This is a genomic window from Kitasatospora sp. NBC_01246, from assembly GCF_036226505.1.
In the GTDB taxonomy this organism is placed as follows: domain Bacteria; phylum Actinomycetota; class Actinomycetes; order Streptomycetales; family Streptomycetaceae; genus Kitasatospora.
The window spans coordinates 2,286,860-2,511,321 of the sequence record NZ_CP108484.1; the positions used below are offsets into that span (position 1 = coordinate 2,286,860).

The 224,462-nt window shown below is 74.2% G+C and carries 210 protein-coding genes, 1 tRNA gene and 3 pseudogenes (2 of these 214 running past the window's edge); 124 read left to right on the forward strand and 90 right to left on the reverse strand.

Annotated features, from left to right (window positions below):
• Positions 1-257 carry the end of a cysteine hydrolase family protein gene (locus tag OG618_RS09905; RefSeq protein ID WP_329486958.1) on the forward strand. It extends 304 nt beyond the left edge of the window, so 257 of the gene's 561 nt are visible here — the last part of the coding sequence; its start codon lies off the left edge, out of view; the stop codon is at positions 255-257.
• Positions 258-456: 199 nt separating this feature from the next.
• Here OG618_RS09905 and OG618_RS09910 read toward each other — a convergent pair whose 3' ends face one another.
• On the reverse strand, positions 457-1,062 hold the full coding sequence (locus OG618_RS09910) for a hypothetical protein (protein ID WP_329486959.1): 606 nt from the start codon (positions 1,060-1,062) through the stop codon (positions 457-459).
• 330 nt (positions 1,063-1,392) lie between these two features.
• Here OG618_RS09910 and OG618_RS09915 point away from each other — a divergent pair, with 330 nt between their 5' ends.
• Positions 1,393-1,602, forward strand: coding sequence for a DUF5703 family protein (locus tag OG618_RS09915; RefSeq protein WP_329486960.1), 210 nt, complete (start codon positions 1,393-1,395; stop codon positions 1,600-1,602).
• 382 nt (positions 1,603-1,984) lie between these two features.
• Here the strand turns inward: OG618_RS09915 and OG618_RS09920 are convergent, their stop codons facing one another.
• The 3 genes from OG618_RS09920 to OG618_RS09930 form a co-directional block, all read right to left on the reverse strand.
• Entirely contained in the window at positions 1,985-2,812 is an 828-nt protein-coding gene (locus OG618_RS09920; protein WP_329486961.1) for a chaplin, read from the reverse strand.
• A 346-nt stretch (positions 2,813-3,158) separates the two neighbouring features.
• Entirely contained in the window at positions 3,159-3,401 is a 243-nt protein-coding gene (locus tag OG618_RS09925; protein ID WP_396489491.1) for a chaplin, read from the reverse strand.
• Between the two features lie 259 nt (positions 3,402-3,660).
• On the reverse strand, positions 3,661-5,007 hold the full coding sequence (locus OG618_RS09930) for a M20/M25/M40 family metallo-hydrolase (RefSeq protein WP_329486963.1): 1,347 nt from the start codon (positions 5,005-5,007) through the stop codon (positions 3,661-3,663).
• Positions 5,008-5,298: 291 nt separating this feature from the next.
• Between OG618_RS09930 and OG618_RS09935 the strand changes: the two genes are divergently transcribed.
• A tRNA-Leu gene (locus tag OG618_RS09935) sits at positions 5,299-5,386 on the forward strand.
• 178 nt (positions 5,387-5,564) lie between these two features.
• Here the strand turns inward: OG618_RS09935 and OG618_RS09940 are convergent.
• The 5 genes from OG618_RS09940 to OG618_RS09960 all read right to left on the reverse strand — a co-directional run bounded on the left by OG618_RS09940 (position 5,565) and on the right by OG618_RS09960 (position 10,819).
• Complete coding sequence (locus tag OG618_RS09940) at positions 5,565-6,815, reverse strand: SWIM zinc finger family protein (protein ID WP_329486964.1); 1,251 nt, start codon at positions 6,813-6,815, stop codon at positions 5,565-5,567.
• Positions 6,816-6,864: 49 nt separating this feature from the next.
• Complete coding sequence (locus OG618_RS09945; protein ID WP_329486965.1) at positions 6,865-7,134, reverse strand: hypothetical protein; 270 nt, start codon at positions 7,132-7,134, stop codon at positions 6,865-6,867.
• Positions 7,135-7,218: 84 nt separating this feature from the next.
• Positions 7,219-8,613: a chloride channel protein gene (locus tag OG618_RS09950; RefSeq protein ID WP_329486966.1), complete on the reverse strand. Its 1,395-nt coding sequence runs from the start codon at positions 8,611-8,613 to the stop codon at positions 7,219-7,221.
• A gap of 230 nt (positions 8,614-8,843) precedes the next feature.
• Positions 8,844-9,590, reverse strand: coding sequence for a TetR family transcriptional regulator (locus tag OG618_RS09955; RefSeq protein ID WP_329486967.1), 747 nt, complete (start codon positions 9,588-9,590; stop codon positions 8,844-8,846).
• Between the two features lie 77 nt (positions 9,591-9,667).
• Positions 9,668-10,819 carry an acyl-CoA dehydrogenase family protein gene (locus OG618_RS09960; protein ID WP_329486968.1) on the reverse strand — a complete coding sequence of 384 codons (1,152 nt, stop codon included), beginning with the start codon at positions 10,817-10,819 and terminating at the stop codon, positions 9,668-9,670.
• 231 nt (positions 10,820-11,050) lie between these two features.
• Here OG618_RS09960 and OG618_RS09965 point away from each other — a divergent pair, with 231 nt between their 5' ends.
• Entirely contained in the window at positions 11,051-11,485 is a 435-nt protein-coding gene (locus OG618_RS09965) for a hypothetical protein (protein ID WP_329486969.1), read from the forward strand.
• Between the two features lie 145 nt (positions 11,486-11,630).
• Here OG618_RS09965 and OG618_RS09970 read toward each other — a convergent pair whose 3' ends face one another.
• The gene (locus OG618_RS09970; protein WP_329486970.1) at positions 11,631-12,593 is read right to left on the reverse strand and encodes an electron transfer flavoprotein subunit alpha/FixB family protein; all 963 of its coding nucleotides are present in this window, start codon (positions 12,591-12,593) and stop codon (positions 11,631-11,633) included.
• Positions 12,594-12,642: 49 nt separating this feature from the next.
• Positions 12,643-13,428, reverse strand: a complete 786-nt coding sequence (locus tag OG618_RS09975) for an electron transfer flavoprotein subunit beta/FixA family protein (protein WP_329486971.1) — start codon at positions 13,426-13,428, stop codon at positions 12,643-12,645.
• A 390-nt stretch (positions 13,429-13,818) separates the two neighbouring features.
• Here OG618_RS09975 and OG618_RS09980 point away from each other — a divergent pair, with 390 nt between their 5' ends.
• Both OG618_RS09980 and OG618_RS09985 read left to right on the forward strand, forming a co-directional pair.
• Positions 13,819-14,187 (forward strand): PadR family transcriptional regulator, encoded by a 369-nt coding sequence (locus OG618_RS09980; RefSeq protein WP_329486972.1) that lies wholly within the window; start codon positions 13,819-13,821, stop codon positions 14,185-14,187.
• Positions 14,184-14,771, forward strand: a complete 588-nt coding sequence (locus tag OG618_RS09985; RefSeq protein WP_329486973.1) for an HAAS signaling domain-containing protein — start codon at positions 14,184-14,186, stop codon at positions 14,769-14,771. The genes OG618_RS09980 and OG618_RS09985 overlap by 4 nt, the downstream gene beginning before the upstream one ends.
• Here the strand turns inward: OG618_RS09985 and OG618_RS09990 are convergent.
• The 4 genes from OG618_RS09990 to OG618_RS10005 all read right to left on the reverse strand — a co-directional run bounded on the left by OG618_RS09990 (position 14,768) and on the right by OG618_RS10005 (position 18,710).
• Positions 14,768-15,586 (reverse strand): family 1 encapsulin nanocompartment shell protein, encoded by an 819-nt coding sequence (locus OG618_RS09990; RefSeq protein WP_329486974.1) that lies wholly within the window; start codon positions 15,584-15,586, stop codon positions 14,768-14,770. The genes OG618_RS09985 and OG618_RS09990 overlap by 4 nt on opposite strands.
• Entirely contained in the window at positions 15,583-16,686 is a 1,104-nt protein-coding gene (locus OG618_RS09995; protein WP_329486975.1) for a Dyp-type peroxidase, read from the reverse strand. The genes OG618_RS09990 and OG618_RS09995 overlap by 4 nt, the downstream gene beginning before the upstream one ends.
• A 288-nt stretch (positions 16,687-16,974) precedes the next feature.
• Complete coding sequence (locus OG618_RS10000) at positions 16,975-17,607, reverse strand: FMN reductase (RefSeq protein WP_329486976.1); 633 nt, start codon at positions 17,605-17,607, stop codon at positions 16,975-16,977.
• The gene (locus OG618_RS10005) at positions 17,604-18,710 is read right to left on the reverse strand and encodes an LLM class flavin-dependent oxidoreductase (protein ID WP_329486977.1); all 1,107 of its coding nucleotides are present in this window, start codon (positions 18,708-18,710) and stop codon (positions 17,604-17,606) included. The genes OG618_RS10000 and OG618_RS10005 overlap by 4 nt, the downstream gene beginning before the upstream one ends.
• Before the next feature lie 259 nt (positions 18,711-18,969).
• Between OG618_RS10005 and OG618_RS10010 the strand changes: the two genes are divergently transcribed.
• Positions 18,970-19,731, forward strand: a complete 762-nt coding sequence (locus OG618_RS10010) for a PP2C family protein-serine/threonine phosphatase (protein WP_329486978.1) — start codon at positions 18,970-18,972, stop codon at positions 19,729-19,731.
• Between the two features lie 90 nt (positions 19,732-19,821).
• Here the strand turns inward: OG618_RS10010 and OG618_RS10015 are convergent, their stop codons facing one another.
• Positions 19,822-22,323 carry a collagenase gene (locus OG618_RS10015; RefSeq protein WP_329492056.1) on the reverse strand — a complete coding sequence of 834 codons (2,502 nt, stop codon included), beginning with the start codon at positions 22,321-22,323 and terminating at the stop codon, positions 19,822-19,824.
• Between the two features lie 456 nt (positions 22,324-22,779).
• Positions 22,780-23,352 carry a DoxX family membrane protein gene (locus OG618_RS10020; protein ID WP_329486979.1) on the reverse strand — a complete coding sequence of 191 codons (573 nt, stop codon included), beginning with the start codon at positions 23,350-23,352 and terminating at the stop codon, positions 22,780-22,782.
• A 222-nt stretch (positions 23,353-23,574) separates the two neighbouring features.
• Between OG618_RS10020 and OG618_RS10025 the strand changes: the two genes are divergently transcribed.
• Positions 23,575-24,168, forward strand: coding sequence for a TIGR03086 family metal-binding protein (locus tag OG618_RS10025; protein WP_329486980.1), 594 nt, complete (start codon positions 23,575-23,577; stop codon positions 24,166-24,168).
• A gap of 118 nt (positions 24,169-24,286) precedes the next feature.
• Positions 24,287-24,748 carry a hemerythrin domain-containing protein gene (locus tag OG618_RS10030; RefSeq protein ID WP_329486981.1) on the forward strand — a complete coding sequence of 154 codons (462 nt, stop codon included), beginning with the start codon at positions 24,287-24,289 and terminating at the stop codon, positions 24,746-24,748.
• Between the two features lie 66 nt (positions 24,749-24,814).
• On the opposite strand, the gene OG618_RS10035 is transcribed toward OG618_RS10030, so the two are convergent.
• The 6 genes from OG618_RS10035 to OG618_RS10060 form a co-directional block, all read right to left on the reverse strand.
• A complete protein-coding gene (locus OG618_RS10035; protein WP_329486982.1) occupies positions 24,815-25,603 on the reverse strand; it encodes a VOC family protein in 789 nt (262 codons plus the stop codon).
• Between the two features lie 235 nt (positions 25,604-25,838).
• Positions 25,839-26,654 (reverse strand): class I SAM-dependent methyltransferase, encoded by an 816-nt coding sequence (locus tag OG618_RS10040; RefSeq protein WP_329486983.1) that lies wholly within the window; start codon positions 26,652-26,654, stop codon positions 25,839-25,841.
• Positions 26,655-26,708: 54 nt separating this feature from the next.
• On the reverse strand, positions 26,709-27,761 hold the full coding sequence (locus tag OG618_RS10045; protein WP_329486984.1) for a dipeptide epimerase: 1,053 nt from the start codon (positions 27,759-27,761) through the stop codon (positions 26,709-26,711).
• Positions 27,758-28,870 carry a pyridoxal-phosphate dependent enzyme gene (locus OG618_RS10050; protein ID WP_329486985.1) on the reverse strand — a complete coding sequence of 371 codons (1,113 nt, stop codon included), beginning with the start codon at positions 28,868-28,870 and terminating at the stop codon, positions 27,758-27,760. Before OG618_RS10050 ends, OG618_RS10045 begins: the two co-directional genes overlap by 4 nt.
• Positions 28,867-29,718: a Rossmann-like domain-containing protein gene (locus tag OG618_RS10055; protein WP_329486986.1), complete on the reverse strand. Its 852-nt coding sequence runs from the start codon at positions 29,716-29,718 to the stop codon at positions 28,867-28,869. The genes OG618_RS10050 and OG618_RS10055 overlap by 4 nt, the downstream gene beginning before the upstream one ends.
• A complete protein-coding gene (locus OG618_RS10060) occupies positions 29,715-31,061 on the reverse strand; it encodes an ATP-grasp domain-containing protein (RefSeq protein WP_329486987.1) in 1,347 nt (448 codons plus the stop codon). Before OG618_RS10060 ends, OG618_RS10055 begins: the two co-directional genes overlap by 4 nt.
• A 179-nt stretch (positions 31,062-31,240) precedes the next feature.
• Here OG618_RS10060 and OG618_RS10065 point away from each other — a divergent pair, with 179 nt between their 5' ends.
• The 5 genes from OG618_RS10065 to OG618_RS10085 all read left to right on the forward strand — a co-directional run bounded on the left by OG618_RS10065 (position 31,241) and on the right by OG618_RS10085 (position 36,673).
• Positions 31,241-31,798 (forward strand): GNAT family N-acetyltransferase, encoded by a 558-nt coding sequence (locus tag OG618_RS10065; RefSeq protein WP_329486988.1) that lies wholly within the window; start codon positions 31,241-31,243, stop codon positions 31,796-31,798.
• Between the two features lie 135 nt (positions 31,799-31,933).
• Positions 31,934-32,599 carry a TetR/AcrR family transcriptional regulator gene (locus tag OG618_RS10070; RefSeq protein ID WP_329486989.1) on the forward strand — a complete coding sequence of 222 codons (666 nt, stop codon included), beginning with the start codon at positions 31,934-31,936 and terminating at the stop codon, positions 32,597-32,599.
• A 131-nt stretch (positions 32,600-32,730) separates the two neighbouring features.
• Complete coding sequence (locus tag OG618_RS10075) at positions 32,731-34,251, forward strand: MFS transporter (protein WP_329486990.1); 1,521 nt, start codon at positions 32,731-32,733, stop codon at positions 34,249-34,251.
• 291 nt (positions 34,252-34,542) lie between these two features.
• Positions 34,543-36,153, forward strand: a complete 1,611-nt coding sequence (gene qcrB, locus OG618_RS10080; RefSeq protein WP_329486991.1) for a cytochrome bc1 complex cytochrome b subunit — start codon at positions 34,543-34,545, stop codon at positions 36,151-36,153.
• Positions 36,154-36,232: 79 nt separating this feature from the next.
• Complete coding sequence (locus OG618_RS10085) at positions 36,233-36,673, forward strand: PPOX class F420-dependent oxidoreductase (protein ID WP_329486992.1); 441 nt, start codon at positions 36,233-36,235, stop codon at positions 36,671-36,673.
• Positions 36,674-37,050: 377 nt separating this feature from the next.
• Here OG618_RS10085 and OG618_RS10090 read toward each other — a convergent pair whose 3' ends face one another.
• Entirely contained in the window at positions 37,051-37,320 is a 270-nt protein-coding gene (locus OG618_RS10090) for a DUF1876 domain-containing protein (RefSeq protein WP_329486993.1), read from the reverse strand.
• 157 nt (positions 37,321-37,477) lie between these two features.
• Between OG618_RS10090 and OG618_RS10095 the strand changes: the two genes are divergently transcribed.
• From OG618_RS10095 to OG618_RS10105, 3 genes are all read left to right on the forward strand, one after another.
• The gene (locus OG618_RS10095; protein ID WP_329486994.1) at positions 37,478-38,350 is read left to right on the forward strand and encodes a YndJ family protein; all 873 of its coding nucleotides are present in this window, start codon (positions 37,478-37,480) and stop codon (positions 38,348-38,350) included.
• Positions 38,347-38,901 (forward strand): DUF1990 family protein, encoded by a 555-nt coding sequence (locus OG618_RS10100; RefSeq protein ID WP_329486995.1) that lies wholly within the window; start codon positions 38,347-38,349, stop codon positions 38,899-38,901. The genes OG618_RS10095 and OG618_RS10100 overlap by 4 nt, the downstream gene beginning before the upstream one ends.
• A 274-nt stretch (positions 38,902-39,175) precedes the next feature.
• On the forward strand, positions 39,176-39,802 hold the full coding sequence (locus OG618_RS10105; protein ID WP_329492057.1) for a hypothetical protein: 627 nt from the start codon (positions 39,176-39,178) through the stop codon (positions 39,800-39,802).
• Positions 39,803-39,925: 123 nt separating this feature from the next.
• Here the strand turns inward: OG618_RS10105 and OG618_RS10110 are convergent, their stop codons facing one another.
• The 3 genes from OG618_RS10110 to OG618_RS10120 form a co-directional block, all read right to left on the reverse strand.
• Positions 39,926-40,696, reverse strand: a complete 771-nt coding sequence (locus OG618_RS10110; protein ID WP_329486996.1) for an anti-sigma factor family protein — start codon at positions 40,694-40,696, stop codon at positions 39,926-39,928.
• Entirely contained in the window at positions 40,693-41,247 is a 555-nt protein-coding gene (locus OG618_RS10115) for a sigma-70 family RNA polymerase sigma factor (protein ID WP_329486997.1), read from the reverse strand. Before OG618_RS10115 ends, OG618_RS10110 begins: the two co-directional genes overlap by 4 nt.
• Positions 41,248-41,319: 72 nt before the next feature.
• On the reverse strand, positions 41,320-41,910 hold the full coding sequence (locus OG618_RS10120) for a hypothetical protein (RefSeq protein WP_329486998.1): 591 nt from the start codon (positions 41,908-41,910) through the stop codon (positions 41,320-41,322).
• Between the two features lie 223 nt (positions 41,911-42,133).
• Between OG618_RS10120 and trxA the strand changes: the two genes are divergently transcribed.
• Complete coding sequence (gene trxA / locus OG618_RS10125; RefSeq protein WP_329486999.1) at positions 42,134-42,523, forward strand: thioredoxin; 390 nt, start codon at positions 42,134-42,136, stop codon at positions 42,521-42,523.
• Between the two features lie 225 nt (positions 42,524-42,748).
• On the opposite strand, the gene OG618_RS10130 is transcribed toward trxA, so the two are convergent.
• Positions 42,749-43,405, reverse strand: a complete 657-nt coding sequence (locus tag OG618_RS10130) for a TetR/AcrR family transcriptional regulator (protein WP_329487000.1) — start codon at positions 43,403-43,405, stop codon at positions 42,749-42,751.
• A 169-nt stretch (positions 43,406-43,574) separates the two neighbouring features.
• Between OG618_RS10130 and OG618_RS10135 the strand changes: the two genes are divergently transcribed.
• Positions 43,575-45,158, forward strand: coding sequence for an APC family permease (locus tag OG618_RS10135; RefSeq protein ID WP_329487001.1), 1,584 nt, complete (start codon positions 43,575-43,577; stop codon positions 45,156-45,158).
• Between the two features lie 18 nt (positions 45,159-45,176).
• On the opposite strand, the gene OG618_RS10140 is transcribed toward OG618_RS10135, so the two are convergent.
• Positions 45,177-46,136 carry a helix-turn-helix transcriptional regulator gene (locus OG618_RS10140; protein ID WP_329487002.1) on the reverse strand — a complete coding sequence of 320 codons (960 nt, stop codon included), beginning with the start codon at positions 46,134-46,136 and terminating at the stop codon, positions 45,177-45,179.
• Positions 46,137-46,267: 131 nt separating this feature from the next.
• On the opposite strand from OG618_RS10140, the gene OG618_RS10145 reads away from it, so the two are divergent.
• The 5 genes from OG618_RS10145 (at position 46,268) to OG618_RS10165 (ending at position 51,365) form a co-directional block, all read left to right on the forward strand.
• Positions 46,268-47,029 carry an alpha/beta fold hydrolase gene (locus OG618_RS10145; RefSeq protein ID WP_329487003.1) on the forward strand — a complete coding sequence of 254 codons (762 nt, stop codon included), beginning with the start codon at positions 46,268-46,270 and terminating at the stop codon, positions 47,027-47,029.
• Between the two features lie 288 nt (positions 47,030-47,317).
• Positions 47,318-47,782 carry an OsmC family protein gene (locus tag OG618_RS10150; protein WP_329487004.1) on the forward strand — a complete coding sequence of 155 codons (465 nt, stop codon included), beginning with the start codon at positions 47,318-47,320 and terminating at the stop codon, positions 47,780-47,782.
• Positions 47,779-49,218 carry a dihydrolipoyl dehydrogenase family protein gene (locus OG618_RS10155; RefSeq protein ID WP_329487005.1) on the forward strand — a complete coding sequence of 480 codons (1,440 nt, stop codon included), beginning with the start codon at positions 47,779-47,781 and terminating at the stop codon, positions 49,216-49,218. The genes OG618_RS10150 and OG618_RS10155 overlap by 4 nt, the downstream gene beginning before the upstream one ends.
• A gap of 166 nt (positions 49,219-49,384) precedes the next feature.
• Positions 49,385-50,479, forward strand: coding sequence for a WD40/YVTN/BNR-like repeat-containing protein (locus tag OG618_RS10160; protein ID WP_329487006.1), 1,095 nt, complete (start codon positions 49,385-49,387; stop codon positions 50,477-50,479).
• Positions 50,480-50,585: 106 nt separating this feature from the next.
• Entirely contained in the window at positions 50,586-51,365 is a 780-nt protein-coding gene (locus tag OG618_RS10165; RefSeq protein WP_329492058.1) for a GNAT family N-acetyltransferase, read from the forward strand.
• Between the two features lie 23 nt (positions 51,366-51,388).
• On the opposite strand, the gene OG618_RS10170 is transcribed toward OG618_RS10165, so the two are convergent.
• Positions 51,389-52,273 carry a DMT family transporter gene (locus tag OG618_RS10170; protein WP_329487007.1) on the reverse strand — a complete coding sequence of 295 codons (885 nt, stop codon included), beginning with the start codon at positions 52,271-52,273 and terminating at the stop codon, positions 51,389-51,391.
• A gap of 53 nt (positions 52,274-52,326) precedes the next feature.
• On the opposite strand from OG618_RS10170, the gene OG618_RS10175 reads away from it, so the two are divergent.
• Positions 52,327-53,190 (forward strand): MurR/RpiR family transcriptional regulator, encoded by an 864-nt coding sequence (locus OG618_RS10175; RefSeq protein ID WP_329487008.1) that lies wholly within the window; start codon positions 52,327-52,329, stop codon positions 53,188-53,190.
• Positions 53,191-53,416: 226 nt separating this feature from the next.
• Positions 53,417-54,451, forward strand: coding sequence for a LacI family DNA-binding transcriptional regulator (locus tag OG618_RS10180; protein ID WP_329487010.1), 1,035 nt, complete (start codon positions 53,417-53,419; stop codon positions 54,449-54,451).
• Between the two features lie 27 nt (positions 54,452-54,478).
• Here OG618_RS10180 and OG618_RS10185 read toward each other — a convergent pair whose 3' ends face one another.
• On the reverse strand, positions 54,479-55,267 hold the full coding sequence (locus OG618_RS10185; protein ID WP_329487012.1) for an alpha/beta fold hydrolase: 789 nt from the start codon (positions 55,265-55,267) through the stop codon (positions 54,479-54,481).
• 121 nt (positions 55,268-55,388) lie between these two features.
• Between OG618_RS10185 and OG618_RS10190 the strand changes: the two genes are divergently transcribed.
• The 3 genes from OG618_RS10190 to OG618_RS10200 all read left to right on the forward strand — a co-directional run bounded on the left by OG618_RS10190 (position 55,389) and on the right by OG618_RS10200 (position 56,848).
• A complete protein-coding gene (locus tag OG618_RS10190; protein ID WP_329487014.1) occupies positions 55,389-55,844 on the forward strand; it encodes a hypothetical protein in 456 nt (151 codons plus the stop codon).
• Between the two features lie 138 nt (positions 55,845-55,982).
• The gene (locus tag OG618_RS10195; RefSeq protein ID WP_329487015.1) at positions 55,983-56,429 is read left to right on the forward strand and encodes an SRPBCC domain-containing protein; all 447 of its coding nucleotides are present in this window, start codon (positions 55,983-55,985) and stop codon (positions 56,427-56,429) included.
• Positions 56,430-56,458: 29 nt separating this feature from the next.
• A complete protein-coding gene (locus OG618_RS10200) occupies positions 56,459-56,848 on the forward strand; it encodes an ArsR/SmtB family transcription factor (RefSeq protein WP_329492059.1) in 390 nt (129 codons plus the stop codon).
• Between the two features lie 44 nt (positions 56,849-56,892).
• Here OG618_RS10200 and OG618_RS10205 read toward each other — a convergent pair whose 3' ends face one another.
• Complete coding sequence (locus OG618_RS10205; RefSeq protein ID WP_329487016.1) at positions 56,893-57,405, reverse strand: GNAT family N-acetyltransferase; 513 nt, start codon at positions 57,403-57,405, stop codon at positions 56,893-56,895.
• Between the two features lie 87 nt (positions 57,406-57,492).
• Between OG618_RS10205 and OG618_RS10210 the strand changes: the two genes are divergently transcribed.
• A complete protein-coding gene (locus tag OG618_RS10210) occupies positions 57,493-58,620 on the forward strand; it encodes a hypothetical protein (RefSeq protein ID WP_329487017.1) in 1,128 nt (375 codons plus the stop codon).
• A 153-nt stretch (positions 58,621-58,773) separates the two neighbouring features.
• Positions 58,774-59,751 carry a hypothetical protein gene (locus OG618_RS10215; protein WP_329487018.1) on the forward strand — a complete coding sequence of 326 codons (978 nt, stop codon included), beginning with the start codon at positions 58,774-58,776 and terminating at the stop codon, positions 59,749-59,751.
• 48 nt (positions 59,752-59,799) lie between these two features.
• On the opposite strand, the gene OG618_RS10220 is transcribed toward OG618_RS10215, so the two are convergent.
• A complete protein-coding gene (locus tag OG618_RS10220; RefSeq protein WP_329487019.1) occupies positions 59,800-61,020 on the reverse strand; it encodes a glycosyltransferase in 1,221 nt (406 codons plus the stop codon).
• A gap of 248 nt (positions 61,021-61,268) precedes the next feature.
• Between OG618_RS10220 and OG618_RS10225 the strand changes: the two genes are divergently transcribed.
• Positions 61,269-61,454: a hypothetical protein gene (locus tag OG618_RS10225; RefSeq protein ID WP_329487020.1), complete on the forward strand. Its 186-nt coding sequence runs from the start codon at positions 61,269-61,271 to the stop codon at positions 61,452-61,454.
• Between the two features lie 32 nt (positions 61,455-61,486).
• Here OG618_RS10225 and OG618_RS10230 read toward each other — a convergent pair whose 3' ends face one another.
• Positions 61,487-61,645 (reverse strand): hypothetical protein, encoded by a 159-nt coding sequence (locus OG618_RS10230; protein WP_329487021.1) that lies wholly within the window; start codon positions 61,643-61,645, stop codon positions 61,487-61,489.
• A 21-nt stretch (positions 61,646-61,666) separates the two neighbouring features.
• On the opposite strand from OG618_RS10230, the gene OG618_RS10235 reads away from it, so the two are divergent.
• The 3 genes from OG618_RS10235 (at position 61,667) to OG618_RS10245 (ending at position 63,633) form a co-directional block, all read left to right on the forward strand.
• Entirely contained in the window at positions 61,667-61,867 is a 201-nt protein-coding gene (locus OG618_RS10235; protein ID WP_329487022.1) for a hypothetical protein, read from the forward strand.
• A 41-nt stretch (positions 61,868-61,908) separates the two neighbouring features.
• Entirely contained in the window at positions 61,909-62,286 is a 378-nt protein-coding gene (locus OG618_RS10240; protein ID WP_329487023.1) for a YciI family protein, read from the forward strand.
• Positions 62,287-62,358: 72 nt separating this feature from the next.
• Positions 62,359-63,633, forward strand: coding sequence for an RNA polymerase sigma factor (locus tag OG618_RS10245; protein WP_329487024.1), 1,275 nt, complete (start codon positions 62,359-62,361; stop codon positions 63,631-63,633).
• On the opposite strand, the gene OG618_RS10250 is transcribed toward OG618_RS10245, so the two are convergent.
• Positions 63,599-64,066, reverse strand: a complete 468-nt coding sequence (locus OG618_RS10250; RefSeq protein WP_329492060.1) for a MarR family winged helix-turn-helix transcriptional regulator — start codon at positions 64,064-64,066, stop codon at positions 63,599-63,601. The genes OG618_RS10245 and OG618_RS10250 overlap by 35 nt on opposite strands.
• Positions 64,067-64,173: 107 nt before the next feature.
• Between OG618_RS10250 and OG618_RS10255 the strand changes: the two genes are divergently transcribed.
• Together OG618_RS10255 and OG618_RS10260 are read left to right on the forward strand one after the other, a co-directional pair.
• Complete coding sequence (locus OG618_RS10255) at positions 64,174-64,956, forward strand: dioxygenase family protein (protein WP_329487025.1); 783 nt, start codon at positions 64,174-64,176, stop codon at positions 64,954-64,956.
• 140 nt (positions 64,957-65,096) lie between these two features.
• Positions 65,097-65,675, forward strand: coding sequence for a maleylpyruvate isomerase N-terminal domain-containing protein (locus tag OG618_RS10260; RefSeq protein ID WP_329487026.1), 579 nt, complete (start codon positions 65,097-65,099; stop codon positions 65,673-65,675).
• Positions 65,676-65,733: 58 nt separating this feature from the next.
• On the opposite strand, the gene OG618_RS10265 is transcribed toward OG618_RS10260, so the two are convergent.
• From OG618_RS10265 to OG618_RS10275, 3 genes are all read right to left on the reverse strand, one after another.
• Positions 65,734-66,114 carry a VOC family protein gene (locus tag OG618_RS10265; protein ID WP_329487027.1) on the reverse strand — a complete coding sequence of 127 codons (381 nt, stop codon included), beginning with the start codon at positions 66,112-66,114 and terminating at the stop codon, positions 65,734-65,736.
• Positions 66,115-66,203: 89 nt separating this feature from the next.
• Positions 66,204-66,758 carry a GNAT family N-acetyltransferase gene (locus OG618_RS10270; RefSeq protein ID WP_329487028.1) on the reverse strand — a complete coding sequence of 185 codons (555 nt, stop codon included), beginning with the start codon at positions 66,756-66,758 and terminating at the stop codon, positions 66,204-66,206.
• Positions 66,755-67,213, reverse strand: coding sequence for a group II truncated hemoglobin (locus tag OG618_RS10275; RefSeq protein ID WP_329487029.1), 459 nt, complete (start codon positions 67,211-67,213; stop codon positions 66,755-66,757). Before OG618_RS10275 ends, OG618_RS10270 begins: the two co-directional genes overlap by 4 nt.
• Before the next feature lie 238 nt (positions 67,214-67,451).
• Between OG618_RS10275 and OG618_RS10280 the strand changes: the two genes are divergently transcribed.
• From OG618_RS10280 to OG618_RS10305, 6 genes are all read left to right on the forward strand, one after another.
• Positions 67,452-68,225: an SDR family NAD(P)-dependent oxidoreductase gene (locus tag OG618_RS10280; protein WP_329487030.1), complete on the forward strand. Its 774-nt coding sequence runs from the start codon at positions 67,452-67,454 to the stop codon at positions 68,223-68,225.
• Positions 68,226-68,283: 58 nt separating this feature from the next.
• On the forward strand, positions 68,284-68,706 hold the full coding sequence (locus OG618_RS10285) for a MerR family transcriptional regulator (protein ID WP_329487031.1): 423 nt from the start codon (positions 68,284-68,286) through the stop codon (positions 68,704-68,706).
• Positions 68,707-68,802: 96 nt separating this feature from the next.
• Complete coding sequence (locus tag OG618_RS10290) at positions 68,803-70,335, forward strand: AMP-binding protein (protein ID WP_329487032.1); 1,533 nt, start codon at positions 68,803-68,805, stop codon at positions 70,333-70,335.
• A gap of 183 nt (positions 70,336-70,518) precedes the next feature.
• On the forward strand, positions 70,519-71,346 hold the full coding sequence (locus OG618_RS10295; RefSeq protein ID WP_329487033.1) for a TIGR03084 family metal-binding protein: 828 nt from the start codon (positions 70,519-70,521) through the stop codon (positions 71,344-71,346).
• 64 nt (positions 71,347-71,410) lie between these two features.
• Complete coding sequence (locus OG618_RS10300) at positions 71,411-71,851, forward strand: VOC family protein (protein WP_329487034.1); 441 nt, start codon at positions 71,411-71,413, stop codon at positions 71,849-71,851.
• Positions 71,852-71,970: 119 nt separating this feature from the next.
• The gene (locus OG618_RS10305; RefSeq protein WP_329487035.1) at positions 71,971-72,459 is read left to right on the forward strand and encodes a hypothetical protein; all 489 of its coding nucleotides are present in this window, start codon (positions 71,971-71,973) and stop codon (positions 72,457-72,459) included.
• A 119-nt stretch (positions 72,460-72,578) separates the two neighbouring features.
• On the opposite strand, the gene OG618_RS10310 is transcribed toward OG618_RS10305, so the two are convergent.
• The 4 genes from OG618_RS10310 to OG618_RS10325 all read right to left on the reverse strand — a co-directional run bounded on the left by OG618_RS10310 (position 72,579) and on the right by OG618_RS10325 (position 75,957).
• A complete protein-coding gene (locus OG618_RS10310; RefSeq protein ID WP_329487036.1) occupies positions 72,579-73,301 on the reverse strand; it encodes a DUF4232 domain-containing protein in 723 nt (240 codons plus the stop codon).
• 151 nt (positions 73,302-73,452) lie between these two features.
• Complete coding sequence (locus tag OG618_RS10315; RefSeq protein WP_329487037.1) at positions 73,453-74,238, reverse strand: ABC transporter permease; 786 nt, start codon at positions 74,236-74,238, stop codon at positions 73,453-73,455.
• On the reverse strand, positions 74,235-75,197 hold the full coding sequence (locus tag OG618_RS10320; protein ID WP_329487038.1) for an ATP-binding cassette domain-containing protein: 963 nt from the start codon (positions 75,195-75,197) through the stop codon (positions 74,235-74,237). The genes OG618_RS10315 and OG618_RS10320 overlap by 4 nt, the downstream gene beginning before the upstream one ends.
• Before the next feature lie 88 nt (positions 75,198-75,285).
• The gene (locus tag OG618_RS10325) at positions 75,286-75,957 is read right to left on the reverse strand and encodes a DUF4097 family beta strand repeat-containing protein (protein WP_329487039.1); all 672 of its coding nucleotides are present in this window, start codon (positions 75,955-75,957) and stop codon (positions 75,286-75,288) included.
• A gap of 244 nt (positions 75,958-76,201) precedes the next feature.
• Between OG618_RS10325 and OG618_RS10330 the strand changes: the two genes are divergently transcribed.
• Positions 76,202-76,951, forward strand: coding sequence for a helix-turn-helix domain-containing protein (locus OG618_RS10330; RefSeq protein ID WP_329487041.1), 750 nt, complete (start codon positions 76,202-76,204; stop codon positions 76,949-76,951).
• A gap of 23 nt (positions 76,952-76,974) precedes the next feature.
• On the opposite strand, the gene OG618_RS10335 is transcribed toward OG618_RS10330, so the two are convergent.
• The 3 genes from OG618_RS10335 to OG618_RS10345 all read right to left on the reverse strand — a co-directional run bounded on the left by OG618_RS10335 (position 76,975) and on the right by OG618_RS10345 (position 83,089).
• Positions 76,975-80,244 carry an error-prone DNA polymerase gene (locus OG618_RS10335; protein ID WP_329487042.1) on the reverse strand — a complete coding sequence of 1,090 codons (3,270 nt, stop codon included), beginning with the start codon at positions 80,242-80,244 and terminating at the stop codon, positions 76,975-76,977.
• 174 nt (positions 80,245-80,418) lie between these two features.
• Positions 80,419-82,272, reverse strand: coding sequence for a DNA polymerase Y family protein (locus tag OG618_RS10340; protein ID WP_329487043.1), 1,854 nt, complete (start codon positions 82,270-82,272; stop codon positions 80,419-80,421).
• A 61-nt stretch (positions 82,273-82,333) separates the two neighbouring features.
• Complete coding sequence (locus tag OG618_RS10345) at positions 82,334-83,089, reverse strand: hypothetical protein (RefSeq protein WP_329487044.1); 756 nt, start codon at positions 83,087-83,089, stop codon at positions 82,334-82,336.
• Positions 83,090-83,354: 265 nt separating this feature from the next.
• Between OG618_RS10345 and OG618_RS10350 the strand changes: the two genes are divergently transcribed.
• The 3 genes from OG618_RS10350 to OG618_RS10360 all read left to right on the forward strand — a co-directional run bounded on the left by OG618_RS10350 (position 83,355) and on the right by OG618_RS10360 (position 85,168).
• Positions 83,355-83,828 (forward strand): carboxymuconolactone decarboxylase family protein, encoded by a 474-nt coding sequence (locus tag OG618_RS10350; RefSeq protein ID WP_329487045.1) that lies wholly within the window; start codon positions 83,355-83,357, stop codon positions 83,826-83,828.
• 243 nt (positions 83,829-84,071) lie between these two features.
• Positions 84,072-84,542 carry an SRPBCC family protein gene (locus OG618_RS10355; RefSeq protein WP_329487046.1) on the forward strand — a complete coding sequence of 157 codons (471 nt, stop codon included), beginning with the start codon at positions 84,072-84,074 and terminating at the stop codon, positions 84,540-84,542.
• A 38-nt stretch (positions 84,543-84,580) separates the two neighbouring features.
• Complete coding sequence (locus OG618_RS10360) at positions 84,581-85,168, forward strand: DinB family protein (RefSeq protein WP_329487047.1); 588 nt, start codon at positions 84,581-84,583, stop codon at positions 85,166-85,168.
• 23 nt (positions 85,169-85,191) lie between these two features.
• Here OG618_RS10360 and OG618_RS10365 read toward each other — a convergent pair whose 3' ends face one another.
• The gene (locus OG618_RS10365; protein WP_329487048.1) at positions 85,192-85,347 is read right to left on the reverse strand and encodes a hypothetical protein; all 156 of its coding nucleotides are present in this window, start codon (positions 85,345-85,347) and stop codon (positions 85,192-85,194) included.
• Between the two features lie 172 nt (positions 85,348-85,519).
• Between OG618_RS10365 and OG618_RS10370 the strand changes: the two genes are divergently transcribed.
• Positions 85,520-86,422, forward strand: a complete 903-nt coding sequence (locus tag OG618_RS10370; protein WP_329487049.1) for an oxygenase MpaB family protein — start codon at positions 85,520-85,522, stop codon at positions 86,420-86,422.
• Positions 86,423-86,459: 37 nt separating this feature from the next.
• Here OG618_RS10370 and OG618_RS10375 read toward each other — a convergent pair whose 3' ends face one another.
• Both OG618_RS10375 and OG618_RS10380 read right to left on the reverse strand, forming a co-directional pair.
• Positions 86,460-86,912: an SgcJ/EcaC family oxidoreductase gene (locus OG618_RS10375; protein WP_329487050.1), complete on the reverse strand. Its 453-nt coding sequence runs from the start codon at positions 86,910-86,912 to the stop codon at positions 86,460-86,462.
• A gap of 108 nt (positions 86,913-87,020) precedes the next feature.
• On the reverse strand, positions 87,021-88,121 hold the full coding sequence (locus OG618_RS10380; protein WP_329492061.1) for a DMT family transporter: 1,101 nt from the start codon (positions 88,119-88,121) through the stop codon (positions 87,021-87,023).
• Between the two features lie 202 nt (positions 88,122-88,323).
• Here OG618_RS10380 and OG618_RS10385 point away from each other — a divergent pair, with 202 nt between their 5' ends.
• The 3 genes from OG618_RS10385 (at position 88,324) to OG618_RS10395 (ending at position 91,574) form a co-directional block, all read left to right on the forward strand.
• Positions 88,324-89,223 (forward strand): LysR family transcriptional regulator, encoded by a 900-nt coding sequence (locus OG618_RS10385; RefSeq protein ID WP_329487051.1) that lies wholly within the window; start codon positions 88,324-88,326, stop codon positions 89,221-89,223.
• A 319-nt stretch (positions 89,224-89,542) separates the two neighbouring features.
• Positions 89,543-90,592, forward strand: a complete 1,050-nt coding sequence (locus OG618_RS10390; protein WP_329487052.1) for an isopenicillin N synthase family dioxygenase — start codon at positions 89,543-89,545, stop codon at positions 90,590-90,592.
• A gap of 229 nt (positions 90,593-90,821) precedes the next feature.
• Entirely contained in the window at positions 90,822-91,574 is a 753-nt protein-coding gene (locus OG618_RS10395) for a MerR family transcriptional regulator (RefSeq protein ID WP_329487053.1), read from the forward strand.
• A gap of 11 nt (positions 91,575-91,585) precedes the next feature.
• Here OG618_RS10395 and OG618_RS10400 read toward each other — a convergent pair whose 3' ends face one another.
• The 4 genes from OG618_RS10400 to OG618_RS10415 all read right to left on the reverse strand — a co-directional run bounded on the left by OG618_RS10400 (position 91,586) and on the right by OG618_RS10415 (position 97,651).
• Positions 91,586-93,769 carry a 3-hydroxyacyl-CoA dehydrogenase NAD-binding domain-containing protein gene (locus OG618_RS10400; protein WP_329487054.1) on the reverse strand — a complete coding sequence of 728 codons (2,184 nt, stop codon included), beginning with the start codon at positions 93,767-93,769 and terminating at the stop codon, positions 91,586-91,588.
• A gap of 88 nt (positions 93,770-93,857) precedes the next feature.
• The gene (locus OG618_RS10405; RefSeq protein ID WP_329487055.1) at positions 93,858-95,072 is read right to left on the reverse strand and encodes an acetyl-CoA C-acetyltransferase; all 1,215 of its coding nucleotides are present in this window, start codon (positions 95,070-95,072) and stop codon (positions 93,858-93,860) included.
• Between the two features lie 121 nt (positions 95,073-95,193).
• Positions 95,194-96,336 (reverse strand): acyl-CoA dehydrogenase family protein, encoded by a 1,143-nt coding sequence (locus OG618_RS10410; RefSeq protein ID WP_329487056.1) that lies wholly within the window; start codon positions 96,334-96,336, stop codon positions 95,194-95,196.
• Between the two features lie 10 nt (positions 96,337-96,346).
• Positions 96,347-97,651 carry a CaiB/BaiF CoA transferase family protein gene (locus OG618_RS10415; protein ID WP_329487057.1) on the reverse strand — a complete coding sequence of 435 codons (1,305 nt, stop codon included), beginning with the start codon at positions 97,649-97,651 and terminating at the stop codon, positions 96,347-96,349.
• Between the two features lie 235 nt (positions 97,652-97,886).
• On the opposite strand from OG618_RS10415, the gene OG618_RS10420 reads away from it, so the two are divergent.
• The 7 genes from OG618_RS10420 to OG618_RS10450 all read left to right on the forward strand — a co-directional run bounded on the left by OG618_RS10420 (position 97,887) and on the right by OG618_RS10450 (position 103,137).
• Entirely contained in the window at positions 97,887-98,357 is a 471-nt protein-coding gene (locus OG618_RS10420) for a hypothetical protein (RefSeq protein WP_329487058.1), read from the forward strand.
• Between the two features lie 47 nt (positions 98,358-98,404).
• Positions 98,405-98,878, forward strand: coding sequence for a hypothetical protein (locus OG618_RS10425; RefSeq protein WP_329487059.1), 474 nt, complete (start codon positions 98,405-98,407; stop codon positions 98,876-98,878).
• On the forward strand, positions 98,875-99,024 hold the full coding sequence (locus OG618_RS10430) for a hypothetical protein (RefSeq protein ID WP_329487060.1): 150 nt from the start codon (positions 98,875-98,877) through the stop codon (positions 99,022-99,024). Before OG618_RS10425 ends, OG618_RS10430 begins: the two co-directional genes overlap by 4 nt.
• 7 nt (positions 99,025-99,031) lie before the next feature.
• Positions 99,032-100,120: a hypothetical protein gene (locus OG618_RS10435; protein WP_329487061.1), complete on the forward strand. Its 1,089-nt coding sequence runs from the start codon at positions 99,032-99,034 to the stop codon at positions 100,118-100,120.
• Between the two features lie 224 nt (positions 100,121-100,344).
• Complete coding sequence (locus OG618_RS10440; RefSeq protein WP_329487062.1) at positions 100,345-101,628, forward strand: sensor histidine kinase; 1,284 nt, start codon at positions 100,345-100,347, stop codon at positions 101,626-101,628.
• On the forward strand, positions 101,625-102,302 hold the full coding sequence (locus tag OG618_RS10445; protein ID WP_329487063.1) for a response regulator transcription factor: 678 nt from the start codon (positions 101,625-101,627) through the stop codon (positions 102,300-102,302). Before OG618_RS10440 ends, OG618_RS10445 begins: the two co-directional genes overlap by 4 nt.
• 175 nt (positions 102,303-102,477) lie before the next feature.
• Positions 102,478-103,137 (forward strand): Pr6Pr family membrane protein, encoded by a 660-nt coding sequence (locus OG618_RS10450; protein ID WP_329487064.1) that lies wholly within the window; start codon positions 102,478-102,480, stop codon positions 103,135-103,137.
• A 111-nt stretch (positions 103,138-103,248) separates the two neighbouring features.
• Here the strand turns inward: OG618_RS10450 and OG618_RS10455 are convergent, their stop codons facing one another.
• Complete coding sequence (locus OG618_RS10455) at positions 103,249-104,856, reverse strand: ABC-F family ATP-binding cassette domain-containing protein (RefSeq protein WP_329487065.1); 1,608 nt, start codon at positions 104,854-104,856, stop codon at positions 103,249-103,251.
• A gap of 459 nt (positions 104,857-105,315) precedes the next feature.
• Between OG618_RS10455 and OG618_RS10460 the strand changes: the two genes are divergently transcribed.
• From OG618_RS10460 to OG618_RS10475, 4 genes are all read left to right on the forward strand, one after another.
• Positions 105,316-106,539: a trypsin-like serine peptidase gene (locus OG618_RS10460; RefSeq protein ID WP_329487066.1), complete on the forward strand. Its 1,224-nt coding sequence runs from the start codon at positions 105,316-105,318 to the stop codon at positions 106,537-106,539.
• Positions 106,540-106,638: 99 nt separating this feature from the next.
• The gene (locus tag OG618_RS10465) at positions 106,639-108,276 is read left to right on the forward strand and encodes an ABC-F family ATP-binding cassette domain-containing protein (RefSeq protein WP_329487067.1); all 1,638 of its coding nucleotides are present in this window, start codon (positions 106,639-106,641) and stop codon (positions 108,274-108,276) included.
• 76 nt (positions 108,277-108,352) lie between these two features.
• Positions 108,353-109,030, forward strand: a complete 678-nt coding sequence (locus tag OG618_RS10470; RefSeq protein WP_329487068.1) for a nitroreductase family protein — start codon at positions 108,353-108,355, stop codon at positions 109,028-109,030.
• A gap of 76 nt (positions 109,031-109,106) precedes the next feature.
• Positions 109,107-109,760: a GNAT family N-acetyltransferase gene (locus OG618_RS10475; protein WP_329487069.1), complete on the forward strand. Its 654-nt coding sequence runs from the start codon at positions 109,107-109,109 to the stop codon at positions 109,758-109,760.
• Positions 109,761-109,867: 107 nt separating this feature from the next.
• Here the strand turns inward: OG618_RS10475 and OG618_RS10480 are convergent, their stop codons facing one another.
• Positions 109,868-110,824: an aldo/keto reductase gene (locus OG618_RS10480; protein ID WP_329487070.1), complete on the reverse strand. Its 957-nt coding sequence runs from the start codon at positions 110,822-110,824 to the stop codon at positions 109,868-109,870.
• A 64-nt stretch (positions 110,825-110,888) separates the two neighbouring features.
• Positions 110,889-111,509, reverse strand: a complete 621-nt coding sequence (locus OG618_RS10485; RefSeq protein ID WP_329487071.1) for a GDSL-type esterase/lipase family protein — start codon at positions 111,507-111,509, stop codon at positions 110,889-110,891.
• A gap of 394 nt (positions 111,510-111,903) precedes the next feature.
• Between OG618_RS10485 and OG618_RS10490 the strand changes: the two genes are divergently transcribed.
• Positions 111,904-112,533 (forward strand): choice-of-anchor C family protein, encoded by a 630-nt coding sequence (locus OG618_RS10490; protein WP_329487072.1) that lies wholly within the window; start codon positions 111,904-111,906, stop codon positions 112,531-112,533.
• A gap of 249 nt (positions 112,534-112,782) precedes the next feature.
• Entirely contained in the window at positions 112,783-114,312 is a 1,530-nt protein-coding gene (locus tag OG618_RS10495) for a carbohydrate binding domain-containing protein (protein WP_329487073.1), read from the forward strand.
• Positions 114,313-114,372: 60 nt separating this feature from the next.
• Here the strand turns inward: OG618_RS10495 and OG618_RS10500 are convergent, their stop codons facing one another.
• The gene (locus tag OG618_RS10500; protein ID WP_329487074.1) at positions 114,373-115,023 is read right to left on the reverse strand and encodes a LysE family translocator; all 651 of its coding nucleotides are present in this window, start codon (positions 115,021-115,023) and stop codon (positions 114,373-114,375) included.
• 503 nt (positions 115,024-115,526) lie between these two features.
• On the opposite strand from OG618_RS10500, the gene OG618_RS10505 reads away from it, so the two are divergent.
• From OG618_RS10505 to OG618_RS10530, 6 genes are all read left to right on the forward strand, one after another.
• Entirely contained in the window at positions 115,527-116,933 is a 1,407-nt protein-coding gene (locus OG618_RS10505) for an SDR family NAD(P)-dependent oxidoreductase (protein ID WP_329487076.1), read from the forward strand.
• Between the two features lie 219 nt (positions 116,934-117,152).
• Positions 117,153-118,061: a phosphatidylinositol-specific phospholipase C gene (locus tag OG618_RS10510; protein ID WP_329487077.1), complete on the forward strand. Its 909-nt coding sequence runs from the start codon at positions 117,153-117,155 to the stop codon at positions 118,059-118,061.
• A 220-nt stretch (positions 118,062-118,281) separates the two neighbouring features.
• Positions 118,282-119,487 (forward strand): cytochrome P450, encoded by a 1,206-nt coding sequence (locus OG618_RS10515; protein WP_329487078.1) that lies wholly within the window; start codon positions 118,282-118,284, stop codon positions 119,485-119,487.
• Positions 119,488-119,558: 71 nt separating this feature from the next.
• Positions 119,559-120,719: a type III polyketide synthase gene (locus tag OG618_RS10520; protein ID WP_329487079.1), complete on the forward strand. Its 1,161-nt coding sequence runs from the start codon at positions 119,559-119,561 to the stop codon at positions 120,717-120,719.
• A complete protein-coding gene (locus OG618_RS10525) occupies positions 120,716-121,300 on the forward strand; it encodes an NUDIX hydrolase (protein WP_329487080.1) in 585 nt (194 codons plus the stop codon). The genes OG618_RS10520 and OG618_RS10525 overlap by 4 nt, the downstream gene beginning before the upstream one ends.
• Positions 121,301-121,494: 194 nt before the next feature.
• Positions 121,495-121,968 (forward strand): SHOCT domain-containing protein, encoded by a 474-nt coding sequence (locus OG618_RS10530; RefSeq protein ID WP_329492062.1) that lies wholly within the window; start codon positions 121,495-121,497, stop codon positions 121,966-121,968.
• A 145-nt stretch (positions 121,969-122,113) separates the two neighbouring features.
• Here the strand turns inward: OG618_RS10530 and OG618_RS10535 are convergent, their stop codons facing one another.
• Positions 122,114-124,570, reverse strand: coding sequence for a Tex family protein (locus OG618_RS10535; protein WP_329487081.1), 2,457 nt, complete (start codon positions 124,568-124,570; stop codon positions 122,114-122,116).
• A 316-nt stretch (positions 124,571-124,886) separates the two neighbouring features.
• On the opposite strand from OG618_RS10535, the gene OG618_RS10540 reads away from it, so the two are divergent.
• Positions 124,887-125,783 (forward strand): aminoglycoside phosphotransferase family protein, encoded by an 897-nt coding sequence (locus OG618_RS10540; protein ID WP_329487082.1) that lies wholly within the window; start codon positions 124,887-124,889, stop codon positions 125,781-125,783.
• Positions 125,784-125,808: 25 nt separating this feature from the next.
• On the opposite strand, the gene OG618_RS10545 is transcribed toward OG618_RS10540, so the two are convergent.
• Positions 125,809-126,264, reverse strand: coding sequence for a tetratricopeptide repeat protein (locus OG618_RS10545; RefSeq protein ID WP_329487083.1), 456 nt, complete (start codon positions 126,262-126,264; stop codon positions 125,809-125,811).
• A 485-nt stretch (positions 126,265-126,749) separates the two neighbouring features.
• On the opposite strand from OG618_RS10545, the gene OG618_RS10550 reads away from it, so the two are divergent.
• The 7 genes from OG618_RS10550 (at position 126,750) to OG618_RS10580 (ending at position 133,543) form a co-directional block, all read left to right on the forward strand.
• Complete coding sequence (locus OG618_RS10550) at positions 126,750-127,802, forward strand: Scr1 family TA system antitoxin-like transcriptional regulator (RefSeq protein WP_329487084.1); 1,053 nt, start codon at positions 126,750-126,752, stop codon at positions 127,800-127,802.
• A 191-nt stretch (positions 127,803-127,993) separates the two neighbouring features.
• Positions 127,994-129,220: a hypothetical protein gene (locus OG618_RS10555; RefSeq protein WP_329487085.1), complete on the forward strand. Its 1,227-nt coding sequence runs from the start codon at positions 127,994-127,996 to the stop codon at positions 129,218-129,220.
• A 48-nt stretch (positions 129,221-129,268) separates the two neighbouring features.
• On the forward strand, positions 129,269-130,000 hold the full coding sequence (locus OG618_RS10560) for a tyrosine-protein phosphatase (RefSeq protein ID WP_329487086.1): 732 nt from the start codon (positions 129,269-129,271) through the stop codon (positions 129,998-130,000).
• A 356-nt stretch (positions 130,001-130,356) separates the two neighbouring features.
• A complete protein-coding gene (locus tag OG618_RS10565; protein ID WP_329487087.1) occupies positions 130,357-130,758 on the forward strand; it encodes a hypothetical protein in 402 nt (133 codons plus the stop codon).
• Positions 130,759-130,930: 172 nt separating this feature from the next.
• Positions 130,931-131,665, forward strand: coding sequence for an ATP-binding cassette domain-containing protein (locus OG618_RS10570; RefSeq protein ID WP_329487088.1), 735 nt, complete (start codon positions 130,931-130,933; stop codon positions 131,663-131,665).
• Position 131,666: 1 nt separating this feature from the next.
• Complete coding sequence (locus OG618_RS10575; RefSeq protein WP_329487089.1) at positions 131,667-132,944, forward strand: DUF7224 domain-containing protein; 1,278 nt, start codon at positions 131,667-131,669, stop codon at positions 132,942-132,944.
• Positions 132,941-133,543, forward strand: a complete 603-nt coding sequence (locus OG618_RS10580) for a hypothetical protein (RefSeq protein WP_329487090.1) — start codon at positions 132,941-132,943, stop codon at positions 133,541-133,543. Before OG618_RS10575 ends, OG618_RS10580 begins: the two co-directional genes overlap by 4 nt.
• Positions 133,544-133,827: 284 nt before the next feature.
• Here the strand turns inward: OG618_RS10580 and OG618_RS10585 are convergent, their stop codons facing one another.
• Complete coding sequence (locus tag OG618_RS10585) at positions 133,828-134,730, reverse strand: pentapeptide repeat-containing protein (protein ID WP_329487091.1); 903 nt, start codon at positions 134,728-134,730, stop codon at positions 133,828-133,830.
• A 285-nt stretch (positions 134,731-135,015) separates the two neighbouring features.
• Here OG618_RS10585 and OG618_RS10590 point away from each other — a divergent pair, with 285 nt between their 5' ends.
• Together OG618_RS10590 and OG618_RS10595 are read left to right on the forward strand one after the other, a co-directional pair.
• On the forward strand, positions 135,016-136,650 hold the full coding sequence (locus OG618_RS10590; protein ID WP_329487092.1) for a DUF2079 domain-containing protein: 1,635 nt from the start codon (positions 135,016-135,018) through the stop codon (positions 136,648-136,650).
• 64 nt (positions 136,651-136,714) lie between these two features.
• Complete coding sequence (locus OG618_RS10595; RefSeq protein ID WP_329487093.1) at positions 136,715-137,170, forward strand: contact-dependent growth inhibition system immunity protein; 456 nt, start codon at positions 136,715-136,717, stop codon at positions 137,168-137,170.
• 105 nt (positions 137,171-137,275) lie between these two features.
• On the opposite strand, the gene OG618_RS10600 is transcribed toward OG618_RS10595, so the two are convergent.
• Both OG618_RS10600 and OG618_RS10605 read right to left on the reverse strand, forming a co-directional pair.
• The gene (locus OG618_RS10600; RefSeq protein WP_329487095.1) at positions 137,276-138,097 is read right to left on the reverse strand and encodes an SGNH/GDSL hydrolase family protein; all 822 of its coding nucleotides are present in this window, start codon (positions 138,095-138,097) and stop codon (positions 137,276-137,278) included.
• A gap of 696 nt (positions 138,098-138,793) precedes the next feature.
• A pseudogene (locus tag OG618_RS10605) lies at positions 138,794-139,144 on the reverse strand (winged helix-turn-helix transcriptional regulator); the annotation flags it as partial.
• 96 nt (positions 139,145-139,240) lie between these two features.
• Between OG618_RS10605 and OG618_RS10610 the strand changes: the two are divergent.
• Both OG618_RS10610 and OG618_RS10615 read left to right on the forward strand, forming a co-directional pair.
• Positions 139,241-140,455, forward strand: a complete 1,215-nt coding sequence (locus OG618_RS10610) for a pyridoxal phosphate-dependent aminotransferase (RefSeq protein WP_329487096.1) — start codon at positions 139,241-139,243, stop codon at positions 140,453-140,455.
• Between the two features lie 89 nt (positions 140,456-140,544).
• On the forward strand, positions 140,545-140,877 hold the full coding sequence (locus OG618_RS10615; RefSeq protein WP_329487097.1) for a YnfA family protein: 333 nt from the start codon (positions 140,545-140,547) through the stop codon (positions 140,875-140,877).
• A 51-nt stretch (positions 140,878-140,928) separates the two neighbouring features.
• On the opposite strand, the gene OG618_RS10620 is transcribed toward OG618_RS10615, so the two are convergent.
• A complete protein-coding gene (locus OG618_RS10620; RefSeq protein WP_329487098.1) occupies positions 140,929-142,020 on the reverse strand; it encodes a sugar ABC transporter substrate-binding protein in 1,092 nt (363 codons plus the stop codon).
• Positions 142,021-142,285: 265 nt separating this feature from the next.
• Here OG618_RS10620 and OG618_RS10625 point away from each other — a divergent pair, with 265 nt between their 5' ends.
• Complete coding sequence (locus tag OG618_RS10625) at positions 142,286-142,771, forward strand: peroxiredoxin (protein WP_329487099.1); 486 nt, start codon at positions 142,286-142,288, stop codon at positions 142,769-142,771.
• 152 nt (positions 142,772-142,923) lie between these two features.
• Here OG618_RS10625 and OG618_RS10630 read toward each other — a convergent pair whose 3' ends face one another.
• The 4 genes from OG618_RS10630 to OG618_RS10645 form a co-directional block, all read right to left on the reverse strand.
• A complete protein-coding gene (locus tag OG618_RS10630) occupies positions 142,924-144,591 on the reverse strand; it encodes a purple acid phosphatase family protein (RefSeq protein ID WP_329487100.1) in 1,668 nt (555 codons plus the stop codon).
• Positions 144,592-144,874: 283 nt separating this feature from the next.
• The gene (locus OG618_RS10635) at positions 144,875-145,138 is read right to left on the reverse strand and encodes a hypothetical protein (RefSeq protein WP_329487101.1); all 264 of its coding nucleotides are present in this window, start codon (positions 145,136-145,138) and stop codon (positions 144,875-144,877) included.
• Positions 145,139-145,265: 127 nt separating this feature from the next.
• Complete coding sequence (locus tag OG618_RS10640) at positions 145,266-145,676, reverse strand: (2Fe-2S) ferredoxin domain-containing protein (protein ID WP_329487102.1); 411 nt, start codon at positions 145,674-145,676, stop codon at positions 145,266-145,268.
• Positions 145,677-145,680: 4 nt separating this feature from the next.
• Positions 145,681-147,654, reverse strand: coding sequence for a heavy metal translocating P-type ATPase (locus tag OG618_RS10645; protein WP_329487103.1), 1,974 nt, complete (start codon positions 147,652-147,654; stop codon positions 145,681-145,683).
• Between the two features lie 89 nt (positions 147,655-147,743).
• Here OG618_RS10645 and OG618_RS10650 point away from each other — a divergent pair, with 89 nt between their 5' ends.
• Positions 147,744-148,094, forward strand: a complete 351-nt coding sequence (locus OG618_RS10650) for an ArsR/SmtB family transcription factor (RefSeq protein WP_329487104.1) — start codon at positions 147,744-147,746, stop codon at positions 148,092-148,094.
• Positions 148,095-148,117: 23 nt separating this feature from the next.
• Here OG618_RS10650 and OG618_RS10655 read toward each other — a convergent pair whose 3' ends face one another.
• Together OG618_RS10655 and OG618_RS10660 are read right to left on the reverse strand one after the other, a co-directional pair.
• Positions 148,118-150,103: a serine/threonine-protein kinase gene (locus tag OG618_RS10655; RefSeq protein ID WP_329487105.1), complete on the reverse strand. Its 1,986-nt coding sequence runs from the start codon at positions 150,101-150,103 to the stop codon at positions 148,118-148,120.
• Positions 150,104-150,423: 320 nt separating this feature from the next.
• Positions 150,424-152,079: an FAD-binding dehydrogenase gene (locus OG618_RS10660; RefSeq protein WP_329487106.1), complete on the reverse strand. Its 1,656-nt coding sequence runs from the start codon at positions 152,077-152,079 to the stop codon at positions 150,424-150,426.
• A gap of 331 nt (positions 152,080-152,410) precedes the next feature.
• Here OG618_RS10660 and OG618_RS10665 point away from each other — a divergent pair, with 331 nt between their 5' ends.
• Positions 152,411-153,355, forward strand: coding sequence for an SGNH/GDSL hydrolase family protein (locus OG618_RS10665; protein ID WP_329487107.1), 945 nt, complete (start codon positions 152,411-152,413; stop codon positions 153,353-153,355).
• Positions 153,356-153,432: 77 nt separating this feature from the next.
• Here the strand turns inward: OG618_RS10665 and OG618_RS10670 are convergent, their stop codons facing one another.
• Together OG618_RS10670 and OG618_RS10675 are read right to left on the reverse strand one after the other, a co-directional pair.
• Positions 153,433-155,862, reverse strand: a complete 2,430-nt coding sequence (locus tag OG618_RS10670; protein WP_442906777.1) for a lamin tail domain-containing protein — start codon at positions 155,860-155,862, stop codon at positions 153,433-153,435.
• Between the two features lie 422 nt (positions 155,863-156,284).
• Positions 156,285-157,271 (reverse strand): helix-turn-helix transcriptional regulator, encoded by a 987-nt coding sequence (locus OG618_RS10675; RefSeq protein ID WP_329487108.1) that lies wholly within the window; start codon positions 157,269-157,271, stop codon positions 156,285-156,287.
• Between the two features lie 474 nt (positions 157,272-157,745).
• On the opposite strand from OG618_RS10675, the gene OG618_RS10680 reads away from it, so the two are divergent.
• Positions 157,746-157,949: a hypothetical protein gene (locus OG618_RS10680; protein WP_329487109.1), complete on the forward strand. Its 204-nt coding sequence runs from the start codon at positions 157,746-157,748 to the stop codon at positions 157,947-157,949.
• A gap of 7 nt (positions 157,950-157,956) precedes the next feature.
• Positions 157,957-158,226 carry a hypothetical protein gene (locus tag OG618_RS10685; protein WP_329487110.1) on the forward strand — a complete coding sequence of 90 codons (270 nt, stop codon included), beginning with the start codon at positions 157,957-157,959 and terminating at the stop codon, positions 158,224-158,226.
• A gap of 339 nt (positions 158,227-158,565) precedes the next feature.
• Here the strand turns inward: OG618_RS10685 and OG618_RS10690 are convergent, their stop codons facing one another.
• Entirely contained in the window at positions 158,566-159,687 is a 1,122-nt protein-coding gene (locus tag OG618_RS10690; RefSeq protein WP_329492064.1) for a HoxN/HupN/NixA family nickel/cobalt transporter, read from the reverse strand.
• A 280-nt stretch (positions 159,688-159,967) separates the two neighbouring features.
• Between OG618_RS10690 and OG618_RS10695 the strand changes: the two genes are divergently transcribed.
• The 3 genes from OG618_RS10695 to OG618_RS10705 all read left to right on the forward strand — a co-directional run bounded on the left by OG618_RS10695 (position 159,968) and on the right by OG618_RS10705 (position 163,935).
• On the forward strand, positions 159,968-160,942 hold the full coding sequence (locus OG618_RS10695; protein WP_329487111.1) for a hydrolase: 975 nt from the start codon (positions 159,968-159,970) through the stop codon (positions 160,940-160,942).
• Between the two features lie 177 nt (positions 160,943-161,119).
• Positions 161,120-162,994 carry a CocE/NonD family hydrolase gene (locus OG618_RS10700; RefSeq protein ID WP_329487112.1) on the forward strand — a complete coding sequence of 625 codons (1,875 nt, stop codon included), beginning with the start codon at positions 161,120-161,122 and terminating at the stop codon, positions 162,992-162,994.
• 437 nt (positions 162,995-163,431) lie between these two features.
• Positions 163,432-163,935 (forward strand): hypothetical protein, encoded by a 504-nt coding sequence (locus tag OG618_RS10705; RefSeq protein WP_329487113.1) that lies wholly within the window; start codon positions 163,432-163,434, stop codon positions 163,933-163,935.
• Between the two features lie 57 nt (positions 163,936-163,992).
• Here the strand turns inward: OG618_RS10705 and OG618_RS38015 are convergent, their stop codons facing one another.
• Both OG618_RS38015 and OG618_RS10720 read right to left on the reverse strand, forming a co-directional pair.
• Positions 163,993-165,537, reverse strand: a complete 1,545-nt coding sequence (locus OG618_RS38015; protein ID WP_442906778.1) for a putative Ig domain-containing protein — start codon at positions 165,535-165,537, stop codon at positions 163,993-163,995.
• Between the two features lie 490 nt (positions 165,538-166,027).
• Positions 166,028-166,993 carry a hypothetical protein gene (locus tag OG618_RS10720; RefSeq protein WP_329487114.1) on the reverse strand — a complete coding sequence of 322 codons (966 nt, stop codon included), beginning with the start codon at positions 166,991-166,993 and terminating at the stop codon, positions 166,028-166,030.
• Positions 166,994-167,161: 168 nt separating this feature from the next.
• On the opposite strand from OG618_RS10720, the gene OG618_RS10725 reads away from it, so the two are divergent.
• A complete protein-coding gene (locus OG618_RS10725; RefSeq protein ID WP_329487115.1) occupies positions 167,162-168,280 on the forward strand; it encodes an alpha/beta hydrolase in 1,119 nt (372 codons plus the stop codon).
• Between the two features lie 174 nt (positions 168,281-168,454).
• Positions 168,455-170,905, forward strand: coding sequence for a glycosyltransferase family 39 protein (locus OG618_RS10730; RefSeq protein ID WP_329487116.1), 2,451 nt, complete (start codon positions 168,455-168,457; stop codon positions 170,903-170,905).
• Between the two features lie 93 nt (positions 170,906-170,998).
• Here OG618_RS10730 and OG618_RS10735 read toward each other — a convergent pair whose 3' ends face one another.
• The 3 genes from OG618_RS10735 to moaA all read right to left on the reverse strand — a co-directional run bounded on the left by OG618_RS10735 (position 170,999) and on the right by moaA (position 174,615).
• Entirely contained in the window at positions 170,999-172,615 is a 1,617-nt protein-coding gene (locus OG618_RS10735; RefSeq protein WP_329487117.1) for an alpha/beta hydrolase, read from the reverse strand.
• Between the two features lie 99 nt (positions 172,616-172,714).
• Positions 172,715-173,467, reverse strand: a complete 753-nt coding sequence (locus OG618_RS10740) for an HNH endonuclease family protein (protein WP_442906779.1) — start codon at positions 173,465-173,467, stop codon at positions 172,715-172,717.
• Positions 173,468-173,619: 152 nt separating this feature from the next.
• Complete coding sequence (gene moaA, locus OG618_RS10745) at positions 173,620-174,615, reverse strand: GTP 3',8-cyclase MoaA (protein WP_329487118.1); 996 nt, start codon at positions 174,613-174,615, stop codon at positions 173,620-173,622.
• Between the two features lie 146 nt (positions 174,616-174,761).
• Here moaA and OG618_RS10750 point away from each other — a divergent pair, with 146 nt between their 5' ends.
• The 5 genes from OG618_RS10750 (at position 174,762) to OG618_RS10770 (ending at position 179,868) form a co-directional block, all read left to right on the forward strand.
• Positions 174,762-175,391 (forward strand): nucleotidyltransferase family protein, encoded by a 630-nt coding sequence (locus OG618_RS10750; protein WP_329487119.1) that lies wholly within the window; start codon positions 174,762-174,764, stop codon positions 175,389-175,391.
• Positions 175,392-175,578: 187 nt separating this feature from the next.
• The gene (locus tag OG618_RS10755) at positions 175,579-176,433 is read left to right on the forward strand and encodes a hypothetical protein (protein WP_329487120.1); all 855 of its coding nucleotides are present in this window, start codon (positions 175,579-175,581) and stop codon (positions 176,431-176,433) included.
• 258 nt (positions 176,434-176,691) lie between these two features.
• Positions 176,692-177,543 (forward strand): hypothetical protein, encoded by an 852-nt coding sequence (locus OG618_RS10760; RefSeq protein WP_329487121.1) that lies wholly within the window; start codon positions 176,692-176,694, stop codon positions 177,541-177,543.
• A 165-nt stretch (positions 177,544-177,708) separates the two neighbouring features.
• Positions 177,709-178,617 carry a (2Fe-2S)-binding protein gene (locus OG618_RS10765; protein ID WP_329487122.1) on the forward strand — a complete coding sequence of 303 codons (909 nt, stop codon included), beginning with the start codon at positions 177,709-177,711 and terminating at the stop codon, positions 178,615-178,617.
• A gap of 201 nt (positions 178,618-178,818) precedes the next feature.
• Positions 178,819-179,868 (forward strand): DUF2637 domain-containing protein, encoded by a 1,050-nt coding sequence (locus OG618_RS10770; RefSeq protein ID WP_329487123.1) that lies wholly within the window; start codon positions 178,819-178,821, stop codon positions 179,866-179,868.
• A 182-nt stretch (positions 179,869-180,050) separates the two neighbouring features.
• Here the strand turns inward: OG618_RS10770 and OG618_RS10775 are convergent, their stop codons facing one another.
• Together OG618_RS10775 and OG618_RS10780 are read right to left on the reverse strand one after the other, a co-directional pair.
• Positions 180,051-182,303 (reverse strand): ATP-binding SpoIIE family protein phosphatase, encoded by a 2,253-nt coding sequence (locus OG618_RS10775; RefSeq protein ID WP_329487124.1) that lies wholly within the window; start codon positions 182,301-182,303, stop codon positions 180,051-180,053.
• Positions 182,304-182,733: 430 nt separating this feature from the next.
• Positions 182,734-183,102 (reverse strand): ATP-binding protein, encoded by a 369-nt coding sequence (locus OG618_RS10780; protein ID WP_329487125.1) that lies wholly within the window; start codon positions 183,100-183,102, stop codon positions 182,734-182,736.
• Positions 183,103-183,630: 528 nt separating this feature from the next.
• Between OG618_RS10780 and OG618_RS10785 the strand changes: the two genes are divergently transcribed.
• From OG618_RS10785 to OG618_RS10805, 5 genes are all read left to right on the forward strand, one after another.
• Positions 183,631-184,341, forward strand: coding sequence for an urease subunit gamma (locus OG618_RS10785; protein WP_329487126.1), 711 nt, complete (start codon positions 183,631-183,633; stop codon positions 184,339-184,341).
• The gene (locus tag OG618_RS10790) at positions 184,338-186,059 is read left to right on the forward strand and encodes an urease subunit alpha (protein WP_396486802.1); all 1,722 of its coding nucleotides are present in this window, start codon (positions 184,338-184,340) and stop codon (positions 186,057-186,059) included. Before OG618_RS10785 ends, OG618_RS10790 begins: the two co-directional genes overlap by 4 nt.
• Before the next feature lie 32 nt (positions 186,060-186,091).
• Positions 186,092-187,132: an agmatine deiminase family protein gene (locus tag OG618_RS10795; protein ID WP_329487127.1), complete on the forward strand. Its 1,041-nt coding sequence runs from the start codon at positions 186,092-186,094 to the stop codon at positions 187,130-187,132.
• Between the two features lie 850 nt (positions 187,133-187,982).
• A complete protein-coding gene (locus OG618_RS10800) occupies positions 187,983-188,540 on the forward strand; it encodes an NUDIX hydrolase (protein WP_329487128.1) in 558 nt (185 codons plus the stop codon).
• A gap of 147 nt (positions 188,541-188,687) precedes the next feature.
• Positions 188,688-189,296 carry a TetR/AcrR family transcriptional regulator gene (locus OG618_RS10805; protein ID WP_329487129.1) on the forward strand — a complete coding sequence of 203 codons (609 nt, stop codon included), beginning with the start codon at positions 188,688-188,690 and terminating at the stop codon, positions 189,294-189,296.
• Positions 189,297-189,315: 19 nt separating this feature from the next.
• Here the strand turns inward: OG618_RS10805 and OG618_RS10810 are convergent, their stop codons facing one another.
• A complete protein-coding gene (locus tag OG618_RS10810) occupies positions 189,316-190,938 on the reverse strand; it encodes a protein phosphatase 2C domain-containing protein (protein ID WP_329487130.1) in 1,623 nt (540 codons plus the stop codon).
• Positions 190,939-191,220: 282 nt separating this feature from the next.
• On the opposite strand from OG618_RS10810, the gene OG618_RS10815 reads away from it, so the two are divergent.
• From OG618_RS10815 to OG618_RS10825, 3 genes are all read left to right on the forward strand, one after another.
• On the forward strand, positions 191,221-191,805 hold the full coding sequence (locus OG618_RS10815) for a hypothetical protein (RefSeq protein ID WP_329487131.1): 585 nt from the start codon (positions 191,221-191,223) through the stop codon (positions 191,803-191,805).
• 132 nt (positions 191,806-191,937) lie between these two features.
• The gene (locus tag OG618_RS10820) at positions 191,938-192,603 is read left to right on the forward strand and encodes a DUF3105 domain-containing protein (protein ID WP_329487132.1); all 666 of its coding nucleotides are present in this window, start codon (positions 191,938-191,940) and stop codon (positions 192,601-192,603) included.
• Positions 192,600-193,337, forward strand: a complete 738-nt coding sequence (locus OG618_RS10825; protein WP_442906780.1) for a DUF305 domain-containing protein — start codon at positions 192,600-192,602, stop codon at positions 193,335-193,337. The genes OG618_RS10820 and OG618_RS10825 overlap by 4 nt, the downstream gene beginning before the upstream one ends.
• 110 nt (positions 193,338-193,447) lie before the next feature.
• On the opposite strand, the gene OG618_RS10830 is transcribed toward OG618_RS10825, so the two are convergent.
• Complete coding sequence (locus OG618_RS10830; RefSeq protein ID WP_329487133.1) at positions 193,448-194,116, reverse strand: TetR/AcrR family transcriptional regulator; 669 nt, start codon at positions 194,114-194,116, stop codon at positions 193,448-193,450.
• Positions 194,117-194,375: 259 nt separating this feature from the next.
• Here OG618_RS10830 and OG618_RS10835 point away from each other — a divergent pair, with 259 nt between their 5' ends.
• Both OG618_RS10835 and OG618_RS10840 read left to right on the forward strand, forming a co-directional pair.
• The gene (locus OG618_RS10835) at positions 194,376-195,410 is read left to right on the forward strand and encodes a medium chain dehydrogenase/reductase family protein (protein ID WP_329487134.1); all 1,035 of its coding nucleotides are present in this window, start codon (positions 194,376-194,378) and stop codon (positions 195,408-195,410) included.
• A 76-nt stretch (positions 195,411-195,486) separates the two neighbouring features.
• Positions 195,487-196,014, forward strand: a complete 528-nt coding sequence (locus OG618_RS10840; RefSeq protein ID WP_329487135.1) for an SRPBCC family protein — start codon at positions 195,487-195,489, stop codon at positions 196,012-196,014.
• Between the two features lie 46 nt (positions 196,015-196,060).
• Here the strand turns inward: OG618_RS10840 and OG618_RS10845 are convergent, their stop codons facing one another.
• Positions 196,061-197,536: an MFS transporter gene (locus OG618_RS10845; protein ID WP_329487136.1), complete on the reverse strand. Its 1,476-nt coding sequence runs from the start codon at positions 197,534-197,536 to the stop codon at positions 196,061-196,063.
• A 296-nt stretch (positions 197,537-197,832) separates the two neighbouring features.
• Between OG618_RS10845 and OG618_RS10850 the strand changes: the two genes are divergently transcribed.
• Together OG618_RS10850 and OG618_RS10855 are read left to right on the forward strand one after the other, a co-directional pair.
• Positions 197,833-198,387, forward strand: a complete 555-nt coding sequence (locus tag OG618_RS10850; protein WP_329487137.1) for a MarR family winged helix-turn-helix transcriptional regulator — start codon at positions 197,833-197,835, stop codon at positions 198,385-198,387.
• A 40-nt stretch (positions 198,388-198,427) separates the two neighbouring features.
• Entirely contained in the window at positions 198,428-198,961 is a 534-nt protein-coding gene (locus tag OG618_RS10855) for a GNAT family N-acetyltransferase (RefSeq protein WP_329487138.1), read from the forward strand.
• On the opposite strand, the gene OG618_RS10860 is transcribed toward OG618_RS10855, so the two are convergent.
• Positions 198,958-199,734: an AraC family transcriptional regulator gene (locus tag OG618_RS10860; RefSeq protein WP_329487139.1), complete on the reverse strand. Its 777-nt coding sequence runs from the start codon at positions 199,732-199,734 to the stop codon at positions 198,958-198,960. The genes OG618_RS10855 and OG618_RS10860 overlap by 4 nt on opposite strands.
• Positions 199,735-199,837: 103 nt before the next feature.
• Between OG618_RS10860 and OG618_RS10865 the strand changes: the two genes are divergently transcribed.
• Positions 199,838-201,106 (forward strand): CynX/NimT family MFS transporter, encoded by a 1,269-nt coding sequence (locus OG618_RS10865; protein WP_329487140.1) that lies wholly within the window; start codon positions 199,838-199,840, stop codon positions 201,104-201,106.
• A 93-nt stretch (positions 201,107-201,199) separates the two neighbouring features.
• Here OG618_RS10865 and OG618_RS10870 read toward each other — a convergent pair whose 3' ends face one another.
• Positions 201,200-201,709, reverse strand: coding sequence for a methylated-DNA--[protein]-cysteine S-methyltransferase (locus OG618_RS10870; protein WP_329487141.1), 510 nt, complete (start codon positions 201,707-201,709; stop codon positions 201,200-201,202).
• Positions 201,706-203,226 (reverse strand): DNA-3-methyladenine glycosylase 2 family protein, encoded by a 1,521-nt coding sequence (locus OG618_RS10875; RefSeq protein WP_396486817.1) that lies wholly within the window; start codon positions 203,224-203,226, stop codon positions 201,706-201,708. Before OG618_RS10875 ends, OG618_RS10870 begins: the two co-directional genes overlap by 4 nt.
• Before the next feature lie 258 nt (positions 203,227-203,484).
• Here OG618_RS10875 and OG618_RS10880 point away from each other — a divergent pair, with 258 nt between their 5' ends.
• Positions 203,485-203,889 carry an ASCH domain-containing protein gene (locus tag OG618_RS10880; protein WP_329492068.1) on the forward strand — a complete coding sequence of 135 codons (405 nt, stop codon included), beginning with the start codon at positions 203,485-203,487 and terminating at the stop codon, positions 203,887-203,889.
• Between the two features lie 72 nt (positions 203,890-203,961).
• Here the strand turns inward: OG618_RS10880 and OG618_RS10885 are convergent, their stop codons facing one another.
• The 3 genes from OG618_RS10885 to OG618_RS10895 all read right to left on the reverse strand — a co-directional run bounded on the left by OG618_RS10885 (position 203,962) and on the right by OG618_RS10895 (position 207,347).
• Positions 203,962-204,543: a YdeI/OmpD-associated family protein gene (locus tag OG618_RS10885; protein ID WP_329487143.1), complete on the reverse strand. Its 582-nt coding sequence runs from the start codon at positions 204,541-204,543 to the stop codon at positions 203,962-203,964.
• A gap of 76 nt (positions 204,544-204,619) precedes the next feature.
• Positions 204,620-205,741, reverse strand: a complete 1,122-nt coding sequence (gene rsgA / locus OG618_RS10890) for a ribosome small subunit-dependent GTPase A (RefSeq protein ID WP_442906781.1) — start codon at positions 205,739-205,741, stop codon at positions 204,620-204,622.
• 319 nt (positions 205,742-206,060) lie between these two features.
• Complete coding sequence (locus OG618_RS10895; protein ID WP_329487144.1) at positions 206,061-207,347, reverse strand: YihY/virulence factor BrkB family protein; 1,287 nt, start codon at positions 207,345-207,347, stop codon at positions 206,061-206,063.
• A 177-nt stretch (positions 207,348-207,524) separates the two neighbouring features.
• On the opposite strand from OG618_RS10895, the gene OG618_RS10900 reads away from it, so the two are divergent.
• The 11 genes and pseudogenes from OG618_RS10900 (at position 207,525) to OG618_RS10950 (ending at position 217,601) form a co-directional block, all read left to right on the forward strand.
• Positions 207,525-207,608, forward strand: a complete 84-nt coding sequence (locus OG618_RS10900) for a putative leader peptide (protein ID WP_329492070.1) — start codon at positions 207,525-207,527, stop codon at positions 207,606-207,608.
• 198 nt (positions 207,609-207,806) lie between these two features.
• Positions 207,807-209,531, forward strand: a complete 1,725-nt coding sequence (locus OG618_RS10905; RefSeq protein ID WP_329487145.1) for a nitrite/sulfite reductase — start codon at positions 207,807-207,809, stop codon at positions 209,529-209,531.
• Positions 209,532-209,604: 73 nt separating this feature from the next.
• Positions 209,605-209,802: a hypothetical protein gene (locus OG618_RS10910; protein WP_329487146.1), complete on the forward strand. Its 198-nt coding sequence runs from the start codon at positions 209,605-209,607 to the stop codon at positions 209,800-209,802.
• On the forward strand, positions 209,783-210,484 hold the full coding sequence (locus OG618_RS10915) for a phosphoadenylyl-sulfate reductase (protein ID WP_329487147.1): 702 nt from the start codon (positions 209,783-209,785) through the stop codon (positions 210,482-210,484). Before OG618_RS10910 ends, OG618_RS10915 begins: the two co-directional genes overlap by 20 nt.
• 73 nt (positions 210,485-210,557) lie before the next feature.
• Positions 210,558-211,139 carry an adenylyl-sulfate kinase gene (gene cysC / locus OG618_RS10920; protein ID WP_329492071.1) on the forward strand — a complete coding sequence of 194 codons (582 nt, stop codon included), beginning with the start codon at positions 210,558-210,560 and terminating at the stop codon, positions 211,137-211,139.
• Positions 211,136-212,074, forward strand: coding sequence for a sulfate adenylyltransferase subunit CysD (cysD, locus tag OG618_RS10925; RefSeq protein ID WP_329487148.1), 939 nt, complete (start codon positions 211,136-211,138; stop codon positions 212,072-212,074). The genes cysC and cysD overlap by 4 nt, the downstream gene beginning before the upstream one ends.
• Complete coding sequence (locus OG618_RS10930) at positions 212,075-213,400, forward strand: sulfate adenylyltransferase subunit 1 (protein ID WP_329487149.1); 1,326 nt, start codon at positions 212,075-212,077, stop codon at positions 213,398-213,400. It begins immediately after the preceding gene.
• Positions 213,401-213,668: 268 nt separating this feature from the next.
• A complete protein-coding gene (locus OG618_RS10935) occupies positions 213,669-214,841 on the forward strand; it encodes an aliphatic sulfonate ABC transporter substrate-binding protein (RefSeq protein ID WP_329487150.1) in 1,173 nt (390 codons plus the stop codon).
• A gap of 238 nt (positions 214,842-215,079) precedes the next feature.
• Positions 215,080-215,883 (forward strand): ABC transporter ATP-binding protein, encoded by an 804-nt coding sequence (locus tag OG618_RS10940; RefSeq protein WP_329487151.1) that lies wholly within the window; start codon positions 215,080-215,082, stop codon positions 215,881-215,883.
• The gene (locus OG618_RS10945; RefSeq protein ID WP_329487152.1) at positions 215,870-216,772 is read left to right on the forward strand and encodes an ABC transporter permease; all 903 of its coding nucleotides are present in this window, start codon (positions 215,870-215,872) and stop codon (positions 216,770-216,772) included. Before OG618_RS10940 ends, OG618_RS10945 begins: the two co-directional genes overlap by 14 nt.
• A gap of 20 nt (positions 216,773-216,792) precedes the next feature.
• A pseudogene (locus OG618_RS10950) lies at positions 216,793-217,601 on the forward strand (sirohydrochlorin chelatase).
• A gap of 121 nt (positions 217,602-217,722) precedes the next feature.
• Here OG618_RS10950 and OG618_RS10955 read toward each other — a convergent pair.
• From OG618_RS10955 to OG618_RS10965, 3 genes are all read right to left on the reverse strand, one after another.
• Entirely contained in the window at positions 217,723-219,387 is a 1,665-nt protein-coding gene (locus tag OG618_RS10955; protein ID WP_329487153.1) for a DEAD/DEAH box helicase, read from the reverse strand.
• Positions 219,388-219,544: 157 nt separating this feature from the next.
• On the reverse strand, positions 219,545-219,748 hold the full coding sequence (locus OG618_RS10960) for a cold-shock protein (protein ID WP_329487154.1): 204 nt from the start codon (positions 219,746-219,748) through the stop codon (positions 219,545-219,547).
• 297 nt (positions 219,749-220,045) lie between these two features.
• Complete coding sequence (locus OG618_RS10965) at positions 220,046-222,220, reverse strand: MMPL family transporter (protein ID WP_329487155.1); 2,175 nt, start codon at positions 222,218-222,220, stop codon at positions 220,046-220,048.
• Positions 222,221-222,772: 552 nt separating this feature from the next.
• Between OG618_RS10965 and OG618_RS10970 the strand changes: the two are divergent.
• Both OG618_RS10970 and OG618_RS10975 read left to right on the forward strand, forming a co-directional pair.
• Positions 222,773-224,159, forward strand: a pseudogene (locus OG618_RS10970) (MMPL family transporter); the annotation flags it as partial.
• A gap of 153 nt (positions 224,160-224,312) precedes the next feature.
• On the forward strand, positions 224,313-224,462 hold the start of the coding sequence (locus OG618_RS10975) for a phosphotransferase enzyme family protein (protein WP_329487156.1). Its footprint extends 744 nt past the window's final position; only the first 150 of its 894 coding nucleotides appear in the window; its start codon is at positions 224,313-224,315; the stop codon falls past the right edge of the window.

The following is a 224,462-nucleotide window of genomic DNA, read 5'->3' on the forward strand; positions in this document are numbered from 1 at the left end:
GCGTCGGCCGGCTCGTCGTCGCCGGCGCGCAGACCGACCAGTGCATCCGCTCGACGCTGCACGGCGCCCTCGTCCGGGGCTACGACGCGGTCCTGGTCGCGGATGCCCACACCACCGAGGACCAGACCGCCTGGGGCGCGCCGCCGCCGGCCCAGGTCATCGCCCACACCAACCTGTACTGGACGTACCAGACGGCACCCGGCCGGACGGGCGGCACGGTGGGCACCGAGGACGTCGATTTCGGCGCCACGTCCTGACGGCCGCGCCACGCGGCCGGGAGGGCCCCCGCGGTGCCGACTCCGGGGGCCGACGGGAATGTCCGAAACCATGCGCTCGCAGAAGCGTTCGAGCAGCCGGCCGGGAGCTGCGGGGCCCGGGCCGTCCTCCCCGCCCCGGCGTCCCGCTCCGCCGCCCCGGGCAGGCGGGGCGGCGGAGCGGGCGGTGGCGGAGCTCAGGTCACTCGTCCGGGTCCTCGTCGTCGTAGACCTCGCTGACGTCGAACCGGCAGATCAGCAGCTGCGGGTCCGCGTGCTCGAAGGGCTCCGGCAGCCACTCCCCCGGCTCGGTCGGCTCGGCGGCGGCGACCCAGAGCGTGGAGTCGCCCTCCTCCAGGCCGAACTCCTCGCTCCGGGCGGCGATCTCGTCCGGCTCGTACTCGCCGAACAGCACACCGATCGCGGCGTTCACCTCGCCCGACCCGCCCCCGCCCGGGGTCAGCGAGTCGTCCAGCCGCTCGGCCTGGGCGCGCAGCCGCTTCGGATCGACCACGTGGTAGTCGCGGCGGATCAGGACGCTGATCGCCTCGGGCTGCTCGGGGCCGTTGTACCCGCCCGGCCCCTCGTCCCCGGGGACCTCGAACGGGGTGACCTCGTCGTAGACCTCGTAGAGGAGTTGGTCGTAGGCGATGGCCGCCGTCGCGAGCTGCTCGTAGGCGGTGAACACAGCGGGATCGTCCGCTGCGCTGGGGCTTGACACCGCTTCCAGATGACGGTCGATGGCGGCCTTGACCGCCTCGGCGGCGGCGCGTACCTCGGCAATGGTGGGCTGCGCGGCATCAGACATGGTGCAGACGCTATCTCCCCTCGGTGTCGGTACGCACAGCGGTTGTCACCTACACCCGCGATTTCACCGCAACTTCCCCCCTGATGTCCGATCCGCGTGGTTCTGTACCCGCGCACGCCCGCGCGGAGCGCGTGGATCCGGCACGGCGGGGCCGCCCGCGTGCCGCTTCCACGGGCCCTGATCGGGGTATCCCGTCCACAGCGGAAAAGGAACTGATGAGCTGTCAGGCGTACGGCCGGGGTCCCGCCGGGAGGGCGGCCGAAAATACCCGGGCCCGTTGTCGGAGGCAGGCCGTAGGCTTGCTCGCAGGTGTCCCTCAGGAGGAGCGTTTTGACTTCACCGAAGCCGGTCCGGCAGCCGGAGTACGAGTACCAGTCGTTGCGCATGCCGCGCGGTACCTCCCGCAACGCGGCGCGCCAGCTGCTCACCGACCATGCCGAATACGGGCATTGGGAGCTGGACAGGCTGCGGCTGTTCCCGGACGGTAGCCGGACGGTGCTGCTGCGGCGGCGAATCATCCGGCAGGTGCGGAGCTGGTGACGGGCCCCTCCCGCTGACCGGTACGAGCTACCGCCTCCGCACGCCCCCTCGGGCCGGGGCGTCGCGCACGACCCGGCCCGTACCTCCGTTCACACTGCGTGATCGAGCGGGTCGTCGGCGTATGCGCTCCCGCCGGTCCGGAGCTGTCCGTCTGTGGTGCCTGCGGCCGTCCGTGGTTCGGACGGCCGCAGGCACCACGCGTCCACACCCGGGCTCGCGCGGCGCTCACCGCCGTGCCGCCGCCGCACCGGGGGGTCGACCCGGGGTGCCGCGGCGGCACGGCCGCTCACTCAGGCCGGAGCCCGCTCCGGCGTCCGCCCCGCCGCCCCGGGCGGGAGCGACCGGCCGGGCACGTGGTCGACGCCGGGCACGTGGTCGACGCTCAGCGCGCGCCGGCGCGGGCGCGGCGGTAGAGCACTCCGCCGCCGAGCAGCAGGGCGAGGCCGGCCGCGCCGAGCAGCTCGGTGCCGCCCGCACCGGTCGAGGCCAGCTGGCTGTCGGCCGCCTCGGGAGCGGCGGTGCGCACCGATGCCGGCACGGCCTGACCGCTCTGGCCGCCGCCGGCCGCGGTGGTCATCGCGGGAGTGGTCGCACCGGGCGCCGCCGGGGTGGTGGCGGACGGGCTGCCCGTCCGGGGGTTGCCGGGCGTGGTCTCACCGCCGCCCGGGTGCGACGGCGGTGTGGACGGCTGACCGGTGGGCGGCGGAGGGTTGTGCGAGCCGTGCTCCTCGGGGCAGTCCTCGTCCGGCTTGGCGGGCGGGGTGGTGGCCACCGACGAGCCCTCGTTCCCACAGGCGTTCCCGAAGGCCGGGTTGCCGACGCCGACCACGTCGACCGAGTTGCCGCAGGCGTTGACCGGGACGTGCACGGGCGCCTGGACGCTGTTGCCGGAGACCACGCCGGGCGAGCCCGCCGCCGCACCGGAGGCGGACGACCCCGAGGCGCTGTGGCCGCCGCCGGAGTGCCCGCTGACGTTGGCGCAGTGGTTGCCGTACGCCGGGTTCAGCACGCCGATCACATCGACGGTGTTGCCGCAGGCGTTGATCGGCACCTCGACCGGTACCTGCACCGAGTTGCCGGAGGCCACGCCCGGCGAACCGGCGGCGCCCCCCTGCGCCTCGGCGCCCGCGTAGGCGTAGCCGGCGGTCGAGGCCAGGACACTGCCGGTGGCCACGGCCGTGAGGAGCCCCTTCTTGGCTACATTCCTCATATTTTCCCCTGACGTATCGAGACGACGTGATGACCTATCCGAAAGTCGGAATTTCCGACGAACGGGAAAGGTCTTCGAGTGCACAGGAGACAACGAGGCGCAAGCGGCGAGGTTGAGCCGAAAGAACCCTATTCACCCGATCGAGTGAGGCACGACAACAGGCTGACGGCCCGCCGATTCCCGGCCGTGTCCGGACGCACAAGCGCCCCCGGGTGGCGCGTCCGCCACCCGGGGGCCAAGTGAGTCGTTCCGGTGATCGGCCCGTCGACCTGTCGGCCGGTGCCCCACCGGCCGGTCGACCCGTCGACCGGTCATCCGGTCATCGTGCGCTCAGCGCGCGGGCGCCTTAGAAGTTGGCGCAGTGGTTGCCGAACGCCGGGTTCAGCACGCCGATCACGCTGACGGTGTTGCCGCAGAGGTTCACCGGGATGTGCACGGGAATCTGAACCTGGTTGCCCGCGACCACGCCCGGGGAGCCGGCGGCCACACCGTTGGCGGCGGCGCCGCCGTGGGCGGACGCGACACCGGCGGCGGCCAGCACCAGGCCACCGGTGGCGGCGGCAACGGCGGCGATCTTCTTGACCTTCATCATTCCTCCTGTATGAGCAGCGCAACCCGTTCGGCGGGCTGCATAGGAATGAACGACGGTGTGGCAAACGGGGTACGGAACCTTTTCCCCATTCACCCGCAACGGTGATGACCCGCACGGATGATCGATCCGTGGATACCGGCAGAATCGTTTCTCTCGATCTCCATTTCCCGGTCCCAAATCATTAGCTCGGACAATGCGGACGGCCCGCCCCCGGAACCCCGGGAGCGGGCCGTCGTCCCGCGGGCGGGAGGGTCGTTCAGCAGGCGTCGATGAAGCGGTCCAGCACCCGCACGCCGAACTTGAGCCCGTCCACCGGCACCCGCTCGTCCACGCCGTGGAACATCCCGGCGAAGTCCAGCTCCGGCGGCAGTTGCAGCGGCGCGAAGCCGAAGCAGCGGATGCCGAGGTCCTGGAACGACTTGGCGTCCGTCCCGCCGGACAGGCAGTACGGCACGGCCCGCGCGATCGGGTCCTCCGCCTGCAGGGCGCTCTGCATCGCCTCGACCAGCGCACCGTCGAAGCTGGTCTCGATCGCCTTGTCCGAGTGCAGGCTCTCGCGCTTCACGCGCGGGCCGAGCACGCTGTCCAGCTCGGCCAGGAACTCCTCCTCGTAGCCGGGCAGGAAGCGCCCGTCCACGTGGGCGGTGGCCTGCCCGGGGATCACGTTGACCTTGTAGCCGGCGCCGAGCATCGTCGGCTGGGCGGTGTTGCGCAGCGTGGTGCCGATCATCTTGGCGATGCCGCCCAGCACCCGCAGCGTCTCGTCCATGTTCTCCGGGTCGAGCCGCACGCCGAGCGCGTCGGACAGCTCGTCCAGGAAGGCGCGGACGGTCTTGGTGATCCGCAGCGGGAAGGTGTGCCGCCCGAGCCGGGCCACCGCCTCGCACAACTCGGTGATGGCGTTGTCGTCGTTCTCCATCGACCCGTGCCCGGCCCGGCCCTCGACCGTGAGCCGCATCCAGTGCATGCCCTTCTCGGCCGTCTCCACCAGGTAGAGCCGGACCTGGTCGTTGACGGTGAACGAGAAGCCGCCGACCTCGCCGATGCCCTCGGTCACCCCTTCGAAGAGGTCCGGGTGCTTGTCGACCAGGTACCGGGCGCCGTAGGTGCCGCCCGCCTCCTCGTCCGCCACGAAGGCCAGCACCAGGTCCCGCGGGGGCTTGCGCCCGGTCCGCAGCCGGTCGCGCACGACGGCCAGCGTCATCGCGTCCATGTCCTTCATGTCGACCGCGCCGCGCCCCCAGACGCAGCCGTCCGCGATCTCGCCGGAGAACGGGTCGTACGTCCAGTCCGCCGCGTTGGCGGGCACGACGTCGGTGTGCCCGTGGATCAGCAGGCCCGGACGCGAACGGTCCTCGCCCTCGATCCGGACGACCGTCGAGGCCCGCCCCTTGGCGGACTCGAAGATCTGCGGCTCGATGCCGAACTCCGCGAGCTGCTCCGCGACGTACTCGGCGGCCTTGCGCTCCCCCGGGCCCGAGCCGTCGCCGTAGTTGCTGGTGTCGATCCGGATCAGGTCGCGACAGATCCCGGCGACCTCCGACTCGGCCGTCACCTTCGGCGCCGCCGCCCGCCCCGCCGTCGACTCGCTCCGCTCGCTCACGGTCACTCCTCGTCTCTGGCCCGCACCGACGCACCGGCGCCTTACCCCCGGGACCTGCACCCGGGCGTACGAGCACGTCCGCCCATCCTCCCCCAGGCCCCCAGCCGTATCCACCCCGCGGGCCCCCGGGAACCGAGGCGAAATCCGCTGGTCACACCCCCGCCACAGAGCGCCCCTTGCCCAGGTCACCGCCCCTGCCCGGCGATCCGGGGCCGTTTTGGGAGCGCAAGCCGATCTTTGCTACAGTTACATCTGTCAGCGCGGCCGACGAGGCCGCGGAGACAACACCCGGTCCGGGTGGCGGAATGGCAGACGCGCTAGCTTGAGGTGCTAGTGCCCTTTATCGGGCGTGGGGGTTCAAGTCCCCCCTCGGACACCAACGAAGACCCCTGTTGATCAGGGGTCTTCTGCGTTTCCCGGGCACGGTGGGACCGACCACCCGGCCCGCGGGGCGGTCACCGCGTGAGATTCCGCGACCGCCGCCGGGGAGGTCGCCCCCGTGCGTCCGCCGCCGGTCCCCGCCCGCGCCGCCGGACCGGAGCGGCCGCCATGGCTGGTCAGAGGCCGTGCTCGTCCAGGATCCGCAGGAGGTTGCGCTTGCGCCGGTGGTCGGCCCGCAGGGCCGCGAGTTCGGCCGCGAACGCCGGCTCCGTCCCCAGTGCCCGGTGGCAGGAGCGGACCTCCAGCAGCAGCCGGGCCAGCTCGCGGTAGCGGGCGTCGCCGGTGAGCGGACCGAGCCGCTCGATCGCGCGGCGGTACCCCTCCAGGGCGTCCCCGGGCCGGCCGGGGTCGCCGGGGCCCGGTCCGGCCGGCGGCCTCGGGCCCGGGACGCCCTTGCCGGCCGCCCGTGCGAGGGCCCGTTCGGCCTTGGCCAGCTGCTTCATCAGGTCCTGCTCGGCCCGGCCGGCGGGACTGCGCCGGGCGGCCTCCTCCGCCCGCTCCCGGACCCGGCGCAGACCGGGCCCGCCCAGCAGGTCGCGGTAGTCCGCCAGCTCCGCCTCCACCAGGTGGTCGTGGTCGCCCAGCAGCCGGTCGACCAGCCAGTCGGCCAGCTCGGCGCGGTCCGGCGGCGCCGACCGGCAGGCCTCCAGGTGGGCCTCGTCGAGATCGGCGGCGACCCCGCCGACGCACCCGGCGGAGTCGTCGATCCGGTCGTACGCCCGGCCGAGCAGCCGGATCGCCTCCCGCGCCAGGGCGATCGCCTGCCCGGCCTGCCCCTCCGCCGTCAGCGCGCGGACGGCGGTCACCGCCTCGCCGGCCTGGAGCGCGTACGCCTGGGCGTCCGCGTACTCGACGTACCCGTAGCGGCTGAAGCGGCCCACCGCGAGCAGATCGGTGATCCGGGAGCGCAGTTGGGCGGGATCGGCCTGCGCGGTCGCGGCCCGGAGCTCCAGACGACGCCGCAGGGTCCGGTCGCCGTCCATCAACTCGCGTACCAGGAGCAGCAGGTCCTCGCGCGAGCGCGAGCCCAGCCAGGACTCCAGGCTGCCGGCCCGCGCCGTCGCCTCGGCCTTGAGCCGGGGCAGCTCGTGCCACTTCTCCAGCACCACCAGGCCCACCGCGACGCAGTGCTTGCAGAAGTTGCCGTCGAGCCCGTAGGGGCAGTCGCACTCGCCCGACAGCCCGTACTCCGCGTCGAGTTCGAGCACCACCTCGTAGGCCTCGGTGCCGCTCACGACCGCGGTGAACCGCTCCGCCCCGACGTCGAGTTCGGCGACCGCGTCCCGGTAGCCCCGGCCCCGTTCGAAGGAGCGCGGCCCGGCCAGGCCGCTCAGGTCGTCCTCGGTGAATCCGGCGCTGCTCGTCACCCTGTCATTCAAGCAAACGGCACCGGCCGGCCGACCGGATTCGGTCGCCTCAACGGGCCGCCCAGACCGGGCAGGCCGGGTGGTGGCGGTGGGTGCGGATGATGGTCCCGCCGAGGGAGCGGTGCTCGGTGGTGGAGACCGCGCAGCAGCGCGGTGCCGCGGTGGCGGTCGCGGGCCCGCGCGGGGAGGCCGGCGCGCTCGGGCCCGGCACGGTGGCCGGGGCGGAGGTGTGCTTCGGGGCGAAGGTGTGCGCCGGAGCGGGCGTCCGGTGCGGGGCGGCCGAGCGGCGGCGTCGGCGGCGGGGAGCAGAAGTGGTCACGGAGCGAGAGTGCCCAGGTGTCGGCCGGTGAATCCGGGGCTCACCCGGATGGACCACGGGCGCCGGGGCGCGGGCGGGCGCCCGTCAGCCTTCGGCCGGCCGCTCCGGCGGGGCCCCGCCGGCGGGTGCGGCCCCGGCCCGGCGGCGGCCGAGCCGGTGGATCGTCTCGGCGACCACGAAGGCCGTCACCGCGGCGACGATCAGCAGCGGCATCGAGTTCGCCGAGTCGGCCCCGAGCAGTGCCGACGCGAGCACGGTGCTGGTGACCGGCAGTCGGGTGACCGCGGCGGCGGAGGCGGCGAGGCCGGCCGCCAGCCCCGGGGCGAAGCCGAAACCGGGCAGCGGCCCGCAGGCGATCCCGAGGGTCGCGCCGATCAGGAGCGCCGGGAAGATCGGACCACCGCGCAGGCCGCCCAGCGCGATGCCCCAGCCGAGCGCCTTGCAGACCAGCAACGCCAGCAGCGCGCCGACCGGCCAGGACGCCGGATCGGCGGCCAGCTCGCCGAGGGTGGCCTGTCCGGAGAGCGCGGCCTCCTCCGGCGAGCGCCCGGTGAGCAGCGCGTACGCGGTGATGCAGGCGCCGACGGCGACGGCGCAGAGCACCGTCCGGACGGCCGTCGCCCGCCGGGTCGGCGCGGGCCGGTCCGGGAGGCCGGTGACGTACCCCTTGACCCGGGTGCCGAGGAGCCGGCCGGTCACGCAGATCGCCGCCACCACGACCGCGAGCGGGACCCCCCAGAGGAAGTCACCCGGGTCCGGGACGCCGGACGGCGGCTCCGAGGGCAGCGAGAGGGCCCCGATCGACAGCCCCGTCCAGTGGCCGAAGCCGGTGAACACCAGCGCGCCGATGCCGCTCGCCAGCAGGCACGGCAGGATCAGCGCCGTCAGCTGCGGCCCGCCGAGGCCGGCGCCCTCGATGATCATCACGGCGGCGACCAGCGGACTGCCGAAGATGGTGGAGATCGCCGCCGCCGAGCCGGCCGCGCCGAGCACGGGCCCCAGTTGGGGCTTGGCGGTCAGCCAGGCGGGCCGGACGGCGAGCAGGGCGAGGCCGCTGCCCAGGGCCATCAGCGGCGCCTCGGGACCGAGCACGACGCCGAGCGGCAGACAGGCCAGGGCCGCCAGCACCACGCCGGGTACGGCGACCGGGAGGGTGGGCGGACCGCCGAGTCCGTCCACCGGGACGTGGCCGCCGCGGCCGGGCAGCCGGGTGACGATCGGGGCGAGCAGCAGGCCGGCGAGCAGCAGCGCGGGCAGCGGCCACCACCAGGGCGCCCGGTCCAGGCCGAGGCTGTCCGGAAGGCTCTCCCAGACCCAGTGCTGGAGTTCGTGCTCCAGGCTGACGAAGCCGAACGCGGCGAGCGAGACGGGGATGCCGACGACGGCCGAGATCAGCAGGAGGACCAGGTAGCCCTTCTTCAGCAGTACCGCGCGCACGGCCTCGGGTCCGCCGACGGGCCGACCGGTCTGCTCGGGCATGCCCGCTCCTTCGCGCTCACCGGAGCCGGCCGCTGCCCGGTCCCGTCCTGGGACCGAGTCTCGCCCGCGGTACCGGCGCCCGCGCGGTGGTCGGCGTTCCGGCGCGGCGCGCCCCGAGCGGGTTGCGCCGTACGGACGAGCGGGTGCCCGGGGTCGGCGCCGTGGGGACGAGCGGGTGCCCGGGTCGGTCCGTGGTCGGCGCCGCGCGCCGCGGCCGCGGCCGCGGCCCGTCAGGCCTGCGGGACCTGCCGGGACTCCTCCAGCGCGCTCTCGATGCCCTGCACCATCCGCCAGAGCGGCGCCCGCCGACTGGCGACCAGCACCACGACGTCGTCCGCCTCGCCGTCCGGCACCGCCTCGGCCGGCCGGTCGCTCCAGGTGCCGGTGACGAAGGCCATCGCCGCGTCCACCTCGGTGGTCCAGTCGCTCTCGCCGCCGGAGCGCAGCCAGGTGCGCAGCGCGTGGTTGTGTGCGGAGACCACCGCGGCCGCGATCACGTCGGCGCGCAGGGCCCCGTCGGCCCGTGCGGCGAAGCGCCCGCGCAGGTAGTGGGCGAGCATGTGCTCGTAGCGCCAGACCACCGACAGCTCGTACGCCCGCAGGCCGGGCACCTTGCGGGTGAGCCGGTAGCGCTGGACGGAGAAGGACGGCTGCTCGGCGTACATCCGCAGGACGAGGCGGGCGGCGTCGCAGGCGTGCCGGACCGGGTCCTCCTCGCCGGTGCCCGACTCCAGGAACTCCGTCATCTCGGCGAGGCTGCGTTCGTGGTCGGGGAAGACCACGTCCTCCTTGGCCGGGAAGTAGCGGAAGAAGGAGCGCCGGCCGACTCCGGCGAGCGAGACGATGTCGTCGATCGTGGTCTGTTCGAAGCCCCGCTCCAGGAAGAGTTCGAAGGCGGCGGCGACGAGCGCTTCACGCATCGCCGGCTTCGGCGGACCGTCGTTCATGGGCTGGTCCTGCTCTTCCTTCTCGCTCATTCCCGGAACATAGCACCGGCTTCGAACAGCCGGGCCAGGTGTGCGGCGGGGTGCCCGCGGCACCCCGCCCGCGGCCGTTACGGCAGGTTGCGGGCCATGACGATCCGCTGGACCTGGTTGGTGCCCTCGTAGATCTGCGTGATCTTCGCGTCTCGCATCATCCGCTCCACCGGGTAGTCCCGCGTGTACCCGTACCCACCCAGCAACTGCACCGCGTCCGTCGTGATCTCCATCGCCGCGTCCGACGCGAAACACTTCGCCGACGCCCCGAAGAACGTCAGATCCGCGTCCCCCCGCTGCGACTTCGCCGCCGCCGCGTACGTCAACTGCCGCGCCGCCTCCAGCTTCATCGCCATGTCCGCCAACATGAACTGCACACCCTGGAAATCACCGATCGGCTTCCCGAACTGCCGACGCTCCCGCACATACCCCTTCGCGTAGTCCAACGCCCCCTGCGCGATCCCCACCGCCTGCGCCGCGATCGTCACCCGCGTGTGGTCCAGCGTCCGCATCGCCGTCGCGAACCCCGACCCCTCCGCACCGATCATCCGATCCGCCGGAATCCGCACATCGTCGAAGTACACCTCACGCGTCGGCGACCCCTTGATCCCCAACTTCCGCTCCGGCGCCCCGAACGACACCCCCTCGTCACCCTTCTCCACCACGAACGCCGAGATCCCCTTCGACCGAAGCTCCGGATCCGTCACCGCCATCACCGTGTAGAACTCCGACACCCCCGCGTTCGTGATCCAGCGCTTCACCCCGTTCAGCACCCAGAAATCACCGTCCCGCACCGCACGCGTACGCATCCCCGCCGCGTCCGAACCCGCCTCCGGCTCCGACAGGCAGTACGAGAACATCCCCTCACCCCGCGCCAGCGCCCCCAGGTACTTCGCCTTCAACTCCTCCGACCCCGCCAACTGCACCGGCAACGACCCCAGCTTGTTCACCGCCGGGATCAACGACGACGAGGCACACACCCGCGCCACCTCCTCGATCACGATCACCGTCGCCAGCGCGTCCGCCCCCGCACCACCGAACTCCTCCGGCACGTGCACCGCGTGCAGGTCGTTGCCCCGCAACGCGTCCAACGCCTCCTGCGGGAACCGACCCTCCTCGTCCACCTCCGCCGCGAACGGAGCGATCTTCGCCTCGGCCAGCGAACGCACCGCCTCACGCAGCATCTCGTGCTCCTCGGAGATCCGGAAGAGATCGAAGTCCTGGCTCATGATCGGCACTCCTGTTTCGCGACGGTACTCAGTACCCTTCATTATGCATGCGCGTAGCAAAAAGGGAACTCAGTGCCTTCCCAGGGCGGTACTGAGTTCCCTATCCTTTTGCTGGCGTACGGAGGCCGTATCGCGGACGTACGCCGAGGACACACCCCGGCCGCCCGCCGGCCGTACGCCGGCGACGCACAGCGAGCCGGCAGCCCAGTCCGAGTGCAGGGAGATGACACCGTGGTCCACTCAGCCATCGACGCCGACATCGACAGCACCCCGCTGTACTTCCAGCGCTGTACGTGGTGCAGCAACCCGACCTTCCAGCGGCTGCTCTGCCCCACCTGCGGCTCCACCGACCTGCGCCTGGAGCGCAGCCAGGGCACCGGCGTGGTGCGCCGGTGCGCCGTCGAGCAGGCCAGGACGCCCCTGGCCCGGCAGAAGTCGCTGATCCGGATGGCCGAGGGCTTCGACGTCTGGTGCATCGTCAGCGGTCTGCGCAGCACCGTCCCGGTGGGCACCCGGGTCCGACTGACCCCGGCCCCCGACTCCGACCAGCCGGAGCTCACGCTGCTGCCGCAGGAGGAGCCGGAGCGGGTCCAGCCCGTCGAGCCGCGCCCGCTGCCGCCGAACCAGGGCGGCTTCACCCAGCACCTGGCGGCCTGCGCCGAGTAGTCCGCACACGTGCCGCGGGCGTCGCGGAGCAGGCCTGGACCACCTGCGGGACGCACGCCGCGCGGGGCAGCAGCGCATACGCCGGAGGGCGTGGCACCGGGTACTCGGTGCCACGCCCTCCGGCGTGTCGTGCTCGGTCGTGCGGTCAGCCCTTGCGGGCCTGGACCTCGCCGGTGAGCTGCGGCAGCACGGCGAAGAGGTCGCCGACCACGCCGTAGTCCGCCAGCTCGAAGATCGGGGCCTCCGGGTCCTTGTTGACGGCCACGATGGTCTTCGAGGTCTGCATGCCGGCCCGGTGCTGGATGGCACCCGAGATGCCGTTGGCCACGTACAGCTGCGGGGAGACCTGCTTGCCGGTCTGGCCGACCTGGTTGCTGTGCGGGTACCAGCCGGCGTCGACGGCGGCGCGCGAGGCACCGACCGCCGCGCCCAGCGCGTCGGCCAGCTCCTCGACCACACCGAAGCCGGCCGCCTCGCCGACGCCGCGGCCGCCGGAGACCACGATCGCGGCCTCGGTCAGCTCCGGGCGGCCGGAGGAGACCCGCGGGGTGCGCGAGGTGACCTTGGCGGCGTTGCCGGTGAACTCGACGGTGACGTTCTCCACCGCACCCGCGGCCGGAGCGGCCTCGGGGGCCACCGCGTTCGGCTTCACCGTGATGACCGGGGCGCCGTTGCTGACGCGCGAGTCGACGGTGTACGAGGCGGCGAAGACGGCCTGGGTGGCGACCGGGCCGTCGGCGCCGGCCCGGAGGTCGACGGCGTCGGTGATGATGCCGGAGCCGATCCGCAGCGCGACCCGCGCGGCGACCTCCTTGCCCTCACCGGAGGAGGTGACCAGCACCGCCGCGGCACCGGTCGCCTTGGCGATCTGGGCCAGCGCGTCCACCTTCGGGACGACCAGCTGGTCGGCGAACTCCGCGCCGTCCGCGACGTACACCTTCGCCGCACCGAACTCGCCGGCCTTGGCGGCGAGTTCAGCTGCGGCCGCACCGGCGCCCAGCACGACCGCCGACGGCTCGCCGATCCGGCGGGCCAGGGTCAGCAGTTCGAGGGCCGGCTTGCGGACCGCACCGTCGGCGTGGTCCACCAGGACGAGAATCTCAGCCATTGCTCAATGTCTCCGTACTTCGCTGTGGGCTCGTGATGGGGGGCGGAGGCTAGATGAACTTCTGCTCGGCGAGGAACACGGCGAGCTGCTTGCCGCCCTCACCCTCGTCCTTGACGACCGTGCCGGCCGTCCGCGCCGGACGCGCCGTCACCGACTCCACCGCCGTCCACGCACCCGCCAGACCGACCTCACCGGCCTCGATGCCCAGATCGTCCAGGTCGAACGACTGCACCGGCTTCTTCTTCGCCGCCATGATGCCCTTGAACGACGGGTACCGCGCCTCACCCGACTGGTCCGTCACCGACACCACCGCCGGCAGCGCCGCCTCCACCAGCTCCGTCGCCGCGTCACCGTCACGACGGCCCTTCACCACACCGCCCTCGACCGACACCTCCGACAGCAGCGTCAGCTGCGGCACACCCAGCCGCTCCGCCAGCAGCGCCGGCAGCACACCCATCGTGCCGTCCGTCGACGCCATGCCGCCGATCACCAGGTCGAACCCGGTCTTCTCCAGCGCCTTCGCCACCACCGCCGACGTCCCGATCACATCCGTACCGTGGATGTCGTCGTCGTTCACGTGCACGGCCTTGTCCGCACCCATCGACAGCGCCTTGCGCAGCGCGTCCTTGGCGTCGTCCGGCCCCACCGTCAGCACCGTCACCTCGGCATCGCCGTGCGCCTCGGAGATCCGCAGCGCCTGCTCCACGCCGTACTCGTCCAGCTCCGACAGAAGGCCGTCCACACCCTCCCGGTCGGTGGTGTGGTCGTCCGCGAAACGACGGTCACCCGTCGCGTCCGGCACGTACTTCACACAGACAACGATCCTCAAGCTCATGAGCGGTTCTCCTGATACGGGTGCACTGGTCCATGGCCTCAGGTCATGCCCAGGGTACTGAGTGCCAAGTCCGGCCCGGCCGCGCCGCACGCGGAGCGGGCGCCACCTGGACCGGCATGCCGTGTCGGCTCTCTTCGACTGGCGTCAGAGGCTCGCCTCAGAGAATACGGCACTCAGTACCCCGCGTAAAGGAACTCAGTACCCTTCGCCCGTCGCCGGGGAGCCCCGGGGCACCCCGGGCGCCCGCGAGCATCGTCCAGGACCCCGCGCGGAATCCACCGGACCCTCCGGGCGGGCCTCCGCCGGGGCCACCCGTCCGGCGGCCCCCGACCGGGCCGGGCGCTCGCGGCGCGCTGCGGCCATCATGCCCTGCGTGCTACCTTGCTTTGCATGGTAGCTGGCAATGCAAGCATCCCTGCGGCGGACGGGCCCGTGGCGAGCCAACTCCGCAAGGGGGTGCTGGAGTACTGCGTCCTGGCCCTCCTCCGGGACGGACCCCGCTACGGCGTGGAGCTGCTGGCGGAGCTCGCCCGGGTCGAGGTGATGGCCACCAGCCAGGGCACGATCTACCCCCTGCTGTCCCGCCTCCGGCGGACCGGGCTCGCCGACACCCACCTGCGGGACTCCGAGAGCGGGCCGCCGCGCAGGTACTACACGCTGACCGACGCCGGCCGGAGCGCGCTGGAGGAGTTCACCACGAGCTGGCCCTCCTTCCGCGCCGCCGTCGACCACTTCCTCACCCCTGGAGAGACGCCGTGACGGACACCCTCGCCCACCCCCTCGTACGGGACTACCTCTCCTCGGTCGAGGCGCTGACGGCCGCGCTTCCCGAACTCCACCGCCGGGAGCTGCTGGCGGACCTGCGCGAGCACATCGAGGTGGCACTGGCGGACGCCGACCACCTCGACGGGGACGGCGTGCGCGGCGTCCTGGACCAGCTGGGGGCGCCCGGCGAGATCGCGGCGGCCGCGCTGGCGGAGGAACCGGGCGACGACCGGCCGGTGCCGGAGAGCGGCGGGCGGACCGCGGTCACCGTCGCCCTGATCGCCGTACCGCTGCCGGCCGCGCTCGTCCCGGTGATCGGGGCGCCGCTGGGACTGGCCGCCGCGGTCGTCGGGCTCGTCCGGCTGTGGAAGTCCCCGCAGTGGTCCCGGCGGGAGAAGCGGGAGGCGACGCTGCTCGCGCTCTCGCCCGTCCTGGTCCTCCCGGTGGTCGCGGCAGTGCTCTCGGTGGTGCTCGGCGGCCTGAGCGCGCGCACGGTGACGATCGCGCTCCTGGTGACCCTGGCCCTCCCGGTGGTGGCGGCCGCCCGGCTGGTCCGCTCGGCCGCCCGGCTCCGCTAGGGCAGGTCGGACAGGCTCCGGCCGACCAGGGCGACGGCGGCCTCGGCCGTGTAGAGACGGAAGGTCAGCGACTCCTGGAGGTAGAGGTCGACCGAGTCGGCGGTGTGGGAGAGGTAGCCGACCGAGATGTCCTGGCCTAGGACGAGTTCGAAGTCGCCGCCGCGGGCCGACAGCAGGAAGGCGCCCTCGATGGCCGGGGCCCAGATGATCTCGCCGTCGAGGAGCCGGGCGATGTGCGCCGCCACCGGGTAGCCGTGGTCGCTGGTCTCGCTGACCGCGGTGAAGGCGTCGGCGCCGAGCAGCAGCGCGTAGGGCCCGCCGACTCCGGCGAGGCGCAGCGCGGAGAGCGCCCTCGCCACCGCGTTCGGGTATTCGCGGACGTCCGCCGGGAGCTGGATCGCCGGGTTGCTCGCACCGGCGCGGATGCCCTCGATGGCGGCGGCCCGGTACCCCTCGAAGACGGCGCGGTCCTCGGCGAGGGCGATGGTGCGGGCCGCGTCCTTGACCGGCTGCCAGTCGGAGTCCCGGGAGCCGCGCTCGACGTCGTCGACGGCGGCGCGGCTGACGGTGAAGGGCACCCGGAGCTCGACGACGGGCTGGGAGTCGCGGGCGTGGGCGAGCACCCCGTCGGCGGGCGGGGTGATGCCGGTCAGGTGGCCGGTGCCGACGGCGGCGAGGGTGGTGCCCTCGGGGCCGCTCAGGTCCACCACCCGGCGGCCGGCGATGTGGAGCTTGAAGGTCTGCCGGGCCTCCTCCTCGATCTCCTCCCAGGCCGCGGCGGAGACGGGGGCCAGGTCGCGGTGCAGATTGCTCATGACGAAGGGGTCCCTTTCAGGCTGCCGATGCCGAGCGAGCCGTCGGCGGCGGAGGGGGCGGTGGCGGTACTGGCGGTGTCGGTGGCGGTACTGGCGGTGGCGGCACTGGCGGCGGCGACCTCGGCCGGGGCGCCGGCGGGAGCGGGCGCGGCCGGCGGCCCGTCGAGGAACTCGGCGGTCGGGACGTAGAAGAGCGAGCCGGTCACCGCCGTGGAGAAGTCGAGCAGCCGGTCGTGACTGCCCGGCGGGCGGCCGACGAACATGTTGCGCAGCATCTCCTCCGTCACCTCGGGCGTGCGCGCGTAACCGATGAAGTACGTCCCGAACTCGCCGCCGCCGTCGAAGGATCCGAACGCCATGTTGAAGCGCATGATCTGCCGCTCCTCACCGTCGGGGCCGGTGATCGCGGTGAGGGCGACGTGCGAGTCGGCGGGCTTGGTCGCGTCGTCCAGCTCGATGTCGGTGAGCTTGGTGCGGCCGACGGCCCGTTCCTGCTGCTCCACCGGGAGCGTGTTCCAGGCGGTGAGGTCGTGCAGGTACTTCTGGACGACGACGTAGCTGCCGCCGGCGAACCCCGGGTCCTCCGCGCCGACCACCACGGCCGCCGCGGCCGCCCGCCCCTCGGGGTTCTCGGTACCGTCGACGAAGCCCAGCAGGTCGCGGTCGTCGAAGTAGCGGAAGCCGTGGACGGAGTCGACGACGGTGGCGGCACCGGCCAGCCGGCGGGTGAGCTGGCCGGCCAGTTCGAAGCAGAGGTCCAACCGGGTGGCCCGCAGGTGGAGCAGCAGGTCGCCGGGGGTGGCGGGGGCCCGGTGACGGGCGCCCGCCACCTCCCGGAACGGGTGGAGCCCGGCGGGTCTGGGGCCGGCGAAGAGGCGGTCCCAGGCGTCGGAGCCGATGCCGGTGACGCAGGTCAGCCCGGCGTCGGGGGCCCGGAAGCCGACCGAGCGCCGCAGGCCGGCGAGGTCGGGCAGCAGGTCGCGGACGGCCTGCTCCCCGCCGGGGTCGATGGTGAGCACCAGGAAGATCGCGACGTTGGTCAGCGGCGTGAGGACGGCCTGCGGCTCCCCGGCCGGCGCGCTCGGGCTCTCGGGCGGCATGGCGGTCTCCACCTCAGGGTTCCCGCGTGCTTCCCCGCCCGGCCCGGCGGTCCGCGACCGGACGGCCGGCGGGGCGGAGCGGCTCCGCGCTCGGAGCATGACGGACCGGCAGTGATCTGATCATGTGTACGATTACACCGCATAGTGGACATTCGGGCGCGATCAACACGCACCCGTCCGGCCCAGCGCCACGGCCCGGCGGACGCCCCCGTGAGGGGCGGGCCACCCGGCCCGCCCCTCGTCCCGCTCCGGCTCTCGTCCCGCTCCGGCCGTCGCCCGTTCGTGCCGTCAGGCCCGGAGGGCGGCCAGTTGCTCGGCGAACGGCACCACGGCCGGTGTGTCGGCCGGTGACGGCGCCGCCGTCGGCGGGCGGCCGGCCAGCAGGGTGGCCAGCTCGCCGGCCGCCCGGTCGATCCGGCCCGGCAGGCCGTCGGTGTGCCGGTCCCCCGTCGCGCCCCAGTCGTCCGTCGCCGCGTACACCGCGGTGGGGACGACCACCGAGCGCAGGTAGGCGAAGAGCGGCCGGACGGCGTGCTCCAGGGCGAGCGAGTGCCGGGGAGTGCCGCCGGTGGCGGCGATCAGCACCGGCTTCCCGGCGAGGACGTCGTGGTCGATCACGTCGAAGAAGGACTTGAACAGGCCGCTGTAGGAGGCGGTGAAGATCGGCGTCACGGCGATCAGGCCGTCGGCGCGCGTCACCGCCTCGACCGCCTCGCGCAGGGCCGCGCCCGGGAACCCGGTCACGAAGTTGTGCGCGATGTCGGTCGCGAGGTCCCGCAGTTCGATCACCGTGACGTCCACCGCGCCGCCTGCCGCGCCGAGCTGACGGGCCGTCGCCTCGGTCAGCCGGTCGGCCAGCAGGCGCGTCGAGGACGGCTTGCTCAGCCCGGCGGTCACCACCGCCAGTCGGTACGTGCTCACTCGGCCACCTCCGTCGTCTCCTCCTGCGCGGCGAGTGCGGCCGCGACCCGGGCCGCGTGCGTCGGCCCGTCCGGGACGCCCGCCGGGCGGCCCTTGGCGAACTCCTCGCGCAGCACCGGCACGACCTCCTCTCCCAGCAGGTCCAGCTGCTCCAGCACGGTCTTCAGCGGCAGGCCGGCGTGGTCCATCAGGAACAGCTGGCGCTGGTAGTCGCCGAACGACTCGCGGAAGGTCAGCGTCTTCTCGATGACCTCCTGCGGACTGCCCACGGTGAGCGGGGTCTGCTCGGTGAACTCCTCCAGCGAGGGGCCGTGGCCGTACACCGGCGCGTTGTCGAAGTACGGGCGGAACTCGCGCACCGCGTCCTGCGAGTTCTTCCGCATGAACAGCTGGCCGCCGAGCCCGACGTAGGCCTGCTCCGCCGTGCCGTGCCCGTAGTGGGCGTAGCGCTCGCGGTAGAGGTCGACCAGCTTCTGGAAGTGCTCCTTGGGCCAGAAGATGTTGTTCGCGAAGAAGCCGTCACCGTAGTAGGCGGCCTGCTCGGCGATCTCCGGGCTGCGGATCGAGCCGTGCCAGACGAACGGCGCGACGCCGTCCAGCGGGCGCGGGGTGGAGGTGAAGGACTGCAGCGGGGTGCGGAAGCGGCCCGACCAGTCCACCACGTCCTCGCGCCACAGCTGGTGCAGCAGCGCGTAGTTCTCGACCGCCAGCGGGATGCCCTGGCGGATGTCCTTGCCGAACCACGGGTACACCGGGCCAGTGTTGCCGCGGCCCATCATGAGGTCGACCCGGCCGTCCGCGAGGTGCTGGAGCATCGCGAAGTCCTCGGCGATCTTCACCGGGTCGTTCGTGGTGATCAGCGTGGTCGAGGTGGAGAGGATGATGCGTTCGGTCCGCGCGGCTATGTAGCCGAGCATGGTCGTCGGCGAGGACGGCACGAACGGCGGGTTGTGGTGCTCGCCGGTCGCGAAGACGTCCAGGCCGACCTCCTCGGCCTTGCGGGCGATGGCCACCATCGCCTTGATCCGCTCGTGCTCGGTCGGGGTGCGGCCGGTGGTCGGGTCGGGGGTGACGTCGCCGACGGTGAAGATTCCGAACTGCATGCTGCTCACCACACTCCTGGTGAATCCCGGGCGCGGGATCCGATCGTCAAAGTTTCAACCACCTTAGCACCGGCCGATCCGCCGGTATTCCCCTGCGCGCCCCGCGGGCGCCCAGGACCGCACGGGTGCGGGGCCGTACCGGCACACGGGCCGGGCAGGCCTTGAGGGCCCCGGGGCGGACCGGGCGGTTTCCCGGGCCGGCGGGACAATGGGAGGAGCAAGGACGGCCGACCCGGAGTCCCGGAAGGGCGGCGAGCCGATGGCGGCCTACATCGCGGTGAGTGCGCTGAGCCACGAGGGCCTGGTGCGCGAACACAACGAGGACAGCCTGACGGTCGGGCCGTGGACGCTCTGCGCGACCGTGACCGGCAACCCGCAGACCCTGCTCTTCCCGACCGGACCGCCCTGCGTGGTCGCGGTGGCGGACGGGCTCGGCGGGCACCCGGGGGGCGAGGTGGCGAGCGCGCTGGTGGCCCGGCGGCTGGCCGCCGCCGGGCCGGGCCTGGAGGGCGAGGAGACCGTCCGGGAGGCCCTGCAGTCCTGCAACCAGGCGGTGTACGCCGCGGCGGCCGAGGATCCGGAACTCGCCGCGATGGGCACGACGGTGGCGGGCGTGGTGCTGCTCCCCGAGCGGATCGTCGCCTTCAACGTCGGCGACAGCCGGGTCTACCGGGTGGAGCGGGACGGCCTGCGCCGGATCAGCGTGGACGACAGTCCGCCGCCGGCCCCCGGACGGCGGACCACCTCGCTGATCACCCAGTCGCTCGGCGGCTCGTTCGGCCTGACCTTCGTCGAACCGCATGTGCGCGGCATGCCGCTGGCGGTCGGTGACCGGTACCTGGTGTGCAGCGACGGCCTGACCGATCCGGTGCCGGAGGAGGAGCTGTCGGCGCTGCTGACGGGCTCCGCCGAAGGATCGGAACGGGCCGACGGGCGCGCGGTCTACGACCTCTGGAGGGCGGCGATCGAGGCCGGCGGGCCGGACAACATCACGATGGCCCTGGTCCGGGTCGCCGGGTAGCCCCGGCGCGAGCCGCCGCCGGGCCCACGCGGGAGGCCCCGGCGGAGCGCCGCACGCGCTCCCCCGGGGCCTCCGGTCATCCGGGGCCGATCAGAACTCGGCCTTGATGTTCGCGCCGCCGAAGCCCTGCTGGGCGTAGAGGCTGGCGTAGACGTAACCCGCGGGCGGGTTGTCGATGGTGAGGGTCTCGGTGTTGTTGGAGGCGTTGACCGACCGGGCCGTGTAGGCGTTGGTGTACGCCCACGAGGCGGTGTTGAAGTAGAGGTCGGCGTTGCCGGTGCCGCCGGTGCTGGTCAGCTTCAGCTGCTTCGTCCCGGCCGGGATGTAGAGGTAGAAGTGGGCGTAGTTGCCGGTGGTCGCCGCCAGGTTGCTCCGCCGGCAGTTCCGGTCGAGCAGTCGGGTGTCGGCGGCGGAGCACTCGGGCATCCGCGAGACGGTGACCGCCCGGCTGGTGCTCGCGGTGGCGCCCTTGTCGTCGGTCACGGTCAGGGTGACGGTGTAGGTGCCGTCCGCGCCGTAGGTCTTGGTCGGGTTGGCGGCGGTGGAGGTGGTGCCGTCACCGAAGTTCCACGCGCGGGAGGCGATCGTGCCGTCCTTGTCGGTGGAGCGGTCGACGAAGGTGACGCTCAGCTCGCCGGTCGCGGTCGTGAAGGCCGCCGTGGGCGCCTGGTTGCCGCCCGGGTCGGTGCCGGTGCCGCAGGAGCCGGCCGCGCAGGCGGTCAGCCAGGCGTCGAAGTCGGCGTTGTAGCGGGAGCCGATGGTGGAGGTCAGGTAGCCGCGGGCGCCGTTCCAGTCCCCGGCGCGGTACTTGGCGAGCACCGCGTCCATGTCCGCGCGGTGCTTCTCCAGCATGTAACGGACGGCCAGGTAGCCCCAGTTGTAGACGCGGGTCTGGTCGGCGTTGTCGTACGTGGTGTCGAAGAGCGTGCTCAGGCTGTAGGTGTGCAGGCCGGCGGCGGACATCGCCGCGTCGTACGACACCTTGCGGTACGAGTAGGAGACGTACTCGGCGAAGCCCTCGACCCACCAGACGGTCGGCGTGGTCATCCCGGCGTTGAAGTCGCCGGCCATGTCGAACCGGCCGTCCAGGTAGTGGGTGTACTCGTGGTTGAGGTTCCAGATCTGGAAGTCCGGACGCACCCACTCGGCCTCGTAGGCGAGGAAGCGCGGCTGGTTGCCGACCGCGGCCGGGTCGCCCTCCAGGTACATGCCGCCGTTGTTGGTGTTGATGCCGTAGATGATCGCGGCGAACACGCCGTAGTCGAAGCGGCCGTGGAAGACCACGACCTCGATGGTGGTGTTCCGGTCGTTGGCCACCGGGCCGCCGTCGCGGACCACGGAGTGGAAGAAGGCGTCCTGGCCGGTCAGGCTGGTGCAGGCGGTGGACAGCTGGGTGGAGTCCAGGGCCTGGGCGAGGATCTTGATGCTCGGGCTGCAGGTGTAGCTGACCGTCAGATTGGCCGCCTTGAGGCGGTTGGCGGCGTCGCAGGTGCCGTAGTACGAGCAGTTGGCGGCGTCGTAGGCGGCCGTCATCTCGGCGGCGGCGGCCCACTGGTAGGCGGTGCGGCCGCCGACCGAGGCCTGGTCGACCAGGCCCTTGACCAGCGGGCGGTCCTTGGCCTGCAGCGGGGCGTACTGGAGGAAGCGGCCCATCTCGCGGGTGGCGTTGTAGACCAGGAAGCCGTAGTCACCGCCGAGCAGGGCGTTGTTGGCGCCGGCGAAGCCGTACAGCGAGTCCAGCACGCTCGGGTCGGCCTGGACGGCCGAGACGAACGCGGGGATCTGGTGGCCGCGCCACAGCACGGTGAAGACGCCGTTGAGGGCGTTCCCCATCCCGGCCGGGTTGTGGGTGGCGGCGTTGTAGTCGGCCAGCATGCGCTTGACGACGTACAGGTAGCGGACGTTCTCCTGCGCGCTGTCGATCAGTACGACGGCCTCGCCCAGCGTGCCCGAGTTGTCGGAACTCACGTCACGCGAGTGGGAGTTGGCGAAGAAGGTGTCCAGCGCGCCACGGATCGCGGTCTGCAGGGCGGTGCCGTAGGTGCCGACGTCGGCGGGGTGGTACCACTGCACGAAGTAGCCCGCGCGCAGGAAGAGCACCAACTGGCCGGCGGAGGTGGTGTTGTTGCCTGGGTAGGCGGCGGCGGTGTCGCGCAGGGCGTTGGCCACGGTGACCATCTGCGCCTCGCGGAAGGCCTTGTTGGCGTCGGTGCCGGTGAGCGTGAACAGCTGGTTGACGCAGCCGAGTTCGGCGGACTTGATCTGCTGGACCAGGGCGCTGCCGGTGCGGCTGGTGAAGTCGCCGACGTTGCAGGCCGCGGCGGTCGCGGCGGCGGACTGCTGCCCGGCGGACTTGGCCGACGTGGCGGCCGCCCCCGTCGAGGCGGCGTCCGCGGGCGCGGTGGCCGAGAGCGGGGCGCGGTCACTGGCGGGGACGGACCGGTTCTGGCCGTCGCCCTGCGCGGCGGCGCCGATGCCGGGCTGCGGGGCCGGACCGGCCGCCGTGGCGGACGGGGCGCCGCCGGGCTGCGGCGGGACCGGGGCAGGGGCGGCCTGGCCGCGCGGGGCGAACAGGCCGAGCGCCAGGAGCATCGCCAGGGCGATCGTCACCAGCCTGGCCAACTGAGGCAGTGGTGAAAAAGGTCGTGCGGTTCTCACGTGGGGGCCTCCGGGCCTTCTTCAACCGCGCTGGGGAGACGCGGCCTTGACGGGAGTGAGGACCGTTGCGACGGCGCCGTGGGGCGGCTCCGTCGTGCACACGGTGGGGAGTGTGACATGTACAATGGCATACATCACATGACGTGTGAAGCCCCTGGACACCGGCCTTCGGGCCGGACCCCGGGGCAGGCTCCCCGGACCGGTGACGACGAACGGCCGTTGGGCCGAGGAATCGACTTCCTCGGCCCAACGGCCGTTCTCCTACCGGGAGCTGAGCGGCCGGCAGCCGCGCACGTCACCGTGCGGACCGGACGGCCCCTCGGGTCCGGGCAGGTCAGGCAGGTCGGACGGATCGGGCGGTCCGCCCCCCGGACCCCGGACCCGGGCGGATCACTTGCGCAGCAGCAGGATGACGCCGGCGGTGACCAGGCCGACCACCACCGCGGCCGCGCCGTACGCGAGCCGGTGCGCGCGCAGGACGGGCAGGAAGCGGTCCACGGCGTACCGGCCGGGCCCGGTCAGGGCGAGCGCGGCGGCGCCGGCGGTGAGCAGCAGCTCGTACTCGCTGCCCTTGGGCGCGAAGAAGCCGCCGCCCCAGGTGACGGCGAGCGCGTTGACCATGGTGCCCAGGATGGCGGCCGCGGCCAGCGGGGTCAGCAGGCCGGCGGCGAGCGCGAGGCCGCCGAAGGTCTCGGTGAGACCGGCGACCACGGCCATGGCGTCGCCGGCCGGGTAGCCGCTCATGGTGAAGAACTGACCGGTGCCGTCGAGGCCACCGCCGCCGAACCAGCCGAACAGCTTCTGACTGCCGTGCGCGGCCATGGTCAGGCCGAGCGCGAGGCGCAGCAGGAGCAGGCCCGCGTCATAGGCGTGCGGCGAGGTCAGCGCGGGCTCGGGGGCTGCCCGGCCCGGGAGGACGGTGGCGGTGGTGGGGGCGGTCGTGCTCGGGCTGGTGCTCGGCATGCGCGTCTCCATCGATCGGGGTCGGTCGAAGCAAAAGGGGTCACGGACGGTTACGGACGAACCGGTCGTTCAAATTCGAACCGCCGCCGTTCGACCGTACCTGGGAGTTCGAATTTGAACAACCGGCGCGAGTGCGGGGAGTGAGCGAACGGGCACGCGGACCGGCCGACCGGTACGTGGCAACCGGTCGCGCCCGGCCGGGCACCGGGGCAGGGTGGAGGCATGGCTCACACGGAATTCCAGCGACCGGCCCGGCCCGGCACCCCGTACGCCGAGGCGCTGGCGGCCTTCGGCGAGCGCGTCCGGCTGGTCGGGCCCGACCGGTGGGACGCGCCCACTCCGTGCACCGACTGGACGGTGCGGGACCTCGTCAACCACCTCACCGGCGAGCAGCTCTGGGTGCCCGAGCTGCTGATGGGCTCGACCGTCTCCGAGGTCGGCGGCCGGTTCGACGGCGATGTCCTCGGCGCCGACCCGGCCGCCGCCTGGACGGCCGCCGCCGAGGCCGCCCGCACCGCGTTCGAGGTGCCCGGCGCCACCGAGCTGACCGTCCACCTCTCGTTCGGCGACGCCTCCGGCCAGTACTACCTGGACCAGCTCACCGCCGACACCGTCGTCCACACCTGGGACCTCGCCGAGGCGATCGGCCACCGCACCCGGCTGCCGGACGGCCTGGTGGAGTTCGCGCTCGGCGAGCTGGCCGGGTACGGGGGCCTCTCCGGCAGCGGAGTGTTCGACCCGCCGTTGCCGGTGCCGGACGGCGCGAGCCCGCAGACCCGGCTGCTCGCCCTCGCCGGCCGCCGCGACCGCCCCTGACCCGGGACACCCAGGGTCCCCGGCCGGTCACCCGGGGTGGTACGACCGGCCCGACCGGTGCCGGACGCCGGATACTGGAGGTGTTCGGGGGGATCACCGGACGAGAGGCGGGCGCGCCATGAGCCGCAGGCCTGACATCCTCGGCGAGTTCACCGCCGACCACCGGGCGGTGACGGAGCTGCTCGCCCGGATCGAGGCCGCGCCGGACGGCGCGCCCGAGCGCGGCGAGCTGGTCGGGCAGCTGACCGACCTGCTGTTCGCCCACTGCGCCGCCGAGGAGGAGTACCTGTTCCCGGTCGTCCAGCACGATGTGCCGGACGGCGGGGCGGTGGTGTTCACGAGCATCCACGAGCACCTCGCGATCGGCCAGTACCTCTCCGACCTGCAAGGGGTCGGACCGGGCGAGCCGGCCTTCGCCACGCTGTACCAGGGCCTCGCCGACGCCGTCCGCCGGCACCTGGCGGTGGAGGAGGAGCAGGTCTTCCCGCTCGCCCGGAAGGCGCTGCCGGCCGCCGCCCGGGCCGAACTCGGCGAGCGGCTGCGGGCCGGGCGGCGGGAGGCCGCCGAGCCGGGGCCGTAGCCGCGCCGGCCGGTCAGGGCCGCCGCGGGCCCGAGGGCGGCCGGCGGCCCTACGGCGGCGCGGGCCTCAGGCCTTCGGACTGATCACCGCGAAGCGGCCGCCCTCCGGGTCCCGGAGGCGGGCCACCCGCCCGTACGGCGAGTCGAAGGCCGCCCCGAGGGCCGAGCCGCCGAGTTCCTCCGCCCGGGCGAGCGCCGCGTCGGTGTCCGGCACCGAGAACGACACCTCCCAGTGCGGTGACAGCCCGGTCGGGCCGCCCGCCTGCTCCCTGGCGAGGGCCGCCACGCTGTGGCCCTCGGCCCGCAGCACCACCCGGTCGTGCTCCCAGCGCACCTCGAAGTGCTCCGGATCGCGGCCGTCCCAGCGGAACACCTCGCCGTAGAAGAGCGCGGCCGCGAACGGGTCCGGCGTGCGCAGCTCGATCCAGACCGGCGCGCCCGGCAGGTCCAGGCGCCGGGCCCGGCCCAGCGGGCCCTCCCAGATCCCGAACACCGCGCCCGCCGGGTCCGCGGCGAACGCGACCCGCCCGGCGTCGAAGGCCAGCGGGCCCACCGCCAGGGTCGCGCCGCGCTCACGGACGGCGTCGGCGGCGGCATCGGCGCTCTCCGTCCCGAAGTAGCTGGTCCACGCCACGGGCATCTGCCAGGCATCGCCGGCGACCCCCAGACCGGCCACCGCCTCGCCGCCGGCCACCGCGTGCACGTACGGGCCGAAGCGGTCCGGTCCGGGCTCGAACTCCCAGCCCAGCAGCGGCCCGTAGAACGCCTTCGCCGCGTCGAGATCACGCGCCATCAGGCTCACCCAGCACGGAACGGCCGCCACGCAGCGCACCTTGGCGGTCTCACCGCTGCCCATCGCGCACCTCCTCGGCGCCCGGCCGCCGGGCCCCTCCCGACTCCCACGGCCTACCGGCCGCCCGGGCGGGTTCAGCCTAGGCCGACATGCCGACCCGGGCACGCCGCGGCGCGCAGGGGCGACGGCGCTCGCGCGGCCCGCCGGGCGTGCGGCTACCGCCCGGGCGCGGGCGGCTACCCGGCGTAGCGGCGCCGCTCGGGTCCTGCGGGCCGGGTCGGCCGGAGGGCGGGTGCGGTCACCGCCGCCTCCCCCGCCGGTCGCCGACCGGGCCCTGGAGCCGGGCGACCAGGTGGAGGCGGTCGCCCGCCGCGGTGTCGGCGGGCCGGGCCCCCTCGGTCCAGGGCGGTTCGGTGCGCGGACCGGGCCGGTCGTAGAGGTCGAGGACGGTGAAGCCGTGGCCGGCGAGCAGACCGCGCAGCTCCTGCGGGAAGAGCAGCCGCCAGGCCGAGTGCTGCACGACGGCCGGGGCGCCGTCGTCGCTCGTCCAGGTCCGGGTGCGGCGCAGCAGCTGGGCGGCGTGGTCGATCCGGAGCACGGTGTGCGAGGTGTGGGTGACGCCGTCGTGCGTGACGCGGTCGGTGCGCGGGGCGTCGAGGAGGTCGGTGCGGCCGAGGAAGAAGGCACCGTTGCGCAGCTCGGCGACCAGCAGGCCGCCCGGGCGCAGGTGGCGGCGGAGCCGGCCGAACAGCGCGTCGAGGTCCTCGTTGGTGTGGCAGTAGAGGAGGGCGCTGTCCAGGCAGAGGACGGCGTCGAAGCGGTCGGGCAGGCGGAAGGTCCGCATGTCGCCGACGTGGTAGGCGGGCCCGGGGTGGTGGGTGCGGGCGTGCCGGATCATCGCCTCCGAGCTGTCGACGCCGGTCACCGCCCGCCCGGCGGCGCGGTGCAGCCAGCCGGCGTCCCGGCCGGTGCCGCAGCCGAGGTCGAGCACCTCGGGCCCGGCGCGGTGCTCACGGAGCACCGACTCGGCCCACCGGGCGGCGACGAACCCCGGGTCGGGGAAGCGGAGTTCGTAGAGCTCCGGGGTGTCGGTGAGCAGGTTGTGGCCGGTCATCGGGCCTCGCTGGGGAGTGGGCGGGCGGGGGGGCGGGCGGCGTCCGGTGGCGCGTCATCGGCCGGCGGCCGGGGCCGGGCGGACGCCGAGCCCGGCCCGGGCCGGGGTGCGGACGATGCCGTCGCTGCCGCCGATGCCCTGCCAGGGGTCGTGGGCGAGCAGCAGGTGCCCGTCCAGGTCGATCCAGCGGGCCCGGTCGGCGAGGTGGACAGCCGGGGCGATGCCGAGCGAGCTGGCGACGAGGCAGCCGAGCATCAGCTCGGTGCCGCTGCCCCGCAGGGCCGCCCGGATGCGCAGCACCTGGTGCACGCCGCCGCATTTGGCGAGCTTGAGGTTGACCCCGTGGACGCGCCCGGCGAGCCGGCAGGCGTCCTCGTAGCCGACGGCGTCCTCGTCGGCGATCACCGGGACCGGTGAGCGTTCGGCGACGGCGGCCAGCGCGTCCGGACGGCCTGGGGCGATCGGCTGCTCGACGGCCTCGACGCCGGCGGCGGCGAAGGCCGGGAGGAGCCGGTGGGCCTGTTCCTCCGTCCAGGCGCCGTTGGGGTCGAGCAGCAGCCCGGCCCCGGGGGCCGCCTCGCGGACGGCGCGGACCCGGGCGATGTCGTCCGCGGGATCGGCGGAGCCGGCCTTGACCTTGAGCACGGTGAACCCGGCGGCGGCCAGCCGGGCGGCCCGGTCCGCGGCCCGGTCGGGCGGCTCGATGCCGATGGTGCGGGCGGTGGCGACGGCCACCGGCTCCGGCCGGCCGAGCAGCCGGTGGACGGGCTCACCGGCCCGCCGGCCGGCCAGATCGAGCAGGGCGGCCTCGACGGCGGCCAGCACCCCGGCCGACAGCTCCTTGAACGGGGCGGCGCCGCGGCGGAGTTCGGCGAGCGCCTGGTCCGGATCCGGCAGGCGCTCCAACGCCGGTCGCAGCTCGTCGAGTTCACGCCGGATGAGCTCGGTGGGCTGGCGCAGGTAGCCGCTGGCGACGGCCTCGCCGCGGCCCGTGAGGCCGTCGTACCGCAGGGCGACCAGGACGGCGTCGCGCTCGGCGGTCACCGAGCGGGAGATCCGCAGCGGTTCGGCGAGCCGGAGCCGTACGGTGCGTACGTCGAGCCTCATCGGCCCTCTCCGGGGCGGTCCGCGGGGTCGGGGCGGACGGCCGGGCCGGCCGGGCCGCCGTGCCCGGTGCGCCAGCGCGCCCAGCCGGTGACCTCGACGGCGGCGGGGTGCGGGATCTCGATCGGGCGCGGCGCGGCGTGCTCCGCCCCCAGCCCGTGCCGCCGGCAGAACGCGTCGTCGTAGACGGTGCCCAGGTAGCGGTGCGGACCGTCGGGGAAGACGGTGGCGACGGCGGCGCCCGGCTGCACCCGGGCGGCCCAGGCGGCGACCAGGGCGACGGCGCCGGTGCTCCAGCCCCCGCTGACGAAGGCCCCGCGGGCCAGCCTGCGGCAGGCGTCCACGGCCTCGGCCGGGCCGACCCAGTGGATCTCGTCGAAGGCCTGGTGGGCGACGTTGCGCGGGTGGATCGAGCTGCCGAGTCCGCGCATCAGCCGGGGCCGGGCGGGCTGGCCGAAGATGGTCGAGCCGACCGAGTCGACGCCGATGATCCGCAGGGCCGGCCAGCGGCGGCGGAGCGGTTCGGCCAGCCCGGCGCTGTGGCCGCCGGTGCCGACGCTGCACACCAGCACGTCCAGGTGGTCGAGCTCGGCGGTGATCTCCCGGGCCATCGCCCGGTAGCCGGCCGCGTTGTCGGGGTTGTTGTACTGGTCGGGCCAGTAGGCGCCGGGGAGTTGGTCGAGCAGGGTGCGCAGCCGGGCCAGCCGGGCGGCCTGCCAGCCGCCGTGCCGGGCCGGCCGGTCGACGAGCTCCAGCCGGGCGCCGTAGGAGTGGAGCAACTGGCGCATGGACGGTTCGAGTTCGGCGTCGCCGACCAGGACGACGGGGTGGCCGAGGGCCTGACCGGCGAAGGCGAGGCCAATGCCGAGGGTGCCCGAGGTGGACTCCACCACCGTGGCGCCGGGCCGGAGTTCACCGCGTTCGTGGGCGCCGCGGAGTATGGCGACGGCGGACCGGGCCTTCATCCCGCCGGCGCCGAGGCCCTCCAGCTTGGCCCAGAAGCCGGGGTGGGGGTGCGGCAGCGGGGTGCCGATCCGGGCGAGCGGGGTGCGGCCGAGCAGCGGCAGCAGGTCGGGGTTGCCGAGGGCCGCGGGGGCGAGCAGCGTGGTCACCGGCCACCGCCGTCCGCCCGGCCGGCCGGCGGGTGCCCGCCGTACAGGTGGAGCGGGCTGGGGCCGCCGTCGAGCCAGAAGAAGGGGTAGGGCTCGGCGCTGACGGCGCTCACGCCGTCGCCGAGCAGCCGGGGCAGCACGGCGCTGCCGGTCTGGGCGAAGAGCACCAGCGGCTTGCCGGTGGCGCGGGCGTGCGCGAGCAGCGGGTCGAGCGTGCCGTTGCCGAGGGTCATGCCGGAGGCGAGGATCGCGTCGCACTCGTCGAGCCGGGCGGACGCGTCGGGGTGGACGGTCTCGCCCCACTCGGTGGTGCCGCCGACGAGGTCGCAGGCCAGGTACCCGAGGCCGCGCGAACGAAGCTGCTCCAGCAGGGAGTTGACCACGCCGACGACCAGCACCCGGCCGGTCGTCGCGGCCGGGAGCAGGCCGACGACGGCGCGCGCCCGGGCCCGGGACTTCGCCAGCGAGTCACCGGCCGGAACGGTCACCGGCCAGGCGCCGTGGGCCGGGCCGTGCGGGCGGCAACGCATCAGGTAGGCGTCGAGCGCGGCGACCCGGACCGGTACGAGCGGGTGGTCGAGCAGTTCGGCGACGGACGCGCCGACGCAGTCGGTGAGCGCCTCGGCGGGCAGCTCGCCGGGTTCGACAGCGCAGGAGCCCACGGCCGCGCCGAGGCGCAGGCTGAGCACCTCGTTGCGGTAGCCGCGGGCGCGTCCGGCGTGCCGCACGGCCTGCGCGGTGGTGAAGGCGAGGGCGATCCGCTGCCCGGCCGGGTCGGGCCCGTACGCTCCGGCGCGGGCCCGCCCGGCGATCCGGTCCAGGGCCGTACCGGGGAGGGTGGTGGTCATCCGGACACCGCCGCCCCGGCGGCGCGGTCGGACCGGAGGGGTGCGGGCGGGCCCTTCGACCCGGCGGGCCCCGCGTCCGGGCCGTCGGCGGTGTAGCGGGGGATCAGCCCGGCGATCAGCCGCTCGGCCTCCCGGCGGGCGCCGGCGCCGGCGGTGTCGGTGGTCATCACATGGCCGAGGTACTCGTTGTTGCTGGTGGCGGGCCGGACGTCGCGCCCGGGGGCGGCGAGGGCCAGCTCGACCACGGCGCCGTCACGCCGGACGGCCGGTTCGCCCTCGAAGCCCTCCAGCAGGCCGGCCTGCCCCTCCCCCGGGACGAGGAAGGCGATCGCGGCGCTGCTGACCCCGGTGCGGTGGACGGTCAGGTCGGGACGGCGGCCGAGCGCGAGGTCCACGCAGGCGGCGGCGAGGTCGACGCCGGTGACCCGGCGGACCAGCTCGGTGATCCGGTTGCCGGCCGGGCGGGGGTTGACCTCCACCACCCGGGGCCCGGTCGGGGTCAGTTTGATCTCGGTGTGCGCGACGACCCGGTCCAGGCCGAGGGCGGCCAGCGCGGCGACGGCCGTCCCGGCCGCGGCGGCCGTGTCTTCGGCGCTCAGCACGGCGGGGAACATGTGGCCGGTCTCGACGAAGGCGGGCGCGCCGCCGACGCTCTTGTCGGTGACCCCGACCACCACGGTGTCGCCGTCGGCGCAGACGGTCTCGACACTGACCTCCGGGCCGGTCAGCAGCTCCTCCAGCAGGACGAGGGGGGCCCGGCGCTGGCCGCGGGCGTTGACCGGGAAGGCCTCCAGGGCCCGGAGCGCGGAGGCCAGTTCGCGTTCGTCCGCGACCGCGCGGACGAGCATCCCGGCGCAGAGGTCCACCGGCTTGACCACCAGCGGGAAGCCGAGCTCCCGGGCGGCGGCCAGGGCCTGCTCCCGGTCGGCGCAGAGCGCGTACGCGGGCCCGGGGACGCCGGCCGCGGCGAGCGCGCGGCGGGTGAGGTCCTTGCGGCAGGCTGCGGCGACGGCCTCGGGCGCCGGCCCGGGCAGCCCGAGCCGGCGGGCGACCCGGGCGACCATCGGCAGGTAGTAGTCGCAGGAGGAGATCACCCCGTCGAAGCCGAGCACCCCGTGCAGCCGCTCGACGTACGGGAGCAGGGCGGCGGGATCGTTGGTGTCGGCGGTGAGCACGTTCTCCGCGGCGAGCAGCGGGTGCGGGCCGTCGGCGGGCGCCTCCCGCAGGTAGTGGTGCAGGTCGCGGGTGAGGAAGGTGAAGCGGTGGCCGCTCTCCCCCAGGGCCCTGGGCAGCAGTCTGCTCATGGAGCCGACCCAGCTTTCGATCACCAGCAGATGCGCCACGGATCTCCCTCTCGACGACGCGCGCGGCAAGCCGGTCCGACGTGCCGAAGGCGACCGTAACGGCATTCGTTTTCATTTTCAACACGCTCGCGCAGCTCTTCCGACAGGGCGTCAGATGACATTCGTTTTCAGGTACGGTGGCGGGGACCCAGCCCCGACCCGACCCGTGGAGCCCTCCGATGGACCGTCCGGATGCCTATGTGATCAGGCACGCCCTGCCCGAGGACGTGCCCGGCGCCCGCCGGCTGATCCTGGACACCTTCTACCGCGAGTTCGGCTACGGCTACGTCCCCGACTGGCACGCCGACGTGGTCGACCTCCAGGCGCACTACCTCGACCACCCCCGGCACGCCCTGCTGGTCGCCACCCGGGACGGCGAGGTGGTCGCCACCACCGCACTGCACTCCCGCGGGCCGGTCCACCCGCCGCACCCGCGCGAGCTGGCCGAGCGCTACCCCGACGGCAGCACCGCCCAGCTGGTCCGGGTCTACGTCCGGACCGAGCACCGCCGGCACGGACTGGCCCGGGAACTGGTGCGCCGGGCATGCGAGTTCGCCGTGGACGAGGGCGGCTACCGGCACCTCTACCTGCACACCAACGCCGCCGTCCCGGGCGCCGAGGCGTTCTGGCGCAGCCTCGCCGAGGAGGTCCACGACGCCCGCCCGAGCGGCGAGCACGGCCCCGGGGTGGCCACCGTCCACTTCGAGATCCCGCTGCGCCGGCCGGCGCGGGTCTGACGCCGCGCTTCCACCCTGCGGGTGGATGCGACGCAGGTCACACCCAGCGGGGAATTTCCGGGGACCGAATCCCCGTTTGCTCCTTCGTAGGCCTAAACGGGGAAAGTTTCCCCGCTATGCTGGGAGGAGCGAGAGGTGAGCAGCACCGTCACCGCGGCGACCCGCACCACGGAGCCCGTCCGCACGCCGAAGCTGCGCGCGGACGCGACTCGCAACCGTGAGCGGATCCTGCTGGCGGCGCGGGACGCCCTCGTCGAGCACGGCGCGGACGCGCCGCTGGACGAGATCGCCAAGCGGGCCGGCGTGGGCAACGCCACGCTGTACCGGAACTTTCCGGACCGCTCGGCGCTGATCCGCGAGGTGGCGCTGCTCATCAAGGGCCGTATCCTGGCCATCGCCGAATCGGCGACGGCGGAGGCTTCCGGCCCGTTCGACGCCCTCCAGCGGTTCGCGCACGCCACGGTCGAGGAGAAGATGGGCGCCCTGTGCCCGATCCTCACCAACCGGGTCGACCCCTTCGATCCGGACCTGACGGACGCGCGCGAGCGACTGGTGACCGCCGTCGACGACCTCATGGCACGCGCCAAGGAGGCCGGCGAACTGCGGCCGGACGTCGACCCCGGTGACCTGTTCATCGCGATGAGCCAGCTCACCCGCCCCCTGCCGGGCACCTCCTGCCAGTTCCTGGACGGCTTCGTCCACCGGCACCTGCAGCTGTTCCTGGACGGCCTGCGGGCGCCCGCCCGCTCGACCCTGCCCGGCCGGGCCGCGACCTTCGAGGACTTCCACCCCGAGCACTGACCCGCAGCGCCGAGCGCTGACCGACGGCCCGCCGGTCCACTGCCGCACCGGCGGCCGGGGCCGACCGTGCCCGCCCGCACGCCCGACTTTCCCCTGATCCGTACGCACCGCACCCCGAAGTGAGTACTCCCATGCCAAAAACCGACGCCCTGCCGGCCACCCAGCCCGATCCGCGGCGCTGGAAGGCCCTGATATTCATCGGCCTCGCCCAGCTGATGGTCGTCCTCGACGCCACCATCGTGAACATCGCCCTGCCGTCGGCCCAGAAGGACCTCGGCATCACCGACGGCAACCGCCAGTGGGTGATCACCGCCTACGCGCTGGCCTTCGGTGGCCTGCTGCTGTTCGGCGGCCGGATCGCCGACCTGTGGGGCCGTAAGCGGACCTTCGTGGTCGGCCTGACCGGCTTCGCCCTCGCCTCCGCGCTGGGCGGCGCCGCCGCCAACACCGCCATGCTGCTCGGCGCCCGCGCCCTGCAGGGCGTGTTCGGGGCCCTGCTCGCGCCGGCCGCGCTCTCGCTGCTGGCCGTGATGTTCACCGAGGCCAAGGAGCGCGCCAAGGCGTTCGGCATCTACGGCGCCATCGCCGGCGGTGGCGGCGCGATCGGCCTGATCCTCGGCGGCCTGCTGACCGAGTACATGAACTGGCGCTGGACCTTCTTCGTCAACATCCCGTTCGCCGTGGTCGCCGCCGTCGGCGCCGTCATGGTGATCCGCGAGCCCGCCCAGGGCCGCAACCGCAACCGCCTGGACATCCCCGGCGTGCTGCTGGTCACCACCGGCCTGGTCTCCCTGGTCTACGCCTTCACCCGCGCCGAGTCGGACGGCTGGAGCTCCGGCATCACGCTGGGCCTGTTCGCCGCCGCCGCCGTGCTGCTGGCCGCGTTCGCCGTGGTCGAGATGAAGGTCAAGGCGCCGCTGCTGCCGCTGCGGGTCGTCCTGGACCGCAACCGCGGCGGGGTCTACCTGTCGCTCGGCCTCGCCGTGATCGGCATGTTCGGCCTCTTCCTCTTCCTGACCTACTACCTGCAGATCGTGCTCGGCTACAGCCCGGTGCTCACCGGCGTCGCCTTCCTGCCGATGGTGGCGGGCATGATCACCGGCTCGACCCAGATCGGCGCCCGGCTGATGACCCGCGTGCCGGCCCGCTACCTGATGGCGCCCGGCTTCCTGGTCGCCTCGGTCGGCATGCTGATCCTGACCCAGATCGGCCTGGACACCTCCTACCCGGCGCTGATCCTGCCCGGTCTGATCCTGATGGGCCTCGGCATGGGCACCGCGTTCATGCCCGCGATGAGCCTGGCCACGCACGGTGTCGAGCCCCGCGACGCGGGTGTCGCCTCCGCCATGGTCAACACCTCGCAGCAGGTCGGCGGCGCCATCGGCACCGCGCTGCTGAACACCATCGCGGCCAGCGCCACGGCGACCTGGCTGGCCTCCCACGCCACCGCCGTGACCAGCCCGGCCGCGGCCCAGGCGGCGCAGTTCCAGGGCATGGTGCACGGCTTCTCGACCGCGATCTGGTGGTCCTTCGGCATCCTGGTCGCCGCCGCGGCGATCGCCTTCACCCTGATCAACGCCGGTCGCCCCGACCAGGCGGCGACGGGTTCGGGTGCGGTGGAGAGCAACGAGGTGCCGGTGCTGGTGCACTGACCCCCGCGAGGTACACACGAAGGGTGCGTAGCGGCCCGTCCGGTGTTTCGACACCGGGCGGGCCGCTCGCCGTTTCCGGGGCACTCGCCGCTTCCGGCGCGCTCGCCGTGTCCGGGGCGTCGCTTCCGGGCGGCCGTTTCCGGGGCGTCGCTTCCGCGCCGCTCGCCGATTCCGGGTCGCCGTGGAGACGACAGCGGCACCCCGGGTAGAAACGGGGAGCTTGCCCCGTTTACTCTGGTCCCAGCTCGAAGCGGGGAACGATCCCCGCTTCATGGACCGAGGTGCGTGGAAATGACCCGGAATCAGAACCCCGGACGCGGCCGGCGGGCCGCCGACTGGGCGGACGGCCGGCTGGGGGTCTACACCCTGGCCAGGGCGAACGTGCGCAAGATCTTCCCGGACCACTGGTCCTTCATGCTGGGCGAGATCTGCCTCTACACCTTCGTCATCATCATCCTGACCGGCGTCTGGCTCACGCTGTTCTTCAAGCCCGGCATGGGCGAGGTGATCTACGACGGCTCGTACGTCCCGCTCAAGGGCGTGCCGATGTCGGAGGCCTACGCCTCGACGATGGACATCAGCTTCGAGGTCCGCGGCGGGCTGCTGATCCGGCAGATCCACCACTGGGCGGCCGTGGTGTTCGTCGCGGCGATGTTCGTGCACATGATGCGGGTGTTCTTCACCGGGGCGTTCCGCAAGCCCCGCGAGATCAACTGGCTGTTCGGCTTCCTGCTGCTCTTCCTCGGCCTGCTGGACGGCTTCTTCGGCTACTCACTGCCCGACGACCTGCTCTCGGGCACCGGCATCCGCTTCGTCGAGGGCGTGGTCCTGGCCCTCCCGCTGGTGGGCAGCTACGTCCAGATGTTCCTGTTCGGCGGCGAGTTCCCCGGTCACGACATCGTGCCGCGGTTCTTCACCGTCCACGTGCTGCTGATCCCCGGCATCATGCTCGGCCTGCTGGTCGCGCACCTGATCCTGGTCTTCTACCACAAGCACACCCAGTGGGCGGGCCCCGGCCGGACCGAGCGAAACGTCGTCGGCATGCCGCTGATGCCGGTCTACCTAGCCAAGGCCGGCGGGTTCTTCTTCCTGGTCTTCGGGATCATCGCGCTGATGGCGGCCGTCGCCTCGATCAACCCGATCTGGGCCTACGGCCCGTACCGCCCCGACCAGGTGTCCACCGACGCGCAGCCGGACTGGTACATGGGCTTCGCCGAGGGGCTGATCCGGGTGATGCCCGGCTGGGAGGTCGGCCTGTGGGGGCACACCCTCAACCTGGGCGTGCTGATCCCGTTCACGCTCTTCCCGGTGATCCTCGGCGCGATCGCGGTCTACCCCTTCGTCGAGTCCTGGCTGACCGAGGACGCGCGCGAGCACCACCTCCTGGACCGCCCGCGCAACGCCCCCGTGCGCACCGCACTCGGCGCGGCCTGGATCGCGCTCTACCTGGTGATGCTGATCGGCGGCGGCAACGACCTGGTCGCCACCCGTCTGCACCTGTCGCTGAACTCGATCACCTACGCCGTCCGGGTGGGGTTCTTCGTGGTGCCGGTGGGGGTCTTCGTGATCACCAAGCGGTGGTGCCTGGGCCTCCAGCGGCGCGACCGGGACAAGGTGCTGCACGGCCGGGAGACGGGCCTCATCAGGCGGCTGCCGCACGGCGAGTTCACCGAGGCGCACGCCCCGCTCGCGCCGGCGGAACTGCACCGGCTGACCGCCCACGAGCAGCCCCGCCCCCTCGAACTACCGGCCCCGGTGGACGAGAATGGGGTGGCCCACCCGGTCGGCGCGCTCACCCGCGTCCGCGCGAGGCTCTCCCGCGGACTGCACGGCGAGGGCGCCAGGATCCCCCGGCCGACCGCCGAGGAGTACCACGAGATCACCGGCGGCCACGGTCACTGAGCCGCCCGCTCCGGCGCCGCGGCACCGGCCCGCGACCGCGGCGACGGACCGCGCCCGGCCCCTGGACAGGGAGGACATCGTGCACGACCGTACCGACCGGCTGGCCGACACCAGATACCTCCTGCTCACCACCTTCGACGAGGACGGCAGCCGGCTGCGCTCGGCGATCTGGGTGGTGGCGGACGGCACGGCGCTCGGCATCTGGACCCCCGCCCACTCCGGCGAGGCCGAGCGGATCCGCCGCCACCCCCGGGTGCTCGTCGGCCCCTGCGACGCCCACGGGCGCCCGACCGGGCGCCAGTTGCCCGCCCGGGCGACGGTCTGCGACCCGGACGACACCGCGCGCTACCGCACCTCGCTGATCAACAAGTACGGCATGACCGCCCTGATCGCACTGGCCCGCAGCCGGTTCCGGCTCGGCCTGTCCGGGACGGTCGGCATCCGGATCACGCTCAGCCGGGTGGAGCAGCGGCTGGTCGGGCCGGAGTGGCAGCTGCCGGCGTCGTACTGCCCGAACTGAGAGGCCGCGAGCGGGCGCGGCGGTGCCGGGACCGGTCACAGGACCGGTCCCGGCACCGCCGTCGCCCGTGGTTTCGACTACGCCCGTGGGTTCGCCCACGCCCGTGGGTTCGCCTGCGCCCGTGGGTTCGCCTACGCCTGTCGGGTCGCCTACGTCCTCGGGCCGGACGGGCCCGGCTCAGCCCACGTCGTCCGGAGCCGTGGCGAGGTCGCCCGGCTCGCAGGCCTCCCGGCCGGTCCCGGCGTGCACGACACGCACGGCCCGGTCGGGACCACCTGGGACGACCTGCTGCTCCCGCCCGCAGCGCGGACAGATCAGCGGGATGCGGGCCCTTCTGGGCTCCTCAGCCCCGGAGCCGGCACCGACCTGCGGCGCCGTCACGACAGCGGGTGGGACGGGACGGGACTGGCGTCCTGGATCTCGCCGTGGGCCTTGGTGAGAAGCTGCGAGGCGAGATCGTTGAGCGCCCGGGCGGCGGCGACCTCCTCGCCGACCCGCAGCTGCTCCGGGTCCGACGGGTGGCGGCTGGTGTAGCCGTGGGCGCGGATTTCGGTTCCGTCACCGAGTCTCAGCAGGGCGGCGGCGGCCGTCCGCGCCCCCTCCTCACGGAACTCCATCTCGATGTGCCAACCAACGAGTGTCTGCATGGCGGATCACCTCCAGAGATTCCTTCTCCAGAGTGCGCCGCCTGCGGCGCGAGCACCAGGGGAGGCGGCTCCAGCTCGACTTGAACACGTTCAAGTGCGCCGCGTACAGTCACTGGCGCAAGGCTTTGAACGTGTTCAAGGAAGGGGTGCGGCCACCATGGGCAGAGGCACCGCGGAGCTGGTCGACCTGCTGGTCCTGCTCGGCATGGGCGCCGTGATCCCGCTCGGCCTGACCCTGATCGACGAGCCCGGGCTGGCCCGCGTCCGCCGGCTCTGGCCCCTGGCCGCCGTCCCCGGCGCACTGTCGCTCTGGCTGCCGCGCGGCGGCCTCGCCACCGGCTGCGCCGCACTCTACGCGCTCGGCACCCTCGCCCTGGCCGCCCACGCACCGGCCCGGCTCGCCCGCACCCGCTCGCTCGCGCCGCGCGAGATCGCCGTGCTCACCGCCCTCGCCACCCCCTCGGTGGCCGGGCTCGCGCTGGTCGCCGAGCGCTCGGGCCACGAACTCCTCGGCTTCGACCTCGACATCCTGGCGCTGACCGTGCCGCACTTCCACTACGCCGGGTTCACCGCCGCCCTGGTCGCCGGGCTGGTCTGCCGGGCCGCGCCGGAGAGCGCCGCCGCCCGCTGGGCCGCGCTCAGCGTGCCGCTCGGCACCCTGCTCGTCCTGGCCGGCTACTTCGTCGACGACTGGGCCGAACTCGCCGGAGCCGTCGTGCTCACCACCGGGATGTGGCTGGTCGGCCTGCTCACCTGGCGGGACCTGCGCACCCGCACCGCCGACCGGCCCGCCGCCGTCCTGCTCGGGACCGCCTCCGCCGTCCTCGCCGCGACCATGCTGCTCGCGCTCTGGTGGGCGCTGGGCGAGGCCTCCGGCGTCCCGCACCCCACCCTCACCTGGATGGCCGCCACCCACGGCGTCGGCAACGCCCTCGGCTTCGCGCTCTGCTCACTGCTCGCCTGGCGCCGCCTCGCCCGACCCCAGGCGCCGACCGCGCGCCTCCCCCACCCGAAGGAAGCCCTGCGATGAACCGCCCCCGGGCCACCGACCTCAACTACCCCGAGACCGGCGCCAGCACCACCCCCGACCGCCCGCTGCCCGGCGGCTACCACCACCTCCGCCACCGCGCCCTGATCGGCCACGGCCGCGCCGCCCTGGAAGCCGCCGGAGCCGCCGTGCTCGACTGGCGGATGCACCGCGCCGCCGGCGTCCGCATCGCCGCCGAAGCCACCCGGGCCATCCCCGGCACCGCCGTCACCTGCGCGATCGGCCTCGGACCGGTGCGCGCCGCCGCCCCCTGCCGGGTGATCTGGAGCGCGGACGGCCCCGACCGCTTCGGCTTCGCGTACGGCACCCGGCGCGGGCACCTCGCGGTCGGCGAGGAGACCTTCCTGGTCGAGATGGGCCCCGACAAGGCCGTCCGGTTCACCGTGAACGCCTTCAGCCGCCCCGACCGCTGGTTCGCCCACCTCGCCGGCCCGCTGCTCCCGCTGGGCCAGCGGCTCTTCGCCCGACGCTGCGCCCGCGCCCTGACCCGGATCGCCGCAGCGGCGGAACAGCGGGCGTCGGCGGTGCGGTAGCCGGGGCGGTAGCCGGGGGCGCGGGCGCGGGTTCGGCGCACGGTCGGCGTTCCGGCTCCGCCCGGGTATCCGCAGCCGGCGGGGTCAGGCGAGGCGGTAACCGCAGGTGCCGGCCGCGACGCATGACCGGACCGGAGCGGCAGTACCCGCCGGGAGCGGCGGACACCGGCCGGCGTTCGGGATCGGCCCGGGGCCGTTACAGCCCCGGGGGAACGACTCCCGACAATGGGGCGCCGTCCCGAGCGGGGTCCGTCAGACTCGCCCGGTGATCGAGATGCAGCCCGTCCTGGAGACGCCCGGCCGCGACGGCTTCGACCTCTGGCCCGTCGGCCCGTACGAGCCGTACGGCTTCCTCCCACTGGGCGCCGCGATGAGCCCGGCCGACGTCGGTACGGCGGTGATGCAGATCGCCGACCACAACGAGGCCGAGCCCGGCCCCGGTGAGGAACCGGCCGGATCCGGCGACCCGGCCGGCCGGTTCCTGCACGGCCTGCTGACCTCGGAGTACCCGGTCGCCCCCGGCGGCCTCCGGGTCTTCGCCCCGGCCACCGGCACCGTCCTTCGTCCGGGCTGCTGCAACGGGCTGGAGGAGTGGCGGGACTGGTACGAAGTCCTGGACGGCGACGGGTTCGCCCTCTTCGGCCACGACCCCACTCCGCAGGCCCGGCGCGAGGGCACGCTCGTGCGGCTGACCCCGGACGGCGCCGTCCGGGACGGTCCCGTCATCGAGCTGCCGCTCGACGGACTGCGCCGCCTCGTCACCGGAGCGGCGGACGAGCTCGCCGCCTTCCTGCGGCTGGCCGACGCCTGGGCCGCGGAGCACCATCCCGACCGCCGCGCGCCGCTGGCGGCCGCCCTCGCCCGCGCGGTGGGCCTGGGCGCGGACACCGAGGAGGCGTAGCACCGGCCCCCCGACCCCGCCGCCCGCCCGCCGGGCGGACCGACGAGGTCCGTACGGCAGACGGCGGCCGCCCCCGCCCGCCCGGGGGGCCTGGGCGCGGGCACCGGGGAGGCCGCGCCCGGGTCAGGCCGGGTGTACCGGGACGGTGACCAGGACGGTGACCAGGACGGTGGCGCCGTCCAGGGTGCGGACCTCGAAGTGGTCGATGTCGGCGGGCTGGAGGCCCGTGCCGCCGGTGGTCCGCAGGGCGGCCGGGGCCGCGCCGGTGGTGCCGTAGCCGGCCGCGGGGACGCTCCAGCTGGTCACCGTCCAGCGCTCCCCGGTGTGCGAGACGGCGACCAGGTCGCAGCTCAACGGGCCCTGGACGTTGGAGAGTTCGAGGCTCACCTGACTGCCCCACCCCTTGCCGTCGACGCCGACGACGGCGTGCGCGCCGGTGGTCGGGTCGGTGGCGGTGAACTGCTGGGCCGCGACGGCGACCACGCCGGGCGTGGAGTCCGCGGTGACCACGACGGCGGTGACGGCCGGACCGGCGACCACCAGGACCGCGGCCGCGGCGACCAGGACCAGCCGCCGCGCCCTCCCCCGGCGTCGGCCTGCCGAGACCTCGGCGACCAGCCGGTCCAGCAGTCGCCCGTCCGGCCGGGGCGCCGGCCCTGCCGGATCGATCCCGGCGGCCTCGGCGGAGGCCGCGTACTCGGCCAGCAGCGGCTCCACGAAGCCGAGTTCGGCCACCTCCCGGGTGCACTGCGGGCAGCCGGCCAGGTGCGCCGCGAACGCGTCGCGCTCGGCCGGTTCGAGCAGGCCGAGGAGGTAGGCGCCGACGTCCAGGTGCTCGCCGCCGGCGGTGTGGCCCTGCTCGGAGCCGGTCGGTCCGGGCTCGGACGATGTCACGATGTCACTCCCCGTTCCTCCAGCGCGAGCTTCAGCGAGCGCAGCGCGTAGAACACCCGCGACCGTACGGTACCGGCCGGGATGCCGAGTTCGGCGGCCGCCTCGTTCACCGAGCGGCCCTTGAAGTAGGTCTCGACGACGACCTGCCGGTGCGCCTCCGAGAGGTCCCCGAGCGCCTCCGAGATGGTCATCAGCCGCAGTGCGCGGTCCAGTTCGTCCTCCGCGGGCAGCAGCTCCAGCGGTGCCGGGTCGACCTCGCGCGGGCGGGCCAGGCTGCTGCGGTGGCCGTCGATGACGATCCGCCGGGCGACCGTGACCAGCCAGGGCCGCAGCGAGCCGCCGCCCGGGTCGAGCCGGTCGATGTTGCGCCAGGCCCGGACCAGCGTCTCCTGCACCACGTCCTCGGCCCGCTGGCGGTCCCCCGCGACCAGGTGGAGGACGAAGCCGAAGAGCGGCCCCGCGTGCTCGTGGTACAGGGCTCGCATCAGTTCTTCGTCCGGGGCGGCGGCGCCGCGTGCGGGCGCACCGCCACCGCGGTGCTCGTCGGTCACGACGCCATTTTCGCGCACCCGTACCTCCGGGTCGAGGGTTCCACGTCCGGTCCGGACCGTCGTCGGGGCGGGTCAGTAGCCACCGCCGGGGGCGGCCGGCGTGCTCGGGGCGGAACTCGCGACGCCCGCCTTGCCACCCGCCGGGGTCAGCGCCCACCAGGTGCCGCCGACGCCCTGGCCCTTGGTGTCACCGGGCTGCTTGTCGGGCGCGTAGCGGTAGGCCGGCCAGCCGTTCAGGGTGATCTGCTTGCTGCCGTCGGCCCGGGTGACGGTGCCGACCAGCTTGCTGTCGATGCCCTTGACGGTGACCGAGCCGTCGGCCGGCGCGGGTGGCCAGATCGAGGCGCAGTTGCCGTTGCAGTTGGACATCGGGGGCTGCGCGGTGTCCTGGTCGAAGCGGTAGAGGGTGAAGCCGGCGCTGTCGGTCACGATGGTGCCGAGCCTGGGGTCGGTGGCCGTCTTCAGGGTGGCGTCGGCGGGGGCGGCGGGGCTGCTCGGCGTCGCGGGCGCGGTCGGGGCGGCGCCGGAGCCGGCGGGCGTGGCGGACCCGCCGCTGCCGGAGCCGGACGACCCGCACCCGGCCACCAGGGCGCCCACGGCGATCCCGGACGCGGCGAGCACGGCGATCCGACTGGTACGGGTGGTGCGACTGTTGCTGCGCATGGGTGCTTCTCCCCCGGCTGGACGCGCACGGCCGCTCGGACACGGGCCGCGCTGTTCGTACCGCGCTGACGCGGACACCCACCAGTACGGGCGCCGACGGCGGAGCACTCAACGCCCGGCCGGGAAATCCGCGGGAGGGGGCTCCGGAATAGTGCGCGGACGGTCGCGGTTGTGCCGGGCAGATGGCCTGAACCGCCACCCCCGGAAGGGCAGGAACCGCGAGATGAGCAACACGGTCGAGCTGACCAAGGAGAACTTCGACGACATCGTCCCTGGCCAGGACGGTAAGGACTTCGTCTTCATCGACTTCTGGGCGGCCTGGTGCGGCCCGTGCCGCCAGTTCGCCCCGGTCTACGAGAAGGCGGCCGAGCGCCACTCGGACCTGGTCTTCGCGAAGGTCGATACCGAGGCGCAGCAGGAGCTGGCCGCCGCGTTCGGCATCCAGTCGATCCCGACGCTGGCGATCATCCGCGAGGGCGTGCTGGTGTTCTCGCAGGCGGGCGCGCTGCCGGAGGCCGTGTTCGAGGATCTGATCGGTCAGGCCCGCAAGCTGGACATGGCCGAGGTGAAGCGCAAGGTCGCGGCGGAGCAGGACGGCGGCCCGGAGGCCTGAGCGCGGCCGTCGGGGCGACCGGTCGGGCGGGCGGAGCCGCCCGGGGCCGGTCGTACGGCGGCGCGGGTGACTCCGCGACGGTAGGCCCGGGTGGCGAGTGCCCCCGGGCCCGTCGCTGTTGCGGGCCCGCCGCCCTTCCAGCCCCGTCGCCGCTGCGGGCCCATCGCCATTGCGGGCCCATCGCCGTTGCGGGCCGTCGTCACGCTGTCCGCCGGGACGCCCCGGTCAGGGCGTGGGCAGCCGGGCCGCGAGGCCGTCCAGGAACAGGCGCAGCGCGAGTTCGAAGCCGCGCTCGTCCAGCCCGGGTGCCCCGGAGCCGGGCCCGCCGCCGCGTTCGGCGGCGGCCTCCAGCGCACCGGCGAGGGCCGGGTAGCGGGGCCGGTACTCGGCCGGCGGGCGGGTGAAGCCCGCGGTGAAGGTCTCCAGCGCGGACCCGAGCACCAGGTAGTCGACCGCGGCGGCGACCTCGGCGGCGTCGGCGGGCGCCAGGCCGGCCCGGCCGAGCGCCCCGAGCAGGGCCTCGTAGCCGAGCAGTTGGAGGTCGGCCCCGACCCGGCGGCGGGCCAGCAGCGCGATGGTGTGGGGATGGCGCAGGAAGGCAGCGCGGTAGCCGCGGACGTAGGCGGTGAGGCCGGTCCGCCACTCCCGGTGATCGGTGCCGTCGAGCGGCCCCAGGTCGATCTCGGCGTTGACGAGCTCGGCCAGCCCGTCGATCAGGTCGTCCTTGCCGCTCACGTGGTTGTAGAGCGAGGCCGCCTTCACGCCCAGCCGGTCGGCCACCGCGCGCATGGTGAGACCGTCGGAGCCCTGCTCGTCGACCACGGCGAGGGCGGCCCTGGCGATGATCTCCCTGCTCAGCAACGCCCTGGTCGGTCGTCCCACGCTCGTCGTCCCTCCCTGCCGGCTGCGTCGGCCCCACGGTATTACAGCCCGGTCTCGACTCTTCCCCTGCCCCGGGTGAGGGGGTTACCGTCCCTGACTAACAAAGTTAGTTTTCTGTGGCGGGCCCGTCCGAGGGGCTCACCACGGGTGACGGCAAGGTGGACGCCCCATGACCGACAACCTCCCGAGAGCCCGCGGCGGCGTGACGCCCGGCGGCCCGGGCACCGCCCCCTCCGGCGGCAGCCCGACCGGCGACAGCGGTGCGGCCCGGTCCGACGCCGAGCGGCTCGCCGCCCTCGGCTACCGCCAGGAGCTGCGCCGCAGCCTGGGCGTGCTCGGCAACATCTCGATGGGCTTCGCCGTCGTCTCCCCGGTGGTCGGCCTCTACGCCGTCGGCCAGGTCGGCCTCGGGGTGGCCGGCGGCGCCTGGGTCTGGGCGCTGCCGGTCTGCCTGCTCGGCCAGATGCTGGTGGTGGCGGTCTACTCCGAACTCGCCTCGCAGTGGCCGCTGGCCGGCGGTGCCTACCAGTGGAGCCGGCGCCTCACCGGGCCGACCTTCGCCTGGCTGACCGGCTGGATGTGGCAGTTCGCGGTGATGTTCGCCAACACCACCGTCGCCTACCTCGCCTCGCCCTGGTTCTTCGCGCTCTTCGGAGTGACCCCGACACCCGCGCAACTGGTGCTGGTGTCGGCCGCGTTCCTGCTCGCCTGCACGCTGGTCAACGCCTACGGCGTCAACGTGCTGCGCCGGTTCGTCTCGCTGGGCATCGCCGCCGAGACGGTCGCCTCCGTGCTGGTGGGGCTCGCGCTGCTGCTGCTCTTCCGGGCGCACGGCTTCGGCCTGGTGACCGACCTCCTGGACGCCCCCGCCACCGCCGGGGTCTCCACCGGAGCGGCCTTCCTGGCCGTGATCGCGGTCGGCGGATGGGCGTTCATCGGCTTCGACGCGTGCGTCTCCACCGCCGAGGAGACCAAGGACGCGAGCCGGCAGGTCCCGCGGGCGATGTGGTGGGCGCTGATGAGCGTCGGCGTCGTGGTGATCCTGAACGCCGTCGCCGTGGAACTCGCCCACCCCGACCCGGCCGCCGTGGTGCGCGGGGAGGACCTCGACCCGGTCACCACCGCCGTCACCTCGGCCTTCGGCGACTGGTCCGCCAAGCCGTTCGTGGTCGTCGTGCTGATCTCGTTCACCGCCTGCCTGCTGGCCTCGCAGGGCGGCGCCGCCCGCGGCCTCTACTCGCTGGCCCGGGACGGCGTCTTCCCCTTCGCCGACCAGGTCCGCAGGGTCAACCGGCACCGGGCGCCGATCGGCGGGCTGGTCGCGGCGACCGTGGTCAGCTCCGCCGCGCTGCCGCTGGGGCTGGAGTCCACCGCGATGGGCAGCCTGATCACCTTCGGCACGGCCGCGACCTTCCTGCCGTTCTTCCTGCTCAGCGTGGCCGCGCTGGTGGCCAGGCTGCGCGGCGTGTGGCGGCCGTCCGGCCAGGTCTCGTACGGGCGCGCCGGCACGGTGATCAATGCCCTGGCGGTGCTGTGGACCGGGCTGGAGGTGGTCAACATCTGCTGGCCGCGCAGCATCCTGGCGCCGCCCGGCGCGCCCTGGTACCAGGTGTGGGCCGCGCTCCTGGGCGTCGGCCTGGTGACCCTGGCGGGCGTCGGCTACCTGCTGGTCCGGCGGCCGCAGCGGCTGATGCGCGGCGGGGCCTCCGAGGACCGGCCGGTCACGGACGAGCTCGCGCCCGCCGTGCACTGATCCGGTGCCCGGGCCCGCTCACCCCTGCTCGGCCCACCCGGCGAGGCGGGCGGCGAGCGCCCGGACCTCCGTGCGCAGCGCGTCCGGGCGCAGGACGGTGAACGGCCGGCCCAGCCCGGCCAGCATCACCGCGAACCCGTCGAGGTTCTGGGCCCGGGCGCGCAGCAGGACGCGGCCGTCGTCCGCCGCGCTGAGCGTCCCGACCACGGGCGGGATCCGCTGCCGGGCCTCGTCGAGGGTGGTCGTGAGGAGCACCTCCACCTCGTGCGTCCACGGCACCGAGGCCAGCGACTCCACCACCCGCTGGACCGGGTCGAAGTCCTCCGGCGGCTCGAAGGGCGTCCCGCTCGGCTCCGCCGTCCCGATCCGGTCCAGCCGGAAGGTCCGCAGCTCGCCGCTGCGGTGGTCCAGCCCGGTGGTGTACCAGCGGCCCGAGTGGAAGACCAGCCCGTACGGGTCGAACTCGCGCTCGCTCGGGACGCCCAGGCGGTCGCGGTAGGCGAGCCGGACGCGGCGCCGGCGGCGGGCCGCCTCGGCGAGCGCGAACAGCGCGGCTCCGGCCGGACTCGGGCCGGCGGCGGGCGCCGAGGTCAGCCCCAGGGTCTGCTCCACCGCCTCGACCCGCTCGCGCAGCTCCGTCGGGAGCACCCGCTGGATCTTGGCCAGCGCCGACTCGGCGGCCTGCTCCCCCACCGACAGCCCCGACCGGCGACCGGCCAGCAGTCCGAGCACCACCGAGGCCGCCTCGTCCGCGGTGAGCATCAGCGGCGGCAGCCGGAATCCGGGGCGCAGCCGGTAACCGCCGTAGCGGCCGCGGTCGGCCTGCACCGGGATGCCGAGGTCGGCCAGCCTGGCGGCGTACCGGCGCACCGTGCGCTCGTCCACCTCCAGGCGGGCGGCCAGCTCCGGGCCGGTGAGGCCGGGCCTGGCCTGGAGCAGCTCCAGCAGGGCCAGGACCCGGCTGACCGGGTGGTTCATCGGCTCCCCCTTCGTCGGCCGGCCGGTCCGTGCCGACCCGGCCGGGATCCGGAATCAATCCGGGCGAGATCTGTCCGGCTCCGATCCTAGAGTCGGTCCTGACGGATTCCCCCCGGACAAGGAGTGGTCCCATGAGTACCTTCGTTCTCGTTCCCGGTTTCTGGCTGGGCGCCTGGGCGTGGGACGACGTCGCCCGCCCGCTGCGCGAGGCCGGGCACACCGTCCACGCGGTGACCCCGGCCGGGATGGCCGAGCGTGCCGCCGAGCCGGGGCCCGAGGTCGGCGTGGAGACCCACATCGCCGACCTCACCGACCTGCTGACCCGCGAGGACCTGTGGGACGTCGTCCTCGTCGGCCACAGCGGCGGCAGCACCGCGGTCACCGGTGCGGCCGACCGGATGCCCGAGCGGATCCGGCGGGTGGTCTACCTCGACAGCGGTCCCGTCCCCGACGGCGCCGCGCTGGGCGACCTCTGGGAGCCCGAGCACCGGGCCCACGTGCTGGCCACCCTGGTCGACGGCCGCCACCCGTTGCCGTCCTGGGAGGAACTCGCCGCCGGCAGCAGCGCCGACGGCCTGGACGACGCCGCCCGCGCCGCCGTCCGCGAGCGCGCCACCGACCAGCCGGCCGCCACCTTCACCGAGCCGCTGCGGCTGACCGGCGCCGGGGCGGACCTGCCGAAGGCGCTGATCTCCTGCTCGTTCCCGCTGGAGCAGGTCCGCGCCATGATCGCCTCGGGCCATCCGTACTTCGCGCAGCTCGGCGGCCCGGAGTGGGAGCTGCGGGAGCTGCCGACCGGGCACTGGCCGATGTTCTCCCGGCCGGCGGAGACGGCGGCGGTGCTGGCGGAACTCGCGGAGCGGGTGGGCCCGGAAGGCTCCGCGGCCCGGTGATCGTGGGGGCCCGGTGATCGTGGGGGCCCGGTGGTCGTAGGGGCCGGTGATCGTGGGGGCCCGATGATCGTGGGGGCCTGGTGATCCGCCGGCCCGGGCGGGGTCGGCGCGCCGCTGTGCGCGGCGGCCCGGCCCGGTGATCCACCCTCTGCGCGCCCGGGTGCTTGCCCCTCAGCGCACTCGCCCGCGTGTTCGGCTGCGCGCGGCGGGCCGGGCGGCGCAGGATGGGCACGGCGCCCGTGTCCCTCCGGGCGCCCGTGCCACCGAACGAGAGCGAGGCCGCCCGCCATGAGCCAGACCCCGACCAGCACGACCGGCGCCGAGGCGGCCGCGGCGCCGCCGAGGTTCCGGCGGGTCACCACCGCCGAGGTGACCGGCAGCGGCGCCGACGTGCCGTTCCACGTCGACGTGCTGGCCGGCACCCACCCGCTGACCGCCGACGAGCCGGTGCGCCGCGGCGGTTCGGACACCGGGCCGGAGCCGTTCGCGCTGCTGCTCTCCGCACTCGGCTCCTGCACCGCGATCACCCTGCGGATGTACGCGGCGCGCAAGGAGTGGCCGTTGGAGGCCGTCCGGGTCAGGCTCGACTACGAGACGGACGGGCAGCACGGACGGGTCTCGCGCCTCGTCTCGCTCACCGGCGCCCTGGACGACGACCAGCGCGCCCGGCTGCTCGACGTCTGCGAACGCACGCCCGTCACCCTGGCCCTGCGCGCCGGGGTGACCATCGACACGACGGAGGACCGCACGTGACGACCACCCCCGAGGAGTACGACGTCATCGTGGTGGGCGCCGGCCCGACCGGCGAGAACGTCGCCGACCGGACCGCCGCCGCCGGGCTCCGCACGGTGATCGTGGAGGCCGAACTGGTCGGCGGTGAATGCTCCTACTGGGCCTGCATGCCGAGCAAGGCGCTGCTGCGCCCGGTGGCCGCGCTGGCCGGCGCCCGCGCGGTGGCCGGTTCGCGGGAGGCCGTCGGCGACCGGGCGCTGGACGCGGCCGCCGTCCTGGCCCGGCGCGACTCGTTCACCTCGCACTGGCAGGACGACGGCCAGGTCCAGTGGCTCCGTGACACCGGCATCGAGCTGGTCCGCGGGCACGGCCGGCTGGCCGGCGAACGGGCGGTCACGGTCGAGGCGGAGGACGGCACCGAGCGGCTGCTCACCGCCCGGCACGCCGTCGCGGTCTGCACCGGCAGCCGGCCGGTGCTGCCGGAGGGCGTCCCCGGCCTGGCCGAGTCCCGGCCGTGGACCAACCGGGAGGCGACCGGCTCGGCCACCGTGCCCGGGCGGCTGGCGGTGGTCGGCGGCGGCGTGGTCGGCGTAGAGCTGGCCACCGCGTGGCGCGCGCTCGGTTCGGAGGTCGTCCTGCTGGTGCGCGGCGACGCGCTGCTGCCCCGGATGGAGCCGTTCGCGGGCGAGCTGGTCGCGGAGGGCCTGCGGGCCGCCGGGGTGGACCTGCGCTTCGGCGCGGCGGTGGCCTCGCTGGAGCGCGTCGACGGCGCCGGGGTGACGCTGGTGCTGGACGGCGGCGAGCGGCTGACCGCCGACGAGGTGCTCTACGCCACCGGCCGGGCCCCGCGCACGGCGGACGTCGGCCTGGAGCAGGTCGGCCTGAAGCCGGGCACCTGGATGGAGGTGGACGACAGCTGCACCGTGCTCGGCGTCGACGGCGACTGGCTGTACGCGGCCGGGGACGTGAACCACCGGGCGCTGCTCACCCACCAGGGCAAGTACCAGGCCCGGATCGCGGGTGCGGCGATCGTCGCGCGCGCCGAGGGGCGGGCACTGGACACCGCGCGCTGGGGCGCGCACGCCGCGTCGGCCGACAGCGCTGGAGCGCCGCAGGTCGTCTTCACCGAGCCGGAGGTGGCAGCCGTCGGTCTGACGCTGGAGGCGGCCGAGCGGGCCGGGCTGCGGGTCAGGTCGATCGACCACGACCTCGGTGCCGTCGCCGGCGCCTCGCTGTACGGCGACGACTACCGGGGGCGGGCCCGGGTGGTCTTCGACCAGGACCGTCAGGTACTGGTGGGTGCCTCCTTCGTCGGCCCCGGGGTGGCCGAGCTGCTGCACTCGGCCACCGTCGCGGTGGTCGGCGAGGTGCCGATCGACCGGCTCTGGCACGCCGTGCCCGCGTACCCCACGATCAGCGAGGTGTGGCTGCGCCTGCTGGAGGGCTGCCGGGGCTGAGCTCCGGTGCGGCGGCCGGCGCCACCCGGGTGGCGCCGGCCGCCGCACCGCTCCCGGCACCTCGCCGCGTCGGCGTGGCAAGGTGTGGCCCCGGGCGGGTGGCGGGACACTGGCCCGTGGAGGGGTGTCCGGTGGGGGCCGTTGCGCCGAACAGGTGGTGGCCGGTATGACCGAGGTGTTGTTGGCCGTCGGGACGGAGAAGGGCCTCTTTCTCGGCCGCAGCCGATCCCGGGCGGACTGGGAGTTCAGCGGGCCGCACTTCCCGATGAACGCGATCTACGCCGTCTCGATCGATCGCCGGGGCGGCCGGACCAGGCTGCTGGTCGGTGCGGACAGCAGCCACTGGGGCCCGTCGGTCTGGCGCTCCGACGACCTCGGCGCGAGCTGGTTCGAACCGGCGAAGCCGGCCGTCCGCTTCCCCGAGCACACCGGAGCGTCGCTCACCCGGGTCTGGCAGCTCCAGCCGGCCGGTGAGGAGGCGCCCGGCGTGGTCTACGCGGGCACCGAACCGGCGGCGCTGTTCCGCTCCGAGGACGGCGGCGAGACCTTCGCCCTGGTCGAGCCGCTCTGGAACCATCCGCAGCGGTCCGAATGGGGCGCCGGGTACGGCGGCCAGGGGCTGCACACGATCCTCACCGATCCGCGCGACCCCGGACGCCTGCTCGTCGCCGTCTCCAGCGGCGGCGTCTACCGGAGCAAGGACGGCGGCGCGAGCTGGGAGCCCTCCAACACCGGGCTGCGCGCGGAGTTCTTCCCGGAGGAGAGCCAGTACCCCGAGTTCGGCCAGTGCGTGCACAAGATCGCACCGGACGCCGTCCGGCGGGACCGCCTCTACCTGCAGAACCACGGCGGCGTGTACCGCAGTGACGACGCGGGCGCGAGCTGGCGCTCCGTCACCGACGGCCTGCCCGCCGACTTCGGCTTCACCGTCGCCGCCCACCCGCGCCGGGCCGACACCGCCTACCTCTTCCCGCTCGGCGGCGCCGGCGACCGGATCCCCCCGGGCCGCCGCTGCCGGGTCTACCGCACCGAGGACGGCGGGGACAGCTGGCAGCCGCTCGCCAACGGCCTGCCGGGCGAGGACCACTACGGCGTCGTCCTGCGCGACGCCCTGCGCACCGACGACGCCGAACCGGCCGGGATCTACTTCGGCAACCGCACCGGCGAGGTCTACGGCAGCCCCGACGAGGGCGAGAGCTGGTCGCTGCTGCTCTCCCACCTGCCGGACGTGCTCTGTGTCAGGGCGGCGACGGTGTCGTGACCGGACCGGGCAGGCAGACCCCGGCCACTTGATCCACGAACGGCCGCCCGACGAGCATGGCGGAGGCAGGACGGCTCTCGGAGATCGGATGGACCGCGTGACAGAGATGGAACCCGACTGGGAGTTCGGGCGCGACGCCGACGGCCTTCCGGTCGTCCGCTACCAGCGCGGCGAGCGGGAGGGCCGGCCCTGGGCCGGTCTGCTGGAGGTCATGGGCCCGGGGACACCCGGCGGCGAGGCCGTGAGCGCCGTCGACCCGGTGGAGTTCGTGCTGACGGACATGTCGGGCTGGGTCGTCTCCAGCCGGGTGGGCTTCGGCGAGCGGTTGCGGCGCCGCGGGGCCCGCCCGCTCCGGCTCGGGCACACCATGCTGCGCGACCTCGCCGGTGATCCACCGCCGGCCGGATGGCCGGACTGGGCGCGGACCCCGCTCCGGGAGGGGTACCGCAGCGTGCCGTGCGACCGCACCGCCGAGGAGCTCGCCCCGGCGCTGGGCGCCGCGTTCGGCCCCGGCCACCCCGACCACCGCCCCGACCACGACGAGCGGACCTCGCGGGAGGAACTGCGCAGCCTGCTGGCCGGCGGGGTGGTCGGCCCCGTGCTGCCGTCCAGCGCCCTGGTCGTGGACGCGGACGACCGGGTCGTGGCCGGCGCCGTCGTGACCGACTACGAGGGCCTGCCCTGGATCGCCCATGTCTTCCGGCACCCGGAGCTCGGCTACCCGGGGCTCGGCCGCGACCTGATGCGCCGGGTGATGGCCGACCTCGCCGGCCGCGGGAACCCCGGGATGGGGCTGGCCGTCACCGAGGGCAACGCGGCCCGCCGGCTGTACGAGTCGCTCGGATTCCGGCTCACCAGGAGCACGCTGACGGTCATCGTCCCCTGAGCCGCCCGGTGCTCGCCCGGCCGCTACGGACGGGCGAGCTCCAGCACGGCGATCCCGGCCAGGACGGTGGCGCTCGCGGTCATCCGCAGCCGCCCGAGCCGTTCGCGGAAGACCACGGTCGCGATCAGCGCGGCGATCACGATGCTCGTCTCGCGCAGCGCGGCGACGGCCGCCAGGCTGCCCCGGGACTGCGCCCAGACCACCAGCCCGTAGGCGGTCAGGGAGAGCACCCCGCCGACGATCCCCACCGGCACCACCGGGCCGGCCCCGACGAGCAGGCCGCGGCCCCGGCGGATCCGGGCGATCAGCGCCAGGCACGGCCCCTGGAGCAGGAAGAGCCAGGCCACGTAGCCGCCGACGGTGCCCGCGTGCCGGACCCCGCTGCCGTCCAGCACGGTGTACGAGGCGATCATCACGCCGGTACCGGCGGCGGCGGTGAGAGCGGGCAGCTGCGCCCGCCCGGGTATCCCCCGGGCGAAGGCCAGCCCGATCAGGCCGCAGGAGATCACCAGCACGCCCAGCAGCTCGCCGCCGCCCAGGGCCTGGCCGAGCACCGTCACGGACAGCACCGCCACCAGCAGCGGCGCCGAACCCCGGGCGATCGGGTACATCTGCCCGAAGTCGCCGAGCTGGTAGGCGCGCAGCAGCAGGAGCTGGGAGGAGACCTGCATCGCCACGGAGGCGAGGAGGTACGGCCAGGCCCCGGCGGCCGGCAGCGGGTTGAGCGCGACCAGGACCACCGCGCAGGCGGTGTAGGTGAGGTTGATCAGGGCGAAGCCGACCAGCTTGTCCCGGATCCGGTGGGCCAGCCCGTTCCAGACGGCGTGCAGGACCGCCGCGGTGAGGACGGCGACCGGCACGGCCGCCGCCGACCCACCGCTCGGCAGCGCGGACGCGATTGCGGGCATGGCGAAGCTCCCCTCCGACGGGCTGGAATAGAATTCCACGCTACCCTAGATCTATGGAAGAGAGTTCCGAATTCTCGCCGCTGGAATCCCAGCTGGCCGCCCACATCCGCGCCCGCCTCGGCGAGCTGCGCGGCACCGAGGCGCGCGTCGCCCAGGTCGTCCTCGACCGGGGGGCCGATCTGGTGCACCTGAGCGTGAGCGACGTCGCCGAACTGGCCGGCACCGCCTCCTCCTCCGTGGTGCGGGCGTGCCAGCGGCTCGGCTTCAAGGGCTACCAGGAGCTGAAGATCGCGGCCGTCCGCCAGACCCCGGCCCCCGCGCCGGACCCCTCGGAGGAGGCGGACCCGGCGGCCCGCGCGCTGACCGACACCGTCCGCGCCGCCCGTGAGGCACTCGACGGGATCGCCACCACGCTGTCCGCGCAGGCCCTGCGGGCGGCGGCCGAGCTGCTGAACGCGGCCGACCGGGTCGTCCTGGTCGGCACCGGCCTCTCCGGCGCGGTCGTCCTGGACGCGGCCTACCGCCTGCGCGCCCTGGGCATCCCGGTCGACGCCCCCGCCGACCCGCTCACCGCGCAGCTGGCCGCCGCCGGGCTCCCGGCCACCGGGGTCTGCCTGGCCGTCAGCCACACCGGCGCGTCACCGACCGTGGTCGACACCGCCCGCCGGGCGCGCGACGCCGGCGCGAGCGTCGTCGCGCTCACCAGCTACGCCCGCTCGCCGCTGAGCGAGGCCGCCACCCACACGCTGGTCGCCGGCGGGCAGGACCTCGTCTTCGGCCTGGAGACCACCGCCAGCCGGCTGGTCCACCTGGCGGTGGTCGACGCGCTGACGCTGACCCTGCTGGCCCTGCGGGGGGAGGCGGCGGAACGCGCGCTCAACCTCTCGGCGGACGTGACGGCCGATCACACCTACTAGCGCCGGACGGGCACCCGCGCCGGGGCGGGTGCCCGTTCAGGCGGGTGCCCGTGCCGGGCGGGTCAGGCCTCCGAGGCCGGCCCGACCATCGCGCCGCCGCCCTCCGGCCGCGGGAGGCAGGCGGCGGCCGGACGCCCCCCGGGGAGGGCCGGCGCGTCCGGACTCCGGACACCGGTCGGTCCGGCGTCTTCGGGCCTGGTCAGCGGTGATGTGTAGGCTCGCGGGCATGGCAAGGGTGACGCGGGACGACGTGGCGCGGGCGGCGGGAACGTCGACGGCGGTGGTCAGCTATGTGATCAACGACGGACCACGACCGGTGGCCGCGGCCACCCGCGCCCGTGTCCTGGCGGCGGTCGAGGAGCTGGGGTACCGGCCGAACCGGGTGGCCCAGGCGATGGCCCGCCGCCGGACCAACCTGATCGGCATGGTCGTGCCGGACGCCCGGCAGCCGTTCTTCGCCGGGCTCGCGCACATGGTCGAGCAGGCGGCGGCCGAGCGCGGCCGACTGCTGCTGATCGGCAACTCCGACTACGCCGACGAGCGGGAGGCGCACTACATCCGGGCCTTCCTCGGCATGCAGGTGGACGGGCTGATCCTGGTCACCCAGGACCCGTCCGTCCCCGGGGTGGCCGGGTTCGAGGCCACCGACGGCACCCCCGTCGTACTGCTGCACCACCGGGCGGAGACCGAGACCGGCGCGGCCGTGGTCGCCGACGACGACGGCGGCGCCCGCGAGATGGTGCGCCACCTGCTGGCCCACGGGCACGCCGACGTCCACTGCTTCGGCGGGACGTTCGCGCTCAGCCCGAACGACCCGGTGACCTCGCGGACCGCCGGCTGGGCGGCCGCCCTGGCCGAGGCCGGGCTGCCCACCGACGGCCGGCTGACGCCCGCGCCCTTCGACCGCGTCCGGGCCCACGCCGAGGCCCTCGCCCTGCTGGCCCGGTCCGACCGGCCGTCCGCCGTGTTCTGCGCGACCGACGACCAGGCGATCGGACTGCTGCGCGCCGCCGACGACCTCGGCATCCGGGTGCCGGAAGACCTCGCGGTGGCCGCCTTCGACGACATCGCCGAGGCCGTCATCGCCGGGCCGCCGCTCACCACCGTCGCCACCGCGCAGGGCGAGATGGCCCGGGCCGCCGTGGACCTGGTGCTGACCGCCAAGGCGAACGAGCAGCCCGTCCCGGCGGGCGCGCACACCTTCCCCGCCCGTCTGGTGATCCGCCGCTCCTGCGGCTGCCCGGGGGCGGCGGCCGCCTGAGCCGGCGAGCCGCCCCGGAGCCGTCCTTCAGCTCCCCGCGGCCTGCGCGCCGGCGAGGAGGCCGGCGCCGGCGCCCAGGAAGTCGACCAGCAGCGCGTTGACCTCGTCGGGCCGCTCCAGGGCGGGCAGGTGGCCGGCCCAGGGCAGGTCGAGGCGGCGGGCACCGGCGATGCGCTCGGCGAGGTGGTCGGCGATCCGGCCGAAGTCGGCGAAGTCGTGCGCGCCGGTGACCAGCAGCGTGGGCGCCGTGACGGCGGCCGGGTCCGTCTCGACCCGGATCTGCGGGAAGTCCTCCTCGGCGGCCAGTTGGACGTCGAAGGCGTGCCGCTGCATCCGGCGCACCTGCTCCCTGACGGCCTCGCCCGCCTCGGGGCCCAGCCAGGTCCGCACGTTGAGCTCGGTCGCTCCGGCGATGTCCCCCGCCTCGATCAGCGCGTCCTCGCGCTCGCCGAAGGCGCGGAGTTCGGCGCTCGGCTCCTGCCCGGCGAGCGCGGTGCAAAGCAGCGCGAGCGCCGTCACCCGGTCCGGCCATCGGGCCGCCAGCGCCAGCGCGACCCGGCCCCCGCCGGACGCCCCGACCAGTGCCGCACGCTCGATCCCGAGCCGGTCCAGGAGGTCGACGACGTCCCGGGCGTTGTCGTACGGCCGGTCCGGGACGGGCGTCCCGCCGAAGCCCCGCAGGTCGCAGCGGACCACCCGGAAGCCCGCTCCGACCAGGGCGGGAACCTGCCCGTCCCACATCCGCCGGTCGCAGACCGTGGAGTGCAGCAGGACCACCGCCGGGCCGCTCCCGGCCACCTCATGAGAAATGATCATTGCGCCACCCTACGGATCGACCCGGCACGGCACACCCGATTTCGCCCCCGCACCGGCGCGCTCCGTCGGCGGCGTGCCCTACGGTGACCCCGTCCGCCCGCCCTGACCCCGGAGGTCCCCCGTGGCCCGGCTCCTCGTCCGCCCCGGCATCGATCCCGACGAGCCCGACGTGCCCGTCGTCGCCCTCCTCGTCGACCCCGACGGCCCGCCGGCCGAGCGCGCCGTCGCCCGGCTCGGCACCCACTGCTACGAGGGCGACGGCGTGCTCCACCTGGTGCGGACCGACGGTTGGGCCGAGCGCGCCCTGGCCGGTGACCGCCTGCTGGTCGAGGTCGCCGTGTACCCGGCGCCGCTCGACCGGGCCGGCGTGGACCTCGCGGCCTTCACCGGCCGCTCGTCCGTCGACCCGGAGGCCGTGCTGGTGCTCCGGGCCGGGGCCGCGGTGGAGCCGGAGCTGTACGCGCGGGCGGCGCCCGCGACGGTGGTGTTCACGGCGGGCCCGGACGAGACGCTCGACGACCTGCTCGCCGGCGGGGAGGCCTGGCCGATGGTGCTCGCGCCCCCGCCCGAGCACTGAGCGCCGGACACCGGGGCGCGGGGCCGTGGGCGGCCCGCCGTCGAAGGCCGCATCGACGCGCAACCCTCCGGTTGCACTTGGCCGATCCACGTGCAACTCTGGGGTTGCAAACAGTTGGCAGCGACGAAGGAGTTCCCCATGAGTGAGGACCGGATCGAGCGCGAGACCCTGATCGCGGCATCCCCGGAGCTGGTCTGGACCCTGGTGGCCCAGCCCGGGTTCTGGGTGGCCGAGGAGGCGAGCCTGGCCGGCACGGTGGCCCGCGAGGGCGAGTCGATGGTGGCGAAGAACCCCGAGTACGGGGTCTTCCCGGTGCGGGTCGAGAAGGTCGAGCCGCCGACCTACCTGGCCTATCGCTGGGCCAGCGCCTTCCCCGGCGAGGACCTGCGCGAGGACAACAGCACCCTCGTGGAGTTCACGCTGACCCCGGAGGGCGCGGGGACGCGGCTGCGCGTGGTCGAGAGCGGGTTCGCCGCCCTGGCCGGCTCCGAGGAACTGCGCGGCAAGGCGGTCGAGGACAACTCCGGCGGATGGCCCCAGGTGCTCGACGCGCTCCGCAAGCGCGCCGAACAGCCGCCCGCGTGAACGACGGTGACCGCGGCGGCCCGGCCCGCGTGAGCGACGGGGGCCGCGGCGGCGCCGAGCCGGTCGACGGTGTGCTCGCCGCCCTCGCCGACCCGACGCGGCGTCAGCTGCTGGACCTGCTGGCCGAACGGGGCGAGGCCACCGCGACCACGCTCGCCGAGCGGGTGCCCGTCTCGCGGCAGGCGGTGGTCAAGCACCTGGCCGTCCTGGGCGGTGCCGGACTGGTCACCGCCGCCCGGGCCGGCCGCGAGGTGCGGTACGCGGTCCGGCCCGCGGCGCTCGACGCGACGGCCCGGTGGATGGCGGCGCTCGCGACCGACTGGGACCGACGGCTGGCCGCCATCAAGCGCCTCGCCGAAGCGGCCGAGGCCGCCGAGCAGGAGGCCCGGCACGCACCGCGGCCGCCGGACGCGCGGTAGGGCCCGCGGCCGGGGCCCCGGGGCACGGCCCGGAGCTCCGGCCACTACCGGAGTTCGTCGGCCAGCAGGTCCATCAGCAGGTTGTCGTGCCAGCTGCCGTCGGAGCCGCGTTCGTACTGGCGCATGATGCCCACCGGGCGGAAGCCGACCTTCTCATAGCAGCGGATCGCCGCCGCGTTGTCCGCCGCCGGGTCGATGATCAGGCGGTGGTAGTGGTGGTCGGCGACGAGGTGGCGGGCCAGCGTGCGGACGGCGTCGGTGCCCAGGCCGCGACCGTGGCGGGCCGGGTCGAGGTAGATGTCCATGCCCGCGTGGCGGTACTCGTCGTCGTTCTCGGCGTACCACTGGATGGCGCCGGCCACCTGACCCTCGACCAGGATCGCCAGGGTCTCGGTGCCCGGCTCCTTGAGGTCGGTGGCGACGGCGTCGGCGAGATCGTCGCCACCGCGCCAGCGGGCGAGGACCTCGGGCGTGCCGCGGATGGCCACGAGGGCCGGGATGTCCGCCTCCGCGGCGGGGCGGAGAGTGACCTGGGCGCCGTGCAGAATCGTCCCCATATAGGGCATGTTTGCATGGAAAAGGGTGTTCGGCGAGCCTTTTTCGACGTTGCATTCACCCCCTCCCACCAGGGATGATTCGCCGCCGTGACCCATTTCCTGCTCATTCTCGTGGCCGTTCTCGTCTACTTCGCGGTGAAGAAGTCCCGCGCCACCAAGTCCGTGGAGTGGGCCAGGCACCGGTTCGATCCGGCCGCCTTCGGCCTCGTCCCCCGCGAACGGCTCGACCCGCGCCGGTCCGGGCCGCCGATGCCTGAGGAGCGGCGCCAACGGTCCCAGGCGATAGCCGACGCGGCCTGGGGCGGGGACTGGCGGCCCGCCGCCGCCCACGTCGAGGCGGCCGGCCAGGACTGGGAGGAGCGCTGGTCGCGGCTGGAGCTGCTGGCGAGCATCGCCAACGAGGACGACGCCTGGCTGACGGCCTGGCGCGCCGCGGACCCGAACAGCTGCGACGCGGCCACCCTGGAGGCCAAGCAGATGGTGCACCGCGCCTGGGCGATCCGTGGTTCCAAGTACGCGCACGAGGTGCCCGCCGAGGACATGGCGAAGTTCCGCGAGCTGCTGCCCGCCGCGATCGAGGCGGCCCGCCGCGCCGCGCTGCTGGCACCGCGGGACCCGGCTCCGTGGGTGGTCATGGTGACGACGGCGCGCGGCGCGCAGTACACCCCGGAGCAGTTCGAGCCGCTCTGGGCCGGACTGGCCGAGCGGGCCCCGCACCACTACGAGGCGCACTGGCAGGGCATGCAGTACTGGTGCGCCAAGTGGTTCGGCTCGGACAAGCAGATGCTGGCGTTCGCGGAGCGGGCGATGGACCACGCTCCGGCCGGGAGCCCGCTGCCGGGGATCTACCTGCACGCGCTGTCCGAGCTGGAGAAGCGCAAGACCCTCGGGTCCACGCTGGCCGGGGAGAAGGCCAAGGAGCGGCTGAAGGCGATCGCGACGGCGCTGGCGGCCGTCCCGGCGGACGACGAGCGGCTGCCGATGCTGCGCCACCTGCTCGCCTACTACTGCGGCAAGGCCGAGTTGCCCGCGGAGGCGCTGGAGCAGTTCCGGCTGATCGGCCGCTGGTGCGGCGCCGAGGTCTGGGCCGACCAGGGCGATCCGGTGACGGCCTTCGACCTCGCGCGCGGGTTGGCCGTGAAGCTCTCGGAGGCGTCCCCGCTGCCGCCCGAGCTGCGGCCCACCAAGGACACGGATCATCACTACAACGGGTAATCATTTCAGTTCGGAGCGTGCTGACCGGCCGTCATTTGGGTGTACCGTGACCGCCAGAAGCGGATCGCCCCCGAAGAATGGGGCGAGCCCGGCAACGTGTTGACGCACGCGGCCGGGCTCTTCATACGCCGAGTGGTAAGGCCTCCACTGACGATGCTCCTGCATGCTATCGCGCCGTCGCGCGACTTCACCCAGATTGCCAACTCCTTGGTGTGGGACGACGAGTTGTCGGACTCCGCCTTTCGACTCCTTGTACGAGCCCTGGCACTGGGCCCGGCGAAGGCCCGCGCCACCACGGTGACGGCCCTCGCCGCCGGACTCTCCGGCGGGCGCGTCACCACCGATCGCGCCCGCCGCCAACTCGCCCGCGCCGGACTGCTGCACACCACCCGGCGGCGCGGCGCCGCCGGGCAGGTGCGGACCGAATCCCTGCTCTCCAGCGTGCCGTTGGGCGCGGCGGAGGCGGAACGGCTGTTCGACGGGCAGTTCGAGCGGGCGGCGCGGTCCGGCCACGGCGTCCCGCCGGATGCCGGGAAACGTAGCCGCGGGTCGTCGTCCGTCCGGTCCTCCGGCACCGCCCTCCCGGGGGTGACACCCAGGGTGAACACCTCCCCCCTCCCTCCCCCGCCGGCCCTCGAACCCGCTGTCACCTGGGGTGAGTTCACCGAGCACGGGTTCGGCGAGGGCGGGTCCACCGATGCCGAGCGGGCGCTGCTGGAGCTGCGGCGGATCGACCCCCGGCTGACCCTGGGGGCCCGCGAGGTAAGGCGGTTGGCGCCCCTGGCCGCCGAGTGGCTGGCCAGGGGCGTGAGTTCGGCCGCCCTGCGCGCCGCGCTGACCAGCGGACTGCCGGACAAGGTCAAGTCTCCTGCCGCCCTGGTGCGTTGGCGCCTGGAGGGCAAGATGCCCGCCCCGCTGGAGCCGAGCACCGTGACGGCACCCGTCTGCTGCGACTCCTGTGACCGTGCCTTCCGCCCGGTGAACGGCGAACACCGCTGCGGGGACTGCCGCACCCGCGCCGCCGCCCGCACCGCCTCCTCCACCGCCCGCACCGCGGAGCCCGCTCCCAGCACCTCGCGGCGGGTCGACTGGCGCACCCTGGTCGCCCAGATCGGCGCGGCGACGGGGTAGTGGCGGCAGGTGCAGTGGCGACAGGGTACTGGCGACGACGGCGGGCCGCTACCGCCCGAGGCCCTCCACCAGCAGCTCCGCGGCCACCGCCGCGCCGTCGGTGCGGAACGCACCGGCCACGGCCGCAGCCCGCTCACGGACCTCGGGGGCCAGCGCCACCTTGAGCGCCGCCGACAGCGACTCGGTGGTCGGCGTCGGCCCCTCGTGCTCCGCGCCGATGCCCAGGCCGACCACCCGGCCCGCGAAGTACGGCTGGTCCCCGCCCTGGGCCACCACCACCTGGGGCGCACCCGCCCAGGTCGCCGTCGTCGTGGTGCCCGCGCCACCGTGGTGCACGACGGCCGCCACCCGGCGGAACAGCGCCTGGTGGTTGACCTCACCGACGACGAAGCAGTCGTCCTGGTCGTCGGCCGACCCCAGGTCGGCCCAGCCACGGGAGATCACCGCACGGCGGCCCTGCGCGCGGACCGCCTCGACGACCGCCCGGGCGACCTCCTGCGGATCGCGCACCGGAACACTGCCGAAGCCCACGTACACCGGCGGCGCGCCCGCGTCCAGGAACTCCACCAGGTCGGCGGGGAGCGGGCGTTCGTCCGGCAGGACCCACGCGCCGGTCTGCACCACGTCCAGCTCCGCCGGCCGCTGCCACGGCGCCAGGGTCGGGTCCGTGGCCAGCCACGGCAGGTCGGTGAAGACATGGTCGCGGACGTTGTCCACGGGCGGCAGGCCGATCGACGCCCGGTGGGCGTTGACCACCTCGCCGAACACCTCCTGCGCGTCCACGGCGTCCTGCTCCCAGAGCACCCGGTTGTCGGTCACGTCCGAACGGAGCGGCCGCCCGGGGCGCGGCATCGGCGGGTGGTGCGGGGACGGCAGGCTGATCGGCTGGTAACTCGCGTACACGTAACGGACGCCCAGCTTCTCGGCCGCCGCCCGCACCCCGGCCACCGCCGGCACCAGACCGGTCGCCACCAGCACGTCGCACCCCTCGGCCACCGACATGACGCCGTCGTAGAACGCGGCCACCAGGTCGGCCGCCCGCCGGACCACACCGCCCGGTGACGGCGGCGTCCGCCCGGTCACCAGATCGCGCACCGACTGCCCGGTCGGCACCATCTCCACCCCGACCACCGCCAGCCGCCTCGCGAACTCCTCGTCCGGCGGCGCACAGACCCGCACCTGCGCGCCGCGCTCCCGCAACCGCACCGCGAGCCCGACCAGCGGCTCGACGCCCCCGCGCGAATCGTAGGCGGACAGCACCACACGCATTCAGAACTCCCCTGTGCATCGACATCGGCTTCGACCGCAGATTCTGCGTCATGACCGGGGCCTTGCCGCAAGGCCCCCCGTGCGCTATAAGTTGAGAGTGGAAAGGAGTGGGCACTCCTCCTTCGCCGCTCGTCGCAGCCGAGTTGACGGCCATTCCTTTCTCTTCTCTCCGAGGCGGAGCCGACTCGACGTGTCCGTACCGGGACACGGATTCGCACCGCGGCCATTGGCCCGCACCGGAGTTGACGGTGGCGCTGGATGGAAGGCGCGCCGACGAAGCCGTCGCTCCCGACGAGCGGGTCGCCGCCGACCTGGCGCGCGTCCTCGGTCCCGGACACCCCGAGACCTTCGCCATCCGCAGGACTCCGGACATCGTGCGCCGTGGCCGTTCCGAACGCGAGACCTCCGACGCCGGACCGTCCGCCCCGGCGTAGGCGCGCCGGGGCGGACGGTTCCCGAGGGGGCGTCAGGCGTGGGCCGCCTCGTCGCACAGGCGGCGGGCCGGTTCCGTCTGCAGCGTCGCGTGGCTGATGCCGAAGTGGTCGGCGGCGCAGCGGCGCAGGCGGGTGAGGAGGTCGGCGGGCGGGTGGGGGTCGGCGACCACGTGGGCGGTGAGGACGGGCATGCCGGAGGTGATCGTCCAGGCGTGCGGGTCGGCGGCGCGATGGCCGGGGTGAAGGTCGAGGCCGCGGACGGTGCCCTGACCGTCGCGATCACCACCGAGGCGGCCGCGATCTCGGCCCAGGAGACGACCGCCCGGCGCTCTGCGGTGGCCGCTCCCGGAATCTCCGGAAAGAATTCCGTCGCGGCTGTCGAAACGGCCGCTCCCCGTTCGACGCAGGGGTGAGAGGCGGGGAGAAGCCCCGCCCTCCCGACCGAGGAGTCACCATGCCGCGCTTCATGTCACTGATCCGTATCGACGAGCAGGACGCCCCGGACATGCAGTCGGCGGGTCCGGAGTTCGAGCAGCGGATGGGGGCGCTGTTCGAGGAGATCACCAAGGCCGGGGTGATGCTGGACACCGCCGGGCTGCTGCCGACCGCCGAGGGCACCCGGGTCACCTGGGAGGGCGGGAAGCTGAGCTTCACCGACGGGCCGTTCACCGAGACCAAGGAGGTCGTCGGCGGCTACGCCATCATGCAGTGCAAGGACAAGGCCGAGGCCCTGGAGTGGACCAAGCGGTTCCTGGAGATCCACCCGGAGAGCTGGAAGGTCGGCGCCGAGCTGCGCCAGATCGACGGGAACACCACCCCGCCGGAGGCCTGATCCCCGACCCGCCCGGCCCGCGCCCGGCCGCCGCGCCGCGTTTGCCCCGGTGCCGTCCGGCTGCTCTGATGGGTGGCCGTGACGGAGAGCAGCGCGACCGCGGCGGTCGAGGCCGTGTTCAGGATCGAGTCCCCGCGGATCATCGCCGGTGTCGCCCGCATCGTGCGGGACGTCGGCATCGCCGAGGAGATCGCCCAGGACGCGCTGGTCGCGGCGCTGGAGCAGTGGCCCGGGCAGGGCGTCCCGGACCGGCCGGGCGCGTGGCTGATGACCACCGCCAAGCACCGCGCGATCGACCTGGTCCGCCGCAGGGAGACGTACGCGCGCAAGCTCGCGGAGGTCGGCCGGACGCTGGAGGACGTGGCACCGCCGGAGCCGGCCGAGCCGGACGACATCGACGACGACCTGCTCCGGCTGATCTTCACCGCCTGCCACCCCGTGCTGTCGGCCCAGGCCCGGATCGCGCTCACCCTGCGGCTGCTGGGCGGCCTCACCACCCAGGAGATCGCCCGGGCGTTCCTCAGCACCGAACCGGCCGTCGCCCAGCGGATCGTCCGGGCCAAACGGACGCTCGCCACCGCGCGGGTGCCGTTCGAGGTCCCCCGCGGCGAGGACCGGGCGGCCCGGCTCTCGTCCGTCCTGGAGGTCGTCTACCTGATCTTCAACGAGGGTTACGCGGCCACGGCCGGCGACGACCTGCTCCGGCCGGGGCTCTGCGAGGACGCGCTGCGGCTGGCCCGGGTGCTCGCCGGGCTGGCCCCGCAGGAGCCCGAAGTCCACGGCCTGGCCGCCCTGCTGGAGTTCCAGGCGTCCCGGACGGCGGCCCGCACCGGGCCCGACGGGCAGCCGGTGCTGCTGGCCGACCAGAACCGCGCCCGCTGGGACCGGCTGCTGATCCGGCGCGGCTTCGCGGCCCTGCGGCTGGCCGGCACCGGGCCGTACGCGGTCCAGGCCGCGATCGCCGCCTGCCACGCGCGGGCCGCCCGCTACGAGGACACCGACTGGGCGATGATCGCCACGCTCTACGGGCGGCTCGCGGCGCTGACGCCGTCCCCGGTGGTCGAGCTGAACCGCGCGGTGGCGGTCTCGATGGCCCGGGGCCCGGCGGCCGGACTGGAGCTGGTGGACGCGCTGGCCGCGGAGCCGGCCCTGCGGGCGTACCACCTGCTGCCGAGCGTGCGCGGCGACCTGCTGGCGCGGCTCGGGCGTACCGAGGAGGCCCGGGCGGAGTTCGAGCGGGCGGCGTCGCTGGCCCGCAACGCGCGGGAGCGCGCCCTGCTGCTGGAGCGGGCCGCGGCCGCCGTCGCCCCCGCTACGCCCCGTCGTCCAGACGCAGCCGGGAACTGACCTCCCCGAGGCCCTCGGCCAGCACGGCGAGCTGCTCGCGGCTGAGCACGTCGATCAGCAGCTCGCGGACCAGGGCGACGTGGCCGGGCGCCGCCCGGCGCAGCATGTCCCGGCCCTCGTCGGTGAGTTCGGCGAAGACGCCCCGCACGTCGCTGGGGCACGAACGGCGCCCCACCAGGCCCATCCGCTCCAGCTGGGTGACCTGGTAGGTCAGTCCGCTCTTGGAGGTGACGAGCTTCTCCGCCAGTTCGGTCATCCGCAGCGAGCCGGCCGGGGCGGCGGAGAGGTGCACCAGGATCTCGTACTGGGTGTGCGAGAGGCCGGAGTCCTCCTTGAGCTGGCGTTCCAGCCGGCGGTTCAGGAGGTTGCTCGCGGTGACGAAGCCCCGCCAGGCGGCCATCTCGTCGTGGTCCAGCCAGCGCGGTTCGTTCAGGGAGGCCATGGAGGAAGCGTACTCCTGTTGTTCAAATTCGAACCAAGGTGTACGGTCGACGTGTCGAGGTTCAAAATTGAACTACTTTGGAAGCGAGAGAAGCCGTCATGAGCACCGCCGCCCCCGAGCGCATGCCCGCCCTCTACCTCTCGCACGGCGCACCGCCGCTCGCCGACGACCCGCTGTGGCCCGGCCAGCTGGCCGCCTGGTCCGCCGAGCTGCCCCGCCCCAAGGCCGTCCTGATGGTCTCCGCCCACTGGGAGGAGGCCCCGCTGGCCCTCGGGGCCGTCACCACCGTGCCGCTGGTCTACGACTTCTGGGGCTTCCCCGAGCACTACTACCGGGTGCGGTACGCCGCCCCCGGCGCCCCCGCGCTCGCCGAGCGGGTCCGCAAACTGCTGCGCGCCCCCGGCACGCCCGTCCAGGACATCCCGGACCGAGGGCTGGACCACGGCGCCTACGTCCCGCTGGTGGAGATGTTCCCCGAGGCGGACGTCCCCGTCCTCCAGGTCTCCATGCCCACCCTGGACCCGCAGCGGCTGCTGGAGATCGGCCGCCGGCTCGCCCCGCTGCGCGACGAGGGCGTGCTGATCGTCGGCAGCGGCTTCTTCACCCACAACCTGCGGGCGCTCAGCTCCGACGGCCGGATCAGCTCGGTGATGGCCGAGTTCGACGACTGGGGCCGCCGCGCCCTGGCCGCCGAGGACCTGGACGCGCTGCTCGACTTCGAGCGGAAGGCCCCGGCCGGGCGGCTCGCCCACCCGCGCACCGAGCACTTCGCCCCGCTGTTCGTCACCCTCGGCGCCGGCGAGGCCGACCTGGGCAGCCAGCGCAGCGTGATCGACGGGTTCTGGATGGGCCTGGCCAAGCGCTCGATCCAGCTCGGCTGACCGGCACAGCGACCGGCCCGGACCGCCCGACGCTCGATCCAGCCCGGCCGGCCGGCGGCCCGGACCGCCCGGACGGCGGGCCGTCGCGCGCGCCCACGGGACGGGCCCGGCGCACCGGGGGGAGGTGAGAGGCTGCCGCCATGAACGGTGACGACGTCCGGACCGCGCTCGGCGAACTGCGGGACACCCTCGGTCCGCACACCGGTGACGGCCCGGCCTGGGCCGCGCCGGCCGGGCCGCTGGAGTGGAGCTGCCGGGAGACGGCCGTCCACCTCGCGCACGACCTGCTCGCCTACGCCGGGCAGCTCGCCGCCCGGCCCGCCACCGGATACCTGCCGCTCGACCTCACCGTGCGGGCCGACGCCCCGCCCGAGGACGTCCTGGCGGTGGTGACGGCCTGCGGGCACCTGCTGGCCACCGCCCTGGACGCCGCGCCGCCCGACCTGCGGGCCTGGCACTACGGGCCCTGCGACCCAGCCGGGTTCGCCGCGATGGGCGTGGCCGAACTGCTGCTGCACACCCATGACATCGCCCTCGGACTCGGCCTGCCCTGGCGGCCCCCGGCCGGGCTCGGCGCGGCGGTCCTGGCCCGCCTGTTCCCCGACGCCCCGCCCGGCGGGCCCACCGCCGTCCTGCTCTGGTGCACCGGGCGCGGCGAGCTGGACGGCCGCCCGCGCAGGGCCTCGTGGAGCTGGCGGGCGGCCGTGGCCGGGGAGTGACCCCGGGAGCCAGGAGTCGGGAGCCGGGGGGCCGGGGAGCCTGGGAGCCGGCGACCGGTCAGGCGGTGGCGGCCCGCTCGGCGGCGCTGCGCTCGACGCAGAACTCGTTGCCCTCGATGTCCGCCATGGTCACCCAGCCGGTGCCGTCCGGGCGCCGCTGGTCGTCGTGGACGGTGGCGCCCAGCTCCAGCAGGCGCTCCACCTCCTCGTCCCGGGAGCGGTCCTGGGGCTGGAGGTCCAGGTGGACGCGGTTCTTCACGGTCTTGCCGTCGGGCACCCGGATGAACAGCAGCACCGCGCCCGGCGTCTCCAGGAGGGCCTCCGGGTCCCCCGGGAAGTCGTCGTCGGCCAGCTTGCCGTCCAGCACCTTCGCCCAGAACTCGCCGAGGCGGTAGGGGTCGGCGCAGTCGATCGTCACATGTCGTACCAGAGAAGCCATGGGGAGCACTCTGGACCGCCGCCCCGGCCCCCGTCCACCCGATTCGCCGCGAACCCGTCAACGGGGGCCGGGCCGAGCGGCTGTGCGGGTCAGGCCGAGCGGCTGTGCAGGTGGCCGTCCAGGGGGAACTCCGGCGAGCTGGCCCGCAGAACGCTCCCGAACCGGTAGCCGGCCTTCTCGGCCACCCGGCAGGAGGCCGCGTTGTCCACCTGGTGGAGCAGGTCGAGCCGGACCAGCCCGTCCGCCGCGAAGGCCGCGAACGCCCAGCGGGTGAGCCCCTCCAGGGCGCGCGGGGCCACGCCGCGGCCGCGGGCGGCGGCGGCCGTCCAGTAGCCCACCTCGGCCGCCGGCGCACCGGGCGCACCGCGCTTGAGCACCACGTTGGCGACCAGCTCGGCCGGCCGCCCCCCGGCGGGGCCGCCGAGGGGCGCCAGGACGGCGAAGCTGTACCGCTCGCCGGCCGCCCGGCCGCGCTCCTGCGCCTCCAGCCAGCGGGCCGCCTCGTCCAGGTCCGCCACGGGGGTACGGGTGAAGTGCCGCAGCGTCTCGTCCCGGTAGATCTCGACCAGGGCAGCCGCGTCCTCGTCCCGGAACGGGCGCAGCAGCAGGCCCTCGGCAACGGGCGATTGGGTGGCGACCGTCATCGCAGGCCCTCCCAGCCCCAGCGCGGGGTCGGCCCCGGCTCCCCGAGGTCCTCGCCGACGGGCGCCGCCGAGACGTCCCTGGCGATCTTCGTGCCCCAGTCGAAGTACTCCAGCACCCGGCGGCGCAGCAGCTCGTCCCCGGGCAGCTCCTGCCGCACGGCGGCGCCCATCAGCTCCATCCAGCGCCCGCGCTGCTCCTCGGTGATGGCGAGTCCGAGGTGCGTGCGGAGCAGCGCCTGGTGGCCGCCGAGGTCGGCGGTGAACCGGGCCGGGCCGCCGAAGACCTCGGCCAGCCAGACGGCGACGTGTTCGATGTGGGTGGTGGTGAAGTTCGCGAAGACGGGCTTCAGCACCGGGTCGGCCAGGACGCCCTCGTAGAAGGTGTTGCTGAGACGGCGGAGCGCCTCCATGCCCCCCAGCGCGTCGTACAGGCTCTCGGGCCGTTCGTCGCTCATGCGTGTTCTCCCCGTTCGGATCCGACGGCACCTTTCCGACGGCGCCTTCCGATGGCACCTTCCTAGCAGCCAGCCCGGCCCGCGACCGCCCCGGGCGGCGCCTGTTCGCGCCCGGCACAGCAAGCGGAGGCGGATGTTCCGGCCCGCCGCCCCCGCCGGTACTCCGCCCACCGCCGCCGACCGGAGCCGGGCACCCGCTTGACCTTGCCACTGGCGGCAGGGTCGGAGGGTGGACCGCATGAACGAGCACACGCAGCACCGAACGGCCACCCGCATCGTGCTGGTCACCGGCGCCGGGACGGGGATCGGCCGGGCCACCGCACACGCCTTCGCGGCCCAGGACCCGGAGGTCGAGGTGGTGGCGGTCGGACGGCGGGCCGAGCCACTGGCGGAGACCGCGCGCTACGCCCCCGGCCGGATCCACCCGCTGACCGCGGACATCACCGGCGCCGACGCCCCCGAGGCACTCGTACGCGAGGTGCTCGACCGGTACGGGCGGCTGGACGTGCTGGTGAACAACGCCGGGATCGTCCGCGGCGGCGCCCTCGGCGGGATCACCCGGGACGCGGTCGCGGACCAGCTCGCGACCAACCTGACCGCCGCCGTCCTGCTCGGCCAGGCCGCCCTGGCGCCGCTGGAGGCGAGCGGGGGCGTGATCGTCAACGTCACGACGTCCGTCGGCCAGCGCGGCTGGCCGGGCAACGCGGTGTACGCGGCGAGCAAGGCCGCACTGGAGTCGGTGACCCGCAGCTGGGCGGTGGAGCTGGCGCCGCGCGGCGTACGGGTGGTCGCGGTGGCGCCCGGGGCGATCGAGACCCCGATCGGCGAGCACTCCGGGCTCGACGCCGGACAGCGGGAGGCCGTCCGGCGGTGGCAGATCGCCCACACCCCGCTCGGGCGGATCGGCCGGCCCGCCGAGGTGGCCTGGGCGATCACGCAACTCGCCTCTCCACAGGCCTCGTTCGTCACCGGAGTAGTGTTGCCGGTGGACGGCGGTGCCGTCGTGGGGTGAGCCGGGCGGTGGTCCGGAGTGAGCCGGGCGGTGCCGTCCGGGAAGGGGCGGGGCAGCGGTGCGGATCGGCGAACTGGCCCGGGTGACCGGCAGCACGGCCCGGGCCCTGCGGCACTACGAGCAGGCCGGGCTGATCGCGTCCTCCCGCGCGGCCAACGGCTACCGGGTGTACGAGGACTCGGCGGCCGTCCGGGTCCGCAACATCCGCGGCCTGCTCGCGGCCGGGTTCACCCTGGAGGACGTCCGGCCTTTCCTGTCCTGCCTGGACGGCGACATGCTGGCCGCGCGACCCTCGGCCGGCGCGCTGCGGATCGCCCGGAACCGGCTCGCCGTCCTGGAGCGCCGGATCGCCGCCCAGACCGAGGCCCGGGACCGGCTGCTCGCCGCGCTGACGGCGGCCGGCGACGAGGCGGCGCCGGTGGCCGGCGGCGGGGCGCCGGTGGCCGGCGGCGGGGCGCCGGTGGTGGCGGGCGACCGCTGACGGCGGCGGGCGGCGGGCGCTGACACTCGCGGCCCGTCCGGGTGACACCCTTGATCAGGGGTGTGCAGCGGGCGGGCGGCGGAGGAAAGTGGGCGCATGCAGATTCCACTCACCGTGATGGACTTCCTCGACCGGGCCGAGCTGGTCTACGGCGACCGGGTCGGCATCGTCGACGAGCCGGCGCAACCCGCCGAATCCTGGGGCGAGCTGACCTACCGCCGGGTCGCCGAGCTGGCCCGGGCGCAGGCGGCCGGCCTGGACCGGCTGGGCGTCGGGCCGGGCGAACGGGTCGCGATCGTGTCGCACAACTCGGCCCGGCTGATGACCTCGCTCTACGGGGTGAGCGGACACGGCCGGGTCCTGGTACCGGTGAACTTCCGGCTGCGGGCCGAGGAGGTCTCGTACATCGTCGAGCAGAGCGGCGCCTCCGTGCTGCTGGTCGACCCCGAACTCGCCGAGCCGCTGGCCGGCGTCCGCGCCCGGCACACCTTCGTGCTCGGCACGGACAGCGACGCCCGGCTGTACGACTTCGACCGCGCGCCGCGCCGCTACGAGATCGGCGAGAACGACACCGCGACCGTCAACTACACCAGCGGAACCACCGCCCGCCCCAAGGGCGTCCAGCTCACCCACCGCAACATCTGGCTGAACTCCGTGCTGATGGGCCTGCACTTCGGTGCCGGTGACCGGGATGTCTACCTGCACACCCTGCCGATGTTCCACGCCAACGGCTGGGGCCTGCCGTTCGCCCTCACCGGGCTGGGCGCGCGGCACATCGTGCTGCGCAAGGTGGACGGCGCCGAGATCCTGCGCCGGGTCGAGCGGCACGGGGTGACCTTCCTGAGCGGCGCGCCCGCGGTGGTCCAGATGGTGCTGGACGCGGCCGCCGACTGGGACGGCCCCGTCCCCGGCCGGGACAAGGTGCGGATGATCGTGGCCGGCGCGCCGCCGCCGACCTCCGTGGTGCAGCGGGTCGAGGCCGAACTCGGCTGGGAGTTCATGCAGATCTACGGCCTGACCGAGACCTCGCCGGTGGTCACGGTGAACCGCTCGCGCGCCGAGTGGGACGAACTGCCCGCCGGTGAGCGCGCGGAGAAGCTGGTGCAGGCGGGCGCGCCGGCCCTAGGCAACCAGGTGCGGGTCGACGGCCAGGGCGAGGTGCTCGTCCGCGCCAACGTCGTGATGGACGGCTACTGGCAGCAGCCGAAGGAGACGGCGGAGGCGGTCCGGGACGGCTGGTTCCACACCGGGGACGGCGGCACCCTCACCGACGGCTACCTGACCATCTCGGACCGGAAGAAGGACGTCATCATCAGCGGCGGGGAGAACGTCTCCTCGATCGAGGTGGAGGACTGCCTCTACGACCACCCGGCGGTCGGCGAGGTCGCGGTGATCGGCGTGCCGGACGAGAAGTGGGGCGAGACGGTCAAGGCACTGGTCGTGCTCAAGCCCGGGTACGACGTCCTGGAGGCCGACCTCATCGCGCACTGCAAGCAGCGGCTGGCCGGCTACAAGTCGCCCACCTCGGTGGAGTTCCGGGACACCCTGCCGCGCACCACCACCGGGAAGCTGCAGAAGTTCCGGCTCCGCGAGCCCTACTGGGTCGAGCGCGACCGGCAGGTCAACTGACCGGTCCGGTCCGGTCCGGTCCGGGTGCCGGGCTCCCGGCCCGGCACCCGGCGCCCCCTTCCGGTGCGCGGGTGGGCGTCCCGACCGGCGGGTTCCGTGGAGTTGCGGGTGGCGGCCGCGGGCACGGCGTAGGGTGCGGGCTCGGGTTACCGGTGAGTCACTACCGAGGAGACGAGGACGCCCATGACGACGGACGGTACGGCCCCGGCGGCCGCAGCTGTGCTGACCGGCCTGCTCGACGACCTGCGGGCCGAGAGCGAGGCCCTGGACGACCTGGTGGCCCCGCTGGCGCCCGAGCAGTGGGCGACGGACACCCCCGCGCCGGGGTGGACGATCGCGCACCAGATCGCCCACCTGGCCTGGACGGACGACTGGACCACGCTCTCCGCCCGCGATCCAGAGGCCTTCGTCGCCGAGTCCGGCCGGGTCTTCGGCGAGCTGCTGGCCGCCGGGGCGGACCCGGTGGACGAGGGCGCGGCGCGCGGCGCGACGGAGGAGCCGCACGCGCTGCTGACGCGCTGGCGGGCCGGCCGGGAACGGCTCCGGTCGGCGCTGGCCGAGGCCCCGGACGGCCTCCGGCTCCCGTGGTTCGGGCCGCCGATGAAGGCCCCGTCGATGGCGACCGCCCGGCTGATGGAGACCTGGGCGCACGGGCAGGACGTCGCGGACACCCTGGGCGCGGTCCGCGAGCCGACCGCGCGGCTGCGGCACATCGCCCACCTGGGCGTACGGACCATGGGATTCGCCTTCACCCTGCACGGGCTGCCCACGCCGCAGACCCCGGTCCGGGTCGAACTGACGGCGCCGGACGGCGACTTGTGGGCTTGGGGCCCGGCGGACGCGGCGGACCGGGTGAGCGGGCCGGCCCTGGACTTCTGCCTGCTGGTGACCCAGCGCCGCCACCGGGACGACCTCGCCCTGAGCGCCACCGGCCCGACGGCCGCGGCCTGGCTGCCGATCGCCCAGGCCTTCGCCGGGAACCCGGGCAAGGGACGCCCGGCCGGCGGGTGAGACGGGCGGGTGCGACGGGCCCGCCGAACCGGCGTCGTCGTACCCGGCCCCTACCCTGGGCCGCATGACCATTCAGCGCATGGACAACGTCGGCATCGTCGTCGACGACCTCGACGCCGCCGTCGCCTTCTTCCTCGAACTCGGCATGGAGCTGGAAGGCCGGATGCCGATCGAAGGACGCTGGGCGGGCGCGGTCGTCGGGCTCGACGGCATGCGGAGCGAGATCGCGATGATGCGGATCCCGGGCGCCCCGGGCCGGCTCGAACTGGCGAAGTACCACAGCCCGGAGGCGATCACCCCCGAGCCGGAGATCACCCCGGCGAACACACGGGGTCTGCACCGCGTCATGTTCGCCGTCGACGACCTCGCGGACACCCTCGCCCGCCTCCGGCCGCACGGCGCCGAACTCGTCGGCGAAGTGACCCGCTTCGAGGACAGCTACCTGCTCTGCTACCTCCGCGGGCCGAGCGGCATCATCCTCGCGCTGGCCGAACAGCTGAGCTGACGACCGGGCCTCCGCCCACCGGGGCACCGGGTGATCGATCGTCAAATAACAACGGTGGGTGGCCAAACCACTCCTTCCGGCGATATACGGAGTTCGTCGACGAATGGTGGAATTCCCCCATGATTCGCGCTGACGCCCTGCGTACCGTTCTGGCCGGAGCCGCCTTCGCCGGTCTGCTCGCGATCGGTGGGCCGGCCGGCTCCGCCCAGGCGGCCTTCGCCCGGCCCACCGACGTGCCCGGCTCCTCCCGGGCGGAGGCCCGGGCCGGGACGGCCGCCGCCCACCGGGTGGTCACCTTCGTGGAGGAGTACAGCAGGGCGGTGCTCCACCAGAGCGGCGAGACGCCGCGCGCCGTCCGTGAGCGCTTCCTCACTCCGCACCTGAACGTCCGGCTGGACGCCTGGGCCTCCGAGCACGGGGCCGACCCGGTGTTCCGCGCCCAGAACGTGCCGTCGGAGTGGTCCGTGCAGCAGGTCGGGGAGGAGCACGGCTTCGCCTCGATCCGCTTCACCGAGTACTGGGGCGGCGGCGGCGGCCAGGAGGTCTGGTACACCGTGCGCCTGGGCGATCTGCGGATCGTCGAGCTGAACGACGCCCCCGCCTTCTGAGCCCGCCGCTCCCCCTCCAGCCCCGGCGCGGCGCAGGCGCCCCCACGACTGCGCCGCGCCGGTACCCGGGCGACCGGTGCCCCGACCACCGGCGCCCCGACGCGCCGAGCCGGGCTCGGCTACCGGGCGAGCGGGGCTCCCGGGCGGTCGTTCCCCGGCCGGGCGGCCGCGGTGGCCTCGGCCCAGGCGGAGATGCCCAGCCGGCCGGTGGTGCCGAGATCGAGGTAGGCCGGGACGACGACCGGGGGGCGGCCGGGCAGCGGGGCGATCTCCAGGAAGCGCCCGTTGTCGGCCCCCTTCGTCCCCGAGGTGACGGTGTTGCGCCAGACCAGTTGGAACGCCGCGTACTCGCCGGGCCGGAGCGTCACCGCCGTCGGCGCCGCGTCGAAGCCCTCCAGGGTCGCGATGCCGGCCGAACCCTTCTGCACGGCGATGTCGAGCGGCGCACGGTCGGCGTCGAGGACGCGGACCCCCGGTCGGCCGTTCAGCGTGTAGGGGGCGGCTCCGCAGTTGGTCAGGCGGATCGCCATCACCCGCAGGCCCATGGCGGCGTTCGCCTCCTCCGCGGCCAGCGAGACGCCCTCCGGGGAACAGGTCGGCGCCGGCACCGGGGTCGGCGTGGGGAGGGCCGCCGAGCTGGGAGTGTTCGGGGCGGTGGCCTTCGCGGAGGTCCTGCCGCCGGTCGCGCCCACGGGCCCCGGGGCTCCCCCGCCCGCGCCCGACACCTGCGTGCTGCCGCACCCCGCCAGCAGGGCCGCCCCCACGAGCAGCAGCGCCGCCCGGGCCGGCGGCGCGATTCGACGGTTTCCGTTCGGCGGCGTCGGGTTCATGCGGACGATCATGACACGAACCGTCGTCCGGACAGCCCGGGGAAGGCGCTCCGCACGACGGCGGGCGGGAACGCCGGCAGGGCGGCGCAGGCCGACACCCGGTGTCGGTACGCCGCCCTGGGACGGGGCGAGGTGCGGGAGGCGACCCGCACCGTCGTCCCGGTTACTTCGGGTCACGGTTGAACGTCGAGGTCGACCAGAAGTAGCCGAGCGCGGTGAGCGCCAGGCACCAGGCGACGGCGAGCCAGCCGTTGTAGCCGATCCCGCTGCCGAGCAGCAGGCCGCGCAGGGTCTCGATGGCCGGCGTGAACGGCTGGTACTGGGCGATCGGCTGGAACCAGCCCGGCATCGCGTCGACGGGGGTGAAGGCGCTGGAGATGAGCGGCAGCAGGATCAGCGGCATCGCGCTGTTGCTGGCGGCCTCGGCGTTCGGGCTGGCCATGCCCATCCCGACCGCGATCCAGGTGAGCGCCAGGGCGAAGAGGACGAGCAGCCCGAAGGCGGCCAGCCACTCCAGGGCGGTGGCGTCCGTGGAGCGGAAGCCGATGGCCACGGCGACCGCGCCGACCAGGACCACGCTGGCGACCGACTGCAGCACGCCGCCCACGACGTGCCCGACGAGCACCGACCCGCGGTGGATCGCCATGGTGCGGAAACGGGCGATGATGCCCTCGGACATGTCGGTGGAGACGGACACCGCGGCCCCGATGACGGTGCTGCCGATGGTCATCAGCAGGATGCCGGGGACGAGGTAGGCGATGTAGGCGGAGCGGTCGCCGCCGCCGATGCCGGCGCTCATCGTGTTGCCGAAGATGTAGACGAAGAGCAGCAGCAGCATGACCGGGGTGAGCAGCAGGTTCAGGGTGAGTGACGGGTAGCGCCGGGCGTGCAGCAGGTTGCGGCGCAGCATGGTGGCCGAGTCACGGGCGGCGAGGGTGAAGGTGCTCATCGGACGGTCTCCTTGGACTGGTTGTTCTGGGCGGGCACGCTGGAGCCGGTCAGGGCGAAGAACACGTCGTCGAGGTCGGGGGTGTGGACGGTGAGTTCGTCGGCCTCGATGCCGGTGGCGTCCAGCCGGTCGAGGACGGCGCGCAGGTCGCGCTGGCTGCCGTCGCTGGGGATCTGCAGGGCCAGGGCCTCGTCGTCGCGGGTGACGTCGTGCAGGGCGAGGGCGGCGGACCGGTAGGCCGCCGGGTCGGCGAAGCGCAGCCGCACGTGGCCGCCGGGGATGAGTCGCTTCAGCTCGTCGGCGGTGCCTTCGGCGGCGATCCGGCCGTCGTTCAGGACCGCGATGCGGTCGGCGAGTTGGTCGGCCTCCTCCAGGTACTGGGTGGTGAGGAAGACGGTCACGCCGCCGGTGACGAGTTCGCGGATGATCTGCCACATGGTGTGGCGCGAGCGCGGGTCGAGGCCGGTGGTCGGCTCGTCGAGGAAGATGACCCGCGGGCCGCCGACCAGCGTCATGGCGATGTCCAGCCGGCGCTTCATGCCGCCGGAGTAGGTGGAGGCGGGCTTCCCGGCCGCCTCCACCAGGTCGAAGCGTTCCAGGAGTTCGGCGGCGACCCGCCGCCCCTCGCGCTTGGACAGGTGGTGCAGGTCGGCCATCAGGAGCATGTTCTCCTCGCCGGTGATCAGGCCGTCGACGGCGGAGAACTGCCCGGTGACACCGATCGCGGCGCGCACCGCCTGCGGCGCGGTGGCGATGTCGTGGCCCGCCACCCGGGCCTGTCCGCCGTCGGCCCCGATCAGGGTGGAGAGGATCTTGACGACGGTGGTCTTGCCGGCCCCGTTCGGGCCGAGCAGGGAGAACACCGTTCCTTCGGGGACGGCGAGGTCGATCCCGGCGAGGACGCTCTTGTCGCCGTAGGACTTGCGCAGCCCGTTCGCCGCGATGGCCAGGTCGGTCATGAGAGGTGCTCCTTCAGAGGCTGCGAACAGTGGTGCGGGGGCTGTGAGCGGTTCAGAGGCTGCGGGCGGTTCAGAGGCTGCGGGCGGTTCAGAGGCTGCGGGCGGTGATGTCGCCGTGGGAGGTGGTGGCGCGGATGGTGAGCGCGGCGTCGGTGCCGGTGGTGTTCTGGAGGGTGTTGTGGATCCGGCCGTGGGCGGTGCCGGCGTCGAGGGTCGCGGAGACGCCGCGGGCGGCGCCGATCTCGATGGCGCCGGCGTCGGTGCGCAGGTCGAGGGTGCCGCCGGTGGCCTCGGTGATCCGCAGGTCGCCCTTGCGGGTGCTGAGCTGCGCGGAGCCGTTCAGCCGGCCGACGGTGATGTCGCCCGCGAGGAGGGTGAGGTGGGCGTTCGCGGTCTCGTCGAGCTTGACCGAGCCCTGTGCGCCGTCGAGGGTGACGTCGCCCAGGCGTCCGACGCCCCGCAGGTCGGCGGCGGCCGTCTTCGCCTGGATCCGGGAGCCGGCGGGGAGCTGGACGGTGATCTCGACGGCGCCGGACTGGCCGAGGAGGCGGTTGGCGGCCGGGGCGGCGGCGATCCGCAGGACGCCGTCGGTGTACTCGACCGTGATCCGCTCGGCGGCCTTCACGTCGGCGCCCTTGGCGGCGTTCGCGGGGAGGACCTCGACGGTGGTGTCGCTGCGGTCGGCGGCGATCAGCCGGACGCTGCCGGCGGGGATGTCGAGGACGGCGGCGATCGGGGTGGTGGTGGCGAACTTTTGCATCGTTCTTCTCCTTCTGCGGTGGCGGGCACTCGGTCGGCCCGTCGTTTCCGATGAGGGAAAAGCTACGTTGCATTCACGATGCTGGCAACACACTCGTTGCGTCAGAATCCCATCTCCGCAGGTAGTTGCGGTGATTTCATTGCAATGGTTTCGCGCCTAATGCAACGAGCTACTTTCCATTCGTTGCAATGGATTGAGAGCGAACGCTATGCTCGGCGCACTACCCACCCCGAAGGAGACCGCGATGCCCGGAGGCAGGCTCACCCAGCAGGAACGCCAGCAGATCGCGCTCGGGCTGGCCGACGGCCTCCCCTACGCCGAGATCGCCAGGCGGCTCGACCGCCCGACCTCGACCATCACGCGCGAGGTGATGCGCAACGGCGGCCCCACCGGCTACCGCGCCGACCTGGCCCAGCGCGCCACCGGGCACCGCGCCCGCCGCCGGCAGGCGGCGCCCCGGGACCCCGCGGCCGTCCCGCAGGAGCACGGCCGCGACGCCGACGCGGTGCGCGCGTACGAGGAGGTGTTCACCACCGCGATGCTGCAGTCGGGCATGCCCCAGATGATGGCCCGGGTGATGGCCTGCCTCTGCCTCACCGACTCGGGCAGCCTCACCGCGTCCGAACTCGTCCAGCGCCTCCAGGTCAGCCCGGCCTCCGTCTCCAAGGCGATCACGTTCCTCGACGCCCAGGGCTTCGTCCGCCGGGAGCGCGACGAGCGCCGCCGCGAGCGCTACCTCGTCGACAACGACATCTGGTACCAGTCGATGATCGCCAGCGCCCGCTCCACCGCCCAGATCGCCGAGACCGCACGCCAGGGCGTCGGCGTGCTCGACGCCGGCACGCCGGCCGGCGCCCGCCTCGAAAACATCGCCCGCTTCCTCGACTTCGTCTCCGAGAGCATCGCCCGGTCCGCCGAGCAGGCCCGCGAGATCCTGCACCCGCAGCCCGCGGCGGCTCCGGACGGCGCCACCGGGCCGGCGTCGGACGGCTGACCGGCCGCCGCCGGTGCCCCCGGTCAGGCGCCCAGGCGCAGCGGGGTGAGCCGGGTGGCGACCAGGTTGGTGGCCCCGCGGTCCCGTTCGACGTGGCCGTGCACCAGCAGGCCGGCCCGGTCCAGGGCGGTGCGGCGCTGGGACTCCCAGACCGGGCGGCTGCAGATCACGTTGATCAGGCCGGTCTCGTCCTCCAGGCTGAGGAACAGCACACCGCCCGCCGTCGGCGGCCGCTGGCGGTGCGTCACCAGTCCGCCGACCACCACCGCCGAGCCGGGTTCCACCCCCGGCAGCTGGGCGGCGGTCAGTGCGCCGCCGCGCTCCAGGTGCGCGCGCAGGTGCTGGACGGGGTGGCTGGTGGCGGAGGCCCCGGTGGCCCAGAGGTCGGCGATGGTCTCCTCCACCGGGGTCATCTCGGGCAGCGGCGGGGCCTCGGTGCCGGGCGTGGTGCCGGGGATCAGCGCCGTCGACACTCCGGCGAACGCTCCGGCGGCCCAGAGCGCCTGACGCCGGCCCAGCCCGAAGCAGCCGAACGCGCCCGCCGCGGCGAGGGCCTCCAGGACCGGCGCGGGCAGGCCCGTGCGCCGCGCGAAGTCCTCCAGGTCGGCGTACGGCTGCCCGGCCGCGATCGCCTCGGCCTGCGGGGTGCCGACCCCGCGCACGGTGTCCAGCCCGAGCCGGATGGCCGCCTGCGGTTTGCCGGCGGTGAGCGGCGGCTCCGGGGTCGGCCCCCGGTACGGCTCCAGGGTCGGCCGGGCCCCGCTGGCGTTGACGTCCACCCCGCGCACCCGTACGCCGTGCCGCCGGGCGTCCGAGATCAGGCTGAGCGGTGCGTAGAAGCCCATCGGCTGGTTGGCCAGCAGCGCACAGGTGAAGGCGGCCGGGTAGTGGTACTTGAGCCAGGCGCTCGCGTACACCAGGTGGGCGAAGCTGATCGCGTGGCTCTCCGGGAAGCCGTAGTTGGAGAAGGCCTCGATCTTGACGTAGACGTCCTCGGCGGTCTCCGGCGGGATGCCGCGTTCGGCCATGCCGCCCAGCAGCCGCTCGCGCAGCCGGGCGACCCGCTCGTGCGAGCGCTTGGAGCCCATCGCCTGGCGCAGCCGGTCCGCCTCGGCGGGGGTGAACCCGGCGCAGTCGATGGCCAGTTGCATCATCTGCTCCTGGAACAGCGGCACCCCGAGGGTCTTGCCGAGCGCGTTCTCCATCAACGGGTGCGGGCAGCCGGCCGGTTCGACCCCGGCCCGGCGGCGCAGGTACGGATGGACCGAGCCGCCCTGGATCGGGCCCGGGCGGATCAGCGCCACCTCGACCACCAGGTCGTAGAAGTGGTCCGGCTTGAGCCGCGGCAGGGTCGCCATCTGGGCGCGCGACTCGACCTGGAAGACACCGACCGTGTCGGCCCGGCGCAGCATCGCGTACACGCCCGCGTCGTCGACCGGGATGGTCGCCAGGTCGTAGTGCGCGCCGTGGTGTTCGGCGATCAGGTCGCAGGTGTCGTGCAGGGCGGAGAGCATACCGAGGCCCAGCAGGTCGATCTTGACCAGTCCGGCACCGGCCGTGGAGTCCTTGTCCCACTGCAGCACCGACCGCCCCGGCATCCGGGCCCACTCGGTCGGGCAGATCTCGGCGATCGGCTCCCTGGTGAGCACCATGCCGCCCGAGTGGATGCCCAGGTGGCGCGGCAGGCCGTGCAGTTGACCGGCCAGGGCGAGCACGTCGGCGGGGATGACGGCGTCCGGGCCGGGCGCGGAGCGGAAGTCGCTCTGCCGGCTGAAGGCGTCCACCTGCCCCTGCGGGTAGCCGAGCACCCGGGCCGCGTCGCGCAGCGCCAGCCGGGGCCGGTAGGTGATCACGTTGGCGACCTGGGCGGCGTGCTCGCGCCCGTAGCGGCGGTAGACGTACTGGATGACCTCCTCGCGGCGGCGGTGCTCGATGTCCAGGTCGATGTCGGGCGGACCGTCCCGGGCGACGGAGAGAAAGCGTTCGAACAGCAGCCGGTAGTGGATCGGGTCGACGGCGGTGATGCCGAGCGCGTAGCAGACCGCCGAGTTGGCCGCCGAACCCCGGCCCTGGCACCAGATGGACTCCCGGCGGCAGAAGTCGACGATGTCGTGGACGATCAGGAAGTACCCGGCCAGCTCCAGGTCCTCGATGACGTCCAGTTCCTTGCCGAGCTGCCGGCGGGCGGCCGCGTTCCCGGGCCCGAAGCGGGCCGGGCCGCCGGCGGCGACCAGCGCGCGCAGATGGCTGATCTCGGTGTGGCCGGGCGGGACGGGGAAGCCGGGCAGCTCCGGGTCGAGCCGGGTGAAGTCGAACGCACAGGCCCGGGCCAGGTCGACGGTGGCCTGCCGCACCCCCGGGAAGCGGGCCAGCCGGGCCGCCATCTCGCGGCCCGAGCGCAGGTGCGCGGTGCCGGCCGCCTGTGTCCAGCCCGCCGCGTCCTGGAGCGTCCGGCGCTCGTGCAGGGCGGCCAGGCTCTGTGCCAGCCGGCCCTGGGCCGGGCCCGCGTGGTGCGCGTTGGTGGAGGCGACGACGGGGAGGCCGAGCCGGGCCGCCAGCGCGGCGAGGGCGTCGTTGCGCAGGTCGTCGCCGGGCAGCCACTGGTCGATCAGCTCGACGTGGACGTTCTCGCGGCCGAAAGCCTCGGTGAGGGTGCGCAGCCGGCGCTCGGCCCCGTCGACGCCCCGGGAGGTGTCCGCGCGGGCCCCGCCCCCGGCGGCTCCGGCGGCCAGGGCGGCCGGCACCCGGCCGAGGCGGCAGCCGGTGAGCACCGCCCAGTGGCCGTCGTGCGCGTCGGCGAGCGCGGCGAAGTCGTACGCCGGACGGCCCTTGGCCCCGCCCGCCAGCTGGGCGGCGCCGATCGCCGCGGAGAGCCGGCGGTAGCCGGCCGGGTCGCGGGCCAGGACGAGCAGGTGCTCCACCTCCTGGTCGCGGCGCAGCGTCAACTCGGCGCCGAACACCGTGCCGACGCCCGCCTCGCGGGCCGCCTCGGCGAAGCGGACCGCGCCGTAGAGGCCGTCGTGGTCGGTGAGCGCGAGCACCTCGACGCCCAGCCGGGCGGCCTCCGCGACCAGCTCCTCGGGGTCGCTGGCACCGTCGAGGAAGCTGAAGGCCGAGTGGACGTGCAGTTCCGCCCAGGCCGGATCGCCGGTCGGCCCGGCCGGCCCGGGGCCGCGGTCCTCGGCCCGGCGGCGGATCGGCACCACCTGGCCGGCGGCCGGGCCCGGCCGGCCGCCGGCCAGGCGTCGGTGCAGCTCGCTCCAGGGGAGCGCGGGGTGGCTGGTGAATCCCATCGGGGGTTGTCGCCTTCGGTCTCTCGTTCGTGTCCTGCCCCCCTGCCGTGCTCCCCGCCGATCTCTCCCTGCCGTGCTCCCGCCGGCCTTTCCCCGCCGATCTCTCCCTGCCGTGCTCCGTCCCCGCCGCACCGTCCCCGCCGCACCGTCCCGACGCTCCGCCGCCGTGCTCCGTCAGTCGTAACCGGCCTCCAGGAACCACTCGCCGTTCTCCACCGTGAGCAGCAGCGCCCGCCCGTCCGCCACCGTGACCTGGAAGCGTGCCCGGCGGCGGGCGCGCGCCTGGTCCCACCAGTACTCGACCGCCGGCCAGGGTCCGGTCCAGCCGTCGACCACCAGGTCCCGACCGCGCACCGCGATCCGGGCCGGTCGGGCCGACACCCCCGCCCGGCCGTCCACGTTCACCGGCCGCCCGGCCGTGTCCAGCACCGCGACCGGCACCGGGGCGCGGTGCACCACGGCCGGCCAGACGTCCCGCAGCCGCCCCGGCCAGGGCGCGTCGGCCGGCGCCGCCGGGTCGTACGGCTCGCCCCACGGCACCCGGACCACCTGCTCGCCCGGTCCCCGCCCGCCGGCCGGTTCGATCCGGCGCAGCCCGGCGTGCCCGAGCACCGCCTGGACCCGGGCCACCGCCCGCTCCACCCGGTCGTCCGCGACCGCCTGCCCCCAGAGCGCCAGCTGCCGGCCCTGGTCGGGCGAGAGGTCGTCGGGTACGAGCCGCAGGGCGGTGAACCCCGCGTCGTGCGACGGCCCGCCGTCCGGCACGGCGAACGTCCCCGCGCCCTGCCAGGCCTGGAGCTGCCAGCGGACGCGCTCGGCGAGCGCCGCCGCCGACAGCCGGCCCTCGTGCCGCCAGAGCCGCGAGACGGTCCGCCCGTCCGCGCAGGCCACCTCGACGGCGACCCGCTGGCAGGTCAGACCCGCCCCGGCGAGCCGCTGGTGCAACTGCTCGGCCAGGGTGCGGGCGACGAACACCAGCGGTTCGGCGAGCGCCTCCGGCGGGTCGAAGCACTGCTCGACGGAGAGGTCCGGCCCCTCCGTACGCGGCACCAGCGGGCGCGGCTGCAGCCCCCGGGCCAGCCGGTGGGCGGCCGTGCCCGCCGGGCCGAAGCGGTCCGCGACCGCCTCGGCGGGCAGCGCGGCGAACGCCCCGACGGTGGGCAGGCCGAGCCGGTCCAGCAGCTCCGCCAGCCCCTCGTCGCCGAGCGCGGCCACCGGATAGGGGGCGAGGAACTCCGCCGTCCGGCCGGCCGGCACCAGCACCCCCGCCCGGGCTGCCAGCACGGCGGCGAACAGGCCGTCGGCGACCCCGATCCGGGCCGGCGGCACCGCGTCCGCCTCCCCGGGGCGCGCCTCGGTGTCCGGCCCGGAATCCGGGCCGGCGGGCGGCTCGGGCGGCCGGGCGAACCCGCCCGGTGCGCCGTCCCGGGCCGCGGGCGCCGCGGCGAACAGGCCGTCCACCGCCCCGGCGCGGCGCCGTGCCGCCGCACGCTCGGCCTCCGCCGGGCGCGTCCACCCGGGGGTGTCGGCGGCCCCGGGCTCCGGCGGGTGCGCCCGCCCGGCGGGCCCGGCGTGCTCGGCGTCCGCGGGATGGGCCTGCCCGGCCCGAACCTCCGGGGCCTCCTCGCCCCGGTCCGCCGCACCGGCCAGGGCGGCCGCCACCGCCCGCTGCACCTTCGCCGTCAGCGCCTCCTCGCCGCCGAAGTACCGGCTCGGGCCCTTCATCGGGATCGCGCACAGACCCGGGCGAAGCACCTCCACCCGGGGCGTGAACGCCTCGACCGCCGCGACCACCGGTTCGAACCGCCGGGTCTCCGCCTCCGGGTCCCGCTCCCGCAGCTCCAGCGCGGGGCAGAGCCGCTGGGCCAGCTTGAGCCGCTGCCCCTGCCGCACACCGGCCGACCGCGCCGCCTCCGAGCAGGCCAGGACCCGCCCGCCGGCGACCACCGCCACCGGGACGTCGCCGCCGCCGTCCGCGCTCCCTTCGACGGCCACCACCGGCCAGTCCGGGCACCAGACCACCAGCACCCGCGGCGTCCCGGGGGTCCCGGCTGCCGCAGGTGTTCCGGACGCTCCGCCGCCGGTCATCTCACACCACCGCCATTCGGTCGAGGTCCGCCCCGACCCCCGACGTCACGTCCTCCCCCGCCTCGGCGGCCTCGGCCACCGCCCGCACCTCGCCGTGCTCGTCCGGCAGCCAGAGCCGGGCGGTGCGCCCGCGCACCGCCGAGCCACGCCCCTCCACCGCCACCTCCACCTGCCGCCCGGTGAGCTGGCCGTGCCCGTCACCCAGCCCGAACCAGCGGCCGGAGCGCACCTCCAGCCGCAGTCCCGCCCCCGGCCACGGCCCGGCCACCAGCAGCACGCAGCCACTGCGCCGCAGCACGGCCGCCAGCCGGGCGGCCGGCTTGGGTGCCACCGGCCCGTCCGGACGCAGCATGATCAGCTCGACCGCCCCGGCCAGCACCGACACCACCTCGGCCCAGTGCGGCCCGGGGTCGTCCGCCACCAGCAGTCGCCGCAGGTCCAGCCCGTACCCGGCGGCCGCGGCGAGCCCGAGATCGGGCAGTCCGACCGCGGCCGCCCAGCCGCCGTCCGACCCGCGTGCCCCGGCGGCCAGCGCCAGCAGCAGCCCGGTGTCCCCGGCCCCCACCGACACCGCCGTCCCCCGCCGGAGCCCGCCCTCCGGCAGCACCGCCCCCAGCGCGGGCAGCACCGGCAGCAGCCCGCGCCGACCGTCGACCGCCTCGGTGCCGGTAGCGGCACCGAGGGCAGCCGCGGACACCACCGGGCGGAGCGGCTGCCGCTCGGCGGTGGATTCGAAAACAGATTCGAAAACGGGCACACCCCCAGGATCGAACATTCGTTCGCAAAGATTCAAGTCTGCTTGGTCCACCCCAACGGTCACTCTCCGTGTTGCCCGCCGCTCGGGGCCCCCGGACCGCCCCGGGGGCGATCACCCAGGTCGGCACGGGTGCCCCGTCGCGGCGCGGCCGCCGCGCTCCCGGCACGGCGGGGTCCGGGCACCTCACGGAACGGCCGTGTCACAACTCGCCGGGCTACCTCGTCAAAGGAGTGCAAGCCGCCGGACACCGACTTTGGAGCGCGTCATGGAAGCACGCCTGAACCCCTTCACCAACCCGGTCCTGGGCAAGGTCTTCAAGCACATCATCGCCGCGGGCAAGGCGCTCGAAGGCTCGACCCTGCCGGCCGCGACGCAGGAGCTGGTGAAGCTCCGCGCCAGCCAGATCAACGGCTGCGGCTTCTGCACCGACATGCACTTCAAGGACGCCGTGCACGCCGGAGAGTCCCCGGAGCGCCTCAACCTGGTCGCGGCCTGGCGCGAGGCCACGGTGTTCACCGAGGCCGAGCGCGCCGCCCTGGAACTCGCCGAGGAGGCCACCCGCATCGCCGATGCGGCCGGTGGCGTCTCCGACCGGGTCTGGACGAACGCCGCCCAGCACTACGACGAGGACCAGCTCGGCGCCCTGGTCGGAGTGATCACCGTCATCAACGCCTTCAACCGCGGGAACGTCATGCTCCAGATGCCCGCCGGCGACTACCGGCCCGGCCAGTTCGCCTGAGCGGGAGCACTGCCCGGAACGGCCGGATCCGGCCCCGACCGGGGTCACCAACGAGGCGGACACCCGCGCACCCGACGGGCGCGAGGTGTCCGCCTCGCCGCCTTCGCGAGCCCGGCTCCGCGACCGACGCCTTCGCCAACCGGGCGTGACCGCAGTCACGCTGATGGAGCGTCACATCCCGCCGGTGCACGTCGTCTCCCTGGCACACGAGGAAGCGACCCGCTCGACCGAGGAGGACGCACCATGGAGACCATGACCGTCGAACGCGTCATCGACGCCCCCATCGACGACGTGTTCCGCTGGCTCACCACGACCACCAACTACACGGCCTCGCCGCTGGTGCTGCGCTGCCGCCTCGCCCGGCGCGGCAGCGGGGCGCCCTACGGCGTCGGCGCCGTCCGCAACCACCTGTGGCTCATCGGCTGGTTCAGCGAGCGCATCACCCACTACGACCCCCCGTACGCCACCGAGTACGTCGTCGACCGGAGCCTGCCGCCGTCCCGTCACGAACTCGGCCGGATGACCTTCACGGAGGTCGACGGCGGCACCCACGTCCGGTGGACCACCCGCGCCGAGGTCGGCGTCCCGCTGCTCGGCGGCCAGCTCACCCGGCTGTTCGCCCGGCCGGTCATCACCCGCGCGTTCCGGAACATCCTCGACGCCGCCGCCACCGCGCTGACCACGCCTCCCGGCCGGACCCCGCCGCGGCGCTGACCACCCGTCGGTCGGAGGCGGGGTGGCAGACTGGTCCCATGATCGGACCGGACTTCAAGAAGGACCTTCAGATCTATCTGCAGGACGCCCGGGACGCCCTGCTCTGGAAGCTCGACGGGCTGTCGGAGTACGACATCCGCCGCCCGATGACGCCGACCGGCACCAACCTGCTGGGGCTGGTCAAGCACGCGACCGGCGCCGAGGCCCTCTACTTCGGAGCCACCTTCGGGCGGCCGTTCGCCGGAACGCCCCTGTGGATCACGGGCGACGCCGAGCCGAACGCCGACCTCTGGGCGACCCCCGAGGAGACCCGGGAGCAGATCGTCGACCGGTACCGCGCGGCATGGGTCCACGCGGACGCGACGATCGGGTCACTCCCGCTGGACGCCGTCGGCCGGGTGCCCTTCGGCAACCGGAGCGAACTGACGCTCCACCGGGTCCTCGTCCACATGATCGCGGAGATCCAACGCCACGCCGGCCACGCGGACATCGTCCGGGAACAGCTCGACGGCACCACCGGCCTGCGCGACGGGGACGGGAACATGGCCCCCGGCGACCGCCCCCAGTGGGAGGAGCACCACACCCGGGTCGAACAAGCAGCCCGCACGGCCGCCCAGCCCACCTGACACCCCCACCCCCCGAGCGGACCTCAGCCCGCGCCGTCCGTGCCGTGGTACTCGCTCGGCATGGAGCTGTGGTGCTCCACGGGCCGTTCGGTGCCGACTCTCGCCCACCACCAGTACGCGAGGCCGGCCACGGCGACGAGGCCGACCGGAATCAGGACCACCAGAAGCCATTCGAGCATGCCGTCTCCCCCTCCCCCGGCGGCCGACCCGGCGTGCCGCCCCCGGGAAGCGTAGGCCCACGCGCGCCACGGAGTGGCCGGCGGCGCGGCGGGGCCGCGTTGACCTGTCCCTGACCGGGACCCTAGGGTCTGGCCTGTGCAGCGATACGACTGGCTGAAGACGATTCAGCGGATGGACCCGGAGACCGAGTTCACCGAGATCTACCGGATCAGCAGCTGGTACGAGTTCCCGTGGGACACCACCCAGTCGCTCAGCTTCGCGCTCTACCGCACCTACGCCGTCCCGAGCATCGGCCGACTGCTCGCGCGGACCGGCGAGTTCACCCGCCGCGCGCAGAAGCGCTACGACGACACCGTGCTGATCCTGGAGGCCGTGGTCGAGCACGGCTTCGCCTCGGAGCAGGGCCGGGAGGCGATCCGGCGGATGAACCGGATGCACCACCGGTACGACATCTCCAACGAGGACTTCCTGTACGTGCTCGCCACCTTCGTCGTGGTGCCCAAGCGCTGGCTGGACGACTACGGCTGGCGCCCGTACTCCGAGCACGAGGTGCGGGCCACCACCAACTACTACCGCGAACTGGGCCGCCACATGGGCCTGAGCGACATCCCGGAGACGTACGACGCGTTCGAGCGGCTGCTGGACGGCTACGAGCGCGCCCACTTCGGCCACGACCGGGGCGGCCGGGAGGTCTCCGACGCCACCCTCGGCCTGATGGCCTCCTGGTACCCGGCCCCGCTGCGGCCCTCGATGCGGGTGTCCTCGATCTGCCTGCTCGACGATCCGCTGCGCGAGGCCTTCGGGTACTCCCGGCCCCCGGCCGTGCTCCGGTACGCCGTCCGCTCCGGCATGCGGCTGCGCGGGCGGCTCGTCCGCCTCCTGCCGCCGCGCCGCTCCCCGCGCCTGGCCCGCGACGGCCGGCAGGTGCGCAGTTACCCGGGCGGGTACCGGATCGCCGAGCTCGGCACCTTCGGGGACGGCGCCTTCGGGGACGGCGCCGCGCCCCGGGGCGGCTGCCCCTTCCCGCCCGCCGCGACCGGGCCGGCCGGGGGCACGGACCCGGCCGGGGGCTGACCGCCCGCCGCACCCGCTCCGCCCCGGACCGGCGCCCTCACTCGGGGACGACGAGGGTGTTCTGGCAGGCCGTCAGGAGCCAGCGCCCGTCCTCCTTGGCCATCACGTACAGCGGGCTGCCCTCCTCGCCGACCTGTTCGCCGGCGAGGGTGAGGTAGCGCTGGCGGACCTTGACCGCGGCCACGTCGGGGCGGACGAAGAGGACGTGCACCACCTCGTACTCGGCGGTGTTCCCGGAGCCGAGGAAGGCGCCCGGGAGCACCGTGCGGGTGAACGCGGCGATCTCGTCCCGCCCGGTGAGGCGCTTGCCGTGGCCGGTGGTCCAGATCGCGTCCTCGCGGAAGAGACTGACGAACTCCTCCACGAGTTCGTTGACCTGGGCGTACTGGAGGGCGGCGACGACCCGCCCGACGGCCTCGGTCTCAACGGCGATGTCGGCCTCGGCGCCGATCCGGGCATCGGCCTCGACGGCCGTGGTGTTCGTGTTCATGATGACCATGATTGACCTTCAAGCCGACTTGAGGTCAAGCCTTTTGGGCCGCAGGCTCCACCCCGGCCCTGACCTGCCCGGCGCTCGCGCCGTAGGCGGTGACGGCGGTCAGGGGCAGTGCGACGTGGCCGATGCCGGTGCCGAGCCGGGTGAGCGCGGTGGCGGTGAACAGGGCGCGGAAGCCGGGTGTCCGCCAGAGTGATCCGGCGCTCCTGGCCCGTTCGTCCGGTCGGCGGGCACGGCGGGCACGGCGGGCACGGCGGGCACGGCGGGCACGGCGGGCAGAGCGGGCACGGGGGTCGCCCGGGCGTCCGGGGCGGCCGTGACCGCCCGTTCCCGGGTCGGCCGCGGACGGGTCAGGAGGACCCCGGCCAGCACCACGGCCATTCCCGTGACACCCCTCGGGCTCAACGGCTCGTCGAGCACGAGCGCGCCGAGCCCGGTGGAGACGACGGGCAGCAGGTAGCCGACGGTGGCTGCCGCGGTGGCGCCCTCGGTGGCGATGAGCCGGTAGTTGAGGTGGAAGGTGAGCCCGGTGGAGAGCACCCCGAGCACGGTCACCGCCGCGAGCGCCCGGACGTTGAACCCGTCGGTGGCACCGGCGGCGGCCGGCAGCGCCAGCGAGCCGAGCCCGGCCGCCACGGTGAGCTGGGCGGCGGAGAGGGCGAGCGGGGCGGTACCGGTGCCGGTGAGCACGCGGCCCATGTAGGTGAACGCCACCGCGTAGCTCGCGGCCGCGCCCAGCAGGGCGAGCACGCCCCAGCCGGGGGCGCCGCCGTGCTGGTGCGCCGGCCCCGCGTCGCCCTGCCACGGCGAGAAGATCACCAGCACCCCCGCGAAGCCGAGCAGCAGACCGCCGAGGCGCCTCGGGTGCCACCCGCGTTCCGTCCCGAGCGCCAGGCCGATCAGCAGCGACCAGAGCGGGGTCGTCGCGTTGAGCACCCCGGCGGGCCCCGAGCCGACGGTCCGCATGCCCAGGGCGGCCAGGAAGAAGGGCAGCACGTTGCAGAACAGGGCGGCCACGGCGAGCCGGAGCCAGACCGCGGCGCCGCGCGGCAGCCGCTGCCGGGCGGAACGGGCGAGGAGCAGCAGCACCGCGGCCCCGAGGGCGGAGCGCAGCACGGTGATCTGCAGCGGGGTCAGCCCGTTCCGGAGCGCGAGTTCGGTCCACAGGAAGCCCGATCCCCAGAGCAGGGCGAGCACGGCCATCCGCAGCACGGGACACCTGCCTTTCGTCGGTCGGCCTCCCGACCGGGAGGCCGGGAGCGCCGAAGCGCCGGGAGCGCCGAAGCGCCGGGAGCGCCGGGAGCGCCGGAAGCGCCGGGAGCGCCGGGAGCGCCGGAAGGAACGCTGCCCGCCCGGACCCGACAGGACAAGTGAAAAGTTCTTCAGCACGTTTAAGCTGGACTACATGCTCGATGTGCGACGTCTACAGGTGCTCCGCGCGGTGGTCACCGGCGGCTCGGTGAGCGCGGCCGCCACCGCGCTCGGCTACACGCCGTCCGCCGTCAGCCAGCAGGTGGCGGCGCTGGAGAAGCAGACCGGGACGGCGCTGCTCGAACGCGCCGGGCGCGGCGTGCGGCCGACCGCCGCCGGGCGGCTGCTCGCCGAGCACGCCGCCGTCATCGAACGGCAGGTGGCCGAGGCCGGCACGGCGCTCGCCGATCTGCTGGCCGGGCGCAGCGGCTCCCTGACGGTCCGCTACTTCGCCACGGCGGGAGCCGCCCTGGTGGCGCCCGCCGTCGCGGCCTTCCGCCGCGAGCACCCGGGGGTGCGGCTCGACCTGGGGATGACCGACCCCGAGGACCCGCTGGAGGACGTCCTCCGGGGGCGGGCGGATGTGGCGGTGGTGGTCCGGCCGCACGGGGGCGAGCACCCCGGGCTGCGCCTCGTCCCCCTGCTCGACGACCCGTACCGCGCCGTCCTGCCGAGGGGCCACCGGCTCGGTGCGAGGCGCGTCCTCGACCTGGCCGACCTGGCCGGTGAGCCCTGGGTCGGCAGCGAGCGGACCGGCCCCTGTCTCGACACCGTCCTGGACGCCTGCGCCGAGGCCGGGTTCCGCCCCGGCTTCGTGGTGGACAGCGAGGACTACCCGACCGCCCAGGGCTTCGTCGCGGCCGGGCTCGGGGTCGCCCTGGTCCCGCTCCTGGGCCTCGCCCGGCGCCACCCCGGTGTGACCGTCCGCAGGCTCCGCGCCCCGGAGCCGGTCCGCGCCGTGCACGCCGCCGTCCGCACCACCGCCTGGGGGCAGCCCGCCCTCGCCCAGCTGCTCGCCTCCCTCCGGGAGGCGGCCCGGGCGGCACGGGTCTGACCGGTGGCACGAGCGCCGGGACAGTCTTGTCAGGGCCACGCCATCAACTCGGTGCAGGGGTCTCCCCCGGCGGTGCGACCGTCATTTAGGCTGGTGAGGTGCTCATACTCGTTCGCCGTCGCCACGTGGACCTGCTCCGCGTGACGAGCATGTCCTGTCGACGCTCCAGCTGAACCTCGCGCCTCCCACCCTCATGCGCGGCCCCAGGCGGCCGCGTCCCCCCTCCTGACCCCCGGAGCACCCGCCGCACCAGGCGCGGCCCCGGCATCCCCGGTCGATCACCGGGACAGGCCAGGACGAGACCCAGCGGATGTCACCCATGACGCAGCAGCACTCCTCCAGCACCCCCTCCGCCGCCCCCGCGGACGCCCTCCCGGTAATCGACCTCTCGCTCGCCGACGGCAGCGCCGACGACCGGCTCCGCCTGCACGACGACCTGCGGAAGGCGGCCACCGGCGTCGGCTTCTTCCAGCTCGTCGGCCACGGCGTCACCCCGGCCGAGACGGCCGCCCTGATCGACGCGATGCGGGCGTTCTTCGCCCTGCCGGAGGCCGACCGGCTCGCCGTGAGCAACCTCAACTCCCCGCACTTCCGCGGTTACACCCGCACCGGGCACGAGCTCACCGGCGGCAGCCAGGACTGGCGGGACCAGCTGGACATCGGGGCCGAGCTGCCCCCGCACGTCCCGGAGCGGGGCGAGCCCCCGTACTGGTGGCTGGAGGGCCCGAACCAGTGGCCCGCCGCGCTCCCCGAGCTGCGGACCGCCGCGCTCGGCTGGATCGACCGCCTCGGCGCGGTCGCCCAGCGGCTGCTGCACGAACTCCTCGCCTCGATCGGCGCCGCTCCCGACTTCTACGACTACGCCTTCGCCGGCCACCCGCACCTGCGGCTGAAGCTGGTCCGCTACCCCGGCACCGCGCCCGACGGCGCCGGCCAGGGCGTCGGCGCGCACAAGGACTACGGATTCATCACCCTCCTGCTCCAGGACACCGTCGGCGGCCTCCAGGTCGAGCGCGCGGACGGCAGCTTCCTGGAGGTGCCGCCGATGGAGGGCGCCTTCGTGGTCAACCTGGGCGAGCTGCTGGAGGTCGCCACCGACGGCTACCTCAAGGCCACCAACCACCGCGTGGTCAGCCCGGCCGGCGCCCGCGAGCGCTTCTCCATCCCGTTCTTCTACAACCCGCGCCTCGACGCCCACATCGAGCCGCTCGACTTCCCCCTCGCGCACCACGCCCCGGGCGCCACCCAGGACCCGGGCAACCCGCTCTTCGCCGAGTTCGGCCTCAACGAGTGGAAGGGCTACACCCGCGCCCACCCCGAGGTCACCCGCCGCCACCACCCCGACCTCGCCGACGCCGGCTCGCGCTGACCCCCGGCGGGTTCGGCCGCGACGAGGGGTAGGGCTACGCCCGCGCCCACCACCCCGGTCTCGCCGATCCCTCGGCCGCACCGGCGGACACCGCCCCCGGGCCCCGCTCCCGCGCCGACGGCGCCGGGCGGGGCCCTGGGCGTGCCGGGCACCGCCGGTGGACCGGGTCGCCCGGCACTGTCACACTGCTGCTGTCACAGCAGTGGTGCAACAGAGGCGGAGGTGGCGGATGGGGGCGCGGGAGGGTGTCGAGATCCGGCTGACGGTGGACGAGCTGGCGGCGCGGGCGGGAGTGACCGTGCGCACGGTGCGGTTCTATGGGACGAAGGGGCTGCTGCCGCCGCCGGAGCTGGGACCGCGCCGGGTCGGCTGGTACGGGGCGGAGCACCTGGACCGGCTCGGGCTGATCGAGGAGCTGCAGCGGCAGGGCCTGACGCTGGCGGCGATCGAGCGCTACCTGGCCTGGCTGCCGCAGGACAGCACACCGCTGGACCTGGCCATCCACCGGGCGCTGGTGGCGTCCTGGACGCCGGAGACGGCGGAGGAGCTGAGCCGCGGGCAGTTGGAGCGGCGGGCCGGGCGGGCACTCTCGCCCGCGCAGCTGGAACGGCTGGCGGCGATGGGCGCGCTGGAGCGGACGCCCGACCCGGAGGTGTTCCGGGTGGACCCGGGGCTGCTGCCGCTCGGGGTGCGGATCCTGGACGTGCCGATCCCGCTGGAGACCCTGCTGGCCGCGCGCGCGGTGGTGCTGGAGCACAGCCGGGCGACGGCGCACGAGTTGCAGCGGCTGTTCCGCGAGACGGTCTGGAAGCCGTACCGGGAGAGCGAGCCCGCGCCGGCCGAGCTGGAGCGGATGAAGGAACTCACCGACCACATCCAGCCGATGGTGGCGCAGGCCCTGGTGACCGCGTTCCAGCGGTCGCTGCGGGAGGAGCTGGGCGAGGCGGCGCGCTCCGTGGAGGACGCCGCCCCGCCCGGCTGACCGACCGGCCGTCAGTCGGAGAAGGTCCGGCCCTCGGCGGCGACCCGCTCCAGCAGGGCCGGCGGCGCGAACCGCTCGCCGTAGGCGGCGGCGAGTTCCCGGGCGCGGGCCGCGAAGCCCGCCGGGCCGCCCTCGTACCCGTTGATGTACTGGAAGACGCCGCCCGTCCAGGCCGGGAAGCCGATGCCGAGGATGGAGCCCACGTTGGCGTCGGCGACCGAGGTCAGCACGCCCTCCTCCAGGCAGCGGACCGAGTCCAGCGCCTCGCTGAAGAGCATCCGCTCCTTGAGGTCCTCGAAGGGGACGGCGCTCCCGGCCGCACCCTCGGCCGAGGTGAAGTGCTCGCGCAGGCCCGGCCAGAGCCTGCCGCGCCGGCCGTCCTCGCCGTACTCGTAGAAGCCGGCGCCGCCGCTGCGGCCGGGGCGGCCGAACTCGTCGACCATCCGGTCCACCACCGCGTCCGCCGGGTGGGCGGTCCAGCTGCCGCCGGCCTCCTCGACCGCGCGCCGGTACTCGTCGCGGATCTTGCGCGGCAGCGTCAGCGTCAGCTCGTCCAGCAGCGAGAGCACCTTGGCGGGGTAGCCCGCCTGGGCGGCGGCCTGCTCGACGGTGGCCGGGTCGACGCCCTCGCCGACCATCGCCACGCCCTCGTTGATGAACTGGCCGATCACCCGGGAGGTGAAGAAGCCGCGCGAGTCGTTGACCACGATCGGCGTCCGGTCGATCTGCCGGACCAGGTCGAAGGCGCGGGCGAGCGCCTCGTCGCCGGTCTGCGGACCGCGGATGATCTCCACCAGCCGCATCTTGTCGACCGGCGAGAAGAAGTGCAGGCCGATGAAGTCGGCGGTGCGCCCGACGCCCTCGGCGAGCAGGCCGATCGGCAGGGTGGAGGTGTTGGAGCAGAGCAGCGCGTCCGGCGCCACCACGCCCTCGATCTCCTGGAACACCTTCCGCTTGAGCTCGGGGTTCTCGAAGACCGCCTCGATCACGGCGTCGCAGCCGGCCAGGTCGGCGGCCTCGGCGGTGGGGGTGATCCGGGCGAGCAGCTCCTCGCGCTGCGCCTCGGTGGCCCGGCCGCGCGCCACCGCCTTGTCCAGCAGGCCGGCGGAGTACGCCTTCCCGCGCTCGGCGGCCTCGGTGCTGACGTCCTTCAGCAGCACCTCGATGCCGGCCTTGGCACAGGTGTAGGCGATCCCGGCGCCCATCATGCCCGCGCCGAGCACGGCGACCCTGCGCACCGTCCGCTTCTCGACGCCCTGCGGCCGGCCGGCGCCGGAGTTGACCGCCTGCATGTCGAAGAAGAGCGCCTGGATCATGTTCTTGCTGGTCTGCCCGCAGGCCAGCTCGGTGAAGTAGCGGGCCTCGATCACCATCGCGGTGTCGACGTCCACCTGGGCGCCCTCGACCGCCGCCGCCAGCACGTTGCGCGGCGCCGGGTAGGGCGCGCCGGCCAGCTGCTTGCGCAGGTTGGACGGGAAGGCCGGCAGGTTGGCGGCCAGCGCCGGGGTGGCCGGGGTGCCTCCGGGGATCCGGTACCCCTTGACGTCCCAGGGCTGGACGGCGGTCGGGTTGGCCTCGATCCAGGCGCGCGCCCGGGTGGTCAACTCCTCCGGGGTGTCCACCAGTTCGTGGACCAGGCCGTGCTGGAGCGCCTGCTCCGGGCGGTACTGGCGGCCCTGCAGGAGCACCTTCAGCAGGGCGTCGGTGATGCCGAAGAGCCGCACCGTGCGAACGACCCCGCCGCCACCGGGCAGCAGGCCGAGGGTGACCTCGGGCAGGCCGATCCGGCTGGCCGGGGCGGTCAGCGCGATCCGGTGGTGGCAGGCGAGGGCGATCTCCAGACCGCCGCCGAGCGCGCTGCCGTTGAGGGCGGCGACCACCGGCTTGCCGAGCGTCTCCAGCCGGCGCAGCGCCCGCTTGATCCGCATCGACTTCTCGAAGACGGCGGCGGCGTCCTCGGGGCGGGCGGCGGACAGCATCCGGAGGTCCCCACCGGCGAAGAAGGTCTTCTTCGCCGAGGTGACCACGACGCCGCGCAGGTCGTCGCCGAGGGCGGCGAGGCGCTCGACGGTGGCGTCGAAGTCGGCCGTGAAGGCCTCGTTCATGGTGTTCACGGACTGGGTGGGATCGTCGAGGACGAGGGTGACCACGCCGTCCTGGTCCTGCTCCCAGCGGATGGTGGTGGTGTCGCTCATGGGGTTGGGGTCTCCTGTGAGGGCCGGGACAAGGGGGGTGCCGCGCGCACCGCGCCACGGGAAGGGGCGGCGGCGGGCCGCCGGAGGCTCAGACGCGCTCGACGACGGTGGCGATGCCCATCCCGCCGCCGACGCAGAGGGTGACCAGGCCGTAGCGCAGCTCGCGACGCTCCAGCTCGTCGACCAGGGTGCCGAGGAGCATCGCGCCGGTGGCGCCGAGCGGGTGGCCGAGGGCGATCGCGCCGCCGTTGACGTTCACCTGGTCCGGGCGGAAGCCGAGCTCGCGGACGAAGCGCAGGGCGACGGCGGCGAAGGCCTCGTTGATCTCGACCAGGTCGATGTCGGCGGCGGTCAGCCCGGCCTTGGCGAGCGCCTTGCGGGTGGCGGGGGCCGGCCCGGTGAGCATGATCGTGGGCTCGGAGCCGGAGACGGCGGCCGAGACGATCCGGGCGCGCGGGCGCAGGCCGTACCGCTCGCCGATGCCGCGGTTGCCGATCGCGACCAGGGCCGCGCCGTCCACGATGCCGGAGGAGTTGCCGGCGTGGTGCACGTGGTCGATGGCCTCGACCCAGTGGTACTTCTGCAGGGCGACCGCGTCGAAGCCGCCGGCCTCGCCGATGCCGGCGAAGGAGGGCTTGAGGCCCGCCAGGGTCTCCACGGTGGTGCCGGGGCGGATGAACTCGTCGCGGTCCAGCACCACCAGGCCGTTGCGGTCGCGGACCGGGACGACCGAGCGGTCGAACAGGCCGTCGGCCTGGGCCTTGGCGGCCCGGGCCTGCGACTCGGCGGCGAAGGCGTCCACGTCGGTGCGGGAGAGGCCCTCGATGGTGGCGATCAGGTCGGCGCCGATGCCCTGCGGGACGAAGTGGTTCTCGTAGTTGGTCATCGGGTCCATCGCCCAGGCACCGCCGTCGGAGCCCATCCTCACCCGGGACATCGACTCGACGCCGCCGGCCAGGATGAGGTCCTCCCAGCCCGAACGGACCTTGGCGGCCGCCAGGTTGACCGCCTCCAGGCCGGAGGCGCAGAAGCGGTTCTCCTGGACGCCGGCCACCGAGTCGGGCAGGCCGGCGGTGATGGCGGCGATCCGGGCGATGTCGGAGCCCTGGTCGCCGATCGGGCTGACCACGCCGAGCACGATGTCGTCGACCGCCGCCGGGTCCAGCTCGGGGAAGCGGCGGCGCAGTTCGTGGATCAGGCCGACGACCAGGTCGATCGGCTTGGTGCCGTGCAGTGAGCCGTTGGCCTTGCCCCGGCCGCGCGGGGTGCGGATCGCGTCGTAGACGTACGCTTCGGTGGTCACGGTGGATTGCCTTTCGGGGGTCTGACCGGGCGGGGGGGTGGGAGGGTTCGGGAGGGGCCGGGGCGGGAGTTCCGCGGTCTGGCGGGCGCTTCGCCGGGCGGGCGGGGGGCGGGGACCGGGGTCAGCCCAGCAGGGAGCGCCCGACGATCTCCTTCATGATCTCGGTGGTCCCGCCGTAGATGGTCTGGATCCGGCCGTCGGTGAACGCGCGGGCGACCGGGTACTCGGTCATGTACCCGTAGCCGCCGTGGAGTTGGAGGCAGCGGTCGGCCGTGCGCTTCTGCAGTTCGGTGGCCCACCACTTGGCCATCGAGGCGTCCGCCGGGGTGAGCGCGTAGCGGTTGTGCTCGGTGATGCAGCGGTCCACGAAGGCCCGGGTGACCGCGCACTCGGTGGCCATCTCGGCGATCTCGAACCGGACGTGCTGGAGCTTGGCGAGCGGCCGGCCGAACGCCTCGCGCTGCTTCACGTACTCGGTGGTGATCTCGACCAGGTACTCGGCGCCGGCGATCGCGGCGGCCGCGATGGTGAGCCGCTCCTGCGCGAGGTTCCGCATCAGGTAGAGGAAGCCCTGGTGCTCCTCGCCGAGCAGGTTCGCCTTGGGGACGCGGACGTCCTCGAAGAACAACTCGGCGGTGTCCTGGGCCTTCTGGCCGATCTTGTCGAGGTTGCGGCCGCGCTCGAAGCCGGGCGTCCCGCGCTCGACCACCAGCAGGCTCAGGCCGCGCGAACCGCCCTCGGGGGTGGTCCTGGCGACCACGACCACCAGGTCGGCCAGGATGCCGTTGGAGATGAAGGTCTTGGCACCGTTGAGCAGGTAGTGGTCGCCCTGGTCCACGGCGTGGGTGCGGATGCCCTGGAGGTCGGAGCCGGTGCCGGGTTCGGTCATCGCGATGGCGGTGATCAGCTCGCCGCTGCAGAACCCGGGCAGCCAGCGGCGCTTCTGCTCGTCGGTGGCGAGCGAGGTGAGGTACGGGCCGATGATGTCGTTGTGCAGGCCGAGCGCCAGGCCGGAGGCGCCCGCCCGGGCGAACTCCTCGGCGAGCACGGCGGCGTAGCGGAAGTCGGCGGCGCCCCCGCCGCCGTACTCCTCGGGGACGGCGAGCCCGAGCAGCCCCTGTCGGCCGGCGGCCAGCCAGGCGGAGCGGTCCACGATGCCGGCCCGCTCCCAGCGGTCGTAGTGCGGCAGCACCTCCTTGGCGAGGAAGGACCGGACGGTCGCCCGGAAGTCCTCGTGCTCCTCGGTGTAGATGTCGCGTTCCACGGCAAGCTCCTTAACGGGCCTCGGAGTCCAGGGAATTCGGGGGATCCGGGGACTCGGGGACGTCCGGGGAATCCGGGACGGCCCGGTCGGCAGGGACGGCGGGGACAGACGGCTCAGCAGGGACAGCCGGCTCAGCAGGGGTAGCGGGCTCAGCCGGGGCAGCGGGCTCAGCGGTCTCAGCAGGTGAGTCCGGCGGGGCCAGCAGGGCGGGCACGCCCCAGTCGCGGGCCACCTCGTCGGTGTCGGCGCCCGGCCGGGCCGGCGGGCGGCGCAGCGTGCCGGGGGTGGCGGAGAACCGGGGCGCGGGCGCCGGCTGGGTGACGCCGTCCGCCTCGACGTACGTCCCCCGGGCCACCAGGTGCCCGTACGAGGCAGCCTGATGCATGGTCAGGACCGGCTCCACACAGGCGTCGGAGCCGGCGAAGACGGCCTCCCACTCGGCGCGGGTACGGGTGGCGAAGCGGGCCGAGATCCGCGCCCGCAGTTCGGGCCAGCGGGCCACCTCGTACTGGCCCGGGGCGTCCGGACCGAGCTCCAGCAGCCGGGCGAACTCGGCGTAGAACCGCGGCTCCAGCGCGCCGACGGCGAGGTCGCCGCCGTCCTTGGCCCGGTACACGGCGTAGCAGGGCGCACCGCCGTCGAGCAGGTTCACGCCGCGCCGGTCCTGCCACTGCCCGGCCGCGAGCAGCCCCCAGAGCACGGTGGTGAGGTGGGCGGCGCCGTCCACGATGGCGGCGTCGACGACCTGGCCGGCGCCGGTCGCACCGGCGTGGTGGAGGGCCGCGAGCAGACCGACGACCAGGTAGAGCGAGCCGCCGGCGTAGTCGCCGAGCAGGTTGGCGGGGACGGCGGGCGGCTGCTCGGGCGATCCGATCAGGCCGAGCACCCCGGCCACCGCCGCGTACCCGATGTCGTGGCCGGCCCGGGCGGCCAGCGGTCCGTCCTGACCCCAGCCGGTCATCCGACCGTAGACCAGGGCGGGGTTGCGGGCGAGACAGGCCTCGGGGCCGACGCCGAGGCGTTCGGCGACTCCGGGGCGGTAGCCCTCGATCAGCAGGTGGGCGCGTTCGACCAGGTCGAGCACCTGCGCGGGCCCGCCGGGGGACTTGAGGTCGACCAGCACCGAGCGCTTGTTGCGGTTGGTGACGTCGTAGGCCGGGTCCTGGGAGAGCGGTGAGGGGTCGGGCCGGTCCACCCGGACCACGTCGGCCCCGAGGTCGGCCAACAGCATGCCCGCGAACGGCCCGGGGCCGATCCCCGCGAGCTCGACCACCCGGACCCCGGCCAGCGGGCCGGGACTGCTCGGGTCACGCACTGGCGACCGCCCCCTCGGGGTTTGACAGTAAAGCTGTAACACTCGCGATGATAGGGAAGCGACCCGCCGGTAACAAGACCCTTCGCCCGTCGACACAGCCCTGACGAATCCCTGACACGGAGGGCGCAACCGGGGTGACGGAGGGTGCGTCGGTACACCTACGGGCGGGCCTGTACGGTCGCCCTGTTGTCGGAGTGGTTCTGATCTCTCGTCAGAGGAAAGGAAGCAGACGCACATGGCCTCCCCAGGGTTCACCACCGGGCCGGTCCAGCCGGCCTCCCCGCCGGGCGCACCGCGCAGCCCGTCGCCGGACACCGTCATCCCGATCTCGGCACCGGGCACGTCCCCGTTCGCGGCCGGGCCCACCCCGAACCCCTCCCCCGGCCCGCCGCCGTCCGCCCCCACCACCCGGCTGGACCGGCCGCACGAGCTCAACGCCTCGGCCGGCATCGCCCGGCAGATCGCCACCGACCTCGACAGCGCCAACGGCAAGGGTGGCAACAACCTCGCCGAGCACGCGACCACCGCCGCCACCAGGATCCGCGGCTTCTCCTTCGGCAGCGCCCTCACCGGCTCGACCGAGCGCTGGCTGCAGCAGTGCAAGACCCTGCACGACAAGCTGACCGGCACCGCCGACAACCTCGACACCACCCAGCGCACCTACCAGGCGAACGAGCACGCCACCGCCGGCCAGTTCGGCCACTGAGCCCCCCGGCCCCGAGAACCGAGAACCGACAGAGGAGCCCCAGCGGCATGGTGTCCTTCAGGGAACTGCACGAGGCCGACTTCTCCGGCGTCACCGAGGCGGCCGAGGCCTGGACCAACATGGCCAAGGCGCTCAGCTCGCTCGACGCCCGAGTCGGCACAGACCTCACCAACACCCCGCAGCGGGCGGGCTGGCAGGGCGCGGCCGCCGACGACGCGGGCCGCACCCTCAAAACCATCGACACCGACTTCACCCAGGCCTCCGGCGTCGCCACCGCCCTCGCCGCGATCATCCGCGACGCGGCGTCGGACTTCACCGCGGCCCGCAAGGACCTGGATGCGGCGCTCCACGACGCGGAGCGCCAGCAGCTCACCGTCGCCGCCGACGGCACGGTCGGCTGGCCGCCGATGCCGACCGACTCCACCTCGCACAACGACTGGCCAACGCCGAGCTCGACACCAAGGCCCAGGGCGACCTCAGCAAGAACTACTCCGCGGGTGAGGAGCAGCTCAAGTCCATGATCGAGTACAAGGCGGTGCTGTCGGGCGTCTCCCAACGGGACGTCGACGCCACCGGCGGCGTGACCCAACAGCTCATGGAGGGCGTCACCCAGAACTACTCGACGGCGATCGACCGCACCTACAACGGTGCGCTCGGCAGGGGGTGAGGACGCCATGACGGCCGAACAGGACCGCGCGGACGGGAGCACGGAGCGGACCGCGGGCGCGCTGCGCCGCACCGACGAGGCCCTCACCCGGCGCGGCTTCACCACCCGGCGGCTGCGCCTGCGGGCGGCGGCCGTGATCGTGGCGATCACGGCCGCCGCCTCGGGGGTGCTGCTGTACGAACTGACGAACGCGCTGGGGCCGGACACGGTCTGCGGTGGCGCCGCGACGGCGGACGAGGTGCACACCGCGTTGGGGCCCGGGCGGATCAGCGAGGAGAAGAGCGGCGGCTGGTCGCCCGGCGCCTACGACCGGACCGCTGCCTGCCGGGTGACGGTCTCGTACGGGCTGTTCGGCCCGACCGGCCGGTCCGCGGCGCTCGCCCTCGCGCTCCCCCAGGACGAGGTCACGCCGCCGACAGCACCGGAGGCCCGGCTGTTCGCCGGTGGCTCCACCGGCGCCGTGCTGGATTCCCGTGCCTGGGCGCTGCTCCCGGACGGCTGTCCCAAGGCCATGCGGGCCGAGGTCCGGCTGCTCGGGTCGGACGACACGGTCGGCGGCCGCGCCGCTGGGATGGCGGCGCTGGCCGTGGCGTTCGCCAACACCGCCGCCGAGAGCAAGGGGTGCGGTGGCGGGCTCCCCGCCCCGTCCGGCCTGTCCGCCGCGGCGACCCCGCAACCGGCCGACCTCGGCAACGTCTGCGGCCTGCCCGGCATGGCGCCGGCCCGGGACCCACAGGCCGGCGAGGGGTACCGGCAGACGGTGACCGCCGGGTTCGCCCCGGTCTGGTCCTGTGCGATCTCCTCCCCGAGCGGCCTGAACACTCAGGCCTCCTTCACGATCACCACCGACCCCCGGGTCAGCGCGCTGGACCCGCAGGACGCGCGTACGGAGGCCTACGGGCGCGCCCGGTGGATCGGGTCCTCGGGCGAGAACGTGGTCGCCACGTGCCAGGGCAAGTCCACCTACTTCCACCTGGACCGGAAGTACAGCCCCGGGGTGGCCGGCAGCGGGCTCTTCCCCGACACCGCCGACCTCTGGCGGCAGTTCCTCGTCGCCGGCGGCAAGGCGGTCGGCTGCGAGCCGATCATCCCGTAGCCCGTCCGCGGCCGGCCGGCCCGGGTCTCCGGGGAGGACACCCGGGCCGGCCGGCTCCCCCTGGCGGGGGAGGCGGATCGTGTGGTGGGAGGAGGCGCCGGCGCTCCCGCCCGCGGGAGGGTGGGGGGCATGACCACAACGATCTCCGCCGGCGGGGTCGCCGTGGCCGGGCAGGCGGTGCCGGACCCCCCGGGCACCGGGACCGCTGACGTAGAGTCGGCCGGGTGATCACGGGGGTGGGCGCGGGCGGCACCGCGCGGCGGATCGGCGGTGCGCTGCTGGGCCGGCGGGCCCGGCTGCGCTGGGTGCACCTGGTGCTCGGCGGCGCCCTGCTGATGCCGTACTGGATGCTCTCGACCGTCCTGCTCGGGGCGCTCGACCCGGCGCACGGCTCCGTGGTCCAGGTCCTCCTCTACTTCGCCGCGCTCGCCCTCTCGCTGCCGATGGCCGCCGTCACCGCCCTGGTGCCGACGGTCCGGTCGCTGGAGGGGGCGGCGGCACGGGCGCTCTGCGCGCCGGAGCGGGCCGAGGAGGTCTCCGCCGGGCCGGCCAGGTCCTGGGCCGCCAGGCGCCGGAGCGCCACCTGGTACGTGCTGCACGTGCTGTTCGGCGGGATCGTCAGCGGGATGACGCTGGCCGGGACGCCGTTCGCGGTGGTGCTGGTGATCACTCCGCTCGGCGGGCCGGCGGTGGACGACGTGGTGCGCTTCTGGCAGGACCGCGGGTTCCCGGCCTGGCTGCCCGGACCGGTGCTCGGCCTCGCGCTCCTGCTGCTGATCCTCGCCACCAGCGCCGGCTGCGGCGCCCTGCTGGCCCGGTGGGCGCCGGTGCTGCTCGGCCCGACCCCGGAGGAGCGGCTGGCCGCCGCCGAACGGCGGGCCGCCGTCCTCGCCCAGCGCAACCGGCTCGCCCGCGAGCTGCACGACTCGGTCGGCCACGCGCTCGGCGCGGTCGGCATCCAGGCCTCGGCGGCGGCCCGGGTGCTGCGGACCGACCCGGACTTCGCCGCCGAGGCACTGCGGGCGATCGCCGATACCGCGCGGGCGGCCGTCGCCGAGCTGGACGCGGTGCTCGGGCTGCTCCGCGAGGAGGACCGGGCGGACGCGGAGTCCGCCGGACCGACCCTGGCGGGGCTGGACGACCTGCTGCGCCAGCTCGCCCGCACCGGCGTCGAGGTCGGCGCCGAGCTGGCCCCCGGGCTGCACCGGCTGCCGGCCGCCGTCTCCCGCGAGGCCTACCGGATCGTCCAGGAGGGTCTGACCAATGTGCTGCGGCACGCCGGGCCGGCGCCCGCCGGGCTCCGGGTCGGCCTGGCGGCGGGCCGGCTGGAGATCGAACTGACCAGTCCGCTGGGCGAGGCCCGGCCCAGCCGCCCCGGCGGCGGCCGGGGGCTGCGCGGGATCGGCGAGCGGACGGCGGTGCTGCGCGGCGGCTGCGCCGCCGGTCCGACGGACGACGGGACGACCTGGCGGCTGACCGCCTGGCTACCGCTGGAGGGAGCACGATGAACGACCCGACCGGAACCGTCCGGGTGGTGATCGCGGACGACGAACGGCTGGTGCGGACCGGCCTTCGGGTGGTGATCGACGCGGAGCCGGACCTCACCGTGGTCGGCGAGGCGGCCGACGGCGCCGCGGTCGTCCCGCTGGTGCGCGAGCTGCGTCCGGACGTGGTGCTGATGGACGTCCGGATGCCCGGCATCGACGGCATCCGGGCCACCGAGCAGCTGGTCGGCGGGATGGCCGAGCCGCCCCGGATCCTGGTGGTCACCACCTTCGAGCACGACGACCACGTGTACGACGCGCTGCGGGCCGGCGCCGCCGGGTTCCTGCTGAAGCGGGCCAGCGCGGAGGAGATGGTGCAGGCGGTGCGGCTGGTCGCGCGCGGGGACTCGCTGCTCTACCCGGCCGCCGTGCGCGAACTCGCGCTGCGCCAGCGGCCGGCGGGGCGGTCGGCGGCCGCGTCGGGGTACGGGCCGATCGGGCGGCTCACCGAGCGGGAGGGGCAGGTCCTGCGGCTGATGGCCGCCGGGCTCAGCAACGGCGAGATCGCCGGGCGGCTGGTGCTCAGCCCGGAGACGGTCAAGACGCACGTCGGCAGCGTGCTGGCCAAGCTCGGCGCCCGCGACCGCACCCAGGCGGTGATCGCCGCGTACGAGTCGGGCTTCGTCCTGCCGGGGTGACGGCGGGACGAGGGAGCGGCCGGGTGGCGGCGGGGGAGGGAGCGGCCGGGGGCCGGGGGGCCTGCCACCTGCGGTGACGTTTCTTCCGTCCCGGCCCTACCAGCGAGTAGAGTGCGTCGATCCCCCCTCTTCCACCCGATACCTCCCGTATCGCCTGAAACGAACTGGTGACCGCATGTCAGTCCGGACCAGCCCCGCGCTCTGGTGGCGCATGGGCATCGTGCTCTCGGCGGGCCTCGGCCTGACCCTCCAGACCGCCCCGCTGGTCTACTTCACCATCCAGAGCAATGTGATCGTGCTCGGCTACTTCATCGGCGCGGTCTACTGGATGGTCAAGCGCGGCACGGTGGACGCGCCCGCCCCCCGGCTGCGCGGGGCGGCCACGCTCTACATCCTGATCACCGGGCTGGTCTCGCACATCCTGCTGGAGCACGGCGCCAACCCGCTGCCCGGACTCTTCGACGGGCCGGACAAGCTGCAGCACTGGTCGTCCTTCTTCCTGCACTACGTGACGCCGGTGATGGTGATCATCGACTGGCTGACGCTGAAGCCGCGCAACGCCTCCGCCTGGCGCGACATCCCGCTCTGGCTGGCCTTCCCGCTCGGCTACGCGGCGATCGTGCTCGCCCGCAACGGGCTGTTCTCCAACTACCCGCTGCCGTACCCGTACTTCTTCTTCGACCCGACGAGCAAGGGCTACGGCTACGTCTGGGGCCAGATCGCGCTGCTGACCGTCGAGTTCGTCGTCCTCGCGGCCACGGTGGTCGGCCTGGACCGGCTCGGCACGCTGGTCGCCCGCAAGCTGCGGCCCGCGACCGAGCCCACCGGGGCCTGAACCGGCCCACCAGAGCCTGAACCGGGGCCTGGAGCGGCGCCGGCGCCGACCGCCCGGGCCGACCCCGCCATCGGGGCCCGACCCGCTGGGCCGGGCCCCGGCGCCGGCCGGCTACCGCGGGCCCACCGGCCGCAGTTCGCCGTCCAGCTCCAGCCAGCGGGTGATCCCGAGGCCGCGCAGGAACGGCAGGTCGTGGCTGGCGACGATCAGCGCCCCCTGGTAGGACGCGAGCGCCTGGGTCAGCTGGCGGACACTGGCCAGGTCGAGGTTGTTGGTCGGCTCGTCGAGCAGCAGCAGCTGCGGCGGCGGATCGGCCAGCAACAGCGCGGCCAGCGTGGCCCGGAACCGCTCGCCGCCGGAGAGGGTGGCGGCGAGCTGGTCGGCCCGGCCGCCGCGGAACAGGAAGCGGGCCAGCCTGGCCCGGATCGCGTTGTCCCCCGCGGCCGGGGCGAACTGCTTGACGTTCGCCACGACGCTCAGCCCGTCGTCCAGCACGTCCAGCCGCTGCGGCAGGTGGCGCAGCGGCACCGGGGTGGTGATCTCCCCCTCCAGCGGGGCGAGTTCGCCCGCGATGGTGCGCAGCAGGGTGGACTTGCCGGCGCCGTTGCGGCCGATCAGGGCGATCCGCTCGGGTCCGCGCAGGTCGAGGTCGGCGGTGGTGCCGTACGGCAGCCGGACCTTCTGCAGGGTGAGCACCGTGCGCCCGGCCGGCACGGCGGTGCGGGGCAGGTCGATCCGGATCTCGGCGTCGTCGCGGACCGCCTCCTCGGCGGCGGTGAGCCGCTGTCTGGCCTCCTCCAGTCGCTCGGTGTGCATGCCCTGGAGCCGCCCGGCGGTCTCCTGGCCCTGGCGCTTCAGCTTGCCCGCGAAGATGTGCGGGTCGTTGCGGGTGACCGAGCGCTTCCTGCCGTAACTGGCGCTGCGGTCCAGCTTGGAACGGGCGTCGACCAAGTCCCGCTTCTGGCGCTGGACATCGGCCTCGGCGTTGCGCAGCAGCCGCTCCGCCGTCTCCTGCTGCGCGGCGACCGTCCGCTCGTAGTCGGCGAAGTTGCCGCCGTACCAGGTGACCTGGCCGTCCCTGAGGTCGGCGATCTGGTCCACGTGCTGGAGCAGCTCGCGGTCGTGGCTGACGATCACCATCACCCCGCTCCAGCCGGCCACCGTCTCGTAGAGCCGCTCGCGGGCGGACCGGTCGAGGTTGTTGGTCGGCTCGTCGAGCAGCAGGACGTCCGGCCGGCGCACCAGCAGGGCGGCCAGCCGCAGCAGCACCGCCTCGCCGCCGGAGAGTTCGCCGGTGGTGCGGTCGAGGCCGAGCCGGTCCAGACCGAGCCGGTCGAGGGTGGCGCGGGCGCGCTCCTCGACGTCCCAGTCGTCGCCGACGGCGTCGAAGTGGCGCTGGTCGGTGTCGCCGGACTCGATGGCGTGCAGCGCCTCCCGGGTGGCCCGGATGCCGAGCGCCTCGTCGACCCTCAGCCCGGTGTCGAGGGTGAGGCCCTGCGGCAGGTAGCCGAGCTCGCCGCCGACCCTGACGGCGCCGGCGGTGGGGGTGAGTTCGCCCGCGACGAGGCGCAGCAGAGTGGACTTCCCCGCGCCGTTGAGGCCGATCAGGCCCGTCCGGCCGGGGCCGACGGCGAGGTGGAAGCCGTCGAGCACGGTCGTGCCGTCGGGCCACTCGAAGCCGAGGTCGGTGCAGAGGACAGCGGTACTGGGTGATGCCATGGGGAGGCCTCCCGGGTGGTTGCAGACGGTCTGGGGAGCAACACGGGAGACACCGCAGGCGGCGCGTGGAGGGGCCCGGAGCGTGGCGGGGCCGGGCGGGGCAGCGAGGACCGTCGAAGATCGGACGGAGGGATGCCGGGCCGGCTCACCACTGAGGTCGCGCACTCGCACACGCACACACCGCGGGCAGCAGGGCTGCGGGGCGGCGGGGGGCGGTGTCTCGGGACCTCAGTAGAGCAACGGCCTTCTCCTGTTCTGGCGGGTGGCACGAACCACGGTACGGAGGCTCCCGGGGCCCGGCAAGCGATTAATTCCGTGCGGATCAGGTGCCGATCCCGTGACAGCTCCGCCCCGGTCCGACCCTCGGGCGGGGGCACCGCCGCCCGCATGGCAGACTCCTCACCTGCCATGCCTGCGGCTCGGGCGGCATGGCACGCATCCACAGGGGGAACTGAACTCATGTCACCGATATCCCGGACCACGCGCGCTGCGCTGGGCGCCTCCGTCGTCACGCTGACGATGGTGGTCGCGACCGCGTGCGGTCCGGACAACAGCGACGCCACCGGGGCCCAGACCGCGGCGCCGACCGCCGCCGCGACCACCGGGGCCGGCACCGGCACACCGGGCGCCGCCCCGGTCAAGCTGCCCACCCTCGACGAGCTGAAGAAGTGGAAGTTCGAGGACTGGGACAAGTGGGCCCAGCAGAACGTGATCACCCCGGCCGTGCAGGGCTTCTGGGACCTCCAGAAGATCCTCAAGGCCAAGCCGTACAAGCCCGGCCCGGCCAAGGAGCCCAGCGGCCAGCCGACCGCGGCGCAGCCCACGGCCCAGCCCACCGGCCCGACGCCGAGCCAGCCGGGCTCCCAGCCGCCGGCGGACAACGGCAACGACCCGCTGCCGAAGGTCGTCCAGGAGAAGCCCGTCCCGCACCCGTACGCGAAGAACTTCCACGTGAACGGCAAGCTGTTCTTCCAGGACGGCGCGCAGGAGTACGTCTGCTCCGGCACCGTGATCTCCGACCCGGCCAACCCCGGCAAGAGCAACCTGGTGTGGACCGCCAGCCACTGCCTGCACGGTGGCAAGGGCGGCAAGTCGCACACCAACATCACCTTCGCCCCGGCCTTCAACAGCACCGGCGTGCTGAGCGGCGGGAAGCAGGCGCCGCTGGCGCAGGCCGAGCCGTACGGCGAGTGGGGCGCGGTGGCCGGCATCGTCTCCCCGACCTGGGCGGACGAGGCCGACCCGGAGTACGGCGGCCCGTGGAGCCAGTACGACTTCGGCATCATCCGGGTGGCCAACCCGGACGGCAGCAAGAAGTCGCTGGAGGAGGTCGTCGGCGGCTCCGTGCCGGTCTGGTTCAACGCCCCGCGCGACCAGATCTCCGCCGTGAGCAGCTACGGCTTCCCGGCCGGCAAGCCCTTCGACGGCATGGAGCTGGAGCACTGCGACAGCGGCAAGCCGGTCCGCCACACGATCGACCCGAGCCGCCCGGCGATGCTGACCATCGGCTGCAACGGCACCGGCGGCGACAGCGGCGGCGGCTGGTTCGCGACCAAGGACGGCAAGCAGGTGCTGGTCTCGGACACCTCCATCGGGGGCAACGACAACACCTGGGAGGCCGGCCCCTACCTGGACGACGTCGCCCAGCACGCGCTGGAGTACATCTCCAAGAAGACGAAGTGACCTGAGTCACCTCCGGCAGCACGTCCGGCCCCGGGGCCCGCGGCCTTTCCCGCCGCGGGCCCCGGCGCGCTCCCCCGCTCTCCTAGAATCGGAGACATCATGAGCGCCACACTCGTAGTCAAGGACCTCGTCGCCGGCCACGGCGACCGCACCCTCTTCTCCGGCCTGGACCTGGTCGTCGCCCCCGGTGACGTGATCGGGCTGGTCGGCGTGAACGGCGCCGGCAAGTCGACGCTGCTGCGGCTGCTGGCCGGGCTGGACACCCCCGAGGGCGGCTCGCTGCGGCTCAGCCCGGCGGGCGCGAACATCGGCCACCTGCCGCAGGAGCCGGAGCGGCGCGAGGGCGAGTCGGTCCGGGACTTCCTGGCCCGCCGCACCGGCGTGGCGGCCGCCCAGGCGGCCCTGGACCTGGCCACCGAGGGCCTGGTCGAGAGCCGCCCCGGCGCCGACGACGACTACGCGGCCAGCCTGGACCGCTGGCTGGACCTCGGCGGCGCCGATCTGGAGGAGCGGGCCGAGGAGGTCGCCGGCTCGCTCGGGCTGACGGTCTCGCTGGACCTGCCGATGACCGCGCTCTCCGGCGGCCAGGCCGCCCGGGCCGGCCTCGCCTCGCTGCTGCTCTCCCGCTACGACGTCTTCCTGCTCGACGAGCCCACCAACGACCTCGACCTGGACGGCCTGGAGCGCCTGGAGTCCTTCGTCAAGGGCCTGCGCGCGGGCACCGTGGTGATCAGCCACGACCGCGAGTTCCTGGCCCGGACGGTCACCCGGGTGCTGGAGCTGGACCTCGCCCAGCAGCAGGTCAACGTGTACGGGGGCGGCTACGAGGCGTACCTGGAGGAGCGCGCGGTGGCCCGCCGGCACGCCCGCGAGGAGTACGACGAGTACGCCGACACCAAGGCCGGCCTGGAGGCCCGGGCGCGGATGCAGCGCGGCTGGATGGAGCACGGGGTGCGCAACGCGCGCCGCAAGGCCGGCGACAACGACAAGATGGGCCGCGCGATGCGGACCGAGTCGACCGAGAAGCAGGCCTCCAAGGCCCGGCAGACCCAGCGGATGATCGAGCGGCTCGACGTGGTCGAGGAGCCCCGCAAGGAGTGGGAGCTGCGGATGGAGATCGCCACCGCGCCGCGCTCCGGCGCCGTGGTCGCCACCCTGCGGGGGGCCACCGTCCGGCGCGGCGACTTCGCCCTGGGACCGGTGGACCTGCAGATCGACTGGGCCGACCGGGTCGCGATCACCGGCGCCAACGGCGCGGGCAAGTCCACCCTGCTGGCCGCGCTGCTCGGCCGGCTCGAACTCGACGGCGGCGACGCCGCGCTGGGCTCGGGCGTGGTCGTCGGCGAGGTGGACCAGGCCCGCGGCCTGTTCCTGGGCGGGGAGCCGCTCTCGGACGCGTTCGCCGCCGCCGTACCGGAGTTGAGCCCGGAGGAGGTGCGCACCCTGCTGGCCAAGTTCGGCCTGAAGGCGGCGCACGTGCTGCGGCCGGCCGACACCCTCTCCCCCGGCGAGCGCACCCGGGCGGCCCTGGCGCTGCTCCAGGCCCGCGGCGTCAACCTGCTGGTGCTGGACGAGCCCACCAACCACCTGGACCTGGTCGCCATCGAGCAGTTGGAGTCCGCGCTGGCCTCGTACACCGGCACGCTGCTGCTGGTCACCCACGACCGGCGGATGCTGGACACGGTGCAGGTCAACCGGCGGATCGAGGTCCGCGGCGGGCGCGTCCACGAGAGCTGAGTGGTCTGGTCCATTCGTACGATCGGGCGGTCCGGGACTCTTCCCGGACCGCCCGTCATGTGCTGTGCTGTCGGCCATGGTTGACAGTGCAGTGGCAGGGACGCCCGCCTACCCGACCGTCCCGCTGATCCCGATGACGGTGCCCGCCCACGAGGCAGAGGCACGCAGCAGGTCCTTCCACGACGTGATGGCGCGGCGCCGGACCGTCCGCGACTACGCGACCCGCCCGATCCCGGACGGCGTCGTCGAATGGGCGATCCGCACCGCGAACACCGCGCCCAGCGGCGCGCACGTCCAGCCCTGGCGGTTCGTGGTGATCACCGATCCGGAGCGCAAGCGGCGGCTGCGCGAGGCCGCCGAGGCCGAGGAGCGCGAGTTCTACGCGCACCGGGCCTCCGAGGAGTGGCTGGCCGCGCTGGCCCCGATCGGCACCGACTGGCGGAAGCCGTTCCTGGAGGACGCGCCCGCCGTGATCGTCGTCTTCGAGGTGCACAAGGGCCCGCGGTCGCCGCGCCCCTACTACACCAAGGAGTCCGTCGGCATCGCCGTCGGGCTACTGCTCGCCACCCTGCACCAGGCGGGCCTGGCCACGCTCACCCACACCCCGAGCCCGATGAAGTTCCTCAACGAGGTGTGCGAACGCCCGGCCGAGGAGCGGGCCGCCTACGTCATCCCGGTGGGCTATCCGGCAGAGGGGGCGCGCGTCCCCGACCTGCGGCGCAAGGAGCTCGACGACGTGCTGACACGCCTCTGACGCGCCCGGGGGCGGCGCCGGCTCCCCCGCGGTTCGGCGGTGGCCGGCGCTCCGGGGCCCGCCCATAATCGCTGTCATGACTCACGTCACGCCACCACCCTGCGAGGACGTACCCGGCCCTGCCGCCGCCCCCGCCACCGGATCCGGCACCGGACGGCGCCGACCGGCCCCGGGCGAAATCTCCACCGGCCGGCCGCCGGAACTGCTGCGGCTGGCCGGCGGGATCTCCCTGCGCCGCCGCTCGGCCGCGTACGCGCGCGCGCTGAACGCCGCCGTCCGGACCGATCTGGAGCATCTGCGGCCCTGGCTGGAGTGGGCCGCCGCGGCCCCCACGCTGGCGCAGACCACCGAGCTGACCGCGGCCGGCGCGGCCGCCTGGGACGCGGGCACCGACTTCATCTACCTGGTCGGCCTGGACGCCGAACCCGGCAGCGTCATCGGCTCGTTCGGCCTGCACGGCCGGATCGGGCCGGGGGCGCTGGAGATCGGCTACTGGGTGGGCTCGAAGCACGGCGGCCGGGGCATCGCCACCGCCGCCGCCGGGGCGCTGAGCGCCGCCGCGCTCGCGCTGCCCGGCGTCCGGCGGGTGGAGATCCACTGCGACCAGGCCAACACCGCCAGTGCGGCCGTGCCGCGCAAGCTCGGCTTCCGGCTGGCCCGGATCGCCGACGCGGCGGTCCGGGCGCCCGGTGAGACGGGCCGGCAGCTGGTCTGGGTCAAGGAGCGCTGAGCGCGGGGCCGGCCGGCCCGGCCCCGCCCCCTGTGCCGCCGGCCCGGAAGACCGGCCCGGAAGACCGGCCAGGAAGCCCGGCCCCGGAAGACCGGCCCGTCACCCGGTCAGTAGCGCCCGCCGGTCGGCGCCGGCAGCGCGTCCAGCTCGGCGAGGTCGGCCGCCGAGAGCACCAGGTCGGCCGCCCCCGCGTTGTCCACCAGGTAGCGCGGCGTCTTGGTGCCCGGGATCGGGAGGACGTACCGGCCCTGCGCCAGCACCCAGGCCAGCGCGACCTGCGCGGGCGTCGCGCCGACCCGGTCGGCGACCTCCTTCACCTTCGCCACCAGGGCCAGGTTGGCCGCCAGCGCGTCCTGCTGGAAGCGCGGCAGCGAGCGGCGGAAGTCGTCCGCCGGCAGCTCGTCCAGGGAGGAGATGCTGCCGGTCAGGAAGCCCCGGCCGAGCGGCGAGAACGGCAGGAAGGCGATGCCCTCGGCCTCGGTGTACGGCAGCACCTCGGCCAGCGCGTCCCTGGTCCACAGCGACAGCTCGGACTGCACGGACGCCACCGGATGCACCGCCTGGGCCCGCTTGATCTCCTCGACGGTGACCTCGGAGAGCCCGATCCGGAGCGCCTTGCCGGCCGCGACGGCCTCGGCGAGCGCGCCCCAGGTCTCCTCGATCGGCACCTCCGGGTCGACCCGGTGCAGCTGGTAGAGGTCGACGTGGTCGGTGCCCAGACGGCGCAGGCTCTCGTCGATCGCGCGCCGCACGTGCTCGGGCCGACCGTCGTTGTCCACCCGCCGGTCGCCGGTGCCCGGCACCAGGCCGACCTTGGTGGCCAGCACCGCGCGCTCCCGGTACGGACCGGCCAGGGCGGCGCCGACCACCTCCTCGTTGCTGTACGGGCCGTAGATGTCGGCGGTGTCGATCAGCGTGACGCCGAGGTCCAGCGCCTCGCGGATCACCCGGGCCGAGGTGTCGTCGTCACGGTTGCGCAGGTCGTAGGCCCAGGTCATGCCCATGCAGCCGAGACCGACCACTCCGACCTCGGGACCCTGCTGACCAAGCGTGGTGGTACGCATCTTCCGGTGCTCCTTCGTGTCGTGGATCAACGGCACCAGCCTCTCCCTTGGAGTGCGCTCAAGGTCAAGCCCGCGCGCCCCGCACGAAGTCCCGCCAGCCGCCGGACAGCACCAGAGCGGCGAGGACGCGGTAACCGCCGGCGCCCGGGTGCGCGCCGTCGCCCGCCGCCGCCTCGGCCGCCCAGACCCGGTCCGCGGCGAGCGCGGCCGTCACGTCGACGAACGGCACGCCGCGCTCGGCGCAGAGCCCGGCGATCCGCCCGGCGAGGTCCAGCAGCGGCTCCAGGTGGTCCCGGCCCCAGCACATCACCGGCGGCGGCCCGACCACGAGCACGCCGAGGCCGCGCTCGCGGGCGCCGTCCAGGATCGCGGTCAGGTTGGCCAGGCAGCGGGCCGGCGCCACCCGGGGTCCGCCGTCCTGCGGCGTGGCGTCGTTGCTGCCGACCGAGACCACCAGCCGGTTGTCCGCGCCCGGCAGGGTCCGTGCGTCGAGCTCCGCCCAGATCCGGCGCAGCACGTCCGAGGAGGTGTTGCGCCGGACGCCCAGGTTGAAGGCGGTGAGCTCGGCGGGCGCCGCCCGGCCGGTCTCCTGGAGCACCCGGCCGACCCAGCCGCGGTACTCCGGGTCACCGACGCCCTGGGTGAAGGAGTCCCCGATGAAGCAGATGCGCAAGTCCTTGATCATCCGGTCACGGTAGGACGCGGCCGACCACGCCGGGCACCTTTCCACAGGGTGGACGCCGCCACCCCCGGCCCCGGCCGCGCGCCAGGACGGGGAGCGTACGAAGCGCAGCCGGGGCGCGCGGATGGATCGTGTGCAACGGCCGGACCGGACCAAAGCGCCTCCCCCGGACCGCCGCAGCGCGGCGCCCCGCCCGCCCGGCCCCGGGGGCGGACGGCCCGGGGCCGGTCCGCGGCGGCCGACCGCCCGCCAAACCGGCGCGCGAGAGCTCCCGGGTGCCGCCCCGCACCACGAGGCGCCCGCGCCCAGGCCTGGCCCCGCGCGGCCGGCGGCTCCGACGATGAGCGCTGCCGGACCCGTTCCGGGCTCCGGCGCCACGTCCGTCCAGGAGGTCGCCATGTCGTTCCCGCGCACCCGTACCGCCGCCGTCACCCTCGCGCTGCTCGTCGGCGGCGTCACCGCCTCGGCGGTTCCCGCCCGGGCCGCCGGCACCGCCGACCGCGCGGCGGCCCAGAGCCGGGCCCTCAGCCGCTTCGACGACGGCAGCTTCGAGACGCCGAAGGTGGCGGCGAACTCCTTCCTCGGCCTCTCGGCCGGACAGTCCATCGGCCCGTGGCGCGTCACCGGCGGCAGCGTGGACCTGATCGGCGCCGGCTTCTGGCAGGCCGCCGAGGGCGACCAGTCCGTCGACCTGAACGGCTCCTCCCAGGGCACCGTGGCCCAGACCTTCGCCACCACGCCGGGCGCCACCTACTCGGTGACGTACGCGCTGGCGGGGAACCCCGAGGGCGGACCGGCCGTCAAGACCGGCCGGGCCCTCGTCGACGGCCAGGACTTCCAGGACTTCTCCTTCGACACCACCGGCAAGTCGCGGGCCGCCATGGGGTACGTGGGCCGCCAGTTCACCTTCGTGGCCACCAGCGCCTCCACCACACTGGCCTTCGCCAGCACCACCGGCAGCGGCGCCTACGGCCCGGTGGTGGACGACGTCCAGGTCCGGGAGTGCCGGGCCTGCCCCACCTGCTGACCGCGCGGCCCGCCCGGGCGTCCACGGCCGCGCCCCGGGAGCGGGCGCTGCCTTAAACCGTTCCTAAAACCTTCCCGGCAACCGCCTCTGATGTGCCGAAGGTGCTTGACGTGCACAGCTGGTCTAGTCCAGTTTGAAGCTGCACCGCGCACCTCCCCGCACCGGACCACGCCCCCACCGCACCCGCCGCCCGCCCGCGCTCCCCCTCGCGTGGCGGGCGGCGGGCGCACCGTCCCGAGAGGCACCCCCATGCCACGCGCGCCCCACGACACCCACGCGCCCGACGCCCCCGCCCGGCACCGCCGCCCCGCCGTCCGGGTCAAGCTGCTCGGTCTCGCCGCCGCCACCGTGCTGGCCGGCGGCGGGCTCGCCTCGCTCGCCGGGAGCGCCGGCGCGGCCGACGGCAACCTACTCGGCAACGCCGGGTTCGAGAGCGGCTCGGCGAGCCCCTGGAGCTGTTCGGCCACCACCGGCAGCGTCGTCGGCACCGGCGCGCACAGCGGCTCGTACGCGCTGCGGGGCGGCGTGAGCAGCAGCGACACCGCGCAGTGCGGCCAGAGCGTCGCCGTTCGTCCCAACACCACGTACACGCTGAGCGCCTGGGTCCAGGGCCAGTACGTCTACCTCGGCGCGACCGGCAGCGGGGTCACCGACCCGGCCGTCTGGACCCCCGGCGGCCCCGCCTGGCAGCAGCTCTCCACCACCTTCACCACCGGCCCGGCCGCCAGCAGCGTGACGGTCTACCTGCACGGCTGGTACGGGCAGGGCGGCTACCTCGCCGACGACGTCACGCTCACCGGTCCGGGCGGCAACCCGACCACCCCGCCGCCGACTTCGGCCACGCCGACGCCGACCCCCACGCCCACCGGCACCGGAACGCCCACCACCCCGCCGCCGGCCACCGCCGTCCCGGTGGCCCCGTACATCGACATGGGCGCCTGGCCGACCCCGTCGATGCCCGCGATGGCCCAGGCCGGCAATCTGAAGTCCTTCACCATGGGCTTCGTGACCGGCGTCGGCTGCAAGGCCAGCTGGTTCAACGCCTACGACCCGCGCACCGGCTGGGCCAAGGACCAGGTGGACGCGCTGCGCGCGGCCGGCGGCGACGTGAAGGTGTCCTTCGGCGGTGCCAGCGGCACCGAACTCGCCGCCGCCTGCACCTCGGTGGACTCGCTGTTCGCCGAGTACGACGCCGTGGTCAAGGCCTACGGCCTGCGCTACGTCGACTTCGACATCGAGGGCGCCGCGATCGCCGACACCGTCGCCAACGACCGCCGCTCCGCCGCGCTGGCCAAGCTGCAGAAGGCCAACCCCGGCCTGAAGGTGTCGTTCACCCTGCCGGTGCTGCCCGAGGGGCTCACCGCCGAGGGTATCGCCATCGTCCGCTCGGCCCGGGACGCGGGCGTGGCCGTCGACCTGGTGAACGCGATGGCGATGGACTACTACCGCACCGGCGCCGACTACGGCGACGCGGCCGTCCAGGCGGCCCAGGGCCTCTACGGCCAGCTCAAGTCGCTCTACCCGGCGAAGAGCGACGCCCAGCTCTGGGCCGCGGTCGGCATCACCCCGATGCTCGGGGAGAACGACGACCACCAGGTCTACAACCAGGCGGACGCCCGGCAGCTGGTCGCCTTCGCCCAGCAGCACCACCTCGGCGAGCTGGCCTTCTGGGACGCCACCCGGGACGCCAACGCCTGCACCGGAGCGCTCTACAAGTGCACCAACATCGCCCAGCAGCCGTACGAGTTCGCGAAGATCTTCGCCCAGTACGCGGGCTGAGCGGGGCGGTCACCGTCGGCGGTCACCGGCCCCGCGGGGCCGGTGACCGCCGACGGCGGCTCAGGGCGCCGCCACCGCCGCGTTCGAGCGGTCCGCCACGAGCCGCACCGCGAAGCCGGCCAGCGCCGTGCCCATCAGGTACCGGTGGACCCGCTGCCAGGTCGGGCGGCGCGCGAAGAAGGCCGACACCGAGCCCGCCATCAGCACGAAGACCGCGTTGCCGGCCACGCCGACCGCGATCTGCGTCAGGCCCAGCAGCAGGCTCTGCACCGCGACGTGGCCGCGGTCCGGATCGACGAACTGCGGCAGCAGCGAGACGTACAGGATCGCGATCTTCGGGTTCAGCAGGCAGGTCAGCAGGCCCATGCCGAACAGCCGGGCGGGCCGGTCGGCCGCCAGTTCCTTCGGCGCGAACGCCGAAGTGCCACCCGGCCGGACGGCCTTCCAGGCCAGCCAGAGCAGGTAGCCCGCGCCCGCCAGCTTGAGCGCCAGATAGACCTCCGGCACCAGCGCGAACACCGCCGCGATCCCGGCCGTCGCCGCGACCAGGTAGACCAGGAAGCCGACGAAGACGCCCGCCAGCGAGGTCAGCCCGGCCCGGCGGCCCTGGGCGACCGAGCGGGACACCAGGTAGATCATATTCGGGCCGGGGGACAGGACCATCCCCAGTTCCACCATCGCGATGCCGGCTATCGCGCCGAGACTCACCATCGTGCCGCTCTCCCCGTTCCCTTCGTGGCCGCAGTGCGGACACCGCGGGCCGGCGGCCGGCCCGCCGCGAGGCCGCGACGCGCAACCGCCTCGATCCCGCCGCGCACCGCGCCGCGGGCTCGCAGCACATCCGCCGCGATCAAGGTCTCATCCTACGAATAATGCGATCTCACTTGTCGGGCGCAGCCGCTACAGTCCTCACCACCGCCCGGGGGCGGCACCGCGGCGGGCACGCCGGTCCGCGTCCGGCCTCCCCGGCGGGCCCTGGTCCTGGTCCGGTCCTGTCCGGTCCTGGTCCGGTCCTCGTCCTGGTCCGGTGGCACGACGGCAGGCGCACCGCCCGCTCGCCTCCGGCCGCGACCACCGGGGCGCCGCAGCGCGGACATCCCAGCACGGGGCATCCCAGCACAGGACACCGCAGCACAGGGCACCGCAGCACAGGACAGCGCAGCACAGGACAGCGCAGCACACGGCATCGCAGCACAGCGCACGAGGGGGAGGACATGACGGTCCGGAGCGACGAGCGGACAGCGGCCGACGAGATAGGCCCGGAGGAGCTGGCAGCCTTCGGCCGCACCCTCGGACGCCTGCGCGCCCTCCCCGCCGACCACTCGGTCCGCCGGCACGCCGAGCGCCAACTGGAGTCCTTCGTCCGGGAGAGCCGCAAGCGCCGTCGCCAGGACGCCCGGGACGAGGACCGCCTGGCCGATGCCGGCCTGCTCGCCGCCACCGCCACCGGCGCGCCGGACCGCCGCGAGGACGCGCCGCTGACCGCCGCCGCCCCGGCCGCCCCGCTCGGCGAGCTCCGGCTCGGCCGCCGCTGCTACGTCTGCAAGCAGCACTACCGCCGGGTGGACGCCTTCTACCACATGCTCTGCCCCGGCTGCGCCGTCGACAACACCGCCCGTCGCGGCCTCAGCACCGACCTGCGCGGGCGCCGGGCACTGCTCACCGGCGGCCGGGTGAAGATCGGCTTCCAGCTCGCCCTGATGATGCTGCGCGACGGCGCCGAACTGATCGTCACCAGCCGCTTCCCGCACGACACCGTACGGCGCTTCCACGCCGCCGCCGGCAGCGCCGAGTGGCGCGACCGCCTCACCGTGGTCGGCATCGACCTGCGCGACCCGCGCCAGGTACTCGGCCTCACCGAGCAACTCCGCGCCGACGGCCGCCCGCTGGACATCCTGGTCAACAACGCCGCGCAGACCCTGCGCCGCCCGCCCGGGTCCTACGCCCTGCTGGCCGCCGGTGAGCGGGCCGCACTGCCCGCCGCGCCCACCGCGGTCGTCCACGCCCCGGGGTTCCGGCCGATGCCCGCCCTCGCCCCGGCCTGGCCCGCCGCCGAACTCGACACCGCCGCCGACCGGTCGGCCCTCGCCCTGCCGTCCGAGTGGGCCGACGAGGCGGGCCTGCTGCCCGACCCCGCGCCGGTCAACTCCTGGTCCGCCCGGCTCGGCGCGCTGGACCCGGCGGAGCTCCTGGAGACCCAGCTGGTCAACGCGCTCGCGCCCGCGCTGCTCTGCGACCGCCTGCTGCCGCTGCTGCTGGCCGCGCCGCACGCCCGCCGCTACATCGTCAACGTCACCGCGGTGGAGGGCCGGTTCGCCGTCCGCAACAAGACCGCCGGTCACCCGCACACCAACATGGCCAAGGCCGCCCTCAACATGCTCACCCGCACCAGCGCCGAGGAACTCGCCGCTCAGGGCGTCCACATGTGCGCGGTCGACACCGGCTGGATCACCGACGAGAACCCGGCCCCCAAGAAGGCCCGGCTGGCCGCCGACGGGTTCCGCACCCCGCTCGACATCGTCGACGGCGCCGCGCGCGTCTACGACCCGATCGTCCGCGGCGAGGCCGGGGCGCCGGTGTCGGGCGTCTTCCTCAAGGACTACCGCGAGGCGGCCTGGTGACTCCCGGGGGCCGGCCGGCCACCGGGCCGGACCTCACCCGTGCGCGGCGCGGGCCGGCCGGACCTCGCCCGCCCGCACGACAACTCGCCGGCCGCTGACGGGCGGAGGTGCAACCGCGCGCCGTCGCGGGGCTGGGCAGGGCGGGCCGATCTCTCCACAATGGACATGCCATTGTCGTGATCCGGCCACCACACCCGACGGGGGTACCAGACCGTGCCCGTGACCTCGCACGCGCCGATCAGCCGGCGCACCTTCACCCGAACCGCCCTGCTGGGCGCCCTCACCGCCGCCGGCCTCGGGGCGGCCACGCCCCGGGCCGGCGCGCTCGCCGTCCCGGCGGGAGCCGACTGGCTGGGCGCCGTCGACGGCGGAGCCCCGCTCTCCCGGCTCACCCTCCCCGGCACGCACGACAGCTGCGCGCTGTACGGCGGCCCGCTGACACAGACCCAGACGCTCGCCCTGCCCGACCAGTTCGCGGCCGGCGTGCGCTTCCTGGACATCCGCTGCCGCGCGATCGACGGCGTGCTCGCGATCCACCACGGCCCGGTCTTCCAGCAGATCTTCTTCGGCGACGTCCTCAACCACTGCCTGGCCTTCCTCGCCGCCCACCCGGGCGAGACCCTGGCCATGCGGGTCAAACAGGAGTACTCCACGGTCTCCGACAGCGAGTTCGGCGCACTCTTCGCCGGCTACCAGGCGCGCTGGCCGGGCCTGTTCTGGAGCGAGGACCGGATCCCCCGGCTCGGCGAGGTGCGCGGGCGGGTGGTCCTGCTGGCCGACAACTCCGGCCTGCCCGGCCTCCGTTGGGGCGGGCCCCGGACGGACATCGAGGACGACTACGACATCGGCACCATCTTCGAGCTCAACTCCCGCAAGTGGCCCGAGGTCTCCGCCCACCTGGACGCCGCCCGCGCCGCCGCCGACCCGGGCCGCCTGTTCCTCACCTTCACCTCCAGCTCCGGCTGGGGCCTCTGGCCGCGCCAGGCCGCGGACGCGATCACGCCGAAGCTCCGCTCCTACCTGGGCGCCCTCGACCGCCCCGCCCGCCCGGTGCTCGGCACCGTCCCGCTGGACTTCGTGACCCCGGACCTCGCGCGCTCGCTGTACGCGCTCAACTTCGGCGGCTGACCGGGCGGGGCGCGCCCGACCGCCCGGGCGCGCCCCGCTCGCCCGGGCATCCGCGCGCCCTCAACTCCCGCATATCGCACGACAATCATCTATCTCGCTCGATCGAGCGAACTATCTTCCTTATCCACATTTTTGCCTTTCCATGGGGGAACATCAGCACGTCCGCGCCCGAACGATCCCCCGGTCGGGCGGCACCAACTCCGGCCATTGGGATAAGCCCGTGACTACCTCCGCCCCCGTGTGGGACTGCCCCTTCAACCACACCGAAGGCCTGGAGTTCGACCCCCTCCTCAAGCGACTGCTCACCGAGGACCCGGTCGCCAGGATCCGGCTGCCGCACGGCGAGGGCGAGGCCTGGCTGGCCACCCGCTACGAGGACGTCCGCGTCGTCACCACCGACCGCCGGTTCAGCCGCGCCGCCGGCATCGGCCGCGACCTCCCCCGGATGACGCCCGCCCCGATCGCCCAGGTCGAGGCGATCAACCTGATGGACCCGCCGGCCCACAACCGGCTGCGCCGGCTGGTCGCCAAGGGGTTCACCAACCGGCAGGTCGAGCAGTTGCGGCCGAAGACCCAGCGCACGGTCGACGGCTTCCTGGACGAGATGGCGGAGCACGGCTCCCCCGCCGACTTCGTCCACCACCTCGCCTCCCGGCTCCCCATGGTCACCATCTGCGAGCTGCTCGACATCCCCGAGGAGAACCGCGCCGAGCTGCGCGGCCACGCCGTCGCGATGATGTCGATGGGCCCCGGCAGCGGCGACGGCCAGGTCCGGGCCAAGGCCGCGCTGCGCGCCTACTTCTCCGAGCTGACCGCCGCCCGCCGCCGCTCCCCCGGCGAGGACCTGATCAGCGCCCTGGCCACCGCCCGGGACGAAGAGGAGCTGCTGGACGACCAGGAGCTCGCCGTGATGGCCATGGTCCTGCTGGTCACCGGCCACGACACCAGCACCTACCAGCTGAGCAACATCACCTACACCCTGCTCACCCACCCCGAGCAGCTCGGCAAGCTCCGCGCCCAGCCGGAGCTGCTGCCGCGCGCCATCGAGGAGCTGCTCCGCTTCATCCCGTTCCGCCAGGGCGTCGGCATCGCCCGGGTCGCCACCGAGGACGTCGAACTCGGCGGCGTGCGGATCAGGGCCGGCGAGGCCGTCCATGTCTCCTACCTGGCCGCCAACCGCGATCCGGAGATGTTCGAGCGGCCCGACGAGCTGGACCTCGACCGCGGCTCGGCCAACCACATGGCCTTCGGCTACGGGACGCACCACTGCGCGGGCGCCCACCTCGCCCGGATGGAGCTCCAGGTGGCCATCGGCACCCTGCTGCGCCGCTTCCCCGACCTGCGGCTCGCCGTGCCGGCCGCCGAGCTGGACTGGCGGACGGGCTCGATCTGGCGCTATCCGCGGACCCTGCCGGTCGCCTGGTGACCAGCTCCCCGCCGCGCCGGCCCGGCGCCCCTCCGACGCACCCGTAGGCCCTCCAGGGGAGATCCGTACCCATGGCAACACTCTGCCGACCCGCCATCGCCGTCCCCGAACACGTCATCACCCTGGAGCAGACCCTCGACCTGGCCCGCGGCCTGCACGCCGACCATCCACAGCTCGGCCTCGCCCTGCGTCTGATCGAGAACACCGGCGTCCGGACCAGGCACCTGGTCCAGCCCATCGACGAGACCCTGCGCCACCCCGGCTTCACCGGCCGCAACGCGGTCTACGAGCGGGAGGCCAAGCGCAGGGTCCCCGAGGTGGTCGCACGCGCCCTGGCCAACGCCGAGCTGTCCGCCCGCGAGATCGACCTGATCATCTACGTGTCCTGCACCGGCTTCATGATGCCGTCACTGACCGCCTGGCTGATCAACACCATGGGCTTCCGCTCCGACACCCGCCAGGTGCCGATCGCCCAGCTCGGCTGCGCGGCCGGCGGCGCCGCCGTTAACCGGGCGCACGACTTCTGCCGCGCCTACCCCGGCGCCAACGTGCTCATCGTGGCCTGCGAGTTCTGCTCGCTCTGCTACCAGCCGACCGACCTCGGCGTCGGGTCGCTGCTCTCCAACGGCCTGTTCGGGGACGCCGTCGCCGCCGCCGTGATGCGCGGCCGAGGCGGCACCGGCGTGCACATCGAGCGCAACGGCTCGCACCTCGTCCCGCACACCGAGGACTGGATCTCCTACGGCGTCAGGGACACCGGCTTCCACTTCCAGCTCGACAAACGCGTCCCCGGCACCATGGAGATGCTCGCGCCCGCCCTGCGCACGCTGGCCACCGAACACAGCTGGGACATCTCGGGCCTGGGCTTCTACATCGTGCACGCCGGCGGCCCGCGGATCCTCGACGACCTCTGCCACTACCTCGACCTGGAGCCCGCGGCCTTCCGCTTCAGCCGCGCCACCCTCACCGAGCGCGGGAACATCGCCAGCGCGGTCGTCTTCGACGCCCTCGCCCGGCTCTTCGAGGAGGGCGGGGTCGCGGACGGCACCCACGGCCTGATCGCGGGCTTCGGACCGGGCATCACCGCGGAGATCTCGCTCGGCAGTTGGGCCGGCGTCCCGATCGAGGCGACCATCCCGCGCCGCCCCCGGGCGATCGACGTGGCCGACCTCGCACTCGTCCAGGCGACCACCCCCCTGCTGCGTCCGGCCGGGACTACGATCACCGAATGACCGACACCACGGACCGATCCGACGTCTCTGCCAGAGCGGCCGAACTGGCCGCGCGCTTCCCCGCGTTGCACGCACCGCAGTACTGGCCCTGGGGCCGGTACGACGCGCAGTTCTCCCTCGCGCTGCCACCGGACGAACTCATCACCAACATCCACCTGGTGGGCTTCTCCGCCGGGCTGGTGGTGCTCTGCCGGGACGACCGCGACCACTGGTTCCTGCCGGGCGGGACGCGGGAGAGCGGCGAGTCGATCGAGTCCTGCCTGGTCCGCGAGCTGCGTGAGGAGGCCGGCGCGCGCCTGCTCGGCGAGCCGTCCTGGCTGGGGGCCCACCGCTGCGTGACGGACAGCGCGGAGCCGTACCGGCCGTGGCAGCCGCACCCCGAGAAGGCCTGGCTCTGGGGCTGGGCGGAGGTGTCGGTGGACTCCACCCCGACCAACCCGGACGACGGCGAGCAGGTGGTCGAGGTCCGTGCGGTGGAGCCGGCCGAGGCGCAGCGGCTGCTGGTCGGCAGCCACGAGCCGTGGTGGGGCGAGCTGGTCGGCCTGGCCGTGGAGCTGCGCGGGCGGACGTCCGCCGGCTAGCGAAGCGGGGCGGCGGCCGGGGCGAGCCGGGGCCGGGGCGCGGGCCGGGGGCACGGGCGCGGCCGGGGCCCGGGCCGGGCCGGGCCCACACCCGGTGGCACCGAAGATCACTGGGATGGCCGATCACAGCGGCACCATGCCCTTCATGCGGTGATATGACTCGTTTGACCTGGGTCGTCACCGACGGGAGCGTCATGGACAACTACCCGCTGCTCAACATCTTCTGGACGATGTTCGAGCTGTTCCTCTGGATCCTCTGGTTCTTCCTGCTGTTCAAGATCATCACGGACATCTTCCGCAGCCAGGACCTCAGCGGTTGGGGCCGGGCCGGCTGGCTGATCCTGGTGATCCTGCTGCCCCTGATCGGCGTCCTCGTCTACGTGATCGCCCGTGGCACGTCGATGAGCAAGCGGGACGTGGCCGAGGCCCGGCAGAACGAGGCCGCGTTCAAGGCGTACATCCGGGAGGCAGCCGCCGAGGCGCCCGGGAGCGGTCCGCCGGGCGCGGGTGCCCCGGGTGCCACGGGCTCGACGGGTTCCACCGCGAGCGCCGCCGCGGCCGGCGGGCGCAGCCACGTCGACGACCTCGCCAAGCTCGCCGACCTCAAGGCCGGCGGTGCGATCACCGAGGTCGAGTACCAGCGGGCCAAGGAGAAGCTCCTGGCCTGAGCGTTGACCGGCCTGAGCAGGGACCGGCCTGAGCCGGGACCGACCGGGGCGGCGGGCCGGTGGACTGCACGTCCACCGGCCCGCCGCCCGCGTCACGTCCGAACGGCGGAACCGGGCCCCGGCGACCCCAGCAGGGGCGGCTGTCTCAGCGGCGCCCGGAGCGGCGGCCGCCCTCGGAGCCGGACCCGCCCGCCAGACCGGCCCGGCGCAACGCGTCCGCCATCGCCCCGCTGCCCAGCGGGGCCTGGCCGCCCGAACCGGAGCCGCCGGAGCCCGCACCCGAGCCACCGCCCGAGCCCCGCCGGTCCTGGCGCGGCGGACGCGCCTGCCGGCCGCCCCGGTCGCCGCCCCGGTCACCCCGGTCACCGCGGTCGCCCCCGCGCTCCCGGCCGACCTCGTCGTCGAGGCGCAGCGTCAGCCCGATCCGCTTGCGCGGCACGTCCACCGTGGTCACCCGCACGGTGACGATGTCACCCGGCTTGACCACCTCGCGCGGGTCCTTGACGAAGTTCTTCGACAGCGCCGAGACGTGCACCAGCCCGTCCTGGTGCACGCCCACGTCGACGAAGGCCCCGAAGGCCGCCACATTGGTGACCACGCCCTCCAGCACCATGCCGACCTCCAGGTCGCCGATCTTGTCGACGCCCTCCTTGAAGGTGGCCGTGCGGAAGGCCGGGCGCGGGTCGCGGCCCGGCTTGTCCAGCTCGCCGAGGATGTCGGTCACGGTCGGGATGCCGAAGGTCTCGTCGGCGAAGTCCCCCGGCCGCAGGCCCCGCAGCGCGGTGCTGTTGCCGATCAGCTCGCGCAGCTGACCGCCGGTGCCGGCGAGGATCCGGCGCACCACCGGGTACGCCTCCGGGTGGACCCCGGAGGCGTCCAGCGGGTCGTCGCCGTCCGGGATCCGCAGGAAGCCCGCGCACTGCTCGAACGCCTTCGGACCGAGCCGGGCGACGTCCTTGAGCGCCTTGCGGGTCCGGAACGGGCCGTTGGCGTCGCGGTGCGCGACGATGTTGTCCGCGAGCGTGCCGGTGATCCCGGAGACCCGGGTGAGCAGCGGCGCGGAGGCGGTGTTGACGTCCACCCCGACCGCGTTGACGCAGTCCTCGACCACCGCGTCCAGCGAGCGGGACAGCTTCACCTCGCTGAGGTCGTGCTGGTACTGGCCGACCCCGATCGACTTGGGGTCGATCTTGACCAGCTCGGCCAGCGGGTCCTGGAGGCGGCGGGCGATGGAGACCGCGCCGCGGATCGACACGTCCAGCTCGGGCAGCTCCTGGGACGCGAACGCCGAGGCCGAGTAGACCGAGGCGCCGGCCTCGCTGACCATCGCCTTGGTGAGGTTCAGCTCCGGGTGGCGCTTGATGAGGTCCTCGGCGAGCTTGTCCGTCTCGCGGGAGGCGGTGCCGTTGCCGATCGCGACCAGGTCCACGCCGTGCTTCTTCGCCAGCGCCGCCAGGGTGGCCAGCGCGGCGTCCCACTTGTTGGCGGGCTGGTGCGGGTAGATCGTGTCGTAGGCGACGACCTTCCCGGTGGCGTCCACGATCGCGACCTTCACGCCCGTCCGGAACCCCGGGTCCAGGCCCATCGTGGCGCGGGTGCCCGCCGGTGCGGCGAGCAGCAGGTCGCGCAGGTTGGCGGCGAAGACGCGCACCGCCTCGTCCTCGGCCTCCTGACGGAGCCGGCCGCGCAGGTCGATGCCGAGCCGCACCAGGATGCGGGTGCGCCAGGCCCAGCGGACGGTGTCGCCGAGCCACTTGTCGGCCGGACGGCCGTGGTCGGCGATGCCGAAGCGGGCGGCGATCCGCTGCTCGTAGTCGCTCGCGCCGGGGAGGTCACCGGCCTCCTCGCCGTCGTGGGGGGAGAGTTCGAGGTCCAGCACCTCCTCCTTCTCGCCGCGCAGCATCGCCAGGATCCGGTGCGAGGGGAGCTTGGTGTACGGCTCGGCGAAGTCGAAGTAGTCGGCGAACTTGGCGCCTTCCTGCTCCTTGCCCGCACGGACGGTGGCGACCACCCGGCCCCGGGTCCACATCCGCTCGCGCAGCGAGCCCACCAGGTCGGCGTCCTCGCCGAACCGCTCGACCAGGATGGACCGGGCGCCCTCCAGCGCGGCGGCCCGGTCGGCCACCGCCTCGTTCAGATAGGCGTCCGCCACCGCCGCCGGGTCCTGCGTCGGGTCCGCGAGCAGGGTGTCGGCGAGCGGCTCCAGACCGGCCTCGCGGGCGATCTGCGCCTTCGTCCGACGCTTCGGCTTGAACGGGAGGTAGATGTCCTCCAGGCGGGCCTTGGAGTCGGCCGCGAGGATCTGCCCGCGCAGCGCCTCGTCGAGCTTGCCCTGGGACTCGATCGACTCCAGGACGGCCGTGCGCCGCTCCTCCAGCTCCCGCAGGTAGCGCAGCCGCTCCTCCAGGGTGCGCAGCTGGGTGTCGTCGAGCGAGCCGGTCGCCTCCTTGCGGTAGCGGGCCACGAACGGCACGGTCGCGCCGCCGTCGAGCAGATCGACGGCCGCCTTCACCTGCCCGCCGCGGACACCCAGCTCCTCGGCGATCTTGCGCTCGATCGCCTGCTGGGCCTGCTGGGCCACCTGTTCGTCTGGCGTGCTCACGAAGCCGGTCACCTTCTCCAGAGTTGCTTTCCCCGTACCCCCGCATTCTGGCACTGACCGGCGACACCTCCCGGCCGCCCCCGGAGCGACCGGGCGTGGCGCGGCGGCGGAGTTCAGCCGTTGACGGTCGGGGAGGGGCGGCCGTCGGCGGCGATCCGGACGACGTCGGTCCGGCCCGCCGCGGCGGCACCCACCGCGCGACCGCACCGCCGAGCGCCCCCCACACGACCCGACGTCCCCACCTGATCGTCACCGCCCCACCCCGGTGTTCGAAATACGGTGAACGGCCGTGGAACCCGGGAGTACAGTGCCGGGCATGTGCGCTGCAGCCCGGATGCATGACGACGAACCGGACATCGACACCGCCCTGGTACGGCGGTTGCTCGCCGCCCAGTTCCCGCACTGGGCCGGGCTGCCGCTCGAACGGGTCGCCTCCTCCGGGACGGACAACGCGATGTTCCGGCTCGGTCCCGAACTCGCCGTACGGCTGCCCCGGGTGGGGTGGGCGGCCGGGAGCGTCGAACGCGAGCAGCGCTGGCTGCCGAAGCTGGCACCGCACCTGCCGCTCCCCATCCCCGCCCCGCTGGCACTCGGCCGGCCCGCCGCCGGCTACCCGTGGGCGTGGTCGGTGCTGCGCTGGATCGACGGCGCCAACCCGGTGGTCGGCGCGACCACCGCGCCGATCCAACTCGCCCAGGACCTCGCCGGGTTCATCACCGCACTGCGTGCGGTCGACCCGGCGGACGGCCCACCGGGCTCCCGGGGCGTGCCGCTGGCCTCCCGTGACGCCTCCACCCGGGCCGCCATCGGCCGGCTCCGCGGATCGATCGACACGGAGGCGGCAACCACCGTGTGGGAGAAGGCACTTCGCCTGCCGGAACACGCCGGGAGGCCCGCCTGGATGCACGGCGACCTGTCCCCCGGGAACCTCCTGCTCGGCAACCGCCGGCTGCGCGCCGTCATCGACTTCGGCGTCATGGGCGTCGGCGACCCGACCGTGGACCAGATCGTCGCCTGGAACCTGCTCCCCGCCGCGGCCCGGCCCGCCTTCCGCGCCGCACTCGCCGCCGACGACGCCACCTGGGCCCGCGGCCGCGCCTGGGCCCTGTCCATCGCCCTGATCCAACTCCCCTACTACCGCACCACCAACCCCGCCCTGGCGGCCAACGCCCGCCACGTGATCCGCGAGGTCCTCGCCGACCGCAGCGTGTGAAGCGGCGCGCCGACGCCCGTACCGGTCAGAGTTCGGCCCGCGCCTCGTCGATCGAGTGCAGGACGGCCTTCGCCCCGGCGCCGGCGGCCAGTTCGGCGGCCTCGTCGAGCAGCGCCCGCGCATCGGCGGGGCGGCCCTCGGCGGCGGCGATGTACGCGAGACCGACCAGGTTGGCGGCCACCCCCTCGGGGAAGGCGAGTTCGCGGCGCAGCCGGGTCGACTCGTCCAGCAGGTCACGGGCGGCCGGCAGCCGGCCCGCGTGGTGCTCGGCTATGCCGAGGTGGCGCAGGGCGTAGGAGAGCGTGAGGCGGTCGCCGGTCGCCGTCGCGAGCTCGCGCGAGCGGTGGAGGGCGGGCAGCGCGGCGGCGTCGTCGCCCTCGACCACCTGGTGGTAGGTGCCGATCCAGAACTGGGCCTCGGCCTCGCCCCGCCCGTCGCCCAGGCTCCGGTAGAGGTGGGCCGCGTGCTGGAAGAGCTCCAACGGTCCGGCCTTGGGCTCCTCCGGACCCGCCCCCGGTCGGCGAGCCCGGTGTCGTACACCTCGATCCGCAGCCCGGCAGGGGCGGTGTACTCGAACAGCACGTCGATCAGCAGGTGCTCCGGCCTGCGCGGACGCAGCACGGTGTGCGCGACCAGCTCGGCGACGATCAACTCGGCCGCCTCGGCGTAGCATGCGCCGCCCGTGACGTCCGCGAGGAACCCCCGGAGCACGATCCGCGCGGCGGACGCGGAGGAGGGATGACGCGGGAGGGAGCAGAATCGGTCCCTAGGGGTGCTGTCAAGCGATTCGGGCATGACGATGCCACCTTCTGGTGCATTGGAGGGTCCGTGCGCGGGCAGGGCGCTTCGTGCACTCACTAGCGCGGGCGCCCGTTCCGTTCCACGCTTAGCATCGACGGTTCCGAATTCGGTGACGAGTGATCAGCCGGTTCCAGGGAACGTCTTGACACAGGGGGGGCCTGAACCATGACTCGTCAGAAGTCCGTCCATCCGAACCCGCAGTCGAGCGCGGGCGCGGTGTTCGGTGCCGTCCTGCGGCGATTCCGCGACGCGAAGGGAATCTCGCAGGGCGAACTCGCCGCACTCGTCCCGTGCAGCCGCCCGCACATCTCCCGCATCGAGGCCGGCACCCGCAACCCGCAGGAGGACTTCGTCCACGCGGCCGACCGGCTGCTGGACACCGGCGGACAGCTGATGGACCTCTGGAGAGAGATCGACTGGTACGCCCGGGTGGAGCACCCGGACTGGTTCCGGCGCTACGCGGGGTTCGAGGAGCGGGCTTCGACGATCTGCGAGTTCCAGGTCGCCCACATCTCAGGCCTCCTGCAGACCGAGGCCTACGCCCGCGCGCTGCTCGCATCGGGCGACGCCGCGGGCAACCCCGACCTGATCGAGGAACGCATCGCCTCCCGACTGGCTCGCCAGCATCGCCTGACCGCGCCGGACGGCCCTCTCTTCAAGGTCGTCCACTCCGAGGCCGCGATCCGCTCACTCGTGGGGGGCGAGGCGGTCATGCACGAACAGCTCGAACGCCTGCTGACGCTCGGACAGCTCCCCAACGTCGTCCTCCAGGTCGCGCCCCTCAGCCTCGGCGAACGAGTACCGTTCGCCACCATCGTCTCGCTGGTCACCTCACCCGACGGCAAGACTCGGATCTACTCCGAGAGCCTGGATCAGGGCCACTTCATCGAGGATCCGAGAGTCGTCCAACGCAGGCAGCGCGCCTATGATCTGCTCCAGGCGGACGCGCTCTCCCCCCGCGAGAGCGCCGCGCTGATCCGCAGTGTGAGGGAAGGACTTCTCAACGTCATGCCTGACAGCCCCACCATCTCGTGGCGCAAGTCCAGCTACAGCGGGAACAACGGCGGCAACTGCATCGAGGTGGCCGAAGGCCGCCCCTCCCTGCTCGTCCGCGACTCCAAGGACCCCGAGGGCCCCGTCCTCTCGTTCCCCTCCACCTCCTGGCAGTCCTTCATCGACGCCGTCCGCACCGACACCTTCCCGACGCCCGGCCGCTGAACGACCGCATCCGAACCCCCTCCCCCGGGCCACCGGGGAGGGGATTCGTCGTACCACCGCCCCCGCAACTGCCTCGCGGATCCGCGACAGTCAGCATGCGGGCAGACGTCCTCAAAAAGACAGCCGGTCCGACTTCCCTTCCAGGGCGATCTGGGCAGCTACCGCCAGGCAGAAGCGGCAAACTGTGAGCCATGACGATCGGCGAGAGCAGGGCGACCATCACGCCACCGCCTCTGTGGCGTCCACTGCGCCATCTCCACCACCGGTTCACCGAAGAACGCATGGATACGGCGGCACGAGACCTCCGCGTTCTCGGACAGGCTCCCTTCGACGCCGACCGACTGCGTCGTTCCCTGACCTACGACCTTCCCGAGGAAAGGCCCCTGGTACTGCTGATGGTCGCCATGCTGGCGGCGTTGGTCGTCGGCGCAGTCCTCGCTACCGCCCAGGGCTCCTGCATCCCCGGTGGACGGCTACCGGGGCCGGGTGAAGCCCTCTCCGCCTGCCCCACCCATCAGAACAAGGTCACATTCAGTGCCATGGTCGCAGTCTTCGTCCTCGCCCTACTGGTGGTCCGGGCCGTGAGCAATGCCCGGGAAGGCGTCCGGGTCAAGCGGTGCTACCGCGCCCTCCTTCCCTCTTTCGACGTCCTCAGCGCCTGTGCACGGGCTCTGGGGCCTGGGGCCGGGCACCCCGAAGCCGCCGAACTGAGCAAGAAGGCCGCAGCGCTCGGGCAGGCCGTCGTCGACGCCGCAGGTCACATCGCCGGCGACTTCGGGGCACGGGCCTCCACCCGCAACGCTCTGCGCAGCCATGCACGCGATGTCGCCGCACTCCTCGAAAGCACCGCCGATCGACTGCTTCCCGAGCGCGAGGAGGCCATCCACAGACTCGCCGCGCTGGCGTCCGCCATCGCCCGGCAGAGTGCGGACGGACGGTTCACCGACCTGCTCGGGCCGATCGGAGCGCCGCCGCGCTTCCCGGTCGAGGCCCCTGAGTCGCCGGACCGGACCGACGGGAAGCGGCTGGCTCTCGCGGTCGTCGCCGCCCTGTTCCTCACCACCGCGCTCGCCGTAGGGGCTGGACTGGCCGGGCTTCCGGCGCCGGTGAACGCACCTCTGGCGGCGTTCACCGTGCCCCTGATCACGTTCCTCCTGCTCGCCTACCGCCACGGTCTCGTCGACGCGCTGCGGCTCGTCTCGACCCTGCGGGCGGTCCGAAGCCCCAACACTCCACCGGACGCCCCGACCACCGAGAGCGCCGAACCTCCGGCCGCCGAAGTCGCGGCCGCGGAGTCGCAGCCCGCCGTGGCGGCGGATCCGGCGCAACCGGCACGGGCACCGTCCGCGCCGGTCGTCCAGCAACGCGGACCACGGACACAGCCGCGAGAGTCCGGCACTCCCACATGGATGTCATGACGGATCCTCACACCAGGACACTCGAGCGGCGGTCGGTAGGGTGCGGCCATGACGCGACACATCGCCTTCGACGCCCTGCACAACTTCCGTGACATGGGCGGATACCGGAACTCTGACGGATCGTCGGTCCGGTGGGGCCGGCTCTACCGGTCGGACTCGCTGGGCAAGCTCTCCTCGCCCGAGGACCTCGCGGTGTTCCGGGGCCTCGGCATCGGCACCGTGATCGACCTGCGCTACCCGTGGGAGATCGCCGCCAAGGGGCGGATACCCGTGATGGACGGCGTGGCCTACCACAACCTCTCGATCGAGCACCGGCCGTACGACCAGGCGGAGATCGACCCGGACGTCGATCCCTGGCGCTACCTCGCGGACCGGTTCGCCGAGGTGGCCGAGGACGGGGTGGCGGAGATCCGCCAGGTGATCGAACTGGTCGCGGCCGCGGACCACCCGGTGGTCTTCCACTGCGCCTCCGGCAAGGACCGCACCGGGCTGATCGCCGCACTGCTCCTCACCCTGCTCGACGTCCCCGAGGTCGACATCGCGGCCGACTTCGCCCTCACCGAACTGGCCACGCCGCACCTCGTCGCCGACTGGCACGCCGCCAACCCCGGGCGCACGCTGCGCTGGCCGGGGTACGGGCGCGCGCCGGAGGACGTGATCCGGCACGTGCTCGCCGACCTCACCGCCGCCCACGGCTCGGTGCGCGCCTATGCCACCGGCACACTCGGTGTCGACGAAGAACTGATCGGCACACTGCGCTCCCGGCTGCTCACCGAATAGCCGACGGGCGGCGGGAACCAGCCACCCCATGTTTCAAATGACAATCCTACAAAATTAGACCTGAACAACCTTTCGCTCATCCGAGGACATCTGCGGAAATGCTTGGCCGACTTCCCGTCGGCCAAGCAAATCTTCGAGCACTTCGTATCACCGGCTTGCCAAGCCCCGGCCCTATCACCCCCACCCTCCGAATGGCCGGAAACAATAGTTCTTGGCAGCTGTTCGTGCACGCTAAGGTCGTTTCCGCGGCGGCTCGTCCGATCGGGTGATCAAGGCCGATGGCAGTCGAACCTCCGCTCGCTTCTTTTTGCCTGCATGACGCCCTCCGTGGCGTCACCGAAAAGATCGGACGGGATATGCACGCAAAGCACCGCACGCTCGTGCGCGGCATTCTGGTGGCCGGCGCGCTGCTCGGGTTCGCCGGCGCGACGCCGGCCCTCGCCGAGGGCTCCTGGACGTCCCACATCAGCAACTGGGGGCCCGGCTCCGAGTCCCGCCGGTGGACGGACTACGACCGGGACGACGCCGTGACGACGGTGTCGTTCAAGGGCTGCACCACCGACACCAACGAGTTCAAGAACGCCGATCTCCAGCTCTACAAGGACGTCGTCGGCCCCGACCGGGCCTACGGGTACCGGCTGAACCGGTGCGACACCTCCGTCTGGGGCGACCAGAGCTCCGGCGAGTACTACTTCGCGCTGGAGGGCGTGCGCGCCGGCGGCAAGCTCTGGGTCGACTCGGTGAGCACCCAGTACTGAGCCCGGCCCGCCCACCGGAGTCCCGGGAAGTCCGGGCGTTCCCCGACTTCCCGGGACTCCCCGGCCTCCCGACGACCCGTGGTGCCGGTGGAGACCCCGCCCGCCGACCCGCCTCCCTCCCCTCCCCCGGTATCGCCCCCGCACCCACCGAGCGAAATGCGTCGACCCCGCCATGTCCCTTGAGTTCCACCACGTCGACTTCCAGTACAGCCGGAAAGCCGGACTCTTCGCCGGCTTCGCCCTGCGGATCGACGATCCGGCCACCGTCCTGCTCGGCCCCAACGGCGCCGGCAAGTCCACCCTGATGGCCCTGGCCTCCTCCCAACTCGCCCCGCGCCGGGGCTCGGTCTCCTGGCGCGGACGCACCCCGACCGGGCACGGCGACCGGGCGGCCTACCGGCGGGCGGTGGCCTGGCTGCCGCAACAGGTCACCCCGGTCCCGGGGCTCAGCGTGCGCGAACAGGTCGCGTACAGCGGGTGGTTGAAGGGCATGTCGCGCGCCGACGCCTGGCACGCGTCGGCCGGCGCGCTGGACCGGGTCGGGCTGGCCTCGCTCGCCGACCGGCGCAGCCACCGGCTCTCCGGCGGGCAGCTGCGCCGGCTGGGCATCGCCGGCTGCCTGGCGCACCGCAGCGAACTGATCCTGATGGACGAGCCGACCGCCGGGCTCGACCCGGCGCAGCGCGGCATGTTCCGCACCCTCGTCGAGGACTTGACCACCGAGGTGAGCGTGATCGTCTCCACCCACCAGACCGAGGACCTCGCCACGAGCTACCGGCACGTGGTGGTGCTGGACCAGGGCCGGGTCCGGTTCCAGGGCGGCATCGAGGAGTTCCATGCCCTCGCCCCCGGCCGGGGCGAGGGCGCCGAGGCCGCCTACACGCACCTGGTCGAGCGGGAGGCCTGACGTGCTGCTGCGCACCGTCCTCCGCACCTCCGCCGGACTGCGGGCACTGCCGTTCCTGGTCGGCTTCCTGCTCGTCGCGCTCGGCGACGAGATCACCGACTGGGTCACCCCCGCCTACGGCCTCTCCGCCACCGGACACGCGAGCATCGCGCTGCCGTTCGCCGGCGCGGCCTGCGCGGCCGCCGGGGCCTGGGAGGGCGGCCGACTGCACCGGGGGCGGGTCTTCGACCGCTCACCGGTCCGGTCGCCGCTGGCGATCACGGCGCCCGTCCTGCTCCCGGTGGTGGTGATGGGCGGACTCGGCATGGCCGCGGCCGTCGGCGCCGCCGCGGCCGCCGGCGGCACGGTGGCCGGCACGCCGCAGCCCGGCCTGTTCGCCGCCTGGGCCGGGCTGCTGCTCGCCAACACCCTGGTCGGCTCGATCGTCGGGCGGGTCCTGGTACCGGTGGTCGCGGTGCCGCTGGCCCTGGTCAGCAGCTTCGTGCTGAACGCCTACCCGGCCTCGTCCACCACCTACTGGTTGCGGCACCTGGTCGGCGGCGGGCTCTCCGACTGCTGCGCCGTGGACCAGGTCCTCGACCAGAAGGCCGTGCTGAGCGCCCTGGCGTTCTCGGGCGCGGTGTGCGCGGCGGCCGTCCTGGTGATCCGGTACCGCGGCGCGCCGGCCGCGCTCGCCGTCGCGCTGGCGGTGACGGCCGGCGGGATCACGCTCGCCACCCACCTCGCCCGGGGGCTCGGACCCGAGCCCGTACTGGACCGGCCCGGCACCGCGCTGGTCTGCGACCACGGCCGGCCGCGGATCTGCCTCTGGCCGGAGCTGGGCACCGCCCGTGCGGACCTGGTCCGGACGGAGGCCCGACGGGTCGTCACCACCCTGGCCGAGCGGGGCGTCCCGGTACCCGCGACGCTCACCATGGCGGCCCGGCCGGGGCCGGGCGAGGCCAAGCTGGGCGTCCCGACCACGGCCCGCGCGCAGGACGTGGCACCCGGCGTGGTCGGCGGGCTGCTCCCCCGCACCCCGGACTGCGCCCGGGCGGGCGCCCCCTACCCGGCCGGCGCGGCCGCCGGACCGGTGGCCGCCTGGCTCACCGCCGAGGCCGCCCCGGACGGAGCGGCGCCCGCCGCCCGGGGTCGGTTCGGCGCGGAGGACGCCGCGCTCGCCGGGCACCTGCTGCGGCTCCCCCGGGAAGCCCAACTCGACTGGTACCGGGCGGCCACCGAGGCCCTGCGCCACTGCGACACCGCGGCACCCGCACTGCCCCCGGGCGGTGACCGGTGATCTGGTGGTGCAAGGCACGCGCGGTACCCGCCGTCGTCGCCGCCCTGGCCGGGACGTTCGCGGTGGGCCTGCTCATCGGCGACGGCGAACTGCCGGTGCCCGCACTGCACGGGCATGCGGGCCACTTCCTGGTGGGGCACATCATCACGCTGCTGCCCGCCGCGTTCCTGCTGCACGGCCTCGGCCGGGGCGACCTGCGGACGGAGGCCGTCGCCGGACGCTTCCTGCGCGGGCTGGACACCGCACTCGCCCTGGCCGTCGCGACGGCGGGCGCGGCGCTCGGCCTGCTCACCCACGCGGCCGGCCAGGACGACCTCGCCCTCGTCCTCGCCCGCAACATCGCCGGCTACCTCGGTTCGGCGCTGCTGCTGCACCCGCTGATCGGTCACCGCCCGGCCGCCGCCGCGATCGCCGCCGTCCCGCTGCTCTGCGCGGCGGCCGGCTGGCACCCCGACGGCCGCCCCCAACCCTGGGCCTGGCCCCTCCACCCCGCCGCATCCCCCCAGGCGCTCACCGCCGTCACCCTCACCCTCCTGGCCGGCACCACGTGCGCCCTCCTGCGCCCCCGCCCCCTGACAGACCAGAACGTCCTGACCTAATGGGACTCGTCGGGCCGTCCGACGTCCTGCGCAGTACTGACCAGGAATCCCGCCCTCCGGCCGTCCACGCCCGTGCGTGGGAAGTCGACCCACTCGACTTCCCACGCACCACCGATCAGAGCGAAGCACCCGCACTCGGAGCCGCGACGAAGCACGCCCGCCGCGCCGGTCCGGCTCCGGTACCGGCACCCGCACCGGGCCTCTGAATCAGGATCCCGTGCGCAGGCGGTCGGCCCGCTCGACGTTCCGTGCCCGCGCCCGCGCCCCTCGCCCCCGGCTGGCCGTCAGCGGCGGCGGGGGCGGCTGCCGGGGCTGCCGGGGCGGGGCTTGCGCGGGGGGCGGCGGTCGGCGGCCGCCGGGGTGGTGGCCGTGGCGGGCCAGTGGGTGGGGCGGGCGAGGGCGGGGGGCAGCTTGGTGGCGGCGTCCCCACGGGCGGCGTTGAGCTGGGCCTGGGTGAGGAAGAGCGCATCGGTGAGGTCGGCGCCGGCCAGGTTGGCGTCCCGCAGGTCCGCGCCGATCAGGTCGGCGGTCCGCAGGTCCGCGCCCGAGAGGTCGGCCGCGACGAGCAGCGCCCCGCGCAAGTTGGCGCCCCGCAGGTCGGCGCCGCGCAGGCGGGCACCGAAGAGGTCCGCGCCCCGGTGCTCCTTGCGGCGCGGGACGGCGGCCCGGACCAGCTCGCTCGCCTTCAGCAGCAGCTCGCTCACCTCCTGGCGGTGGGCGGGCACGTCCACCGCCAGGATCTCCGCCGGGGTGCCGGCCGCGAGCCGGTCGGTCTCCGCGAGCGCCCGGCGCAGCTCGGCACGGAGCGGGCGGGCGGGCTCGTAGGAGAGCGCCTCGGTGAGGTACCAGAGCAGTTCGTGCAGCTGCCGCACCACCGGGAACACGTCGGTCATCCGCCGGGTGTCCTCCGGTGCCTCGCGCCAGCTCCGGCCGCCGAAGGTGACCTGGGAGACCCGCTGACCGGCCCCGAAACAGTCGTAGACCGTGCAGCCCTGGAAACCGCGGTCGCGCAGCTGGGCGTGGATGCCGCAACCGAAGTCGGTCTGCAGGTTGCGGCACGGGGTGCCGGCCGCCTTGTCGACGGCGAAGTCGGCGCCGGCCGCGAACGGCAGCGCGACGCAGCACAGCCCGAAACAGCTCCCGCAGTCGGACAGCAGGCTGATCGGGGCGGGCGTGGGCTCGGTCACTGTGCTGGTGTTCCTCCGTACGGCGGCGCCCGGGCGGTCCGGGTCCGCGGGACGGCAGGGGCGGCCAGGGGATGCCGGGCCTGCCGGGGGCTCGCGCGCAGTGCGCGGGACCCGTCGTAGAGCGTACCGACACGGCGCCGGGGCCGGGGCGGCCCGGGAACCGGGGGGCGGTGAGCGGCAGTCCGTTAGTGTGGTCGGCCGGTGCGGTTCGGGATCTGTACGAAGGTCCGTACGAATCGGGGGCACCGCAGGCACCGGAGCAACCGAACAGTGGAGGAATCAGGCATGTCCCGGCACGACGTCACGCCGTACCCGGACACCGAGAGCGAGGACGCCCGCACCGCGGGCGACCCCACCCCCGCGAAGGCGGCGGCGGCCCTGCGCCTCCCGCCCCGCGCCCGTGCCGCCGCCCTCACCCTGCTCTGCTTCGCCGTCTGCCTGGCGATCGGTGCCCAGCAGTGGACCACCGCCCAGCTGGGCGGCTTCGACCTCGGCATCTTCGACCAGGGCGTGCGCGGCTACGCGCACTTCGGTCTGCCGGTGTCGTCGCTGAAGAGCTTCCACCACGAGTTCCCGCCGGACTTCTCGCTCCTCGGCGACCACTTCTCCCCCGTGATCGCGCTGCTGTCGCCGCTGTACTGGCTCTGGGACGACCCGCGCTCGCTGCTCGTGGGCCAGGCACTGCTGTTCGCCGCCGGGGTCCCGCTGGTCCGCCGGGTCGCCGACCGCTGCTTCGCGGACGCCGACCCGCGCACCGCCCGCCGCGCCGCCGACCTGGCGGGCCTCGCCTACGGGCTGGGCTGGCCGCTGCTGGTGGCCTCGCGCGGCGGCTTCCACGAGGTCGCCTTCGCCGTCCCGCTCACCCTGCTGATGCTGGAGCGCGGGCTGGCCCGCCGCTACGGCACGGCGGCGCTGGCCGGTCTGCTGCTCTGCTGCACCAAGGAGGACCTGGGGCTGGCGGTCGGCGCGTACGGGCTGGTGCTGCTGCTGCGGGCCCGCCGGGACGAGGACCGCGACCGGCGCCGGCGGACCCTCCGCTGGGGCACCGGCTTCCTGCTCGGCGGACCGCTCGCCTCGGTGGTGGCGATCGCCTGGCTGGTACCGGCGATGGGCGGGGTGCCCGGCTACTACTGGAACTACGGCTCGCTGGGGACGGACGCCGGCGACGCCGCCTCCAGCGTGCTCGCGGACCCGACGCTGCTGGTGTCGGCCGCCTTCGACGCCCCGCTGAAGCCGCTGCTGCTGCTCTGGATCTTCGGCACCCTGTTCCTTCTGCCGCTGCGCTCCGCCACGGTGCTCTGCGCCCTGCCGCTGCTGGCGGAGCGGGTGCTCTCCAGCAACCCGAACCACTGGTCGATCGCCCGGCACTACGACGCGTTCCTCTGGCCGGTCCTGCTGGTCGCGGCGCTGGAGGTGCTGGGCCGCCGGCACGACCGCGTGCGCACGCGCCGCCTCGGGGTGGCGGCGGCCGCCGTGACGATCGCGGCCGCGCTGCCGCTCGGGGCGGCCGGCCTGTTCGTCCCCGCCTACTGGCAGGCGAAGCCGAGCGAGGCGGCGCTGATCCGGGGCGCCGAGCGGATCCCGGACGGCGTCACGGTCGAGGCCGACAACCAGGCCGCCCCCCGGCTGACCGCCCGCACCGACGTGGTGCTGGTGGACGGCACCCCGCGCGGGCGCGAGTACGTGCTGATCCGCGCCGACAAGCGCGCGTTCCCGTTCAAGACCGACCGCGAGCAGGCGGCCCGGATCGAACTGCTGCTGGCACACGGCTACCGGCAGGTCTGGTCCGAGGACGGCGTGGTGCTGCTGCACCGGGAGAGCTCCGAGCCGGTCCCCGGCGAGCACGTGCCCGGCCCGGGCAGCACGGGGTACCAGGACGAGGTGCCGTCGGACGTCGGCCACAACCTCTTCCGGGGCTGACCGGGTTCCGGGGCCGACCGGGCCGACCCCAGGAGGCCGCGGCGGCCCCGCCTGCAGTCGTCCGGTGAACCGAGACCCCTCCCCGACGGACCTCGAACCCGACCGCGAACCCGACCGCGAACCCGACCGCGAGAGCGGCCGTGGGCCGGACCTCCCGGTCGGCGCGACCCGGCTGGTGGCGACCGCGCACGCCCTGCGGCGCAAGCCGGTCGGCGAGCTGACCGTCGAGGACCTGCGTCTGCTGATCCGGCAGGCCGTGGGCCTGCCGCACCTCCTGCCACGGACGCTGGACGTCCTGCGGGACGACCCGATGGTGGCGGGCGACCTCTACGAGGGCGACCTGCTCCACGCCGTGCTCACCAGGAGTCCGGACGTCTGGAGCCGTCAGCCCGCACTCGGGCACCGGCTCCGGCAGATCCTCGCGGAATCGGTCGGGCTGCCCCCACCGCTCCGTCGGGAGGCCGAGCGCTTCCTGGCCCGGTCGGTGCCCGGCGAGCCGGGAACCGCTCAGCCCTCGTAGCGCGACCGCTCCGCACGCTCCGGCGCCCGGCCGCCACCCGGGCGGCGGCCGGGCCACGGCCGGTGAGGCGACGGCCGACCCGGTGCCCGGGCACCCGGGAAACGCTCAGCCCTCGTACGGCAGCAGCTCCGCGCGCTTCGGCGGGCGGCCGTCGCCCGAGGAGCGGCCGGTGAGGCGGCGGCCGATCCAGGGGCCGAGGTGTGTCCGGGCCCAGCGGGCGTCGGCGGCCAGCTTCTCCGCCCGGCCCGGCAGGGCGGCGACCGGCAGCGGGGCGCGCCAGTCGAAGGCGGCGGGGCGGCCGAGCGCCTCCAGGACGGCCTCGGCGACCCGGCGGTGGCCCTCGGGGCCGAGGTGCAGGCGATCCTCGGCCCAGAGGCGGCGGTCGTCGAAGCACGGGGCGGAGAAGAGGTCGACCACCGCGATCCCCCGGTCCTGGCCGAGCTCGTGCACGAAGGCCTTCATCCGCAGGATCGCCGGGAGCAGCCGGGTGCTGCCCGCCATCCGTCGGGTGGGGTCGGTACTGGTGAACAGCACCACGGTGGCGCCGGTGGCGCGCAGCGCGGTGGCGGAGCGGCCGAGCAGGTCCTCGACCTGGGCGATGTCGCAGCGCGGCCGCAGCACGTCGTTGAGGCCGCCGGCCAGGGTGACGAGGTCGGCGCGCATCGCGGCGGCGGTGGCCAGTTGCTCGTCGTGGATCTGGCCGATCAGCTTGCCCCGGACGGCGAGGTTGGCGTACCGGAAGGCGCCGGCCGGCTGCTCGGCGGCGAGCCGGTCGGCGACCCGGTCGGCCCAGCCCCGGTAGTGGCCGTCGGGGAGCAGGTCGTCGCACATGCCCTCGGTGAAGGAGTCCCCGACGGCGACGTAACTGGTGTACCCGGTGGGCTCGGTGGGCGCGCCGGGCGCGCTCTTCTCCATTGTGTTCTCCATGGCCCGACGATCGTACGCGCACCTCCACCGGCTGCCGGGGACACCCCCGGCACCGCGCGAGCCCGACAGCCGGACCGGGGCAACGGGCCGGATCGGCCCCAATCAACGGCGGCGGCAACCGAACGCCGACCGGCCGTTTATCGGCCTGCGCCAGAGTGGGTCGGGCCGGGAGGGGACGCCCGGCAGGCACCACCAGCTGAGGAGGGCATCCGGAGCACAGGACCGGCCGCGGCCCGTGCACCACCGCGGCCGCACTCGTCCGGGTCACCCGACCGCCGGCGCGGAGCGACGACCAGCAACGGGGGAGCTGGTCGCCGGAGCCGTCACGGATCCGCCGCCGGTACCGAGGGGTTCGCGCAGCTCTCGCGGAGAGCTGCGCGAGCCCGGTCCGTGACCGGGCTCCGCCGGACCGGGAGGTCGGCCGGCCGCCACGCGTCGTCGGGGATCCGGTCCCCGGTCGCGTACCCGCCCTCCTCCGTCAGCGGCCGGCGGAAGCCGTCATCGCGGGCGTCGACGGGCTCGAGGGGCGAAGGCGACGTCCGCGCGAGGTGCGCCGGACGGCACCCGCAGATCGCCTCCCGCGGCACCCTAGCCCGCCACCACCGCACCGTCCGCCGACAGTTCGCGCCCGCCGTCCGGTCCGGCCACCCCACCGCCGTCCGCCTCCGCGCCGCCCGCGCCGTCCGCACCCGTGACCCAGTGCTCCCGCACCGCGTCCGTCGGCCGCTGCTCGCCGAGCAGGTCGAGGCCCCAGGCACCCAGGGCGTCGACCACCCGGCGCAGCGTCACGCCCCGCTCGGTGAGCTCGTACACGGTGGCGTTGGCCGGCCGTTCCAGCCGCCGGCGCAGCACCAGGCCCTCGCCCTCCAGCTGCTTGAGCCGGGCGGCGAGGATGTCGGTGGAGACGCCGGGCAGGTCGGCGTGCAGGTCGGTGTAGCGGCGCGGGCCGGCGAGGAGTTCACGGACGATCAGGAGACTCCAGCGCTCCCCCACCGCGTCCAGGGCGCGGGCGACGGCGCAGTACTGGTCGTAGCTTCGGCGTGACATGTGGATCAGCATAGCCAAAAGGTTGGACTTTCCAAGTGCTTACTTGGTAGAACAAAGCGAGCAGAACGTGCGGGTTGACCGGTCGGGAGGCCTCAGATGGAGTTTCGGCAGTCCAGCAAGCTGACGGGTGTGTGCTACGAGATCCGGGGCCCGGTGGTCGACCAGGCCAATGCGCTGGAGGCGGCCGGGCACAGCGTGCTGCGGCTGAACACCGGCAACCCGGCGCCGTTCGGCTTCGAGGCGCCGGAGGAGATCCTCCAGGACATCATCCGCAACCTGCCCAACGCCCACGGCTACAGCGACTCGCGCGGCATCCTGCCGGCCCGTCGCGCGGTGGTGCAGTACTACCAGCAGCGCGGCGTCGCCGGAGTGACCGTCAACGACGTCTACCTCGGCAACGGCGTCTCCGAGCTGATCCAGATGGCCGTCACGGCTCTGGTCGACGACGGCGACGAGGTGCTCGTCCCGATGCCCGACTACCCGCTCTGGACGGCCGTGGTCCGGCTGGCCGGCGGCAAGGCCGTCCACTACGCCTGCGACGAGCAGGCGGACTGGTACCCGGACCTCGACGACATCGCGGCCAAGATCACCCACCGCACCAAGGCCATCGTCGTCATCAACCCCAACAACCCGACCGGCGCGGTCTATCCGAAGGAACTGCTGGAGGGCATCCTCGACCTCGCCCGCCGGCACCAGCTGATGGTGCTGGCCGACGAGATCTACGACAAGATCCTCTACGACGACACCGAGCACCACTGCCTGGCCGCGCTCGCCGAGGACGTGCTGACGCTCACCTTCAACGGCCTCTCCAAGTCCTACCGGGTGGCCGGCTTCCGCAGCGGCTGGCTGGTCGTCTCCGGGCCCAAGCAGCACGCCACCGACTACCTGGAGGGCCTCACCATGCTCTCCGGCATGCGGCTCTGCCCCAACGTCCCGGCCCAGTACGCCGTCCAGGCCGCGCTCGGCGGCCACCAGTCCATCAACGACCTCGTCCTGCCCGCCGGCCGGCTCACCGAGCAGCGCGACGTCGCGTACAAGGCGCTGAACGAGATCCCCGGCGTCAGCTGTGTGAAGCCCAAGGGCGCGCTGTACGCGTTCGCCCGGCTGGACCCGGCGGTGCACCGGATCGTCGACGACGAGCGGTTCGTCCTGGACCTGCTGCTCCGCGAGAAGATCCACGTCGTCCAGGGCACCGGCTTCAACTGGCCGCGCCCGGACCACTTCCGCTTCGTCACCCTCCCCCGGGCCGACGACCTGGAGACCGCGATCAACCGGATCGGCCGCTTCCTCGCCACCTACCGCCAGACCTGACGCCCCGGTCGCCGGCGGTCCGGGAGCCCCCGCACCCCCGGCGACGCGGGCACGGGCCCCGCCCGCCGCGGCTCGTAGGCTTGGCGACCATGACGGTCCTGCGCTCCGCCGCCCTGTTCGCCCTCGCCGCCCTCGCCGAGATCGGCGGCTGCTGGCTGATCTGGCAGAGCGTGCGGGAGGAGCGGCCGTGGTGGCTGGCCGGCCTCGGGGTGGTGGTGCTCGGCGGGTACGGCTTCTTCGCCGCGCTCCAGCCGGACAGCGACTTCGGCCGGGTGCTGGCCGCGTACGGCGGCGTCTTCGTGGCCGGCTCGCTGCTCTGGGGCATGGCGGTGGACGGCTTCCGGCCCACCCGCTACGACGTGGCCGGGGCGCTGGTCTGCCTGGCCGGGGTCGCCGTGATCATGTACGGCCCCCGGCGCTGAGCGGCGGCGCTGCCGCACAGCACCGGGGCGGACGGACGCCGGCACCCCCGCCTACTTGACGCCGGCCGCCGCGCAGGCGTCCGCGAACGGCGCGGTGCAGATGTCGGCCGCCTTGTACAGGCCGCCGCCGACCACCGTGGCCTGCACCTTCGCCTTGGTCACCACGATCGGGGTGAGCAGCAGCGAGGGGATCCGCTGCCCGCCGCTGTCGACCCCCGCGTTGGCGGCCGCGTTGATGTCCATCCCCTTCAGCAGCTGGACGGCGATGCTCCCGGCGGCGTCCGCCTCGGGCTTGTACGGCTTGTAGACGGTGAAGGACTGCTCGCCGGTCAGCACCCGGCGCACCGCGTCGATGGAGGCGTCCTGGCCGCCGACCGGGACGTTCTTGATCCCGGCCGCCCTGAGCGCCTCGATGACGGACGCGGCCATGCCGTCGTTGGCCGCGTACACGGCCTGGAAACCGTCCTTGCCGAGGGCCTGGATGGCCTCGTTGGTCTTCGCCAGGGCCACCTCCGGCTTCCACTCGCCGGACTGCTCGTAGCCGATCTTCTTGACCCGGCCGTCGAGCGACCGGTGCGCGCCGGCCTTGAACATCGCCGCGTTGGGGTCGGACTCGGCGCCGTTGATCATCACGACCGTGGCGGCGGCGGCCTTCGGGCCGAGCGCGTCGAGCAGGGCCTGGCCCTGGATCTCGCCGGTGCGCTGGTTGTCGAAGGACACGTAGGCGGCGACCTTGCCCTCCGCCAGCCGGTCGTAGGCGACGACCTTCACGCCCTTGGCGGCGGCGGCCTCCACCCAGGGGGCGGTGACCTTGGCGTTCACCGGGTCGAGCAGGACGACCTTGACGCCCTTGGCCAGCAGGTCGTCGAACTGCCGCTTCTGGACGGTCTCGTCGCCGTCGGCGTTGGCGTAGTCGACGACGCAGCCGGTGCAGAGGGACTCCACCGTGGCCTCGATCAGCGGCTTGTCGAAGGCCTCGTACCGGGTCGAGGAGGTCTTCTCGGGCAGCAGCAGCCCGATGGTCTTGCCGGCGACGCCGTCCGAGTGCGGTGCCGCTCCGTCGCTCTGGCCGCAGGCTGCGAGGGCGAGGGCCAGCGCGAGCGTGGCCGTGCCCGCGCCCGCGCGACGGGTCGTTCTGTTCATGGTGGGTGCTGCCTCCTGACTGCGCCGCGGCTTTGCGGCAGAGGTCGGAGTCAAGCCGTGCTCGGCGATTCCGTCAATAACTGAAGGGAAACTCGATACCTTGCTGCTCGATTCGTTATGAAGTGAAGATCCGTCGGATATTCCCGCACGACAGTCGCGAAGCCTTCGCAGACCGGCGTCAACTCTTCAACATCACGAGCCCGGCCGTCACCCAGGCATAGGGTGGGCGGCGACCCCAGCACCCACCCGTGAGGACCGCACAGCGATGGCCAAACCCCCCGAAATCGGCTCCCTCGCCCCCGAGTTCACCCTGCCCGGCCTGCTGTTCGACGAGCAGGCCGGCACCGCCGAACGCCGCGAGTACCGCCTCGCCGAAGCCAAGGGCGGCCCGCTGGTCCTGGTCTTCTACCCCGGCGACGACACCGCGGTCTGCACCAAGCAGCTCTGCTCGTACAGCTCCGACCTGGACCGCTTCCGCGGCCTGGGCGCCACCGTGTGGGGCATCAGCCCGCAGGGGCTGGACAGCCACGAGCAGTTCGCCCGCAAGCACCGCCTGGGCTTCCCGCTGCTCGCCGACCCGGACCGGACCGTCGTCCGCGCCTACGGCATCGCGGTGCCCGGGCTCGGGCTGCGCCGCTCGGTGTTCGTCCTGGACGGCGACGGCACGGTCCGCTGGAAGCACGTCGCGCTCGCCGGGCTGACCTTCCAGCACAGCGACACCCTCGCGGCGCAACTGGCCGCACTCGGCTAGACCGGCCCGCCGGCGGGCGGCGGTGAGCCCAGGTGGCGCACGCGGCAGTCCCCGGCCGGCCCCGGACACGCCGGTGGCCCGGCCGGGAGTTCCCGACCGGGCCACCGGGCCCCGTGGGGCCGGTCTCCGCGCCCCCGGGCGCGCGGGGCGGACTACCAGCCCCAGCCGCCGCCCTCGCCGTCGTCGTCGGTGGTGCCGTCCCAGCCCTCGCCGACCTTGCGCAGGATCGTGTAGTGGTCGACCTGCGTGCCGTTCTCGGCGAGCGCGGTGACCTTCATCGACGACTTCTGCCCCAGGTGCGCCGGGGTGACGTCGACCTTGATGAACGAGTAGCCGGTGTAGCGGACCCGCGACCACTCGACCTTCTCGGTCACCTTCACCCCGCCCTTGGCGAAGTGGTAGGTGTCCACCGAGTCCAGCCGGTTCTCGTGGCCCTCGTAGGTGTCCGGGGCGTCGAAGCTGTACAGGCTGCGGCCGGCCGCGCCCGCCGTCACGTACACCACGCCGTCGGTGGCCGGCTCGACGGTGGCGCCGCTCGGCACCGCCTTGGAGACCTTGTTGCCGAGGATCGCGTCGGTGCGCTCGTAGACGTGGTTGTGACCGTTGATCACCAGGTCCACCCGGTACTTCTCGAACAGCGGCACCCACGCCTCGCGCACCCCGCCCTCGGAGGCGTGCTGGTGGGTGGTGGAGAAGGCGCAGTGGTGGAAGAAGACCACGACGAAGTCGACGGTCTCGTCGTTGCGGAGGTCCTTCAGGGTGCGCTGCAGCCACGCGGTCTGCTTGCCCGCCGAGATGCCCAGGTTGGCCGGGATCTCGTAGGAGACGTCGTTGGCGTCCAGCGAGATGACGCCGACGTTCTTGTAGCGGAAGCTGTAGACGCCGGGGACGGTCCGCGGGTCCGGGCCGTTGTCCGGCAGGAAGAAGCGGTTGTTCTCGCCGCCGTACCCGTGGTGCGAGTACCAGGCCTCCATGTCGTGGTTGCCGTAGGAGACCATCCACGGGACCTTCGAGGCGACCGTCTCGGTCTGGACCAGGAAGTCGTCCCAGGTGCGGGCGTTGTACACCGACTTGTCGGCGTCCTGGCCGGAGCCGGCCGGGTCGGCGTAGCAGATGTCGCCGGCGTGCAGGTGGAAGGCCGGGTTCTGGGCCAGGATCACGTGGTCGTTGCCGGCCGCGTGCGCGCTGACGCCCTGGTCACCGAAGGCGGTGAAGGTGAACGGCTCGTACACCTTGCCCCAGCGGTGGTCGCGCGAGGGCGCGGTGCGGAAGGTGCTCAGGGTGGAGATCGCCTGCTGCGAGGCCGGGTCGAAGCCCTGGTGGCCGACGCCGTAGTAGTACGTGGTGTCGGGCTGGAGGTCCTCCAGCGCGACGTGCAGGTAGTACTGGTCCACCGGCTGGCCGGTCGGGGTCAGCGCGGGGGTGTGCAGGGCGCGCACCTCGGCCTGGACCTTGTGGCCGAGGTCCCACGGGTTCCTGCCGTAGCGCAGGAACGGCTTCTTCACCGGGGCCGGGACCTGCCAGGAGACCCGGAACTGGGTGTCCGGCTCGGGGCCGAACGCGAGGTGACGGCCGATCGGGGCGACGAGCGAGCCGTCGACGCCGTCGGCCGTGCCGCCGGTCAGCAGCTGCGGGGAGGCCGGCGCGGCCGTCGCGACACCGCTGCCCAGCGAACCGCCCACGGCCAGGGCGCCGACGCCGACGGCACCGGCGGTCAGCATCCGGCGGCGGGAGAAACGGGCCCGCAGGTACTCGTGCTGCTCGGCCATGCTCATGCGGTCGGCGAGCTTCGCGGGCACGCCCATGTGGGGGATATCCATGGGCGGGACTCTTCCAGCGCAGCGTTGACCGCACACCTACAGGCGGTGAACGCACCCCGGCGCGCCGGTCAGTCGAACGCCAATGTTCGACCATGTCTCGGCAAAGTCGCCCCGGGCGGCCGGAGGCCGCCGGATCATCCGGCCCGGCCCGGGTCCTGATCCCCCGGGTCCTGATCCCCCGTCGCAGAGTCCGCCGTACCGGCCGGGGCGCAGGCGGACCGGCCGGGGCCCTGCGCTACCGGCCGGGGCCCCGGCAGACGAAGGGCTCCGCCGGCCGACGGCCTCAGCGCGGCGGCGGGGCGATCTCGTCCCAGGTGGAGGGGGCGCGGTTGCCGGTGCCGTCGCACGTCCGGCAGACCTCGTCGCGGTAGGCGTGCTTGGCGCCGGCCGCGTCGACCCGGTAGCGGACGTAGACACCGGTGCCGTCGCAGAGGAAGCAGTTGCCGCCACCGCCGCCGACCTCGGTGGTGCCGGTGCCCTGGCAGGTGCGGCAGCTGAGACCGGCGGTGCGGCCGGTGCCCGCGCAGATGCGGCAGACCGTGGTCACGTCGTGATTCCTCCCAAGCCGGGGCGCCCGGTAAATGGTAGTGCCCCGGCTCGCCGGACGGACCGCCCCGGAGCCGGGCACCCGCACCGGGCCCGGTGCGCGCCGCCGGGCCCGGGCTCCCGGCGCCTCAGCCCGGGAGGCCGTCGCGGATCCGGCGGGAGACGGTGACCTGCTGGAGGTCGAGCAGCCCGGGCGGCTCGGCCAGGCCCGGGCCGCCGGCGTGCACCCACTCGGCTATCTCCTCGACCATGTCGTCCGCCAGCACCCAGCCCAGCCAGACCGGGCGGCCGCCGGCCGCGCGGCCCTCGCTGGACGGGCCGACCACCACGACGTTGGAGTGCGCGCACGCGTCCAGGCACTTGACCGCGCGGACCTTGCCCGCTCCACCGACGGCCTCGCGCAGCCGCTCGTACTGGCCCGCGTGGTCGACGCCCGGGTGCTTCTCCTGGGTGCCGCAGCAGCAGCCCCGGCAGACGGTGACGGTCACCGGGGCCGCGGGCCCCTTCCCGCCACCGCGCTCGCGGTCTCGACGGCTCATCGGCTCAGCGCTCCTCGTGGTTCCCGGCCCCGGCGCCCGGGGCTTCCTGGTGGAGGGCCCGCAGCCACGCCCGTTCGCGCAGCAGCCGCAGGCCGTTGAGGCCGACGATCACGGTGGAGCCCTCGTGCCCGGCGACACCGAGCGGCAGTGGCAGCGTACCGGCCAGGTCCCAGACCACCAGGACGGTGATGAACGCCCCGGCGATCGCCAGGTTCTGCACGACCAGCCGGCGGGCCCGCCGGGAGAGCGCCACCACGGCCGCCACCGCGGTCAGTTCGTCGCGCACCACCACCGCGTCCGCGGTCTCCAGGGCGAGGTCGGACCCGGCCCGGCCCATCGCGACCCCGCTGTGCGCGGCGGCCAGCGCGGGGGCGTCGTTGACGCCGTCCCCGACCATCAGCACCCGGTGTCCGCCGTCGGCCAGTTCGCGGACCGCCGCCACCTTGTCCTGGGGCAGCAGCGCGCCCCGGACGTCGGTCAGACCGACCTCCCGGGCGAGGTGTTCGGCGGCGAGCCGGTTGTCGCCGGTGAGCAGCACCGGTGGGCGGCCGGTGAGCGCGGCCAGGCCCCGGACGGCGGCCGCGGCCTGCTCGCGCGGGCGGTCGGCGAGGCCGAGCACGCCGACCGGCTCCCCGTCGCGCAGCACCAGGACGGCGGTGCGGCCGGCCGCCTCCAGCTCGGCGACCGCGGGGTGCCCGCGGTACGGACCGGGGGCGCCCACCGCGACCACCGCGCCGCCGACCACGGCCCGCACGCCGATCCCCGGGGTGGCGGTGAAGTCGGTGGCCGCGGGCGGCACCAGGCCGCGCTCGCGGGCGGCGGCGACCACCGCCCGGGCCAACGGGTGCTCGCTGGGGTGCTCGGCGGCGGCCGCGAGGGAGAGCAGCTCGGCCTCGGTGACGCCCAGCGGGCGCAGCTCGACGACCTTCGGCGTGCCCTCGGTGAGGGTGCCGGTCTTGTCCAGGGCGACGGTGTCCACCTGGCCGAGCCGCTCCATCACCACGGCGGACTTGACCAGCACGCCGTGCCGGCCGGCGTTGGCGATGGCGGAGAGCAGCGGCGGCATGGTGGCCAGCACCACGGCGCACGGCGAGGCGACGATCATGAACGTCATGGCGCGCAGCAGGGTGGCGGTCAGCTCCGCGCCGAGGGCGAGCGGGACGGCGAAGAGCAGCAGGGTGGCGGCCACCAGAGCGGCGGCGTAGCGCTGTTCGACCTTCTCGACGAAGAGCTGGGTGGGCGCCTTGGTCTCGGAGGCCTCCTGCACCATGGCGACGATCCGGGCGATCACGGAGTCGGCGGCGTCCCGTTCGACCCGGATCCGCAGCGCGCCGCCGCCGTTGAGGGTGCCCGCGTACACCTCGTCGCCGACCGACCGGGCGGCGGGCAGCGGTTCGCCGGTGATGGTGGCCTGGTCGACCTCGCTGCTGCCGTCGAGGACCCGGCCGTCGGCGCCGATCCGCTCGCCGGGGCGGACCAGCACGGTGTCGCCGACGGCGAGTGCGGCGGTGGGGACGGTCTCCTCCCGGCCGTCGGCCGTGAGCCGGCAGGCCGTGGCGGGGGCGAGGTCGAGCAGGCCCCGGACGGAGTCGGCGGTGCGGGCGGTGGCCAGCGCCTCCAGGGCGCCGCTGGTCGCGAAGATCACGATCAGCAGGGCGCCGTCCAGCGGCTGGCCGATGGCCGCGGCGCCGAGGGCGGCGACCACCATCAGCAGGTCGACGTCCAGGGTCCGCTCGCGCAGCGCCCGCAGCCCGGCCAGGGCGGGCTCCCAGCCGCCGGCCAGGTACGCGGCCGCGTACAGCGCCCCGGACGCCCACCCGGGGCCGTCGAGCAACCGCACGGTGAGGGCGGCCAGGAAGGCCGCGGTGGCGGCGGCCGCCCAGCGGGCCTCGGGCAGCGCGAGCACCCGGGTGCGGCGCGGGGGCGCCGTCGCGGGGGCGGTGGGGACCGGCGGTCGGGTGAGCACGGTGGCGGACATGTCCGCCACGATACAGGAACATATGAACACACTTTCATTCGTTCCTGCGTGCCGGGCCCCGCCGGAGCCCCGCCCCGTAGGATGCCCCCATGGGACACGCAGCCGCCGAGAACGCCGTGCCGCAGATGCGCCTGGACGCGTCGAACGCGGCCAAGGTGGCGAACACCCTCCAGGCCCTGGCCACCCCCTCCCGCCTGCTGATACTCGCCCAGCTGCGGGAGGGCCCGCGGGCCGCCACCGAACTCGCCGACGCCGTCGGCATGGAGCAGTCCGCCTGCTCCCACCAGCTCCGCCTGCTGCGCAACCTCGGCCTGGTCGTCGGCGAGCGCCGCGGCCGCTCGGTGGTCTACTCCCTCCACGACGACCACGTCGCCGCACTCCTCGACCACGCCGTCTACCACGTCGACCACCTGCGCCTCGGCGTCACCGACGACCGGTAGGGCTCACTCCGGAGCCCCGCGGCTCAGGGCATCCGCCACTGCTGGTAGGCGTTGCCCGGCGTGCACGCGGTCATGGTGGCCTGCCTGCCCGCGCCGTTGTCGGTCAGGCAGGTCGACCCCATGTAGTCCTTGAGGTAGTAGACGCCCTGGGCGCCCGCGCCGACCACCGACCAGTTGGCCATGAAGCTGAACCCCGGTGAGAGCAGCACCTTCTGACTCGACGTGTTCGAGAAGTCGGTGTCCTGGACGAGGGCCGGCCCGCTCAGGCCGCACGCGTGGATCTCGTACCAGCCGCCCGGGTTCGGGTCCGAGCGCACCCAGCCGTAGGCGGTCGTCCCGCCCACCACGACGGCGCCGCCCGGCGACGGGCCGGCGGCGGCCAGGCCGAGCTTCTGGCCGTCGGCCACGTTGACGATGTCGCCCCACCGGCTGCCGCCGCACCCCGCGGGCACGGTCGGCGCCGATGGCTTGGACTCCGGCGGCTTGGGAGCCTCGGGGCTGGGCGCCGGCTGGTTCGGCGCGGGTGCCGACGGGGCGGGCTGTTGGGGTGCGGGGGCCTGCGGCGCGGGCTGGTTCGGCGCGGGAGCCGCCCCGCCGCCCCCACCGCTGCCGCTGCCGCCCGTCTTCGGCGAGGTGCCGCCCGACCCACCGGCGGACCCCCCGGAGGACCCGCCGGCCGACCCCGTGCCGCCGCCCGGCTTCGGTGCCGCGCCCGGTGCAGGGACCTCCGGCGCGCCGCCGGCAGGCGGCACGGGCGCTCCGCCGGCCTCGGGCTCCGCGGCCGGTGGAGCGCCCGGCGTGGGCTCCGCGCCCGGCGCCGGCGTGGCCGGGAGCTCCCCGGTCGGCGACGCGGTCGCCGCCGGGCTGTCGGTGAGCGGGCCGGCGGACACCGACACCGCCGGCTGCGCACCGGGCTGTTGCGTCTGCGTCTGCGTCCGCGTGTGGAACGGGCCCCGCTCCACCAGCACGACCGTGGCCGCACCACCGGTGATGACCACCGGAATGATGACGGGCACCAGGAGGCGGCGCCACCGCCGGCCCGCACCGGGCTCGGCGCCGGTCCGGCGTGCCACCCGGGCGACCTCGGCCGCCGGGGCGCCGGCCACCGGGGTCCCGGGCACGGCGGGCGGGACGGGGCGCACCACCGCGGCGACCGGCGCCGACCTGTCGCCGACCGCCTCCCGTGCCGCGGCCGCCATCGCGGCGGCGTCGGCGAACCGGTCCCCCGGCTGCTTGGCAAGCGCCCGGGCGACGAACTCCCGCACGGCCGGCGCGAACTCACCGGGCAGCTCCGGCGCCGGCTGCTGGACGTGCTTGAGCGCCACCTCGACCACGCTCTCGCCGGTGAACGGCGGCGTGCCGGTCAGCAGTTCGTAGCAGACCACGCCGAGCGAGTAGAGGTCCGAGGCCGGCGTGACTCCGCCGCCGCCGGCCTGCTCCGGGGCCATGTACAGGGCGGTGCCGACCACCACGTTGGTCGCCGTGAGCGTGGTGCTCACCAGCGCCCGCGCGATGCCGAAGTCCGTCACCGTCACCCGGCCGTCGTCCCCCAGCATCAGGTTGGACGGCTTGACGTCCCGGTGCACGATCTCCTGCTGGTGGGCGGCGTGCAGCGCGTCGAGCGCCCTGGCGAGCAGGCTCAGCGCCCGCTCGGGCGGCATCGGGCCGTCCTCGGCGAGGGCCTTGTCCAGCGGCCGCCCCTCGACGAGCTCCATCACGATGTAGGCGATCCGCTCGCCCTCGGCGCCGTGACCGGCGTCGCCGCCCTGCTCCCCGTAGTCGTGGACCTCCACGATGCCCGGGTGGCTGATCGCCGCGAGCAGTTGGGCCTCGCGCCGGAACCGCGACGCGAACGTCCCCTCCTCCAGCAGTCCCGCGTGCAGGACCTTGACGGCGACCTGCCGTTCCAGCACCCGGTCGTCGGCGCGCCAGACGGCGCCCATGCCGCCGCCACCGATCCACTCGGTCAGCGCGTACCGACCTCCGAGTACGGTCCCCCGACCATTCATGCCCCGCCCCTTCGCAGTGCCCCGCCCCAACGGGTCGTCACCAACACGGCCTGTGCTGCCACCACTCTCCCCCGCCCGCCGCGCCACCGGTACCGGTCGGACCCGGCCGTTCGGGCCGCGGCGAGCATCAGACGCTACCGGGCAGGGTCGGCACGGCCCCGCCCGGGGCCGGGTGGTGGTCGCCGAACGGCCGGTGACGGGCGCGGCGGTGCGGGCACCCGGGGCCGACCGGGCCGGTCCGGCTCCGCGTTCGCCGCAGCGCACTCCCGGGCCAACTCGACAGCAGCCCAGGGCTGTTGTGGTGCGAAGGCCGCCGCCCGTTACGCCGTCGCGGCCGCCGCCGCACGGCCCGCCGTGCGGCCGGAGAAGAGGCAGCCCCCGAGGAAGGTCCCCTCCAGCGAGCGGTAGCCGTGCACCCCGCCGCCGCCGAAGCCGGCGGCCTCGCCGGCCGCGTACACGCCCTCCAGCACCTCGCCGCCGGGCCGCAGCACCCGGGCGGAGAGGTCGGTCTCCAGCCCGCCGAGCGACTTGCGGGTCAGGATGCTCAGCCGGACGGCGATCAGCGGGGCGGCGGCCGGGTCGAGGATGCGGTGCGGAGCGGCCGTGCGGATCAGCTTGTCGCCCAGGTAGCGGCGGGCGCCGTGGATGGCGGTGACCTGGAGGTCCTTGGCGAACGGGTTGGCGAGCTGCCGGTCCCGGGCCTCGACGGTGCGGCGCAGCTCGTCCGGGTCGATCAGCGCCTCGCGCGTGCGGGCGTTCATGCCGCGGGCGAGGTCCGCCAGGTTGCCGGCGACCACGAAGTCGGGTCCGTGCCGCAGATGGGCGCGGACCGGGCCGGGGGCGCCGGGCAGCGCGCGGCCGAGCACGCCGCGCACCGAGCGGCCGGTGAGGTCGGGGTTCTGCTCGGAGCCGGAGAGGGTGAACTCCTTCTCGATGATCTTCTGGCTGAGCACGAACCAGGTGTGGTCGTGCCCGGTGGTCCGGAGGTGTTCGAGGGTGCCGAGGGTGTCGAAGCCGGGGAAGAGCGGGACGGGCAGCCGGCGGCCGCGGGCGTCCAGCCAGAGCGAGGACGGGCCGGGCAGGATGCGGATGCCGTGCCGGGCCCAGATCGGGTCCCAGTTCTCGATGCCCTCGGTGTAGTGCCACATCCTGTCGCCGTTGATCAGGTTGCCGCCCGCCTCGCCGGTGATGCCGAGCATCAGGCCGTCGACGTGGGCGGGGACGCCGGAGAGCATCCGCTCGGGCGGGGTGCCGAGCCGGGCGGGCCAGGCCTTGCGGACCAGGTCGTGGTTGCCGCCGATGCCGCCGGAGGTGACGATCACGGCCTGCGCGCGGAGTTCGAACTGGCCGGCGACCTCGCGCGAACTGGCTTCGCCGCGCGCCGCGTTGCTGGGCACCAGCACCTCGCCGGCGACGGTGTCGGTGACCCCGGCGTGCGCGGAGAGGCCGGTGACGCGGTGGCGGAACCGCAGGTCGACCAGGCCGCGTTCGGCGGCGGCTCGGACCCGGCGGACGAAGGGTTCGAGCAGGCCGGGCCCGGTGCCCCAGGTGATGTGGAAGCGGGGGACGGAGTTGCCGGGTCCGTCGGCCAGCAGCCCGCCGCGCTCGGCCCAGCCGACGACCGGGAAGAACCGCACGCCCTGGGCGCGCAGCCAGGCCCGCTTCTCCCCCGCCGCGAAGTCGACGTAGGCCTCGGCCCAGCGGCGCGGCCAGGCGTCCTCGGCGCGGTCGAAGCCGGCGGTGCCCTGCCAGTCCTGGAGGGCGAGCGCGTGCGAGTCGCGGATCCGCATCCGGCGCTGCTCGGGCGAGTCGACCAGGAAGAGACCGCCGAAGGACCAGTGCGCCTGCCCGCCGAAGGAGGCCGCGGGCTCCTGGTCGAGCAGGATCACCCGCCGTCCGGCGTCGGCGAGTTCGGCGGTCGCGGCGAGGCCCGCGAGACCGGCTCCGATGACGATGACATCGGCGTCCAGGGCCATGCGCTCTCCTCCATCAGTGGTCCGGCGGTGCAGCCGGTGGTCCTGCGGTGCGGCGTTCGGGCGGTGCGGCGTGCGCCCGATACTGCGGCCTGCGGCGGGGCGCGTCAACCGGTGAGTAACAAGCTGCGGCGGCAATTCCGCTCCGAGGCGTTTCGGAAATACCTCCGATACACGGTGGAGCGTTATTCCGAAATGCTTCTGACGGGCTTTCGGGAATTTCCGCGCCGGGCATGGACGCATTCGAAACCTGGCGGTAACTTACCTGTCAGTAGTAAAGCTGTGGCCCGGCTGGCGCGACCCCCACTCGTTCTCTCTCCCCCAGGAGGAACCCGTGCTCAGCCCTGCCCGGAAACGCCGTACGACCCGGACTTCCCGGAAGCCCGCCCTGCTCGCCGCCGCCGCACTGGGCGCGGCCCTCGCCCTGACCTCCACCAGCGCGCAGGCCGCCACGCCCGCCCCCCGCCACTACGTCGCCCTCGGCGACTCCTACGCCGCCGGCGCCGGGGTGCCCGGCCAGTCGGCCGGCCTGTGCCTGCGCTCCGACCGCAACTACGGCCACCTGGTGGCGGCCGCCCTCAAGGCCACCGCCTACACCGACGTCACCTGCGCCGCCGCCAAGGTGAAGGCGATGACGCAGCCCCAGTACGACGCGTTCATCCGGGTCAACGACCCGCAGTTGGACGCCGTCACCGCCGACACCGACCTGGTGACCCTCGGCATCGGCGGCAACGACCTCGGCGCCACCGACCTCGGGCTCGGCGAACTGGTCGGGGTCTGCATCGCCGGCGCGGCGGTCAACCCGCTGGGCACGCCCTGCAAGGACGTCTTCCACCACGGCTACTGGGACTGGTCCAGCTGGTCCTGGCAGTACGGCAACGACGACCTGGCCGACCGGATCGCCGCCGCCCGGCCGCAGATCGCCGACACCCTGAAGCGCGTCCACGCCAAGGCCCCCGGCGCCAGGGTCCTGCTGGTGGGCTACCCGTCCGTGCTGCCGGCCGACGGTTCCGAGTGCTTCCTGCGCCAGCCCGTCACGGCGGGGGACGTCGAGTACATGTACGGCGTGCTCGGCCAGTTGAACGCCATGCTCAGGTCCACCGCGGCCGCGGGCGGCGCCACCTACGTGGACACCGCCACCCCGACCGTCGGCCACGACGTCTGCTCGGACGACCGCTGGATCGAGGGCGCGCTGCCGGGCTCCCCGGCCGTCCCGTTCCACCCCAACGCCACCGGCGAGAAGGTGATGGCGGACGCCGTGCTCGCCGCCCTGAAGTAGCCGCGGGCGCGGGCGGGAACCCCGAGGGGGCGGCGACCGGAACTCCGGTCACCGCCCCCTCGGTCGTGCCGCGGGCCCTACGGCTTGATGCGGACCACCTGCGGGTCGTGGTCGCTCGCCTGGACGGCGAACTCGCTGTTGATGTGCACCACGTCGTACTTGGCGTACCCGACCTCTGGGCTGACCAGGACGTGGTCCAGCACCTGCGAGTTGCCCTGGTAGACGTAGGAGTACTGCTCCTTCTCCGGCAGCTCGTTCACCAGGTCGCGCAGCACGCCGTCCTTGGTCAGCGCGGCCAGCGCGGGCGAGAACTGGTAGTCGTTGAAGTCGCCGAGCGAGACCACCTTGGCCTCCTTGTCGGCGGCCAGCAGCTTGGCCACGAAGGCCTGCTCGACCGTGGCCTGCTTGAGGCGCTGCACCTCGGAGCTGCGGGCCGGGGCCTGGAAGCGGCTGTCGATGCCCTGGTCGCCGCCCTTGCTGTTGAAGTGGTTGGCGATGACGAAGACCTTCCTGCCGCGGAAGGAGAACTGGCCCACCAGCGGCTTGCGGCTGTTCACCCAGGCCTCGTCGGCCGGGGCGATCCGGCCGGGCGAGGCGGTCAGCGCGGTGGCCGCGCCGGTGCCGGCCACGTCCACCGCGGCGGTGGCGCTGCCGCCGGCGATGTCGGTGAAGGAGACCCGCTGCGGGTTGAAGAGGAAGACCTGGCGGATGTTGCCGCCGGGCTCGCCGCCGTCCTTGCCGTCCTCCGGGTCGATCGAGCGCCAGTCGTACGCCGGACCGCCGGCCGCCTTGATGGCGGCGACGAACTTGGCGACGGTCTGGCTCGCGTCCACCGTGCCGTCGCTCTTGGCGCCGTTGTTGTCCTGGATCTCCTCCAGGGCGAGGACGTCGGGCGAGCGCAGGTTGGTGACCACGGCCTGGGCCAGCTCGGCGAACTTGGCGTCCGGGTTGCCGGGCGCCAGGTTCTCCACGTTGTAGGTGGCGATGGTCAGCTCGCGGTCGGCCGGCTGCGCGGTCACCTCGCGGGCCAGGTGGTTGTCCTGGAGCGCGCCGAGGGTACCGGCGACCAGGGTGTAACCGCCGAAGCTGTTGTAGTCCAGCGGGCCGTCGGTGGTGCCGGTCAGCACGTCGCCGACGTTGGCGACCGGGAACGGCTGCTGGGCGGCCGGCGCCTGCTGCTGCACCATCAGGCGGCCGACGTTCGGCTCCTCGTACGACTCGTACAGCACGCCGCCGCGCCGGCTCTTCTGGTCCTGCTTGTCGGCCGCGACCCAGAGCTCGTTGTACTTGTCGGTCGCCTGGATCACCCGGACGTCCTTGACCTGGACGCGCATGCCCTCCAGCGACTCGTAGAAGTCCAGGGTGTACTTCTCCGGCTGGAGCGGCAGGGACTCGACGGTGCCGCCGGCCGGGGCCTGCGGGGTGTAGGTGCCGGGGATGTTGCGGGTGTCGACCTCGACCGCGGCCGGCAGCGGGTTGCCCGAGGAGAGCACGGTGACGGCCGGGCCGCTGAGCTGGGTGAGCGACTGCGAGCCGCCGTTGAAGTTCGGGTAGTACTCCGTCACCTTGCCGGTGACCAGCACCGAGTCGCCGACCTTGACGGTCGGGTTGGCGCTGCCGGTGTAGACGAAGACGCCCTCGCTGGTGGCCGGGTCGGCATCCGGGTTCGGGTCCTGGATCCAGAAGCCCTTGGAGCCGTAGCCGCGCACGCCGGTGACGATGCCGGGTACGCCCGCGACCGTCTTGCCGGTCCGGCTCGACAGCCGGGTGGTGCCCTGGATGTCGTGGATCCGGACGGTACCCGGCTCGGTCGGACCGGTCGGGGTGGAGCCCTCGGCGACCTCGCCCTTGCTGTTGGTCGGGCTCGGGGCGCCGGCGGCGAGGTCCGCCGCGTTGTCGTCGGTGTCCGCGAGGCCCGCCTTGCGGGCCACCGAGGCGGTGTTGGAGGCGCCGGCGGCGGCGGCCGAGCCCTCGTGGACGACGGCGGTGCCGAAGCCGACCAGGTCCCGCACGCGCGGGTCGGCGGCGCAGTCGGCGGCGGTCCTGCAGGTCAGCGGGTCGGTGCCGCGGACCAGCGCGACGGTGCCGCTGGTGCCCGACAGGGCCAGCGAGCCGGCCGCGTCCGGGGCGGGCAGGTCGACCGTACCGCCCGCGCCGGCCGCCTCGGCGACCAGGTAGCGGGTGCCGGGGGCGATCGCACCGGTCAGCGGGGTGACGCCCCACTGGGAGTTCGCGCCGGGCGTGCCGGATATGTACTGCACGCTCCAGCCGTCCAGGCCGAAGGCGGCGCCGCCCTTGTTGGCCAGCTCGATGAAGTCGTTCTTCAGCGTGGCACCCGAGTTGCCACCGCCGCCGTACACCTCGGCGATCACCGCGTCGGCCGAGGGCGCGGCCACCGCGGCCGGCAGCGGGACGAGCACCAGCGAGACGGCCAGGCCGGCCGGAAGGAGGGTCGCGCGGAGCAGGGTGCGGCGCGACCGCGGGCGGGAAGCGGGGGAGGTGGTCACCTGGACGGGACTCCTTGGTTCGTCGTGGCGCGCAGCGGCACGGCAACGGGGGTGGCACGAGTGGCCCGGCAGTCGTGGGGCCGCCGGGACGTGAGGGTGGGTCAGACGGGCGCGAGTGCGCTACCCGCGTAGAGGCGCGGGCCCGGGGATCCTGGACGGCCCCCGCAGCGCCTTAAGATACGCGCGTAGAAAATGACGCGACAAGACCTCGGCGGTGAACAATCGAGACCGTCGGCGAGATCACACCCGAAGCTGTGACGCGCGCGACAGGTTGGGCGCCCGGCGGGGTCCCGCCGCCGCCCTGACGGTCACTCCCAGGGCCGAGGGGATGCCGCTCCCGGCCCCGCCGGGCCGCCCCGTCGGACCGCCCCGGCGGGGCCGACCGCCCGCCCGCCGCCCGACCGCCGCGGCCGCGACCGCCGCTAGAGCCAGCCGCGCTGAGCGGCCTTCAGGCCCGCCTCGAACCGGCTGCCCGCGTCCAGCCGCTCCATCAGCGCGGCCATCTGCCGGCGCACCGTCCGCACCGAGACCCCGAGCCGCTTGGCCGCCGCGTCGTCGGTGAGCCCCGTGGAGAGCAGCCGCAGCAGCTCCCGCTCACCGGCGCTCAGGCCCGTGCCGGCGTCCTCGGCCCGGTGGGTGCCGAGCGGGACGGCCGTCTCCCAGGTCTGCTCGAAGAGCGCGACCAGCGAGGCGACGATGCCCGGCTCCTCGGTGCACAGGGCGCCGAGCCGGGTGTTCTCCGGGTCGATCGGCACCACGGCGGTGGAGCGGTCGAAGACCAGCATCCGGGGCGGCAGCACCGGGGCGGTGCGCACCCGCCCGCCGAGACCGGTCATCCACTGCGCGTACCCGAGGGTCTCCGGGTCGTTGCGGACGCTGTCCTGGTAGATGGTGCGCAGGCTCACCCCGCGCACCAGGGCGTCCTCGTCCAACGGCCGGGAGGCGGCCAGGCTGGCCGCGGACTGCGCGCCGCCGGGCATCACCGCGAGGCACTCGGAGGTCAGCCGGGCCGTCAGCACCTCCAGCTTGGCCTGGATGGCGTCCAGGCCGACCAGCCGCTCGCCGCCGTCCACCAGGGTGCTGGCGCGCAGCGTCGCGTACTCGGCCACGGCCCGCGCTACGGCCGCCTTGGAGACGGCCAGCTCCTGCTGGCGCCGGGCGAGGTCCTCCTCCTGACGGCGCAGCAGGAGCTCCAGTCCGCGTTCCGGGCTGACCGGCCAGAACGCCCCGGGGCGGTCCCGCGAGGCGCGCAGCAGGGTGAGGTCGGCGAGCCGGTCGAGTGCCTCCCGGACGGCGCGTTCGGGCAGCCGGAGCCGCTGGCACAGCTCGACCACGCCACCCTCGGGGTCGGCCAGCATCTCGCGGTAGACGGCCTCCGCGGTGGTGTCGAGGCCCAGCAGTTCCAGCACTTCAATGACCCCTGCTCGTCGCAATGGGATTATCGGGCGATCTGCGGCTCGATCCTTGCGCCGTGGCACCGGCGTCACAAGGCATGATCCGGTCAAGCGGCTCGGGTGTACGCCGGCCCCCGGCGGGGAACCACGCCGACAGCCCCGCCGGAACGGTACCCGGGGGTGTCGCCGGAGGGCACCGGCAGCGGCCCTGGCGAGCGGTACCGCCACCGCGCCCACGGCCCCGCCGGCGGACCGGCCGACGGGGGCGGGCCGGCCGGTGAGCGCATCCGCGGGGATTTCGCCAGGAGGTTGCAGCTTGCTGCCTGGCCTGTTGCTGCCCGCCGCTGCCCCTCCCGCCCGGGGGCCGCCACCGGGGAGGATTCCCCGTGCGTGCACCCTCCCCCGCGCTCCAACGCCCCGCGCTCGCACACCTCCCCCGCGCTCTGCCCCTTCGCGCCCTGAACCACTGTGCCCAGAACAGGAACCGCCGTGCCCAAGACCGTCCGGCTGCTCGCCGCCGCCGCCCTCGCACTCTCCCTCGCCGGCGTCTCCGCGCCCGCCTTCGCCGCCCAGCCGGCCGCCGTCACCGCCGGCGTGGCCGCCGACACCGGCATCGGCTGGGACCACCCGCTGCCCGCGGCGATCGGCTGGGACACCACCCCCACCGGGAATCCGGGCATCGGCTGGGACTGACCCTTCGGTGTTCCCCGTCCACCTGACCCTCCTGGACGTCTCCGCCGCGCCGACGGGCGAGGCGGGGGCCGCCGACGTCCAGGCAGCTGTGTGGGGGTGCGCGGGGCCGGGCGACGGTCTGGAGCACGTGCGCGCCTGCGCCGTCCCGGGGGGTGTGGGACTGGTGCTGTACGTCCGCGCGCCGGACCAGGGCGTGGCCGAGCTGCGGGCGCTGTCCCTGCTCGACCGCACCCTGGCGGCCGGCCCGACCGGCCGCTTCGCGCCCGCGATGCCCTGACGGCACCGCCGGCGCCGCTTTCCGGCCTTCCGTAGGGGTTTCCACCGATCCCCATCCCTCGGAAATTTGGCCGATTTCGAGCGCTCGCCGCTCCGACCGGGTGCCCGGCACCCGCGCTCCGTCCCCCCGGGGCGGGTCGGCCGGCCGGTCCGGGCGGGCTGCGAGCGAGCGCCCGGCAGGCTCCGGGCGGAGCCGGGACGATGCGGACGGACACAGACGGACGGACGGACAGACCGAACGACGAAACGGCGGGCCGGTCCGAGGTTCTCCCCCGGACCGGCCCGCCGTTCGCGCGCTCCGGCCGGCCGGCGCCGACCGCCCGCCCGCGGAGCCCCGCCGCTACTCGGCCTTCTCCGCCGCGCTCGCCAGGCCCGCCGACCACTTCTCCTCGACCCGGCCGAGCTTCCAGTAGGCGATCGCCGCCGCCCAGGTGAGCACGAAGAGGCCGACGATGGCGTAGCCGACGAAGTTGAGGTCCAGCTCGCCGATCCAGGCGACCGGCCCGCTGGTGATGTCCAGCTTCTCGCCGAGCAGCCCGATCAGCTCGATCGAGCCGATGACCAGCGCGACCAGGACGGAGAGACCGGTGACGGTCAGGTTGTAGTAGATCTTGCGGACGGGCTTCGAGAACGCCCACTCGTAAGCGAAGTTCATGAACGACCCGTCGATGGTGTCCAGCAGGCTCATCCCCGCCGCGAACAGCACCGGCAGCACCAGCAGCGCGTACCAGGGCAGCTGGAACGCGGCCGCGCCGCCCGCCAGGACCAGCAGCGAGACCTCGGTCGCGGTGTCGAAGCCGAGGCCGAACAGCAGGCCGACCGGGTACATGTGCCAGGGCTTGGTGACGGCCCTGGTCACCCGGCCCAGGATGCGGTTCATGAAGCCGCGCTTGTCGAGCTGCTGCTCCAGCTCGGCCTCGTCGAACTCGCCCTCGCGCATCTTGCGGAAGACCTTGAGGATGCCGTTGAAGGCGCCGAGGTTGATCAGGCCGATGAGCAGCAGGAACGTCCCGGAGACGGAGACGCCGATCAGGCCGGTCGTGTCGTGCAGGGTGGAGTCGTCGGACTCGACCTGGCCGGCCAGCGACTGGATGCCGAAGGCGAGCAGCGCGCAGAGGCCGAAGACGATCGAGGAGTGCCCCAGCGAGAACCAGAAGCCGACCGAGAGCGGTCGCTTGCCCTGGCCCATCAGCTTGCGGGTGGTGTTGTCGATGGCCGCGATGTGGTCCGCGTCGAAGGCGTGCCGCATGCCGAGGGTGTAGGCGGTGAGGCCCATCCCGGCGCCGAACACCTGCCCGCCGACGTCGTAGTGCTCGGGTGCGATGACCGCGAGGAGGGTGAACCAGCCGATCACGTGCAGCGCGAGGATGAAGCCGCCCATGCCGGCCAGGCGGATCCACTCCTCACGGGTGAGCCGGTCGCGCCATCTGACGGCGGTGGCACCTGCGGCGGGGCTGGACATCGTGTCGTCCTTTCGGGGGAGCGGGCGGAGCTGGGCCATCTTTCCCTCGGCGAGGAAGTACTTGCAAGTCATACGCAAGTACTGGTCCGGGGCGGTCGGGACCTGACGGCGCGCGGAGGGCGCATTCCGGAAGCGCTCCGGTCCTCCCAAAGATCGCCATGTACCGTACAAGTACCCGTAACCTCCGGAGGCTTTCACCGGACGGACCGCACGCGGATACTCGGATCTACGCGCGAATACTCGGGCGCCGACACCTCAACTCCCCACGGAGGAACGGCACATGATCCGCATGAGAACGGCTGCCGCCCTGGTCGCCCCGGCCCTCCTCGCCGCCGGCCTCTCCGGCCTGGCCCCCACCGCCTCGGCCTCCCCCACCGCCCGTACCGCGGCCGGCACCGCACCCGCCCCCACCGCGGCCACCGCCGCCGCCCCCCACCGGGTGCTGTTCGACAACACCAAGGCCGAGACCGCCGGCAACGCCGACTGGATCATCTCCACCAGCCAGCCCGACCCGCTGGCCCAGAACGCCAGCCCCAGCACCGAGAAGAGCTGGACGGGCGCGCTCTCCGCCTGGGGCGTCGCCCTGCAGAAGACCGGCCAGTACAGCCTCAAGACCCTCCCGGCCGGCTCCACCATCAGCTACGGCACCGGGGCCGCGCTCGACCTCGCCAACTTCGACACCTTCGTGGTGCCCGAGCCGAACGTCCGCTTCAGCGCCGCCGAGAAGGCCGCCCTGATCCGCTTCGTGCAGAACGGCGGCGGGCTCTTCCTGATCTCCGACCACAACCAGAGCGACCGCAACAACGACGGCTGGGACTCCCCCGCCGTCATCAACGACCTGCTCACCAACAACGGGGTGGACAACGACGACCCCTTCGGCTTCAGCGTCGACGTCAAGAACATCTCCACCGACAACCCGCGCGCCGTCAACGACCCCGCCGACCCCGTCCTGCACGGCGCCTTCGGCACCGTCACCGGCTCGATCCTGCGCTCCGGCACCACCTTCACCCTGAAGCCCGCCGACAACCCCTCGGTCAAGGGCCTGCTCTACCGGACCGGCTACAGCGGCACCACCGGCGCCTTCTTCGTCACCAGCGGCTACGGCAGCGGCCGGGTCGCGATCTGGGGCGACAGCTCCCCGGCCGACGACGGCACCGGGCAGTCCGGCAACACCCTCTTCGACGGCTGGAACGACCCGGCCGGCACCAACGCCGCCCTCGCCCTCAACGCCACCGCCTGGCTCAGCAAGGCCTGACGCCCCCGTCGCGCCCCGCCGGGGCCCGCTCACCAGGACAGTGCCGGCATCCTCCCCTAGGGTCGGACTGCTGACGCCTGCGGCGCGGGCGGGCTCCGGCCCGCCCCGCACCGTGGCCCGCCGAGCGGGCCCCCCGCCACCGGGGCCCCGCCGATCCGGGACTCGATGGGAGCGGCCATGCCCTCGTACTCCTACCGCACCGTCCGCGAGGACGTCCGCGTCCCGCTGCCCGACGGCACCGAGCTGTACGCGCGGCTCTGGCGCCCGGTGACCGACGACCCCGTCCCCGTGGTGCTGGAGTACTCCGGCGGGCGCCTCACCGACTGGACGGCCGCCGACGACGCCCGCCGCCACCCCTGGTACGCCGGCCACGGCTACGCCGCCGTCCGGGTCGACGCCCGCGGCTGCGGCAACTCCGGCGGCCGGCCCGACGACGGGGCCGGCGAGCAGGACCTCACCGACGGCGCCGACCTGCTGCGCCGGCTCGCCGCCGAACCCTGGTGCACCGGCCGGATCGGACTGCTCGGCAGTGGAGCGGCCGGCGCCGGCGCCCTGCGGCTGGCCGCCCGCGCCCCGGACGCCGTGCACGCCGTGGTCACCGCCTGCCCCGACGGCGGCCACCGCCTCGGCGGCGCCGCCCTCGCCGCCGACCTGCACACCCGCGCCGGCGCCCGGCTCACCGACGCGGCCCGCCCCCCGGACCCGCAGTACGTCGGCGACGACTGGCGGGCGATGTGGCGGGAGCGGCTCGAAGCCCTGGAGCCGGACCTCCCCGCCCGGCTCGCCGCCGGCTGGGGCGAGCCGCCGGCCACCGCCGCCGTCCCCACCCTCGCCGTCGCCGGCTGGGGCGACCCGTCCTGCGCCGCGGTCCTGCGCCTGCTCGCCGCCGGTACCGCCGCCGTCCCCGTCCGCGCCCTGCTCGGCCCCTGGCCGCACGGCCTGCCGGACGACGCCCTGGCCGAGACGCTGCGCTGGTGGGACCACTGGCTCAAGGGCGCCGACACCGGCGCGCTCCGGACGCCCGCCCTGCGCAGCTGGACCGGCGACCGCTGGACCGCCGCCGACCCCTGGCCCCCGCCCGACGTCCGCACCGTCCGCTACGGCCTCGACGGCCCGCTGCGCACCGCCGGCACCGCCTCCGACGACCGCTACGTCCACGTCCGCTCCCCGCAGCACACCGGCCTCAACGCCGGCGCGTACGTCCCGCTCGGCCGCCCCGCCGACCGGCCGCCGGACCAGCGGGAGGAGGACGGACGCTCGGTCTGCTTCGACTCGCTGCCGCTGCCCGAACCGCTCGAACTGCTCGGCGCCCCGTCCCTGCGGCTGCGCCTGCGCCCTCCGGCCGAGGCCGGACCGGTGATCGCCCGCCTCTGCGCCGTCGCCCCCGACGGCACCTCCACCCTGCTCGCCCGGGGCGCCCGCCTCGCCACCCCGCCCGCGCCGGACATCACCGTCGAGCTCGCCCCCGCCGGGCTCACCGTCCCACCCGGCCACCGGCTCCGGCTCGCCCTCTCCTCCACCTACTGGCCGTGGCTCTGGCCCGACCCCGAGCCCGCCGGCTTCGGACTCGACCCCTCCCACAGCGCCCTGATCCTCCCCGTGCGCCACCTCGCCGCCGACCCCGACACCGCCCCCGTCGTCCTCGCCTCCCCCACCCTCCCGCTGCCACCGCCCGTCCACGTCACCGAACCGCTCACCGCCCGCCCCGAGCGCCTCACCGTCCACGACATCGCCCGCCACGAGTGGCGGACCGAACTCTCCCCCGCCACCGACGGCACCCGCACCCACCCCGACGGCCTGGTCCGCGACGAGCACACCGTCACCGCCTACCGGATCCTCACCGCCGCCCCCACCAGCGCCCAGGCCCGCAGCGACCGCACCGTCCGCCTCGAACGCCCCGCCATCGGCTGGGACATCACCCTCCGGACCCGCACCGAACTCCGCTGCACCCCCACCCACTTCCTCACCCGCACCCAGCTCACCGCCCTCGAAGCAGGCGACATCGTCTTCACCCGCGAGTGGCAGCAGCAGATCCCCCGCACCGCACCGTGACCCACCCCACGGGGCGGACACCCGAGCCACGGTGGGGGTCAGGACTGCCAGACGGGGTCGGTGACGATCGCCTTCAGCACGGGGTCTGCGTGGTACCCGGCGGCAGCAGTGGCACCGGTCGGGCGAGCAGGCCAGGCGGCGCCGGTGCGTGAGGAAGGTGTTGACCAGCACGGTCTGCGCGTAGCCGCTCGGGTTGTCGAGCCGGGCTGTCCTGCGCCATTTCACGAAGACCCGGCCGAGCGCCTCCTGGACGAACCCCGGCACCCGAGGACACCAGAGAAGGGGGCACCTCCAGAAGACCACTCCCACCGCCCCAGAGGCGATTGACCTCAACACGCTTGGAAAGAAGGGAACTTGGGCGGCAATCCGACCCCCGGAACCGGCTTCGGACGGTACCCTGGCTCACCCGCGGTGGGCGCGGGCGGCAGGGGGGACGTATGGGAGTCAGGAATCCGTCGATCGAGGAGCGGTACTCGATCGCGCTGGGGTGCCGGGTGAGCGTCGAGGCCGGGTTCACCGCCACGAGGGTCAACTGGAACATCGGCATCATCTCGGGCGAGGACCGCAAGCGCCCTCAACGGGGCAGCGCGGTGGCGTCGTTCACCTGCGATCGGTGCCGGCGGGCGTTCTGCGCCAGGGTCGAGAGCCGCCCCACGGCGCGCCGGAAGCGGTGGATCTACCTGGTGGTGGGGGCGGCGCTGCTGCTCTCGCTGGCGGTCGTCGTTCCGATGCTGGTCCAGCTGGGCGGCCAGACCGTGGATGAGAACGACCCGGACGCGACGGACGGCTTCGGCCTCCTGTTCCTGTGGGCCTTCCTCGCGTTCGTCTTCGGGCTGAGCTTCTTCCGGATCGGCTGGTCCTACCCCGGCATCAACAAGTTCCGGCTGGTGGGCGCCGACGGCAGGCGCAGCGTCTGGGTGAAGGGGCACCGGCTGTTCTGACCCGCGAACGGCCGCCCGGTCGGGGACCGGGCGGCCGAGGGGACTACGGCGCAGGCGTCAGCTGGTCTGCAGCGCCGTGTCGTCGATCACGAAGCTGGTCTGCAGCGAGGCGTCCTCGGTGCCCGCGAACTTCACGGTGACCGTCTGGCCCGCGTAGGACGAGAGGTCGAAGGTCCGCAGCTGGTAGCCGGCCGCCGCGTCCGCGTTGGAGTAGGTCTTCAGCGCGGTGCCGTTCACCGAGACGGTCAGCTTGTCGTACGCCGTCGAGCCGGTCTCCGCCGTGTCGATGTGCAGGTAGAAGCTCAGCGACGCCTTGCAGCCGGCCGGGACGGCCACCGCCTGCGAGAGGTTGTCCGAGTGGGTGGAGCCGTAGCCGTTCAGCCAGGACTTCCACGAACCGCCGTGCGCGGCCTGCGAGGCGCTGTTGTCCACGACACCGCTGGACGCCGTCCAGGGCGCGGCGCTGCCGGTCTCGAAGCCGGCGTTGCCGAGCAGCTGCGCCGGGGTGCAGGTGCCGCCACCGCCGCCGGAGACCGTCCAGGTGAAGGCGGCGGTGCCGGTCTTGTTGGCGGCGTCCTTCGCGGTCACGGTCACGTTGTAGGTGCCCGCGGCCGTGGCGGTGCCGGTGATCTTGCCGCTGGAGCTGATCGACAGGCCGGTCGGCAGGCCGGTGGCCGTGAAGGTCAGCGGGGCGGTCCCGCCGGAGGCCGAGATCTGCAGGTTGACCGAGCCGTTCAGCGCGGTGCTCTGGCTGCCCGGGTTGGTGACCGAGACGCTGGTGCCGGCCGGCTTGGTGAGCAGGCAGCCGCTGACGTTGAGGTCGATGACCCGGCCGGTGCCGAGGCAGGTGGTGAACCAGTACGTCTCCTGGCCGTAGCTCTGGCCCTTGGTGGCCTTGGTGGTGCCGTCGGCCGCCACCTCGCACGGGTTGTTGAGGGTGCACATCTGGCCGTCGTCGTTGCCGGTGTTGTTGATGCCGACGACCTTCTTCGTGGCGGCGTCGACGATCGGCGAACCGGACGTGCCGTGCGTGGTGTTGCAGCCCGCGCTGTAGCGCAGCGAGTCGTGCCAGGTCCACTCGTCCTCGCGCAGGGTGTCGACGAACCCGTTGACCGAGCAGTTCCACACCTGCTTCCAGTACGACGAGGGTATGTACATCGCCGAGCCGTCGGCCGGGTGCGTGTCACTGATCGTCAGCGCCGTGGCGCTGAACTTCGAGGTGATGGACGCGAAGGTGTCGGTCAGCTGGTACAGGGCGACGTCGGTGCCGGTCATGGTCGCGTAGAGGACCTTGTCCGCCTGGACGGTGCCGAGCGAGTTGCCCGAGGAGCCGAGCAGCGTGCCGCTGCGGCTGGCACTCTGGTTCTGGACGACCTGTCCGGCCGACGGCATCGTCGGCAGGCAGTGGCCGTTGGTGAGCATCAGGGCCCGGTCGGTGTCCACCGACGAGGGGTAACGGACCAGCGATGCCGAGCAGTTGCTCAGCGCGATGGTGGACGTCAGATCGCCGGCCTGGACCGCCTGGGCGGGGGTGGCGGCGAGGGTCAGCCCACCCGCGACGACGGCGCTTGCGCCGACGAGGGCGGCAAGTCTCTTGAACATGCTTCTCCTTGTGGGGGATTGCGGGGCGTACGACCGGTCGCGGACGCCCGCGCCGCACGAAAGTGCCATGACCACCTCAACGGGTCAACCATGCCGACAGAACTCGCGCCACCGATTCCGCGCCGCTGCCACGGCCTTCGCCGCCCTACGCCCCATCACCCGAGGTCGCAGCACGCGCCCCGCCCCAAACCTGCCACCCGGGAGGCAGGTTCGAGATGTGCACCACATGTCCGCGGCGCCGCCCGCGAGCCTGCCCGGCGGTGCGACGGCAGGACCGGTGCCACCGGGTGGACCGTCAGGTGTCGCAGAGTCCGAGGCCCACCCGGGACCTGCCCGCCCCCGCCGGCACCACCTGCACCCTGGATCTGCCCGTCCTCGTCGGCACACCGCTCGCCGCCCTGGCGCACGTCGCCCGCGACACGGGACGGCACCCCGCACAGGACAACGCCGCCGGCCGGATCGGCCGACGGCGCCGCGGGTACTTCTTGCGTTACGGCTGCGGGAAGGTGTCCTCGTCCACGTCGCTGGTCTTGGCGTTGCCGCCGACCGCCGGCTGGAGGGTGATGGACCACGAGGTGTAGGTGCGACCGGTCTCGAAGGCCATGCTGTCGTCGAACTTGCTGAAGTCGCAGCTCTGGGTGAACGCCTTCAGCGTCGGGTCCCAGTCGACGCCGCCGGCGAAGAAGACGTCGTAGGTGCCGTCCTCGACACCCTCGATGGACGCCTTCTTCCCCTTGCCGACGTAGACCGAGTGGATCGACTTGCCGTTCTGGGCGAGCGAGACCACCGCGTCGGAGCTGCCGCCGTTGTCGACGTTGAGGACGCCCTCGCCCTTGAGGCGGCCCGAGCGGACCATGGTGCCGCTCTCCAGCGACCGGGTCTGGAGCTGCGGGGTCTGCGGGACGTTGAAGGTGGTGGGATACCCGGCGGCGGCCATCTGGGCGAGGGCGGGGGGCACCGCCTTGAGGCCCTCGGAGAGGCCGACCTGGGCGAAGGCCGAGGTGGTGGCGCAGAGGTTCTTCGCCTTGATGTCGCTGCGGACCTTGGTCAGGTCGGTGGAGAGCTGGCCGAGCGCCGTCACCAGCTGGCGCCGCGCCGTGCTGACGGCCGCCGGCTCGCCCGCGAGGCCCAGGCCGCTGCCGGCCGAGGACGCGGCGGTGGCCGCCTCCTGGAGCGTGGTGGCGAAGGCGTCCAGACCGGCGGAGGCGTTGAGCTTGCCGAGCGCGGCGCTGACCGGGTCGATGTAGCTCACCAGGACCGGCCCGTACGGCGGCTTGGTCGGCGTCGGGGTCGGGGTGGGTGTCGGGCTGGGGCTCGCACTGGCGCTCGCCGACGCCGGGGCGCTCTTGCCCGGGCCCAGGCCGAAGGAGTCCGCCCCTCCGGACCCTCCACTGGAGCACGCCGCCAGCAGCAGCGTTGTGCCGGCCGCCAGGCCGACCTTGACGAAGGACTTCATGCCCGCTCCCCCGGTGATCTCTCATGCACGCTCCGTGCATTCCCCGCGGACATGATCCCGAGCCTTTGTCACGCGGTCAACAGGGCGCACAAGAGGCGTGTTGAGGCGCAGGCAGGGCGCATAGAGGGGCGCACGGGACGCCACCGCCCGTCAACTACGATCGGTCACGTGCTCAGGCTTACGGGACTCCCCCTCCAGATCATCGCCTCCCTCCTCGCGATCGGCGTCTTCGCCGCCACGATGTGGCTCTGGCCGAGATTCGGCGGGCGCGGCTGGCAGGCCTGGCTCGGGCGGATCGGCGCCTTCCTCGCCACCCAGATCTCGGTGCTGGTCGCGATGGGGCTGATCGCCAACGGCTACTTCGGCTTCTACAGCTCCTGGACCGACCTCCTGGGCACCAACGGCGGGCCGGGCACGGTGGTCGACCACCAGCCGAACGCCTCCGTCGCCATCACCGGCGAGCAGAAGTTCTACGCCCAGCAGGGCTCCAACCCGGAGCGGGTCGGCCTGATCCACAAGGTCTCCGTCAAAGGAGCGGGCAGCGGCCTGAGCACCGACGGGTTCGTCTACCTGCCGCCGCAGTACTTCCAGCCCGACTTCGCGCAGCAGAAGTTCCCGATGGCCCTGGTCCTGGCCGGCTACCCCGGCACCCCCGAGAAGCTGATCTCGCTGATGCAGTACCCGGCCTCCGCGCTGGAGGCGATCGACCAGAAGAAGCTCCCGCCGACCATCCTGGTGATGATGCGGCCGACCCTCGTCAACAACCGGGACACCGAGTGCGTGGACGTCCCGAACGGCCCGCAGGTGGAGACCTTCTTCACCAGCGACCTGCCCAAGGCGCTCGGCACCACCTACCGGATCGGCACCGACCCGGCCAACCGGGCCGTGATCGGCAACTCCACCGGCGGCTACTGCGCGCTGAAGTTCGCGCTGCGCAAGCCGGACGCCTACCGGGCCGCCGTCTCCCTCTCCGGCTACTACACCGCGCCGATCGACGAGACCACCGGTGACCTCTTCGGCGGCGACAGCCGGCTGAAGCAGGAGAACGACCTGCTGTGGCGGCTGCAGAACCAGCCGGCCGCGCCGGTCTCGCTGCTGCTGGCCACCGCCCACGACGAGAACAACTACGCCGCCACCCAGGACATGGTGAAGGCGTTCAAGGCGCCGACCAAGCTCTCCACGATCACCCTGGACACCGGCGGCCACAACTTCCACACCTGGACGCGGGAGATCCCGCCGGCGATGGAGTGGCTGGGCAAGCACCTGACGATGCCCCAGGCCGCGTAGCACCCGCCGCGCACACCCCGCCGCGCACTCCCCACCGCACGGCCACCGCGCACCGACCCGCCGCGGCCGCCGGGGCCGTGCGCACGTGGCCGTCCGCACCGCCCCGGCAGGATTAGAGACGGCTCACAGCCCGGTCTCACGGTCCTCTCAGCCGGGCGGCCGAGCGTAGCGTCCATGACCACGACCAGCTTCTCCCCTCCGGCCGGCGAACCGTGGCCGGAGGCCGCGAACTATCCGCCGCCGGAGGTGCCGCAGCCGGCCCCCGGGCTCCCCGGCCCCGCCCCCGTCCCCGGAGCGGCTCCCGCCCCCGCGCCGGCCGAGGCGCTCTTCCCGCCGTGCCCGCCACCCGCCGCCGGTCCCAAGGGCCCGTCGTCCTGGGCCGGCCGGCTGCGCACCCTGGCGGCCCGGTCCTGGCGCGGCCGCGCCGACGACCCGCGCTGGGTGCGCCCCGCGCTGCTGGCGCTGCTGGCCGCCACCGCCGTCCTCTACCTCTGGGGCCTGAGCGCCTCCGGCTGGGCCAACTCCTTCTACTCGGCGGCCGCCCAGGCGGGCAGCCAGAGCTGGAAGGCCTTCTTCTACGGCTCCTCGGACGCCGGGAACTTCATCACCGTCGACAAGCCGCCGCTCGCGCTCTGGCCGATGGCGCTCTCCGCCCGCCTCTTCGGCCTCTCCTCCTGGTCGGTGCTGGCCCCGCAGGCGCTGATGGCGGTCGCCACGGTGGCCACCCTGTACGCGACGGTGCGCCGCCGGTTCTCGCCGCTCGGCGGCCTGCTGGCCGGGGGTGCGCTGGCGCTGACCCCGGTGGCGGCGCTGATGTTCCGGTTCAACAACCCGGACGCGCTGCTGGTGCTGCTGCTCACGCTGGCCGCGTACGGCCTGCTGCGGGCCACCGAGGCGGCCGGCACCCGGTGGCTGGTGTTCACCGGGGTGATGTTCGGACTGGCCTTCCTCACCAAGACGCTCCAGGCCTTCCTCGTGCTGCCCGCGTTCGCGCTGGTCTACCTGGTGGTCGCGCCGACCGGGCTCTGGCGGCGGGTGCGGCAACTGCTGGCCGCCGGCCTGGCCATGGTGGTGGCGGGCGGCTGGTGGGTGGCGGTGGTCGAGCTGGTACCGGCCTCGGCCCGCCCGTACATCGGCGGCTCGCAGGACAACAGCTTCCTCTCGCTCACCTTCGGCTACAACGGCTTCGGCCGGCTCAACGGCGACGAGACCGGCAGTGTCGGCGGCGGTGGCGCCCGGCTGATGGGCGGGGCCGAGGCACCGCCCGGCGGCGGCCGCGCGATGGGCGGCGGCGGCTGGGGCGAGACCGGCATCACCCGGCTGTTCGACGGCGACATCGGCGGGCAGATCGCCTGGCTGATGCCGGCCGCGCTGATCCTGCTGCTGCTCGGGCTCTGGGCGACCCGCCGCTACGCCCGCACCGACACCGCCCGGGCGGCCTTCCTGGTCTGGGGCGGCTGGCTGGTCTGCACCGCGCTGACCTTCAGCTTCATGTCCGGCATCTTCCACCAGTACTACACGGTGGCGCTGGCCCCGGCGGTCGCGGCGCTGGTCGGCATGGGCGTCGACGGCCTCTGGCGGGTCCGGCACCGGCTGCCCTACGCCGCGGTGCTGGGCGCCACGCTGGCGGTCACGGCGGTCTGGGCGTACGTCCTGCTCGGGCGCAGCGCGGACTTCCTGCCGTGGCTGCGCTGGGCGGTCCTGGTCGGCGGGCTCGCCGCCGGGGCGGCGCTGCTGCTGGCCGGGCGGCTGGCGGCACGGCTCGCCACGACGGTCGGGCTGGTGGGTCTGGCGGCGGCGCTGGGCGGTCCGGCGGCGTACGCGGTGGACACCGTGAACACGCCGCACACCGGCTCGATCGTGACGGCCGGTCCGGCGGTCGCGGGCGGGCGGGGGATGGGCCCGGGCGGGATGCGCGGGATGCCGCCCGGCGGCGACGGCCGGTTCTTCCTCAACGGGCAGCAGGGCTCGCCCGGTCAGGGCGGCGCGCCCGGGCAGCTGCCCGGCGGCGCCGCGAACGGCGCGGGCGGCACGGGCGGCGACGGGACGGGCGGCGACGGGACGGGCGGCGGCCGCAACGGACGCGGCGCAGCCGGCGGCTTCGGCGGCACGGGTGGCTTCGGCGGCGGCGGAATGGCCGGCGGCGCCCCCGGCGGCATCGGCGGGCTGCTGAACGGCGCCAGCGTGAGCGACGAGGCCGCCGCCCTGCTCCGGCAGGACGCCGACCGCTACACCTGGGCCGCCGCGACCGGCGGCTCGCAGACCGCCGCCAGCTACCAACTCGCCTCGGGCGAACCGGTGATGGCCCTCGGCGGCTTCAACGGCACCGACCCGTCGCTCGGCCTGGACGCCTTCCGGCAGTACGTCCGGGAGGGCAAGGTGCACTGGTTCATCAGCGGCGGCTCCCGCCGGACGGCCGGCCCCGGCACGGGCACGGGCACCGGGACCGGCACCAGCACCGATCCCGCCGCGACCGCCGCGACCGCCGGTCCGACCGCCGGTGCCGACGGCGGCGCCCAGGAGTCGCAGACCGCCCAGATCGAGACCTGGGTGGCGAGCCACTTCACCGCGAAGACGGTGGGCGGCACCACCTTCTACGACCTGACGCAGACGCCCGCCCCCTGAGCCGCACCTCCTGAGCCGGGAGCCGCGGGAGAACGACGGAGGGGACGCACCGCCCGGCGGCGGTGCGTCCCCTCCGTCGTCGTCCGGCGCGGATCAGTCGGTCGGGCAGCGCGTTCCGGCGGCCGGCGCGGTGCCGTCCGTCAGGAAGGCGTCGACCGCGGCCCGGACGCACTTGCTCCGCCCGTAGCCGATGTGGCCCTCGCCCTCGCGGGTGAGCAGGACGGCGTTGCCGAGCTGGGCGGCGAGCTTCTCGGCCGAGGCGTAGGGCGTCGCCGCGTCGCCGGTCGAGCCGACCACCACGATCGGGGCATCGCTCTTCGAGACGATCGGGTGCGGCTGCTCGGCGGAACGGAACGGCCAGGCACGGCAGTCGGGGTCGAACAGCGCCAGGCTCGGCTCGTGCCGGGTGATCAGCGGGGCCTTCGCCGCCAGGTCGGCGTACGCGGCCTGGAGGGCCTCGCCGGTCGGGACGGCGGTCGCGCCGTCGGCGCAGTGGATGGCGGTGTAGGCGTCGGCGGAGACTCCGTAGTGGCCCTTCTCGTCACGGCCGTAGGCGCCGTCCGCGCGGGCGAGCAGGTTGTCGCCCTTGCTCCGGACCATGGCCCACCCGAGGTCGTTGCGCAGCGCGTCCCAGGTCTTCTCGTCGCCGTAGAGGCTGTCGAGCACGCCGGCCCAGGCGGCGTTGGCGGTGAGGGCGCGCCCGCTCGTGGTGGTGAGCGGCTTCGCCTTGAGCCCGTCGAGGAACTCCGCGAGCTTGTCGGCCGCCTTGGCCGGGTCCTTGCCGAGCGGGCACTGGTCCTGCTTCGCGCAGTACGCGGCGAAGAGCCGCAGCGAGCGCTCGAACCCCGCGTACTGCACGATGTTGTGCTGGGCCAGCGGCACGGACGGGTCGACCGCACCGTCCAGCACCAGCCGCCCGACCCGGTCGGGGAACTCCTCGGCGTAGAGGCTGCCGAGGTAGGTGCCGTACGACATGCCGAAGTAGTTGAGCTTCTGGTCGCCCAGCGCGGCCCGCAGGACGTCCATGTCGCGGGCGGTGTCGCGGGTGCCGATGAACGGCAGCAGCTTGGCGAACTTGGCCTGGCAGGCGTCGGCGAGCACCTTGCCGTGGTCGTCGCCCGGGGTGTCGGTGGCGAGCCACTCGTCGCGGGCCTTGTCGTCCAGGCAGTTCAGCGGCGTGGTCAGACCGACGCCGCGCGGGTCGAAGCCGACCACGTCGAAGCGGTCGTGCATCGGGCCGTCGAACTGCGCGGGGGCGGCCTTGACCATGCCGACGCCGGAGCCGCCGGGCCCGCCGGGGTTGACCAGCAGGGAGCCGAGCCGCTGGTCCTGCCTGGCGACGGGGACCCGGACGACGGCCACGGCCAGCGGGTCGCCGGCCGGATGGGCGTAGTCCAGCGGGACGTTGAGCGAGCCGCACTGCAGCACCGACTCGTCGACCTTGGCGGTCTTCGGGTCGTCGGCGCAGGGCGCCCAGGCGATCTGCTGGCCGTAGAAGGGCTTGAGTGCCGGGTCGGCCGCGCCGGTGGGCCTGGGCGTCGGCGTGGGCGGGGTGGTCGGCGACGCGCTGGGCGTGGCCGGGGCGGCGGCCGGTGACGGCGTGCCGGAGGCCGCGTCGGTGGCGGTGGATCCGCCCGAGCCGGCGCAGCCGGCCAGGAGGGCGGCGGCGACGGCCGCGGGCAGGGCGCGCCGGGAGAACCGGGTGATCATCGAATGCACCGCACACGAATATCACCTGACCGTCACACCGGTCATATCGTGATCGGCCGGCGGACGGCGAAGGGGGGCAAAGCGTGACGGAACGTTTCCTCAACCGCCGCACTGCTGGAGCATGGCCCTCTTGTCCGCCTCGGTGACGGGCAGTCGGTACTTCAGCGAGACCTGGGCGAAGCGCACCGCGTACGAGCAGCGGACGGCGGTGTTGGCCGGGAGCCAGGCGGCGGGACCGGAGTCGCCCTTGGAGGCGTTCTGCGAGCCGTCGGCCGGGACGAGGTTGAGCGGATCGTTGGCGATCTGCACGCGCTTGGCCTTGTCCCACGTCGACGCGCCCATCTGCCAGTCGTAGGACAGCGGCATCACATGGTCGATCTGGATCTTCGAGGCCTGCTGTTTGCTCCACCGGACGGTCTTCCCGGTGTACGGGTCGTCGATGGTCATGGCGGTGACGGTGCAGGCCGAACCGTCCTTGTGCTCGACCGAGCGGCCGTCCCGGGCCAGCAGGTCGTTGCGGGTGTCGCAGTTGTTGTGGCCGCCCGGGACGCCGTCGACGTTGTCCGTCCAGGCCGGGCCGAACTCGTCGCGGTCGTAGCCGTCCTTGGGTCCGGCGGCGGCGGTGGTGACATTGGCGATGATGTCGCGGCCGGCCTTCCGTTCCTCGGGCGTGGTCAGCGGCGCCAGGCCGGGCCTGGTGCCGTCGGGATTCTGCAGCGGGCTGGTGCCCGCGCCGGCGGGCCCGGCCGCCTCGGTGGCCGGCTTCCCGGCACCCCCGGTGCAACCGGCCAGCGCCGGCGTGGATATCAGGAAGGCGACGGCGGCGAGCAGGGCGGTGCGGCGGGCGGGCACGGGGACTCCCGGACTGGGGGGGTGGCTGACGGCGCCCCAGCAGACCAGTCGCCCCACGGGCCGTCAAGGCGGCGCGGCACGGAGCGTTCGAGCATGTCGAAGCTCACACCCCGGCGCCCGCCCGACCCCGCCCCGCCACCGCCCGCCCGGGCTCAGCCCCCGATCGCGGACATCGGCCGGTCCGGCTGGACGAAATCGGCCGAATTGATCGCGTGGCCGGGGCCCTTGCGCCCGATGGTGGCCCGCCAGGCGGCCTCGATCCGGTCGTCGTCCGCGCCGCCGCGCAGCAGTGCCCGCAGGTCGGACTCCTCGGTGGCGAACAGGCAGTTGCGCAACTGGCCGTCGGCGGTGAGGCGGACGCGGTCGCAGCCGCCGCAGAACGGGCGGGTGACGGACGCGATCACGCCGACCACGGTGTCGGTGCCGGCGATCCGCCACTCCTCGGCCGGCGCGTTCCCGTGCCGGCCGACCGGGACGAGGTCCCACCGGGTGCCGAGGACGGCGAGGATCTCGTCGGCGGTGACCATCGTCGCCCGGTCCCAGGCGCCCTGCGCGTCCAGCGGCATGGACTCGATGAACCGCATCCGGTAGCCGTGCTCGGCGGCGAACTCCACCAGGTCGAGGATCTCGTCGTCGTTGACCCCGCGCACCGGCACCGCGTTGACCTTCACCGGCGCGAGCCCGGCGGCCTGCGCGGCGGCCAGGCCGGCGAGGACGTCGGCGAGCCGGTCCCGGCGGGTGATCGCCGCGTACCGCTCGGGGCGCAGGGTGTCCAGGCTGACGTTCACCCGGTGCAGGCCGGCCCGGTGCAGCGCGTCGGCGGTGCGGGCCAGGCCGATGCCGTTGGTGGTCAGCGAGACCTCGGGGCCGAGGGCGGTGATCCGCCGGACCAGGTCGGGCAGGCCGCGGCGCAGCAGCGGCTCGCCCCCGGTCAGCCGGACGGAGCCGATGCCCAGCCGCCCGGCGGCGATCCGCACCAGCCGGACCACCTCGTCGTCGCTCAGCACCTCGGCCTTCGGCAGCCAGTTCAGGCCGTCGGCCGGCATGCAGTAGGTGCAGCGCAGGTTGCAGCGGTCGGTGAGGGAGACCCGCAGGTCGGTGTGGACCCTGCCGAAGCGGTCCGACAGCGGGCGCGGTGCGGTGTTCATCGGCCCAGTACAGGGGCAGCCGGGCCGGGATACCAGCGGCCGAACCACCGGGGAGCTGCCCCGACCTGCGGGTTCTCCTTGTGCGTTCGTACAACTGTGGCTTCCTACGGCTGCGCCGGGGCACCCCGGACGGGCAGGCTGGGTCCATGCGCGACAGCACGGGGACCAGTGGCCGGACGGGTGGTGATCGGCCGGTCGCCGCCCTGGTGCTGGCCGCCGGGGGCGGGCGGCGGCTCGGTGGCCGGCCGAAGGCGCTGATCCGGTACCGGGGCCGGCCGCTGGTCGAGCACGCGGCGGGGGTGGTCCGGGCCGGCGGCTGCGCCTCGGTGACGGTGGTGCTGGGCGCGGCCGGGGACCGGGTCCGCTCCACCGCCCATCTGCCGGGCTGCCGGCTGGTGGCCAATCCGGACTGGGCCGGCGGGATGGGCTCCTCGCTGCGGGCCGGGCTGGCCGCCCTGGCGCCGGAGGCCTCGGCCGTCCTGGTGATGCTGGTGGACACCCCCGGTGTCACCCCGGCGGCGGTGGCCCGGCTGCTCGGCGCCCACCGGGCCGGCGCCGAGCTGGCGGCGGCGGCCTACGCGGGGCGGCGCGGGCACCCCGTCCTGATCGGCGCCCGGCACTTCGCCGAGGCTGCGGCGGGCGCCACCGGCGACTCCGGCGCGCGGGCTCTGCTGGCGGCGCACGCCGACGGGATCACGCTCGTCGAGTGCGCCGACATCGCCGTCCCCGACGACCTGGACACCCCCGCCGACCTCGCCCGTTGGACGACGGGGTGATCCTCTCCCGGTCCGGACCGGCGGCCGGTCCCCCCACGGGGTGGGGCGGGCTCCTCCTCCCCGACGAGGGATCGACCGCACACCCCTGATCTGTCCCTGAGGATTGCCCCATTCCGCGCCGCGGCCCCCGCGTTTCGGGGAGCATGGGACACGTCCTTCCCCTCGATTCGAACGGACGGTGCCCGCGATGTCCGGACTGCCCGACGACTTCACCGGACGCGACCCCGCACAGCACGGGCCGGTGGCGGGTGGTGGCGCCCGGGCGATCCGCTGCCCCGCCTGTCGGCGCGAGCACCTGTACGAGCCGCCGTCGCTGCCCTGCCCGTGCGGCGCCTCGCTCAAGGTGCCGCTGCTGCGCGGCGGCGTGCCGGTCCAGGTGCGGTTCCGGTCCTGGGAGGACTCCTGGCTGAACATGCGCTGCCCGCACTGCGGCCGCTCCGACCAGTGGCCGCAGCCCGAGTTCACCTGCAACTGCGGCGCGACCGTGCGGCTGCCGGTGGACCGCACCACCCGCCTCGGCGGCAGCGCGACCACCGGCCAGCTCGGCACCGCCGGCCCGCAGAACTCCCGCCCGCACCCCGCCCACCCGCTCAACGCGCCCGTCCCGGCCCCGCCCGGCGGCTCCGGTGCCTCGGCCACCCCCTGGCGGCGGCGCGCGCCGTTCCGCCCGCACCCGGTGCGCACTTCGCAGGACGCCGTGTTCACCGCCGCCCGCTACCTGGAGTGGCTGGGCTTCGACGACCTGGAGCTGACGGAGGCCCAGGAGCGCGACGGCGTCACCCTGCTCGGCAGCCGGATGGTCGCCCAGGTGGACACCTGGACCGAGCCGGCCGACGTGAAGTCGGTGGAGTGCCTCTGGCTGCAGACCCTGCACGCCGAGGAGATGGCCGCCGCGATGTTCACCCTGGCCGGCTACTCGCACCAGGCCACCGTGCGCGGCGAGCAGTTGCTGGTCGCCCTGTTCAGCCTCGACCTCGCCGGAGTGCCCCAGCCCGCCAACGGCGCCGCCGAGGCGCTGATGGAGACCGGCTGGACGTCCTGACCCCGCTCCGACCGGCCCGGCCCGCCTGACACCGTCCGCCCGCGGCCCGGGCCGTCGGCCTGCCCGGCCCACCGGTCCCGGCCGTCCCGGTGGCCCCGCCCGCCCCCGGGAGCGATCGGCGCGGAACCGGTTCGCCCGCAACAACCTGCGCTCGTGATCTGGTGCACAAGCTCACCCCCGTGTTGAATTGCCGCCACAACGCGGGCCTTGGGGGCAGAGGCCGGCGTCCTGCTGGATGGCGCACACAAGGAGGTGGCGTTGTCGGAGCACGGATGGGGCCCGAGTGGCCAGGGCGGGCGCGACGGTCGGGGGCGGCCGGCGCCCCGCGAACCGGGGGACACCGTATGGCGGCTGCGGTCCCGGGCGTGCTGGCAGGAGGCCGCGGAGCTGTTACGCCCGGCCGCCGAACGCGACCCCGAGGCCGCCCTCGGCCGGGCCGAACTCCTCATCGAGCAATGCCTGTTCACCGCGGCCAACTGGACCCAGGCGGAACAGGCGCTGCGCCTCGCCGAGGCGTTGGTGACCAGCACCGAGCAGCGCGCGGGCGCCTCCTGCGCCCGCGGGTTCCTCGCCTACGTCTCCAGCGTGCTCGGCGCACGCGACCGGCTGGACGAAGCGCAGGCGGCGCTCGGACGCACCTCGGCGCTGCTGCCGCCGGACGCCCCCGGGCGTCCGCTGCTGGACTTCCGCCGGGGGCTGGTCGCGGAGAACCTGCTGCGCGACCCGACGGCGGCCTGGATCGCCTACCGCCGCGCGCACGAGGGGGCCGACGAGCGCGGGGACGAGCTGCTGCGCTCCTACACCTGGCGGCACCTGGCCGCACTGGCCCAGGCCGCCGGGGACCACGACCGGGCCCGGGAGGGGTTCGACGCCTCGCTGCGGCTGCGCGAGCAGCTCGGCTTCACGGTCGGGGTGGCACCCGCGCTGGCGGCGCTTGCCGAGGTCTCCGAACCGGACGAGGCGGTCCGGCTGCGGGCCGAGGCGACCAGGCTGGTCCAGGCGCTCGGGGGCGTACCGGTCTGGCTCGCACGCCAGCTGAGCGCGGTGCGTACGCCGGGCGCTCCCCCGGACGGACGCGTCGAACGGGAACCCCGGGGAACAATCAGCTAAGGTGAGCCTAACCTGGCCGGGGTGAGCAGTACTCCGGCCAGGTTCGCCTTGCCGTTCCCGGGCTCCGCCAGGCCCCGGCCGGCCGTGCCCGGCCGCCGCCGAACCCGACCGGGCACGGGTCGGACGGTCCGGCACGGGTCCGGTCGACCCGATAGGGCCCGCACCATGACCGCGAGCAGCACCCGACCCGGCCCCGCGCCGTACGCCCCCCGCACCACCCCCGCGCACGCTGTCACCCGCACGCCGGCGCCATGCACCACCAGCTACCGCAGACTCGGCCGGCTCTTCCCCGCACTGCGGGTGCACAGCGCCCCACCCCGCACCGGCGACGGCTGGATCAGCGGCACCGACCTCCTCACCGACCCGGACGCACTGGCCGAACTGATCGCCCACGACGCCCGGGAGGGGCTCGCCCGGTACGGCCGCCCGCCGCGCCCCGACGTCGCGGCCGGCTTCGGCCTGCACCGCTTCAGCTGGCCGACGGCGCTGCTGTTCACCCTGCCCTGGTTCCTGGAGCGCCGGGTGCCGCTGCTCACCCCCGAGGACGTCTCGATCCGCCGCGCCACCGGCGAACTCACCGCCCGCCCGGGGGCGTTCGTCTGCCTGCCGGACGACCCGGCGGCCGGGCTGCCCGGCGCCCGGACGGTGGCCGACGAGGCGGCACTGGCCGCCGAACTGCGCACCGCGCTGGCCGGTTTCCTGGCCCCGGTGCTGACCGCCTTCCGCCCGGCGGTGCGGCGCAGCCCGCGGATGCTCTGGGCGATGGCGACCGACGCGGTGGTGGAGGGCCTCTGGTACGTCGGCGGGCTGCTCGGCGAGGAGGAACGGGCCCGGGCGGAGCTCTCGGACCTGCTGGCACCGGACCGGGCGGACGACGGGCCGGCGGCAGCCCCGGCGCTCCCGGTGGCCAGGGCGTGCACGCCCGGCGCGTGCGCGCCGTCCTTCACCCCCGGCGCGGGCTTCGCGACCGAAGGTGCTTCGGGCACCGACCGTGCCCGGGCCAGTTGCTGCCTGGTCTACACCGTGCGGCCGGAGGAGATGTGCGGCGGCTGCCCCCGCGTCACGCGAAGTTGACGGCATCGGCCTTCGGAAGGCCCCCGGAATCCCCGGAATTCCGGGGAATAGCGCCCCTTAATTAATACGACAATGGGACTTCTCCCACGTCAGAAATCCCTCTCCTCAGCGCATTGACGGAGAATCGGCCGTTCTCGGGCCGAGCATCCGCCATGATGGTCCCCGCCATCACGACGCAGGAAAGCGAGGCTGGTCCAGGCGATGAAATTGTCCGACATACCGCTCGGTTGGGCCGTCACCGGCGTTGCGGTGCTGCTGGTCACCGCCCTGCTGCTGGCCCTGGTCCGGAATCGGGGATCCGCCGGCCCGGGCGGCTCGGATTCCTGGGAGCGTTCCGAGGAACGCCGCCGCCGCAAGGAATCCCTGTACGGCGCGGCCTCGTACACGCTGCTGTTCTGCTGCGCCGGCGTCGCGGCCGCGCTGTCGTTCCACGGCCTGGTCGGCTTCGGGATGCAGAACCTCAACCTCTCCGGCGGCTGGGAATACCTCGTCCCGTTCGGCCTGGACGGGGCGGCGATGTTCTGCTCGGTGCTCGCCGTCCGCGAGGCCAGCCACGGTGACGCCGCACTCGGCTCGCGCCTGCTGGTCTGGCTGTTCGCCGGTGCCTCCGCCTGGTTCAACTGGGTGCACGCCCCGCGCGGCTTCGGCCACGCCGGTGCCCCGCAGTTCTTCGCGGGGATGTCGCTCTCGGCCGCCGTGCTGTTCGACCGGGCGCTCAAGCAGACCCGCCGGGCCGCGCTGCGCGAGCAGGGCCTCGTCCCGCGCCCGCTGCCGCAGATCCGGATCGTCCGCTGGATGCGCGCCCCGCGCGAGACCTACGCGGCCTGGTCGCTGATGCTGCTGGAGGGCGTGCGCAGCCTGGACGAGGCGGTGGACGAGGTCCGCGAGGACAAGCGGGAGAAGATCATGGAGAAGGAGCGCCGCAGGCTGGCCGGGCGCCGCGAACGGGCCGAGATCCGGGCCATCAACCGCTCCAACAGTGCCTGGCGCGGCCGCGGCGCCGCCCGGCAGCTGGAGGCCGGCCAGGAGTCCGCCATAGCCGGCGGGCCCATGGCGGAGCGCCCCGCCGTGGAGCCGCCCGCCGTGGAGCCGCCCGCGCCGGCCGCCGAGGGCCCGGTGGTGCAGACCGGGCTGCCGGCCCGCCCGGAGCGGCGCACCATCGATCTCACGATGGAGGAGGACACCGTCGCGCTGCCCCGGCTCGACTCGCTGGAGCGCAAGCTGAAGGACCTGGAGCAGCAGTTCGGCTGAGGCCGCCCGCCGGCCGGCGCACCACCGGCCGGCCCCGGGCCGCTCGGACGCCGCTCGGGCGCCGCTCGGACGCCGCAGGGCCGACGGGCGGGCGCCGGACAGCTGCGCCCGGCGCACGACCCGCGCCCGGCTCAGGGGCGCCGGGCGGCCCCGGTCCGGCCGGCGCCGGTGAGCCGGGCCGGTCAGGCCGCCGGCGTCGTCGCGGTGAGCTCGAACCACATCCGCTTGCCCGAGCCGCGCGGCTCCACGCCCCAGCCGTCCGCCAGCGCCTCGACCAGCATCAGCCCGCGCCCGGAGGAGGCCTGCTCCCCCGGTGTCCGGCGGGTCGGCCAGAGGTCGGACTCGTCCTCCACCTCGACCCGCAGCCGGGCCCGGCCGCCGTCCGCCGCCGCCTCGCGGTAGAGCCGGGCGGTGAACATGGCGTCCCGGTCGGTGTGCCGGATCGCGTTGGTGACCAGCTCCGAGGCGAGCAGCTCGGCGGTGTCCACCAGCTCGGCCACGCCCCAGCGGCGCAGCGCGTCCCGCAGCTCGGCCCGCACCTCGGAGATCCGTTCGAGGTCGGCCTGCCCGATCCGGCGGCGCAGCTGCTGGGCGGCGAGGCCGCCCTCCGGGCCGTCCCAGCGCAGCAGCAGGAGCGCTATGTCGTCCTCGCGCTCGCTGGAGTCGGCGACCTGGGAGGAGATCCGGTCGGCCAGTTCCTCCAGCGGGTCGGCGTGGCCCTCCCGGCGCTCGGCCAGCGGGCCGGCGACCACCTCGGCCAGCCGGGCGATCCCGTCGTCGAGGTCCATGCCGCGCGCCTCGACCAGGCCGTCGGTGCAGAGCAGCACCGTCTCACCCGGGTCCAGGCTGAACCGGGTGACCCGGTACTCCTCGTCCGGGGCGATGCCCAGCGGCAGCCCGCCGGCCACCTGGACCACGGTGGCGGTGCCGTCGGCCCGGCGGACCAGCGGGTCGAGGTGGCCGGCCCGGACGGCGTAGACCACGCCGTAGTCGACGTTGACCTCGGCGTAGGTACAGGTGGCGAAGTGGTCGGTGTCCAGGTCGGCGAGGAAGCGGGAGGCGCGGGCCATCACCGCCGCCGGCGGGTGGCCCTCGGCCGCGTACGCGCGCAGCGCGATCCGCAGCTGACCCATGATCCCGGCGGCGTGCACGTCGTGCCCCTGGACGTCGCCGATCACCAGCCCGACGTGCCCGCCGGGCAGCGGGACGACGTCGTACCAGTCGCCGCCGATCTGCAGGCCGGAGCCGGCCGCCAGGTAGCGGACGGCGGTGGTCACGCCGGGCACCGACGGGACGGTGCGCGGCAGCATCACCCGCTGCAGGCCGGCCGCCAGCTCGTGCTCGGCGTCGTGCAGCCGGGCCCGGGCCAGCGACTGGGCGACCAGGCCGCCGAGGGTGGAGAGCAGGGTGCGCTCGTCGGTGTCCAGCTGGCGGTCGTCGTCGAAGCTGACCAGGCAGACGCCGATCGGCCGGCCGCTGGCGACCAGCGGCAGGAAGGCCCAGGAGCTGCGGCCGGTCCGGCTGGTCGGCGTCCACACCTTCGCGTAGCGCTCCAGGAACTCCTCGCGGCTGGCGATGAAGACCGGCGCCCGGTTGCGCAGCGCCTCGGCCGCCGGGTGGTCGGCGGGCAGCACCGAGCGGTCCCAGAAGGTGAGCTCCTCGGGCCGGTAGCCGGAGGCGCCCAGGATCTGTACCCGGCCGGACTCGAAGGAGGCCAGCACCAGGCCGTCCGGCGGCAGCCCGGGCAGCGGGAGCTCCGTGAAGACCCGGGCGACGTCACGGACGGTGACGGCTTCGGAGAGCGCGCGGGCGGCCTCCTTGATGAACCGCGAGCGCTCCTCCCGCAGCAGGGCCATCCGGTCGGCACGGTCGCGCTTGCGCAGCTCGACGGTGGCGTCCCAGATGAAGCCCACCATCCGCGAGGCCCGGCCGAAGGCGTCCGCGAGGACCCGGCCTCGGAACCGCACGGCGCGCATCGTCCCGCTCGGCCCGACGGTGCGGTAGTAGGCGCCGCACTGGCCCAGCTCGGCGACCGCGCGCTCGACCCGGCGGCGCACCACCGGCGCGTCCTCGGGGTGCAGCAGCGCCAGGAAGGAGGACGAGGTGCGGTCGAAGCGGTCCCGCTCGGCCGCGTCCAGGCCCATGATCGCGCAGGCCCGCTGGTCGCCCTCCAGGACGTCGCGGCGGATGTCCCAGTCGAAGGAGCCGATGCCGTTGGCGGCCATCGCGGGCTCCAGCCAGTCCGGCGTGGAGTCCCCGGAGGCGACGGGCAGGCCACCCGAGAGCATCGGCGCCAGCCGGCCCCCGGCGAGTCCGGGCGTCGTCCGCAGTGCGTGCCTGCGCACCGCCTGGGCGGGTGGTCTCGCCCGCCCCGACCCGGCCGTGGACTGACCGGGAGGAAGCGCCGGCCCCGGCGACTCGGGCTCAGTGGGCATGCTGCTCCTGCCGCTGCCGTGGCGAGCCGCGCCGGGTGTCCGGCCTGGCCGCGGGGCAGTGTGAGTGGGTGGTGCTCGATCGGACCGTGCGGCCGGGCGGCGACCAGTCGAGGTGAGGTCTCCCCGCTGTTTGCCGCACGTGGACACACATTCCCACCATCCTCGCCAATGTTCGGCCGAGCGGCAATGGCACCGGACCGGGAATCTTCGGCTCGCCCTTCGCCCGGAGGTGCCGTTCGGCGGCGAACGACCTGGTCCTCCCGGCTCGGACGCCGGGTCGGCCGGGGTCCGGGAACTGCGCCGAACGGGTGGCGCCGGGGCCACCGGAGCGGCGCGGCGGCGACGCGCGCGGAGGCGGGCGGGCGTCACGCGGCGGGAACGCGGGCGGCGACCAGCCCGAACAGCCCGGGCGGCGACCAGCTCGAACAGCTCAGGCGGTGACCAGCTCGAACCAGGTGACCTTGCCGTCCCCGCGCAGCTGGACCCCCCAGGAGTCGGCCAGCGCCTCGACCAGCAGCAGCCCGCGCCCCGAGGTGGCGTACTCGGCGTCCGCGCCCCGGCGCCGGCCGGGCAGCCGGGTGACGCTGTCCTGGACCTCGATCCGCAACCGCAGGTCGGCGGTGAGCACCGCGTCGAAGACCGCGCCCTGGCCGGTGTGCAGCAACGCATTGGTGACCAGCTCGGAGGAGAGCAGCTCCGCCGTGTCGGCCAGCTCGGGCACCCCCCAGTGGCCGAGCGCGGAGCGCAGCCGCCGGCGGACCGCGCCGACGGCGACCAGGTCGGCCGCGTCGAGCGTCACGTGCAGCCGGCGGTTCAGCGCACACCCCGGGGCCGGAATGCTCGGCAGTGCCTGGCCCGCCGTGCCCGTGGCCGCCGACGCACCCGGCGCACCCCCCTGGGGCCTGGCTCGGAAGGCGTCCCCCGAGCCCGTCCGCTGCCGCGGGAATCGCGACTGACCGTCCATCACCACTTGCCCCCGCCCTCAATCCGGGCACCCGCTGCCGGATCCCCCGCCGGTCGGGTCGCCGCCTCGTTCTGACCACCATCCTCATGCCCAGCTTTCGCCGTTTGGAACAGTGTGCGTCCGATCACCTGGGGTGAAAGGGGCACGGCGCGGCACTCGTGATCCAACTGCCCGCGCCGGACAGGTTTGCGATGCGTACGAGTCGTTTTCGGGCAACGCTGGACAGAGCGGCCGGGTCCGGGTTCAATGACCCGAGATGTTTGAACGCCGTTCTAACTTCACCCCCGGCACCCCCGACACCCCCAGCACCCCCGACACCCCCAGCACCCATCGGCACCCCCCGGCGACCGCGAGCGAGGAACCGTGCGACTGACCCCCACCGAGCGGGACCGGCTGCTGATCTTCACAGCAGCCGAGCTGGCCCGCGCCCGGCGCGCCCGAGGCGTACGCCTCAACGTCCCCGAAGCGCACGCCCTGATCGCCGACACCGTCTGCGAGGCCGCGCGCGACGGCCGGCGGCTCGCCGAGGCCATCGAGGCCGGGCGCAGCGTGCTCACCGCCGACGACGTGCTCCCCGGCGTCCCGGACGTGGTCACCGTGGTCCAGGTCGAGGCGGTGTTCGACGACGGCACCCGGCTGGCCGTGGTGAACGACCCGTTCAAGGGCGCCGGCTCGCTCGGCGACGACGCGCCCGGCGGCGCGCTGCTCGGCGCGGGCACGGGCTACGACCCCGTCGAGGAGACGGTGGTGCTGCCCGTCCACAACACCTCCGGGGTGCCGATCTCGGTCACCTCGCACTTCCACTTCTTCGAGGCCAACCCGCGCCTGGCCTTCGACCGCGCCGCCGCCTACGGGACCCACCTCGCGGTACCGGCCGGCTCCTCGGTCCGCTTCGACCCGGGCGCCACCGTCGAGGTCGGCCTGGTGCCGATCGGCGGCGAGCGGGTCGCGATCGGCTTCGCCGGGCTGGTGGACGGCCCGCTGGACGCGCCCGGCGCCAAGGAGGCCGCCCTGGCCAAGGCCCGCGCGACCGGCTACCTGACCAACTTCGACGACGCCGAGGTGGAATCGTGACCGCCATCACCCCGCACGACTACATCGCGGTGCACGGTCCGCGCGCCGGGGACCGGATCCGGCTCGGCGACTCCGGTCTGATCGTCCGGGTCGAGTCCGACTCGCAGGCGCCCGGCGAGGAGTTCCTGGCCGGCTTCGGCAAGACCGCCCGGGACGGCCTGCACCTCAAGGCCGCCGCCGTCCGCGACACCTGCGACGTGGTGATCAGCAACGTGCTGGTGATCGACGCGATCCAGGGCATCCGGAAGACCTCGATCGGTCTGATCGACGGCCGGATCGCCGCCATCGGCCGCGCCGGCAACCCGGACACCCTGGCCGGCGTGGAGGTCGTCGTCGGCACCGGGACGACCATCGTCTCCGGCGAGGGCATGATCGCCACCGCCGGCGCCATCGACACCCACGTCCACCTGCTCTCGCCGCGGATCATGGAGGCCTCGCTCGCCTCCGGCGTCACCACGATCATCGGCCAGGAGTTCGGCCCGGTCTGGGGCGTGGGCGTGAACTCGCCCTGGGCGCTGCGGCACGCCTTCAACGCCTTCGACGCCTGGCCGGTCAACATCGGCTTCCTCGGCCGCGGCTCCTCCTCCGACCCGGCCCCGCTGGTCGAGGCCCTCGCCGAGGGCGGCGCCTCCGGCTTCAAGGTGCACGAGGACATGGGCGCCCACACCCGCGCCCTGGACACCGCCCTGCGGGTCGCCGAGGAGTACGACGTCCAGGTCGCCCTGCACACCGACGGCCTCAACGAGTGCCTCTCCGTGGAGGACACCCTCAAGGTCCTGGAAGGCCGCACCATCCACGCCTTCCACATCGAGGGCTGCGGCGGCGGGCACGTCCCCAACGTCCTCAAGATGGCGGGCGTCGAGAACGTCATCGGCTCCTCCACCAACCCCACCCTGCCGTTCGGCCGCGACGCCCTCGGCGAGCACTTCGGCATGATCGTCTCCGCCCACGACCTCAAGGTCGACCTCCCCGGCGACGCCGCGATGGCCCGCGACCGCATCCGGGCCGGCACCATGGGCGCCGAGGACGTCCTGCACGACCTCGGCGTCATCGGCATCACCTCCTCCGACGCCCAGGGCATGGGCCGCGCCGGCGAGACCGTGCGCCGCACCTTCGCCATGGCCGGCAAGATGAAGGCCGAGCTCGGCGCCCTCGACGGCACCGGCTCCTACGGGACGACCGAGGGCGGCGACGACAACGAGCGCGTCCTGCGCTACATCGCCAAGCTCACCATCAACCCGGCGATCGCCCACGGCCTGGCCCACGAGGTCGGCTCGATCGAGGTCGGCAAGCTCGCCGACATCGTGCTGTGGCGCCCCGACCACTTCGGCGCCAAGCCGCAGCTCGTCCTGAAGGCCGGCTTCCCCGCCTACGGCGTCGTGGGCGACCCCAACGCCTCCACGGACCGCTGCGAACCCCTCGTACTGGGCCCCCAGTTCGGCGCCCACGGCGCCACCGCCGCCGACCTCTCGGTCGCCTTCGTCGCCCAGGCCGCCGCCGACGGCGCCTACCTGGACCGGGCCGCCGACGGCATGCCCACCCGGCGCCGCCGGGTCGGCGTCCGCAACACCCGCGGCATCGGCCCGCGCGACATGGTCCGCAACGCCCGGATCGGCGACGTGCAGGTCACCGAGACCGGCCTGGTCTCGCTGGACGGCGACCCGCTGCGCTCCGAGCCCGCCGACAGCGTCTCGCTCAGCCGCCTGTACTTCCTCTGACCCACCCTCACCTCCCCTCCAAGGACGCGAAGATGACCCCCACCCCCGCCTCGCTCGGCTACCGGATGCCCGCCGAGTGGCACCCGCACGAGCGGACCTGGATGGCGTTCCCCACCACCAACCCGACCTTCGACAGCCCGGAGCACCTGCACGCCGGGCGCGAGGCCTGGGCCGCGGTGGCCAACACCATCGTCCGGTACGAGCCGGTGACGCTGGTGGTCAACACCGGCGAGACCGAGGAGGCGCGCAAGTACGTCGCCCCCGAGGTCGAGATCGTCGAGCGCCCGCTGGACGACGCCTGGATGCGCGACATCGGCCCGTCCTTCCTGATCGACGGCAAGGGCTCGCTGGCCGCCGCCGACTGGATCTTCAACGGCTGGGGGGCGCAGTCCTGGGCCCGCTGGGACAACGACCAGCACATCGCCGAGCACATCAGCGAACTGACGGGTGTTCAGCGCTTCGCCTCCCGCCTGATCAACGAGGGCGGCGGCATCCACGTCGACGGCGAGGGCACCGTGCTCGTCACCGACACCGTGCAGCTCGGCGAGGGCCGCAACTCCGACTGGACCCGCGAGGAGGTCGAGGCCGAGCTGCACGCCCACCTCGGCACCACCAAGGCGATCTGGCTGCCGCGCGGACTCACCCGCGACTACGACGAGTTCGGCACCCGCGGCCACATCGACATCGTCGCCTCCTTCGTCCGCCCCGGCGTCGTGGTCGCCCACGTCCAGCCCGACCCGGCCCACCCCGACCACGAGGTGTGCCAGGAGCTGGTGGCGATCCTGCGCGCGTCCACCGACGCCCGGGGCCGCGCCCTGGAGGTCATCGAACTCCCCGCCCCCACCGTCCTGTCGGACGAGGACGGCGAGCCGGTCGACTACTCCTACATCAACCACTACGTGGCCAACGGCGCCGTGGTGCTCTGCGCCTTCGACGACCCCCGCGACCAGGAGGCCGCCGCCATCCTCGGCCAGGCCTACCCCGGCCGCACCGTCGAACTGGTCGACGCCCGCGAGATCTTCGCCAACGGCGGCGGCATCCACTGCATCACCCAGCAGCAGCCGAAGGTGTGACACCCCGGCAGATCAGCCCCCCTGACCTGCCGGAATACCGAGAGCTGCTGTCCAGTGCCGGCACTGGACAGCAGCTCCTTCGTAGATCATCTCCCCTCTCTCTCCCACTTGATCATGAAAGAGCCGGCGTGCCGTCCCATCTCCCCAGCTGGGTTCTCCACGAGCGCCAGCGGAGTGGCCGCCGCATGCGCGCGGTACGAAGATCAGCTGGCCGCTCCCAGGAGGGCCTCGCCCACGCGGCAGGCCTAGACCGGCGCACCATCTCCCGGAGACCGAGCTTGGGACGAACAGCATCAGTGTCGACAGCCTGCTGTTGATCGCCCACGCACTCGGCATCCCTCCAGATCACCTCTTCCGAGACGAGTAGCCCTGGCCGGCCGTACCGCGGTACGGCCGGCCAGGGAGATCAGCGGTGGTCCTGCTCCTGGTGTCCGCGCATCCAGATGCGCACGTCGACAACAGCCGAGTGGTCGTGCCGTTCCACCGCGTCCCCACTCCTCGACGGTCTCGCCGGCGAGACCTACGCCCACCTCGGCGAACACGACGCCGCCGGTCACCTCCTGGAGACCGCCATCGCCCACCGGGCCGTCGCCGATATCAAGGGCCGGGCCGTCCTCACCCTCGACCTCGCCGAAGTTCGACTCGGCCAAGGCGACCTCGTTGCTGCATGTGCCACCGCGCACGCCGGCCTTGACCTCGCCGGCCCCGCCGTCGTCCAGCCGCTCATCCTCCGGGCCCCGCGCCCTCCAGCAGGCCCTCGCCCCTTGGGCGGGCGAGAAGCCCGTCCAGGAGCTGGCCGCACGCGTGAGAGAGTCGAGGCACCAGCTCGCACGCGCATGAGGAGGGCCCGGTGGCGGGAGCGGAGTGGCCGGTGCATGGTCGGCGGCAGGTGTACGGCTCGCCCTGGGTGGAGGTCTGGCTCGACGACGTGGACATTCCCGGCGTCGGCCGGATCGAGCATCACGTCGTCCGCATGCCCCGGGCTTCCACCACCTCCGTCGTCACCAACGAGGCGGGCGAGTTCCTGCTCCTCCACCGGCACCGTTTCATCACCGGCCGGTGGGGCTGGGAGGTACCGGCCGGCTGGGCCGATCCCGGCGAGGACCCGGCGGTGGCGATCGCCCGCGAGGTCGAGGAGGAGACCGGCTGGCGTCCGGGCCGGGTCGAGCTGATGACCGAGTACGACGCCATGGCCGGCATCTCGGACGCACACTTCCGCAGCTACCACGTCACCGGATGCACCCGCATCGGCGAGCCGGAGGACATCTCCGAAGCGGCCCGGGTGGAGTGGGTGTCGGAAGCCGGGGTCGTGAAGCTGCTGACCAGCGGCGAGATCTCCGACGGCCCTTCCCACGCCGCACTCTCGTACTTCCTCGGGCCCTACCGGCTCGCGCGGACCAACAGCTGAGCCGCCCCGGCGGCGGGCCCCGCCCGCGCCGAGAGGGCCGGGGCGGGGCGTCGGCCCGGTGGGCTCCTGGTCAGGGGGGCTTCGGGCGCCGCCGGTATCGTGGGTGCCGCTGCGGCGCGGTCGCAGCGGCACAGAGGAGAGCAGCACATGGCGGACGCCCGCCCGCGCCGGCCGGCGCGGCCCCGCGAGGAGGTCTTCGCCACCGCGCGGGCCGCCATCGCCGAACACGGGCTCGCCAAGCTGACCATGGCCGGCCTCGGCAAGCAGTTGCAGATGAGCGCCGGTCACCTGCTCTACTACTTCGGCAGCAAGGACCAGCTGCTGCTGGAGACGCTGCGCTGGAGCGAGGACCAGCTCGGGGCCCGCCGCCGCACCGCGCTGGCCGACGGCGACCGGGACGTCTGGGAGCGGCTGGGCGACTACACCCGGCTCTACCTGCCCGAGGGCGCGGGCGATCCGCGCTGGATCCTCTGGGTGGAGGTGTGGGGGCGCTCCCCCGCCAGCGAGGAGCTGCGGCAGGGGCAGTTGGAGATCGAGGCCCCCTGGGACGCCGACCTGGTCGCCCTGCTCGACGAGGGCGCCGCCTCCGGTTCCTTCGCCGCGGCGGCCGGAGCGGCCACCGAGCGGGCCGCCCAGATCCGCGCGCTGCTGGACGGTCTCGCCGTACCGCTCGCGCTCGGCCTGCCCGGCGCGCTCCGCGCGAGGGCTCTGCACCTCGCGGAGTCGGCCTGCCGGACCCTGCTGGCGCCCGCCTGACGGAGGGACTCCGGCAGCGTCACTCCGTCCAGATCGCGGCCGCCGTGCGGTCGTCGGCGTACCCCTTGGCACGGACCTGGACCTGGCGCAGGAAGTCCACGGTGCCCGGCGGGTGCGGGTGTGCCCAGTGGGCGGCGAGGAAGTGCGCGACGGCCGGCTCGTCGGCGATCGGCCGGGCCAGACCCGGGGTGCAGAGCAGCAGGATGTCGCCCGGAGTGGCCGGGACCATCCGGAACCGGAACGGGCGCGGGTCCGGCGCCGGACCGTCCGGCAGCGGGGGCTGACCGTCCGGGTGGTGCAGCAGCCGGGCCGCGTAGGCGTCGATCCAGTGACCGGAGCGCAGCAGGTAGAGCCCGCCAGGGCCGACCCCGAAGGCCGCCCGGTAGGAGGCCGCCGGGTCGAGCGAGAGCAGCAGGCAGTGCAGCGAGGCCGGGAAGACCTGGTCCTCGCCGGCCGCCCGGGGGGCCAGGCCGCGCAGCGGGGCGGCGGCGGCCGTCGCGAGCCGTTGGAGGCCGTAGCGGAGGCGGTCCCGCGCGCCGTCGCGCAGGTCGGCGGCGAGGCCGGCCCGGCTGCGGCCGATCGCGGCGGCGAGCTGGCGGCACGCCTCGGCGGAGGCCGTCGCGACCGCCTCCGGGGCGACGTCGGCGATGTCGGCGAGCGCCTCGGCGGAGCCCGCGCCCGTGCGGTCGAAGCCGCCGAGCACGGCGAGCAGCAGGCCGTCCGTGCCCTCGCCGAACCTGGTCACCAGCAGCGCGTCCCGGCGGGGCTCGCCGCGGTAGCGGGCGGAGTCGCCGCGGACCGAGACGGCGCGCACGGTGGCGGTGGCGTACTGGGCCCCCTCCAGCACGGTGTCCGGCACCACGGCGCCGAGCGAGCCCGGGTCGGCCTCCGGTACGGCGGTCGGCTCGGGCCCGTACGTGGGCGGGCGCTCGCCGACGTGCGGGACGGCGGGCCCGGCGTCGGCGAGCACCGACCGGGCGGCGGGGCGGGCGACGGCCACCGCCGCAGCCGAGGGGACGGGGTCGGGTTCGGGCTCGGGCGCAGGAGCGGGCTCGGGCTCGGGCTCGGGCTCGACGGCGGGCTCGGGGCCGGCAGTCGTCGGCTCGGGCTCGGGCTCGGGCTCCACCACGGGGTCCGGCTCCGGTGCCGGCTCCGGATCCTTCCGGAGAGCGGGCTCCTCCACCGCCTCCGGACCCGGCTCCGGCTCGGGCCCCGCCTCCGCCTCGGGCGCGGCCGCCCAGGCCGGGGCCGGGAACCGGTGCGTCTCCTCCGGCCCGCGCTGCTGCCCGATCACCCCGACCGCGGTGTCGAACCAGTCGTCGATGCTGTCCCGCTCCAGCAGGTCGGGCTCCGGCGCGGCCCGCTCCGACGCCTCGGGGGCCGACACCTCGGGCCCCGGCGCCGCCGACGCCGCAGGTTCCGCCACCTCGGGCGCCGCCGCGGGCTTCACCCCGCCCTCCGGCCCGCCCGTCCGCTGCTGGCCGATCAGCCCGACCGCCGTGTCGAACCAGTCGTCGACGCTACCCTCCCCCGGTACCGCGTCCGGAGTGTCGGGGAGGGTGCCCGCCGGCCCTTCGTAGACCGTTTCCCACCAACCGTCGTCCGGTCGGGGCTGCTGTGCGGGTGCACCCTTTTTGCTCATCTGGCGGCTCCTGGTCGGTCCGTGGTCGCGCCGCCCCCGGCGGGGCCGGACTCGACGTCATTGTCTCCGAGTGCAACGACGGTGTCCGGGTTTCGGCGACAACCGCACACTGATCGGATGATCCCAATGACCGGGTTCGCCCCATGTTTCGTTTCCGTTCCGTCCGCGCTTGCCGGAACTGCCCCGAGCAGGGCGTTTCCGGAGTATTCAGGAGGTTCGGGGGCCGAAAATGGGGGCCGAGGAGGGGCATCGCTTCACCCGTTCGGCTGATTAAATGTGCGCATGACCGCGTCGGCCCCCAGATCGCTCCGACCGGGGAGGACCGCGTTCGCGGGCCGCCCGGTGGGCGTCCTGTGGTTCCTCCTGCTGGTCGGGCTGCTGGCGGCGCTCCCGTGCGCGGGCCAGGCCCAGGCGGTCTCGGTGGACCGGTCCGCCCCCGCGTCCGTTCCGGACGGCGTCGCCGGCCCGGCCCTCGCGGCCGCCCCGACGACGGGGACACCGCGGACCGCCGGGACACCTCCGACCGCCGGAGCACCGCGGACGCCGGCGGCGGAGCACGCGTCCCGGCAGGCCGGAGCCCCGCGCACCGGTCCGGCCGGCACGCTCGCCGACCGGCTCGCCGAGCAGAAGCGGCACCGGACGTGGTGCTCCGCCGACGGCGAGCCGCCGCACCGCGACAACGGCTGCTCCGGTCACCCGTACTGCGCCCAGGACGCCCAGCTGCCCAATCCGCCGCCCCAGCAGCAGCCCGCCCTGACGCCCCGCCCGGAGACTCCCGAGGCCCGGCCCCGGATGCTTCCGCGCGGGCTCCCGGACGGTCCGCGCCCGGCACCCGACCTGCACGAGCTCCAAGTTCACCGGTCCTGAGCGGAACCCACCGCCGGTCCTCCCCCCGCCCGTCCGAACGGACGGCGGCCGGGGTGGCACCGACGGATCCGCCCCTCCGCCCTCTCATCTGACCGCCGCGCCCGAAGCGCCCGGCGGGGACAAGGACACCTCATGGGTTCCGCCTCGAAGCAGTCCAACAAGCCGAGCGGCAAGCAGGCCGGTCTCGACCGTCGTGCCCGGATAGCCGAGCTGCGCGCCGCCGAGCAGCGCCGCGACCGCCGGAACAAGATCATCGCCTCGGTGATCGCCGGGACCCTGGTGATCGCCGCGATCGCCACCGGCACCTGGATCGTGGTCGACGCCAACAACGACAAGAAGGCCAAGGAGACCGCGGCCGCCGCGCCGATCGACGGCGTCCAGACCTTCGGCGACCTGAGCCGCAACCACGTCAAGGAGAAGGTCACCTACCCGCAGACCCCGCCGGTCGGCGGCGACCACAACGCGATCTGGCTGGACTGCATGGGCCACGTCTACGACCAGCCGGTCGAGAACGAGCGCGCCGTCCACTCGCTGGAGCACGGCGCGGTCTGGGTGACCTACAACGGCAAGGCCACGCCGGACGACATCAAGACCCTCTCCGACAAGGTCAAGGCCACCCCGTACTCGCTGATGAGCCCGTACCCGGACGAGAAGGGCACCATCACCCTCAGCGCCTGGAGCACCCAGCTGGTCGTGGACAGCGCCAGTGACCCCCGGGTGGGCGAGTTCTTCACCAAGTACGTGCAGGGCAAGCAGACCCAGGAGCCGGGCGCGTCCTGCACCATGGGGGCGATGTGACCGCCGACGCGGCGGTGTCCGGGGCGCACGACGACGGCCGGGACACCGGCCACGGCGACGCCCTGGACGACACTCCGGACGCGGCGCCCAGCCGCAAGCGGCTCTGGTGGCCGGCGGCGCTGGCCGCCGCGCTCGCCCTCGCGCTCGGGGTCCCCGCGCTGGTGGCGAGCGGGACGTCGGCGTCCGGCTCGTCCTCGATCGCGGCCCCGGCGGACGACTCGCCCGAGGCCGGGTTCGCCCGTGACATGGCGACCCACCACCAGCAGGCCGTGGACCTGTCGTTCATCGTCCGGGACCGGACCGGCGACGCGTCGGTGCGCACCCTCGCCTTCGACATCATCAACACCCAGGCGAACCAGCGCGGGATGATGATGGGCTGGCTCGACCAGTGGGGGCTCCCGCAGCACTCGGCGGCCAAGCCGATGGCCTGGATGAAGATGGGCCACGACTACGCGGCGCACGACGGTTCGCTGATGCCGGGCATGGCCACCAACACCCAGCTCGCCAAGCTGGGCTCGCTCAGCGGGCGGGACGCCGAGGTGCTCTACCTGCAGCTGATGCTGGAGCACCACAAGGGCGGGGTGGAGATGGCCCAGGGCTACGTCGACCTGGCGAAGAACGAGACCGAGAAGCGGCTCGCCCAGTCGATGGTGGTCGGGCAGACCTCGGAGATCCAGTTGATCACCGACATGCTCACCGAGCGCGGCGCCACCCCTGGTGTGCCCGCGTCCTGATCGACCCGCAGCACCCGGCCGGGGGCGGTGGACGGATTCCGTCCACCGCCCCCGGCCGTCTCACCCCCGGCCGTTTCTCCCATCGGACGGGGCCGCCCGGTGGGCGGGCGTCACGAGCTGAGGGAGGCCACCTCGGCGGCGTAGAGCAGCTCCGGGTCGAGGTCCATCCCGGTGAAGTGGCCCGCCAGTTCCAGCGAGAGCGTGCCGTGCAGGCGGGTCCAGAAGGCGAGCGCGCGGCGCAGCTCGGCCGGGCGGGCGCCGGGGTGTCCGGCGGCCCAGGGGCGGTGGTGCTCCAGGTAGGCGTCGAGCGCGGCGGCCGGCCCCGCCGGCTCCGGCCCCGGACCGGCGGCGACACAGGCGTCGAGCAGGGTCGACATGATCTCCGAGGCGATCACGGTGGTGTCCTCGGGAGCGTGGTAGCCCGGGACCGGGGTGCCGTAGACGAGGAAGTAGCGGTGCGGGTCGGCCAGCGCCCAGCGGCGCAGGGTCCGGGTCAGCTCCAGCAGGTCCGCCGGGTGGGTGCCCCCGGCGGAGCCGGTGGCCAGCAGGGCGTCGGCGAGGCTGCGGTAGGCGTCCCGAACGAGCTCCGTGATCAGCTCGTCGCGGTTGGCGAAGTACCGGTACAGCGCGGGTCCGCTCAGGCCCATCTGCTTGGCGATCGCGTTCAGTGAGAGCGCGGACGCGCCCACCCCGGCGATCTGCTCCCAGGCCCGCTCCTTGACCTCCGCGCGGACCTGCTGCCGGTACCGCTCGCGTGGGGTCGGCGCCTTGTCGGCCATGTCTGTCTCCTTCTTCCGCTCGCCCCGGGATCCGCCCGTCCCGGGATCGGTCCCTCCCGAGATCGGTCCGTCGCCGTACCCGCTCGCCCGCCCCGGCCGCCCGCCGGGTACGGGGACCACAGCACGGGTTAGACGGTATCACTCACGGCAGAGGCGCTCACGATCGATGGATTCGCTCGCTTGACACGACCCTCGGCGGCATTCATTCTAGTTATAGCTTCTAACGGAAGCGATAGCATCAAACGCAGAGGAGATCACCATGGTTGCCACCGAGTACGTCGAGGTCGTCCTGCCGGGCAAGGTCGAGCCGGAAGGCCTGGAGGTCCATTCGGGGCTGCCGCTCCCGGTGCCCGCCGCCGGTCAGGTGCTGGTCGGGGTGGAGGCCACCGGGGTCTCGTTCGCCGAGCAGCAGATGCGGCGCGGCCGCTACTACGACCAGCCGGCGTTCCCCTTCGTCCCCGGGTACGACCTGGTCGGTACGGTCCTGGCGGCCGGCCCCGGCGTCGGGCCCGAGCTGGTCGGCCGTCGGGTCGCCGCCATGACCAAGACCGGCGGCTGGGCGAGCCACGTCGCGCTGGACGCCGCGGACCTCGTCGAGGTGCCGGACGGCGTCGGCGCGGCGGAGGCCGAGACCGCGGTCGTCAACGGGCTGACCGCCTGGCAGATGCTGCACCGCAAGGCCCGGGTGCGGGCCGGTCAGACCGTCCTGGTCCACGGCGCCAACGGCGGGGTCGGCTCGGTACTGGTCCAGCTGGCGCTCGGCGCCGGCGCCCGGGTGATCGGCACCGCCTCGGGCCGCCACCACGACGCCCTGCGGGCCCTCGGCGTCACGCCCGTGGACTACCGCCGCGAGGATGTCCCCGCCCGGGTCCGGGAGCTGGCCCCGGGCGGCGTGGACGCCGTGTTCGACCACGTCGGCGGCCCCGGCATCACCGACTCCTGGCGGCTGCTCGCCCCCGGCGGCACGCTCGTCTCCTACGGCAGCGCCGCCACCCGCGACGCCGAGGGCTCCAAGCAGCTGCCCGTGCTCGCGCTGCTCGGCCGGGTGTGGCTGTGGAACCTGCTGCCCAACGGGCGCCACGCCTACTTCTTCAACGTCTGGGCCGGCCGCGCGTTCGCCCCGAACCGGTTCCGGGCCCGCCTGCGCGCCGACCTCTCCCAGGTGTTCGCGGCCCTGCACCGGGGCGAGATCACGGCCCGGGTCGCCGCCGAGCTGCCGCTGGCACGCGCCGCCGAGGCGATGCGCCTGGCGGAGTCCGGCACCGTCGCCGGGAAGGTCGTCCTCGTCCCGTAGGCACGGCCCCCGCCCGACCGCCCCCCAGGCATCCCCCTCAGGCATCCCCCTCAGGCACCCGACCAGGAGACCCACCGTGTTCACCACCCTCGCCGCCAGGGCCGCCGCCCTGCCCGTCGCCGTCGTCACCGGGCTCTGCGGAGGCGGCGGGCAGCAGCCCGCCGTCCGGATCGACCACCGGGCCCCGGTGATCACCCGCGACGACATCGTCATCCACGCGCCGCTGGAACGGATCTGGCGGATCCAGACGGACATCGGGGCCTGGCCGTCCTGGCAGCCCGACGTCACCCGCACCGAGTGGCTGACTCCCGGCCCGCTGCGCACCGGCTCGGTGTTCCGCTGGTCGGTGCACGGCCTGAGCGACATCACCTCCACCGTCCGGGAGGTGCGCCCGCCGCACCGGATCGTCTGGGGCGGCCCGGCCCAGGGGATCACCGCCGTGCACGTCTGGACCTTCACCCCGGTCCGGGACGGCGTGCGCGTCCACACCGAGGAGTCCTGGGCCGGGGCACCGGTGGAGGCCGCCCGGCCGGAACTCCAGGCGGCGCTGGACGCCTCGCTGGACGCCTGGCTGCACCTCCTCAAGGCCCGGGCCGAGGGGTGACCGGTCACCGGGGCCGGCGCCCCGGGCCCCCTCCGCGGCGCACCGGTCAGGCCCCGCCCGGCTCCGGCCGCCCCGGCGTCCGCCCGGCCGGGCGGACCAGCGCCACCGCGAGGACCGCCACGGCGGCGAGCGCGAGCAGGACCGTCCGCCCGCCGGACGCCGCGCCCGCCAGATGGACACCGAGGACGGGCAGCGCGGTGCCGAGCGCCGTTCCCAGGCTGCGGGCCATGTTGACCATGCCGCCGCCGACCGCCGAGCACTGCGGCGGGATCGCCCGCATCACCAGCGCGTTGTTGGCCGGCAGCAGCAGCCCCAGCCCGTACCCGGCGACCAGCAGCGGGCCCGCCGCCGTCGCCGCCCCCACCGGCAGCAGCGCGAGCAGCAGCAGCCCGGCGCCCGCGACGGCGGCGCCGAACCGGCAGCGGCCGACGTCCGACCAGCCCCGCGGCAGCAGCGCGCCGCCGACGGTCGCGGCGAGCGCGAAGGCGGCCGGGAGCAGGGTGATCACCAGACCGGCCCGGACCACCGGGACGCCCGCCCCGGCGAGCAGCACCGGGCCGAGCACCAGCGGGCAGAACAGCAGCAGATAGCCGATCAGCGCGACGGCCAGCCCGGGCCGCACGCCCGGGGTGTTGACCAGCCCCGGCGCCAGGATCGGCCGGGCGGCCCGCCGCTCCTGGCGGACCAGGCCGAGGGTGAGCAGCGCCGAGGCGAGCAGCAGGGCCGCCGCGGCCCAGCCGGGCAGGGGCAGGCCGGAGGCGGTGGAGAGGGCGAGCAGCAGCGCGGTGGTGGCTCCGGTGAGCAGCAGCAGTCCGGACAGGTCGAACCGGCCGCCCCCGGTAGCGCCCCCGCCCCCGTCGCCGTCGCCGTCGGCGACACCGGGGACCCACGCCCGGGCGCGGGTGCGGGGCAGCAGGAACCAGCCCGCCAGGATGCCGAACAGTCCGATGGGCACATTGATCCAGAACACCCAGCGCCAGGAGGCGTGTTCGACCAGCAGCCCGCCGAGGCTGGGGCCGAGCGCCAGGCCGAGGCCCTGGGCGGCCGCCTGGATGCCCAGCGCCCGGCGCATCGCGTGGCCGGGGACGCCGCGGGCCACCAGGGCGACGCTGTTGGCCTGCATCATCGCGCCGCCGACCGCCTGCACGGCCCGGCAGGCCACCAGGATCCAGAGGCCCCCGGCGAACCCCGCGCCGAGCGAGGCCAGTGCGAAGACGGCGAAGCCGCCGAGGTACATCGTCTTGCGCCCGACCAGGTCGGAGAGCCGGCCGACCGGGGCCAGCAGGGCCACCAGCACCAGCAGATAGGCCAGCGCGACCCATTCCACTGCGGCGAAGTCGGCCCGGAAGTGCCCGCCGAGCGCGGGCAGCACCAGGGCGGTGATGCCGGCGGTGAGCTGGCCGAGGAACGCCCCGAGGCAGACGGTGCCGACGGCCAGCCAGTGGGCGTGCCGCCACCCGGCGATGCCACGCGGCCGGGGGCGCTCGGCGAGCAGCCTGGTGGCGAGGGCGGTGGCGTTCATACGGCGAAATATATCGGATGCAGATATGTTCTTTCTACGAGCTGATCGGTCACCGATGGGTGTCGGCCCGGTGTCGAGACGGTACGCGACCGGCGGCCGCGGCCTCCGGCGGGCGGCCGGGGGTGGGCGGTCGGCGGGCGGTCGGGGGTGGGCGGTCGGCGGGCGGCCTGGGGTGGGCGGTCGGCGGGCGGCCGGGAGTGGGCGGTCGGCGGGCGGCCTGGGGTGGGCGATCGACCCCTTCTCGGCAGGTGATCGGGCCGACGGCGCGGCCGCCACCAGGCGCTACGCTGTCCGCCATGCCGTCGTCACCCCCCGTTCCCGACCCCGCCGCCGCGCCTGCCGACACCCAGGCCGCCCCCGGGGTCCCGGCGGAGCTCCCCGCTCCGGCGATCGAACGCGCCCGGCGGCTGACCGACGTGGTCACCCGGCTGCGCCGCGCCCTGCGCAGCAGCATCCGCACCGAGTACCCGTGGGAGTCCCTGCCGATGGCGCAGGTCGAGCTCCTCCAGACGCTCGCCGCCGCGCCGCTGCGGGTCGGCGAACTCGCCGCCCGCCAGCGGCTGGCCCCGAACACCGTCAGCGGCCTGGTCGGCAAGCTGCTGGAGGCCGGCTTCGTCGACCGCCAGGCCGATCCCGGCGACCGCCGGACCGCCCGGATCGCGCTCACCCCGGCGGGCCTGCGCCAGCTGGACGACTGGCGACACGCCCACGAGCGCCGCATCGCCACCGCCCTCGCCACCCTGACCGCCGCCGACCGCGAGGCCGTCATGCAGGCGCTCCCCGCCCTCGACCGGCTCGCCCGCGCGCTGGCCGACCCGGGTGCGCCCGAGCAACCGACCGGGCCCGAATAGTCGGGTGACGAGCGGGCCCGGCGGCGGCTACCGTCCGTGGATGGAGAGCACTCGGGCGGACGCCGCACGGATACGGATCGAGCCCTGGACGAACGCCGATCTGGCGCTGCTCCGCCAGGTCAACACCCCGGAGATGAAGCGGCACGTCGGCGGCCCGGAGACGGAGCGGCAACTCCTCCACCGGCACCGCCGCTACCTCGACTTCGTCCCCTCCGGCGTCGGCTGCATGTACCGCATCGTGCTGCTCCCCGGCGGCGAGCCGGTCGGCACCGTCGGCTACGGCACCCGGACGTGGCAGGGCGCGACCGTCCACGAGATGGGCTGGAACGTCCTGCCCGCCCACCAGGGCCGGGGCATCGCGGTGGCCGCCACCAGGGCCGCCGTCGCCGCGGCCCGCCGCGAGGCCCGCCACCCCCATCTGCACGCCTTCCCCGACGTGGCCAACCCCGCCTCGAACGCCGTCTGCCGCAAGGCCGGCTTCACCCTCCTCGGCGAGACCGCCTTCGAGTTCCCGCCCGGGCGCCCCATGCGCAGCAACGACTGGCGGGTGGACCTCCGCGCGGACCCCGCCTAGCCACGCCCGCCGGGGAGTTGACGGGTGCGGTAACGGCCGGGGGTCTCGCCGACGAGAGCGGCGAAAGCCTCGATGAAGGTCGTCGGATTGGCCCAGCCGCAGGCGAGAGCGGTCTCGGTGACGGACTTCCCCGCGGCGAGCCGGGTGAGCGCGTGGTGGACGCGGAGCTGAGTGCGCCACTGGTGGAAACTCATCCGCAGCTCCTGCCCGAAGAGCCGGCTGAGCGTGCGCTCACTCGCCCCCACCCGCGTCCCGAGCTCGGCGAGCGTCTGCTGGTTGGCCGGGTCGGCGTAGAGGATGCCGGTCAGCGCCCGGAGCCGGTCGTCGGCCGGCTCGGGCAGGTGCAGCGGCTGCTCGGGCGCCAGGGCGAGCTCGTCGACGACGACGGCGTGCAGCCGGTCGACCGCCTCCGGCTCCCGCCCGCCGGCGGCAGCCTCCTCGGCCGTGAGGGCGAGCAGGGCTTCGCGGGCGAGCCCGGAGACGCTGAGCACGGCCGGACGCGCGGGCAGCCGTGCGGCGAGCGCGTCGACAAGGAACAGAATCCGCATGTCCGCGTTGCCGTGCGCGGTGTGGTGGTGCTCGAAGGCCGCGGGAGTCCACGCCACCCGGGTCGGCGGGGCGATCCACGTGCCCCCGACGGTGGTCACGGACAGCACGCCGGTGGCCGGATAGACCAGATGACCGCGGTCGTGGGCATGGACGGGCAGCCGCTGCCCGTGCGCCAGGGCGATGCGGCCGCGTTCCGCGGGATCGAGATGGCGGGTTTCCCTCATAGCTTGGCATCCTATCGGTGGCCCGCCACGTCGGCTCCGGCCGAGAGTGGACGGCATGACCAGCCCAGTGACCCATCAGGCCCCAGTGACCCATCAGGCCCCATTGACCCATCAGGCCCCTGCGGCCCACCCGTCGGCGTCCCGGCAGCCGTCCCTCCCCGGACCGACCGGAGCACGCGCCGTACAAGCCGCTCTCGCGTTCAGCCTGGCCGCGCTGAACCTGCGCATCGCCGTCGCGTCCCTGTCCCCCGTCCTCGCGGAGGTCGAGCACGACGAACACCTCTCGTCGTTCGGCGCCGGAGCCCTCTCGACGGTGCCGGTCGTCTGCTTCGGGGCGTTCGCGTTCCTCGCGCCCCGGCTCACCCGCCGCTTCGGCCCCCACCACCTGCTCTGGTACGCGCTGCTCGCGCTGGCCGGCGGCATCGTGCTGCGCTCCGTCCCGGGAGCGCCCGCCCTGTTCGGCGGGACCCTGATCGCCGGGGTGGCGATCGCGGTCGGCAACGTCCTCATGCCGCAGCTCATCAAGCACGACTTCGCCGGCCGCGCCGGGCTGATGCTCGGCTGCTACTCCCTGGCCCTGTCCGGCGGGGCCGCGCTCGCCGCGGGCCTGGTCGTCCCGCTGGCGTCGGCCACCGGCTGGGGCTGGCGGCCGGTGCTCGCGCTGTGGGCGGTTCCCGCCCTCATGGCCGCTCTCGCCTGGCTTCCCGAACTGCTCGCGCCGGACCGGCGTTCGGCGAACCGCCGGCGACCGGAGCCGGTGCAGCGGGAAGGAGCCGATACCGCCGCACCCGGGTCGCTGTGGCGCGACCGGACCGCCTGGGCGGTGACCCTGTACATGGGTCTGCAGTCCCTCGGCTACTACGCGATCCTCTCCTGGCTGCCGACGCTCCTGCGGGACCACGGCATGAGCGACGGCGAGGCCGGCTGGATGCTCTCCTTCTCCAGCTTCCCCGGGATGGCCGCGTCCTTCGCGGCCCCCTGGCTGCAGCAACGGCTGCGCCGGGCCTTCGTCCCGCCCCTGGCGGCGTCCCTGCTGTGCGCCACCGGCTTCGTCGGCCTGCTCACCTCCCCCGTGTCGGGCGCCTACCTCTGGATGACCGCGCTCGGGCTGGGCCAGGGCCTCGCCATCGGTCTCGCCCTCGGCTACATCGTCGCCCGCTCGCCCGACGCTCACCACACCGGCCGGCTCTCGACCATGGCCCAGGGGATCGGCTACCTCATCGCCTGCCTCGGCCCGCTCGGTCTCGGCCTGCTGCACTCCGCGAGCGGGGGATGGTCGCTGCCGGTCGTCGTGCTGCTCGCCGTGCTCGTCGCCCAGACCGTCGCGGCCTTCGGCGCGAGCCGTGACCGCCACGTCCTGGCGTCCTCCTGACGGACCGGAGCGGTCCTCCTGACGGACCGGGGCGGTCCTCCTGACCGGGCCGGGCCCGGCGGGGACCACGCCGGGCCCGGTCCCCGCCCGGGCTCAGAACAGCGTGCCGCCCTCCAGCTCCAGCAGCCAGCGCTTGCGGTCCACCCCGGCGGCGAAGCCGGTGAGGGAGCCGCTGGCCCCGATCACGCGGTGGCAGGGCCGGACGATCAGCAGCGGGTTGGCCCCCACGGCGCCGCCCACCGCGCGGACGGCGTTCGGCGAGGCACCGGCCAGCTCGGCGAGCCGGCCGTAGGTGACCGTCTCGCCGTACGGGATGCCGTCCAGCGCCGCCCAGACGCTCCGGCGGAAGTCGGTCCCGACCGGGGCCAGTGGGAGGTCGAAGGCGGTGCGCTCACCGGCGAAGTAGGCGGTGAGCTGGGCGACCGGCTCGACCAGCGCGTCCGGGTCGTGGACCCAGTGGTCGGCGGGCTCGGCCAGCGCGTACTTCTGGCCGGGGACGGTGACGGTGGCCAGCGCGGCCGGTCCGCCGTCCGTCGGCAGGACGCCGCTGAGCAGCAGCCGGCCGAACGGGCTCTCCATGAAGGTGAAGACGGTGGTGCTCATGCTCGGGTGTTCTCCGTTCCAGTGCTGAGGTCACTCGCGGCGCCCGCCCAGAGGCGGTGGACGGCGTAGGAGCGCCAGGGGGCCCAGGCCTCGGCGGCGCGGTCGGCGGATCTCGGGTCGCCGGGGGCGCCGAGCCGGACGAGGCCGTGGCGCACGCCGACGTCGCTCGGCAGGAAGACGTCCGGGTCGGCGAGGGCCCGCATCCGCAGGTAGCCGACGGTCCAGGGGCCGATGCCGGGGAGGGCGAGCAGCTGCGCCGCCGCCTCCTCCCGGTCGACGCCGCCGTCCAGCCGGACGACGCCCTCGGCCAGCGCCGCGCAGAGACCGGTGAGCGCCCGGCGGCGGGCGGCCGGCATCGCGAAGTCCTCGGGGTCGGCCACCGCCAGGGCGGCGGCGGTCGGGAAGAGCAGCCGCAGCCCGCCGTTCGGCTCCGGCAGGACGGCGCCGTACTTCTCGGCGAGCCGGCCGGCCAGGGTGCGGGCGGCGCCGACGGTGACCTGCTGGCCGAGGACGGCGCGGACGGCCAGCTCGTGCGGGTCGACGTGACCGGGCGAACGCAGCCCGGGGCGGGCGCGGACCAGCGCGCCGAGCACCGGGTCGGTGCCGAGCCGGCCGTCCACCGCGTCCGGGTCGGCGTCCAGGTCGAACAGGATCCGCAGCCGCTGGACGGCGGTCGGCAGGTCCCGCAGGTCGGTCAGGAAGAGGCGGCAGTCCAGCCAGCCGCGGGTCCGGGGTTCGTCGGCCGCCAGCCCGTCCACCTCGGCGATGCCGTGGCCGTACGGAAGCGTGAGGGTGCGGCGGTAGGTGCGCAGGCCCGGGCGCGGGCCGGGGACCACCTCCTCCACCCCGGGCACGGCGCGCAGGGCCAGGAAGCCGATCAGGTGGTCGCTGTCCAGCGCGCCCCGGTAGGCCAGCCGCAGGGTGAGCCCGCCGGCCGGGGTCGCGGTGCGCCGCCCCGCCGCGACCTCGGCGCGCAGCCCGCTGGGGGTGCGGTCGTAGACCTCGCGGACGGTGTCGTTGAACTGCCGGACGGAGGCGAACCCGGCCGCGAAGGCGATCTCGGTGACCGGCAGCTCGGTGGTCTGCAGCAGCAGCCGGGCGGTCTGGGCGCGGCGGGCCCTGGCCAGCGCGATCGGCCCGGCGCCGAGTTCGGCGGTGAGCTGGCGCTGGAGCTGGCGGGAGCTGTAGCCGAGGCGGTGGGCCAGACCGGCGACGCCCTCCCGGTCCACGATGCCGTCGCCGATCAGCCGCATCGCCCGGCCGACCAGGTCGGCGCGGTGGTTCCACTCGGGCGAGCCGGGCACCGCGTCGGGGCGGCAGCGCCGGCAGGCGCGGAAGCCCGCGCCCTGGGCGGCGGCGGCACTGGGGTAGAAGGTGCAGTTGACGCGCTTGGGGGTCACGGCGGGGCAGCTCGGCCGGCAGTAGATGCCGGTCGAAGTGACGGCCGTGAAGAAGACGCCGTCGAAGCGGGAGTCCCTGCTGTCCACGGCTCGGTACCGGATGTCGTCGTCAATCACGCTGTCCAGTCTGCGGCACTCGGCGGGGTGGGACTGGCGGGAATCGGACATGGGCGTGCGGGTCCGCCGGAGCGGCTTTCCGGCCGCTCGCCCGCGCCGGGAAAACCGCGAGCCGTGCGGCCGGGCCCGCGGCTACCCTGGCCGGGCCGGGCACCCGATCCGCCCGACCGACTGACCCTTTCTCCCGGTGACAAGGAGCCTCCCGTGACCGAGCAGCCGTACACCGGCCCGGACGATCCCCGGGTCACCGCGCTACGGGTGGAGCAGTTCGCCTTCCCCGGGCCGCTGCGCGACCGGCTGGTCGCGGCCGTCGTCAGCGGCGCCAAGACCAGCACCACCGGCCTGCTCGCCGAGTACCAGCACGAGGACGAACCGCTGCCGAGGGTGGGCGTCCGCTCGGCGGTGATCGACTCGGACGGCCGGGCGGTGGCGGTGACCGAGACCACGGACGTCCGGGTCGTCCCGCTCGCGGAGGTCGACCTGCGGCACGCCGTGGACGAGGGCGAGGGCTTCACCACGGTGGCCGCGTGGCGCGCGGGCCACGAGGACTTCTGGCACAGCGAGGAGCTGCGGGCGGCGCTGGGCGATCCCGGCTTCACCGTCGACGACTCCACTCCCGTCGTGCTGGAGCGGTTCCGCGTGGTGGCCGACCTCCTGCGCTGACGGAACTCCACCGACCGGCCGCCGACGCCGCCCGCTCGGGGCCGCCTCGCCCCGCACACCGCCCGCCGACCGCTACACCGCCGGGCCGCCGTCGCCCGTCAGCCGCCGCAGGGCCCGGTCGAGCCGGTCCCGCCGGGCCCGCGGGGTGAGCGCCTGGAGCAGCGGGAGCACGAGCCGGTAGCGCGCCGTCCGGTCGAGTGCCTCGAACGCCCGCCGGGCCCGCGGGTCCGCCTCCAGCGCCGCAGCCAGCTCCGGCGGCACGGTCGCGGCCCGCTGCGAGGCGTAGGCCGCCGCCCACCGGCCGTCCGCCTGGGCGCGGCGCACCTCGGCGAGCCCGGGTCCGCGCATCCGGCCCTCGGCCGTCAGGGCCGCCACCCGGTCGACGTTCACCTGCGACCAGAGGCTCCTGGGCCGGCGCGGTACGTACTTCTGCAGGTAGTACCGCTCGTCGAGCGCGCGGCGCTGCCCGGAGATCCAGCCGTAGCAGAGGCCGATGTCGACCAGTTCGTCGTCGGTGACCGACGCGATGCCGGACTTCCGTCTGGCCATCCTGATCCACACGCCTTCGTGGCGCGGGTGGTTGGCGGCCAGCCAGTCCTCGAAGGCCCGGGCGTCCACGAAGGCGAGGACCTCCACCCCGTCGATCTCGTCCACGCGGTCGAGCGTAGCGGCATGCGCCCGGCGGGGCGACGGGCCGCCGCAGCGCGCCCGCCGCCCCGCCGGTCCGCCGTCACCGCTTGACGACGCCCCGGGCGCGCACCGACTTGGTGATGGTCTTCCACTTCTTCAGCCGGGCCGAGGCCAGCCGGGCGTCCGAACGGGAGGCGATCCACTCGCTCTCGCGCTGGAGCTTGAGGTAGCTGTCCATCCGCCGCTGCGGGAGCGTGCCGTCCTCCAGCGCGGCCCGCACCGCGCAGCCGGGCTCGGTGTGGTGGCCGCAGTCGTGGAAGCGGCAGCCCTCGGCCAGCTCCTCGATGTCGGAGAAGGCCATCGCCACGCCCTCGCCGCCGTAGAGGCCGACCTCGCGCAGGCCGGGCGTGTCGATCAGCACGCCGCCGCCGGGCAGCGGGATCAGCTCGCGGGTGGTCGTGGTGTGACGGCCCTTCTGGTCGACCGCCCGGGCCTGCTGAACGGTCATCACCTCGGCACCGGCCAGCACGTTGGTGAGCGTGGACTTGCCGACGCCGGACTGGCCGATCACGGCGGTGGTGCCGGGCGTGCAGGCGCGCAGCACGTCCACCCCCTCGCCGGTCTCGGCGCTGACCACCAGCACCGTGACGCCGGGGGCGATGGCCTCGACGTCGGCCCGGATGAAGTCGGCGTCGTCCACCAGGTCGGCCTTGGTGAGGACGACCACCGGATCGGCGCCGGACTCCCAGGCCAGGGCCAGGAAGCGCTCGATCCGGCCCAGGTCGGGCTCGGCGGCGAGCGAGGCGGCGATCAGGACGGTGTCGACGTTGGCCGCCAGCACCTGGCCGTCCGAACGCTTGCCGGCCACCTTGCGGATGATCGCGGTGGAGCGCGGCAGCAGCGCCGCGACGGCCGGCATCGGCCGGGCCGCGAGGTCCACGGCCGCCCAGTCGCCGGTGCAGGGGCAGTTGATCATGTCGACGTCGCCGACCGACCGGGTGTCGGCCCGGACGGTGCGCGGCTCGCCGGTCGACGGGTCGGCCAGGACGACGTCGCACTGGCCGCGGTCCACCCGGACGATCCGGGCGGGCGTCAGCCCGGCCTCGGCGAGCGGGGCGAAGAGCTCCTCGGACTCGGCTGTCCAGCCGTAGTCGGCCAGCGGGAAGTCACCGGAGTCGGAATCGGAGGAGAGGAGGGACGAAACGGAGGCAGCGTTGAACAACGCAGTGGGCCCTTCGGGAGGAAAGTGATCCCGCCGGGCTACGGCTGCGCGCGCGAAGGCGGCGTCAGCCGGCGGCCGGGAGGGAGAGGTGGTGGGTGCGAGCGCTGCCCAGGGCAGCCGTGACGGCAAAGACGGTCACAAGGCTCACCTCGCTTCTCTTCTCCGTGGACCGGTACAGCGGTCCCCTCAAACCGAACTGGTCACACCGTAGCGGCCGTCTCCGGCGCTGCCAACCGGTTTTCCACCTGCGCCGATCCGGTCGCCGACGACCCGGTCGCCGACGGCCGGCGCCGCGCCGACCGCCCGGCGCCGCGGCGCGTCAGCGCTGGTCCCACGGCGGCCGCGGCGGGTGGCTGGGCAGCGTGCGCTCGGGCGGCGGCGCGGTCGGCCGGTCGCTGTCCGGCGGCGGCGGGGCCGGCCGGTGGTGCGGACCGCTCCGGCTGGTGAGCCGGGCCCGGACGTTGTCGGCGGCGAGCACGTCGGCCCAGCGCTCGGGGTACTCGGAGGGCACGTCGACGTCCTCCCCCTCCTCGGCGTACTCCTCCTCGGCCCCCTCGGCGAGGCCGAGCTCGCGCGCCCGCCGGGCGCGCTCGGCGGCGCGCCGGGCGGCCACCTCGCGGACCACGGCGGCGGCGGCCTCCTCCTGCGCGCGCTCGTTCTCGGCGCGGGCGTCGGCGGTCTCCAGGGTGGGCCAGCGGCGGTCTATGGCGGCGTTCATCGCGGCGCCGATCAGCACCGCGAGCGCGACCACGAAGATCCAGAGCAGCACGGCCACCGGCGCGGCCAGCGAGCCGTACACCGAGGGGCCCTCGACCGAGCTGACCAGGTACAGCCGCAGTCCGACGCTGCAGAAGACCAGCACCACCAGCGCGACCAGCGCGCCCGGGATGTCCTCCCGCCAGGGCGTCGAGACGGGTACGGCCAGGTGGTACAGGGTGGTCAGGAAGACGATCAGCAACAGGATCGCGACCGGCCAGTAGAGCGCGTTGACCACGGTCGCGAGGTCCTGGACGGTGTTCTGGACCAGCCCGGGCCCGACCAGCAGCAGCGGCAGGACCAGGGAGCCGATCACCAGGGCGCCGAGGTAGAGGCCGAGCGACATCAGCCGGGTCTTGACGATGCCGCGCTTCCCGTCGAGCCCGTACATCACGGTGATGGTGTCGATGAAGATGTACAGCGCCCGGGACCCGGACCAGAGCGAGAGCAGGAAGCCGATCGAGACCAGGTCCGGGCGGGTGTGCTTGAAGACCTCGTCCAGCAGCGGGATCACCACGTCCTGGATGGACGAGTCCGAGAGGACCGTCCCGGAGGCCTTGAGGATGTCCTGCTTCAGCTTGTCGATCGTGCCCGCGCCGAGGAGGTCGTCCAGGTAGCCGAGGGTGCCGGCCAGGCAGAGCAGCAGCGGCGGGATGGACAGCAGGGTGAAGAACGCCGCCTCCGCCGCGAGCCCGGTGACCCGGTACTCGACGCAGGTGTTGGTGGTGTCCCTGACCAGCGCCCAGGCCGTCGTGCGCCAGGTGGCCTTGGCCGCCCGTCGGGAGCCCTTGCCCCGACGACGGGAGGGCCGCTCCGGGTTCGGTCTCGTCGTTTCGCCTGCTGCTTGCACAGGGCTAACGGTATCGGGCCGGGGCAGGTCCGTTGATCTCCCGTGTCGCGGGCCGTTCGACGGGGGTCCGATCCGGGGAGCGGCGGGAACGTCTCGGCATCTCGGTATGCGAAACCTTTGCGTCCATCATTCGGACGTTAGTGGACCTCGCGTCGTGCTCCGTGCGAATCTCTTGCCATGCCTAGCGCCGGAACCACCCTAGTAGGTCGACTCCACGTCGATCTCCTTCGCGTGTCCAGCGCCATCTGTCCGGTGATCTGAGCCCCACCCCGCCGCCACCCACCGCACCCGGCGCCACCACCCCGCCATCCCCGCCGACGCGGATGCGCAGGCGCCCGCCCGGCCACGGTCACTGCTCTCCCGGCCTTGAGAAACCCGCAGGTCACAGCAGCAGCGCCCGGCCGAGCACGCCCAGCGACCGATCCGGCGTCAGAGCCACCTGCCCCGAAGGACTTCACCATGGCCACCACCCCCGAGACCGCCGAGCCGACGGCCGATCGCGCCGAGGCACGCCGCCCCGCCGCGCCTCGCAAGGTGACCCGCCACCGCGGTGAGGGCCAGTGGGGCATGGGCCACTTCACTCCTCTGAACGCCAACGAGCAGTTCAAGAAGGACGACGACGGTCTCAATGTGCGGACACGTATTGAGACGATCTACTCGCAGCGCGGCTTCGACTCGATCGACCCCGCCGACCTGCGCGGCCGGATGCGCTGGTGGGGCCTCTACACCCAGCGCAAGGAAGGCATCGACGGCGGCAAGACCGCGATCCTGGACCCGCACGAGCTGGACGCCGAGTACTTCATGCTCCGCGTCCGCATCGACGGCGGCCGGCTGACCGTCGCCCAGCTCAAGGCGATCGCCGAGGTCTCCGAGCTCTACGGCCGGAACACCGCCGACCTGACCGACCGGCAGAACGTCCAGTACCACTGGATCCGGATCGAGGACGTCCCCGCGATCTGGCAGAAGCTGGAGGCCGTCGGCCTGTCCACCACCGAGGCCTGCGGCGACACCCCGCGCGTCATCCTCGGCTCCCCGGTGGCCGGCATCGCCGAGGACGAGATCATCGACGGCACCTCCGCCATCGAGGAGATCCAGCGCCGCTTCATCGGCAACAAGGACTTCTCCAACCTGCCGCGCAAGTTCAAGTCCGCCGTCTCCGGCTCCCCGCTGCTGGACGTCGCGCACGAGATCAACGACGTCGCCTTCGTCGGCGTCGAGCACCCCGAACACGGCCCCGGCTTCGACCTCTGGGTCGGCGGCGGCCTCTCCACCAACCCCAAGCTCGGCGTCCGCCTGGGCGCCTGGGTCCCGCTCGACGAGGTCGCGGACGTCTACGGCGGCGTCATCGGCATCTTCCGCGACTACGGCTACCGCCGGCTGCGCAACCGCGCCCGGCTGAAGTTCCTGGTCGCCGACTGGGGCGTGCAGAAGTTCCGCCAGGTCCTGGAGGACGAGTACCTCAAGTACCAGCTGGTGGACGGCCCCGCGCCGAAGGAGCCCGCCGGCCGCTGGCGCGACCACGTCGGCGTGCACCGGCAGAAGGACGGCAACTACTACGTCGGCTTCGCGCCGCGGGTCGGCCGGGTCGACGGCGCCCTGCTCGGGCGGATCGCCGACCTCGCCGCCGCCCACGGCAGCGACCGGCTGCGCACCACCGCCGAGCAGAAGATGCTCGTCCTCGACATCGCCGAGGACCGGGTCGAGTCGCTGGTGGCCGGCCTGGAGGCGCTGGACCTGCGGGTCACCCCCTCGCCCTTCCGCCGCGGCACCATGGCCTGCACCGGCATCGAGTACTGCAAGCTCGCCATCGTCGAGACCAAGGAGCGCGGCCGCACGCTCATCGACGAGCTGGAGAAGCGCCTGCCGGACTTCGAGGAGCCGCTGACCATCAACATCAACGGCTGCCCGAACGCCTGCGCCCGCATCCAGGTCGCCGACATCGGCCTCAAGGGCCAGCTGGTGACCGACGCCGACGGCCGGCAGGTCGAGGGCTACCAGGTGCACCTGGGCGGCGCGCTCGGCCTGGAGGCCGGCTTCGGCCGCAAGGTCCGCGGCCTCAAGGTCACCAAGGACGGCCTGCCGGACTACGTCGAGCGGGTGCTGACGCGCTACCAGGCCGACCGCGCCGAGGGCGAGCGCTTCGCCCAGTGGGCCGCCCGCGCCAGCGAGGAGCAGCTGTCATGAGTGAGCGCAGCGAGCGAATCATGGGGCAGGGGCGTGTCTCGCGAAGCGGACGCCGAGCGCAGCGAGGTGGGCAATGAGTGAGCGGGCGGCACCGTTCTTCTGCCCGTACTGCGGCGACGAGGACCTGCGCCCCTCCGAGGCCGGGCACGGCGCCTGGGAGTGCCACGGCTGCCGCCGGGCCTTCCAGTTGAAGTTCCTCGGCCTGCTCTCGGCACCCGACAGGACCACGGCGACCGACGGGGGTACGTCACATGACCGGCACGACGACTGACTACGAGGCGATCGCGACCGCCGCCGGCCGCGAGCTGGAGGAGGCGACCCCCCAGGAGATCCTGGCGTGGGCCGCCGACACCTTCGGCGCGCGGTTCTGCGTCACCTCCTCGATGGAGGACGCGGTCGTCGCCCACCTCGCCTCCTCGGTCTTCCCCGGCGTGGACGTGGTCTTCCTGGACACCGGCTACCACTTCCCCGAGACCATCGGGACCAGGGACGCGGTGGCCGCGGTGATGCCGGTCAACCTCATCACCCTCAAGCCGCTGCAGACGGTCGCCGAGCAGGACGCCCAGTACGGGCCCGCCCTGCACGACCGCGACCCGGACCTCTGCTGCTCGCTGCGCAAGGTCGAGCCGCTGAACCGCGGCCTCGGCGGCTACGACGCCTGGGCCACGGGGCTGCGCCGCGACGAGTCGCCCACCCGGGCCGGCACCCCGGTGGTCGCCTGGGACGCCAAGCGCCGCAAGGTCAAGATCGCCCCGATCGCCCGCTGGACGCAGGAGGACGTGGACGCCTACGTCAACGCCAACGGCGTCCTGCTCAACCCGCTGCTGTGGGAGGGCTACACGTCGGTCGGCTGCTCGCCGCTGTCGTGCACCCGCAAGCCCGAGGAGGGCGAGGACGCCAGGGCCGGCCGCTGGTCCGGCTCCGGCAAGACCGAGTGCGGCATCCACCTCTGAGCGAGCCACCGCCCCACCACCGATCCACCGTCACTACCCGTCTGGAGAACCCACCGTGAGCACAGCCACCACCCTGGCCGCCGACGGAGCCGCGGAGGCGGCCCCCGCGGCCGCCCCCTGCGAGCGCGGCGCCACCGTGTGGCTGACCGGGCTCCCGAGTGCGGGCAAGACCACGCTCGCCTTCGCCCTGGCCGAGCGGCTGCGGGCCGAGGGCCACAAGGTCGAGGTCCTGGACGGCGACGAGATCCGCGAGTTCCTCTCCAAGGGCCTCGGCTTCACCCGGGAGGACCGGCACACCAACGTCACCCGGATCGGCTTCGTCGCCGAGAAGCTCGCCGCCAACGGCGTCAAGGTGCTCGCCCCGGTGATCGCCCCCTACGCGGACTCCCGGGCGGCGGTCCGCGAGCGGCACGCCGCCCACGGCACCGGCTTCCTGGAGATCCACGTCGCCACCCCCGTCGAGCTCTGCGCCGAGCGCGACGTCAAGGGCCTGTACGCCAAGCAGGCGGCCGGCGAGCTCTCCGGCCTGACCGGCGTCGACGACCCGTACGAGGCCCCCGTGGACCCGGAGCTGCGGCTCCAGACCCAGGGCCGCGAGGTGGCCGAGAGCGCCGCCGAACTCCACGCCTTCCTGACCGAGAGGGGTCTCGCGTGACCACCGCGACCGACAGCCTGGTCCACACCGAAGAGAGCGGCTTCGCGCTGTCCCACCTGGACGCGCTGGAGGCCGAGTCGGTGCACATCTTCCGCGAGGTCGCGGGGGAGTTCGAGCGCCCGGTGATCCTGTTCTCCGGCGGCAAGGACTCCATCGTCATGCTGCACCTGGCGCTCAAGGCCTTCTGGCCGGCCGCCGTCCCGTTCTCGCTGCTGCACGTCGACACCGGCCACAACTTCCCCGAGGTCATCGAGTACCGCGACCGGGTGGCGGCCGAGCACAACCTGCGCCTGCACGTCGCCCACGTCCAGGACTTCATCGACGACGGCCGGCTGCGCGAGCGCCCCGACGGCACCCGCAACCCGCTGCAGACCGTCCCGCTGCTGGACGCCATCGAGCGCAACCGCTTCGACGCCGTCTTCGGCGGCGGCCGCCGCGACGAGGAGAAGGCCCGCGCCAAGGAGCGCGTCTTCTCCCTGCGCGACGAGTTCGGCGCCTGGGACCCGCGCCGCCAGCGCCCCGAGCTCTGGTCGCTGTACAACGGCCGGCACGCGGTCGGCGAGCACGTGCGCGTCTTCCCGCTCTCCAACTGGACCGAGCTGGACGTCTGGCAGTACATCGAGCGCGAGGGCATCGAGCTCCCGGAGATCTACTACGCGCACGAGCGCGACGTCTTCTCCCGCAGCGGCATGTGGCTGACCGCGGGCGAGTGGGGCGGCCCCAAGGAGCACGAGCCGGTCGAGCGGCGCCTGATCCGCTACCGCACGGTCGGCGACATGTCCTGCACCGGCGCCGTCGACTCCGACGCCGCCGACATCGGGGCCGTGATCGCCGAGATCGCCGCCAGCCGCCTCACCGAACGCGGCGCCACCCGGGCCGACGACAAGCTTTCCGAGGCCGCGATGGAAGACCGCAAGCGCGAGGGATACTTCTAAATGAGCACCACCACCCGGACCAGCGCCACCGCCCTGCTGCGCTTCGCCACCGCCGGCTCCGTCGACGACGGCAAGTCCACCCTCGTCGGCCGGCTGCTGCACGACTCCAAGTCGGTGCTCGCCGACCAGCTGGAGGCCGTCGAGCGCGCCTCCCTGAGCCGCGGCCAGGAAGCGCCCGACCTCGCACTACTCACCGACGGCCTGCGCGCCGAGCGCGAGCAGGGCATCACCATCGACGTCGCGTACCGCTACTTCGCCACCCCCCGCCGGCGGTTCATCCTCGCCGACACCCCCGGGCACGTGCAGTACACCCGCAACATGGTGACCGGCGCCTCCACCGCCGAACTCGCCGTCGTCCTGGTGGACGCCCGCAACGGCGTGGTCGAGCAGACCCGCCGGCACGCCGCCGTCGCCGCGCTGCTGCGGGTGCCGCACGTGGTGCTGGCCGTCAACAAGATGGACCTCGTCGAGTACGCGGAGCCCGTCTTCGCCGCCATCGCCGAGGAGTTCACCGCCTACGCCGCCTCGCTCGGCGTCCGGGACGTGGTCGCGGTCCCGATCTCCGCCCTCGCCGGGGACAACGTGGTCGAGCCGTCCGCCCACATGGACTGGTACGGCGGCCCCACCCTGCTGGAGCACCTGGAGACGGTGCCGGTCGGCAGCGACCCGAGCGTCGAGCCGGCCCGCTTCCCGGTCCAGTACGTGATCCGCCCGCAGAGCGACGAGCACCCCGACTACCGCGGCTACGCGGGCCAGTTGGCCTCCGGCGTGCTGCGGGTCGGCGACCCGGTGACGGTGCTGCCCTCGGGCCACACCACCACCGTCGCCGGCATCGACGCGCTCGGCGCGGAGACCGACCTCGCCTGGGCCCCCCGGTCGGTGACCGTCCGCCTCGCCGACGACATCGACGTCTCCCGCGGCGACCTGATCGCGGCCGGCCCGGTCCCGGTGCCCACCAAGGACATCGAGGCCACCGTCAGCCACCTCAGTGAGCGCCCGCTGCGCGCCGGCGACAAGGTGCTGCTCAAGCACACCACCCGCACCGTGCGCGCGCTGGTCAAGGCGATCTCCTACCGCATCGACATCGACAGCCTCGAACAGCGCTCCGGCGCCCAGGGGCTGGAGGTCAACGACATCGGCCACGTGGTGCTGCGCACCGCCGAGCCGCTGGCCCTCGACGACTACCGCGTGAACCGCCGGACCGGTTCGTTCCTGCTGATCGACCCGGCCGACGGCACCACCCTCACCGCCGGCATGGCGGGCGAGGCCTTCGACACCGTGCGCCCCGACGCGCCCGGCGCACCCGACGAGGAGGACTGGGTCTGATGCCCCGCGAGGCGTTCTCGGGCATGGACAAGGAAGGCGGCCGCATCGGCAGCGGCGTCCTCGGCAGCGGCCAGGGCGGCCTGACCCGATGTGCGGGCCGACAGGGCTGACCGGAGCCCTGTCACCGGGCCGGCCGCTGTCCCACCCCACAGCTGGTGCAGCGCACCGACCCGGCTTGCCCGGCATCCCCCGATGCCGCGAGCACGACCCGCCCCTTCCCGCCCGGGACCGTCCCCGCGACGGTCCGCCCGTGAACAGGACTTCGCCCATGGCACCGAACCACGCACTCGCGCCCGCCACCCTCCCCGATCGGCCGACACACCCGGCCGCCGGCCGGATCAGACGCTCCGCCGCGGCCGCCGTCGCCGGCCTCACCGCGGTGGCGCTGCTCTCCGCCTGCGGCTACGGCTCGAAGAGCGAGGACGACAAGCCCGCCGCGGCCGCCGCCGCCGGCGGTTCCGCCTCCGGTGTGAAGCTCTCCGCCGACACGGTCAAGATCGGCTACTTCGCCAACCTGACCCACGGCACCCCGCTGGTCGGGCTCCAGGAGGGCCTCTTCCAGAAGGAGCTCGGGGCCACCCAGATCAAGACCCAGGTCTTCAACGCCGGTCCGGCCGAGATCGAGGCGCTGAACGCCGGCTCCATCGACATCGGCTGGATCGGCCCCTCCCCCGCGATCAACGGCTACAGCCAGTCCAACGGCGAGTCACTGAAGATCATCAGCGGTTCGGCCTCCGGCGGCGTCAAGCTGGTGGTCAACCCCGAGAAGATCCAGAGCCTGGACGACCTCAAGGGCAAGAAGATCGCCACCCCGCAGCGCGGCAACACCCAGGACGTGGCGCTGCTCAACTACCTGGCGGGCAAGGGGCTGAAGGTCAACCCCGACACCGGCGCCGGCGACGTCTCGGTGGTGCGGACCGACAACAAGGTCACCCCGGACGCCTACAGCTCCGGCTCGATCGACGGCGCCTGGGTGCCCGAGCCGACCGCGTCCAAGCTGGTCACCCTCGGTGCGAAGGTCCTGCTCAACGAGAAGGACGTCTGGCCGGACAAGAAGTTCGTGATCACCAACATCATCGTCTCGCAGAAGTTCCTCAAGGAGCACGCCGACGTGGTGGAGGCCGTGCTGCGCGGCTCGGTGAACACCAACACCTTCATCAAGGCCAACTCCGACAAGGCCAAGGCCGACGCCAACGCCGCCATCAAGAAGGAGGCCGGCAACGCCCTGCCGGCCGAGATCCTCGACCCGGCCTGGGCCGACATCGACTTCCTGGACGACCCGCTGGCCGGCACCCTGCAGGCCGAGGCCGACCACGCCGTCACCGCCGGCCTGCTCAAGAAGCCGAACCTGGCCGGGATCTACGACCTCACACTGCTCAACAAGGTGCTCAAGGAGAAGGGCCAGGCTCCCGTGGCGGACGCCGGGCTCGGCGCCAAGTAGCACCGCGCGGCACCCGCGGCGCACGGAAGCCCCGCCGCACCCAAGCCCCGAGGTCCGGTTCCCCGCCCGCCCGGTCGATGCCCGATCGATGCCCCCAGAGCACACGGGACGGGCGGGGCCGGACCCCGGCCCCGATTCCTTCGCCACCCGCCCTCCTCGCCCGCCGACCGGCAGGAGGGGCCCATGACCGCCCCCGGCCCCCGGCCGGGAGCTGCCCCCAGATGCAGGAGGTGCCCGGATGACCCCGGCACTGACCACCTCGGACGACGCCGTCGGCGTCGACACCCGCGGCGGCTCGCCCGCCGTCCGGATCTCGCACGTGCACAAGTCCTTCGGCCGCCCGGGTGCCGCCACGCACGTCCTGGACGACATCACGCTCGATGTCGCGCCCGGCGAGTTCGTCACGCTGCTCGGCGCCTCGGGCTGCGGAAAGTCCACCCTGCTCAACCTGGTCGCCGGCCTCGACAAGCCCACCGCGGGCTCGATCGAGGTGACCGGCGGACGCCCCGCGCTGATGTTCCAGGAGCACGCGCTCTTCCCCTGGCTCACCGCCGGCAAGAACATCGAACTCGCGCTCAAGCTCGCCGGCGTGCCCCGCCCCGAGCGCCGCCCCGAGGCAGAGCGGCTGCTCGAACTCGTCCGGCTGGGCGGCTCCTACGGCAAGCGCGTGCACGAGCTCTCCGGCGGCATGCGCCAGCGCGTCGCACTGGCCCGCGCGCTCGCCCAGGGCGCCTCGGTCCTGCTGATGGACGAGCCGTTCGCCGCGCTCGACGCCATCACCCGGGACGTGCTGCACGACGAGATCACCCGGATCTGGGCCGAGCACAAGCTCTCCGTCCTGTTCGTCACGCACAACGTGCGGGAGGCCGTCCGGCTCGCCCAGCGCGTGGTGCTGCTCTCCTCGCGCCCCGGCCGGGTCGCCCGCGAGTGGCGGATCGACCTGCCGCAGCCGCGCCGGATCGAGTCCGCCGGCGTCGCCGACCTGTCCATCGAGATCACCGAAGAACTGCGTGGGGAGATCCGCCGCCATGGCCAGCACTGACAGCACCACCACCCTGGCCAAGGACCGGCCGGCGGACATCGCCGACGTCGGCGCCGGCCTGGACGCGCTGGACGCCGTCCAGGTGCGGCGCGTGCCGCTCGGCGAGATCCTGCGGACGAAGGCGCTGCCGCCGCTGCTCGGGCTGCTGCTCGTGCTGGCGCTCTGGCAGGGCGCCTACAGCCTCGAACTGACCTCCTCCTACAAGCTGCCCAGCCCGGCCGACGTCTGGCGCTCGCTGGTCGAGCTCTGGGAGGCCGGGACGCTGTTCAGCATCATCTGGACGAGCGTCTGGCGCGGTATCTCCGGCTTCCTGATCGCGGTCGTGATCGGCACCCCGATCGGTCTGCTGGTCGCCCGGGTCAAGCCGGTCCGGGCCGCGCTCGGGCCGGTGCTCTCCGGCCTGCAGTCGCTGCCCTCGGTCGCCTGGGTGCCCGCCGCCGTCATCTGGCTCGGCATCAACGATTCGATGATGTACGCCGTCATCCTGCTCGGCGCCGTCCCCTCCATCGCCAACGGCCTGGTGGCCGGCATCGACCAGGTGCCGCCGCTGTTCCTCCGGGCCGGCCGCACCCTGGGCGCCACCGGCCTGTCGAACGCCCGCCACATCCTGCTGCCGGCCGCCCTCCCCGGTTACCTGGCCGGCCTCAAGCAGGGCTGGGCGTTCTCCTGGCGCTCGCTGATGGCCGCCGAACTCGTCGCCTCCTCCCCCGACCTGGGCCTGGGCCTGGGCCGGTTCCTGGAGAACCAGCGGGAGTCGGCCAGCATGTCCGGCGTCCTCCTCGGCATCATCCTCGTCCTGTTCGTCGGCATCGCCATCGACCTCCTGCTCTTCGCCCCGCTGGAGCGCCGGGTGCTGCGCAACCGGGGCCTGGTGGGCACGGCCCGCTGACCATCGAGGTTCCTGTGATCATGTCTGCACCGGATCGACCGCTCCTGCTGATCGCCCACGGCAGCCGCGACCCCCGCCACGCCGCGACCGTGGCGGGGGTGGTCGAGCAGGTCCGGGCGCTGCGCCCCGGGCTGGAGGTCGCCACCGCGTACCTGGACCACTGCGCGCCGCGGATCCCGCAGGTGGCCGGCCGGCTGTTGGCGGCCGTGGCCGTTCCGCTGCTGCTGAACCGGGCCTTCCACGCCAAGCACGACATCCCCGCCGCCCTGCGCGCCGCCGGCGCCGACCTGCCGGTCGCGGACGTGCTGGGCCCGGCGCGACCGCGCGTCGCGGACGCGGCGCCGGCGACCGGGCCGCTCCCCGCCCCCTCCCCACTGCTGCTCGCCGCGCTGGACCGCCGCCTCGCCGGGGCCGGGCTGGCCGTCGGCTCCCCCGCCGTCCGCGCCCGCACCGGTGTCGTGCTGGCCGCGGCCGGCTCCTCCGACCCGGCCGCCGACGCCGCCACCCGGGCGGTGGCCGCCGAGTGGCGCCGGACCCGCGGCTGGGCCGGCGTCGAGGTCGCGTACGCCTCCGCTGCGGCGGCCCGCGCGTCCCCGCCGCCGCCGCCGCGCTGCGGGCGGCCGGGGCCCGCCGGGTGGCCGTCGCGCCCTACCTGCTCGCCCCGGGTCTGCTGCCGGACCGGATCGTGGACGCCGCGGCCGAGGCGGAGGCGGACGTCCTCGCCGAGGTCCTCGGCGCCGCCCCCGAGATCGCCCGCCTGGTGCTCAGGCGCTACCTCGGGGCCTGCCGCGGGGCCGTCGCCGCACCGGCGCTCAGCGCCAGCGCCTGAGCGGTCCGACCGGAGCCGGCCGGGACACACCCCCGGCACGCCCCCGCCGGCGCACGCGAACGGCCCGGCTCCCCCACCGAGGGGAGCCGGGCCGTTCGTCCTCGTCCGCGTCCGGAAGGACTCAGTCGGTCTTGCGGCGCTGGCGGCCGGTGCCGTAGTTGGCGCCGGTCTTGGAGCCCGAGCCGGGCGCCGGGCGGCCGGAGGAGCGGCCGATGAAGCCCGCGGCCTGGCGGCTGCCACCGCCGCCCTGGCCGCCGCCGGCACCGCCGAGGCGCTGCTTCGGACGGGGGCGGCGCGGGTTGCCGTTCATGTCGACGTCGGTGGGCAGGCCCGAGCGCTTGGCGGGGCGGCGGCGCGGGGCGCCGGCCTTGGCCTCGGCGGCCGGAGCGGCGGCCGGGGCCGGGACGACCACCGCGACGGGTACGCCGCTGGGAGTGCGGGCACCGGTGATCCGGGTCAGCTCGGCGTCGCCCGGGCGGATCTTCGTCGTGGTCGGGCGGATGCCGGCGACCGTCATCAGCCGGTTGACCTCGCGCCGCTGGTCGGGCAGGACCAGGGTGACGACCGTGCCGGACTCGCCGGCCCGGGCGGTGCGGCCGCCGCGGTGCAGGTAGTCCTTGTGGTCGATCGGCGGGTCCACGTTGACGACCAGGTCGAGGCCCTCGATGTGGATGCCGCGGGCGGCCACGTTGGTGGCGATCAGCGCGGTCACCAGACCGTCGCGGAACTGGTCGAGCACCCGGTTGCGCTGGGGCTGGGACTTGCCGCCGTGCAGGGCCGCCGCCTTCACGCCGTTGGCCAGCAGCTGCTTGGCGAGGCGGTCGGCGCCGTGCTTGGTGTGCACGAACATGATCACGCGGCCGTCGCGCGAGGCGATGTGCGCGGTCGCGGAGGCCTTGTCGGCCGGGTCCAGCTGGAGCACGTGGTGGTCCATGGTGGTCACCGCGCCGGCCGACGGGTCGACCGAGTGGGTGACCGGATCGGTCAGGAAGCGCTTGACCAGCCGGTCGACGTTGCGGTCCAGGGTGGCGGAGAACAGCATCCGCTGCCCGCCCTCGGCGACCTGCTCCAGCAGCTTGGTGACCTGCGGCAGGAAGCCCATGTCGGCCATCTGGTCGGCCTCGTCGAGGACGGTGATGGCCACGTCGCCCAGTCGGACGTCGCCGCGGTTGATCAGGTCGTCCAGCCGGCCCGGGGTGGCGACCAGGACCTCGGCGCCCCGGCGCACGGCGTTGGCCTGCCGGGTGATCGACATACCGCCGACGACGGTGGCGATCCGCAGGTTCACGGCGGTGGCGTACGGGGTGAGCGCGTCGGTGACCTGCTGGGCCAGCTCACGGGTCGGCACCAGGACGAGGGCCAGCGGGTGCCGGGAGTCGGCGCGCTTGCCGGCCGTGCGGGCCAGCAGCGGCAGGCCGAAGGCGAGCGTCTTGCCGGAGCCGGTGCGGCCGCGGCCGAGCACGTCGCGGCCGGCGATGGAGTCCGGCAGGGTGGCGCCCTGGATCGGGAACGGCTCGGTGACGCCCTCGCGGGTGAGCGCGCTGAGGATGCCCTTGGGCAGGTCCAGCTCGCCGAAGGTGGCCGCCGGCGGCCGCGGCGGGGTTCCCCCCTGGACGACGGTGAAGTCGGCGGGCGCCTGGGCGGCGCGCGGGGCGCTGTTGCGCGGGGCGCCGCCGCGGGAGGCACGGGGGGCGCCGCCGTTGCGGGCGCCGCCGCCGGTGCGGGGCTTGCGCGAACGGTCGCCGCCGCGCTCGTTGTCACGGGGTGCGCGGGCAGGGGTGGTCATGGATTCTCCATCCGATGGGAGGCACAGCCCGGTCGGGGCTGGTCGGCCGTCGGGTGGGAATTCGCCGCCCCGGCCGTTCGGCGGCATGCACGAGGGCCCGCACCGTGCGGTACGGGCCCTCGCTACGCGAGATCGCGAGTCAGCTCGGAAGCTGGACTCAGATGACGCGGATGTTCTCGGCCTGCGGGCCCTTCTGGCCCTGCGTGACGTCGAACTCGACCTTCTGGCCCTCGACGAGCTCACGGAAGCCCTGAGCGCTGATGTTCGAGTAGTGGGCGAACACGTCAGCGCCGCCACCATCCTGCTCGATGAAGCCGAAGCCCTTTTCGCTGTTGAACCACTTCACGGTGCCGGTAGCCATAACCGTCTCCTCAAAAAACTGGGGCATCAGAGCCCACACTTCGTGGACCCCAAGTAGCCGCGATCCCCATCCGGAGACTGAAACACCGGACAAAACAAATGCGCCTGTTGGGTTGAACCAGCAGGCGCACACAAACGTTCATGGGAACCAAAACTGCAACTGAGTCGACTGTAGCACGGCGCCACCCCGATTGACCGGGGACTTATTGCCTGGCACGTCACGTTTGCCCGCGCCGCAAAGGGGGCACGCGGCGCCCGCCGAAGCGGACGCCGCGTGCCGTGCGGTGCGACGGGGCGGTCAGTGCCGTCCGGCCGGCTCCGGCACACCGTGCGAACCGGCCACCGGGGCCGGGCCGGACTGGTGCTGGTCGTCGGCGCCGTGGCCGGGCCACCAGGCGGCGCGGCCGATCAGCGCGGTGAGCGCCGGGGTGAAGAAGAGCGCCATCACGAAGGCCGCCAGGGCGATGCCGAAGGCCATCGCGAAGCCGAACTCCAGCATGAACACGTTGCCCGCGAGCATGAAGGTCGCGAACGACGCCGCCAGGATGAACCCGGCCGCCGCGACGGTCGGGCCGCCGTGGCGCAGCGCCTCACGGGCCGCCTCACGCGGGTTGCGGCCCGCGCGGGCCTCCTCCCGCAGACGGGCGATGATCAGGATGTTGTAGTCCGTCCCGATCGCCACCACGAAGAGGTAGATCAGGATCGGCAGCATGAACATCAGACCGCTCTCGCTGCCCAGCTTCTGGAAGAGCAGCGTGGCGGAGCCGAGGGTGGCCGTGAAGCCGAGCCCGACCGAGACCATCAGGTACCACGGGGCGACCACGCTGCGCAGCTGCAGGCCCAGGATCAGCAGGATCAGCAGACCCGCGACCGGGAACACCAGCTTGTAGTCGTGGTTCATCGCGAGGTTGATGTCCTTGTAGACGGCGGTCAGACCGCCGACCTTCGCCTCCGTGCCGGTCGGCGCCTGGCTGTGCGCGACCTCCCGCAGCTCGGTGACCGAGTCGATCGCCGCGTTGCTGGACGGCTCGTTGTTGAGCAGCACGGTGAAGTCGGCCGTCGTGCCGTCCTCGCTGAGCTGGGGCTTCGCCGCGACCGGGGACACCCCGTGGACGCCGCCGAGCTTGGCCGCGAAGCCCTCGAACGCGGCCGGGTCGAGCTTGGTGCCCGCGGTGCTGGTCAGGTAGACGTGGCTCGGGTCGGCCGCGCCGGCCGAGAAGCCGTTCATCAGCTTGTCCTGGACGACCATCGACTCCTTGTCCTTGGGCATGGAGCTGCCCGCGAGGTCGAAGGTGCCGTTGTAGCCCAGGGCGCCGGCCGACAGCGCCACCAGCACGCCGCCGGAGGCCAGGGCGACCAGGGCGGGGCGCTTCTCGACCATGCGGCCGAGCGCGGTGAAGCGGGCGTTGCCCGGCTCGTTCATCCACTTCTTGCCCGGCCAGAACACACCGCGCGCCGGGATGACCGCGAGCACGGCGGGGGCCAGGGTGAGCGAGGCGAGCGCGGTGACGATCACCGCGATGGCCAGGGCCGGGCCGAGGGCCTTGAACATGCCGAGGCTGGAGAGGATCAGCACCGCGAAGGCGACGGTGACGGCGCCGGCCGCCGAGGCGATCGCCTCACCGACCCGGCCGACGGCGTTGGCCACGGCCTCCTTGCGGTCGTCCCCGGCCCGCAGCCGCTCGCGGTAGCGGAACGCCAGGAAGAGGAAGTAGTCGGTGCCGACACCGAGCACGACGACGATCAGGATCGCCGACAGCACCGGGGTGCTCTCCAGGCCGAACGCCTTGGTGGCGTAGGCGATCACGCCGTTGGCGGTCGGCATGGCGACCACCAGCGAGATCAGGATCGGCAGGAGTCCGGCCAGGACGCTGCGGAAGATGATTCCGACGATGAGCGCGACCAGGACGACCGTGGACATCGCGATGAGCGCGTCGGCCGAGCCGGAGGACTCCTTCTGGTCCAGCGCCTGGGCGGCGGCGCCACCGAGCTGGAACTTCAGGTCGGTCCCCGAGGTGAGCGACTTGCCCTCCTCGCGGAGGTGCTTGGCGGCCTCGCCGAAGTCCTCGGACTGCTGCTTGGCCTTGTCGATGGCTATCGGCGCGAGCGCGTACTTGCCGTCCTTGGACGTCGTCTGCTCGCTGACCGGGATGACCTTCTCGACGTCCGCGATCTTCTTGTCCGAGAGACCCTGGACGATCTTGGCCATGGCGGCCTTGTCGGCGTCGTTCATCGCGGCGCCGTCGTTGCGCTCGAAGAGCACCATCGCGGAGGGCGTGAAGTTGGCCGGGAACGCCTTCTCCTGGAGCGCCGAGGCCTGGATGGACTCGTAGTGCTTGGGAAGGAAGGAAGCCTCGTCGGTCTGGGCGGTGATCGTCGGCGCGCCGGCCACGATCGCGATCATCGCGACAACCCATGCCGCGATCACCCACCAGGCGCGACGGACGACGAAATGTCCGAGTCGGTGGAACATGCTCGTGATGCCTCCTGGGCATGGTTCACCGCCAGCCCTTGGGGGACGGGACTCCGGGCGACGGAGGACCGGCAGGGCATGGCGACGAGGCCCGCCCCTAGCCGGTCGGCAGGTAAGTGAGATGAGGACATCATCATACGAGAACTTGCTTGCCGACCGGCAAGCAAATATCCCCCGTAGACCAACCCCCTCAGGGACGCCGTCCAGCCGCCCCGCACCATCTTCACCCGCCGACCGGCCCTCTCACCTCGTGCTCGGGGTGGAGACCACTCCCCCTCAGGGTGGAGTTCGCACCCACTCTGAGGGAGGAGAAGTCAGGGTTCCCCGGTAGGGATAACCCCACCCCGCCCCCGTGGCAGACCCCCGGGACGACTCCCCCGCCAGCCGGATGCCTGCTCAACGGCCCCTTCCCTACTGTCGGTTGTGACGCCGAACGCACACCGGCGCCCGATTCCGGCGGCCGGCTCTCCGACGGCACTCTCGCCCCGCGACGACCGCCGCTCTCCCAGGGGGAACGACTCCGTGAAGACCAAGCTCGGCCTCGCCGCCGCGATGGGCGCCTGGAGCGCCCGGCACAGAAAGGCAGCCGTCTTCGGCTGGCTGCTCTTCGTCGTCCTCTCCGGCTACCTCGGCGGACTGCACGGCAGCACCGAGGTCGCCGACTCCGAGGCGATGCCGGGCCAGGTCTCCCGAGCCGCGCGGATCCTCGACGACGCCGGGCTGACCGCCCCGGCGAGCGAGACCGTGCTGGTCCAGAGTGCCACCACGACCGCCGACGCACCGGCCTTCCGTGCCGCCTCGACCAGGTGCTCGCCGGGGTGACCGGCACCGGCCGGGCCACCGACGTCCGCTCCCCGTACGACACCGGGGCGGTCTCGGCGGACGGCCGCTCCGTCCTCGTCCGGTTCAACGTCGCCGGCGGGGACGAGGTGGCTGTGAAGAACGTCACGGCCGTGCGGGACGCCGTCGCCGCCGTCCGGCGGCAGCACCCGGACCTCACCGTGGCCGAACTCGGCGACGCCAGCTCCGGCAAGTGGATCGACGAGCAGTTCTCCGGCGGCTTCACCCGCGCCGAGTGGACCGCCGTCCCGCTCGCGCTGGGCATCCTGCTGATCGCCTTCGGCGCGCTGGTCGCCGCCGTCCTGCCGGTCGTGCTCGCGGTCACCGCCTTCGTCGCGGCCGGCGGACTGGTCGCGCTCGGCAGCGGCGTCCTGCACACCACCGACAGCGCCGGCTCGGTGATGCTGCTGGTCGGCCTGGCCGTCGGCGTCGACCACTGCCTCTTCTACCTGCGCCGCGAACGCGAGGAGCGGGCCGCCGGGCGGGACCTGGAGACCGCGCAGGCGGTCGCCGCCGCCACCAGCGGCCGGGCCGTGCTGGTCTCCGGGGTCACCGTGGTGGTCGCGATGGCCGGCATGTTCCTCACCGGCATAGCCGAGTTCCAGGCGATGGCCTACGCCACCATCGTGGTCGTGGTCACCGCCGTGCTCGGCTCGCTCACCGTGCTGCCCGCCCTGCTGGCCATGCTGGGCGACCGGGTCGAGAAGGGCCGCGTCCCGCTGCTCGGCCGGCTGCGCCGCCCCGGCACCGCCGGCACCGGCGGCCGGTTCTCACCGCCGGGGTGGTCACCAGCGCGGCAGTGATCATGGTCGCGGTGTTCGCGGTCCTCGGCACCCTCTCCATGCAGGCGATGAAGCAGATGGGCGTCGGCCTCGCCGTCGCGGTACTGATCGACGCGACGGTGATCCGCGCGGTGCTGCTGCCCGCGGTGATGACCCTGCTCGGCGAGCGCAAGTGGTACCTGCCGACCTGGCTGCGGTGGCTGCCCGGGCTCTCGCACGGCGGGAGCCTCCCGCCGGTCGGCGCAGCGGTCCACGGCCCCGGAACCACCACCGGGCCGGCCGAACCCGAGCGGGCCCGGCACCGCCGGGTCGGGGTCCGACACCACCGCCGGCACCCCGCCGTCCACCGGCCGCCACCCGCCCGCCGGCCGCCGGCCGCCGGCCGTGACCGGGCCCCGCGTCGCGCGGGGCCCGGTCCGCGTGCGTCATGATGATCACCGTCCAGGCGTCCCGCGGAACGGAGCAGCCCCATGATCCCCTTCGACGAGGGCCGCGCCCGGCTCCTGCTCGCCCGGGCCTGCGCGTCCGCCGGCCTGCCCGAGTCCGGCGGCGCCCGGCTGCTCGCCCTGGGCGAGAACGCCGTCTTCGACCTCGGCGACCCGGCCGTGGTGGCCAAGGTC

What these genes read in the sequence shown, in the direction of transcription:
- OG618_RS10170 (WP_329487007.1), bottom strand. Translation starts at nt 52,273, where the DNA reads ATGCCCGCAATCGCGTCCGCGCTGCCGAGCGGTGGGTCGGCGGCGGCC.
- OG618_RS10040 (WP_329486983.1), bottom strand. Translation starts at nt 26,654, where the DNA reads ATGACCGGCCACAACCTGCTCACCGACACCCCGGAGCTCTACGAACTC.
- OG618_RS10490 (WP_329487072.1), top strand. Translation starts at nt 111,904, where the DNA reads ATGTCGTTCCCGCGCACCCGTACCGCCGCCGTCACCCTCGCGCTGCTC.
- OG618_RS10135 (WP_329487001.1), top strand. Translation starts at nt 43,575, where the DNA reads ATGACCGACAACCTCCCGAGAGCCCGCGGCGGCGTGACGCCCGGCGGC.
- OG618_RS10185 (WP_329487012.1), bottom strand. Translation starts at nt 55,267, where the DNA reads ATGATCATTTCTCATGAGGTGGCCGGGAGCGGCCCGGCGGTGGTCCTG.
- OG618_RS10150 (WP_329487004.1), top strand. Translation starts at nt 47,318, where the DNA reads ATGAGCCAGACCCCGACCAGCACGACCGGCGCCGAGGCGGCCGCGGCG.
- OG618_RS10435 (WP_329487061.1), top strand. Translation starts at nt 99,032, where the DNA reads ATGACGGCCGAACAGGACCGCGCGGACGGGAGCACGGAGCGGACCGCG.
- OG618_RS10205 (WP_329487016.1), bottom strand. Translation starts at nt 57,405, where the DNA reads ATGGGGACGATTCTGCACGGCGCCCAGGTCACTCTCCGCCCCGCCGCG.
- OG618_RS10375 (WP_329487050.1), bottom strand. Translation starts at nt 86,912, where the DNA reads ATGAACACGAACACCACGGCCGTCGAGGCCGATGCCCGGATCGGCGCC.
- OG618_RS10810 (WP_329487130.1), bottom strand. Translation starts at nt 190,938, where the DNA reads ATGAGCAAAAAGGGTGCACCCGCACAGCAGCCCCGACCGGACGACGGT.
- OG618_RS09925 (WP_396489491.1), bottom strand. Translation starts at nt 3,401, where the DNA reads ATGAAGGTCAAGAAGATCGCCGCCGTTGCCGCCGCCACCGGTGGCCTG.
- OG618_RS10795 (WP_329487127.1), top strand. Translation starts at nt 186,092, where the DNA reads ATGACCCCCACCCCCGCCTCGCTCGGCTACCGGATGCCCGCCGAGTGG.
- OG618_RS10640 (WP_329487102.1), bottom strand. Translation starts at nt 145,676, where the DNA reads ATGAGCCGTCGAGACCGCGAGCGCGGTGGCGGGAAGGGGCCCGCGGCC.
- OG618_RS10835 (WP_329487134.1), top strand. Translation starts at nt 194,376, where the DNA reads ATGGTTGCCACCGAGTACGTCGAGGTCGTCCTGCCGGGCAAGGTCGAG.
- OG618_RS10860 (WP_329487139.1), bottom strand. Translation starts at nt 199,734, where the DNA reads ATGAGGGAAACCCGCCATCTCGATCCCGCGGAACGCGGCCGCATCGCC.
- OG618_RS09970 (WP_329486970.1), bottom strand. Translation starts at nt 12,593, where the DNA reads ATGGCTGAGATTCTCGTCCTGGTGGACCACGCCGACGGTGCGGTCCGC.
- OG618_RS10015 (WP_329492056.1), bottom strand. Translation starts at nt 22,323, where the DNA reads ATGCTCCTGGCGCTCGGCCTGTTCGCCCCGCGCGGCCAGGCCGCCCCT.
- OG618_RS09955 (WP_329486967.1), bottom strand. Translation starts at nt 9,590, where the DNA reads ATGAGCGAGAAGGAAGAGCAGGACCAGCCCATGAACGACGGTCCGCCG.
- OG618_RS10320 (WP_329487038.1), bottom strand. Translation starts at nt 75,197, where the DNA reads ATGACCGACCTGGCCATCGCGGCGAACGGGCTGCGCAAGTCCTACGGC.
- OG618_RS10870 (WP_329487141.1), bottom strand. Translation starts at nt 201,709, where the DNA reads ATGAGCACCACCGTCTTCACCTTCATGGAGAGCCCGTTCGGCCGGCTG.
- OG618_RS10175 (WP_329487008.1), top strand. Translation starts at nt 52,327, where the DNA reads ATGGAAGAGAGTTCCGAATTCTCGCCGCTGGAATCCCAGCTGGCCGCC.
- OG618_RS10315 (WP_329487037.1), bottom strand. Translation starts at nt 74,238, where the DNA reads ATGAGCACCTTCACCCTCGCCGCCCGTGACTCGGCCACCATGCTGCGC.
- OG618_RS10460 (WP_329487066.1), top strand. Translation starts at nt 105,316, where the DNA reads ATGTCACCGATATCCCGGACCACGCGCGCTGCGCTGGGCGCCTCCGTC.
- OG618_RS10465 (WP_329487067.1), top strand. Translation starts at nt 106,639, where the DNA reads ATGAGCGCCACACTCGTAGTCAAGGACCTCGTCGCCGGCCACGGCGAC.
- OG618_RS10355 (WP_329487046.1), top strand. Translation starts at nt 84,072, where the DNA reads ATGGAGACCATGACCGTCGAACGCGTCATCGACGCCCCCATCGACGAC.
- OG618_RS10455 (WP_329487065.1), bottom strand. Translation starts at nt 104,856, where the DNA reads ATGGCATCACCCAGTACCGCTGTCCTCTGCACCGACCTCGGCTTCGAG.
- OG618_RS10905 (WP_329487145.1), top strand. Translation starts at nt 207,807, where the DNA reads ATGGCCACCACCCCCGAGACCGCCGAGCCGACGGCCGATCGCGCCGAG.
- OG618_RS10645 (WP_329487103.1), bottom strand. Translation starts at nt 147,654, where the DNA reads ATGTCCGCCACCGTGCTCACCCGACCGCCGGTCCCCACCGCCCCCGCG.
- OG618_RS10325 (WP_329487039.1), bottom strand. Translation starts at nt 75,957, where the DNA reads ATGCAAAAGTTCGCCACCACCACCCCGATCGCCGCCGTCCTCGACATC.
- OG618_RS10735 (WP_329487117.1), bottom strand. Translation starts at nt 172,615, where the DNA reads ATGATCACCCGGTTCTCCCGGCGCGCCCTGCCCGCGGCCGTCGCCGCC.
- OG618_RS10555 (WP_329487085.1), top strand. Translation starts at nt 127,994, where the DNA reads ATGACGATCGGCGAGAGCAGGGCGACCATCACGCCACCGCCTCTGTGG.
- OG618_RS10160 (WP_329487006.1), top strand. Translation starts at nt 49,385, where the DNA reads ATGACCGAGGTGTTGTTGGCCGTCGGGACGGAGAAGGGCCTCTTTCTC.
- OG618_RS10420 (WP_329487058.1), top strand. Translation starts at nt 97,887, where the DNA reads ATGGCCTCCCCAGGGTTCACCACCGGGCCGGTCCAGCCGGCCTCCCCG.
- OG618_RS10025 (WP_329486980.1), top strand. Translation starts at nt 23,575, where the DNA reads ATGGCTCACACGGAATTCCAGCGACCGGCCCGGCCCGGCACCCCGTAC.
- OG618_RS10020 (WP_329486979.1), bottom strand. Translation starts at nt 23,352, where the DNA reads ATGCCGAGCACCAGCCCGAGCACGACCGCCCCCACCACCGCCACCGTC.
- OG618_RS10360 (WP_329487047.1), top strand. Translation starts at nt 84,581, where the DNA reads ATGATCGGACCGGACTTCAAGAAGGACCTTCAGATCTATCTGCAGGAC.
- OG618_RS10045 (WP_329486984.1), bottom strand. Translation starts at nt 27,761, where the DNA reads ATGAGGCTCGACGTACGCACCGTACGGCTCCGGCTCGCCGAACCGCTG.
- OG618_RS10385 (WP_329487051.1), top strand. Translation starts at nt 88,324, where the DNA reads ATGCTCGATGTGCGACGTCTACAGGTGCTCCGCGCGGTGGTCACCGGC.
- OG618_RS10445 (WP_329487063.1), top strand. Translation starts at nt 101,625, where the DNA reads ATGAACGACCCGACCGGAACCGTCCGGGTGGTGATCGCGGACGACGAA.
- OG618_RS10270 (WP_329487028.1), bottom strand. Translation starts at nt 66,758, where the DNA reads ATGACGGTCGCCACCCAATCGCCCGTTGCCGAGGGCCTGCTGCTGCGC.
- OG618_RS10805 (WP_329487129.1), top strand. Translation starts at nt 188,688, where the DNA reads ATGGCGGACGCCCGCCCGCGCCGGCCGGCGCGGCCCCGCGAGGAGGTC.
- OG618_RS10255 (WP_329487025.1), top strand. Translation starts at nt 64,174, where the DNA reads ATGAGCACCGCCGCCCCCGAGCGCATGCCCGCCCTCTACCTCTCGCAC.
- OG618_RS10280 (WP_329487030.1), top strand. Translation starts at nt 67,452, where the DNA reads ATGAACGAGCACACGCAGCACCGAACGGCCACCCGCATCGTGCTGGTC.
- OG618_RS10350 (WP_329487045.1), top strand. Translation starts at nt 83,355, where the DNA reads ATGGAAGCACGCCTGAACCCCTTCACCAACCCGGTCCTGGGCAAGGTC.
- OG618_RS10290 (WP_329487032.1), top strand. Translation starts at nt 68,803, where the DNA reads ATGCAGATTCCACTCACCGTGATGGACTTCCTCGACCGGGCCGAGCTG.
- moaA (WP_329487118.1), bottom strand. Translation starts at nt 174,615, where the DNA reads ATGAACACCGCACCGCGCCCGCTGTCGGACCGCTTCGGCAGGGTCCAC.
- OG618_RS10910 (WP_329487146.1), top strand. Translation starts at nt 209,605, where the DNA reads ATGAGTGAGCGGGCGGCACCGTTCTTCTGCCCGTACTGCGGCGACGAG.
- OG618_RS10945 (WP_329487152.1), top strand. Translation starts at nt 215,870, where the DNA reads ATGGCCAGCACTGACAGCACCACCACCCTGGCCAAGGACCGGCCGGCG.
- OG618_RS10370 (WP_329487049.1), top strand. Translation starts at nt 85,520, where the DNA reads ATGGACCCGGAGACCGAGTTCACCGAGATCTACCGGATCAGCAGCTGG.
- OG618_RS10495 (WP_329487073.1), top strand. Translation starts at nt 112,783, where the DNA reads ATGCCACGCGCGCCCCACGACACCCACGCGCCCGACGCCCCCGCCCGG.
- OG618_RS10065 (WP_329486988.1), top strand. Translation starts at nt 31,241, where the DNA reads ATGGACCGTCCGGATGCCTATGTGATCAGGCACGCCCTGCCCGAGGAC.
- OG618_RS10010 (WP_329486978.1), top strand. Translation starts at nt 18,970, where the DNA reads ATGGCGGCCTACATCGCGGTGAGTGCGCTGAGCCACGAGGGCCTGGTG.
- OG618_RS10030 (WP_329486981.1), top strand. Translation starts at nt 24,287, where the DNA reads ATGAGCCGCAGGCCTGACATCCTCGGCGAGTTCACCGCCGACCACCGG.
- OG618_RS10830 (WP_329487133.1), bottom strand. Translation starts at nt 194,116, where the DNA reads ATGGCCGACAAGGCGCCGACCCCACGCGAGCGGTACCGGCAGCAGGTC.
- OG618_RS10655 (WP_329487105.1), bottom strand. Translation starts at nt 150,103, where the DNA reads ATGAATGGTCGGGGGACCGTACTCGGAGGTCGGTACGCGCTGACCGAG.
- OG618_RS10560 (WP_329487086.1), top strand. Translation starts at nt 129,269, where the DNA reads ATGACGCGACACATCGCCTTCGACGCCCTGCACAACTTCCGTGACATG.
- OG618_RS09995 (WP_329486975.1), bottom strand. Translation starts at nt 16,686, where the DNA reads ATGCCGCCCGAGAGCCCGAGCGCGCCGGCCGGGGAGCCGCAGGCCGTC.
- OG618_RS10690 (WP_329492064.1), bottom strand. Translation starts at nt 159,687, where the DNA reads ATGTCCAGCCCCGCCGCAGGTGCCACCGCCGTCAGATGGCGCGACCGG.
- OG618_RS10625 (WP_329487099.1), top strand. Translation starts at nt 142,286, where the DNA reads ATGGCCAAACCCCCCGAAATCGGCTCCCTCGCCCCCGAGTTCACCCTG.
- OG618_RS09975 (WP_329486971.1), bottom strand. Translation starts at nt 13,428, where the DNA reads ATGAGCTTGAGGATCGTTGTCTGTGTGAAGTACGTGCCGGACGCGACG.
- OG618_RS10470 (WP_329487068.1), top strand. Translation starts at nt 108,353, where the DNA reads ATGGTTGACAGTGCAGTGGCAGGGACGCCCGCCTACCCGACCGTCCCG.
- OG618_RS09960 (WP_329486968.1), bottom strand. Translation starts at nt 10,819, where the DNA reads ATGAGCCAGGACTTCGATCTCTTCCGGATCTCCGAGGAGCACGAGATG.
- OG618_RS10295 (WP_329487033.1), top strand. Translation starts at nt 70,519, where the DNA reads ATGACGACGGACGGTACGGCCCCGGCGGCCGCAGCTGTGCTGACCGGC.
- OG618_RS10380 (WP_329492061.1), bottom strand. Translation starts at nt 88,121, where the DNA reads ATGGCCGTGCTCGCCCTGCTCTGGGGATCGGGCTTCCTGTGGACCGAA.
- OG618_RS10095 (WP_329486994.1), top strand. Translation starts at nt 37,478, where the DNA reads ATGGGCAGAGGCACCGCGGAGCTGGTCGACCTGCTGGTCCTGCTCGGC.
- OG618_RS10500 (WP_329487074.1), bottom strand. Translation starts at nt 115,023, where the DNA reads ATGGTGAGTCTCGGCGCGATAGCCGGCATCGCGATGGTGGAACTGGGG.
- OG618_RS10195 (WP_329487015.1), top strand. Translation starts at nt 55,983, where the DNA reads ATGAGTGAGGACCGGATCGAGCGCGAGACCCTGATCGCGGCATCCCCG.
- OG618_RS10140 (WP_329487002.1), bottom strand. Translation starts at nt 46,136, where the DNA reads ATGAACCACCCGGTCAGCCGGGTCCTGGCCCTGCTGGAGCTGCTCCAG.
- OG618_RS10075 (WP_329486990.1), top strand. Translation starts at nt 32,731, where the DNA reads ATGCCAAAAACCGACGCCCTGCCGGCCACCCAGCCCGATCCGCGGCGC.
- OG618_RS10565 (WP_329487087.1), top strand. Translation starts at nt 130,357, where the DNA reads ATGCACGCAAAGCACCGCACGCTCGTGCGCGGCATTCTGGTGGCCGGC.
- OG618_RS10750 (WP_329487119.1), top strand. Translation starts at nt 174,762, where the DNA reads ATGCGCGACAGCACGGGGACCAGTGGCCGGACGGGTGGTGATCGGCCG.
- OG618_RS10480 (WP_329487070.1), bottom strand. Translation starts at nt 110,824, where the DNA reads ATGCGTACCACCACGCTTGGTCAGCAGGGTCCCGAGGTCGGAGTGGTC.
- OG618_RS10215 (WP_329487018.1), top strand. Translation starts at nt 58,774, where the DNA reads ATGCTCCTGCATGCTATCGCGCCGTCGCGCGACTTCACCCAGATTGCC.
- OG618_RS09980 (WP_329486972.1), top strand. Translation starts at nt 13,819, where the DNA reads ATGGTAGCTGGCAATGCAAGCATCCCTGCGGCGGACGGGCCCGTGGCG.
- OG618_RS10165 (WP_329492058.1), top strand. Translation starts at nt 50,586, where the DNA reads ATGGAACCCGACTGGGAGTTCGGGCGCGACGCCGACGGCCTTCCGGTC.
- OG618_RS10550 (WP_329487084.1), top strand. Translation starts at nt 126,750, where the DNA reads ATGACTCGTCAGAAGTCCGTCCATCCGAACCCGCAGTCGAGCGCGGGC.
- OG618_RS10525 (WP_329487080.1), top strand. Translation starts at nt 120,716, where the DNA reads ATGACCGACACCACGGACCGATCCGACGTCTCTGCCAGAGCGGCCGAA.
- OG618_RS10845 (WP_329487136.1), bottom strand. Translation starts at nt 197,536, where the DNA reads ATGAACGCCACCGCCCTCGCCACCAGGCTGCTCGCCGAGCGCCCCCGG.
- OG618_RS10540 (WP_329487082.1), top strand. Translation starts at nt 124,887, where the DNA reads ATGTGCGCTGCAGCCCGGATGCATGACGACGAACCGGACATCGACACC.
- OG618_RS10915 (WP_329487147.1), top strand. Translation starts at nt 209,783, where the DNA reads ATGACCGGCACGACGACTGACTACGAGGCGATCGCGACCGCCGCCGGC.
- OG618_RS10265 (WP_329487027.1), bottom strand. Translation starts at nt 66,114, where the DNA reads ATGGCTTCTCTGGTACGACATGTGACGATCGACTGCGCCGACCCCTAC.
- OG618_RS10395 (WP_329487053.1), top strand. Translation starts at nt 90,822, where the DNA reads ATGGGGGCGCGGGAGGGTGTCGAGATCCGGCTGACGGTGGACGAGCTG.
- OG618_RS10765 (WP_329487122.1), top strand. Translation starts at nt 177,709, where the DNA reads ATGACCGCGAGCAGCACCCGACCCGGCCCCGCGCCGTACGCCCCCCGC.
- OG618_RS10425 (WP_329487059.1), top strand. Translation starts at nt 98,405, where the DNA reads ATGGTGTCCTTCAGGGAACTGCACGAGGCCGACTTCTCCGGCGTCACC.
- OG618_RS10390 (WP_329487052.1), top strand. Translation starts at nt 89,543, where the DNA reads ATGACGCAGCAGCACTCCTCCAGCACCCCCTCCGCCGCCCCCGCGGAC.
- OG618_RS10775 (WP_329487124.1), bottom strand. Translation starts at nt 182,303, where the DNA reads ATGCCCACTGAGCCCGAGTCGCCGGGGCCGGCGCTTCCTCCCGGTCAG.
- OG618_RS10300 (WP_329487034.1), top strand. Translation starts at nt 71,411, where the DNA reads ATGACCATTCAGCGCATGGACAACGTCGGCATCGTCGTCGACGACCTC.
- OG618_RS10940 (WP_329487151.1), top strand. Translation starts at nt 215,080, where the DNA reads ATGACCCCGGCACTGACCACCTCGGACGACGCCGTCGGCGTCGACACC.
- OG618_RS10700 (WP_329487112.1), top strand. Translation starts at nt 161,120, where the DNA reads ATGCCCTCGTACTCCTACCGCACCGTCCGCGAGGACGTCCGCGTCCCG.
- OG618_RS10705 (WP_329487113.1), top strand. Translation starts at nt 163,432, where the DNA reads ATGGGAGTCAGGAATCCGTCGATCGAGGAGCGGTACTCGATCGCGCTG.
- OG618_RS10330 (WP_329487041.1), top strand. Translation starts at nt 76,202, where the DNA reads ATGCCCGGAGGCAGGCTCACCCAGCAGGAACGCCAGCAGATCGCGCTC.
- OG618_RS10260 (WP_329487026.1), top strand. Translation starts at nt 65,097, where the DNA reads ATGAACGGTGACGACGTCCGGACCGCGCTCGGCGAACTGCGGGACACC.
- OG618_RS10275 (WP_329487029.1), bottom strand. Translation starts at nt 67,213, where the DNA reads ATGAGCGACGAACGGCCCGAGAGCCTGTACGACGCGCTGGGGGGCATG.
- OG618_RS10960 (WP_329487154.1), bottom strand. Translation starts at nt 219,748, where the DNA reads ATGGCTACCGGCACCGTGAAGTGGTTCAACAGCGAAAAGGGCTTCGGC.
- OG618_RS38015 (WP_442906778.1), bottom strand. Translation starts at nt 165,537, where the DNA reads ATGTTCAAGAGACTTGCCGCCCTCGTCGGCGCAAGCGCCGTCGTCGCG.
- OG618_RS10505 (WP_329487076.1), top strand. Translation starts at nt 115,527, where the DNA reads ATGACGGTCCGGAGCGACGAGCGGACAGCGGCCGACGAGATAGGCCCG.
- OG618_RS10900 (WP_329492070.1), top strand. Translation starts at nt 207,525, where the DNA reads ATGCCTAGCGCCGGAACCACCCTAGTAGGTCGACTCCACGTCGATCTC.
- OG618_RS10305 (WP_329487035.1), top strand. Translation starts at nt 71,971, where the DNA reads ATGATTCGCGCTGACGCCCTGCGTACCGTTCTGGCCGGAGCCGCCTTC.
- OG618_RS10630 (WP_329487100.1), bottom strand. Translation starts at nt 144,591, where the DNA reads ATGGATATCCCCCACATGGGCGTGCCCGCGAAGCTCGCCGACCGCATG.
- OG618_RS10770 (WP_329487123.1), top strand. Translation starts at nt 178,819, where the DNA reads ATGAAATTGTCCGACATACCGCTCGGTTGGGCCGTCACCGGCGTTGCG.
- OG618_RS09990 (WP_329486974.1), bottom strand. Translation starts at nt 15,586, where the DNA reads ATGAGCAATCTGCACCGCGACCTGGCCCCCGTCTCCGCCGCGGCCTGG.
- OG618_RS10230 (WP_329487021.1), bottom strand. Translation starts at nt 61,645, where the DNA reads ATGCCCGTCCTCACCGCCCACGTGGTCGCCGACCCCCACCCGCCCGCC.
- OG618_RS10650 (WP_329487104.1), top strand. Translation starts at nt 147,744, where the DNA reads ATGGGACACGCAGCCGCCGAGAACGCCGTGCCGCAGATGCGCCTGGAC.
- OG618_RS10855 (WP_329487138.1), top strand. Translation starts at nt 198,428, where the DNA reads ATGGAGAGCACTCGGGCGGACGCCGCACGGATACGGATCGAGCCCTGG.
- OG618_RS09920 (WP_329486961.1), bottom strand. Translation starts at nt 2,812, where the DNA reads ATGAGGAATGTAGCCAAGAAGGGGCTCCTCACGGCCGTGGCCACCGGC.
- OG618_RS10180 (WP_329487010.1), top strand. Translation starts at nt 53,417, where the DNA reads ATGGCAAGGGTGACGCGGGACGACGTGGCGCGGGCGGCGGGAACGTCG.
- OG618_RS10965 (WP_329487155.1), bottom strand. Translation starts at nt 222,220, where the DNA reads ATGTTCCACCGACTCGGACATTTCGTCGTCCGTCGCGCCTGGTGGGTG.
- OG618_RS09950 (WP_329486966.1), bottom strand. Translation starts at nt 8,613, where the DNA reads ATGCCCGAGCAGACCGGTCGGCCCGTCGGCGGACCCGAGGCCGTGCGC.
- OG618_RS10660 (WP_329487106.1), bottom strand. Translation starts at nt 152,079, where the DNA reads ATGGCCCTGGACGCCGATGTCATCGTCATCGGAGCCGGTCTCGCGGGC.
- qcrB (WP_329486991.1), top strand. Translation starts at nt 34,543, where the DNA reads ATGACCCGGAATCAGAACCCCGGACGCGGCCGGCGGGCCGCCGACTGG.
- OG618_RS10590 (WP_329487092.1), top strand. Translation starts at nt 135,016, where the DNA reads ATGTCCCGGCACGACGTCACGCCGTACCCGGACACCGAGAGCGAGGAC.
- OG618_RS10035 (WP_329486982.1), bottom strand. Translation starts at nt 25,603, where the DNA reads ATGGGCAGCGGTGAGACCGCCAAGGTGCGCTGCGTGGCGGCCGTTCCG.
- OG618_RS10365 (WP_329487048.1), bottom strand. Translation starts at nt 85,347, where the DNA reads ATGCTCGAATGGCTTCTGGTGGTCCTGATTCCGGTCGGCCTCGTCGCC.
- OG618_RS10620 (WP_329487098.1), bottom strand. Translation starts at nt 142,020, where the DNA reads ATGAACAGAACGACCCGTCGCGCGGGCGCGGGCACGGCCACGCTCGCG.
- OG618_RS10485 (WP_329487071.1), bottom strand. Translation starts at nt 111,509, where the DNA reads ATGATCAAGGACTTGCGCATCTGCTTCATCGGGGACTCCTTCACCCAG.
- OG618_RS10145 (WP_329487003.1), top strand. Translation starts at nt 46,268, where the DNA reads ATGAGTACCTTCGTTCTCGTTCCCGGTTTCTGGCTGGGCGCCTGGGCG.
- OG618_RS10530 (WP_329492062.1), top strand. Translation starts at nt 121,495, where the DNA reads ATGGACAACTACCCGCTGCTCAACATCTTCTGGACGATGTTCGAGCTG.
- OG618_RS10240 (WP_329487023.1), top strand. Translation starts at nt 61,909, where the DNA reads ATGCCGCGCTTCATGTCACTGATCCGTATCGACGAGCAGGACGCCCCG.
- OG618_RS10100 (WP_329486995.1), top strand. Translation starts at nt 38,347, where the DNA reads ATGAACCGCCCCCGGGCCACCGACCTCAACTACCCCGAGACCGGCGCC.
- OG618_RS10055 (WP_329486986.1), bottom strand. Translation starts at nt 29,718, where the DNA reads ATGACCACCACCCTCCCCGGTACGGCCCTGGACCGGATCGCCGGGCGG.
- OG618_RS10820 (WP_329487132.1), top strand. Translation starts at nt 191,938, where the DNA reads ATGGGTTCCGCCTCGAAGCAGTCCAACAAGCCGAGCGGCAAGCAGGCC.
- OG618_RS10695 (WP_329487111.1), top strand. Translation starts at nt 159,968, where the DNA reads ATGATCCGCATGAGAACGGCTGCCGCCCTGGTCGCCCCGGCCCTCCTC.
- OG618_RS10005 (WP_329486977.1), bottom strand. Translation starts at nt 18,710, where the DNA reads ATGCAGTTCGGAATCTTCACCGTCGGCGACGTCACCCCCGACCCGACC.
- OG618_RS10310 (WP_329487036.1), bottom strand. Translation starts at nt 73,301, where the DNA reads ATGATCGTCCGCATGAACCCGACGCCGCCGAACGGAAACCGTCGAATC.
- OG618_RS10730 (WP_329487116.1), top strand. Translation starts at nt 168,455, where the DNA reads ATGACCACGACCAGCTTCTCCCCTCCGGCCGGCGAACCGTGGCCGGAG.
- OG618_RS10400 (WP_329487054.1), bottom strand. Translation starts at nt 93,769, where the DNA reads ATGAGCGACACCACCACCATCCGCTGGGAGCAGGACCAGGACGGCGTG.
- OG618_RS10220 (WP_329487019.1), bottom strand. Translation starts at nt 61,020, where the DNA reads ATGCGTGTGGTGCTGTCCGCCTACGATTCGCGCGGGGGCGTCGAGCCG.
- OG618_RS10615 (WP_329487097.1), top strand. Translation starts at nt 140,545, where the DNA reads ATGACGGTCCTGCGCTCCGCCGCCCTGTTCGCCCTCGCCGCCCTCGCC.
- OG618_RS10120 (WP_329486998.1), bottom strand. Translation starts at nt 41,910, where the DNA reads ATGCGCAGCAACAGTCGCACCACCCGTACCAGTCGGATCGCCGTGCTC.
- OG618_RS10815 (WP_329487131.1), top strand. Translation starts at nt 191,221, where the DNA reads ATGACCGCGTCGGCCCCCAGATCGCTCCGACCGGGGAGGACCGCGTTC.
- OG618_RS10570 (WP_329487088.1), top strand. Translation starts at nt 130,931, where the DNA reads ATGTCCCTTGAGTTCCACCACGTCGACTTCCAGTACAGCCGGAAAGCC.
- OG618_RS10850 (WP_329487137.1), top strand. Translation starts at nt 197,833, where the DNA reads ATGCCGTCGTCACCCCCCGTTCCCGACCCCGCCGCCGCGCCTGCCGAC.
- trxA (WP_329486999.1), top strand. Translation starts at nt 42,134, where the DNA reads ATGAGCAACACGGTCGAGCTGACCAAGGAGAACTTCGACGACATCGTC.
- OG618_RS10105 (WP_329492057.1), top strand. Translation starts at nt 39,176, where the DNA reads ATGCAGCCCGTCCTGGAGACGCCCGGCCGCGACGGCTTCGACCTCTGG.
- OG618_RS10520 (WP_329487079.1), top strand. Translation starts at nt 119,559, where the DNA reads ATGGCAACACTCTGCCGACCCGCCATCGCCGTCCCCGAACACGTCATC.
- OG618_RS10335 (WP_329487042.1), bottom strand. Translation starts at nt 80,244, where the DNA reads ATGGGATTCACCAGCCACCCCGCGCTCCCCTGGAGCGAGCTGCACCGA.
- OG618_RS10430 (WP_329487060.1), top strand. Translation starts at nt 98,875, where the DNA reads ATGATCGAGTACAAGGCGGTGCTGTCGGGCGTCTCCCAACGGGACGTC.
- OG618_RS10475 (WP_329487069.1), top strand. Translation starts at nt 109,107, where the DNA reads ATGACTCACGTCACGCCACCACCCTGCGAGGACGTACCCGGCCCTGCC.
- OG618_RS10600 (WP_329487095.1), bottom strand. Translation starts at nt 138,097, where the DNA reads ATGGAGAACACAATGGAGAAGAGCGCGCCCGGCGCGCCCACCGAGCCC.
- OG618_RS10450 (WP_329487064.1), top strand. Translation starts at nt 102,478, where the DNA reads ATGTCAGTCCGGACCAGCCCCGCGCTCTGGTGGCGCATGGGCATCGTG.
- OG618_RS09910 (WP_329486959.1), bottom strand. Translation starts at nt 1,062, where the DNA reads ATGTCTGATGCCGCGCAGCCCACCATTGCCGAGGTACGCGCCGCCGCC.
- OG618_RS10720 (WP_329487114.1), bottom strand. Translation starts at nt 166,993, where the DNA reads ATGAAGTCCTTCGTCAAGGTCGGCCTGGCGGCCGGCACAACGCTGCTG.
- OG618_RS10610 (WP_329487096.1), top strand. Translation starts at nt 139,241, where the DNA reads ATGGAGTTTCGGCAGTCCAGCAAGCTGACGGGTGTGTGCTACGAGATC.
- OG618_RS10935 (WP_329487150.1), top strand. Translation starts at nt 213,669, where the DNA reads ATGGCACCGAACCACGCACTCGCGCCCGCCACCCTCCCCGATCGGCCG.
- OG618_RS10755 (WP_329487120.1), top strand. Translation starts at nt 175,579, where the DNA reads ATGTCCGGACTGCCCGACGACTTCACCGGACGCGACCCCGCACAGCAC.
- OG618_RS10930 (WP_329487149.1), top strand. Translation starts at nt 212,075, where the DNA reads ATGAGCACCACCACCCGGACCAGCGCCACCGCCCTGCTGCGCTTCGCC.
- OG618_RS10090 (WP_329486993.1), bottom strand. Translation starts at nt 37,320, where the DNA reads ATGCAGACACTCGTTGGTTGGCACATCGAGATGGAGTTCCGTGAGGAG.
- OG618_RS10955 (WP_329487153.1), bottom strand. Translation starts at nt 219,387, where the DNA reads ATGACCACCCCTGCCCGCGCACCCCGTGACAACGAGCGCGGCGGCGAC.